Genomic DNA, 230,686 nt, shown 5'->3' on the forward strand with positions numbered 1-230,686 from the left:
TCGCCCAGCGCCGCGCCGTGCGACTCCTCCTTCCCGGCTTTATTCGGCGAGCCAAAACCTATCACCGTCCGACAGATAATTAGCGAAGGTTTGTCTTTTACGCTCTGGGCTTCCAGAATGGCTTTTTTCACCGCCTCCGGATCGTGCCCGTCAATGTCATGCACGACATGCCAGTGGTAGGCTTCAAAACGTTTGGCGGTATCGTCGGTAAACCAGCCTTCAGTTTCGCCATCGATGGAGATGCCGTTGTGATCGTAAAAGCCGATCAGTTTGCCCAGTCCCAGCGTACCAGCCAGCGAACACACCTCATGCGAGATCCCCTCCATCAGACAGCCGTCGCCCATAAAGACATAGGTGTAGTGGTCGACAATCTCGTGGTCCGGCCGGTTGAACTGTGCGCCTAACGTACGCTCGGCAATCGCCAGCCCGACGGCATTCGCCAGCCCCTGGCCCAGCGGTCCGGTGGTGGTTTCAACGCCGGGCGTATAGCCAATCTCCGGGTGACCGGGCGTTTTAGAGTGCAGTTGACGGAAGTTTTTTAACTCCTCCAGCGGCAGGTCATAACCGGTTAAATGCAGCAGACTATAGAGCAGCATGGAGGCGTGACCGTTGGAAAGGATAAAACGATCACGGTCATACCAGGTCGGATCGGTGGGGTTATGTTTAAGAAAATCGTTCCATAGCACTTCAGCGATATCCGCCATCCCCATCGGCGCGCCGGGGTGCCCGGAATTGGCTTTTTGAACGGCATCCATGCTCAGCGCACGAATCGCATTGGCAAGGTCTTTACGGGACATAAATCACTCCATGCAAGGTTTATAGTTTGGCGGCAAGCAGGTCTTCCAGTTTGCGCTGGTCAACAGCAAAAAGACGGATACCTTCCGACAGCTTCTCTACGGCCATCGCGTCCTGATTATGTTCCCAGCGGAACTCCGCTTCCGTCATTGGCGTAGGACGGTGGAACATCTGCGAGGAAGGCACCAGTTTACGGATCACCGGTTCTTCTTTTTCTTTCAGCTCTTTAAGCAGGTTAGGGGAGATAGTCAGTCGATCGCAGCCGGTTAGCGCGAGGATTTGCTCAGTACGGCGGAAACTTGCCCCCATCACGATGGTTTCATAGCGATGCTGTTTAAAGTAATCGTAGATATTGCGTACCGATTTCACGCCGGGATCTTCCTCCACGACATACGGCTCCAGCGGACTACGCGCCTGATACCAGTCGTAAATTCGGCCCACGAACGGAGAGATCAAATAGACGCCCGCTTCGGCGCAGGCGCGCGCCTGGGCAAAAGAGAACAACAACGTCAGGTTGCAATTAATGCCTTCTTTTTCGAGCTGCCCGGCGGCGCGGATACCTTCCCAGGTTGCGGCGAGCTTGATCAGAATGCGTGATTTATCAATACCCTGCTGCTGGTAGAGATCTACCAGATGGCGCGCTTTCTCGATACTTTTTTCTTTATCGAATGATAACCGCGCGTCGACTTCAGTGGAGACGCGACCGGGAATACTTTTCAGTATTTCCGCGCCAAAATTGACCGCCAGTTTATCGCTGGCTGCTGCAACTTGCTGTTCCTGCGTACCGCCGTGTTTTTTCCCCCAGGCAATCGCATCCTCAATCAAATGACCATACTGCTCAAGCCCGGCGGCTTTCAACAGTAAAGAGGGATTTGTCGTGGCATCCTGCGGCTGGTAGTGGCGGATGGACTCGATGTCGCCGCTGTCGGCGACGACGGTAGTGAATTGTTTGATGCCGTCTAGCTGGTTCATAGGAAATACTCCTTGAAAAGTAAAGTGTTAGATGAGTGTGTTGATTCACACTTCTGAAAGATTGATACACTACATAACCAAAAAGCATAGCAGACAGGCATGGTATTGCTGGTATAAGCAGGTAACATGACCGTTATAAGTTGATAACAAACTCTTGCGCCGCGTCGTGATAGTTTGCAGACCTTCAAAGTTTGTGTTGCGCAGTACGGTGATAATGTGCGGCGCACCAGGCCGCGTCACTTTTTGAACGATACGTGAAAGGAACAACAAGATGGATGAGCAGTTAAAACAAAGCGCCCTTGATTTCCACGAATTTCCGGTACCCGGTAAAATTCAGGTTTCTCCGACTAAGCCCCTTGCCACCCAACGCGATCTGGCGTTGGCTTACTCGCCAGGCGTGGCGGCGCCCTGCCTGGAAATCGAAAAAGATCCGCTGGCAGCCTACAAATACACCGCGCGCGGCAACCTTGTCGCGGTCATTTCCAACGGTACAGCGGTGCTGGGGTTAGGCAACATTGGCGCGCTGGCCGGCAAGCCGGTCATGGAAGGCAAAGGCGTTCTGTTTAAAAAATTCGCCGGCATCGATGTGTTTGACATTGAAGTCGATGAGCTTGATCCGGACAAATTTATCAATGTGGTCGCAGCGCTGGAGCCGACCTTTGGCGGCATTAACCTCGAAGACATTAAAGCGCCGGAATGTTTCTATATTGAACAGAAACTGCGCGAGCGCATGAACATCCCGGTTTTCCATGACGATCAGCACGGAACGGCGATCATCAGTACTGCCGCCATTCTTAATGGCCTGCGAGTCGTAGAGAAAAATATTTCCGACGTGCGGATGGTCGTCTCCGGCGCAGGGGCGGCGGCAATCGCTTGTATGAACCTGCTGGTCGCGTTGGGGATGCAAAAGCACAACATCGTGGTGTGCGACTCTAAGGGCGTTATTTACAAAGGCCGTGAGCCGAATATGGCGGAGACCAAAGCGGCCTATGCGGTAGACGACAGCGGCAAGCGCACGCTGGATGAGGTCATTGACGGCGCGGATATTTTCCTCGGCTGTTCAGGCCCGAAAGTGCTGACTCAGGAGATGGTGAAGAAAATGGCCCGCGCGCCAATGATTCTGGCGCTGGCTAACCCGGAACCGGAAATTCTGCCGCCGCTGGCGAAAGAAGTGCGCCCGGACGCCATTATCTGTACCGGTCGTTCCGACTATCCGAACCAGGTGAACAACGTATTGTGCTTCCCGTTTATCTTCCGCGGCGCACTGGACGTCGGCGCGACGGCGATCAACGAAGAGATGAAACTGGCGGCGGTCCGTGCGATTGCTGAGCTGGCGCACGCCGAACAGAGCGAAGTGGTGGCCTCGGCCTATGGCGATCAGGACCTGAGCTTTGGGCCGGAATACATTATTCCGAAACCGTTTGACCCGCGTCTGATTGTCAAAATCGCTCCGGCGGTCGCGAAAGCGGCAATGGATTCCGGCGTGGCGACGCGCCCGATTGCTGACTTTGATGCCTATATCGATAAACTGACCGAGTTTGTCTACAAAACCAACCTGTTCATGAAGCCGATCTTCTCGCAGGCACGCAAAGATCCGAAGCGTGTAGTGCTGCCGGAAGGGGAAGAGGCGCGCGTGCTGCACGCAACCCAGGAGTTGATCACCCTGGGGCTGGCGAAACCCATCCTGATCGGACGTCCGAGCGTGATCGAAATGCGTATCCAGAAACTGGGGCTACAGATCAAAGCGGGCGTTGATTTCGAGATCGTGAATAATGAATCCGATCCGCGCTTCAAAGAGTACTGGAGCGAGTATTACCAGATCATGAAGCGTCGCGGGGTAACTCAGGAACAGGCGCAGCGTGCGATGATCGGCAACCATACGGCCATTGGCGCGATCATGGTGCAGCGTGGGGAAGCGGATGCGATGATCTGCGGCACTATCGGCGACTACCATGAGCATTTCAGCGTAGTGAAAGCCGTCTTTGGCTACCGTGACGGCGTGCATACGGCAGGGGCGATGAACGCCTTACTGCTGCCAAGCGGCAACACTTTTATTGCCGATACTTATGTTAACGAAGATCCCACGCCGGAACAGTTGGCGGAGATCGCCGTAATGGCGGCGGAAACCGTTCGCCGCTTTGGTATTGAGCCGAAAGTCGCGCTGTTGTCGCACTCTAACTTTGGTTCCTCAAATTCGCTGTCCGCCAGCAAAATGCGCGAAACCCTTGAGCGGGTACGCGAACGAGCGCCCGATCTGATGATTGACGGCGAGATGCACGGTGATGCGGCGTTGGTGGAAAGTATTCGTAATGACCGGATGCCGGATAGCCCGCTGAAGGGAGCCGCCAATATTCTGGTGATGCCGAATATGGAAGCCGCCCGCATTAGTTACAACTTACTCCGCGTCTCCAGTTCCGAAGGCGTCACGGTCGGCCCAGTCCTGATGGGCGTGTCTAAACCGGTACATGTATTAACGCCGATCGCCTCTGTACGCCGTATCGTGAATATGGTGGCGTTAGCGGTAGTTGAAGCGCAAACCACGCCGCTTTAATAACGCATTACTCTCTCTTCTGGCGCAGGTTCTCCTGCGCTTTTTTTATGCGCCGCTGGGCTTCGCCATGGCATGAAAGGCTCGGGTGGGGATATTCTGGAACCTATTGCGTTACCCCTACTTATTTCACTGAATCTGTACTATGCATAAATCGAGTGATACGCATTATTTTTATCAATAGTAGTAATACAAAGAATAGCCGGTGGGTATTTATTGCGGAACAGGTTTAAATTCAGAATGACGCCTGAAAATGTGATGCACCACGATATTTATCGTTAACACCTTCGACAGAAGTCCCTTTTATTTTCTTTCTCTTAGTGATCTACCTCACCTTTTACATCACCTTGCCGAATTTTGTTATTTACTCCGACAAAAAATTGCCACGATGACGGCAGTTTCAGTGGAGATGGTGAGCAATGAATAAAGAACGCATTATTCAGGAATTTGTGCCGGGCAAACAGGTCACGCTGGCGCATCTCATTGCGCACCCTGGTGAAGAACTGGCGAAAAAGATCGGCGTTCCCGATGCTGGCGCGATTGGCATTATGACCTTAACGCCGGGGGAGACGGCCATGATCGCTGGCGATTTAGCGATGAAGGCTGCGGATGTACACATCGGTTTTCTCGACAGATTTAGCGGCGCGCTGGTGATTTATGGCACCGTCGGTGCAGTAGAAGAAGCGCTATTACAGACGGTCAGCGGGCTGGGGCGATTATTAAACTTTACCCTGTGTGAGTTAACAAAAAGTTAATTGGTGGCGGTAATGAAACGTATTGCTTTTGTCGGCGCGGTCGGTGCCGGAAAGACAACGCTTTTTAACGCGTTACGGGGAAATTATTCCCTCGCCAGAAAAACGCAGGCCGTGGAATTTAATGATCATGGCGATATCGATACGCCGGGTGAATATTTTAGCCATCCCCGTTGGTATCACGCCTTAATTACCACGTTGCAGGATGTGGACACGCTGATTTATGTCCACGCGGCAAACGATAAAGAAAGTCGCTTACCTGCCGGGTTATTGGACGTTGGAACCCGTAAACGACATATCGCCGTTATCAGCAAAACGGACATGCCGGATGCCGACGTCGCCGCTACGCGGCAGTTGCTTTGCGAGATTGGATTCCGGGAGCCGATTTTCGAGCTCAACGGCCACGACCCGCAAAGCGTGCGGCAGTTGGTGGATTATCTGGCGGCTCTCAGTGAACAGGAGGAAGAGGCAGGTGAAAAAACTTATCACAGCTAACGATATTCGTGCGGCCCACGCCCGCGGCGAACAGGCGATGTCGGTAGTGCTGCGCGCCAGCATTATTACCCCGGAGGCTCGCGAAGTGGCGGAACTACTGGGCTTCACGATTACCGAATGCGACGAGTCCGTCCCGGCATCCACATCGGCGCAGGCGTGTAAAAGCGAAAGCCAGCGCATTCGGGAAGCCATCATCGCGCAGCTCCCGGAAGGGCAGTTTACTGAAAGCCTGGTGGCGCAGCTGATGGAAAAAGTGCTCAAGGAAAAGCAGTCGCTGGAACTGGGGACGATGCAGCCGAGCTTTACCTCCGTCACGGGTAAAGGCGGCGTGAAAGTCATTGACGGCAGCAGCGTGAAATTTGGCCGCTTCGACGGCGCCGAACCGCACTGCGTCGGCTTAACCGATCTGGTTACAGAGCAGGACGGCAGCAGCATGGCCGCCGGGTTTATGCAGTGGGACAACGCCTTTTTCCCGTGGACGCTGAACTACGACGAAATCGACATGGTGCTGGAGGGCGAACTGCACGTACGCCATGAAGGCGAAACCATGATTGCCAAAGCCGGAGATGTCATGTTCATCCCTAAAGGCTCCAGCATTGAATTTGGCACGCCAACGTCCGTGCGCTTTCTGTACGTCGCCTGGCCTGCGAACTGGCAATCCGTATGAACGATTTCATCACCGAAACGTGGCTCAGAGCGAATCATACGCTCAGCGAAGGATCGGAAATCCATCTGCCCGCTGATGCACGACTGACGCCCTCGGCCCGGGAACTGCTGGAAAGCCGCCGCCTGCGCATTAAGTTTCTGGATCAGCAAGGCCGGCTGTTTGTCGATGATGACGAACAGCAGCCGCAGCCGGTACATGGCTTAACCAGTAGCGATACGCACCCACAGGCCTGCTGTGAACTGTGCCGCCAGCCGGTGGTGAAAAAGCCCGATACGCTGACCCATCTGACGGCGGACAAAATGGTCGCCAAAAGCGACCCGCGCCTCGGCTTTCGCGCCGCGCTCGACAGCGCCATCGCGCTGACCGTGTGGCTACAAATCGAACTGGCGGAACCCTGGCAGCCGTGGCTTTTCGATATCCGGTCGCGGCTGGGCAACATTATGCGCGCCGACGCTATAGATGAACCGCTGGCGGCGCAGTCTATCGTCGGGCTGAACGAGGATGAGCTGCATCGGCTTTCCCACCAGCCGCTGCGCTATCTCGACCACGATCACCTGGTGCCGGAGGCCAGCCACGGTCGCGATGCGGCGCTGCTTAATCTCCTGCGAACCAAAGTCCGCGAAACGGAAACCCTCGCCGCACAAGTGTTTATTACCCGTAGTTTTGAGGTCTTGCGCCCGGACATTTTACAGGCGCTGAACCGACTCTCCAGCACGGTTTACGTGATGATGATTTTGAGCGTGGCGAAACATCCGCTGACGGTCGCCCAAATTCAACAACGGTTGGGAGAGAAGCCATGATCATTGAACGCGCCCGCGAACTGGCGGTACGCGCCCCCGCCAGAGTCGTCTTTCCCGATGCGCTGGACGAACGCGTGCTGAAAGCGGCGCATTACCTGCAACAGTACGGTCTGGCTCGCCCCGTTCTGGTCGCCAGTCCGTTTGCGCTGCGTCAGTTTGCCCTGAGTCATCGTATGGCGATGGATGGCATTCAGGTCATCGACCCACACAGCAACCTGAGTATGCGCCAGCGTTTTGCGCAACGCTGGCTTGCCCGTGCCGGAGAAAAAACGCCGCCGGACGCAGTGGAAAAGCTTAGCGACCCGCTGATGTTCGCTGCCGCCATGGTGAGCGCCGGTGAGGCTGATGTGTGTATCGCAGGCAACCTGTCGTCAACGGCGAATGTGCTGCGCGCAGGGCTGCGGGTGATTGGCCTGCAACCCGGGTGCAAAACATTGTCGTCTATTTTCCTGATGCTGCCGCAGTATGCCGGCCCGGCATTAGGGTTCGCCGATTGTAGCGTAGTGCCGCAGCCGACGGCGGCGCAGCTGGCGGATATCGCTCTCGCCAGCGCCGACACCTGGCGGGCCATTACCGGCGAAGAGCCGCGCGTGGCGATGCTGTCATTTTCAAGCAACGGCAGCGCCCGTCACCCCAATGTTGCCAACGTGCAGCAGGCGACAGAGCTCGTTCGCGAACGTGCGCCGCAACTGCTTGTGGACGGTGAATTGCAGTTTGACGCCGCTTTCGTACCGGAGGTCGCCGCGCAAAAAGCGCCTGACAGCCCGCTGCAAGGCCGCGCCAACGTGATGATTTTCCCGTCGCTGGAGGCGGGCAATATTGGCTACAAAATCGCTCAGCGTCTGGGAGGCTATCGCGCTGTTGGGCCGCTAATTCAGGGGCTTGCCGCGCCGCTTCACGACCTCTCCCGAGGGTGTAGCGTGCAGGAAATTATCGAACTGGCGTTGGTGGCAGCCGTGCCGCGCCAGGCTGACGTGAGCCGCGAACGCAGCTTACACACACTGGTTGAATGAACGGTCCCGTTCTGGACCCCTTTAATGAGAGGAAAACACGATGGAAGCATTAGGAATGATTGAAACCCGGGGCCTGGTTGCGCTGATTGAGGCCTCAGATGCGATGGTAAAAGCCGCACGCGTGAAGCTGGTTGGCGTGAAGCAGATTGGTGGTGGCCTGTGTACGGCCATGGTACGTGGCGACGTGGCGGCGTGCAAAGCCGCAACCGATGCTGGCGCCGCTGCGGCGCAGCGCATTGGCGAGCTGGTCTCCGTACACGTGATTCCACGCCCGCACGGCGATCTGGAAGAAGTGTTCCCGATCAGCTTCAAAGGCGACAGCAACATTTGATGGTAGGCCGGATAAGACGCGCAGCGTCGCCATCCGGCATGAATGCGCGCCATTGCCTGATGGTGCGCAGATTCAAGGCCTACGACCCAACGGGCAATCCATGGAGGCGGATATGAAACTGGCAGTCGTCACAGGACAAATCGTATGTACCGTCCGCCATCAGGGACTGGCGCATGACAAATTGCTGATGGTGGAAATGATCGATGCCCAAGGCAACCCCGACGGGCAGTGTGCCGTCGCTATCGACAGTATCGGGGCGGGAACCGGAGAGTGGGTACTGCTGGTCAGCGGCAGTTCCGCACGCCAGGCGCATCGCAGCGAATTATCACCGGTCGATCTGTGCGTCATTGGCATCGTCGATGAAGTGGTGGCTGGCGGGAAAGTGGTTTTCCATAAATAGGACTGAACATCATGAATCAACAGGATATTGAACAGGTGGTGAAAGCGGTACTGCTGAAAATGAAAGACAGCAGCCAGCCGGCCAGCACTGTTCATGAGATGGGCGTTTTTGCCTCCCTGGATGACGCAGTGGCGGCAGCAAAACGGGCCCAGCAGGGGCTGAAGAGCGTGGCGATGCGCCAGCTTGCCATTCATGCCATTCGCGAGGCGGGCGAAAAACACGCCCGAGAATTAGCGGAACTTGCCGTCAGCGAAACCGGCATGGGACGCGTTGACGATAAATTTGCCAAAAACGTGGCGCAGGCGCGCGGCACGCCGGGCGTCGAGTGTTTATCTCCGCAGGTGCTGACCGGCGATAACGGCCTGACGCTGATTGAAAATGCGCCGTGGGGCGTGGTGGCCTCGGTCACGCCGTCCACCAATCCGGCGGCGACGGTGATTAATAACGCCATCAGCCTGATTGCCGCAGGCAACAGCGTTGTGTTTGCTCCGCATCCGGCGGCGAAAAAGGTCTCTCAGCGGGCAATCACCCTCCTCAATCAGGCGGTGGTCGCCGCCGGTGGCCCGGAAAATTTGCTGGTCACCGTGGCGAACCCGGATATCGAAACCGCCCAGCGGCTGTTCAAGTATCCCGGTATTGGCCTGCTGGTGGTGACTGGCGGCGAAGCGGTGGTGGACGCGGCGCGCAAACATACTAATAAACGCCTGATTGCCGCTGGTGCCGGCAATCCCCCGGTGGTGGTGGATGAGACCGCCGACCTGCCGCGCGCTGCACAATCCATCGTCAAAGGCGCGTCGTTTGATAACAACATCATCTGCGCCGACGAAAAAGTGCTGATTGTGGTGGATAGCGTCGCCGACGAGCTGATGCGTCTGATGGAAGGTCAGCACGCGGTGAAACTGACCGCCGCTCAGGCCGAACAGCTCCAGCCGGTGCTGCTGAAGAATATTGATGAGCGCGGCAAAGGCACCGTCAGCCGTGACTGGGTCGGTCGTGACGCGGGCAAGATCGCCGCAGCCATCGGCCTGAACGTCCCGGATCAAACGCGCCTGCTGTTTGTGGAAACGCCCGCTAACCATCCGTTTGCTGTCACTGAAATGATGATGCCGGTACTGCCGGTGGTGCGGGTCGCCAACGTCGAAGAAGCCATCGCCCTGGCGGTACAACTTGAAGGCGGTTGCCACCATACGGCGGCGATGCACTCGCGCAATATCGACAACATGAACCAGATGGCGAACGCCATCGACACCAGCATTTTCGTCAAAAACGGGCCGTGCATTGCCGGGCTTGGATTGGGCGGAGAAGGCTGGACCACCATGACTATCACCACGCCAACCGGCGAAGGCGTGACCAGCGCGCGTACCTTTGTGCGGCTGCGTCGATGCGTGCTGGTGGATGCGTTTCGCATTGTATAAGGGATGACTCATGGCGCACGACGAACAACTCTGGCTCACCCCAAGACTGCAAAAAGCGGCGGCCCTGTGTAACCAGACGCCCGCCGCCAGCGACACACCGCTGTGGCTGGGCGTCGATTTGGGCACCTGCGACGTGGTGTCGATGGTGGTCGACGGCAACGCCCAGCCGGTGGCGGTGTGCCTTGACTGGGCCGACGTTGTGCGTGACGGCATCGTCTGGGATTTCTTCGGCGCCGTCACCCTCGTGCGCCGTCATCTCGACACCCTTGAACAGCAGCTCGGCTGCCGCTTTACCCACGCGGCGACCTCGTTCCCGCCGGGCACCGACCCGCGTATTTCGATCAACGTGCTGGAGTCTGCTGGGTTAGAAGTCAGCCACGTACTGGATGAGCCGACAGCGGTAGCGGATCTGCTGGCGCTTGATAATGCAGGCGTGGTGGATATTGGCGGCGGCACTACCGGCATTGCCATCGTCAAACAGGGCAAGGTGACTTACTCCGCCGATGAAGCCACTGGCGGGCACCATATCTCCCTGACGCTGGCGGGCAACCGCCGTATTCCCCTGGAAGAGGCGGAACAGTACAAGCGCAGCAATGCGCAGGAGATTTGGCCGGTAGTGAAGCCGGTGTACGAAAAGATGGCGGAGATCGTTGCTCGCCACATTGAAGGGCAAGGAATTGCTGATTTATGGCTGGCGGGCGGTTCCTGTATGCAGCCGGGCGTGGAGGCGTTATTTCGCCAGCGTTTCCCGGAGTTACAGGTGCATTTACCGCAGCACAGCCTGTTTATGACCCCGCTGGCGATAGCCAACAGCGGGAGAGCGAAAGCGGAGGGACTCTATGCAAGCTGAACTACAGACGGCGCTGTTTCAGGCATTCGACACCCTGAATCTGCAACGGGTGAAAACGTTCAGCGTACCGCCGGTCACGCTGTGCGGACTTGGGGCGCTCGGCGCCTGTGGACAGGAAGCGCAAGCGCGAGGCGTAAGCCATCTGTTTGTGATGGTCGACAGCTTCCTGCATCAGGCGGGAATGACCGCGCCGCTGGCACGTAGCCTGGCGATGAAGGGCGTGGCGATGACGGTCTGGCCGTGTCCGCCAGGCGAGCCGTGCATCACCGACGTCTGCGCGGCGGTGGCGCAACTGCGTGAGGCGGCGTGCGACGGCGTAGTGGCCTTTGGCGGCGGTTCGGTGCTGGACGCGGCGAAAGCGGTTGCCCTGCTGGTGACTAACCCTGACCAGACGCTGAGCGCCATGACCGAGCGCAGTACATTACGCCCGCGTCTGCCGCTGATTGCGGTGCCGACCACCGCCGGAACCGGTTCTGAAACCACCAACGTGACGGTGATTATCGACGCGGTCAGCGGGCGCAAGCAGGTGCTGGCACACGCGTCACTAATGCCGGACGTAGCGATTCTTGATGCTGCCGTGACCGAAGGCGTTCCGCCAAACGTGACGGCGATGACCGGTATCGATGCGTTGACGCATGCGATTGAGGCCTACAGCGCGCTCAACGCCACGCCGTTTACCGACAGCCTGGCGATTGGCGCGATAGCGATGATTGGCAAATCGCTGCCGAAAGCCGTGGGTTACGGCCACGATCTGGCGGCGCGTGAAAATATGTTACTGGCCTCCTGTATGGCGGGAATGGCCTTTTCCAGCGCCGGTCTGGGGCTGTGTCATGCGATGGCGCACCAGCCAGGGGCGGCGCTGCATATTCCGCACGGCCAGGCCAACGCCATGCTGCTGCCAACGGTCATGGGCTTTAACCGGATGGTATGCCGCGAACGCTTCAGTCAAATCGGCCGGGCGTTAACCAATAAGAAATCGGACGATCGCGATGCGATTGCGGCGGTGAGCGAGCTGATTGCCGAAGTAGGGCAGAGCAAACGGCTGGCTGACGCTGGCGCCAAACCCGAACACTACAGCGCATGGGCGCAAGCCGCGCTGGAGGATATTTGTCTGCGCAGTAACCCACGCACCGCCACACAGGCACAGATTATCGATCTGTACGCGGCTGCCGGGTAATGCCTGTAGGCCGGATAAGGTGCTCGCACCGCCATCCGGCAATAACACGGCGTTAATGCCGGAGGCGACGTAAACGTCTTATCCGGCCTACAAATCATAAATGGCAGGGAGTAAGGGCTATGGGAATTAACGAAATCATCATGTACATCATGATGTTCTTTATGCTGATTGCCGCCGTGGACAGAATCCTGTCGCAGTTCGGCGGGTCGGCGCGCTTCCTCGGTAAATTCGGTAAGAGTATTGAGGGGTCTGGCGGCCAGTTTGAAGAGGGCTTTATGGCGATGGGCGCGCTGGGGCTGGCGATGGTCGGTATGACCGCGCTGGCGCCGGTGCTGGCGCATGTACTGGGGCCGGTTATTATCCCGGTATACGAAATGCTGGGCGCGAACCCATCCATGTTCGCGGGTACGCTGCTGGCCTGTGATATGGGCGGATTCTTCCTCGCCAAAGAGCTGGCCGGCGGTGATGTCGCGGCGTGGCTATACTCAGGGTTAATACTTGGGTCGATGATGGGGCCGACCATTGTGTTCTCCATTCCGGTGGCGCTCGGCATTATCGAACCGTCTGACCGCCGCTACCTGGCGCTTGGCGTACTGGCGGGTATCGTCACCATTCCCATTGGCTGCATTGCGGGGGGATTGATCGCCATGTACTCAGGCGTGCAGATCAATGGTCAGCCAGTGGAGTTTACCTTCGCGCTGATCCTGATGAACATGATCCCGGTATTGATCGTCGCGGTGCTGGTAGCGCTGGGGCTGAAGTTCATCCCGGAAAAAATGATCAACGGTTTCCAGATTTTCGCCAAATTTCTGGTGGCGCTGATCACCATCGGTCTGGCGGCTGCGGTGGTTAAATTCCTGTTGGGCTGGGAGTTGATTCCGGGGCTCGACCCGATCTTTATGGCGCCAGGCGACAAACCCGGCGAAGTGATGCGCGCCATTGAAGTGATCGGCTCTATCTCCTGCGTGCTGCTCGGCGCGTATCCGATGGTGCTGTTACTGACCCGCTGGTTTGAAAAACCGTTGATGAATGTCGGTAAACTGCTGAACGTAAATAATATTGCGGCGGCAGGCATGGTGGCGACCCTGGCGAACAATATCCCCATGTTCGGCATGATGAAGCAGATGGATACCCGCGGCAAAGTGATTAACTGCGCATTTGCCGTCTCTGCGGCGTTCGCGCTGGGCGACCATTTAGGCTTCGCCGCCGCCAACATGAACGCCATGATCTTCCCGATGATTGTCGGCAAGCTGATCGGCGGTGTGACGGCGATTGGCGTGGCGATGATGCTGGTGCCGAAAGATGACGCCGCCCAGGTGAAAACCGAAGTGGAGGCGCAATCGTGAACACTCGCCAGCTACTGAGCGTCGGTATCGATATCGGCACCACCACCACGCAGGTGATCTTCTCGCGCCTGGAGTTGGTTAACCGTGCGGCGGTGTCGCAGGTGCCGCGCTACGAATTCATCAAACGCGACATTAGCTGGCAAAGCCCGGTCTTCTTTACGCCCGTGGATAAGCAGGGCGGTCTGAAAGAGGCCGAACTTAAAGCGCTGATTCTGGCCCAGTATCAGGCCGCAGGCATCGCGCCTGAATCGGTGGACTCCGGGGCTATCATTATTACCGGCGAAAGCGCCAAAACCCGCAACGCCCGTCCGGCGGTCATGGCGCTCTCGCAGTCGCTGGGCGACTTTGTGGTCGCCAGCGCCGGGCCGCATCTGGAATCAGTCATTGCCGGTCACGGCGCCGGAGCGCAAAGCTTGTCTGAGCAGCGGATGTGCCGGGTGCTGAATATTGATATCGGCGGCGGCACGTCTAACTACGCGCTGTTTGACGCGGGAAAAGTCAGCGGCACCGCCTGCCTTAACGTCGGTGGTCGCCTGCTGGAAACCGACGCTCAGGGGCGCGTGGTTTATGCCCACCAGCCGGGGCAGATGATTATCGATGAGGTGTTCGGTTCGGGTACTGATGCTCGCGCCTTAGCTGCCGCACAGTTGGGGCAGGTGGCGCGGCGGATGGCGGATCTCATCGTCGAGGTTATCACTGGCGCGCTCTCGCCGCTGGCGCAATCGCTGATGCAAACCGGGCTACTGCCCGCCGATATTACGCCGGAGGTGATTACCCTTTCCGGTGGGGTAGGTGAATGCTACCGCAACCAACCTGCCGATCCGTTCTGCTTTTCTGATATCGGGCCGCTGCTGGCGACCGCGCTGCATGAGCACCCGCGTCTGCGCGAGATGAACGTGCAGTTTCCGGCGCAAACCGTGCGCGCCACGGTGATTGGCGCGGGGGCCCATACGCTCTCGCTTTCCGGCAGTACTATCTGGCTGGAAGACGTCCAACTGCCGCTGCGCAACCTGCCGGTGGCGATCCCGCAGGATGACGCCGATCTGGTGAACGCCTGGCGGCAGGCGCTTCTCCAGCTTGATCTCGACCCGCAAACCGACGCTTACGTGCTGGCGCTTCCCGCCACGCTCCCGGTGCGTTACGCCGCATTACTCACGGTCATCAACGCGCTGACGGCTTTTGTCGCGCGTTATCCCAATCCACATCCCCTGCTGGTGGTGGCCGAGCAGGATTTTGGTAAAGCGCTGGGCATGTTATTGCGCCCACAGTTACCGCAACTTCCGCTGGCGGTCATCGATGAGGTGGTCGTGCGGGCGGGAGACTATATCGACATTGGTACGCCTCTTTTTGGCGGATCGGTTGTGCCGGTGACGGTGAAATCACTCGCATTTCCTTCCTGAGGGAACGACTTATGAAACTAAAGACCACATTGTTCGGCAATGTTTATCAGTTTAAGGATGTAAAAGAGGTACTGGCTAAAGCCAACGAACTGCGTTCGGGGGATGTGCTGGCCGGGGTTGCCGCGGCAAGTTCGCAGGAGCGCGTAGCGGCAAAACAGGTACTGTCGGAAATGACGGTGGCGGATATCCGCAACAATCCGGTGATTGCCTATGAAGAGGATTGCGTGACGCGCCTGATTCAGGACGACGTCAACGAAACGGCCTATAACCGGATTAAAAACTGGAGCATCAGCGAGCTGCGCGAATACGTGCTGAGCGATGAAACCTCCGTGGACGACATCGCGTTTACCCGCAAAGGCCTCACCTCCGAAGTGGTGGCGGCAGTGGCGAAAATCTGCTCCAACGCCGACCTGATCTACGGCGGCAAGAAAATGCCGGTGATCAAAAAAGCCAATACCACCATCGGTATTCCGGGCACTTTTAGCTGCCGTTTGCAGCCGAACGATACCCGTGACGATGTACAGAGTATCGCCGCGCAAATCTACGAAGGGCTTTCTTTCGGCGCGGGCGATGCGGTGATCGGCGTTAACCCGGTGACCGATGACGTAGAGAACCTGACCCGCGTGCTCGACACCGTTTACGGCGTTATCGATAAATTCAATATTCCGACCCAGGGCTGCGTGCTGGCGCACGTCACCACCCAGATTGAAGCGATTCGTCGCGGCGCGCCGGGCGGACTGATTTTCCAAAGCATTTGCGGCAGCGAGAAGGGCTTAAAAGAGTTCGGCGTCGAGCTGGCGATGCTCGACGAAGCGCGGGCTGTGGGGGCGGAGTTCAACCGCATCGCCGGGGAAAACTGCCTGTACTTTGAAACCGGACAGGGCTCGGCGCTGTCGGCTGGTGCGAACTTTGGTGCCGACCAGGTGACGATGGAAGCGCGTAACTACGGGCTGGCTCGCCACTACGATCCGTTCCTGGTGAACACCGTGGTGGGCTTTATCGGGCCGGAATATCTCTACAACGACAGGCAGATTATCCGTGCCGGTCTCGAAGATCACTTTATGGGCAAGCTGAGCGGCATCTCGATGGGCTGCGACTGCTGCTATACCAACCATGCCGACGCCGACCAGAACCTTAACGAAAACCTGATGATTCTGCTCGCTACTGCCGGCTGTAACTACATCATGGGGATGCCGCTCGGCGACGACATCATGCTCAACTACCAGACCACCGCTTTCCACGATACCGCCACCGTCCGTCAGTTGCTGAATTTACGGCCGTCGCCGGAGTTTGAACGCTGGCTAGAAACGATGGGCATTATGGCAAACGGTCGTCTGACCAAACGGGCGGGCGATCCGTCACTGTTCTTCTGATGACGCGGGGATAACACCATGGATCAAAAACAGATTGAAGAAATTGTACGTAGCGTGATGGCGTCAATGGGACAGGACGTACCGCAGCCCGTCGCGCCGTCAACGCAGGTAGGCGCAAAGCCGCAGTGCGCCGCGCCGACGGTGACCGAAAGCTGCGCGCTGGATTTAGGTTCCGTGGAGGCAAAAGCCTGGATTGGCGTCGAGAATCCGCATCGTGCGGACGTGCTGACCGAACTGCGTCGCAGTACTGCGGCACGCGTCTGTACGGGTCGTGCCGGGCCGCGTCCGCGCACCCAGGCGCTGTTGCGCTTCCTGGCGGATCACTCCCGTTCGAAAGATACCGTGCTCAAAGAAGTGCCGGAAGAGTGGGTAAAAGCGCAAGGGCTGCTGGAAGTGCGTTCGGAGATCAGCGACAAAAACCTGTACCTGACGCGCCCGGATATGGGGCGTCGCCTGAGTCCGGAAGCCATTGACGCGCTGAAGTCACAGTGCGTGATGAACCCGGATGTGCAGGTAGTGGTCTCCGATGGCCTCTCTACGGATGCGATCACCGCCAACTATGAAGAGATCCTGCCGCCGCTGCTTGCCGGTCTGAAGCAGGCCGGGCTGAACGTCGGCACGCCGTTCTTTGTGCGCTATGGCCGCGTGAAGATTGAAGATCAGATTGGCGAAATTCTCGGCGCGAAGGTCGTCATCCTGCTGGTGGGCGAACGTCCGGGGCTGGGGCAGTCGGAAAGCCTCTCCTGCTACGCCGTCTATTCCCCGCGCGTGGCGACCACCGTCGAGGCCGACAGAACCTGTATTTCAAACATTCATCAGGGGGGGACGCCGCCAGTAGAAGCCGCCGCCGTGATTGTGGATTTGGCCAAACGGATGCTGGAGCAGAAAGCGTCCGGCATCAACATGACCCGTTAAGGAGACATCATGCCTGCATTAGATTTGATTCGACCTTCAGTGACTGCCATGCGCGTGATTGCCTCCGTGAATGACGGCTTTGCGCGGGAACTTAAATTACCGCCACATATCCGTAGCCTCGGACTCATCACGGCAGATTCTGATGATGTGACCTATATTGCCGCTGATGAAGCGACAAAACAGGCGATGGTGGAAGTGGTCTATGGTCGCTCCCTCTATGCCGGGGCGGCTCACGGGCCGTCGCCTACCGCCGGTGAGGTGTTGATTATGCTGGGCGGACCGAACCCGGCGGAAGTGCGCGCCGGTCTGGATGCGATGGTCGCCAGCATTGAAAACGGCGCGGCGTTCCAGTGGGCGAACGATGCGGAAAATACCGCATTCCTGGCGCATGTGGTTTCGCGTACCGGCTCGTACCTCTCATCTACCGCAGGTATTGCGCTGGGCGATCCAATGGCCTATCTGGTGGCGCCGCCGCTGGAAGCGACATTCGGCATTGACGCGGCGATGAAATCCGCTGACGTTCAACTGGTGACTTACGTGCCGCCGCCGTCGGAAACCAACTATTCGGCCGCGTTCTTAACGGGAAGCCAGGCCGCGTGTAAAGCCGCCTGCAATGCCTTTACCGACGCCGTGCTGGATATCGCCCGTAACCCTGTCCAGCGTGCGTAACGGAGGCTGCCAATGATCAATGCCCTGGGATTACTGGAAGTGGACGGAATGGTCGCCGCCGTCGATGCGGCGGATGCCATGCTGAAAGCGGCCAACGTGCGTTTGCTCAGTCATCAAGTGCTCGACCCTGGCAGGCTCACGCTGGTGGTGGAGGGCGATCTGGCGGCGTGTCGTGCGGCGCTGGATGCCGGAAGCGCCGCCGCGCAGCGCACAGGCCGTGTGATTAGCCGCAAAGAAATTGGTCGTCCGGAAGAGGACACCCAGTGGCTGATTGGCGGGTTTGCGCGTGCGACAACGCCGACTGAGAAAGCGCCCCAGGTACCCGCAACGCCTGAGTTCGCTGAAGCGTTACTGGCGCTGCTGGCATCAGTACGCCAGGGAATGACGGCGGGAGAGGTTGCCGCGCATTTTGGCTGGCCGCTGGAGCAGGCCAGAAACGTGCTGGAACAACTCTTTTCTGACGGAGCGTTGCGTAAACGCAGTAGTCGCTATCGCATCAAAAATTAATCTGTCGGAGGGCCGGGCGTCCTGGCGGGCGTCCGGCATAGAAGATCATGAAAAAGACCCGTACAGCGAATTTGCACCATCTTTATCATGAAGCGTTACCCGAAGACGTTAAACTTACGCCCAGAGTCGAGGTGGACAATGTTCATCAGCGACGGACGACGGATGTCTATGAACATGCTCTGACTATCACCGCCTGGCAGCAGATCTACGATCAGTTACACCCGGGTAAATTTCATGGCGAGTTCACGGAAATCCTGCTTGATGAGATTCAGGTGTTCCGTGAATACACCGGCCTGGCGCTGCGTCAGTCGTGTCTGGTTTGGCCAAACTCTTTCTGGTTTGGTATTCCGGCGACGCGCGGCGAACAGGGATTTATCGGCGCGCAGGGGCTCGGCAGCGCCGAGATTGCCACCCGACCGGGAGGCACCGAGTTTGAACTGAGCACGCCGGATGATTACACCATTCTGGGCGTCGTTATCTCGGAAGATGTTATTTCCCGTCAGGCCACGTTTTTGCATAACCCGGAAAGGGTGCTGCATATGCTGCGTAACCAGTTAGCGCTGGAGGTAAAAGAGCAGCATAAAGCGGCGCTGTGGGGCTTTGTGCAGCAGGCGCTGGCCACCTTTAGCGAGAGTCCTGAAACCCTGCATCAACCTGCGGTGCGTAAGGTCTTGAGTGATAATTTGTTGCTGGCGATGGGCACGATGCTGGAAGAGGCGAAGCCGATTCATAGCGCCGAAAGCATCAGCCATCAGGGATATCGTAGGCTACTGTCGCGGGCGCGGGAATATGTGCTGGAAAATATGTCGGAGCCGCTGACGGTGCTCGACTTATGTAACCAGCTACACGTAAGCCGTCGCACGCTGCAAAATGCGTTTCACGCCATTTTGGGCATTGGCCCCAATGCGTGGCTGAAACGTATTCGCTTAAACGCGGTACGCCGGGAGTTGATTAGCCCGTGGTCGCAGAGCACCACGGTCAAAGATGCCGCGATGCAGTGGGGATTCTGGCATCTGGGGCAATTTGCCACCGATTATCAGCAATTATTTGCCGAAAAACCATCGTTGACGCTGCATCAACGGATGCGGCAATGGGCTTGATGGCATTCTTGTGCCGGATGCGACGCTTTGCGTCTTATCCGGCCTACGGGGCGGTGCCGTTGTGGTTGTAGGCCTGATAAGCGTAGCGCTATCAGGCAATTACACCCAGTCGCGTACCTGAATAAACTCGCTCAGCGCCGCTTCCGGGCTACCCGCCTCTGGCTGCCAGTCGTACTCCCAGCGCACCAGCGGCGGCATCGACATCAGGATAGATTCAGTGCGCCCGCCGGTTTGTAGACCAAACAGGGTGCCTCTGTCCCATACCAGATTGAACTCCACGTAGCGCCCGCGGCGATAAAGTTGAAAATTACGCTCCCGCTCGCCCCAGACCATCGCTTTGCGTCGTTCGACAATCGGTAAATACGCCTCGGTGTAGCCGTTACCGACCGCCTGCATAAAAGCAAAACAGTGGTCGAAATCCGGCGTATTCAAATCGTCAAAAAAAAGGCCGCCAACGCCGCGCTGCTCGTTACGATGCTTGAGGAAAAAGTAGTCGTCGCACCACTTTTTATAACGCGGATACACATCGTCGCCAAACGGCTGGCACAGGTCGCGGGCGGTGCGGTGCCAGTGAACGGCATCCTCTTCAAAGCCGTAGTAGGGCGTTAAATCGAACCCGCCGCCAAACCACCACACCGGATCGGCGCCCGGTTTTTCGGCAATAAAAAAGCGCACGTTAGCATGGCTGGTGGGAATATACGGATTGTGCGGATGCACCACCAGCGATACGCCCATCGCTTCAAAGCTACGCCCGGCCAGTTCTGGCCGATGCGCGGTGGCGGACGCGGGCATTGCATCGCCGTGAACGTGAGAGAAATTAACGCCCGCCTGTTCGAAAATCCCGCCGTTGCGTAATACCCGGCTGCGTCCGCCGCCGCCCGCTTCGCGTCGCCAGCTATCTTCGACAAAGTTTGCGCCATCCACAGCGGATAACGTTTGGCAAATATCATCCTGCAGGCGTAGCAGAAACTGTTTTACGTGATGTGCATCGGGTTTCATGATTACCGTTTCTTCGTGTGTGCTTTCTGATTATCAAACCAGTGAAAATAACTGATGATGCCGTTGGCGATCGCCGTAGCGATTTTCTGGCGAAACGCCGTCGTGCCCAGCAGACGTTCTTCTTCCGGATTGGTAATAAACGAGGTTTCGACCAGTACCGACGGAATTGACGGTGATTTTAGCACCACGAAAGCCGCTTGTTCGGTAGTGCGGCTGTGTAATTTATGTATAGGTTTGATTTTCTTGAGAATATGCGAACCCAGCGTCAGACTGTTTTTAATCGTATCGGTTTGCACCAGATCAAACAAAACTTGTTGTAATAGATGATCCCGGTCAGTGGCTTTTTTACCCGCCACTTCGTCCGCGCGGTTTTCACGCTCGGAGAGATACTTCGCCATGGCGCTACTGGCCCCGCGGTTGGAAAGCGCAAAAACGGAAGCGCCCGCCGCTTTCGGATTGGTAAAACCATCGGCATGAATGGACATAAACAGATCCGCGCCGTGCTTATGGGCGATTTCCACTCGATCGTACAGCGGAATAAAGGTATCCCCTGTCCGGGTTAAACGCGCATCGATTCCGTGATTTCGCAAAATAGCGCGTACGTTTTTGGCAATTGCCAGTACGACGTGTTTTTCCTGAGAACCGTTGCGGCCAATCGCGCCGGTATCGATGCCGCCGTGTCCGGGGTCGAGCATCACCAGCCGTTTACTGCCGGTTTTTTTTGTTTTGGGTTTGCTGTGACCATTACTGGTTTTTAGCGTTTCTTCTTTGGCTATTGCGTGCGACATACCTGACAGCGTCAGGGCCGCCAGACCTGTTTTGAGTACCTGGCGGCGCGATGTGAGAGTTTTTAGGAGTTTAAAAGTGCTCATACGGCCTGAGTTGTGAAAATTAAGTTCAAGATGTTATATCGTATCGCGTAATCCGTTACGACGGTTGGTGATGAGAATTGTTTTACTTTTCATTTCAATACGTGACACATCGCCATTATGCCATTTTTTCCGCTACATCGCGTCAGATATTGGCTGAATCAGATGTTTGCGCCATAATCTTGGTTTTTCCACCCGAAAAGGCAACGAATACCATGGAAATACGCGTTTTTCGCCAGGAAGATTTCGAAGAGGTGATTACCCTCTGGGAGCGTTGCGACCTGCTGCGTCCATGGAACGATCCTGAAATGGATATTGAACGCAAGGTGAATCACGATGTCAGCTTGTTCCTCGTTGCGGAAGTTAGCGGCGAAGTCGTCGGTACGGTAATGGGCGGTTATGACGGGCATCGCGGCTCGGCGTATTACCTGGGCGTTCACCCGGAGTTCCGCGGGCGCGGCATTGCGAATGCGTTGCTTAACCGGCTGGAAAAAAAACTCATCGCCCGCGGGTGTCCGAAAATCCAAATTATGGTGCGTGATGATAACGACGTTGTGCTGGGCATGTATGAACGTCTGGGGTATGAGCATTCTGACGCCCTAAGTTTGGGTAAACGCCTGATTGAAGATGAAGAGTACTGAGTTTCATCCAGCCGATTATGATGTACACGGACGTTTACGCCTGCCGTTTCTGTTCTGGTGCGTACTGCTACTTCAGGCGCGCGCCTGGGTACTCTTTGTCATTGCCGGTTCATCCCGTGGACAGGGTAATACTTTGTTAAACTTTTTTTATCCCGACCATGACAATTTTTGGCTGGGGCTGTTGCCCGGCGTTCCGGCGGTAGTGGCATTTTTACTCAGCGGGCGGCGTGAAGCGGTTCCTGGTGTGTGGCGCTGGCTGCGCGGACTCCTGATCCTTGCTCAACTGGTGTCGTTGTGCTGGCTGCCGGTGATGTGGCTGGGTGGCGACCCGGTCAACGGCGTCGGGCTGGCGCTGCTGCTGGCGGACATCGTCGCGCTGATCTGGCTGTTAACCAATCAACGTTTGCGTGCCTGTTTTTCCCTTGAGAAAGAATAACGGCACTTTTTGGCGAACCCGCACTCCAACCAACGTTAATTAATAAAAGAAAGGAAGTGAGATGAAATCGCTGCGTTTGACTTTACTCGCACTGCCGCTGGCGCTGACCGGCTGCTCAACGCTCTCCTCGGTCAACTGGTCTGCCGCAAATCCATGGAACTGGTTTGGTTCCTCGACAGAAGTCACTGAGCAAGGCGTGGGAGCGCTGACCGCCGCCACGCCGCTGGAAGAGCCGGCTATTGCAGAGGCATTAGATGGCGATTATCGCCTGCGTAGCGGTATGAAAACCGATAACGGCAACGTGGTGCGCTTTTTCGAAGCGATGAAGGGCGACAATGTCGCGATGGTGATCAACGGCGAGCAGGGAACCGTGAGCCGTATTGATGTGCTGGACAGCGATATCCCAACCGCCGCGGGGGGCAAAATCGGTACGCCGTTTAGCGACCTTTACAGCAAAGCGTTTGGTCACTGCGAGCCGGTTTCCAGCGATAGCCATACCAGCGTCGAATGTAAAGCCGAGGGAAGTCAGCATATTAGCTATGTTTTCTCCGGCGAGTGGAGCGGACCGGAAGGCTTAATGCCTCCTGATGACATCTTAAAAAACTGGGACGTGCGCAAAATTATCTGGCGTCGTTAATTTGCGCCTGAACAAACCGCTTCGCTTAAAAACAAGGTAAAATAGCCTCCATTAATGCCACGACTGCGTGGCATTCTCATTTTCAGGAGGAATCATGTCTCAGGTTCAAAGTGGCATTTTGCCGGAACATTGCCGTGCGGCAATTTGGATTGAAGCCAATGTGAAAGGCGACCTGGACGCCCTGCGCGCGGCCAGCAGAACATTTGCCGATAAACTGGCGACCTTCGAAGTCAAATTTCCGGACGCCCATCTTGGGGCCGTTGTGGCGTTTGGCAACAACACCTGGCGCGCCCTGAGCGGCGGCGTCGGGGCGGAAGAACTGAAAGATTTTATTCCTTATGGTAAAGGGCTGGCGCCGGCCACGCAGTATGACGTGCTGATCCATATCCTTTCCCTGCGCCACGATGTGAATTTTTCTGTTGCCCAGGCGGCGATGGAAGCCTTCGGTGACTGTATCGACGTGAAAGAAGAAGTTCACGGCTTCCGTTGGGTGGAAGAACGCGATCTGAGCGGCTTTGTCGACGGGACAGAGAACCCAGCGGGCGAAGAGACGCGTCGTGAAGTGGCGGTGATCAAAGATGGCGTGGATGCCGGCGGCAGTTATGTGTTCGTGCAGCGTTGGGAACACAATCTCAAGCAACTTAACCGGATGAGTATTCACGATCAGGAGATGATGATCGGGCGTACCAAAGAAGCCAATGAAGAGATTGACGGCGATGCGCGTCCGGCAACGTCTCACCTGAGCCGCGTGGATCTCAAAGAAGATGGCAAAGGGCTGAAGATTGTGCGCCAGAGCCTGCCATACGGCACCGCCAGCGGTACTCATGGTCTCTATTTCTGCGCTTACTGCGCACGTCTGCACAATATCGAACAGCAGCTTCTGAGTATGTTCGGCGATACCGACGGTAAACGCGACGCGATGCTGCGCTTCACCAAGCCGGTAACTGGCGGCTACTATTTTGCCCCGTCGCTGGATCGCCTGTTAGCGCTATAAAGTAAAACCCTGTTGGATGGCAGCGCAAACGCTTTATTCGACCTACGATTGGTAGGCCTGATAAGCGCAGCGCCATCAGGCAGAACAGCATGAAACAGCATGAAAATGGTCATCCCCGCCTCCGCGGGGATTTTTTTACCTAATATTTACCTGAATTAGTGAGCTATTCCTCAGCACTTATTTGTTATTACTGTATTTTCAGTGTTAATGGAGTGTAAGACTCCATATTCAAAAGGAGACATTGAAAATGGGTAAACTCACGGGCAAGACAGCATTGATTACGGGCGCATCGCAGGGCATTGGCGAAGGGATCGCTCGCGTATTCGCACGCCACGGCGCGAACTTAATCTTGCTGGATATCTCCGATGAGATTGAAAAGCTGGCGGATGAGCTGGGCGGGCGCGGGCATCGCTGCACTGCCGTTAAGGCTGACGTCAGAGATTTTGCTTCGGTGCAGGCGGCGGTTGCGCGCGCCAAAGAGACTGAAGGTAGAATTGATATTTTGGTGAATAACGCTGGAGTGTGCCGTCTGGGCAACTTCCTCGATATGAGTGAAGAAGATCGCGATTTCCACATTGATATTAATATTAAAGGTGTCTGGAACGTCACCAAAGCCGTCCTGCCGGAGATGATTAAACGTAAAGATGGCCGCATTGTGATGATGTCTTCCGTTACGGGAGATATGGTGGCGGACCCGGGTGAAACGGCCTATGCGCTGTCAAAAGCCGCCATTGTCGGTTTAACCAAATCGCTGGCGGTAGAGTATGCGCAGTCCGGTATTCGCGTGAATGCCATTTGCCCCGGTTATGTAAGAACGCCGATGGCGGAAAGCATTGCCCGTCAGTCTAACCCTGACGATCCGGAATCGGTATTAACGGAAATGGCAAAAGCCATTCCGCTACGCCGTCTTGCCGATCCGCTGGAAGTAGGGGAACTGGCGGCATTTCTGGCTTCCGATGAGTCCAGCTATCTTACCGGAACGCAAAACGTCATTGATGGCGGCAGTACCCTGCCTGAAAGCGTAAGCGTAGGCGTCTGATTGATGCCGGTCTCCTCCCCGCGCCGCGTGGGGAGGGATTCTCTTATTCCCTTTTCAACTTTCAAATCATCAAACGGTATATAAAACCGTTACTCCTTTAGCGCTGGTTATAAATATGATGACCATAAGAAAGTCATTAAATTTATAAGGGTGCGCAATGGCCGTTAACTTACTGAAAAAGAGACCCCTGACGCTGGCAGCAATGCTGTTACTGGCAGGGCAGGCGCAGGCAACGGAGCTGCTTAACAGCTCATACGATGTCTCCCGCGAGCTGTTTGCCGCCCTTAACCCGCCGTTTGAGCAACAATGGGCGAAGGAGAACGGCGGCGATAAGCTGACGATTAAGCAGTCTCATGCCGGGTCATCAAAACAGGCGCTGGCGATTTTGCAGGGACTGAAGGCAGACGTCGTGACCTACAATCAGGTGACCGACGTACAGATTCTCCATGATAAAGGCAAGCTGATCCCTGCCGACTGGCAAAGCCGTCTGCCGAACAACAGTTCGCCATTCTATTCCACGATGGGCTTCCTGGTGCGCAAGGGGAACCCGAAAAATATTCACGACTGGAGCGATCTTGTACGTTCCGACGTGAAGCTGATTTTCCCTAACCCGAAAACCTCCGGCAACGCCCGTTACACGTATCTGGCGGCATGGGGCGCGGCGGATAACGCGGACGGCGGCGATAAAGCCAAAACCGAACAGTTTATGACCCAGTTCCTGAAAAATGTCGAAGTGTTTGATACCGGCGGTCGCGGCGCTACGACTACCTTTGCCGAGCGTGGTCTGGGCGATGTGCTGATTAGTTTTGAATCGGAAGTGAACAACATCCGCAAACAATATGAAGCCCAGGGATTTGAAGTGGTGATCCCGAAAACGAACATTCTTGCTGAGTTCCCGGTTGCCTGGGTGGATAAAAACGTGAAGGCCAACGGCACAGAAAAAGCCGCCAAAGCTTACCTGAACTGGCTGTATAGCCCGCAGGCGCAGACCATCATTACCCATTACTACTACCGCGTGAATAACCCGGAAATCATGGGCAAGCAAGCAGATAAATTCCCGCAGACCGAACTGTTCCGCGTGGAAGAAAAATTTGGTTCCTGGCCGGAAGTGATGAAAACGCACTTTGCCAGCGGCGGCGAACTGGACAAACTGTTGGCGGCGGGGCGTAAGTAATGCTTGCCGTTTCTTCCCGACGCGTGCTGCCCGGCTTTACGTTAAGCCTCGGTACCAGTTTGCTGTTTGTCTGCCTGATCCTGCTGTTGCCGTTGAGCGCGCTGGTGATGCAGCTCTCACAGATGAGCTGGGCGCAATACTGGGATGTCGTGACCAACCCTCAGGTGGTGGCTGCCTATAAAGTGACGCTACTGGCGGCATTTGTAGCGTCGATTTTTAACGGCGTGTTTGGCCTGTTGATGGCGTGGATTTTAACCCGCTACCGTTTTCCAGGGCGCACGTTGCTGGATGCGCTGATGGATCTGCCGTTTGCGCTGCCGACAGCGGTGGCGGGGTTAACGCTGGCCTCGCTGTTCTCAGTGAACGGTTTCTACGGTCAGTTTCTAGCGCAGTTTGATATCAAAGTGACCTATACCTGGCTCGGTATTGCGGTGGCGATGGCCTTTACCAGCATTCCATTTGTGGTACGCACCGTCCAGCCGGTACTGGAAGAGCTGGGGCCGGAATATGAAGAAGCGGCACAAACGCTGGGGGCCACCCGCCTGCAAAGTTTTCGCAAAGTCGTGCTGCCTGAGCTGTCGCCTGCGCTGATTGCCGGCGTGGCGCTCTCTTTTACCCGTAGCCTGGGCGAGTTTGGCGCGGTGATTTTTATCGCCGGAAATATCGCCTGGAAAACAGAAGTGACCTCGCTGATGATTTTTGTGCGTTTGCAGGAGTTTGATTACCCCGCCGCCAGCGCCATTGCCTCGGTGATCCTTGCGGCATCCTTGCTGCTGCTGTTCTCTATCAATACCTTGCAAAGTCGCTTTGGTCGACGTGTGGTAGGTCATTAATGGCGGAAGTGACTCAATTGAAGCGATACGACGTCCCCCGCATTAACTGGGGAAAATGGTTTTTGATTGGCGTCGGGATGCTGGTTTCGGCGTTTATCCTGCTGGTGCCGATGATTTACATCTTCGTGCAGGCGTTCAGCAAAGGGTTAATGCCGGTACTGCAAAATCTGGCCGATCCGGACATGCTGCACGCCATCTGGCTGACGGTGTTGATTGCCTTGATCGCAGTGCCGGTGAATCTGGTGTTCGGCATTCTGCTGGCGTGGCTGGTGACGCGCTTTAACTTCCCCGGACGTCAGCTATTGCTGACCCTGCTGGATATTCCCTTTGCCGTCTCGCCGGTGGTGGCCGGTCTGGTTTATCTGCTGTTTTATGGCTCCAACGGCCCGTTGGGCGGCTGGCTGGATGAACATAATTTGCAAATGATGTTCTCCTGGCCGGGGATGGTACTGGTCACTATTTTTGTCACCTGTCCGTTTGTGGTGCGCGAACTGGTGCCAGTGATGCTCAGCCAGGGCAGTCAGGAAGATGAGGCGGCGATTTTACTGGGCGCATCCGGCTGGCAAATGTTTCGCCGCGTGACATTGCCGAATATTCGCTGGGCGCTACTTTACGGCGTGGTGTTAACCAACGCCCGCGCGATTGGCGAGTTCGGCGCGGTGTCGGTGGTGTCCGGCTCGATTCGCGGCGAAACGTTATCGCTACCGTTACAGATTGAATTACTGGAGCAGGACTACAACACCGTCGGCTCCTTTACCGCCGCCGCATTGTTGACGCTAATGGCGATTATTACCCTGTTTTTGAAGAGCATGTTGCAATGGCGTCTGGAGAATCAGGAAAAACGCGCGCAACAGGAGGAAAATCATGAGCATTGAGATCGCCAGAATTAAGAAATCGTTTGGTCGTACTCAGGTACTGAATGATATCTCGCTGGATATTCCTTCCGGCCAGATGGTTGCCTTGTTGGGGCCGTCAGGTTCCGGCAAAACGACGCTGCTGCGCATTATTGCCGGGCTGGAGCATCAGTCCAGCGGCCATATTCGTTTCCACGGTACGGACGTTAGCCGCCTGCACGCGCGTGAGCGTAAAGTCGGTTTTGTGTTTCAGCACTATGCGCTGTTTCGCCATATGACGGTGTTTGACAACATTGCTTTTGGCCTGACGGTGCTGCCGCGACGCGACCGTCCAACTGCGGCGGCGATTAAAACGAAAGTGACGCAATTGCTGGAGATGGTGCAACTGGCGCACCTCGCGGATCGTTTCCCCGCCCAGCTTTCCGGCGGACAAAAACAGCGCGTGGCGCTGGCGCGCGCGCTTGCCGTGGAACCGCAAATTCTACTGCTGGATGAACCCTTTGGCGCGCTGGATGCCCAGGTACGTAAAGAGTTACGTCGCTGGTTGCGCCAGCTACATGAAGAACTGAAATTCACCAGCGTCTTTGTCACCCACGATCAGGAAGAAGCGACGGAAGTGGCGGATCGGGTGGTGGTGATGAGTCAGGGCAATATCGAACAGGCTGATGCGCCGGATCGGGTGTGGCGTGAACCGGCAACCCGCTTCGTACTGGAGTTTATGGGCGAGGTGAACCGCCTGACAGGCACCGTCCGCGGCGGGCAGTTTCACGTTGGCGCGCATCGTTGGCCGCTGGGTTATACGCCCGCGTACCAGGGGCCGGTCGATCTGTTCCTGCGTCCGTGGGAGGTGGATATTAGCCGCCGCACCAGCCTGGATTCTCCGCTACCAGTACAGGTCATTGAGGCCAGCCCGAAAGGTCATTATACACAGCTAGTGGTGCAGCCGCTGGGGTGGTATCACGATCCGCTGACGGTGGTGATGGCGGGTGAGGATGTTCCGGTTCGCGGCGAGCGTTTATTTGTTGGACTGCAAAAAGCGCGTTTGTATAACGGCGACCAGCGTATTGAAACGCGTGAAGAGGAACTTGCTCTGGCGCAATCGGCCTGATAGGTTAATTTGCATAGTTATCGCCCGGTGGCGCTTCGCTTACCGGGCCTACAGCGTATATCGTGATTTTGTAGGCCGGGTAAGCACAGCGCCACCCGGCATTTTTATTGAGCTGAAAACGTGAATACATTAGAACAAACCATCGGCAATACGCCGCTGGTCAAATTACAACGTCTGGCACCGGATAACGGCAGTGAAATCTGGGTCAAGCTGGAAGGCAATAATCCGGCAGGATCGGTGAAAGATCGCGCGGCGCTATCGATGATTGTCGAGGCGGAAAAGCGCGGGGAAATTAAACCGGGCGATGTCCTGATTGAAGCGACCAGCGGCAACACTGGCATTGCGCTGGCGATGATCGCCGCGCTGAAAGGTTATCGCATGAAGCTGTTGATGCCGGACAACATGAGCCAGGAGCGTCGGGCGGCAATGCGGGCCTATGGCGCGGAACTGATTCTGGTCACTAAAGAGCAGGGAATGGAAGGGGCGCGCGATTTAGCGCTCGCTATGTCTGAGCGCGGAGAAGGTAAACTGCTCGATCAGTTTAATAACCCCGATAACCCGTATGCGCACTACACGACCACCGGCCCGGAAATCTGGCGACAAACGTCAGGTCGCATCACCCATTTTGTCTCCAGTATGGGGACAACCGGCACCATTACCGGCGTGTCGCGTTTTCTGCGCGAGCAGGAAAAGCCGGTGACGATTGTCGGTTTGCAGCCGGAAGAGGGCAGCAGTATTCCGGGCATTCGCCGCTGGCCTGCGGAATACATGCCAGGCATTTTTAACGCCTCGCTGGTAGATGAGGTGCTGGATATTCATCAGAATGATGCCGAAAACACCATGCGTGAACTGGCCGTTCGTGAAGGGATTTTCTGCGGCGTGAGTTCCGGCGGCGCGGTAGCGGGCGCGTTACGCGTCGCACGAGCCACGCCCGGCGCGATAGTGGTGGCGATTATCTGCGATCGCGGCGACCGTTACTTGTCTACCGGCGTGTTTGGTGAAGAGCATTTCAGCCAGGGGGCAGGGATTTAAACGAGATGCCATCGTCGTATGACACCCGTGTGTTATAGCGTTTTATCCGTTTCCGCAATAAGCGCATGTAAATAAGGCTGCGCGTTTTCATCGCTTTTACCAGGAATTTTAACGATATAGGGTTTTCCGGTGATGGACGACGACGACGCGACTTTATCGATAAACTGTTCGGCGGTGTCGATACGATTGCGCGTGTTACCCAGTTTTAAGCGCAGGTGCGATACGGCTTCCTCGCAGTTATGCGCATCACCGTTACGAACGAATGTCAGATCCTGTTTCTGCGCCAGCGCATTCAGCATGGCGTTAATACGCGCTTCTTCATGGGCGTTCAGCTTCGCCCAGGCGGGTAGGGTCAGCAGGAGCGCAACGACGGCGCAGACAATTTTCTTCATGGTAAAATCCTTTTTCATGCGATAATCACTGCACCTCAGACCGTTAGCCGGGTAATAAGTTGCACTCCTGGTGGGGTTATTTCTGTGAGTGCGCCAGCGTGAGTTCATCCAGAAAACGCCACAGCTTTTCATTCATCTGCTGGTAATCCCATGCGCGCATCTCGGCGACCGAGCGGATAAAACGCATCCCTTGCGCGTCGGCCAGCTCCTGCTGCGAATGTTGGATTAATCCTTCAACCGCCTCAGCGGTAAATTCCATATGACACTGGAAGCCGTAGACAAAATTGCCGTACTGCACTATCTGACGTGGACAGCCTTCGCTTTCGGCCAGCACGGTCGCCTGATCGGTGAGTCCTGGCATATCGTTGTGCCAGTGGCCGACGGTTAACGGGGAGCCAAAGTGGGCGATAAGCGGATGCCGCAGACCGGCTTCAGTGAGCGTAATAGGGTAGTGACCAATCTCTTTTTCCGGACTTTGGCACACAGCGGCGCCCAGCGCCTCGCCAATGAGCTGCGAACCAAGACAAATGCCGATAACCATTCGCCGGGCCGTAATCGCCTGATTAATTAAGTGCTGTTCGGCGCGAGAGTCAAAGTACGGGCACTCTTCGCGGGTGGTGCGCGGCGACTGCGGACCGCCAAATACCACGAGCATATCGAACTCATCGGCATTGGGCGGTAGCGCTTCTCCGGCATAGACGCGCGACCATGAAATGGTATAACCGCGATCTTCAGCCCATTTCAGATAAGCGCCAGCAGATTCAAACGACTCATGGACAACAAAATGAACTCGCACGTTATTTTCTCCTGTTAGCGATTTAGCGCCTGATGGATATCAGCCGCCAGCGTGTTGATCTCGCTGTCATTTAATGTCGACAGCGTGATACGTAGACCGTGAGACGGCGCGCTTACGCCAAAGGCTTCTCCCTCGCGTACCAGCCAGCCGGATTTTGCCAGCGTAAACGCGGTAGCCTGGCTATGGGTGTCCAGCGGGAGCCAGGCATTCACGCCGTCGCCGGGAGAAATGGCGATGCCATATTGCTGTAGGGCGCGGGCCAGTTTTTGTTGCCGGGTGGCGTAAAACAGCCGCGTTTGCGCCAGCCTGTGCTGATACTCAGGGTCGGTCAGGCAGGCGTAGACCAGATCCTGTAACAGATGGCTGACCCACTGACTACCGGCATTTAGCCGCAGCCGAAGTTTTGCCGAGGTCGCGCTGTCGCTGGCGACAATAGCAAGACGTAAATCGGGGCCGAGGGCTTTGGAAACGGAGCGTATCACCGCCCAGTGTTGCGTTGTCTGCGCAATAACCGGCTGCCAGGGCGACGAAGAAAGTAGAGCGAAGTGATCGTCGATAATGACCACTACCTGAGGGTAACGCGCCAGCATATTTTGCAGCGCAGCGGCGCGGCGAGCGCTCAGGCTACAGCCGGTAGGGTTGTGTGCGCGCGGCGTTAAGATCACTGCCCGCGCGCCCTGATTTAGCGCCTGCTCCAGCTTTTCAGGCTGCATTCCTTCGCTATCTACGCTGACCGGGCTGGCGCTAAAACCGGCATAGCGCAGCATATTGATACTGCTTAAAAAACAGGGATCTTCCACCGCGACGCTGTCGCCCGGCAGCAGATGCGCGCAAAGCAGTCTTTCGATAGCGTCGATAGCTCCGCTGGTGATATCAATTTCGCCTGCGACGGGAGTGGCATCCCGTAGCCAGCGCGCCGCCCAGGCGTGTAGTTCAGGGGAAACGGGCGCATCGCCGTAGAGATGCGGCGTGCGGTTGAGACGGGCAAAATAATGGCTGAGGTCAGGCAGACGCTGCGGATCGGGATTGCCGCCGGAAAGGTCGTGCAGAGGCGTATGCGGATCGCCGCCTTCCAGCGCTACGGGAGACGGACTGCCTTTAATCACCGTCCCATTGCGGCCTAAACTTTGCGCCAGTCCCGCCGTTATCAGCCGTTTATACGCCGCTGCGACGGTATTGCGGTTCACCTTTAATTCGTTTGCCAGCTCCCGTACCGGCGGGAGCGAATCCTCTGCCCGTAACGTGCCGGCAATAATGTGTTGACGGATACTGTCAAAAATTTCGTTAGCGGTTTTTCCGTCGATCATTATTGACCTATGACAAAATGAATTTTAGCATATGACAATGATAATGAGGCGGTAGCCTGCTGTCCAGCGAGAGGAAAATTTTATGGGACAAGAGAGTGATATTCAGTCAGTGCTCTTCGACGACAACCATCGGGCGTTACAGACCGATATCGTCGCCGTCCAGTCACAGGTCGTGTACGGCAGCGTAGGCAACAGCATCGCTGTTCCGGCCATTAAAGCGCAGGGATTACGCGTGGCGGCTGTCCCGACGGTGCTGTTCAGCAATACGCCGCACTATAAAACCTTTTATGGCGGCATTATTCCCGCCGAGTGGTTTGCAGGCTACCTTACGGCGTTGAATGAGCGCGATGCGCTACGTGAATTAAAAGCGATTACCACCGGTTACATGGGCAGCGCAGACCAAATTGTCTTGCTTTCGAAGTGGCTAATGGCGATCCGGGCTTCGCATCCGGAGGTGTGTATTCTTGTTGATCCGGTCATTGGCGATACCGACAGTGGAATGTATGTGCAGGCGGAAATTCCGCAGGCTTATCGCACACATTTGTTGCCGCAGGCGCAGGGGCTAACGCCGAACGTATTTGAGCTGGAGATGCTGAGTGGTAAACCGTGCCGCACGCTGGAAGAGGCGGTGGCGGCGGCGCAATCGCTGCTTTCCGATACGCTGAAATGGGTGGTTATCACCAGCGCGCCGGGCGAATCTCTGGAGACCATAACGGTTGCCGTCGTTACCGCGCAGGTCGTGGAGGTCTTTGCCCATCCGCGGGTGGCGACGGAGTTAAAAGGGACGGGAGATCTCTTTTGCGCCGAGCTGGTCAGCGGTATTGTGCAGGGAAAAAAACTGACGACCGCGGCAAAAGATGCGGCGCAGCGCGTGCTGGAGGTGATGACCTGGACACAGCAGTGTGGCTGTGATGAGTTAATTCTGCCGCCGGCAGGGGAGGCGCGATGAAGAGTTATCGGCTGGTAGTTCGCCAGCAGGGACGTATCGTGGGGCATTTTGAAACGAGCGGGCTGGACGCGCTGGAAGATATTTGCGTAGCGCGGGCGATGTTTGGTATCACTGGCGGCTATCAGTGCGAGTTGCAAGTGTCCGATTCCGAACGCAGGATGCTGGAGAGTGGCCCGGATGGGATGAAGATCCTGATGCGCGAGAAGTGCTTTCGCCCGGTGACCTCGCAGTTGTAACCCGTGGATTGGCGCTGAAATGTTCGCAACCTTGTAGGCCTGATAAGCGTAGCGCCATCAGGCAGTGCGCCGCACCATCGCCGGATGGCGGCGCAAGCGCCTTATCCGGCCTACAGGCAAAAAAAATGGCGCCCAAAGGCGCCATTCTTCACTGCGGCAAGAATTACTTCTTAATGCGGATAACCGGAGTTTCACCCACGGTCACGCTACCGGACAGTTTGATCAGTTCTTTGATTTCATCCATGTTGGAGATAACAACCGGAGTCAGGGTAGACTTGGCTTTTTCTTCCAGCAACGGCAGATCGAACTCGATGACCGGATCGCCAACTTTCACGCGCTGACCTTCTTCAGCAATACGCTTGAAGCCTTCGCCTTTCAGCTCAACGGTGTCGATACCGAAGTGAACGAACAGCTCAATGCCGCTATCGGATTCGATAGAGAACGCATGGTTGGTTTCAAAGATTTTGCCGATGGTACCGTCAACAGGGGCGACCATTTTGTTACCGGTTGGTTTGATAGCGATGCCATCACCAACGATTTTTTCAGCAAAAACTACATCCGGCACGTCTTCGATGTTGACGATCTCGCCAGAGAGCGGGGCAACAATCTCAATAGTTCCGGTGTCTTTCTTATCATCAGAAACCAGAGATTTTAGTTTATCGAACAAACCCATGATCTTCTCCTAAGCAGTAAATTGGGCCGCATCTCGTGGATTAGCAGATTGTTTTTTCTTCAATGAACTTGTTAACCAGCGTCATTAACTCGTCCGTTGTCGGTTGAGCAAGAGCCTGCTCTGCTAACACCTTCGCATCTTCGAAGTTCGTGTTACGGATAATCTTCTTAATGCGCGGGATAGAAATGGCGCTCATAGAGAATTCGTCCAGACCCATCCCCAGCAACAGAAGTGTAGCACGTTCGTCGCCTGCAAGCTCACCACACATGCCAGTCCATTTACCTTCTGCATGAGAAGCATCAATAACTTGCTTGATCAAGTTCAGTACGGACGGTGACATTGGCTGGTAAAGGTGTGAAATCATATCATTACCACGGTCAACTGCCAGGGTGTACTGCGTTAAATCATTGGTGCCGATACTAAAGAAATCAACTTCTTTGGCTAAATGACGCGCAATTGTCGCCGCAGCCGGTGTTTCCACCATCACGCCAATCTCAATGCTTTCGTCAAATGCTTTACCTTCGTCACGCAGTTCCTGTTTGTAGATTTCAATCTCTTTGCGCAGCGCGCGAACTTCTTCAACAGAGATGATCATCGGGAACATAATGCGCAATTTACCGAAAGCGGAGGCACGCAGAATCGCGCGAACCTGGTCACGCAGGATCTCTTTGCGATCCATGGCGATACGCACGGCGCGCCAGCCCAGGAACGGGTTCTCTTCTTTCGGGAAGTTCATGTACGGCAGCTCTTTGTCGCCGCCAATGTCCATGGTACGGACGATAACCGCCTGCGAGCCGCACGCTTCAGCGACCGCTTTATAGGCGGCAAACTGCTCTTCTTCCGTCGGCAGCGCGTCGCGATCCATGAACAGGAATTCAGTACGATACAGACCAACGCCTTCCGCGCCGTTGCGCTCAGCGCCTTCAACGTCACGAACGGTACCGATGTTGGCGCAAACTTCAACCTGATGTCCATCCAGCGTGATTGCCGGCAGATCTTTCAGTTTTGCGAGTTCCGCTTTCTCGGTCGCAACCTGCTCCTGGACGGCGCGCAGTTGCTCAATAACATCGTTGGTCGGGTTGACGTAAACCTGGTTGTTTACGGCATCCAGAATCAGATAGTCGCCGTTTTTCACCTGAGAGGTGACGCTACCGGTACCTACGATCGCCGGCAGTTCCAGAGAACGCGCCATGATGGAGGTATGAGACGTGCGTCCGCCCGCGTCGGTGATGAAGCCCAGCACTTTCTGCAGGTTCAGCTGTGCAGTTTCTGATGGCGTCAGGTCAGCGGCAACCAGGATAACTTCTTCCTGAATCGCGCTCAGATCGATAATGGCCAGACCCAGGATGTTGCGCAGCAGGCGCTTACCGATATCACGTACGTCAGCCGCGCGCTCTTTCAGGTATTCATCATCCAGTTCTTCCAGGGCAGTGGCCTGACCTTCGATAACTTCATGTGCGGCTGCGTCAGCCGTCATGTGCTTATCTTTAATCAGGGCTATGATTTCCTGCTCCAGCTCCTCATCTTCGAGCAGCATAATATGCCCTTCAAAGATGGCTTCTTTTTCTTCACCGAACGTTTCACCAGCTTTTGTCTTGATCGCTTCCAGTTGCGCAGATGCCTTGGCACGACCGCTCAGAAAACGTTCAACTTCCTGATCAACCTTGTCGGCAGAAATTTTTTTCCGGTCAATGACGATTTCGTCTTCTTTCAGCAGCAGTGCTTTGCCGAAAGCGATACCCGGGGATGCTAAAATGCCTGAAATCATAACCCTACCTTACTTGTGACTGATTTTTAAAAGAACCCGGAAAAAAACTTACTCGAGTTCCGCCATCAGTTTGACCAGATGTTCAACCGCTTTCTGCTCATCTTCACCTTCTGCGGAGATGGTGACGACGGTGCCTTGAGTCAGGCCCAGAGTCTGCAGTTTAAACAGGCTTTTCGCGCTGGCGCTTTTGCCGTTGGAAGTCACAGTAATCTCAGAAGTGAAGCCTTTTGCTTCTTTAACAAACTGAGCAGCAGGGCGGGTGTGCAGACCGTTCGGAGCGGTAATGGTAACTTCTTGCTGGAACATTGTATTTCCCCAACTTATAGGTTTAGTGTTGTGGAACTAAAGTCTAGCCTGGCGGCTCAACTTTAGCCTGTATTGTTAGCGCCGGCGTAAACGGGACGCGACACAAAAGGTGTTCTACGCAATCCGTTGCTGGCAACTTATGGCCGCTGACGTTTCGCTCGTCATTAAACATTATGCCGCGAAAGGAAGATTTGAACCAAATCATAAAATCGATTCAGCTAACGCTTTTCCTGTAACGATTAATTTCGCGCATCAAAATAATTAGTCTGGTTAAATACCAGTTCCGGCAGGGTGAATCAATGCCAGGTGAGGTGAAAGTTTGAAGCAGGCCACAAAAAAGCACCCAAAAAGGTGCTTTTTTACGCGTTTTTAACATGCTGGCATCACTGTTGCAGTTCTTTCTCAGTAAAGAGATCGGCGAACAACGCGGTGCTCAGATAACGCTCACCTGATGAAGGTAGGATAACCACAATATTCTTATTGGTAAAGCTTTCATCTTCCTGCAGCTTAAGCGCTGCAGCAACCGCGGCGCCGGAAGAAATTCCCGCCAGAATACCTTCCTCTTCCATCAGACGGCGCGCGGTAGAAATGGCTTCTTCATTGGTGATGCCAACCACTTTATCAATCAGTTTCAGATCCAGGTTGCCTGGGATGAAGCCTGCGCCGATGCCCTGAATTTTATGCGGGCCCGGTTTGATCTCTTCACCAGCCAGCGCCTGGGCGATAACCGGGGAGTCAGTGGGTTCTACCGCAACGGTGATAAGATCGGTTTTACCCTTCGTCCCTTTGATATAACGCGTGACGCCGGTTAACGTACCGCCAGTACCGACGCCGGAGATAAACACATCCACCTGACCATCGGTGTCTTCCCAGATTTCCGGGCCGGTGGTTTTTTCATGGATTTCCGGGTTGGCAGGGTTGCTGAACTGCTGGAGCAGGAGATATTTTTGCGGATCGCTGGCGACAATTTCTTCGGCTTTCTGAATAGCGCCTTTCATCCCTTTCGCCCCTTCGGTCAGCACCAGATTCGCGCCTAATGCTTTGAGTAGCTTGCGGCGTTCAATGCTCATGGTCTCCGGCATGGTCAGGGTGAGTTTGTAACCGCGCGCGGCGGCGACATACGCCAGCGCAATACCGGTGTTGCCGCTGGTCGGCTCGACCAGTTCCACGACAGGTTTCAGTACGCCACGCTTTTCGGCATCCCAAATCATATTGGCGCCGATACGGCACTTGACGCTGAAGCTCGGGTTGCGCGATTCCACCTTCGCCAGAATGCGTCCATTACCGATACGGTTCAGTCGAACCAGCGGCGTATGGCCGATAGTCAGCGAGTTATCTTCATAAATCTTACTCATGGCCTGTCCTTAACTATATGAAATTGGGATACCTTCCCAGCATACCTTCCAGCCAGATATGGGGAAGTAAAGATTTCGCATATCTATATGCTGATGGGAAATAATGGTTATCAGTATAGAATAAGAGACAGCATAAGAGCCTATCCCATTAGGGCTATTTTACTTGCCATTTTGGTCCTGGGCAGTGCTCAAAATCCTCACGTACTACGTGTACGCTCCGGTTTTTGCGCGCTGTCCGTGTCCAAACTGGCTGCGCCAATAACGCCTGGTGGGATAGGCTCTAAGCCATCTCTTATTTATACATTTTTACGTTATTTCCATAACGCGTGTTTAGCACGCCAGCAATCAACCCACATTGCCGTCGCGCCACAGACGGCAACAGGCATAATGAAAAGGTTAAGCACCGGAATCATCGTAAAGAGGCTGGTGAGCGCGCCAAATTGCATATTCGCGACCTTCTGCGTGCGCAACGCGGCGCGCATCGTTTTAAACGGCACTTTGTGGTTATCAAACGGGTAGTCGCAATACTGGATCGCCAGCATCCAGGCGCTGAACAAAAACCACAACACCGGCGCGATGGTTTGGCCAATGCCAGGAATGAAATAGAGAACCAGCAGCACAATAGCGCGCGGCAGATACCACGCCAGCTTTTGCCATTCACGTTTCATAATGCGCGGTACATCTTTCATGATGCCGAGTATGCCGGTATCTGGCGGCGTGGCGCCGGTTAACCGCGCCTCAAGCTGTTCGGCTAAAAGGCCGTTAAACGGCGCGGCGATCCAGTTGGCGAGGGTAGAGAAAAAATAGCCAAAGACCAGCAGAACAGAGATAACCGCAATCGGCCACAGCAGATAGCTCAGCCATTGCAGCCAGTCCGGCACATGACTCATCAACGAAGGTATCCAGGCGTCAAGCTGCGTAAACAGCCACCAAAATGCGCCGCCCATCAGCACAATGTTGACCAGCAAAGGTAAAATAACAAAGCGGCGGATTCCCGGTAGGGTGACTAACTTCCATCCTTGCGAGAAATAATAGACGCCGCTATGTGGTACGGTTGTGGATGATGAAACCATATGCAGGACATACTCCTTTTTCTTAAAGCCCTGGGTAAACGTGGGATATCTTACCCGGTTATCAGACGGTGGATAGTTCGGAAATGTTCGAAAAAACAGCAAAAAGTACATTTTCCTTCATCTTTATGCTGCGAAAGCCAACAGTACACTTGCACTTGACGTAATCGGCAAATACTCTTAGTGAGTAAATGTTTGCCGTGGTGGCAAGGTGTTAGAACAACAGAGAATATAATGATGCAGGATTTGCGTCTGATATTAATCATTGTTGGCGCGATCGCCATAATCGCTTTACTGGTACATGGTTTCTGGACCAGCCGTAAAGAACGATCTTCTATGTTCCGCGATCGTCCACTAAAACGCATGAAATCAAAACGCGACGACGACTCGTATGACGACGATGTCGAAGAAGACGAAGGCGTGGGTGAAGTTCGTGTTCACCGCGTAAATCATGCCCCCGGCCAGCCGCAGGAGCATGATGCCCCTCGTCAGTCGCCGCAACACCAGTACCAGCCGCCTTATGCGTCTGCGCAACCGCGTCCAGCGGCGCCGCCGCAGCCGCAAGCGCCGATGCAACAGCCGGTTCAGCAACCGGTCCAACCTGCGCCGCAGCCTCAGCAGGTTCAGCCATCTGCGCCGCCGGTACAGCCGCCGCAACAGCAGCCTGCACCGCCGTCGCAAGCGCCGCAGCCTGTTGCGCAGCCCGCGCCGCCGCCATCAGCGCAAACCTTCCAGCCTGCGGAACCTGTGGTTGAGGCAGAACCGGTAGTGGAAGAAGCGTCGGTTGTGGAAAAACCGCAGCGTAAAGAGGCGGTCATCATTATGAACGTCGCGGCCCATCATGGCAGCGAGCTTAATGGTGAAGTGTTACTGAACAGTATTCAGCAGTCAGGCTTTAAATTTGGCGATATGAATATTTTCCATCGTCATTTGAGCCCGGACGGCAGTGGCCCGGCCTTGTTCAGTCTCGCGAATATGGTCAATCCGGGAACGTTTGATCCTGAAATGACGGACTTCACTACGCCTGGCGTTACTATCTTTATGCAGGTACCGTCTTACGGCGATGCGCTGCAGAACTTCAAGCTGATGCTGCAATCCGCGCAGCATATCGCTGATGAGGTCGGCGGCGTCGTGCTGGATGACCAGCGTCGGATGATGACGCCGCAGAAGCTGCGCGAATATCAGGACCGCATCCGCGAGGTGATGGACGCTAACGCCTGAGGTTAACGCAGGTGTGACATTTTTAACGTAACCCCCGCCTGTCGGGGGTTTTTTATCATTGATGGTGTGATATGGAACCAATCGAACAACAACTGACACAACTGCGAACCACGCTTCGCCATCATGAATATCTGTATCATGTGATGGATGCGCCGGAGATTCCCGACGCCGAATATGACCGCCTGATGCGGGAACTGCGAGAGCTGGAGGCGCAACGTCCGGACCTTATCACGCCGGATTCGCCCACGCAGCGCGTTGGCGCGGCGCCGCTGACGGCATTCAACCAGATTCGCCATGAAGTACCGATGCTGTCGCTCGATAACGTATTTGATGAAGAAAGCTTCCTGGCGTTTAACAAGCGAGTGCAGGATCGTCTAAAAAGCACGGAAAATGTCATCTGGTGCTGCGAGCTAAAACTGGATGGCCTGGCGGTCAGCATTCTGTATGAAAACGGCGTGCTGGTGAGCGCTGCGACGCGTGGCGACGGCACCACCGGTGAAGATATCACTTCAAACGTGCGCACGATTCGTGCCATTCCTTTAAAGCTGCATGGCGATAACATTCCGGCGCGTCTTGAAGTTCGCGGAGAGGTATTTTTACCGCAGGCCGGGTTCGAAAAGATCAATGAAGACGCGCGCCGTACTGGCGGCAAAGTGTTTGCTAACCCGCGTAACGCGGCGGCGGGCTCGCTGCGTCAGCTCGATCCGCGTATTACGGCGAAGCGACCACTAACATTTTTCTGCTACGGCGTCGGTATTCTGGAAGGCGGCGAGTTGCCGGATACGCATCTGGGACGTTTGCTGCAATTTAAAGCGTGGGGGCTACCGGTCAGCGATCGCGTGACGCTGTGCGATTCTCCCCAGGCGGTACTGGATTTTTATCACAACGTCGAAAAAGATCGCCCCACGCTCGGTTTTGATATCGACGGCGTGGTGATTAAGGTCAACTCGCTGGCTTTGCAGGAACAGCTGGGCTTTGTGGCCCGCGCGCCGCGCTGGGCGGTGGCGTTTAAATTCCCTGCTCAGGAGCAGATGACTTTTGTGCGCGATGTTGAGTTTCAGGTCGGGCGCACCGGGGCGATTACGCCGGTGGCGCGTCTGGAACCAGTTCAGGTGGCTGGTGTGCTGGTCAGCAATGCCACGTTGCATAATGCCGATGAAATTGAACGGCTTGGCTTGCGTATTGGCGATAAGGTGGTTATCCGTCGGGCAGGCGATGTGATCCCTCAGGTGGTCAACGTGGTTCTGTCCGAACGCCCTGAAGAGACGCGTCCGATTGTGTTTCCAACGCACTGTCCGGTGTGCGGATCGGACGTAGAGCGCGTTGAAGGCGAAGCCGTTACCCGTTGTACCGGCGGGCTGATTTGCGGCGCGCAGCGTAAAGAGTCGCTGAAACATTTTGTGTCGCGCCGGGCGATGGATGTAGACGGGATGGGCGATAAGATCATCGACCAACTGGTGGAAAGGGAGTATGTCCATACGCCAGCGGATCTGTTCCGTCTGACGGCGGGTAAACTGACCGGCCTGGACCGAATGGGGCCAAAGTCCGCGCAAAATGTTGTAAACGCGCTGGAAAAAGCCAAAGCGACGACCTTTGCGCGTTTTCTCTATGCGCTGGGCATCCGTGAAGTGGGTGAGGCGACGGCGGCGGGGCTGGCGGCTTATTTCGGCACGCTGGAGGCGCTGCAGGCCGCCACCATTGACGAGTTGCAGAAAGTGCCTGACGTGGGGATTGTTGTCGCTACGCACGTCTTTAACTTTTTTGCCGAAGAGAGTAATCGTGACGTGATTGGGCAGCTACTGGCGGAAGGGGTTCACTGGCCCGCGCCGGTAGTCATTAATGTGCAAGAGATCGATAGCCCGTTTGCCGGTAAAACCGTGGTACTAACCGGTAGCCTGAGCCAGATGTCCCGCGATGACGCTAAAGCGCGTTTAGTGGCGCTGGGCGCGAAAGTGGCAGGCAGCGTATCGAAGAAAACCGATCTGGTGATTGCCGGTGAAGCGGCGGGTTCCAAACTTGCCAAAGCGCAGGAACTGGGTATTACCGTGATTGATGAAGCGGAAATGATCCGCTTACTGGGTGCCTGAGATGGAAAAAGAGCAGCTGGTTGAAATCGCCAACACCGTGATGCCGTTCGGCAAATATCAGGGACGTCGATTGATCGACCTTCCGGAAGAGTATTTGCTGTGGTTTGCCCGTAAAGATCAATTTCCGGCGGGTAAACTGGGGGAGTTGATGCAAATCACGCTGCTGATTAAAACCGAGGGGCTGACGCAACTGGTACAGCCCCTGAAACGCCCGCTTTAAGCTTTCGCGGCGCGGCTTTCCTGCTGCGCCTGTAACATCTCGGTCTGGCGTTTGTAGCGCCGCGCCAGCCCTGCGCAGACCATCAGTTGGATCTGGTGGAAGATCATCAGCGGTAATACCATCATACCCAGCACTGACGTCGGAAAAAGAATATTGGCCATCGGGATCCCGTTGGCCAGGCTTTTTTTCGAACCGCAGAAAACAATAGTGATTTCGTCGGCTTTATTGAAGCCGCATTTACGGGCGACAAAGACGTTAATGGCGATGACGATCGCCAACAGTATGAGGCTGACCACGACGATAAACAGCAGCGATCCCCAGCCGACTTTGTGCCAGATGCCGTTGACCACCGCTTCGCTGAACGCCGAGTAGACCACCAGCAGAATAGAGGTCTGATCCGTTTTCGCGATCCACTTTTTGTTGCGCGCGACCCAGTTGCCGATCCACGGGCGAGACAGGTGTCCCAGCACAAAAGGCAGCAGCAGTTGCAGCATAATTTTGCCCACCTCTTCCAGACTGCCCTGCGCGCCATGAATATTCATTACCAGACCGACCAGCAGCGGCGACAGGAAAATGCCCAGCAGACTGGACGCAGACGCTGAGCACACCGCGGCCGCGACGTTACCGCCCGCGAGTGAAGTAAACGCAATCGCAGACTGCACGGTGGCGGGCAAAATACACAGATACAGAAAGCCGCTGTAGAGCATAGGGTCGACATTGACAGGCGCCCACCAGGCAAACAGTACGCCGAGGACAGGAAAGAGCACAAAAGTGCTGCACATGACCCACAGATGCAACCGCCAGTGGCTGCCGCCAGCGATGATCGCTTCACGCGAAAGCTTCGCGCCATGCATAAAAAACAGCAGAGCGATGGCCGCTGTCGTAATGCCTTCAACGACAGGCACAAAGCCACCTTCCGCCGGGAAAAAAGAGGCCAGCAGTACCACGGTGATAAGTGTCAGCGTGAAAGGGTCAAGGATACGAAAAAGTTTCATAAAAACTCCTGAAAGTCGGTGCAGCTATTTTGCGTTTTTCGCTTTGAGAAATAAAATTGATTTATTGCATCTATATATGAATCTAGTCGATGAATTATTCACTGCGTCAACTGCGTATTTTTATTACCGTCGCCCAGGCCAAAAGTTTTAGTCGGGCAGGGGACAGGATTGGACTGAGCCAGTCTGCGGTCAGTCATAGCGTAAAAGAGCTGGAGCGGCAAACCGGCGTCAGACTGCTGGATCGCACTACGCGTGAGGTGGTGCTGACCGAGGCGGGGCAACAACTGGCGACGCGTCTGGAGCGGGTGCTTGATGAACTGAACAGCATACTGCGCGATGCAGGCAGAGTAGGGACACAATTAACCGGCACCGTGCGCGTTGCCGCGAGCCAAACCATTTCTGCGCATCTTATTCCGCAATGCATTGCCCAAAGTAATTCACTTTATCCCGCTATTGATTTTGTATTGCACGATCGTCCGCAGCAGTGGGTACTGGAGAGCATCCGCCAGGGAGAAGTGGATTTTGGCATCGTTATTGATCCCGGCGCAGCGGTGGATTTACAGTGTGAAGCCATCTTATCAGAGCCTTTTTTACTGTTGTGTCGCCAGGATCATCCGCTGGCGCATCAGGAATGGGTAAGCTGGCAGGATCTTAAACAGGCGTCGCTGGTCTTACAGGATTACGCTTCCGGCAGTCGACCGCTGATTGATGCGGCGCTGGCCCACTTTTCGATTGATGCCAATATTGTTCAGGAGATTGGTCACCCGGCCACGCTTTTTCCAATGGTGGAAGCGGGAATCGGCATCAGCGTGCTGCCCGCGCTGGCGTTACCGCTCCCGCAGGGCAGCCACTTACAGGTTAAACGGCTGACGCCCGTAGTTGAAAGGCAGCTCATGCTGGCGCGGCGAAAAAACCGTTCTTTATCCACCGCGGCGCAGGCGTTATGGGATGTAGTACGCACCCAGGCCAGCGAATTAACCGCCGCGAGGGCGAAAGATCCGCTGTATCAGCTATAAATATCTATCTGTCCGTGCGTGAGGTGCGGTCTTGCCCTGCCATTTTGACAGGGCAGTGTATTAAAACAGGTATTTGATGGAATAAATAATGCCATCCTGCAGGAAGGATTCTCCTAACTTATTATCAGCGTAACGATATTGTACTCCTGCGGTCAGGTGAGGAGTCGCATTCCACCACAGCGCTACTGCGCCATTAATGCCATCTTTCCCGCCATTGCCCGCAGCGTAGGACGCATCGCGGTCAAACTCGTACTCATTCCAGTTCGTTACGCTGAATTTCTCACTACCCAACGAGAAGCTATAGCCGGCCACCCAACCTAATACATAACCATTATCGCCTGTGTAGTAGGTCTGATCGGTATAACGTTTGGCAAAGAAGGGTTTAAACCAGTAACCGTTACCTGTGAAGTTATAGCCTAAACCATAGAGAAACATGTCATCATGGAAATTAGCGCGATGAGGTGAACCGTACGTCCCGTAGGCATGGAGATAGAGGTTTAATCCTGTATCGCCTAGATAAATACGGTTGGTATTTTTAAAGGTGTAACGCTGTTCGCTGCCGGGTTTGGCGTGGCGGCCATTGTAAAAATTTTCCCAGTCGAAGAACCCGTACATTTCTCCCCAGCTAAAATTCGCTCCGCCTTCCAGTTCCAGGTACCCAAAATCATCTTTATGGGATTTTTTACTGGTTTTTTCCGTGGTGTCTGATGTCCAGTCGAGGTAATGGAGGCCGATATCGGCGAACCCGCCTTTAAATTCCGCATGGGTGAGTGCGGGAATAATGAGTAAAGAAGAAAGCGTCAGAGTAAGAATTTTTTTTCATAGCATATTTCCCTATGCCGATAATTATTAATGGGTTAATTAAAAAGAGGCAATTTATAAATATGAAAGCGGCATATTGTTAATATGAAGTGCAAGCAAAAACCAATACTGTTTTCCCACTGTATTAATACAGAAGCGATCTAAATCTATCGATATTAAATGGCTATTGATGACACGTGAAAAGTGTATTGGTCAGCAAGGGGCGATGGTCGTTATAAAAAGGAGTCAAATTAAATCCGATAGAACAAGGAAACTTATGCCTCACGCTCTTTTTTCTCATAATCCTGAGTATTGTGTTGATATTATTCATGCACATAAACCGGCATTTACCCCGCGAGTCGCGTTTATTTTAGGTTCCGGGTTGGGTGCTCTGGCGGATCAAATCGAAGATGCGGTAGCCATTTCTTACGAGAAATTGCCGGGATTTCCCGTCAGCACCGTACACGGCCATGCTGGTGAACTGGTGCTCGGCCATCTGGCGGGTGTTCCGGTGGCCTGTATGAAAGGCCGCGGGCATTTTTATGAAGGGCGTGGAATGGCGGTGATGACCGATGCCATTCGCACGTTGAAATTACTGGGCTGTGAAGTGTTGTTCTGCACCAATGCGGCAGGATCTCTGCGTCCGGAAGTGGGGCCGGGTAGCCTGGTTGCGCTTAGCGATCACATTAATACGATGCCCGGTACGCCGATGGTGGGGCCAAACGATGATCGTTATGGCGATCGCTTCTTCTCGCTGGCTAATGCTTATGACGCAGATTATCGCGCCATGCTTCAGTCCGTTGCGGCAGAGGAGGGATTCCCCCTTACTGAAGGCGTATTTGTTTCTTATCCGGGTCCGAACTTCGAAACGGCGGCAGAAATCCGCATGATGCAGATTATTGGCGGCGATGTGGTCGGAATGTCCGTTGTCCCTGAGGTGATTAGCGCACGTCATTGTGGTCTCAAAGTTGTTGCCGTCTCAGCGATCACCAATCTGGCGGAAGGGCTGGGCGATGTAAAACTCTCCCATGCGCAAACGCTGGCTGCGGCTGAACTTTCTCGGCAGAACTTTATAAATCTGATTTGCGGCTTTTTACGTAAGCTGGCCCAAACACAATGACTACGGCCCCGTATTGGGGCTTTATCTCACGGCAAGGAATAAAAAATGGGTATTACGTCCCGCTTAAAAGTCATGTCGTTCTTGCAATATTTTATCTGGGGGAGCTGGCTGGTTACCCTGGGCTCTTACATGATCAATACACTGGATTTTACCGGCGCGAATGTCGGTATGGTCTACAGCTCAAAAGGACTGGCAGCGATTATCATGCCGGGCATTATGGGGATCATTGCTGATAAATGGCTGCGCGCTGAACGAGCCTATATGCTTTGCCATCTGGTTTGCGCGGGGGCGTTATTGTACGCCACCACCGTTACCGATCCCCAGACGATGTTCTGGGTGATGTTGGTTAATGCGATGGCGTATATGCCAACGATTGCATTATCCAATAGCGTTTCGTACTCCTGTCTGGCGAAAGCAGGTCAGGATCCGGTAACGTCATTTCCGCCTGTGCGCGTTTTCGGCACAATAGGTTTTATTGTTGCGATGTGGACGGTGAGTCTGATGGGGCTGGAACTGAGCAGTGCGCAATTATACATCGCTTCTGGCGCATCGTTATTGCTGGCCCTGTATGCACTGACGTTACCGAAAATTCCGGTAGCCGAGAAGAAGGCGAACACCACGCTTGCCAGTAAGCTCGGACTGGATGCTTTTGTTCTGTTTAAAAATCCACGCATGGCAATCTTCTTTTTGTTTGCGATGATGTTGGGGGCGGTGCTGCAAATTACCAATGTCTTCGGTAATCCGTTCCTGCATGATTTTGCCCGTAATCCTGAGTTTGCCGATAGTTTTGTGGTGAAGTATCCCTCTATCTTGCTTTCAGTTTCGCAGATGGCGGAAGTGGGCTTTATCCTCACCATTCCGTTCTTCCTTAAACGCTTTGGTATTAAAACGGTAATGCTGATGAGCATGCTGGCATGGACGCTGCGTTTCGGCTTCTTTGCCTTTGGCGATCCATCCCCGTTTGGCTTTGTGCTATTGCTGCTGTCGATGATTGTTTATGGCTGCGCATTTGATTTCTTCAACATCTCAGGGTCGGTATTTGTAGAGCAGGAAGTGGACTCAAGTATTCGCGCCAGCGCGCAGGGGCTGTTTATGACCATGGTTAACGGCGTGGGGGCGTGGATTGGGTCTCTTTTAAGTGGTATGGCCGTGGATTATTTTTCTATTGATGGTGTAAAAGATTGGCAAACCATCTGGCTGGTCTTTGCCGCCTACGCTCTGGCATTGGCCGTTATTTTTGCATTGTTCTTTAAATATCAGCACCATCCAGAAAAACTGTCGACCAAATCATTAGCACATTAATTTTATTTGACTGGCGAGAGGATGTTCGCCAGTCCATTTTTATGAACAAGGACACAGCATGAAAGAAATTATTCTCTCCTCCGGTATTGGATTTGGTATTGGCGCATTTTTTACTTTATGCCGTATACCTATTCCTGCACCAAATGTTTTACCCGGGGTGTTATCTATTGTATTTATGTATATTGGGTATCTTGTCGTTAAATCTATTTTTTACTAGGTAATATGGTAAATTCCAGACGTTATCCCTTATTGCTGGAGTGCGATAGTGATGGAACGAGCCCATCGTATTGATCTAAAGCTATTACGTTATTTCCTCGCTGTTGCAGAAGAATTGCATTTTGGCCGGGCTGCTGCCCGGTTAAATATGTCACAACCTCCCTTGAGTATCCATATCAAAGAACTTGAACAGCAACTGGGTACATTGTTGTTTATTCGTCATTCCCGCAGCGTTGCATTAACCCATGCCGGGAAAGTTTTGATGGAAGAGTCACGTCGCTTGTTAGCCAATGCAAATCAGGCGCTGGCGCGAGTGGAGCAGATTGGTCGCGGTGAAGCGGGGCGCATTGAACTGGGTGTGGTTGGTACGGCGCTGTGGGGAAGAATGCGTCCTGCGATGCGTCACTTTTTGAAAGCAAACCCCAATGTTGAAGTACTTTTTCGCGAAAAGTCTCCAGGTATGCAAATGGCGTTGTTAGAGCGTCGGGAGCTTGATGCAGGGATCTGGCGTATGGCTATCGAACCGGCAGTCGGTTTTACCAGCATACGTTTGCATGAATCTGCATTCATGGTTGCAGTTCCGGAAGATCACGATCTGGCATCCAGGGATTCTGTGCCGCTGGCGGCGTTGCGCAATGAATATTTTGTCACGCTGCCTTCCGTGCATTCTGATTGGGGATTTTTACAACGTGTATGCCAACAGGCAGGCTTTTCGCCAATGATTATTCGGGAAGTGGTTGAGCCGCAAACGGTGTTGGCGATGATCAGTATGGGGATTGGGATTACGTTGATGGCTGATGGCTATGCGCAAATGAGCTGGCCGGGTGTGGTGTTCCGTCCGTTAGAGGAACGTATTCCGGCGGATTTGTATATTGTGTATGACCAGCAGCAGGCAACGCCAGCACTGGAGAAACTGGTGGCGGCTTTGACGGTATGATGTCTGTGCCGGATGGCGACTAACGTCTTATCCGGCCTACGCGGCGGTGTCGTCTGTAGGCCTGATAAGCGCAGCGCATCAGGCAAGACCCGAACATATCGCAGATAGCAAAAAAGCGCCTTTAGGGCGCTTTTTTACATTGGTGGGTCGTGCAGGATTCGAACCTGCGACCAATTGATTAAAAGTCAACTGCTCTACCAACTGAGCTAACGACCCGAAGTGGTGGGTGATGACGGGATCGAACCGCCGACCCCCTCCTTGTAAGGGAGGTGCTCTCCCAGCTGAGCTAATCACCCACTTCGGTACTTCACAATAAGAAATTTAGCTGGCGAGAAAGTGGTGGGTGATGACGGGATCGAACCGCCGACCCCCTCCTTGTAAGGGAGGTGCTCTCCCAGCTGAGCTAATCACCCACTTCTCAATTTCTTATCTACACGGCGGAGACTACATAAAGTAGTTGGTGGGTGATGACGGGATCGAACCGCCGACCCCCTCCTTGTAAGGGAGGTGCTCTCCCAGCTGAGCTAATCACCCCCGCTGTGTGGAGTCGCATTATAGGGAGAGTTGAAAATGAGTCAACGCATTTTCTAAAGTTTTTGTTTGTTCGTCGTAAAATTAAACAAAACGATCGTGAATTACCCCGCGCTGCATGATTTCTATACGGAAATAGCAAAGCGTAGCGTTCTGACCGGATCAACATTGAGGAATCAAGCCACAGTGATAGAATACAAGGCTATTCATCTTTCCAGGATTTGCCGGTTGTCGGCATCTTTATAAACGTAAGGCCATTTCATGAAAATCAAAACTCGCTTCGCGCCTAGCCCGACAGGTTATCTGCACGTCGGCGGCGCGCGTACTGCTCTTTATTCCTGGCTTTTCGCACGTCACCACGGCGGTGAGTTCGTGCTGCGTATTGAAGACACCGATCTTGAGCGTTCCACGCCGGAAGCCATTGAAGCCATCATGGATGGTATGAACTGGCTGAACCTGGAATGGGACGAAGGCCCATATTTCCAGACCAAACGTTTTGATCGCTATAACGCGGTGATTGACGAAATGCTGGAGGCGGGAACGGCCTATAAATGCTACTGCTCTAAAGAGCGTCTGGAGCAACTGCGTGAAGATCAGATGGCGAAAGGCGAGAAGCCGCGTTATGACGGGCGCTGCCGTCACAGTCACGAACATCATGCCGACGATGAGCCATGCGTGGTGCGCTTTGCCAACCCGCAGGACGGTTCCGTTATTTTTGATGATCAGATCCGTGGCCCGATCGAATTCAGCAATCAGGAACTGGACGATCTGATCATTCGTCGTACCGACGGTTCGCCGACCTACAACTTCTGTGTGGTGGTGGACGACTGGGATATGGAAATTACCCATGTGATTCGTGGCGAAGACCATATCAACAATACTCCGCGCCAGATTAACATTCTGAAAGCGTTAAACGCGCCGGTGCCGATGTACGCGCATGTGTCGATGATTAACGGCGACGACGGTAAAAAGCTGTCTAAACGTCACGGTGCGGTGAGCGTGATGCAGTATCGCGATGACGGTTATCTGCCGGAAGCGTTGCTGAACTATCTGGTGCGTCTGGGCTGGTCCAGCGGCGATCAGGAGATCTTCACCCGCGAAGAGATGATCAAGCTGTTCTCCCTCGGTGCGGTGAGCAAGTCTGCGAGCGCGTTCAACACCGATAAACTGCTGTGGCTGAACCACCACTATATCAATACGCTGGCGCCGGAATATGTGGCGACGCATTTGCAGTGGCATATCGAGCAGGAAAATATCGACACCCGTAACGGCCCGCAGCTTGCTGAACTGGTGAAGTTGCTGGGCGAGCGCTGCAAAACTCTGAAAGAGATGGCGCAGAGCTGCCGCTACTTCTATGAAGACTTCAGCGAGTTTGACGCCGATGCGGCGAAAAAACACCTCCGTCCGGTGGCGCGTCAGCCGCTGGAAGTGGTGCGCGACAAGCTGTCGGCGATTACGGACTGGTCAGCAGAAAACGTCCACCACGCGATTCAGGCCACGGCGGATGAGCTGGAAGTGGGGATGGGTAAAGTGGGGATGCCGCTGCGTGTGGCTGTGACCGGTGCCGGGCAGTCGCCTGCGCTGGATGTCACCGTACATGCGATTGGTAAAACCCGCAGCATTGAGCGCATCAACAAAGCGCTGGGCTTTATCGCCGAGCGTGAAAGTCAGCAGTAACGCCAGCTGAAACAGAATAAACGGCAGGGCAGACGCCTGCCGTTTATTATTTGTTAGTCCGCCTCATTGATACCTAAACGCGTCAGAAATCCGCGAATACCTTCCCGCGATAAAAACAGCGCCAGTTTTTCCTGTTCCTGAGCAGACATATTTTCAACGGCATCGATAATTTGTCGATAAGCGTGACTGTGCGCCGCGTTCGCATATTCTGCGAAAGCCTCTTCCGCCTGATAAAACGCAGGCAGTTTGCGAAAAGCCGGAATATTGAGAATAAACTCCCGCACGCTGGCATCAATATGGATGAGTCTTGCGCGTCCGCCTTTGACGCCGGGAAATTTTTCGGTTTTCCAGTGTTGTTCTCTGATCCAGCGATTGACGGTTTGTCTGGCCACGCCGAGGCATTCAGCCAGCTCTTCAGTGGTCATTTTACTGCGTAATCTTTTCATATTATTTGCTATCGCGTATCCCTAAGCGTTGTAACAAACCGGTAATCCCTTCACGCACGAGGAGAGAGGTAAACTGTTTCTGCTCGGATGAGGTCATCTCTTTGGCGAGCGTCATAAGCAGCGCTTCAAGCGATGCGTTGCTGGCAGGCGTGAATGTGTCTGCGTGATGGTCAACTGAACGTTCAGCGCTGCGGATATATTCACGAACCTGTTCGTTTACATGAACCAGACGGGCTTTACCGCCCTGGACGCCAGGTTTGGGCGATGTTGCCCAGCCTTCTTTCCGTACCCATTTATTGATGGTTTGTCGGCTGTAACCGGTGAGATTAGCGAGTTCTTCTGGCGTCATCCGTTCCTTGAACATAACGATTCCCTGAATAGTCGTGGGGTTAATTAGTGGTTCATTTTATAGCACCATTTTAGTCGAAACCGTGACGTGTTTAACTACTGAATGCGAGTTGTGCCGCAATGTCCTTTATTTGAATGCTTTTTCAGCGATTGAATTCGGCAAGTTCATTTTGCCGTTGACACATGCCGAGGGAATTCATATGATGCCGCCCGTCAACTCGACAAGCTTTACGTAGTGGGGCTATAGCTCAGCTGGGAGAGCGCTTGCATGGCATGCAAGAGGTCAGCGGTTCGATCCCGCTTAGCTCCACCAAATTTACTCCCGATAAATTTGGCGTATACGTAAAAGCACTATGGGGCTATAGCTCAGCTGGGAGAGCGCTTGCATGGCATGCAAGAGGTCAGCGGTTCGATCCCGCTTAGCTCCACCAATATTCAAACCCTCGCTGAAAAGCGGGGGTTTTTGCTTTTTGTCACAAAATTCATGGCGTCTGATCTGTTCTTCAGGTGCGTTTGTTTGCCGCTGCTTTTGCGGTCAATATGAGCTTTTGTTAGATTGCTTCATAATGCGAATATACTTATTATTCATGCGCCTTATATAATGATGTGAGCATTAAAGCAATGCCGGATAAGTGTAACGTATTAAAAAATATAAAAATATTTTTACTGGCTTTCTGCCTGACCGTTCCGGCTATTCTGCTATCTCGTCTCATTTCTCCCCGCGCCACAATTGATTCCAGCTATATCTTTCTGGCCTGGCTACCGCTCTGCGTCATGTTTTCCGTGCTGTTTTTATTTGGCCGCCGTGGCGTCGCGCCGATGGTAGGCGGAATGATGTTGACTAATGAATGGAATTTTCATTTACCTCTGCCACAGGCGATGGTGCTGCTATTTTGCCAGACGTTTCCCGTGTTGCTGGTTTGCGCTATCGTACGCTGGCAGCTGGGCGCGCGCTGGCGCTACGGAATACCCAACCAAGGCATCTGGCTACGCGTTTTCTGGTTAGGGTTAATGACGCCGTTTGGCATAAAAATCAGTATGCATCTGGCGGGGCACTACCTGGCTTTCCCGGTGACCATCTCTACCTTCTTTGGCACCGGCACCGCTATTTTCTCGATTGTTGATTTATTGAGTCTGATTTCTGCCGCGCTTATTTTTACCCTCTTTTTCTATTATCCGCTGCGGATGATAGTCAGCCCGCACTATATTCGTATTTTCTGGCGGAGGGATATCGCTCCTTATCTCGCCAAAGAAAAACGCCTGTTTACGCTTCTCTGGTTTGCCACTCTGGCGACGCTATTAGCGGTGCTGTGTACGCCTTTCGAGACAAAGTATATTGCTGGCTATCTGGTGCCAGTCCTGTTCATTGGATTTACCATCGGCGTGGGGAAAATCAGCTATCCGCTGTTGAATTTTAGTTGGGCTCTCACTGCGCTATTCCTGCTTAGCTATAACCGCAATTTTCTGCAGGGCGTGGGCTCAGAATATTCGCTGGCATTTATCCTTTCAGTTCTCATTTCTTTTAGTATTTGTTTGTTGTACATGGCGCGGATTAATCAGCGTAGCGAATGGTTGAATCGACAATGGCACTCGCAGGCGTTGACCGATCCGTTGACGCAGCTGCCTAACCTGCGTGCGCTGGAGCAGTTTCTTTTACAGGATACCGGGCAAAGCGTGTGTTATCTACGCATGGAAAACCTGGAATTTCTGAGCCGTCATTACGGTATGCAGATGCGCGTGCATTGCGAACGCGAGGTGTTTCGCGTGTTGCAGCCGCTGCTGCTGGAAAAGGAGAAAATTTTCCATCTGCCGGGCAGTGAATTATTGCTGGTACTGACGGGACCGGAGACGGAAGCCCGCCTGCAATATATGCTCAATGTGCTTAATAACCGCAAAATTTACTGGAACAATACCGGTCTGGACATGGAATATGGCGCATCGTGGGGAACATTCGATGGACGCCAGGAAACCTTGCAACCGCTGTTGGGGCAATTAAGCTGGCTGGCGGAGCAATCCTGTTCGCACCGTCGGGTGCTTGCACTGACCCAGAGTATTGAAGCCGCTTCCGGGCAGACGACGGAACGGGTGCTGCGGTTGCAGAAAATCCGTCAGGCGCTGGAGCGCGGCGCGCTGGTTTTGTATGCGCAACCCATTCGCGACGCGCAGGGAAAAGGGTATGACGAGATTCTGACGCGGCTTCGGTGCGACGACGGTATCATGATGCCGAATCAGTTCATTCCGCTTATCGCCCAGTTTAACCTGAGCGTACGGTTTGATATGCAGGTGATGGAAGCGCTCCTGCAATGGTTGTCCGCGCATCCTTCGGCGGAGCAGGGGGCGCGTTTCTCGGTTAATTTGATGCCGCTGACGCTGCTGCAAAAAGAGACGGCGTCGCGCATTATGCAGCTTTTTAAACGCTATGGCGTCCCGCCTGCTTCGGTCATCATCGAAATTACTGAAGAACAGGCCTTCTCTCATTCCGAAATCAGTATGCACAATATCAACCAGCTGCGTAAGTTTGGCCTAAAAATCGCCATTGATGATTTCGGTACCGGTTATGCAAACTATGAACGGCTAAAACGCCTCAAGGCGGACATCATTAAAATCGACGGTTGTTTCGTAAAAGATATTCTGACGGACTCCCTGGATGCGATGATCGTGAAATCCATCACTGATTTAGCGAAAGCGAAATCGTTGAGCGTCGTGGCTGAGTTTGTTGAAACGCCTGCGCAGCGCGATCTGCTATTGCAGCTTGGCGTACACAGTTTGCAGGGATATCTGATTGGCCGCCCGCGCCCGTTAGGTAAATAAGCGGCATAAAAAAACCGGGGATAGCTCCCCGGTTTCTACATTAAACGCAGACTTACAGTACCAGCGCCGCGATAGAGGCGGACAGTACGCTCACCAGCGTAGAACCGTACACCAGCTTCAGACCAAAACGGGAAACCACGTTGCCTTGCTCTTCGTTCAGGCCTTTAATCGCGCCCGCAATAATACCGATGGAAGAGAAGTTCGCGAAGGACACCAGGAAGACGGAGATAATGCCTTCAGCGCGTGGAGAGAGGGTAGAGGCGATTTTCTGCAGATCCATCATCGCCACGAATTCGTTGGAAACCAGTTTGGTCGCCATGATACTTCCTACCTGCAGCGCTTCACTGGACGGTACGCCCATTACCCATGCGACCGGGTAGAAGATGTAACCCAGAATGCCCTGGAAGGAGATGCTGTAACCGAACCAACCGGTAACCGTTGCGAACAGCGCGTTCAGCGCCGCGATCAGCGCGATGAAGCCGATCAGCATCGCCGCGACGATAATCGCCACTTTAAAACCTGCCAGAATGTACTCGCCCAGCATTTCGAAGAAACTTTGGCCTTCATGCAGGTTCGACATCTGAATATTTTCTTCGCTGGCATCAACGGTATAGGGGTTGATCAGCGACAGTACGATAAAGGTGCTGAACATGTTCAGAACCAGCGCTGCGACCACATATTTAGGGTCCAGCATGGTCATATACGCGCCCACAATAGACATGGAAACGGTCGACATCGCCGTTGCAGCCATGGTGTACATGCGGTTACGGGACATTTTGCCGAGGATATCTTTATAAGCGATAAAGTTCTCAGACTGGCCGAGGATCAGCGAGCTGACGGCGTTAAAAGATTCCAGTTTGCCCATACCGTTTACTTTGGACAGCAGGAAACCAATAGCGCGGATGACCACTGGCAGAACACGGATATGCTGAAGAATACCGATCAACGCGGAAATAAAGACGATCGGGCACAATACTTTCAGGAAGAAGAACGCCAAACCTTGATCGTTCATACTGCCGAAGACGAAGTTTGTCCCTTCGTTGGCAAATCCGAGCAGTTTTTCAAACATCTCGGAGAAACCTTTTACGAAGCCAAGGCCAACATCCGAATTCAGGAAGAACCAGGCCAGTAATACTTCGATAACAAGTAACTGAATGACGTAACGAATGCGAATTTTTTTACGGTCGCTGCTAACCAGCAGTGCGAGTACCGCAACAACGGCAAGCGCCAGGACAAAATGAAGGACGCGGTCCATATTTGCTCCAAATATGAGGCAGGTTTAATTTTCGTGCACATTCTATGCAACAGCCGTAAAGAAAACGAGATCCAACACACACTATAATAAGGACCTGTGACGAGATTCAAAATTAGTGATCTGTAATACACTTTTACTGTACTGAATATGAAAATGAAAAGTTATATCAGTGTGCTAATCTTGTAATGTTAAGCCAAACTGTTCTGATACAGGTCGCCATCGTATCGGTCTATCGTTTCACACTATCAAAGTAATCACCCGTACCCATTGAAATGCACTTGATAATCATTATCAATAAACATAGCATAAAACATAGCAAAGGCTATGTTTTTGAGGCAAAAGATGACTGACAATCGCGTAGAGAATAGCAGCGGACGGGCGGCGCGCAAGCTACGGCTCGCATTAATGGGACCTGCGTTCATTGCCGCGATTGGTTATATCGATCCTGGTAACTTCGCGACCAATATTCAGGCCGGCGCCAGCTTTGGCTACCAGCTACTCTGGGTGGTGGTCTGGGCGAACCTGATGGCGATGCTGATTCAAATCCTCTCGGCAAAACTCGGAATCGCCACGGGTAAGAACCTGGCGGAGCAAATTCGCGACCATTATCCGCGCCCGGTAGTCTGGTTTTACTGGGTACAGGCGGAAATCATCGCGATGGCCACCGATTTAGCTGAATTTATCGGCGCGGCAATAGGTTTTAAGCTGATCCTGGGCGTCTCTTTATTACAGGGCGCGGTATTGACCGGTATCGCGACGTTTCTGATTTTAATGTTACAACGCCGCGGTCAAAAACCGCTTGAAAAAGTCATCGGCGGTTTACTGCTTTTTGTCGCCGCTGCTTACATTGTGGAGCTGTTTTTCTCTCAGCCTGATATGGCGCAGCTCGGCAAAGGAATGGTTATCCCGGCGCTACCGAACCCGGAAGCCGTATTCTTAGCCGCCGGCGTGCTTGGCGCGACGATTATGCCGCACGTGATTTATCTGCACTCGTCATTAACACAGCATCTGCACGGCGGAACGCGGCAACAACGGTACTCAGCAACAAAATGGGATGTCGCTATTGCCATGACGATTGCCGGTTTTGTCAATCTGGCAATGATGGCGACCGCCGCGGCGGCGTTTCATTTTAGCGGCCACACTGGCATCGCCGACCTCGATCAGGCATACCTGACGCTGGAACCGTTACTAAGCCATGCGGCGGCAACGGTGTTTGGTCTTAGTCTGGTAGCGGCAGGGCTTTCCTCCACCGTGGTAGGGACTCTGGCGGGGCAGGTGGTGATGCAAGGGTTTGTCCGTTTTCACATTCCGCTGTGGGTACGGCGCACCATTACCATGCTGCCCTCATTTATTGTGATTTTGATGGGGCTGGACCCTACCCGAATTCTGGTGATGAGCCAGGTGCTGCTGAGTTTTGGTATTGCGCTGGCGCTGGTGCCGCTCCTGATTTTCACCAGTAACGCTACGCTAATGGGCGAGCTGGTGAACATCCGGCGGGTAAAACAGATTGGCTGGATAATTGTCGTGCTGGTCGTCGCCCTGAATATCTGGTTGCTGGTTGGAACGGTAATGGGATTGTCATAAAGACAGAAAGATAGCAGGCCCGATGCGTGGGCGTCATCGGGCTGTTATTCAGCAGGAGGCTTAGTGATGATGTTTGTGACCCCGGCCTCGCCCGCGATGATCGTCGCGATCGCGCCAGCCTTCCCGATAACCGCGTTCATACGCTTTACGCTTATCCCAGCCGCGATGATAGCCGTTGTCATGGCGCCACCAGCGATTTTTACGCCATTCATAATGGTTGTGCCAGTAATCACGGTCGCGCCAGCGACCACCGTCCCAGTAGTTACCGTAATCATCGCGATCGCCAATCTGTAATTTTATTGAGGGCAACAGGGTGATTTCGCCCGCATTCGCGGCAAGCGGTGTAAAAGCCAGCAAGGCTGCCGCCAGAATCAGTGACCTGAACATACTTTCTCTCCTTCACGATCGAGCCGTCGCCGGCCTGTTAATGCAATATTACAAAGCAGTAAAGATTTGTTTCATCGCCTTAACTCTTAAATCATGAAGGAGAGCATTTTTTGCTAAAACCGGCCCTCCAGAATAGCGTCAATTTCTGCACATTCCGCCGCTGAAAAACGGCGATTGGCCAGCATTCCCACGGCGTCTTCGATTTGCGACGGTTTGCTGGCGCCAATCAGTACCGAGGTAACGTTATCGTTACGCAGCACCCAGGCGAGCGCCATCTGAGACAATTTTTGACCCCGTCGCGCAGCCAGTTCATTCAACTGGCGAACTTTTTCCAGTTTGTCGGCGGTAATCTGTTCTGGTTTAAGGAAACGGCTTCCGCTCGCCGCGCGGGAATCTTCCGGAATGCCATTCAGATAACGGTCAGTGAGCTGCCCGCCCGCCAGCGGCGAGAAGGCAATACTACCGACGCCTTTTTCCTGCAACAGCGCCAGCAGCCCGTCCTCTACCCAACGCTCAAAAAGCGAATATTTAGGCTGATGAATCAGGCAAGGCGTGCCGAGATCCTCCAGAATATCGATAGCTTGTCTGGCCAGATCGGCAGGATAGTTAGAGATCCCCACGTACAACGCTTTGCCCTGGCGCACAAGGTGATCTAACGCTTTCATCGTCTCTTTAAGCGGCGTTTCGGGATCGGGACGATGGTGATAAAAGATATCGACATACTCCAGCCCCATACGTTTCAGGCTTTGATCGAGGCTGGCGATAAGGTATTTCCGTGAACCCCAGTCGCCATAAGGGCCATCCCACATGGTGTAGCCCGCTTTGGTGGAGATGATCAATTCATCACGCCACGGTAAAAAATCTTCCTGCAGAATGCGGCCAAAATTGCATTCTGCGGAGCCCGGCGGCGGCCCATAATTATTGGCGAGATCAAAGTGGGTAATGCCCAGATCGAACGCGCGTTGCAGCAGCGCCCGGCTATTTTCTACCCGTGTCGCATCGCCGAAGTTGTGCCATAACCCCAGCGAAATGGCGGGAAGTTTGACGCCGCTGCGCCCGCAGCGACGATACTCCATTGTGTGATAACGATTTTCATCGGGCTGATAAATCATGACCTTTCCCCCTGTGGCGTGAATAAATAGTGTATACGGTTACACTAGCCAGGCGGTATCCGGATTTTACTGTTCGCCGCTGTAAACATTGTTTTCCAGGCTTTCATTCCCACCGTGCTGGACAGCCATCGCCATTCCTTAATACTCAACATAATGTCAACGTCAGAAGGAAAGCTGTCATGCAAAACCCCTATACCGTGGCCGACTATTTGCTGGACAGACTGGCAGGATGCGGCATTGGCCATCTTTTTGGCGTACCGGGCGATTATAACTTGCAGTTTCTTGACCATGTGATTGACCACCCGACCTTGCGTTGGGTGGGATGCGCCAATGAGCTGAACGCCGCTTATGCCGCGGACGGTTATGCGCGCATGTCGGGCGCTGGAGCGCTACTCACCACCTTTGGCGTGGGAGAACTTAGCGCTATTAACGGTATCGCGGGCAGTTACGCGGAATATGTCCCGGTCTTGCATATCGTCGGCGCGCCCTGTAGCGCTGCGCAGCAGCGTGGCGAATTGATGCACCATACCCTCGGTGACGGCGATTTTCGTCATTTTTATCGCATGAGTCAGGCGATATCTGTTGCCAGCGCAATATTGGATGAACAGAACGCCTGTTTCGAGATTGACCGTGTATTGGGTGAAATGCTTGCCGCACGCAGGCCAGGATACATCATGTTGCCCGCCGACGTGGCGAAAAAAACGGCCATCCCGCCTACGCAGGCGCTGACGTTGCCCGCATATGAAACGCAAAGCGGCGTGGAGACGGCTTTTCGTTACCACGCCCGTCAGTGCCTGATGAACAGTCGGCGCATTGCGCTATTGGCCGACTTTCTTGCCGGGCGTTTTGGTCTACGACCACTGTTGCAGCGCTGGATGGCGGAAACGCCCATCGCTCATGCGACACTACTGATGGGGAAGGGGCTTTTTGATGAACAGCACCCGAACTTCGTTGGCACCTATAGCGCTGGCGCCAGCAGCAAAGAAGTGCGTCAGGCCATAGAGGACGCCGATAGGGTTATCTGCGTCGGCACCCGTTTTGTCGATACCCTTACGGCCGGATTTACCCAACAATTGCCGGCGGAACGCACGCTGGAGATTCAGCCTTACGCGTCGCGCATCGGCGAAACCTGGTTCAACCTCCCGATGGCGCAGGCGGTGTCTACGCTGCGCGAACTGTGCCTTGAATGCGCTTTTGCGCCGCCGCCGACGCGTTCCGCCGGACAGCCAGTGCGGATTGATAAGGGAGAACTGACCCAGGAAAGTTTCTGGCAAACTTTACAGCAGTATCTCAAACCCGGCGATATTATCCTTGTCGACCAGGGGACCGCCGCTTTTGGCGCTGCCGCGCTGTCGCTTCCTGACGGCGCGGAGGTTGTGGTACAGCCGCTGTGGGGATCTATCGGCTATTCCTTGCCCGCCGCGTTTGGCGCGCAAACCGCCTGCCCCGATCGGCGGGTGATTCTGATTATCGGCGATGGCGCGGCGCAGCTCACGATTCAGGAGATGGGCTCGATGTTACGCGACGGGCAGGCGCCGGTCATCCTGCTGCTCAACAATGACGGCTATACCGTAGAGCGCGCCATTCACGGCGCGGCCCAGCGGTATAACGACATCGCGAGCTGGAACTGGACGCAGATACCACCGGCGCTAAACGCGGCGCAACAGGCGGAGTGCTGGCGGGTGACGCAGGCTATCCAACTGGCGGAGGTCCTCGAACGGCTGGCGCGCCCACAACGTCTGTCATTTATTGAAGTGATGTTGCCAAAAGCCGATCTGCCGGAATTACTGCGTACCGTGACCCGGGCGCTGGAAGCCCGCAACGGGGGATAATGGCCCCCGCTGCGCCGGATTAGGGTTCGTGACGGTTGGCGGCCAGCAACGGTTTTCCCGCCAGCAATAGCCAGGCGGGGAGCATCACAATGCAGAGCAGCGGCAGCAGATTGGTATCCGGTACGACAACTGCCGCCATAAACAGACTGAGCCAGCCGTCACGCGTCACTACCAGCACTAAGCCAAGAATCGCGCAGGAGACGGTAATCGCCGCGGGTACGGCCTCAACATGGGCATGGAGCATGAGCCCCAGCGCCGCGCCGATAAACACAGCCGGAAAAATGCGCCCGCCGCGAAAGCCGCTCGCCGCCGCGATGACCAGCGCGGCGAGTTTGACGACGGCTAAGGTAAAATAATCTCCCGCGCCCAACGTCTGGCTAAACGCCATTTGTTGCATTTCGTCCAGTCCTTTAAACAGGGTAAGCGGCCCGCCAATGACGCCCAGAATACCCAGTATAAAACCGCCAATGCCGAGAATCAGGACCGGATTTTTCAGGCGGTGCAGCAACTCATGCAGACGCGGAAGGCACCAGACGGCGACCATCCCGGCGGCAATGGCGATCGCCGCGACGATCGCTCCGCTGGCAATGTCCACCAGCCGCATCTGCGTGTAATGGGCGATGGGTAACGAAAAATGCGGATGAAAGAACAGGCTGGTGGTGAGTGACCCCGCCGCTGCCGCCATTAACGGCGCAAACAGGCGATCCCACATGGGAATATCGTTAGAGCCGCTAAGGGTTTGCGAAAAAATCAGCGCTGCGGCGACGGGCGTGCCGAATAGCGCGCCGATGGTGCCCGCTGAGGCCAGAATCGTCCAGTCTAACGCCGTGATACGCGGAAACAGGCGGGAACCGAAAGCCGCCGCCAGCGCGATATTTATTGTCATTATCGGATGCTCTGGCCCCAAACTTACCCCACCAGCAAGGCCGATGATTAAGGCGAGAAGCAGCCCGGGCAGCGCAGATGGCGAGACCGGCATACTGATTAACGGTTCGATGGCCGGATCGGGGCCAGCGTGTCCGGGACTGTAACGGATAATCAAACCCACCACGATCCCAGTTAGCGTGAGCATACCCACTATCCAGAACGGCGAATCATAAGCGATTCCGATGCTGGCGGGCAGTCGTTGCCAAAGAAATTGCTGAAAAACCGACGCGACTTTCATCGAGGCGATTAAAACCAGGCTTGACGCTACGCCAATAATCAGTGCGGGGAGCGACAGCAGCAGCATCGTTCGGGCACGCGGGTGGAACATAATCTCTTCCTTACACGGGGTCGTATACCTATTTTGCACAGCCTGCCCGACGGCATTGCTGCAATTGGTGCTGAAACAAGAAAGTAATTCTGTGATGAAGATCTATATTTATAGGCAGTCAGCCTGATGGCCGTTGTTGTTATGCCCCCATGAATTTACAGTGTGACAAAGACTTATTTTGACTTTAGCGGAGCAGTAGAAGAATGACAAAGTATGCTTTAGTAGGAGATGTAGGCGGCACGAATGCGCGTCTTGCCCTGTGTGATATCGCCAGTGGAGAAATCTCGCAGGCCAAAACGTATTCCGGCCTGGATTATCCCAGTCTTGAGGCCGTGGTGCGCGTTTATCTCGATGAGCATAGCGTCAACGTGGAAGATGGTTGTATCGCCATAGCCTGCCCGATTACCGGTGACTGGGTAGCGATGACTAACCATACCTGGGCTTTTTCTATTGCGGAAATGAAAAAAAATCTCGGCTTTAGCCATCTGGAAATCATCAACGATTTCACCGCCGTGTCGATGGCGATCCCGATGCTGAAAAAAGAGCATTTAATTCAGTTCGGCGGCGGCGAACCGGTAGACGGCAAACCTATTGCGGTGTATGGCGCGGGAACCGGCTTGGGCGTGGCGCATCTGGTGCATGTGGATAAGCGTTGGATTAGCCTTCCGGGCGAAGGCGGGCATGTCGATTTTGCGCCTAATAGCGAAGAAGAAGCTATGATTCTGGAAATATTGCGCGCCGAAATTGGCCATGTTTCCGCCGAGCGCGTGCTGTCTGGCCCGGGGCTGGTGAATCTTTACCGGGCGATTGTTAAGTCCGACAACCGTCTGCCGGAAAATCTGCGCCCGAAAGATATTACCGAACGCGCCCTGGCGGATAGCTGTATCGATTGTCGCCGCGCGTTGTCGCTCTTTTGCGTCATAATGGGGCGATTTGGCGGCGACCTGGCGTTAACCATGGGGACATTTGGCGGCGTTTATATCGCTGGCGGTATTGTCCCGCGCTTCCTGGAATTTTTTAAAGCGTCCGGCTTCCGTGGTGGCTTTGAAGATAAAGGCCGCTTTAAAGATTATGTACACGGTATTCCGGTCTATCTGATTGTCCATGATAACCCTGGCTTGTTAGGTTCCGGCGCGCATCTGCGCCAGACATTAGGTCATATTCTATAAGCCAGATGGTGGCATAAACGCCTTATCCGGCCTACAAAAGTGTGTCATCTGTAGGCCTGATAAGCGCAGCGTCATCAGGCAATTAATCATTCTCTTGCCAGTCTCAAACCGCGTGCCTCACGCGGTTTTTTTCATTGCCGTTCCTGTGCATGAATACTTCAACTGACTGAATTATTTCACTTTACTCTTGCTGAGCGAAAGGTCAAACACCAGCGCGTTGAGTCATCACGTCATGGCGGTTAGTCAGGCGAAAACAGGGATTTATTTTATTATACGTATCCGGTTCGCTGCCTTATTTACGGTTTTATCGCGGCATCTTGCCGGAAAGGATCTTTATTTTCGGGGAAATGTCCCTGAAAAATACCGCAATATGACATGATTGAATACCATTATCGTTAGTAAGGGTTTTGATTAAAGAGGAAAAACCACAAAATCAAAAGGGGATTATTTGAGATAAGGTTTATTGACAGGAAATTATCGTCGGCTGTACCGCGTTAGGTAAATTCAAAGATATCAATTTGTTAACAATATGGTTTGTTTGATGCTATAACTGACACGCTTAAAAAGTAAATTTTTACGCTTGTTCCTCTTTTTTCGTCGCTAAAAAATATTTTCATTAGCCTCTCGACAGGAAGAAAATTTTCAGGCTATTTTCTAAAGGAGCCACCATCGTGGCAGCGTCGCTCGGACGGTCCGGGCGCTAACGTTAATCTGAGGATATTATGGCTGACTTCCGCCCTGAACGTCGCTTTACGCGTATCGATCGCCTTCCGCCCTATGTTTTTAACATCACCGCTGAACTCAAAATGGCTGCGCGTCGGCGCGGCGAAGATATTATTGATTTCAGTATGGGTAATCCTGATGGCGCAACCCCTCCCCACATTGTCGAAAAACTTTGCACCGTCGCGCAGCGTCCGGATACGCACGGTTATTCCACGTCTCGCGGCATACCGCGTTTACGCCGCGCGATTTCTCACTGGTATCAGGAACGTTATGATGTCGATATCGATCCGGAAACCGAAGCGATTGTGACCATCGGTTCCAAAGAGGGACTGGCGCATTTAATGCTGGCGACGCTGGATCATGGTGATACGGTACTGGTGCCGAACCCCAGTTACCCGATTCATATCTATGGCGCCGTTATCGCCGGGGCGCAGGTGCGTTCGGTTCCATTGGTAGAGGGGGTGGATTTCTTCAACGAGCTGGAGCGCGCTATTCGCGAAAGTTATCCGAAACCGAAAATGATGATTTTGGGTTTTCCGTCTAACCCTACGGCCCAGTGCGTCGAACTGGAATTTTTTGAAAAAGTGGTCGCTCTGGCTAAACGTTATGATGTGCTGGTAGTGCACGATCTGGCGTATGCCGATATCGTGTACGACGGCTGGAAAGCGCCATCCATTATGCAGGTGCCTGGCGCGCGCGACGTGGCGGTCGAATTTTTCACGCTGTCGAAAAGCTATAATATGGCGGGCTGGCGTATTGGGTTTATGGTGGGCAATAAAACCCTGGTCAGCGCGCTGGCGCGCATTAAAAGTTATCACGATTATGGCACCTTTACCCCGCTTCAGGTGGCGGCTATCGCCGCTCTGGAAGGCGATCAGCAGTGCGTGCGCGATATCGCCGAGCAGTATAAACGTCGTCGCGATGTGCTGGTGAAGGGGCTGCATGAGGCGGGCTGGATGGTTGAAATGCCGAAAGCCTCAATGTACGTCTGGGCGAAAATCCCGGAGCAATATGCGGCGATGGGATCGCTTGAGTTTGCCAAGAAGCTGCTGAATGAGGCGAAGGTTTGCGTTTCTCCAGGGATAGGCTTTGGTGACTATGGCGACACCCATGTACGCTTTGCATTAATAGAGAATCGCGACCGCATTCGCCAGGCCGTCAGAGGGATTAAAGCGATGTTCCGCGCTGATGGCGTGCTGCCGTCACATCCAAAACCCGTTGAAGCGAGCACGGAGTAGAAAAGCAAACAGGAGCCCCATGGCTCCTGTTTTTCTTTGCATTGTACTTTTAAATCATCAGGGCGAAAGTACCGGCCCAAACGATGACCATAAATGAAATGCCCATAAAGAAATATTTCACGTTTCATCTCTCCGCGTACCTGTCGTACGCCTAAATGAACTTACACTTACCTGATTATAGAGAGTTGATGCCGGACAATACGAAATTGAGAATTATTCGTGTTTCGACCGCCTGCATCACCTCAGAATTCTGCGCGTTATCGCTCCAGACGGCGCTAATGTACGCCTAAAAATGAGGTGAAACAAGAGGCATTTTCTTATTTACTTTTAGTAACTTACAAGTGTCGGGAATCGGCGACAGTTTAATTTCTGACAGTGATGAATCGCTATTGAGCGACGCCGCCGACACAGTAAAAAATCGCCTGTAAACAGGAGACTTATCGCTAAAAGCAGGAATGAGTAATTTACGATATGAATATTATGGCAATGCGGAATGACAAAATAAAAGGCCTTGCGGCCTTTTTCAGATGTAGAGTGACGCTTCTCCCAACGGGCGAGTCTTGAAACGGCGATGAATCCAGAGATATTGCTCCGGGGCGCGCATGATCTCTTTCTCAATAATTTTATTCATATAGGCAGCGGCTTGATTTTCATCTGCCGGGTAACCTTCCATTTCAGGGGTAATATACAGACGATAACCCGAGTTATCGGATTTCCTTACCATTGTAACGGTCAACATGGCGGCGCCGGACAGCCTGGACAGTACATAGGTGCCGTTGGTGGTGGCGACGTTTTCAACCGCGAAAAATGGCGCAAAGGAGCTACCTTTAGGGCCGTAGTCCTGGTCGGGAGCAAACCAAACGGCTTCCCCTTTTTTTAGCGCGCCCACAATGCCGCGCAGATTGTTTCTGCCGATCATCGCTTTATTTGAGCGCATACGACCGCGCGTCTGCACCCACTCCATGAGCGGATTGTTATGCGGACGATAGGTCGCCATCATCGGCTGGCAGAGACCCATTACCCGGCCTCCCAATTCCAGCGACATAAAATGCACGCCAACGACCATTACGCCGCGATTTTGCGCCTGCGCACGGGTAAGGTTCTCCAGCCCGTCCACATCAAACCATTTGCGAACCCGGCTATCAGGCCAGAACCAGGCCATGCCCGTTTCAAGCAGCGCCATGCCAAGAGAGTGGAAATTCTCGGCGATCAGTTTTTCCCTTTCTTCCCGGGAGAGGGTCGGAAAACAGAGTTCAATATTTTTCTGGGCGATCGACTCACGTCGCTTCAGGAAGGGGCGCGCCAGTTTACCGGTGCGGGTGCCCAGAAAACGCAAAACCGGGTAGGGAAGCTGCACCAGTAACCAGAGGACGCCAACGCCAAACCACGTCAGCCAGTAGCGCGGGTGCAAAAACGCGCGTGAAAATTTGCTTTGAGGAAACATAAAATACCTTCTGTAGATACGAAAATAATGTATCGCAGAAGAGTCATTATCCGCAGCGGTACACTCTGAAATACGCATCATCCTTCAAGTTGCGTTCGCTTATCCGAAGCACTTACTTGAGTAAGCCCATCAGGGTAACTTGAATGATTTGCGTATAGTTAGGCCATCATGTACGACAATGGTTCCCGTAAGGAGTGTAAAACTAAGTCAGTACTAAACCACGAGGGCATGAACGCCAGGCAGGCTAATGTACCACCAGTTATTTACTCGCGCCCAGAAATTCTTTATCAAGAAGCGTAAATATTTCTTCCGTAGCAAAAATAAGCTAATCATTATTTTTAATGCATTGTTTTTACAGTAATAATTTTATTTCAGACGAAGGTTATTGAAAAATGATTAGAAAAATAAAATGTGAGATAAATGTTATGGAAATGACGTGCTGATAAGGTTTATCTTAAAGGAGAAGTGAGAGGGACTGTAAGGCTATATGGAAGCCTTGCCATAGACAGGAGGTATTATAGATGATCTATTTATGGACATTTCTTGCAATAAGTATACTTGCCGTGAGTGGCTATATCGGTCAGGTGATGGGGGCTTTTTCTGCGGTTTCTTCTTTTACGGGAATGGTTATCCTTGCCGCGCTGATTTATTTACTCAATGTATGGCTGCAGGATGGCGATGACATCGTTAGCGGATTATTGCTTTTTCTCGCACCGGCATGTGGGTTAATTATTCGCTTTATGGTGGGATACGGTAAGCGTTAGTCAGTAGATACCCTTCATACTTCAAGTTGCTTATGTGTTGGCTACGGATTACTCGACCCATCCATGGGCCTCGCCCTGACGGGCCGTCGCACGCGACGTTCAAATCTGCTCCCGGCAGATTTGTCGCTCACCCCAGTCACATCGTTATCTATGCTCCTGGGGACTCACTCCCTTGCCGCCTTTAAGCAACTCGAATTATTTTGGGTATATACGATGTCGGCGCTTCTGTTCCCCGGGAAGGCTAATCGTTTATTGCGCGTCCGCAAGCTGCAGCGAGTCCTGATTATGTAACGCATTCTGGCGCTGACGTTCCAGTTCCAGCGCGCCGCGATGGGAGAGGTAACAGAATAGAATGCAGCATACGATACCGCCCATCAGAAGATAAAATCCGCCGTACCAGCCCAGTTTATCCACCATGACGCCAAACAGGCTGGTGCCCAACGAGGCGCCGAAAATATAGCTCATGAACCCACGTAATCCGACGGCGGAACCTACGGCAAAGCTGGGGACTATCTCCATTGTCTGTACGGACGCGAGGAATTGCGGGACGTAAATCAGACAACCTACAATGGCGGCGAAAATCGTTACCATCAGCAAAGATTCACTTTTCCAGTATCCGATCAGACAGACAAAAATCAGCGCCATGCAAATCATGGCTAACGGCATTCTGCGGCCCTTAAACAGTTTATCTGACAGCCAGCCTGCCAGTAGCGTGGAAGGAATCGCCGCCCACTCGAAAAAGAGAAACGCGACGCTCATCTGTTCTTTTGAAAAGTGTTTTACTGTCAACAGATAGATAGGCAACCAGCTAATCATGCCAAACCGCACCATATAGACGAAGACATCGACCAGCGAAATATACCAGGCATTTTTATTGCGCAGCACATAAGTACAGAAGATTTGCCATGCGCTCATATTTTCCGGCGCTTTTGCCGTATTCTTCGTTTTCAGTACGACTTTTTCTTCCGGCATCATCTGTTCCAGGGAGGGAAGACCTTCTTCGCGCGGCGAACCTTTTCCCAATACCAGAACAATTAAGGCAAAAATGACGGCGACGCAGGCCGGAACGATATAACTGGCGCTTTGCCAGTGTTCGCTGCCCAATATCGCAAAAGCCGCACCGACGATAGGCGCGACGATCCCGCCGCCAACGTTATGCGAGATATTCCAGAAGGCGCCTACGCGTCCGCGCTCCCGACGAGGGAACCAGTTTGCAATAGTAATAAACGAGGGGCCGACGCCCATGCCCTGAAAAAGGCCATTGAAGACCACCAGAGCGGCAAATATCCAGAATGCGCTACTGAATCCCAGCCCAACGTTAACAATCGCGCAGAGTACCAGACCGCACGCCATGAAGACTTTTGGACTGGCTTTATCCGCCAGACTGCTCATTACGCCTTTACTGATTCCGTAAGCAATAAGCATACAGCTACTCAGCAGGCCGATTTGCGTAGCGCTGAGATCCAATTGCTCTTTTAAATAAGGCGTCGATAATGTGAAGTTGTTTCTGACTATATAGTAAGCGAGATATCCCAGAAATACGCTTAACAATGCCTGTATACGATATCGACCATACGTAGCCTGGACTTTTTCCGGTGGGACTTTATGCGCCGATTGCCCTGTTTTTAATATTGTTAACATGGAGTCACCTGTATTTTATAGTGAGATGAACATCAGGAGGTTTTGTCGGTAGAGTGAAAGGAGTGACAATAAAATTCAAGTCGAAGAAATGTGTCAAAATTGACTCAATTGGGTGAATTTAAAGGTTATTTTTGACCCATCCTGAAGGGTGTGGTGAAACTTTAATTATTGGCATGGCCGTTTTATCGTTAGCATGTGCGGATATTAACAAATTTGCTGCCAGTAATCTGATACGCTTTATTGATGTTTTCGAGCGACGGACCCGTTATTATTCAAATAACGCTGTTCTGGATGCCAACAGAAATAAAAGGGTAAGTTTTGTCTCAATATTTTCTTTATGTGATATCGATATTTATGAACGGGATCACAAATCGACTTTTCTCATGCTGTGGTCGTTTCGCCAGAGTGGGCGCTTTTACGCTATGGCTGGCGGCGATGTTCGGTTCTTGCCAAGCGTACAGCCGCGAGCTGGTGATGGCAACGACCTTTTCACCCAGCGCGACCGCCTGGATTATCCAGCGCTGGCAGACGGAGCCGGGTTCCGTCATGATTCGTACGCTCAACCGCACCAGCGGTTCTTTAGAGCAATTACTTGATACGGCGAATGCGGAAAATGTCGATCTGATCCTGACGTCATCCCCCATGCTGTTGCAACACCTTCAGGAGCACCAAAAGCTGGCGCTATTAGATAGCGCGCCTGCCGCCAGCCAGAAGCTGGTGCCGCGTTCTATCCGCTCAACTTCAGTGGCGGTAGCGGTATCCGGATTTGGGCTATTGATCAATCGTTCAGCGCTCGCTGCGCGCCATCTTCCGCCGCCTGCCGACTGGCAGGATATGGGCCTGCCCAGTTACCAGGGCGCTCTATTAATGAGCAGTCCGTCACGCTCAGACACCAATCATTTGATGGTGGAGTCGCTGTTGCAGCAAAAAGGCTGGACGGCAGGGTGGGCGACGCTGCTGGCAATCTCGGGTAATTTGGTCACGATTTCCTCTCGCAGTTTCGGCGTAGCGGATAAAATCAAAAGCGGGCTTGGCGTTGCCGGGCCGGTCATTGATAACTATGCTAATTTGCTACTTAACGATCCTAATCTTGCTTTTACCTATTTCCCGTATTCTGCGGTGTCGCCCACTTACGTCGCGGTGTTGAAAAACAGCCGTCATGCAGACGAAGCGCGTGCTTTTATTCATTACTTATTAAGTCCGAAAGGGCAAAGGATACTGGCTGACGCGAATACCGGTAAGTATCCCGTCGCACCGCTTAGCGCCGATAATCCTCGCGCCGCGCAACAACAGCGTTTGATGGCCCAGCCGCCGTTGAACTATCGTCTGATCCTGAAGCGTCAGCAACTGGTACAACGCATGTTTGATACCGCGATCAGTTTTCGTCTCGCGCAGCTTAAAGATGCATGGCGAGCGTTGCACAGCGCAGAAACGCGGCTTAAACGCCCCTTACCTGAAATCAGAGCCTTATTGACCAGCGTCCCGGTGGATGCGGCAAGCAGCGAAGATGAAACCTGGCTGGCGCAGTTTGATAATAAAAGCTTTGCCGAACAAAAAATGATGGAGTGGCAGATCTGGTTTCTGAACAATCAGCGGCTGGCGATTCACAAACTGGAAGAGCTGAAATGAAGGGGAGATTATTGCAACGGCTTCGTCAGCTCAGTATCAGCAACAGTTTACGGGGCGCATTTTTAACGGGCGCATTACTGACGCTGATTGTCAGTATGGTCAGCCTTTATTCCTGGCATGAGCAAAGTTCGCAGGTTCGCTATTCGCTTGATGAATATTTCCCTCGCATCCATTCCGCTTTTTTAATTGAGGGGAACCTGAATCTGGCCGTGGATCAACTCAATGAATTTTTGTTGGCGCCGAACACGACGGTACGTTTGCAGTTACGTACGCAGATTATTCAGCATCTGGATAAGATTGAGCGTCTGAGTCAGGGGCTTCAGCTTGCTGAGCGCCGGCAACTGGCCGTCATTTTACAGGATAGCCGGACCTTGCTGGCGGAGCTGGACAACGCCCTCTACAACATGTTTTTGGTGCGGGAGAAAGTCAGCGAGCTTTCCGCTCGTATTGACTGGCTCCATGATGATTTCACCACGGAGCTAAATTCGCTGGTACAGGATTTTACCTGGCAGCAGGGGACGCTGCTCGATCAAATTGAGGCGAATCAGGGCGATGCAGCGCAGTACTTGCAACGTTCGCGCGAGGTGCAGAACGAGCAGCAACAGGTATATACCCTGGCGCGAATTGAAAATCAGATTGTTGACGACCTGCGCGACAGATTGAATGAGCTCAAGTCCGGCAATAATGACGGGATGCTGGTGGAGACCCATATTCGCTACCTGGAAAACCTAAAAAAAACGGCGGATGAGAATATTCGTGCGCTGGATGACTGGCCCAGTACGATCACGCTGCGGCAAACCATCGACGAACTATTGGAAATCGGGATGGTAAAAAATAAGATGCCCGATACCATGCGCGATTATGTTGCGGCGCAAAAAGCCTTACTGGACGCTAGCCGCGCCAGAGAGGCTACGCTAGGGCGCTTTCGCACGCTGCTTGAGGCGCAGTTAGGTAGTAGTCACCAGCAAATGCAGACGTTCAATCAACGCCTGGAACAGATTGTCCGCGTTAGCGGCGGGCTTATTTTAGTGGCGACGCTCCTGGCGTTGTTGCTGGCCTGGGGACTCAACCACTATTTTATCCGTTCCCGGCTGGTAAAGCGTTTTACCGCGCTTAATCAGGCTGTGGTACAGATAGGGCTGGGGAGAACCGACTCGACTATCCCGGTTTACGGGCGCGATGAGCTAGGACGGATAGCCCGTTTGCTACGTCATACGCTGGGCCAGCTCAATATGCAACGCAGGCAGCTTGAACAAGAGGTCGCCGAGCGCAAAGAGATAGAAGCCGACCTGCGCGCCATGCAGGATGAGTTAATTCAGACGGCGAAACTGGCGGTAGTCGGCCAGACCATGACCACGCTGGCGCATGAAATTAACCAGCCGCTGAATGCGCTTTCAATGTATTTATTTACGGCGGGACGCGCGATTGAACAAGGTCAGAGCGGACAAGCGAGAAATACGCTCACCAAAGCGGAAGGGCTCATTAACCGGATTGACGCCATTATCCGTTCGCTGCGGCAGTTTACCCGCCGGGCGGAGCTGGAAACGCCATTGTATCCCGTTGATCTGCGCCAAACCTTCGTGGCGGCATGGGAGTTATTAGCCATGCGCCACCAATCCCGGCAGGGAGCGCTTTCACTGCCAACCGACACCGTATGGGTTAGCGGCGATGAAGTGCGTATTCAGCAGGTTCTGGTGAATGTGCTGGCGAATGCGCTTGACGCCTGTTCGCATGATGCGGCGATCGCGGTGACGTGGCAGACGCAGGGAGAGGCGCTGGAGGTTTATATTGCAGATAACGGCCCTGGCTGGCCTGTGGCGCTGTTGCCCTCTTTACTCAAGCCGTTTACCACCAGTAAAGCTGTCGGGTTGGGTATTGGGCTGTCGATTAGCGTGTCGCTGATGGCGCAAATGAAGGGCGACCTGCGTCTGGCGTCGACGCTGACGCGTAACGCTTGCGTGGTGCTGCAATTCTCGGTAACGGATGTCGATGATGTTGAATGATGAATGTTCTATTTTGCTGATTGATGATGACGTTGATGTACTTGACGCCTATACCCAAATGCTTGAGCAGGCAGGCTACCGCGTGCGTGGCTTTACCCATCCTTTCGAGGCCAAAGAGTGGGTAAAAGCGGATTGGGAGGGGATCGTTTTGAGCGATGTATGTATGCCGGGGTGTTCCGGTATCGATCTTATGACGCTGTTTCATCAGGATGACGATCAACTGCCAATCTTATTGATTACCGGACATGGCGATGTACCGATGGCGGTTGATGCGGTGAAAAAGGGCGCCTGGGATTTTCTGCAAAAACCCGTCGATCCGGGCAAGCTGTTGATATTAATTGAAGACGCGCTACGCCAGCGCCGGTCGGTCATTGCACGGCGGCAATATTGCCAGCAGACGTTACAGGTTGAACTGATTGGGCGCAGCGAGTGGATGAATCAGTTTCGACAACGGTTACAACAACTGGCGGAAACGGACATTGCCGTATGGTTTTACGGTGAACATGGCACAGGACGTATGACTGGCGCCCGTTATCTCCATCAACTGGGGCGTAACGCGAAAGGGCCGTTTGTACGCTATGAACTCACGCCGGAGAATGCCGGGCAGTTGGAGACATTCATCGACCAGGCACAAGGAGGCACGCTGGTGTTGAGTCATCCCGAATATCTGACACGCGAACAGCAGCACCATCTGGCGCGTTTACAAAGCCTGGAGCATCGGCCTTTTCGTTTGGTGGGCGTTGGCAGCGCTTCGCTGGTGGAGCAGGCGGCAGCTAACCAGATTGCGGCCGAGCTTTACTACTGTTTCGCCATGACCCAAATCGCCTGCCAGTCTCTTTCTCAGCGACCGGATGATATCGAGCCGTTATTTCGCCATTATCTTCGAAAAGCCTGCCTGCGACTCAATCATCCAGTGCCGGAAATAGCGGGGGAATTACTGAAAGGAATAATGCGACGCGCCTGGCCAAGCAATGTGCGCGAACTGGCTAATGCGGCAGAGCTTTTTGCTGTTGGCGTGCTGCCGCTGGCGGAAACGGTCAACCCGCAGTTGCTTCTTCAGGAGCCGACCCCGCTTGACCGGCGCGTTGAAGAGTATGAGCGACAAATTATTACCGAAGCATTAAATATTCATCAGGGACGAATTAATGAAGTGGCGGAGTACCTGCAAATTCCCCGTAAAAAACTTTATCTGCGCATGAAAAAATATGGTTTAAGTAAAGAGCATTATAAATTCTGATATTACAGTTACTTTCAATCTGGCTGACAACATCAGCAACGATGTCGTTAGCCAGATAACGCCGCATCACCGTAATGGTAAATCATTCCATCATGATTATAGCTTGCTTATTATTCTCCTGAGCATCGAATTCTATTTCTTAACTTCAATATAAAGTAAAAATGCGTCAATTTCTCTGGCGTAATAAATGTACTCTTGTCCGACGATTTGACAAGATGAAAACTTCATTACCTCTCCAGATTACATCTGAATATGAGGACAAGAGAAATGAAAAAACATGCTATTGCAGTAATGATGATCGCCGTATTTTCTGAGTCGGCTTATGCGGAGTCTACCTTATTTATTCCGGACGTCTCTCCTGAGAGCGTCACGACATCCCTTTCCGTGGGAGTGTTAAATGGTAAATCCAGGGAGCTGGTTTATGATACCGACACCGGGCGGAAGCTGAGTCAACTGGACTGGAAAATAAAAAATGTCGCCACGTTGCAGGGGGATTTATCATGGGAACCCTATTCGTTCATGACGCTGGACGCCCGCGGCTGGACGTCTTTGGCGTCGGGATCGGGTCATATGGTTGACCATGACTGGATGAGCAGTGAGCAGCCAGGCTGGACCGATCGTTCAATTCATCCGGACACCAGCGTCAACTATGCTAATGAATACGATTTGAACGTGAAAGGTTGGTTATTGCAGGGCGATAACTACAAGGCGGGCGTAACAGCGGGCTATCAGGAAACCCGTTTTAGCTGGACGGCAAGAGGCGGGTCTTATATTTATGATAATGGTCGATATATTGGTAATTTTCCTCATGGCGTGCGCGGCATAGGTTATAGCCAGCGTTTCGAAATGCCCTATATCGGGCTGGCGGGTGATTATCGTATTAATGACTTTGAGTGTAATGTACTGTTTAAATACAGCGACTGGGTAAATGCGCATGATAATGACGAACACTACATGCGCAAACTTACCTTCCGTGAAAAAACGGAAAATTCACGATATTATGGCGCTTCTATTGACGCCGGATATTATATTACCAGTAATGCAAAAATCTTTGCTGAGTTTGCTTACAGTAAATATGAAGAAGGTAAGGGCGGTACGCAAATCATAGATAAAACCAGCGGTGATACGGCTTATTTTGGTGGCGATGCCGCAGGTATAGCTAATAATAACTATACGGTTACCGCGGGGTTGCAGTACCGCTTCTAGACCACATCAGGATGTCATCGGTCATAACCGGCCGATGACGACTTTTTGCTGAACGTATGGCATGTCCGGTGATATTGCATAGGGGCAATAAAAGCAACATGAAAGGGGAACCGCTCGAAAGGTTATGCAGCAAGAAGAGAATGTCCTGGGTATCAATGGTGTCCCCTGCAGGAATCGAACCTGCAACTAGCCCTTAGGAGGGGCTCGTTATATCCATTTAACTAAGGGGACAACGCGGCGCCAGTATAGCGTTTTTTATTCGCCGGAGTAAGTGTAGCGCCGCCTGACTGGTTAAACCGTCGCCACTCAGCGCTGTTTTTCCGCTTTTTTCCGCTCCCGTTCCAGGCGCTCGCCGCGTAGCCTCGCTTCTTCCTTACGCTTATTGCTCATATCGTTGCGGATCTGCGCGTGGCTCATCAATGCGAAAATAAAGGTGCCGCCGCAGATATTTCCGGCAAGTGTGGGAAGGGCGAAGGGCCAGAGAAAGTCGCTCCAGGGCAGCGTGCCGTTGAAAACCAAATACAAAATTTCAACGGAACCGACGACAATATGGGTGGTATCGCCCAGCGCGATAAGCCAGGTCATCAAAATAATGACCACAATCTTTGCCCCGCCTGCAGCAGGAAACATCCATACCATTGTGGCGATGATCCAGCCAGAGATAATCGCGTTGGCAAACATCTCCGTTGGGCTATTTTTCATGACCTCCATACCAATTTTGACAAAGGCGTCGCGGGTCTCTTCATCAAATATAGGCATATATTCAAATGCCCACGCCGCAACCCCGGTGCCAATAAGGTTGCCCAATAAGACTACGCCCCATAAGCGCATCAGCAGGCCAACGTTACTCAGAGTGGGATTTTGCATTACCGGCAATACGGCGGTAACGGTATTTTCAGTAAATAATTGCTGGCGGGCCATGATGACAATGATAAAACCAAAGGTATAGCCGAGATTTTCCAGTAAAAAGCCGCCGGGAACGCCTTCAAGCTGCACGTGGAAAATCCCTTTCGCCAGGAGTGATGCCCCCATAGAAAGTCCTGCGGCAATGGCTGACCAGAGCAAAGCCATCGCATCGCGTTCCATTTCTTTTTCACCATCCTGGCGAATATGTTCATGAATCGCCATGGCGCGGGAAGGAAGACGATCTTCATCCACTTCAATCTCTTTACCGCTTTGTTTTTCTTCGCTTTCAACTTCCAGGTCACTGCTGTGCCGGTTAATTTTATCGTCGTTAAGGCTATCCATGATGATCTCTGCTGATTAACACATATTAATAAAGCGTAGCGGTTTTTCATTTACCCAGGCCGGGGCATTCTCCGAAAAAATAAAAATGATCACGCTCGTTTTTATCTGTTTCGTTAGAATAGGGCCGTCACGTTGTTGCGTTACCAGGCTATGCTCAAAGCAATGAGATCGCGCATATAGACATCGTTTGACGTGCTGTTAAAATCGCTCACACCTAAACAGGCGGATACGGTAGCGTTCCGTCATGGATGGCAATCAGCGATAGCCATAATTCACAGGGAGACATCTATGAAGCTTCGCCTGTCGGCGCTGGCGCTGGGAACCACACTGCTGGTCGGGTGTGCGAGTTCCGGTACAGAACAGCAGGGGCGTTCAGACCCATTTGAAGGGTTTAACCGCACCATGTACAACTTCAACTTTAATGTGCTGGACCCGTATGTTGTTCGGCCGGTCGCGGTCGCCTGGCGTGATTATGTTCCACAGCCTGCGCGTAACGGTTTAAGTAATTTCACCGGCAACCTCGAAGAACCGGCGATCATGGTGAACTATTTCCTGCAGGGCGATCCTTATCAGGGTATGGTGCATTTCACCCGTTTCTTCCTGAATACCTTATTAGGGATGGGCGGCTTTATTGACGTCGCGGGAATGGCGAATCCTAAGCTGCAGCGCGTTGAACCGCATCGCTTTGGCAGTACGCTGGGCCATTATGGCGTGGGGTATGGGCCTTATGTGCAACTTCCGTTCTACGGCAGCTTCACGCTGCGTGAAGATGGCGGGGATATGGCGGATACCTTGTATCCGGTGCTCTCGTGGTTGACCTGGCCAATGTCCATAGGAAAATGGACTATCGAAGGGATAGAAACCCGCGCGCAGTTGCTGGACTCCGATGGTTTGCTGCGCCAGTCTTCCGATCCTTATATTATGGTGCGCGAGGCGTACTTCCAGCGTCATGACTTTATCGCCAATGGCGGAAAACTCAAGCCGCAGGAAAACCCGAACGCGCAGGCGATTCAGGACGAACTCAAAGAGATCGACTCGGAATAAACGGCAGTAAATAAAAAGGTGAGCGCAATGCTCACCTTTTTGATCCGTTTCAGAAAGAGATTAGAACGCGTAGTTAAAGTTAGTACCGAACAGCCAGGCTTTCCCTTCAGATTCAAACTGATAAGGCCCTTCATTAATTTTCACGCTCTGACCATGCATATAAGAGACGCCAACGTCGACAGACGCATCTTTATTAAAGGCGTAAGTCGTACCGGCGCTCAGCCAGAAACGGTCCTGGTCCGGAATAGAGATAGAACGGTTTTGCGCTGGTACCGGGCTGTCATCGAAGGCGATACCGGTACGGAACGTCCAGTTGTCATCGTAGTAATAGGTGGTACCCAACGCAATGCGGTAAGCGTCTTTAAAGCCTTCATGCTTCTCAAAGAGCGTATCGCCGGCGGTCGATTTTGCCTTCAATTCCTGGAACTGACTCCAGCTGGTATAGGCCAGGCTATAGTGGATGGCCCACTGTGGCGCCACACGGTTATAACCGGACACTTCCCACATTTCCGGCAGATTCAGCGTCAGGTAGCCTGACTGCGTCGCGCCGCCGGTTGCCGTTGGGATAGGCAGGTTAAATTGGTTTATAGCGATGGGAAGATCGCTACTGTAGTTGCCTTTAAAGTCAATTTTGACTTCCGAGCGGTAGGTCAGCGCGTAGCGGTTATTTTTATCCAGTTCATAAAGGATACCGGCATTCCAGCCAAAGCCCCACTGATTACCGTTCAGGTGGGCAATCTTGGTGTCGCTGGGAATCCGACCCGCGACCGGCGCCAGCGCCGGATTCTGTGCCGCGACCAACTGGCCTAAATCGCCCGCAAAACGTTCGATTTTCGCGCGCGCGTATACCGCATCAAAGCCAAGGCCGAAGCTCCAGGCCTCATTTAAGCGATAAGCGCCGCTTAAATTCAGGTTCATGGTTTCAAGATCGGTCGTACCGCCAACCGAGCCGCCGGCGTATGTGTCGTTAAACTCTGTCGCCAGACCATAGTTAGAGGTAATAGAAGCCCCCCAGCCAAACTGATCGTTAATCGGGGCGACAAAATGGACGTTCGGCACCCAGGCCGTCGGTGCGATGTTATCCGCATCTAACGTCCGACGAGATGGCGATGTCCCGCTAATATTAACATCAGGATCTATATAAACCGCGCCCGCTGAAAACGTCGGGCGGTCAAACATGGTAATTAACGCCGGGTTGCGGCTAACGTTACCCGCATCATCTGCGATTGCGCCTTCACCCGAATAGGCCCGGCCAAGGCCAGAGGAAGAAAATTCGTTTAACTGAAAGCCTGCAGACCAGGCTTGGGTGGAGATGATTGCCACTGCGACTGCGAGAGCAGACTTTGTAAACAGGGTTTTCTGGCTCATGACCATAACCTCATTGATTATTTTTATACAAACTATGTTACATGCTGTAACAGGAGCGCGAAGTGTAGGGTCTGCGGTACGACTTAGAAATCAGACCAGTGGCGAGAGTATAGGTCTGACCAGCTGGAATGTTGCAAGTATGTTTATAAGTTTTTTCAATTGTGATCTTAGAAACGAGATCTGGCTGGCAAAATCGGCGGGCTTAACGGTCACCCGATCGCGCGATTTTTGTTTTAGATCATTTTTAAGTGTGATTTCGGTCACTTAACACGTTTCTCACCATTAACGACTGGAGAGGCGAATGCCGGGAGCGTAAAATATCCCCATCGTTTATCTGGCACCCTGGGTGCAAATACAGAGGAAATCTACAAATGAGTAAATGCAGTGCTGATGAAACCCCGGTTTGCTGCTGTATGGACGTTGGAACCATCATGGACAACTCCGATTGCACCGCGTCATACAGCCGCGTATTCGCTACCCGCGCAGAGGCTGAAGAGACGCTGGCGGCGTTAACCGAAAAAGCGCGTAGCGTGGAGTCTGAACCTTGCCAAATTACGCCAACCTTTACCGAGGAATCCGAAGGCGTTCGTCTGGATATTGATTTTGTTTTCGCCTGCGAAGCAGAAACGCTGATCTTCCAGCTCGGCCTGCGTTAATCCGTTCATTCACGACGCCTCCGTCATCATCTGGCGGAGGCGTTTTCTTTATTTTGTCGCTTCCCTTCACTGTGCCTTAGCTCCCACTTTCTTTTCTCTCTGCTTGGCTAAATGTAAAAAATTGGTTAAGACTGTGATCAGGTCAGACCACTAATTTATTTTTTTACAGGGGAGTACTATGCGTCAGGCTTTACCGTTGGTCACCCGCCAGGGCGATCGCATTGCTATTGTCAGTGGGTTACGAACCCCCTTCGCTCGTCAGGCCACTGCATTTCATGGTATTCCCGCTGTTGATCTCGGCAAGATGGTGGTAGGCGAGCTGCTGGCGCGCAGTGAAATTCCAGCCGATGCCATTGAGCAACTGGTTTTTGGTCAGGTAGTACAAATGCCGGAAGCGCCCAACATTGCGCGCGAAATTGTGCTGGGTACGGGGATGAATGTTCATACCGATGCCTATAGCGTAAGCCGCGCCTGCGCCACCAGTTTTCAGGCGGTAGCGAATGTGGCGGAAAGCCTGATGGCCGGCACGATACGCGCGGGTATCGCTGGCGGCGCAGATTCGTCGTCGGTACTCCCAATAGGCGTGAGTAAAGCCCTGGCGCGGGTACTGGTTGATGTCAATAAAGCCCGGACGACCCGCCAACGGCTGACGCTTTTTTCTCGTCTGCGCTTACGCGACCTGCTGCCCGTTCCTCCCGCCGTCGCTGAGTATTCCACCGGTCTGCGCATGGGCGATACCGCCGAACAGATGGCGAAAACGTATGGTATTACGCGTGAACAGCAGGACGCGCTGGCGCATCGTTCACATCAGCGCGCCGCGCAGGCATGGGCGGAGGGCAAACTGGCGGAAGAAGTGATGACGACCTATGTGCCGCCGTATAAAAACCCCTTTGCAGAAGACAACAACATTCGCGGCACCTCCACGCTGGCGGACTACGCTAAACTGCGTCCGGCTTTTGACAGAAAACATGGCTCCGTGACCGCCGCCAATAGTACACCGCTGACCGACGGCGCTGCCGCCGTTATTCTGATGACCGAATCCCGCGCTAAAGAGCTGGGGCTGCACCCGCTTGGTTATCTGCGCAGCTACGCCTTTACCGCTATTGATGTCTGGCAGGACATGCTATTGGGGCCGGCCTGGTCAACGCCGCTGGCGCTGGAGCGGGCCGGGTTGACGATGGCCGATCTGACGCTTTTCGACATGCATGAAGCGTTTGCCGCTCAGACTCTGGCGAACTTACAACTGCTGGGCAGCGAACGATTTGCCCGTGAGGTGCTTGGTCGTGCGCAGGCGACAGGGGAGGTGGATGACGCTAAATTCAACGTGCTTGGCGGCTCAATCGCCTACGGGCATCCTTTTGCCGCAACGGGCGCGCGGATGATAACCCAAACGTTGCATGAATTACGGCGTCGGGGCGGAGGTTTTGGCTTGGTCACGGCCTGCGCGGCTGGCGGTCTTGGCGCGGCGATGGTTCTGGAGGCGGAATAATGACTACCACATCAGCTTTTATACTTAACGTGCGTCTGGATAATGTCGCGGTTGTCGCTATTGATGTCCCTGGAGAAAAGGTGAACACCCTGAAAGCGGAGTTTGCCGCGCAGGTACGCGCCATCCTGAAGCAGATCCGGGAAAATAAAGCGTTGCAGGGCGTTGTTTTTATCTCAGCCAAAGCAGATAACTTTATTGCTGGCGCTGATATCAACATGATAGGTCACTGCCAAAATGCGCAGGAAGCGGAAACGCTGGCGCGTCAGGGGCAACAACTGATGGCGGAGATCCAGGCGTTGCCTGTTCCGGTTATCGCCGCCATTCATGGCGCCTGTCTGGGGGGCGGCCTTGAAATGGCGCTGGCCTGCCATCGGCGCATCTGTACCGACGACGTTAAAACCGTTCTCGGACTGCCGGAGGTACAGTTAGGGCTTTTACCGGGATCGGGCGGAACGCAGCGACTTCCACGGCTGGTGGGGGTCAGTACCGCGCTGGATATGATCCTGACAGGTAAACAGCTTCGCGCCAGACAGGCGCTTAAAGCCGGGCTGGTTGATGATGTGGTGCCGCAAACTATTTTACTGGAAGCGGCTGTCGAGCTGGCTAAAAAAGAACGCCTGGCGCAGCGGACATTACCGGTCCGGGAACGTATCCTGGCGGGGCCGCTGGGGCGCGCGCTGTTATTTCGCCTGGTGCGTAAAAAGACAGCGCAAAAAACGCAGGGTAATTATCCGGCGACGGAGCGGATCATTGATGTGATTGAAACCGGACTGGCGCAGGGCAGCAGTAGCGGCTATGACGCGGAAGCGCGCGCTTTCGGCGAGCTGGCGATGACGCCTCAATCGCAGGCGCTGCGCGCTATTTTCTTTGCCAGTACCGAGGTGAAAAAAGATCCCGGTAGCGATGCGCCGCCCGGCCCGCTGAACAGCGTGGGCATCTTAGGCGGCGGGTTAATGGGTGGCGGTATCGCCTGGGTTACGGCCTGTAAAGGCGGATTGCCAGTACGAATTAAGGATATAAATACTCAGGGGATCAATCATGCTCTGAAGTACAGCTGGGATCTGCTTGAAACAAAAGTACGCCGCCGCCATATCAAAGCCAGCGAACGCGATAAACAATTGGCGTTGATATCAGGTTCGACAGATTATCGTGGTTTCAGTCATCGTGATCTGGTCATTGAAGCGGTGTTTGAAGATCTGCCGTTAAAACAACAGATGGTGGCGGAAGTGGAACAAAATTGCGCTGCTCACACCATTTTTGCCTCCAATACTTCTTCCCTGCCGATTGGCGATATTGCGGCGAATGCGGCCAGACCGGAACAGGTGATTGGATTGCACTTTTTTAGCCCGGTCGAGAAAATGCCGCTGGTTGAGGTCATTCCTCACGCGTCTACTTCCGCGCAGACCATCGCCACGACCGTTAAGCTGGCGAAAAAACAGGGTAAAACCCCGATAGTCGTCAGCGATAAAGCCGGGTTTTATGTTAACCGAATTCTTGCGCCATATATCAATGAGGCGATTCGGATGCTGACTGAAGGCGAACGTGTCGAACATATTGACGCCGCCCTGGTAAAATTTGGTTTTCCGGTGGGGCCAATCCAACTTTTGGATGAGGTAGGAATCGACACGGGCACTAAAATTATTCCTGTGCTTGAGGCGGCGTATGGAGAACGTTTTAGCGCGCCTGCAAATGTTGTCGCTTCAATTTTGAATGACGATCGCAAAGGTAGAAAAAATGGCCGCGGTTTCTATCTTTATGGCGAAAAAGGGCGTAAAAGCAAAAAACAGGTTGACCCTGCTATTTATAAGCTTATTGGCGTGCAAGGGCAGAGTCGACTATCTGCGCAGCAGGTGGCAGAGCGCTGTGTCATGTTAATGCTTAACGAAGCGGCGCGCTGTTTCGACGAAAAAGTGATTCGCAGCGCGCGCGATGGCGATATCGGCGCCGTGTTTGGTATCGGTTTTCCGCCGTTCCTCGGTGGCCCGTTCCGCTATATGGATGCTCTCGGGCCGGGTGAAATGGTGGCGACATTACAGCGCCTGGCCGCACTTTACGGTCCTCGTTACGCGCCTTGTGAACAATTAGTGCGCATGGCGGAGCGCAGGGAGCATTTCTGGACGAATGGGGAAACTGACCAGGGAAATTGAGGTCAAAGAGAATATGAATCCGCACTGAATGCCTCCTTAATGGCGAAATAATAATCAAGGATTGACTATACTTACGCCATTGAGGTAAAAAACAGCGTTTCATTCGGTGAATGGATAAGGCACAATGCCGGCCACCGCATTTTTGCCGCAGCCAATAGGGGCATGTGGTAAGCGTGTTGGTGAAACTGGTTAACAAAAGCGGTGCAATATGCAAGTTTTTATCATGCGTCACGGCGACGCAGCCCTCGATGCCGCCAGTGATTCGGTTCGTCCCTTGACCCCCTGTGGGTGTGACGAGTCTCGCCTGATGGCGAACTGGCTGAAAGGTCAAAAAGTGGATATCGAACGTGTTCTGGTGAGTCCGTTTCTTCGGGCCGAACAGACGTTAGATGTGGTCGGCGATTGTATGAATCTGCCGGCTCAGGTGGATGTCCTGCCGGAGCTAACGCCCTGTGGCGATGTCGGTCTGGTCAGCGCCTACCTCCAGGCGCTGGCCAATGAAGAGATCGGATCGGTGCTGGTGATCTCTCACTTACCTCTGGTCGGATACCTGGTATCTGAGCTTTGTCCGGGCGAAACGCCGCCGATGTTCACGACGTCCGCAATTGCCAACGTTACGCTTGATGTAAGCGGCAAGGGGACATTCAACTGGCAAATGAGTCCCTGCAATCTGAAAATGGCGAAAGCGATTTAATCTTTGCTGCCTGATGGCGCTTCGCTTATCAGGCCTACGACAGCGTTGGCTGTTCGTAGGCTGGATAAGGCGCTTGCGCCGCCATCCGGCAATTCCGCATCAGGGTAATTCGGGCGGTTGCCACTCTTCCACTTCAATCAACACCAGCAGCGCGGCGTCGCCGCCGTACTCTTTTGGCGCTTGGTGAAAGGCCATCACATGCGGATGCTGCGCCAGCCATAACGGCGTTTGCTGTTTCAGAATATGTTTACCGTGTCCATGCATGACGCAGGCGCAAAAAATATGTTCCCGACGGCAGGCAGCAATTAGCGCCCCCAGTTCCTGCTTGGCCTGAAGCTGCGTTAAGCCGTGTAAATCCAGAAACAGTTCCGGCGAATAGTCGCCACGGCGCATTTTTTTTAGCTCGAAATGGCTGACATCTTCACGGACATACTTTACCGGCCCTTCCGTATTGAGCAGCGGCTGGAACTCATCAGAAAAATAGTGGCTGGCGTCCGCCTGTTCCTGAATTAACCTTCGGGTAGGGACTTCCGTGATTTTCTTGCGCAGTGGCCGATGGACGATAGTATCCTGTTTAATCTTTCGGGTGCCGACCATCAGCTGACGGAACAGCGCCTGGTCCTCCTCGCTGAGCGATGTTTTCTTTTTCATTCGTGGGTCTCGTCTGATCTTTTGCCTTAGTTTACCCGACCCGGAGGATATCCGAACGGTCAAAACGGATTTTTCGTATTCTCCCGCCGCGTCAATGCTGATTTATCCCTGTCTTCGTGGCAAACTAGCCGCCGAATTTAATGCGAGCATGCCCTGGAGGAATACGTGGATAAAATTTTCGTCGATGAAGCAGTAAGTGAACTGCATACCATTCAGGACATGTTGCGCTGGGCGGTAAGCCGCTTTAGCGCGGCGAATATCTGGTATGGACACGGTACCGATAACCCGTGGGATGAAGCGGTACAACTGGTGTTGCCGTCTCTTTATCTGCCGCTGGATATTCCGGAAGATATGCGGACCGCGCGGCTGACGTCCAGCGAAAAACACCGCATTGTCGAGCGAGTGATTCGTCGCATTAACGAGCGTATCCCGGTCGCCTACCTGACCAATAAAGCCTGGTTCTGCGGCCACGAATTTTATGTCGATGAGCGCGTGCTGGTGCCGCGTTCGCCGATTGGCGAGCTGATTAATAACCACTTCGCCGGCCTTATTAGCCAACAGCCGAAATATATTCTGGATATGTGTACCGGTAGCGGCTGCATCGCCATCGCCTGTGCTTATGCTTTCCCGGACGCAGAGGTTGATGCGGTCGATATTTCGCCGGATGCGCTGGCTGTCGCCGAGCATAACATTGAAGAACACGGTCTTATCCATCACGTGACGCCAATCCGTTCCGATCTGTTCCGCGATCTGCCGAAAGTTCAGTACGATCTGATTGTCACTAACCCGCCTTATGTCGATGCGGAGGATATGTCCGATCTGCCGAACGAATATCGCCACGAACCTGAGCTGGGGCTGGCGTCCGGCACTGACGGCCTCAAATTGACCCGCCGTATCCTGGGGAATGCGCCGGATTATCTGTCCGATGATGGTGTTCTGATTTGTGAAGTCGGAAACAGCATGGTACATCTGATGGAGCAGTATCCGGATGTGCCGTTCACCTGGCTGGAGTTTGACAACGGCGGCGATGGCGTCTTTATGTTGACCAAAGCGCAGTTGCTCGCGGCCCGTGAACATTTCAATATTTATAAAGATTAAAACACGCAAACGACAACAACGATAACGGAGCCGTGATGGCAGGAAACACAATTGGACAACTCTTTCGCGTAACCACTTTCGGCGAATCACACGGGCTGGCGCTTGGGTGTATCGTCGATGGCGTGCCGCCCGGCATCCCGTTGACGGAGGCCGATCTGCAGCACGATCTCGACAGACGCCGCCCCGGCACCTCGCGCTATACTACCCAGCGCCGCGAACCGGACCAGGTAAAAATTCTCTCCGGCGTGTTTGATGGCGTGACGACCGGCACCAGCATTGGCCTGCTGATTGAAAACACCGATCAGCGCTCGCAGGACTACAGCGCGATTAAAGATGTCTTTCGTCCGGGGCACGCGGATTACACCTATGAGCAGAAATACGGCCTGCGCGATTACCGTGGCGGTGGACGTTCTTCCGCGCGTGAAACCGCGATGCGCGTAGCGGCAGGGGCGATCGCCAAGAAATACCTGGCGGAAAAGTTCGGCATCGAAATCCGCGGCTGCCTGACCCAGATGGGCGACATTCCGCTGGAGATTAAAGACTGGCGTCAGGTTGAGCTTAATCCGTTCTTTTGTCCCGATGCGGACAAACTTGACGCGCTGGACGAACTGATGCGCGCGCTGAAAAAAGAGGGTGACTCCATCGGCGCGAAAGTGACGGTGATGGCGAGCGGCGTGCCGGCAGGGCTTGGCGAACCGGTATTTGACCGACTGGATGCGGACATCGCCCATGCGCTGATGAGCATCAATGCGGTGAAAGGCGTGGAGATCGGCGAAGGATTTAACGTGGTGGCGCTGCGCGGCAGCCAGAATCGCGATGAAATCACGGCGCAGGGTTTTCAGAGCAACCACGCTGGCGGCATCCTCGGTGGCATCAGTAGCGGGCAACACATTGTGGCGCATATGGCGCTGAAGCCTACCTCCAGCATTACCGTGCCGGGACGTACGATCAACCGGATGGGTGAAGAAGTCGAGATGATCACCAAAGGGCGCCACGATCCGTGTGTGGGGATTCGCGCAGTGCCGATCGCAGAAGCCATGCTGGCGATCGTGCTGATGGATCACCTGCTGCGCCATCGGGCACAGAATGCGGATGTAAAGACAGAGATTCCACGCTGGTAAGAAATGAAAAAAACCGCGATTGCGCTGCTGGCATGGTTTGTCAGTAGCGCCAGCCTGGCGGCGACGCCGTGGCAGAAAATAACTCATCCTGTCCCCGGCGCAGCCCAGTCTATCGGTAGCTTTGCCAACGGATGCATCATTGGCGCCGACACGTTGCCGGTACAGTCCGATAATTATCAGGTGATGCGCACCGATCAGCGCCGTTATTTCGGCCACCCGGATCTGGTCATGTTTATCCAGCGGTTGAGTCATCAGGCGCAGCAACGGGGGCTCGGAACCGTCCTGATAGGCGACATGGGGATGCCTGCCGGAGGCCGCTTTAATGGCGGACACGCCAGTCATCAGACCGGGCTTGATGTGGATATTTTCTTGCAGTTGCCGAAAACGCGCTGGAGCCAGGCGCAGCTATTGCGCCCGCAGGCGTTAGATCTGGTGTCCCGCGACGGTAAACATGTCGTGCCGTCGCGCTGGTCGTCGGATATCGCCAGTCTGATCAAACTGGCGGCACAAGACAACGACGTCACCCGTATTTTCGTCAATCCGGCCATTAAACAACAGCTTTGCCTCGATGCCGGAAGCGATCGTGACTGGCTACGTAAAGTACGCCCCTGGTTCCAGCATCGCGCGCATATGCACGTGCGTTTACGCTGCCCTGCCGACAGCCTGGAGTGCGAAGATCAACCTTTACCCCCGCCGGGCGATGGATGCGGCGCTGAACTGCAAAGCTGGTTCGAACCGCCAAAACCTGGCACCACAAAGCCTGAGAAGAAGACACCGCCGCCGTTGCCGCCTTCCTGCCAGGCGCTACTGGATGAGCATGTACTCTGATGGACAATTTTTATGATCTGTTTATGGTCTCCCCGCTGCTGCTGGTGGTGCTGTTTTTTGTCGCCGTACTGGCAGGATTTATTGATTCTATCGCCGGGGGCGGAGGGCTGCTCACTATCCCTGCGCTGATGGCCGCCGGGATGTCGCCGGCAAACGCGCTGGCGACCAATAAATTACAGGCGTGCGGCGGCTCCCTCTCGTCTTCGCTCTATTTTATTCGCCGTAAAGTGGTAAACCTGGCCGAGCAAAAGCTCAATATTCTGATGACGTTCATTGGCTCGATGAGCGGCGCGCTGCTGGTGCAGCACGTGCAGGCGGATATTTTGCGCCAGATCTTGCCCATCCTGGTGATTTTCATCGGCCTCTATTTTTTATTGATGCCGAAGCTGGGCGAGGAAGATCGCCAGCGTCGCCTGTATGGATTACCGTTCGCGCTGATAGCCGGGGGATGCGTCGGGTTTTACGACGGTTTTTTCGGGCCTGCCGCCGGGTCGTTTTACGCTCTGGCGTTTGTCACCTTATGTGGCTATAACCTGGCGAAATCCACGGCGCATGCCAAAGTGCTTAACGCTACCTCCAACGTTGGCGGCCTGCTGTTATTTATCATCGGCGGCAAAGTGATCTGGGCGACGGGCTTTGTGATGCTGGTTGGTCAGTTTTTAGGGGCGCGAATGGGGTCGCGTCTGGTGTTGAGCAAAGGCCAAAAGCTTATCAGACCGATGATCGTTATTGTCTCGGCGGTAATGAGCGCCAGGTTACTTTATGATAGCCACGGACAGGAGATCCTCCACTGGTTGGGGATGAATTAATGAACAGTACGCACCATTACGAACAGTTAATTGAGATTTTTAACGGCTGCTTTGCCGAAGAATTTAATACCCGTCTGATTAAAGGCGACGACGAACCGATCTATCTTCCTGCTGACGCGCAGGTACCGTACCACCGTATCGTCTTTGCGCATGGGTTTTACGCCAGCGCGCTGCATGAGATTTCTCACTGGTGTATCGCCGGTAAGGCGCGCCGCGAACTGGTTGACTTTGGTTACTGGTACTGCCCGGACGGACGCGACGCGCAGACCCAAAGTCAATTTGAAGACGTGGAGGTGAAGCCACAGGCCTTCGACTGGTTGTTTTGCGTGGCGGCGGGGTATCCCTTTAACGTCAGTTGCGACAATCTGGAAGGCGATATTGAGCCGGATCGCGTGGCGTTTCAGCGCCGGGTTCATGCGCAGGTAATGGCGTATCTGGAGCAGGGCATTCCTGAACGTCCGGCCCGCTTCATCAAAGCGCTACAGAATTACTATCACACGCCCGAACTTAAGGCGGAACAGTTCCCGTGGCCGGAAGCGCTTAATTAAAGCCAGCGCCACGTTTACAATGAGGAAAGAAGATGATCGCGGAGTTTGAATCACGCATTCTGGCATTAATTGACGATATGGTAGAGCACGCCAGCGACGATGAGCTTTTTGCCAGTGGATACCTGCGTGGCCACCTGACGTTAGCCATTGCCGAGCTGGAGAGCGGTGATGACCACTCCGTTGAGGCGGTCTATGCCAACGTTAGCCAAAGTCTGGAAAAAGCGATCGGCGCCGGTGAACTGTCGCCGCGCGATCAGGCGTTAGTCAAAGCCATGTGGGACAATTTGTTCGACAAGGCAAAACAATAACGCCGAGGGCCGGAAGGCGACGCTTGCCGCCTTCCGCTATTGACTGGCCCATTACTTCACCGCTTTTCCCTTCAATAACTTTCTCACCCATAACCGATTCGGATTTAACGCCGCCAGCGTACCGGCATCCAGTGGAATCGGCTCGTTACTCATCTGCGCCGCCAGAATTTCTGCGCATAATGGCGCTGAGCACAAACCACGCGATCCCAGCGCGCCGAGCATAAATAAACCCGGATACACAGGCGCAGGCGCCGCCGACGTTTTATTATCGGCTAAATCGGCGTAATGCGTCAGCGTGGCGTGGTAATCCGGGACATTGCCCACCATCGGCAGATGGTCGCGGGTGGCGCAACGCACGCCGCAACGGGCGCTGTTGCCGCTAACGTCAACCTCTGTGGCCCATTTCGCATCCGGAAAACAGTCAAGCAGACGCTGTCGGTTCTGACGCTGATCTTCTTCGCGCCAGACGGTGCTTTCGTCGCCCCGGTGATAGCTGGCGCCAATACAGTGCTGCTGATTATGCGGATTTTGCGGCGTCAGATAGCCGTCGTAGCATAATACCTGACGCAACGCCGAGAGGGCGGGGGTGGTGGGAATATGACTGACCTGCCCCCCGACGGCATAAACCGGCAGCGGCCGGGTCTGAACAAAACGGTTAATCTGATGGCCGTTCGCCAGGACGACGGCCTCATGGCTGGCGGTTTCACCTGACGTAAAGCGCAGTTGCCAGCGCGACTCCTGCGCAACGAGCGACGTGAGCGTATGGCGAAAGCGCGTTTGTAAACCTTGTTCGGTCGCCAGTGCGATGACTGCGCGAGTTAATTGTTCCGGGCACAGCCAGCCGCCTGCCGGATAGGTAATTCCTCCGCAGCGTGTCGTCACGCCAACCGCCTGTACCGCCTCTTCGGCATTGAGCGCCGAGGCCAGTCCGGCGGGCAGCACCAGGGACAGCATCTGGGCAATTTTCTGCTGGCTTTTCTCATCCCATCCGAGCTGCGTCACGCCGCACCAGTCATGATCAAAAGAGACGGGCAGGGCATCATACAGGCGACGGGCAAAGGTGAATGCGGTCGGGAAAAAGCGATTAATGGCGGCGTCATGTTTGCTAAGGAGCGGATAAAGCGCGCCCTGTCGATTACCAGAAGCGCCCTGGGCGGGCTGATCATCTGCGCAATAGAGCGTCACCTGCCAGCCGCGACGCAGTAACGCCAGTGATAACAGCGCGCTGGCGATGCCGCCGCCAATGATCGCCGTTTCACGTTTTTCGCTTCCGCTGCGGTAAAACCAGGGCGCGGAAAGGGTCGGCATGAGGTGTTGTTCCATCACTCCGCAAAGCATCTCGCGTTTACGTCCGAAGCCTTTGCGTTTTTGCATGGTAAAACCGGCTTCCTGTAATCCCCGACGAACGAAACCCGCCGAGGTAAACGTCGCCAGCGTTGCGCCGGGCCGCGCCAGCCGCGCCATCGCGTTAAACAGGTTTGGCGTCCACATATCCGGATTTTTCGCCGGGGCAAAACCGTCGAGGAACCAGGCGTCGACTGTTTGATTCAGCGTGGCGTCCAGTTGGTCGGTCAATTCATTAATATCGCCAAACCACAAATCCAGCGTCACCCGGCCCCGATCCAGCAATAGGCGGTGGCATCCCGGGAGCGGCAGCGGCCATTGCGCCTGCAGCTGCTCTGCCCAGGGCGCGAGCTCCGGCCAGTGTTGGTGCGCCAGCGCCAGATCGCCGCGCGTTAACGGAAATTTCTCAAAACTGATGAAATGTAACCTTTGCAGCGTCGCCTGTGGGTGCGCAGAACGAAAGCTGTCAAACGCCTGCCACAGCGTCAGGAAGTTGAGTCCAGTGCCAAAACCGCTTTCCGCGACTATAAATAATGGATGTGAATGTACGGGAAATCGCTCCTCAAGACGATTGCCGCCAAGAAAAACGTAGCGTGTCTCTTCGAGTCCATTGTCATTAGAAAAATAGACATCATCAAAATCTCGGGAAACAGGTGTACCCTCAGCGTTAAATTCGAGTGTGGCGGGTTGTATGGCGTATTGTTTCACGTAAGTTACTCGTCTGACGGGCGGTATCGCGATCTTAACGATGTGTGCCTGACGGCGCAAATTTCCGTACTAAATGGCTGATCGGACTTGTTCGGCGTACAAGTGTACGCTATTGTGCCAATCGAAACTTAAAAATAGTGCGAATTACAGAGGTATTGAATGAAACGTGCAGTGATTACTGGCCTGGGCATCGTTTCCAGCATCGGTAATAACCAGCAGGAAGTCCTGGCATCTCTGCGTGAAGGACGTTCAGGGATCACTTTCTCTCAGGAGCTGAAGGACGCCGGCATGCGTAGCCAGGTATGGGGCAACGTAAAACTGGATACCACTGGCCTCATTGACCGCAAAGTCGTGCGCTTTATGAGCGACGCCTCCATCTATGCTTATCTGTCTATGGAGCAGGCAGTGGCCGACGCCGGTCTGGCGCCGGAAGTCTATCAGAATAACCCGCGTGTCGGCCTGATTGCAGGTTCCGGCGGCGGCTCCCCGAAATTCCAGGTCTTTGGCGCAGACGCCATGCGTAGCCCGCGTGGTCTGAAAGCCGTGGGCCCGTATGTGGTGACGAAAGCAATGGCATCCGGCGTTTCCGCCTGCCTCGCTACGCCGTTTAAAATTTATGGCGTGAACTACTCCATTAGCTCCGCTTGCGCGACCTCCGCACACTGTATCGGCAATGCGGTTGAACAGATCCAACTGGGCAAACAGGACATCGTTTTTGCTGGCGGCGGCGAAGAGCTGTGCTGGGAAATGGCCTGTGAGTTCGACGCGATGGGGGCATTGTCCACCAAATATAACGATACGCCTGAAAAAGCGTCCCGTACCTATGATGCGCACCGTGATGGGTTTGTCATCGCAGGCGGTGGCGGTATGGTTGTTGTCGAAGAGCTGGAACACGCTCTGGCGCGCGGCGCGCATATCTATGCGGAAATCGTCGGTTACGGCGCAACATCCGATGGCGCAGACATGGTTGCTCCGTCTGGTGAAGGCGCAGTACGTTGCATGCAGATGGCGATGCACGGCGTAGACACGCCGATCGACTACCTGAACTCTCACGGTACCTCTACTCCGGTAGGCGACGTGAAAGAACTCGGTGCAATCCGTGAAGTGTTTGGCGATAACAGCCCGGCTATCTCCGCGACCAAAGCGATGACCGGCCACTCGCTGGGTGCCGCAGGCGTGCAGGAAGCTATCTACTCTCTGCTGATGCTGGAGCACGGTTTTATCGCGCCGAGTATCAACATCGAAGAGCTGGATGAGCAGGCTGCGGGTCTGGACATCGTGACCGAAACGACCGAGCGTGAACTGACTACTGTAATGTCTAACAGCTTCGGTTTTGGCGGCACCAACGCCACGCTGGTGATGCGTAAGTTGTAAGCCTGACTATTACGTTGTAGTATCAATAATGAAACAGGTCGCTAATGCGACCTGTTTTTTCATTCAGGGAACAACAAATCATATGGATATTCTATAAATGCCAACTAATACATTAGATAAAATTAGGCATAGTTTGAGTTGTGTGGCTGTTTTATTTGGTTTGCTTGGCATTTTTGTTTTTGCCTCATTTTCGCCTTCCTATGCCTGGCTTTATTTGGCAGGTCTGGCTGCGCCTTTTATATATAGTATTGTTTTTGTCTATGCGATTGCCGCCTGGAGTATTTATTCAAAGTATTATCCGTTTTTATCATTGGGCCGCTTATCATTTGTGGAATGTTTTTTTCCGGCGCTGGCCCTGGTGTGCCTTACCGTTCTCTACAATGCTTTTAGTGGCCCGGAACCCTGGATGGCCGAGTTATCAAGGCAATTTTTTCTTCATAAATTTCTTAACACGCTGGCGATGTGCTTTCTGGCTCCTGTGGCGGAGGAAATTATATTCAGAGGGTTTTTATTAAACAGCAGTATCGGTTGGGGTCGGTACTCAAGAGTTTCCGGTATTATTATTACCTCACTCGCTTTTGCATTTATGCATACACAATATCTCTTTGCGGTGACTTTTGTTTATCTGTTTGTTTTTTCATCGATATTATGCGTTGTTCGAATGAGAAGCCGTGGGTTAATGATACCGATAATACTTCATATTTTAAATAATGCCTGGGTTATTTTCGGCTTACTGTTTTCAGCGACGGAATAAGCGCCTGATGCAATAGGCGCTTTAACCTCTCCGGTACGAACAAGAGACCGATGGCGGTTCCCTTTTTTAATGCTTCTTATATTCCTGCGCGACTTTCGCTGACCAGGCCTCAGCCTGGGTGATGGCGCCTGCGTCATAAATCGGCTGTTCATAACCCTTATCAGCATCCCGAACGCGGTAAATTTTCCAGCGTCCCTCTTCCCAACGGGTATAAACTTCCAGGTGGATGGGCGTTGACCCTGTAGCCAACAGAACATCCACTTTTTCTCCGCCGAGGAAAGGGTGTGCCTTCCCAACCCGTAACTGTGGAATCCACTCTGGCGCATAGTCCTGCGCATACATAAAATAATCAGCCCCTACAATCTCCTGTTCATAAAGGGACTGTATTAGCGCCAGGCGATGAATAACCTCTTTAGCAACGTAACGTTGCATTAAGGCGGTGGTGTCGTCAGGGGTATTCACATCGTTCGTGAACGTCGTCATCCATGAGGTATAGAACTGCTTCACGGCCTGAGTACTGTCGTGATGAGGCGCAGAGCAACTACAAAGCAACAGGATAAGCGCGACAAGGGAGAACGTTTTCATTAATTCTTCCTGTAGATGGTATATGAGGGCTTAGCTGCCCGGTAGCCCGGGCCGGCCCACATATCGCGTTGTTTAAAATCTGAATACCACTCTGTGCCATCATATATCGCCATGTGACCACTCGGGTTTCCGCCAGCGTAAGGTTGAATAATGATGACGTCACCCTCGCGCGGCATTTCATAGGTACCAATAGCGGTGAATCCGGCGCTTCTTAACATTGGGCCATAATCTTTTGCATGATATGTATGCCCCAGCGTGATACCGCCCGCCTGAATTGCCTTTCGGGTAAATTCCGCACACCGGCCTTGAGAATGAGAACCTGCATGCGTTTTGGCATAATTAACCGCCATTCTTTTATCCCAACTCATAATGATTCCTGTTAATAAAATACGTAATAGCAACGACGTAATGCTTTAACAGTATTTGATTCGGGAAGCATGACAAATAGTGCTATTACTATTTTCAATAGAATATGTTTAAATATTTATTAATTGTTGAGATTGATAAGTTAGGGCCAATTTATTCAACATTAATTATTATTCTGCGGTATTGGCATCATTTTTTATTTGCATATCGCCATAGCGCGACGGCCAGATCTCCTGCGGCGTGATGCCAAGCGCGTCCGCAATAATCTGTTCGGCTCTCGGCCAGGAGCGGGTAAAGACATTGCGCAGTGAGTCAGGTGATAAACCGGCCTGACGAGAAAGATCTCTGAGCGTAATACCTCTTTTTTCCAGTGCACTTTTAATATCTGCACGATGCCAGTCTTGGCTTTTTGGTTCCATTCTGTAATCCTAAGAAGATGTGTTATCGGCACCGATATTTTTAAAGTGAAAATTAGCGTGAGAAAAAGAAAGTTACTTTCTTTTTCACTCTAAGAATAGTGCCAGAAAGAAAGCAAAATTTCGCGCAAAAGAAGAAATATTTTTATTTCATCAAAGGAAAGGAAAGAAACCGATGGCAAAGGAATGGTTCACGGTTAAGGAATGTCTTGGCTTGCCGGGGTTTCCGGGAAGCGAGCCTGCGGTTCGCGAACGTTTGTATAAGTACAGCGAAGGGAAAGAGGGGGTCAGGCGTAAGCGTGTTAAATCAAAGGCCGAGGAGTTTCATATATCTGTTTTCCCTCTTTATGTTCATCGTTATCTGGACGACAGCGGAGAGGAACCGACGCCAGAACCCATTTCCTTACAGGAAGCGGAGCCTGAAGATATTTGGGAGATGATGTTCAGGTTACTGACGCCAGAACAGCGCAAGCAGGTGACCGGACGGTTTAAGGTGAGAGGGATGAAAGCGGTCTTTCCCTTTCTGTTTGATGACACGCCGCCACGTTGATACCCTGGCTGCAATTTCAAGGTTGACAAGTTTCGCGTCTCACAGGCAGACTTCACTCTCTACATTATCCTTCCGATAATGCGTAAGCGTTTAACGTTATCCAACGCACCTTAATCCTGACGTTCAGGTAGAGGGGGGCGTGGCCTTTCCCCGCCTTACTCTGCATTCTGGAGTAATGCATGACAGCAGTTAGCCAAAAAACAACGACCCCGTCTGCGAATTTTTCGCTGTTCCGCATCGCCTTTGCGGTTTTCCTGACCTATATGACGGTCGGCCTGCCGTTACCCGTCATCCCGCTTTTTGTCCATCACGAACTGGGCTATAGCAATACGATGGTTGGGATCGCCGTGGGCATTCAGTTTTTTGCGACGGTACTGACGCGCGGCTATGCCGGACGGCTGGCGGATCAATATGGCGCTAAACGATCGGCGTTACAGGGGATGTTTGCCTGCGGGCTGGCGGGCGCCGCCTGGCTCCTGGCCGCGCTGTTGCCGGTTTCCGCGCCGGTAAAATTCGCGCTGCTTATTGTCGGGCGCTTAATTCTCGGTTTCGGCGAAAGCCAGCTGCTGACCGGAACCCTGACCTGGGGACTGGGGCTGGTTGGCCCAACGCGTTCCGGTAAGGTGATGTCGTGGAACGGAATGGCGATTTACGGCGCGCTGGCGGCCGGTGCGCCGTTGGGCTTGCTGATCCATAGCCACTTTGGCTTCGCGGCGCTGGCGGGAACGACGATGGTTTTACCGCTGCTGGCCTGGGCATTCAACGGCACCGTGCGTAAAGTGCCTGCGTATACGGGGGAGCGACCTTCACTGTGGAGCGTGGTCGGGCTTATCTGGAAACCGGGCCTGGGCCTGGCATTGCAGGGCGTGGGCTTTGCCGTCATCGGTACGTTTATTTCACTTTATTTTGTCAGCAATGGCTGGACGATGGCGGGATTCACCCTGACCGCGTTTGGCGGTGCGTTTGTACTGATGCGCATGTTGTTCGGTTGGATGCCGGACCGCTTTGGCGGCGTGAAGGTCGCCGTTGTCTCATTGCTGGTTGAGACGGCAGGACTGCTGCTCTTGTGGCTGGCGCCGACGGCCTGGATAGCGCTGGTAGGCGCGGCGCTCACCGGGGCAGGGTGTTCACTGATTTTCCCGGCGCTGGGCGTGGAGGTTGTGAAACGCGTACCTGCACAGGTACGCGGTACGGCGCTCGGCGGCTACGCCGCGTTTCAGGATATCTCCTACGGCGTTACCGGCCCGCTGGCGGGCATGCTGGCCACGTCATGCGGCTATCCTTCCGTATTCCTCGCGGGAGCGATCTCCGCGGTGGTTGGCATCCTGGTGACGATATTATCGTTCCGGCGCGGTTAAGAAACCAGCCAGAAAAGCGCCAGTACAATTATTAGCGCGATAAACAACAGGCCTGGCCGTGCAGACAGATTTTTCACGGTTTCAATCATCGGCGCGAACGGGCGGTAGATGGGTTGAATAGAGAGCGGTTCGAGCTCATTCGCCTCCCGCTCTACGCGACGCAGGAAAATATGGTTAAGTAAATCCTGCACCTGGGCGGTGGTCAGCACCGTTTGCGGCTGAATTTGATAAGTGTGTTGGGCATACTCTTTGATCGCCGTGAGCTCGTCTGGCTCCAGCGGTTGTTTTAACGCAGCCTGCAGCGTATGTAGCGTAGGCGCGTGTTGTAGTGACAGCGTCTGCCGCGCCTGTAGCCATGTCGCCAGATGGGTAAACTGCTTTGCCGGAATGAGCTCGCCGCTTTTCACGCCGGAGAGTTCCAGCATTGATTGCCAGATAAGTTTGTTTGACTCGCCGGTCGCGGCCGCCAGCTTCGTCACCAACTGATTCAACGTATTATGTTCAGCAGGCAATAATGGCCGATCCGTTGCCGGACGTTGCTGCGGCTGCGGAATGGAAAGCTGCCCCTGTTGCAGGAGCGTCAGCACGTTTTTGAGTTGATCGGGCGTAAGCTGGCTAAGCGCGGTTTGACCGTATTGCTGACGGATAAAATCGCTGACGGCCTGACGATTATTCCCGACGCCAAGCAGCTCTGTTAGCTGTGAAAGCACCTGACGATTGGCGTGATTTTGCTGCGCTACGCCCAGACGCTGGGTAAGATTCTGTTCAGCGGCGGGGAAGTGGCGCGACAGTAGCGGCGCGTCATTTTTTATCCCCAGATCGTGTTTCATTCCGGCCCATACTTCCGCGCTTTGCTGCTGGGTCAGTGAAATCAGGCGCGTGATCAGCCTTTCCAGTACCGTACGCTGTTGCATGGAAAGCGGCTGCTCGCTCGCAGCGGAAAGAGGATTACGCCCTTCGCCTGGAGGCTGTGCAGGGGCGCCGGAGATGGGATGCATAATTAATTATCCTTTAACCATAAATCTGAGCAATATATGCCTGGCGGCCAGATTATGGCACACTTGTCCGGTTAACTCTCGTTCTCAAACAGGTACGACAGTCGTGAAAATTCTCGTTGATGAAAATATGCCTTACGCCCGCGAATTATTTAGCCGCCTGGGTGAGGTAAAGGCAGTGCCGGGTCGCCCGATCCCCGTTGAAGAATTGAACCATGCCGATGCGTTAATGGTGCGTTCGGTCACGAAAGTGAATGAATCGCTGCTGAGCGGCACGCCGATTAACTTCGTTGGTACTGCTACGGCAGGCACCGATCATGTGGATGAGGCATGGCTGAAGCAGGCGGGCATCGGTTTTTCAGCCGCGCCCGGCTGTAATGCTATCGCCGTGGTGGAGTATGTGTTTTCCGCGCTGTTGATGCTGGCCGAACGTGACGGCTTTTCGTTACGCGATCGCACTATAGGGATTGTCGGCGTGGGTAACGTCGGAAGCCGGCTACAGACCAGGCTTGAAGCGTTAGGTATCCGCACGTTGCTGTGCGATCCGCCACGCGCCGCACGCGGGGACGAGGGTGATTTTCGTACGCTGGATGAGCTGGTGCAGGAAGCGGATGTCCTGACTTTCCATACGCCGCTTTATAAAGACGGACCGTACAAAACGCTGCATCTGGCCGATGAGACGCTGATCCGTCGACTGAAACCCGGCGCCATTCTCATTAACGCCTGCCGCGGTCCGGTGGTGGATAACGCCGCGTTGCTGGCGCGACTTAATGCCGGGCAGCCGCTGAGCGTGGTGCTTGATGTGTGGGAGGGCGAACCGGATCTTAACGTCGCGCTACTGGAAGCCGTGGATATCGGCACGTCGCATATTGCCGGCTATACGCTGGAAGGCAAAGCGCGCGGCACCACCCAGGTCTTTGAGGCGTATAGCGCGTTTATTGGCCGCGAGCAGCATGTCGCGCTGGAGACATTACTGCCTGCGCCTGAGTTTGGTCGTATTACGCTTCACGGCCCGCTGGATGAACCGACGCTGAAAAGACTGGCGCATTTGGTGTATGATGTGCGCCGCGACGATGCGCCGCTGCGTAAAGTCGCTGGAATTCCGGGTGAATTTGATAAATTGCGTAAAAATTATCTTGAGCGCCGTGAATGGTCGTCTTTATACGTGATGTGTGACGACGAAACGGCAGCCGCCTTGCTGTGTAAGCTAGGTTTTAACGCTGTTCATCACCCGGCACATTAATGTCTTCTTAATGCTCCCTGTCGAATAATGCGACAGGGACGCTTATGTATTTCTGGAGTAAATCACCATGTCTGAAGGCTGGAACATTGCCATTCTGGGCGCAACGGGCGCCGTAGGCGAAGCCCTGCTTGAAACACTGGCTGAACGCCAGTTCCCGGTCGGTGAAATTTATGCGTTGGCGCGTCATGAAAGCGCGGGCGAGCACCTCCGTTTTGGTGGCAAGTCGGTCATTGTCCAGGATGCGGCGGACTTTGACTGGACGCAGGCGCAGTTGGCGTTTTTCGTTGCCGGCGCAGAGGCATCGGCTGCCTGGATAGACGACGCGACCAATGCAGGCTGCCTGGTGATAGATTCCAGCGGTCTGTTCGCGCTGGAGCCTGATGTGCCGCTGGTCGTGCCGGAAGTTAACCCGTATGTACTGGCGGATTACCGTAACCGTAACGTGATTGCGGTCGCCGATAGTCTGACCAGTCAACTGCTGGCGGCGCTCAAGCCGTTAATCGATCAGGGGGGACTGTCGCGCATCGCCGTCACCAGTATGTTATCAGCGTCCGCGCAGGGGAAAAAAGCGGTCGATGCGCTGGCCGGACAGAGTGCGAAGCTGCTTAACGGCATACCGATTGATGAAGATGATTTCTTTGGCCGCCAGTTGGCGTTCAATATGCTGCCGCTGCTGCCGGATCGTGAAGGCAGCGTGCGCCAGGAACGTCGTATCGTCGATGAAGTGCGTAAAATTTTGCAGGACGATGGCGTGATGATCTCCGCCAGTGTCGTGCAGTCGCCGGTGTTCTATGGCCATGCGCAGATGGTGAGCTTTGAAGCGCTCCGTCCGCTGGCGGCGGAAGAGGCGCGCGAGGCGTTTTCCCGCGGTGAAGATATCGTACTGTCAGAAGAGTCGGATTACCCGACGCAGGTGGGCGACGCTTCCGGCAATCCACAGCTTTCTATTGGCTGTGTGCATAATGATTACGGTATGCCGGAACAAATTCAGTTCTGGTCAGTGGCGGACAACGTGCGTTTCGGCGGCGCGCTGATGGCCGTTAAAATTGCGGAGAAGCTGGTGCAGGAGTATCTGTACTGATGTCCGGACAGCAATCATCGCCGGTCTATAAAATTGCGCTGGGTATTGAGTACGACGGCAGCAAGTATTATGGCTGGCAGCGTCAGAATGAAGTGCGCAGCGTGCAGGAAAAGCTGGAAAAAGCGCTCTCGCAGGTGGCAAATGAACCTATTAACGTGTTCTGCGCCGGGCGTACCGATGCCGGCGTTCACGGCACCGGGCAGGTTGTCCATTTCGAAACGACCGCATTGCGCAAAGATGCGGCATGGACGCTGGGGGTAAATGCGAATTTGCCTGGTGACATTGCCGTGCGCTGGGTGAAAACTGTACCGGATGATTTTCACGCGCGATTTAGCGCTACGGCTCGCCGTTATCGCTATATCATCTACAATCATCGACTGCGTCCTGCGGTGTTAGCAAAAGGCGTGACGCATTACTATGAGCCGCTGGATGCAGAGCGGATGCATCGCGCGGCGCAGTGTCTGCTTGGTGAAAATGATTTTACCTCGTTTCGCGCAGTGCAGTGCCAGTCGCGCACGCCGTGGCGTAATGTGATGCACATCAACGTTACTCGCCACGGCCCTTATGTGGTGGTCGATATCAAAGCGAATGCCTTTGTTCATCATATGGTCAGGAATATTGTCGGCAGCCTGCTGGAAGTAGGCGCTCACAACCAGCCGGAGAGCTGGATCGCAGAGCTGTTAGCGGCCAGGGACAGAACGCTGGCGGCGGCAACGGCGAAGGCGGAAGGGCTATATTTGGTTGCGGTGGATTACCCTGACCGGTTTGACCTTCCAAAACCGCCAATGGGCCCGCTATTTCTGGCGGACTAATCCGAATCGTACACCCGAAACGTGTCGGGTAGAAAGGCAAAGACAAATATGGACCTGATCTACTTTATTATTGATTTTATTCTGCACATCGATGTGCATCTGGCGGAGCTGGTCGCGGAGTACGGCGTCTGGGTGTACGCTATTTTGTTTTTGATTCTGTTTTGTGAAACCGGCCTGGTCGTCACGCCGTTCCTGCCGGGCGACTCGCTGCTGTTTGTCGCCGGGGCGCTGGCTTCGCTGGAAACCAACGATCTCAATGTGCATGTCATGGTGGCGTTAATGCTGATCGCCGCAATTGTCGGCGATGCGGTAAATTACACGATTGGTCGACTGTTCGGCGAAAAACTGTTCAGTAATCCGAATTCGAAAATTTTCCGCCGCAGTTACCTGGATAAAACCCACCAGTTTTATGAAAAACACGGCGGTAAAACTATCATTCTCGCTCGCTTCGTGCCGATCGTCAGAACCTTTGCGCCGTTTGTGGCAGGGATGGGGCACATGTCCTATCGGCATTTTGCCGCTTATAACGTCATCGGCGCGCTGCTGTGGGTGCTGCTCTTTACCTACGCCGGTTATTTCTTCGGTACGATACCGTTGATTCAGGATAACCTTAAGCTGCTGATTGTGGGGATTATCGTGGTTTCGATATTACCTGGCGTCATCGAGATTATTCGGCATAAGCGCGCTGCGTCGCGTGCCGCAAAATAGAAAGTAACTCAGCGGTTCGACCACTTTTTTATCCAAAGTTTCGGGCTGTTATGTTTTAATGTGCAACATTCATGGTCTGTTGGGGGCAAAAATGGCATTATGCGCCCCTTATAATAAAGCTGACTAAGGTTCAGGCAGAAAGGTCACCAATGAGCTGGATTGAACGAATTAAAAGCAACATTACTCCCACCCGCAAGGCAAGCATTCCTGAAGGGGTGTGGACCAAGTGTGATAGCTGCGGTCAGGTTTTATACCGCGCTGAGCTGGAACGTAATCTTGAGGTCTGTCCTAAGTGTGACCATCATATGCGCATGTCGGCGCGCAATCGCCTGCATAGCCTGTTAGATGAAGGTTCCCTTGTGGAGTTGGGTAGCGAGCTGGAGCCAAAAGACGTGCTCAAGTTCCGCGACTCCAAAAAATATAAAGACAGACTGGCGTCCGCGCAGAAAGAAACCGGCGAGAAAGACGCGCTGGTGGTCATGAAAGGGACGCTTCACGGTATGCCGGTTGTCGCCGCCGCGTTTGAATTCGCGTTCATGGGCGGCTCAATGGGGTCTGTCGTTGGCGCACGCTTCGTTCGTGCCGTTGAACAGGCGCTGGAAGACAACTGTCCGTTAGTGTGTTTCTCTGCTTCCGGCGGCGCGCGTATGCAAGAAGCGCTGATGTCGCTGATGCAGATGGCGAAAACCTCGGCGGCGCTGGCTAAAATGCAGGAACGTGGTCTGCCCTACATCTCGGTATTGACCGATCCAACAATGGGCGGCGTTTCCGCCAGTTTTGCGATGCTGGGCGATCTCAACATCGCCGAGCCAAAAGCCCTGATTGGCTTCGCCGGCCCGCGCGTTATCGAACAGACCGTTCGCGAAAAACTGCCGCCAGGATTCCAGCGCAGTGAGTTCCTGATCGAAAAAGGCGCTATTGATATGATCGTCCGCCGCCCGGAAATGCGCCTGAAGCTGGCGAGCATTCTGGCGAAGCTGATGAATCTGCCCGCGCCGAACCCGGACGCCCCGCGTGAAGGCGTGGTGGTGCCTCCGGCGCCGGATCAGGAGTCTGAGGCCTGATAACTGAAAAGGGCAGGGCCGCAGGCTCTGCCCTTTTGCTTTTCACCGTAAAGAAGCAGCGGAATCAATGAAAAACAAATCTATACCTCAAGCTGCGTCGCCCCTGGCCTCGTGGCTTTCTTATCTGGAAAACCTGCACAGCAAGAGTATCGATTTAGGCCTTGAGCGCGTAAGCCAGGTGGCAGCGCGTCTGGACATCCTCAAGCCTGCGCCGTTCGTTTTTACCGTTGCGGGAACCAACGGCAAAGGTACGACCTGTCGCACGCTGGAGTCGGTGTTAATCGCGGCGGGATACCGTGTGGGCGTCTATAGTTCGCCTCACCTGGTACGTTACACCGAGCGCGTGCGCGTGCAGGGGAAAGAATTAGCGGAATCCGCGCATACCGCGTCCTTTGCGGAAATAGAAACGGCGCGCGGCGATATTTCATTGACCTATTTTGAATATGGCACGTTGTCGGCATTGTGGCTGTTTAAACAGGCTAACCTTGACGTGGTGATTCTGGAGGTCGGGTTGGGCGGGCGCCTGGACGCCACAAACATTGTGGATGCCGATGTAGCGGTAATTACCAGCATCGCGCTTGACCATACTGACTGGCTGGGGCCGGATCGCGAAAGTATCGGCCGCGAGAAGGCCGGGATTTTTCGTGCGGAAAAACCCGCTATCGTCGGCGAACCGGAAATGCCGGCAACCATCGCGGATGTCGCGCAGGAGACCGGCGCGCTGTTGCGGCGTCGCGGCGTTGACTGGCGTTATGAGGTGACAGCGACCCACTGGGCGTTTACCGATGGTGACGGCACACTTGCCGGACTGCCGTTGCCGCAGGTTCCCCAGCCGAATGCCGCCACCGCCCTGGCCGCGCTGCGCGCCAGCAGGTTGAACATTGACGAGCAGGCGATTCGCGACGGTATTGCGCAGGCTACCTTGCCGGGACGTTTTCAAATCGTGAGTGAGTCGCCGCGCGTTATCTTTGATGTTGCCCATAATCCTCACGCGGCGGAATACCTGACGGGTCGTCTGAAAATGTTGCCGAAACGCGGGCGCGTGCTTGCGGTGATTGGTATGCTGCATGATAAAGATATCGCCGGCACGTTAGCCTGGTTGAAAAGCGTGGTTGACGACTGGTATTGTGCTCCGTTAGAGGGGCCGCGCGGCGCGACGGCGGAACAACTTCTGGAACATCTGGGGAAAGGGAATGTCTATGATAGCGTCGCGCAGGCATGGCAGGCCGCTATCGACGCGGCGCAGCCAGAAGATACCGTGCTGGTGTGCGGATCATTCCACACCGTCGCACATGTTATGGAAGTGATAGACGCGGGGAGAATCGGTGGCGAGTAAGTTTCAGAATCGTTTAGTCGGCACGATTGTGTTAGTCGCGCTGGGGGTTATTGTGCTTCCCGGTCTGCTGGACGGACAGAAAAAGCATTATCAGGATGAATTTGCTGCGATTCCACTGGTACCGAAGCCTGGCGACCGCGATGAGCCGGATATGATGCCTGCCGCAACGCAGGCGCTGCCGACACAGCCGCCGGAAGGGGCGGCTGAAGAGGTGCGGGCGGGAGATGCGGCAGCGCCGTCTCTGGACCCGTCGCGCATGGCGTCTAACAATGTCGAGCTTGATCCGATACCGGTGGAGACGCCTAAACCGAAGCCGCAGCCTAAACCGCAACAGCCGGTTGTCGTCGCTTCCACGCCGACGCCCGCGCCGAAACCGGCCGCCGACGATAAACCTGCGCCGACCGGCAAAGCTTATGTCGTACAGTTGGGCGCGCTGAAAAACGCGGATAAAGTCAACGAGATAGTCGGCAAGCTTCGTTCCGCCGGGTTCCGGGTTTATACTTCCCCCTCAACGCCGGTACAGGGTAAAATAACCCGTATTCTCGTCGGGCCGGATGCGTCGAAAGATAAGATGAAAGGATCGCTTGGCGAGCTCAAGCAGATTTCCGGGTTAAGCGGCGTGGTGATGGGATATAGCCCGAACTAAGGCGCGTTTTGCCCGACTGCGCAGCGTTAAGGCCTACGGTGTTCATCTGGTAATAGCCGAAGTTCTGTAGGCTGGATAAGGCGTTTACGCCGCCATCCGGCAGAAGGAATGAACCTGGTATCCTGCGCTTATCAGGCCGATGGCAGCTCTTCTGGTCGTGCCCGAAGAGATAAAAAGTGTGATGGCGTTGAATATTTTTTCAGCGCCATTTTTATTTACGCGTGGGAAGGAAATCCCTACGCAAAAGTTTTCTTTTTCTGTTAGAATGCGCCCCGAACAGGACGACAGGGCGTAAAATCGTGGGACATCTATGGTCTGGATTGATTACGCCATTATCGCGGTGATTGCTTTTTCCTGTCTGGTTAGCCTGATCCGCGGCTTTGTTCGTGAAGCGTTATCGCTGGTGACGTGGGGTTGTGCTTTCTTTGTCGCCAGTCACTACTACACTTACCTGTCTGTCTGGTTTACGGGCTTTGAAGACGAACTGGTTCGTAATGGGATTGCTATCGCGGTGCTGTTTATCGCGACGCTTATCGTCGGCGCTATCGTGAATTTTGTGATAGGTCAGCTAGTAGAAAAGACCGGCCTGTCGGGAACTGACCGGGTGTTGGGGATCTGTTTCGGCGCACTGCGAGGCGCGCTGATTGTCGCCGCCATTCTGTTCTTCCTTGATACCTTTACCGGCTTGTCGAAAAGCGAAGACTGGAGCAAATCGCAGCTCATCCCGCAGTTCAGCTTCATCATCAGATGGTTCTTTGACTATCTGCAAAGCTCGTCGAGTTTCTTGCCCAGGACGTAACAGGTTCTGAGATGTGGCTTAACGAGGAAAATGACGTATGTGCGGTATTGTCGGTATCGCCGGTGTTATGCCGGTCAACCAGTCGATTTATGACGCATTAACAGTGCTCCAGCATCGTGGTCAGGATGCTGCCGGTATCATCACCATTGATGCGAATAACTGCTTCCGCTTGCGTAAGGCAAACGGACTGGTGAACGATATTTTTGAAGCTCGCCACATGCAGCGTTTGCAGGGCAACATGGGGATCGGCCATGTGCGCTACCCTACCGCAGGCAGCTCCAGCGCTTCGGAAGCGCAACCTTTTTACGTTAACTCGCCGTATGGCATCACGTTGGCCCATAATGGCAACCTGACTAACGCGCACGAGCTACGTAAAAAGCTGTTTGAAGAAAAGCGCCGTCATATCAACACCACCTCCGATTCCGAAATCCTGCTCAATATTTTCGCCAGCGAGCTCGACAACTTCCGTCACTATCCGCTGGAAGCCGACAATATTTTTGCCGCGATTGCCGCGACTAACCGTCAAATCCGCGGCGCCTATGCCTGCGTGGCGATGATTATCGGCCACGGCATGGTGGCTTTTCGCGATCCGCACGGCATTCGCCCGTTAGTGCTGGGTAAGCGTGACGTTGGCGATGGTCGTACGGAGTATATGGTCGCTTCTGAAAGCGTGGCGCTGGATACGCTGGGCTTTGAATTCCTGCGCGATGTTGCGCCAGGCGAAGCTATCTATATTACCGAAAAGGGGCAACTGTTCACGCGCCAGTGCGCGGATAATCCGGTCAGTAACCCCTGTCTGTTCGAGTACGTTTATTTTGCTCGCCCGGACTCCTTTATCGACAAAATCTCCGTCTACAGCGCTCGTGTGAATATGGGCACCAAACTTGGCGAAAAAATCGCTCGTGAATGGGAAGATCTGGACATCGACGTCGTGATCCCTATCCCGGAAACCTCCTGCGATATCGCACTGGAAATTGCCCGTATTCTCGGCAAGCCGTACCGCCAGGGATTTGTCAAAAATCGTTACGTGGGACGTACCTTTATCATGCCGGGCCAACAGCTACGCCGTAAATCCGTGCGCCGTAAGCTCAATGCTAATCGCGCGGAATTCCGCGATAAGAACGTCCTGCTGGTGGATGATTCCATCGTGCGTGGCACCACATCAGAGCAGATCATCGAGATGGCCAGGGAAGCCGGCGCGAAGAAGGTTTATCTGGCGTCCGCCGCGCCGGAAATTCGTTTCCCTAACGTCTATGGCATTGATATGCCGACCGCCAATGAGCTGATCGCGCATGGTCGCGAGGTGGATGAGATTCGTCAGATCATCGGCGCAGACGGGCTTATCTTCCAGGATCTGAACGATCTGATCGAAGCCGTACGCGCGGAAAACCCGGATATCCAGCAGTTTGAATGTTCGGTATTTAACGGGGTATATGTCACCAAAGACGTAGACCAGCAATACCTCGACTTCCTGGATTCATTACGTAATGACGACGCCAAAGCGGTGCTGTTCCAGAACGAAATGGAAAACCTGGAAATGCATAACGAAGGCTAATGGCTTTGCCAGCGGCGCAATGCCGCTGGCCGATGTCAATTACGCACCACGCCGAAGCGAATAGCGTATTTTTGTACTTTGTACTGTAACGTGGTGCGGGATACGTTAAGGCTGCGGGCCGCGGCGGCAATATTCCCCTGATGCGTATCCAGCGCGGTTTCTATTAAATGCCTTTCGTAGTTGGCAACCCGTACCTCCAGCGACCCTTCATACTGCGGATCGGGTGACGAGGGAAGGGGATTTTCCGGCGCGGTTTCCGGTACGCCTAAATTTAACTCGTCCTGTTCAAAAATGATGTGTTTGAGCAGCCCGTCTTTTTCCTGCATGATCATGCTGCGTACAATCGCGTTTTCCAGCATCCTGACATTACCCGGCCAGGCGTGATTGAGCAGATCAGCACGCGCCGTCTCGCTTAATCCGTGAATATCCTGCGGCACGTCATTACGGTATTTATCAATAAAATAATTCGCCAGTAAGGGAATATCTTCCGGGCGGGCGCGCAGCGGCGGTAACGTCAACATTCCGACGCTCAACCGATAAAAAAGATCTGCTCGCAGGCGTTCTTGTTGAATTAATTTGACGGGCGCTTCGTTCATGGCGGCAACGATCCTGACATCAGAGTGGAGTTGCTGTTGTCCGCCGAGCCGCCAGAAGGTTTTATCCTGCAAGAATCGCAGCAGCTTACTTTGCATCTCTATCGGCATGGCGTTCAGCTCATCAAGAAAGAGCGTTCCCCCGTTTGCCAGTTCCAGATAGCCCTGGCTATTTTCCGCGCCGGTATAGGCGCCGCGCACGGTGCCGAAAAGCGTACTTTCGATAAGCGTAGGCGGTAGAGCGCCGCAGTTCAGGGCGATAAATGGTTTATTCGCCCGCTTGCTGCATTGATGGATCAGGCGGGAAAATAGCTCCTTACCCGTACCCGTCTCCCCGACAATCGTCACCGGAATATTACTGGCGGCCAGCCGTTTGGCTTTGGCGATATTACTGAGCATTTCCGGGTTTTCGGTAATAATGGCATGGTGCTTCTCATGGTGATCGGCATACAGCAGTTGGTTCAGTTCTACCACCTGCTCCTGGAGCCGCCTGACGCCAGACATATTCCTGCCGATTTCGATAACGCCGACCATGCCGCCATCGCTTGCATAGAGCGGCGCGGTGGTGTGCTGATAGTCAACGGCCTGGCCTCGCGCATTGTAATAAATTTGATAATGGCCAATGTATTCCACGCCTTTTTTTAACGATGAAAGCATCGTACTTTGGGTCTCTTTCATGCCCGGATAGACATCCAGCATATGTTTTCCCATTGCCCGTTCAATACTGTAGCCGTCCAGATCCGCGCTTTCCTGATTGTAGTAAACGTATTCACCACGCTCATTAATGACGGCCAACGGCTGATGAATCAAATCGAAAAAGCGGGAAAACATCCTGAGCGCCGAGGCCAGTTCCTGATTGGTGGATGCCATACATGCATTCCTCATATCTATTGTTCATGTTGCCATTATAAAAGTGACGAATTTTCGTCGTTGTGATGAATAGCAAACTCAATGACGAAAATGAGAAACAGCTTATTTTTATAACTAATTGATTATTTTGATAAAAAATAGTGGCATGCCTTTTGCTTTATCCCTGTAAAGAATGCGGATTTTTACCATAAACATTAAGCAGAGGGCGTTATGACTGACTCGATTATGCAGAATTACAACCAGCTACGTGAGCAGGTAATCAACGGCGATCGCCGTTTCCAGCACAAAGACGGTCATTTGTGTTTTGAAGGGGTCGATCTGGACGCTCTGGCGCGCCAGTACCCCACGCCGTTCTATGTGTTTTCTGAGCCGGAGATTATTCGTAACATTCATGAAATCCAGCAGGCATTTGCGGCGCATAAAAATACCAAAACCTTCTTTGCGTCAAAAACCTGCTCGGTCATGGGGGTGCTGAAAGCCATTCGTGACGCCGGAATTTGCGCGGAGGCAAACTCACAATATGAGGTTCGCAAGTGTCTGGAGATAGGCTTTCGCGGCGATCAGATCGTCTTCAACGGCGTGGTGAAAAAACCTGCCGATCTGGAGTATGCCATCGCTAACGATCTGTATCTTATTAATGTTGATAGCCTGTATGAGCTGGAACATATTGATGCCATCTCTCGCAGGCTGAAGAAAGTCGCCAATGTTTGCGTCCGCGTAGAGCCGAATGTTCCCTCGGCGACGCATGCTGAACTGGTTACCGCTTTCCATGCGAAGTCGGGTCTCGACCTGGAACAGGCGGAAGAAACCTGCCGCCGCATTCTGGCGATGCCTTATGTGCATTTGCGCGGCTTGCATATGCATGTGGGCGATCAGGTGCCGGAGTCAGAGCCTTTCGCAAAAGCGACTAAAGTGCTGGTGGATGAATCCCGTCGCCTGGAAGAGGTGCTCGGTATTAAATTTGATTTGATCAACGTGGGCGGCGGAATTCCGGTTCCCTATAAATATGACGACGAGAATGGCGACCCGTTAAAAGATAATATGTATGCCGGTATTACCGCCCAGGATTTTGCCGATGCGGTCATTCGCGAAGTGCATAAATGGCGTACCGATGTGGAAATATGTATTGAACCGGGACGTAAAGTGACCGGGTCGGCGGCGGTTTTACTGACGGAAGTCTCCTGCGAAAAACGTAAAACAAATTACGATCTTAACGGCAATGTGGAATGCCACGTTGAATGGAAATTTGTCGACGCTGGTTACAGCGTACTCTCTGACAGCCAGCATTTTGACTGGTTCTTTTATGTCTATAACGCCTCTCGCATGACGGCAGCGCACGACGCCTGGATAAAATTAGCCGGGCCGCTGTGTGATGGCGGAGATTATTTCCACATGGGAGTGAAAGGCGAAGAGTTTTTACTGCCGAAGGAGACTCATGTTGGCGATATTGTCGCGTTTCTTGATGCCGGGGCATACACCATTGAAAGTCAAACCGTTTATAACAACCGTCCGCGCACGGGCGTGGTGATGATCGATAAAAATGGTGAGACGCGTCTGATTCGTCGGGAAGACAGTTACGAAGACATGGTCAAGTACGACATTTATTAATACTGTTTTGGGCTTCAGTTTCATGCTGAAGCCCGTCGTCAGATGATAAGAAGAGGGCAGTGATGCCTGAATGCATAACAGGAGATGGCCATGAGTAACACGAATTCTGGCTTACTTGGCATCAAAGACATTGTCTTTATGAATGTCATCGCTATTCTGAGTTTGCGGCAAATCCCTAACGTGGCGCCTTACGGGGCATCGGCCATGTTGTTATGGGTGATAGCCGCATTCTGCTTGTTTTTTCCTTTAGCGATGGTATGCGGCGAGCTGTCAACCGGCTGGCCGAAAGATGGCGGGATATTTGTCTGGATTAAAGAGGCATTTGGTAAACGTATTGCATGGATTGTCGTGGTTTGTTTTCTCTTTTCCTGCGTACTGTTTTTCCCATTAATGCTGCAATTCGGCTTTACCGCGTTGGGCTATATGATCGGCGGCGGCCTGGCGGAAAATAAAGCATTTATCGGTATTGGTTCCGCGGTAATTTTCTGGCTATTAACGCTGATGAATATCCGCGGGATGGAATGGACAAAAATTATTAATAGCATCAGCGCCTGGTGCGGCGTATTTATTCCCTCCGCTATCCTCATTTTGCTGGCGGTGGTATGGCTATGTACCGGACACCAGATGCAGACGGACTACACTACAGCGAAAAACTGGATTCCGGATCTCGGACACTGGGATACGATCGTTTTCTTATCCAGCATGATGTTTGCGTTTGCCGGACTGGAGGTCGCCCCGATGATTGCCGGGCGTACCCGTAATCCACAGCGTGATTTTCCGCGAGCGATGGCCGTCTCCGCCGCCGTTATCGTTGGGATCTATATGGTCGGCACCTGGGCGCTAAACACGCTTTTACCCGCCGGGAAAACCGACATCGTGGCAGGCGTCATGCAGGCTATGCATGCTGCTGCGGACACGCTGCATATGCCGTGGTTAATTCCTGTTATGGCCATCTGTATGTTTTTTGGCGCTCTCGGGCAGATTAACTCCTGGCTGGTGGGGCCGATTTATATGCTCCAGGAAGCCTCGCGTGAAGATAATCTGCTGGGGGACCGAATCGGCAAATTACATCCGGTGTGGAAAACGCCCGCCTTTGCCTTGACTGTACAGGCGATTATTGTCACGGTCCTGTGTTTTTCGACTTTTATTTCGCCAAGCGTTGCGGCGGCTTACTGGATGTTAACGGCGCTAACGACCATCACCTATTTTATTCCTTATCTGGTGATGTTCCCGGCGTTCTGGCGTTTACGTAAGACTCAGCCGGATACGCCAAGAAGTTTTAAAATTCCGGGCAAGGTTTTACCGGCTATTTTACCCGCGCTGGGTTTTCTTTCTATCGCCTTTGCCGTTGCGCTGTTATTTATTCCGCCTTCTCAAATTGATATGGGCGGATATTTCCAGTACGCCGGGAAGATTATTGGCGGAGCCGTGCTGGCGGTTGTCGTCGCGGAGTACATTTACCATCGGGCGCAGAAACGTAATGCCCGTTTAAGCATGGCGGGAGGAAAATAAAATGTATATGCCAGTTCTGGAAATAAATCTACGCAAGCTGGAAGAAAACGCCCGCACGGAAAAAGCTCTGCTGGCAAGCAGCGGTATTGACGTGATGGCTGTCAATAAAGTTTTTGACGGCTGCGTGGAAACCGCGCAGGCGGTATTCAACGGTGGAATTACCGTTATTGCTGAATCACGAACCTATAATTTGAAAAAAATACGCGAGACAGGATGTACGACCTGCCTGTTACGCAGCCCGTGTCTGAGTGAAATCGAAGATGTGGTGCGCTACGCGGATATTAGTTTAAATAGCGAGCCGGTGGTATTACGGGCATTATCGCAGGAAGCCCAACGCCAGGGGAAAACGCATCAGGTATTACTGATGGTGGATATGGGCGATTTACGCGAGGGTATCTGGTTTGGTGAATATCAACGCATTCTTGAGACCGTGACTCTGATTACTGGTCTGCCCGGTCTGGAATTATATGGACTGGGCACCAACTTTAATTGTTACGGCACCGTGTTGCCAACGGTAAAAAATGGCGAGGATTTTCTGGCGCTGGCCGCCCGGCTGGAAGCCGACAGCGGTATTCCTGTCCGGCGGCTTTCTGCGGGAAATTGTACCAGCTATCACCTGCTGGATAAAGGTATCTGGCCGCAGGGACTGAATCATCTGCGCATCGGCGGACTGCATGAATTCGGCATTGAATATGTGGACATGAAATACCTGAATGAATTTCACCACTCCGCAAAACCGGTCGATAAAGCCTGTTCCGATATGTATATCCTGGAAGCGGAAATCATCGAACTGAACAGTAAACCGACCGTCCCGGTCGGGGAGCTGGGCGTCGATGCCTTTTTGCAAAGTAAAACCTTTGTCGATCGTGGCATACGCCGACGCGCATTGCTGGCGTTTGGTCGTCAGGATGTGCCATCGGATAACTGTGTGCCATGCGACGACGCTATCACTATCTTAGGGCAAACCAGCGATCATACGCTGGTGGATATTGAAGATTGTCGTCAGTCGCTAAAAGTAGGCGATGTGGTTCGCTTTGAGCTGGATTATACGGGCCTGTTAATGGCCTGCCAGACCAAAGGCGTCGCCTGGAGGTTTACGCGTTAACGCATAACCGCCGCGGCTATGTCGCGGCGGCATCTTTGACCTCACGAAAGACAGGGAGTAACGATGGATACCCTGCAACAATCACCGCCAGCAGAGCCTGAAGGCGGTCTGCGGCGTAACCTGAAGAAACGGCATCTGCTGATGATGTCGCTGGGCGGCACGATTGGCACCGGCTTATTTATCGGCATTGCCGAGCCGTTAAGCAGCGTCGGGCCGGCGGGAACCTTACTGGCCTATCTGTTTGCCGGAACCATTATGCTGGCGACGATGATGTGTCTTGGCGAATTATCATGCGCCTTTCCTCACTCCGGTTCATTTCAACATTACGCGCTGATGTTTATGCCGTCACCTTGCTGGAGCTATACCATTGGCTGGCTTTACTGGTTTAGCTGGGTCTTTTCCCTGGCAGCCGACCTCACTGCCGCAGGGTTTATTGCTCACCAGTTTTTCCCCGCGGTTCCGGTATATATGTTCTGCCTGGCGATTCTGCTCATCCTGACGGCCATCAATCTTACCTCCGCAAAAAGTTTTGGCGAATGCGAATACTGGCTTTCGGCCATTAAGGTCTTCGCGATCGTGCTGTTTATCTGCGCGGGCGGAGTCATGATCTACTCGCTAATGGGCCATAGTGACTGGCACCCGACGTTAAAAACAGACGGAATGTGGTTTCCCCACGGTTGGGAGCAAATTGTGGTCTGTATGACGATCGTGATTTACTCCTTCCAGGGGGTGGAACTGGTAGGAAATGCGGCAGGGGAGACCGAATCGCCGCACATTATTTTACCGAAAGTGATCCTGGGGATCGGTCTCAGAATCATTTTGTTTTACGGCCTGGCGATTGCGGTGCTGGCGCTGGTCTATCCGCATGCACTGACGCCAAATGGACAAAGTCCCTTTGTATGGGTATTCTCCCACGCGGGCATTCCCGGGGCGGATACGCTGATGACGCTGGTGATCTTTTCCGCCGCGGTTTCTGCCGCTAACTCGGCCATTTACGCCAGTTCGCGTATGCTGTGGTCTATGGCGGGCGATCGCTTTGCGCCAGCCTGCTTTGGTAAAACGAACGGCGGCGGCGTGCCGGTGTATGCTATTTTAATCACGGCCTTGCTGGCGTTGGTGTCGTTGCTGACCCGCTATATTCCCGCACAGCAATTTTATTTATATCTGATCGCCAGTACCGGGCAGGTGGGTTGCCTGGCATGGATAACCATCGGATGGTGCCAGTATCGCTTCCGACAATCGGTGCGTAATGGAACGTACGCCAGCGATTTGCTACGCTATCGATCGCCGCTTTTTCCCTGGACGGCCCGATTTGTCATTATCACCAATTTTGCCATTATGGTCGGCACCTGGTTTAGTGAGCAAGGGGTAGTGATAATGTTGGTTGAGCTGGCTTTTATGATAGGGATTCTTTTGTCATGGTATCTCTTCAGACCCACTTTGAGCCGATTACGTAACACAGTGGGATGAACGGCGCTCGTAAACGGTAAGAGAACATGAAACGACTCATTGTAGGAATTAGCGGCGCCAGCGGAGCGATTTATGGCGTGCGCTTATTACAAATTTTGCGCGATGTCGATAGCGTGGAAACGCATCTGGTGATGAGCCAGGCGGCCCGGCAAACGCTGGCGCTGGAGACCCATTTTTCGCTGCGCGAGGTGCAGGCGCTGGCCGATGTGACGCACGATGCGCGCGACATTGCCGCCAGCATTTCCTCGGGCTCTTACCCGACGGCGGGAATGGTTATCTTGCCCTGTTCGATTAAAACGCTGTCGGGGATTGTCCACAGTTATACTGACGGACTGCTTACCCGCGCGGCGGATGTGATATTAAAAGAGCGGCGACCTCTGGTGCTGTGTGTGCGCGAAACGCCGCTGCATATCGGGCATTTGCGTTTAATGACCCAGGCCGCTGAGATAGGCGCGGTGATTATGCCGCCGGTTCCGGCTTTTTATCATCTTCCTCAGACGTTAGATGATATTATAAATCAAACGGTTAACCGAGTTTTGGATCAGTTTGATATCCCCCTTCCGCACGATCTTTTTGTTCGCTGGCAGGGCGCATAGCGTTGTCTGTTTAGCGTGCATTATTGTCCCTGTTGCCCTGTTTCAGGGCAATTTTGTAACCGCGATCATATCCTCAACATTTAATTCGTTAAAAGCCGCCGAAACGCTGCGGTTCAACCGTCATACCTGCTATCTTCAACATCAGGACAATATTGCAACGTTTTATTAACAAATTTAACGTCGAATCGTTTTGCTGACGTGAAAATGGCATAAGACCTGCATGAAAAAGTCTGCAAACACACAACACCACGTAAAACATAAGAAAATGACGCCACTTGAGGGGTATGTATGAAGAAGACCGTTCTCGCTTTGTCTTTGCTGATAGGTCTGGGCGCGACGGCGGCCAGTTACGCCGCGCTCCCACAAACGGTTCGTATTGGAACAGATACCACCTACGCGCCTTTCTCATCAAAAGATGCCAAAGGCGAGTTTATTGGCTTTGATATCGATCTCGGTAATGAAATGTGTAAGCGTATGCAGGTGAAATGTACCTGGGTCGCCAGCGACTTTGATGCGCTTATTCCCTCACTAAAAGCGAAAAAAATTGATGCCATTATTTCATCGCTCTCTATCACTGATAAACGCCAGCAAGAAATTGCGTTTTCCGACAAACTTTACGCGGCGGATTCACGCCTGATTGCGGCAAAAGGGTCTCCCATTCAGCCGACGCTGGAATCGCTGAAAGGCAAGCATGTCGGCGTGCTGCAAGGGTCCACGCAAGAGGCTTATGCCAATGATAACTGGCGCACTAAAGGTGTGGATGTGGTGGCTTATGCCAACCAGGATCTTATCTATTCCGATTTAACCGCCGGTCGTCTGGATGCCGCATTACAGGATGAAGTCGCCGCCAGCGAAGGTTTCCTGAAGCAGCCAGCGGGCAAAGAGTATGCGTTTGCCGGTCCTTCCGTGAAGGATAAAAAATATTTTGGCGACGGGACGGGGGTTGGGCTGCGTAAAGACGATACCGAGCTAAAAGCCGCGTTTGATAAAGCGCTGACCGAACTGCGCCAGGACGGAACTTACGACAAAATGGCCAAAAAGTACTTCGATTTTAATGTCTACGGCGATTGAGGGAAGGGGATAACGCGCCGCGCCGGGGAACTATCACGGTGCAAAATAGATGTTTTGCACCTTTTTGGTGCATAAGCCGTTGCGGAACAGGCGCATAAATGCATACTTAATCGATTTTTATGCAAAATAAACCGGCTGACAAGGTAGAATGCTTTGCCTTGTCGGCCTGATTAATGGCACGATAGTCGCATCGGATCTGTAAAGATCTCCTGGAAAGACAGTCTGTTGAGGATAGTTATGAAAAAACTGGCGTTATCCCTTTCTCTGGTGCTGGCATTTTCCAGCGCTACCGCAGCATTTGCCGCTATTCCACAAAAGATTCGTATCGGTACCGATCCTACATACGCACCGTTTGAATCCAAAAATGCACAAGGTGAATTGGTCGGCTTTGATATCGATCTGGCCAAAGAGCTGTGCAAACGTATCAACACACAGTGTACGTTCGTGGAAAACCCGCTGGATGCGCTGATTCCGTCTTTAAAAGCGAAGAAAATTGATGCCATCATGTCCTCGCTGTCCATCACTGAAAAGCGCCAGCAGGAAATCGCGTTTACCGACAAGCTTTACGCCGCTGATTCCCGTCTGGTGGTGGCGAAGAACTCTGATATTCAGCCAACCGTCGCGTCGCTGAAAGGCAAGCGCGTCGGCGTGCTACAGGGGACGACGCAGGAGACCTTCGGCAATGAGCACTGGGCGCCGAAAGGGATTGAGATCGTCTCTTACCAGGGGCAGGACAACATTTATTCCGATCTGACGGCGGGTCGTATTGATGCAGCGTTCCAGGACGAGGTCGCGGCCAGCGAAGGTTTCCTTAAACAGCCTGTCGGAAAAGACTATAAATTCGGTGGCCCGGCGGTGAAAGATGAGAAGTTATTCGGCGTAGGAACCGGTATGGGGCTGCGCAAAGAGGATAACGAGCTGCGCGAAGCGCTGAACAAAGCCTTTGCTGAAATGCGTGCTGACGGTACTTACGAAAAGCTGGCGAAAAAGTACTTTGATTTTGATGTTTATGGCGGTTAATCACCGTCGGTGCAGATAAAGCCCAAAGAATGTTGACTGTCTGCATTGCCTGATGGCGCTGTGCGTGTCAGGCCTACGGGGAGCATCGTAGGCCGGGCAAGGCACAGCCGCCATCCGGCGTGATGTGAGGCAAAAATGCAAAAGAGGCTTCTTACTTCACCACACACAACAGGACAGGCTGCATGTTGTACGGGTTTTCAGGCGTAATTTTACAGGGCGCGATCGTCACGCTGGAACTGGCGCTCAGTTCCGTTGTGCTGGCCGTGCTTATTGGTCTCGTCGGCGCGGGGGCGAAGCTTTCGCAAAACCGGGTAACGGGGCTTATTTTTGAAGGGTACACCACCCTGATTCGCGGGGTGCCGGATCTGGTCTTAATGCTGCTGATATTTTACGGATTGCAAATCGCGCTTAACGTGGTGACCGATTCGCTGGGTATCGACCAGATAGATATTGATCCGATGGTGGCCGGTATTATCACCCTTGGTTTCATCTACGGCGCCTATTTTACCGAAACCTTTCGCGGCGCGTTTATGGCTGTGCCGAAAGGCCATATCGAGGCGGCGACGGCTTTTGGTTTTACCCACGGGCAAACCTTCCGGCGGATTATGTTCCCGGCGATGATGCGTTACGCCCTGCCGGGGATCGGCAATAACTGGCAGGTGATACTCAAAGCGACGGCGCTGGTGTCGCTGCTGGGCCTGGAAGATGTCGTCAAAGCCACGCAGCTTGCCGGCAAAAGCACCTGGGAGCCTTTCTATTTTGCCGTGGTCTGTGGACTCATCTACCTGGTATTTACCACCGTTTCCAATGGTGTGCTGCTCTTACTTGAGCGTCGCTATTCCGTGGGCGTGAAGAGGGCCGATTTGTGATTGAGATCATTCAGGAGTACTGGAAATCCCTGCTGTGGACGGATGGCTATCGTTTTACCGGCGTGGCGATTACGCTGTGGCTGTTAATTTCATCGGTGGTGATGGGCGGTCTTCTGGCGGTGATTCTGGCGGTAGGTCGCGTTTCCAGTAATAAATTCATCCGTTTTCCCATCTGGCTGTTTACGTATATTTTTCGCGGTACGCCGCTGTACGTACAGCTACTGGTGTTCTATTCGGGGATGTATACGCTGGAGATAGTCAAAGGCACCGATCTTCTTAACGCGTTTTTCCGCAGCGGACTGAACTGTACCGTACTGGCGCTGACGCTGAATACCTGCGCGTACACCACGGAAATTTTCGCGGGGGCGATTCGTTCGGTACCGCACGGTGAAATTGAAGCGGCACGGGCCTATGGCTTCTCGTCATTTAAAATGTATCGCTGCATTATTTTGCCGTCGGCATTACGCATCGCCTTGCCTGCCTACAGCAACGAAGTGATTTTAATGCTGCACTCTACGGCGCTGGCGTTTACCGCGACGGTGCCGGATTTGTTGAAAATCGCCCGCGATATTAACTCAGCGACTTACCAGCCGTTTACCGCGTTTGGCATTGCCGCCGTGTTGTATTTACTCATTTCGTATGTCCTGATAAGCCTGTTCCGTCGGGCGGAAAGACGCTGGTTGCAGCACGTGTCCTCTAAATAATTCGAGTAACATGATGTCAGAAAATAAATTACACGTTATCGATTTGCACAAACGCTACGGCGGTCATGAAGTGCTGAAAGGGGTATCGCTGCAGGCCCGCGCCGGAGATGTGATTAGCATTATCGGCTCGTCCGGCTCCGGTAAAAGTACTTTTTTGCGCTGTATTAACTTCCTCGAAAAACCGAGCGAAGGCGCGATTATCGTGAACGGTCAGAACATTAATCTGGTGCGCGACAAAGACGGGCAGCTCAAAGTGGCGGATAAAAATCAGCTACGCTTGTTGCGTACCCGCCTGACGATGGTGTTTCAGCACTTTAACCTCTGGAGCCACATGACGGTGCTGGAAAATGTGATGGAAGCGCCGATTCAGGTACTGGGATTAAGCAAGCACGACGCGCGCGAGCGGGCGTTGAAATATCTGGCGAAGGTGGGGATTGATGAGCGCGCTCAGGGCAAATATCCCGTCCATCTCTCCGGCGGCCAACAGCAGCGCGTTTCTATTGCGCGCGCGCTGGCGATGGAACCTGACGTTTTACTGTTCGATGAACCCACATCGGCACTCGATCCTGAACTGGTCGGCGAAGTGTTGCGCATCATGCAACAACTGGCGGAAGAAGGCAAAACGATGGTGGTGGTCACGCATGAAATGGGCTTCGCTCGCCATGTCTCTTCGCACGTTATTTTTCTGCATCAGGGGAAAATTGAAGAAGAGGGTGATCCGGAGCAGGTGTTCGGCAATCCGCAAAGCCCGCGTTTACAGCAATTCCTGAAAGGCTCGCTGAAATAAAAGAAGCCCGGCGGCGCATCGCTTACCGGGCAGGATACGGCGCTTTGGGAACTAGCGAATCACATCCGCCAGCGCCTCTTCTAAATCATACCAGCGAAATGCGAATCCGGCGGCTTCAAGCCGTTTTGGCAGCGCCCGCTGTCCGCCCAGCACCAGCACTGACGACTCTCCCATCAATAAGCGAATTGCCGTCGCCGGAATGCGAATAATCGCTGGACGGCGCAGCGCGCGACCCAGCGCATGAGCAAAATGCTCATTATGGACGGGATACGGCGAGACCATATTGAAGGGACCGCGAAGATCGTTATCCAGCAGCCACAGAATGCCGTTGACCATATCGTCGATGTGAATCCAGGCCAGATATTGCCGACCATTACCCACCGGACCGCCGAGTCCGAGGCGAAACGGCGGAACCATTTTCCCCAGAATCCCGCCTTGCGGCGCCAGGACAACGCCGGTACGCAGCAGGCAGACGCGGGTCTGGTCGCTCTGCGCACGACAGGCAATCTGTTCCCAGCGGGCGCAAAGTTTATGCGTAAATTCGTTGTGCGGCGGCTCATCTTCAGTGACGACAACGTCGCCCAGATCGCCGTAATAGCCCGTGGCGGAGCCGGATATCAACACCGAGGGCGGCGTTGCGCTGGCATGAATTAAATCCACCAACTTTTGCGTGATAGCCCAGCGGCTTTGGCACAACCGTTCTTTTTGTTGCGACGTCCAGCGCTTGTCGGCAATCGGTTCGCCCGCCAGATTGATGATGGCATCAATCTCATTGAGGTGCTCACGTTCCGCCAGCTCTTTCCATAATGTCACTCTGGAATCGAGAATCTGACGCGCGTTATCGGGATTGCGCGTAACGACCGTCACCTGGTGCCCCAGTGTTAACAGCCGGGGAATGAGATGACGCCCTATCAGGCCCGTACCGCCGGTAATCAGAATCTGCATATGACCTCCAGAGTAGGGAGGATTTCCTCTTCCCTAATGTCAGGTTTTTAATACGAATAAGGGTGCCGGACGCAGGTTTTTTCCGTGTATACACCTCTACATCATACATGATGTATGCTACCGCGTTACGCTTTCGTACTGTTACAGTGCAGTTGCGCTTGTAACAGTGCGCGCGCTGTCGCAGGACGCGTGCGAATGCGTTCAAACCAGTTATACACCGCCGGGTAGGTATCAAGATCGATTCGCTGACGCTGATGTGCGTTAACCCACGGCCAACTGGCGATATCCGCAATACTGTAGTGGTCGCCGCCCAGCCACGGGGAGGTTTCCAGGCGTTTATTCAGGACGTTGTATAAGCGTTGCGTTTCAACCTGATAGCGTTCAATCGCATAGGGGATGGCCTGCGGCGCAAAGTGGTTAAAGTGGTGATTCTGGCCCAGCATCGGCCCTAACCCGCCGACCTGCCAGAACAGCCATTGCAGCGTGGTATGGCGTTCACGCAGCTCCCCGCTAAGCAGTTTGCCGCTTTTTTCCGCCAGGTAGAGAAGAATTTCGCCGGATTCAAAAAGACTAAGCGGTTGACCGCCGTCTGCCGGGGCGTGATCGACGATGGCAGGAATTTTATTATTGGGAGAGATAGCCAAAAAATCAGGGCGAAACTGATTGCCCTTGCTGATATCTACTTTTAGCAAACGATACGCCAGCTCCGCCTCTTCCAGAAACAGCGTTATTTTATGCCCGTTGGGCGTGGGGGCGTAGTAAAGGTCAATCATTTTGGCTCCTGCATGTGCGTAAAGAGTCTGGGCTGAATTAAGTATAGAAAGCCTCCTGATGTGTGTGAGTTTTCATCAGGTGACAGCAGGCGAAAGACGCTATATTTTGGGAAGAAACCTAATACGCCCTCAAGAGGACATTATGAGTAAGCCTGTTATTGTGCTGTGGTCGGATGCGAACTTTTTCTCTCCCTACGTCTTGTCCGCCTGGGTGGCATTACAAGAAAAAGGGCTTTCCTTTACTCTGAAAACCCGCGATCTGGACCAGGGAGAACATCTGCAACCTGGCTGGCGGGGATATGCGCTGACGCAGCGCGTACCGGTGCTTGAGGCCGACAATTTTGAGCTGAGCGAGTCGTCCGCTATTGCGGAATACCTGGAGGAGCGTTTCGCGCCGCCGCAGTGGGAGCGTATCTACCCGCACGATTTACAAAAACGCGCCCGCGCGCGACAGATTCAGGCGTGGCTACGCAGCGATTTACTGCCGCTTCGCGAAGAACGGCCTACCGACGTGGTGTTTGCCGGGGCGAAAAAAGCGCCGCTAAGCGAGGCTGGAAAAGCCAGCGCGGCAAAACTGTTTGCGACGGCTGAAGCGCTATTGGGGCAGGGGACGCAAAATTTATTTGGTGAATGGTGCATTGCCGATACCGATCTGGCATTGATGATCAATCGTCTGGCGCTGCATGGCGATGACGTGCCGGCGTCGCTGGCGGCGTATGCGACATTCCAGTGGCAGCGTGCTTCCGTACAGCGTTTTATTGCGCTTTCCTCGAAGCGTTCAGGCTGAAAATCTATTCATATTCCAGTATCATAACGCCGTTTTTCACAACGAGGAGTGAGCGATGAAACTGATGTTCGCATCGGACATTCATGGTTCTTTACCCGCCACGGAACGCGTGCTTGAGCGGTTCGCGCAAAGCGGCGCGCGTTGGCTGGTGATATTAGGCGATGTCCTTAACCACGGGCCGCGAAATGCGCTGCCTGAAGGCTATGCGCCCGCTCAGGTCGCCGAACGCCTGAACGCGGTGGCGACGCAAATCATTGCCGTGCGCGGCAACTGCGATAGCGAAGTGGATCAGATGCTGCTGCATTTTCCGATAACTGCGCCGTGGCAGCAAATATTGACGCAAGAGAGGCGGCTATTTTTAACGCATGGGCACCTCTTCGGGCCGACGAATCTGCCCGCTCTGCATACTGGCGATGTGTTGGTCTATGGTCATACGCATCTGCCGGTGGCGCAACAGCAGGAAGGACTGTATCACTTTAATCCTGGGTCAGTGAGCATCCCGAAAGGCGGGTATGCGGCAAGCTACGGTATTCTGGATAATAATGTGTTGAGCGTAATCGCACTCAATGATCAAAGTATCATTGCGCAGGTTGCAATTAACTCGTAATTTACCTCACAAACGTAAATGCGCCGTAAGAGCGCCAGAAATAAGAAGGTTTCCTGATGGTGGAACAGCGTCGTTTGGCAAGTACGGAATGGGTGGATATTGTGAATGAAGACAATGAAGTCATTGCACAGTCCAGCCGGGAACAGATGCGTGCGCAACGCTTACGGCATCGTGCGACGTATATCGTCGTTCATGATGGTATGGGTAAAATTCTGGTGCAGCGTCGTACCGAAACAAAAGATTTTTTGCCCGGTATGTTAGATGCTACCGCAGGCGGCGTGGTCCAGGCTGATGAGCAGCTACTGGAATCTGCCCGCCGCGAAGCGGAAGAAGAGTTGGGTATTGCAGGCGTGCCGTTTGCCGAACACGGTCTGTTTTACTTTGAAGACCCACATTGCCGGGTTTGGGGCGCTCTGTTTAGCTGCGTTTCCCACGGGCCTTTCGCGCTTCAGGAAGATGAAGTCAGCGAAGTGTGTTGGCTGACTCCGGAGGAGATCACCGCGCGCTGTGATGAGTTTACGCCGGACTCGCTCAAAGCGCTGGCGCTGTGGATGACCCGCAACGCCAAAAACGAAGCCGCGCTCCAGGAGAAACCGGAAGAGACGGAATAAGCGTTTTAGCAGCTTTCCCGCATACATAAACTGGAGGCGATGGATTTTCGATCGCTCCAGTTTCCCTGATTTAACCTTTCCAACAGCGCCCGTCCGGCTTCACTGCCAATCTTACGGTGCGGTACGGCCATTGTGGTTAACGGCGGCTGGCAGACCCGGCTGACATCGCTATCGCCAAACCCGACCACTGCTAAATCGTCCGGAACTTTGATCCGCCGTCGTTGGCACTCGTATAACGCGCCGCAGGCCAGCTCATCCGATACGCATACCAGCGCGTCCAGCTCCGGCCACGCCAGTAAAAACTCCGGCAGTTGCGACGCGCCGGTAGAAAAATTGGGCGGCAAGGCGGCATTAATCACCCGGTTTGGCGACATATGGTGGCGAAGCATCGCTTTGTACCAGCCGTGCAGATGTTGCTGAAAAATCCACTGCTCCTGATTGGCGCATAGTAGCCCGATATTCTGATAACCGCGCTGAATCAGCATTTCCGTCAGCTCATACATTGCCGCAACGTTATCAATACCGATATTCATATCAATAGGATCGCTGCGAATCGCGCCCATCTCCATCACCGGGATAGAGGCATTTTTCAGCCACTGGCGCACAGTAGTGCTATGTTCGACGCTAAGCAGAATCGCCGCGGCAATGTTGGAGGCCAGCAGCGTTTCGAGCAGCTTCTCCTCTTGTTCCACGCGATGCTGCGATTCCGCCAGCATAATCTGGTAGCCTGCGGGCTGTAAAATTTGTTGCAGCCCGGCGAACATTTCAGAACACCCCGCTTCCGCAAGGTTCGGTACGACCATCGCGATGGTGTGCGAGGAGGCAGACGCCAGCGCGCTGGCGGCGAGATTAGGCATATAGCCCAGCTCATGCACTGCCGCTTCGATTTTTTCCCGGAGTTTATCAGAGACCTGTTCCGGCGTGCGTAAGGCTCGTGATACGGTCATCGTGCCTACACCAGCAAGTTGGGCTACATCGGCGATAGTCACTTTACCGGTACTGCGCCGTTTACGGGGTATCGACATACAAATTCCTGCGTCATTACAACATGTTGAGATGCTTTTTTATTGTCGTTCTTTGCTTCGCATAATTGGCAGTATACGCCTTAAATCCGCTTTTTTGCTGTGATTTCACACCATGATTTTAATTTGATAGCGCTATCACAATTCTGAGTAATAGTCGCTGGTAGCGCTATCTTTGTGATAACGATCGCAGCTAATATCGAATGGCTTGAATAAAGTTTGTTCATAATTTCATACACCGTGGGGGCGAATAACATGCTGGGAACCTGGTTATCTGACGCAACCATCACGCTACAGGAGAGCGTGGAAACGTGGCCGCAGGCGCTGGAAATTTGCGGCAAACCCCTGCTGGACGCAGGTGTTATCGCACCGGAATACATTACGGCGATTGTTCAGCAGCACCAAAAGCTTGGGCCGTATTATGTATTAGCGCCAGGGTTAGCGATGCCGCATGCGAGGCCGGAAGAGGGGGCGAAAGGGTTAGGTTTATCGTTACTGAAACTACAGCGCGGCGTTTCATTTGGCGCAGACGAATTCGATCCGGTTGACATCATTATTATGCTGGCGGCGCCTGATAAGCACAGTCATATCGAAATGATATCGGCGCTGGCGGAATTATTTTCCAGTGATGTAGATATGGAAAAATTACATCAGGCAAAAAACCTGGAGGACATTAAAACGATTATTGACCGTTTCTGATTTTATTCCATTTTCTTGCGGTAAATAACATTGCGCCCGTGCGTGATGCAGACCAACTCTACTTTTAAAAGGTGACAATAATGAAAATCATGGCAATTTGCGGTTCCGGCCTGGGTAGTAGTTTTATGGTAGAAATGAACATTAAAAAAGTATTAAAGAAACTCAATATTGACGCTGAAGTGGAACACTCCGATCTCTCATCGGCCACGCCCGGGGCCGCCGATCTTTTTGTAATGGCCAAAGATATTGCGGCCAGCGCTAGCGTACCGGAAAGCCAACTGGTGGTGATCAATAACATCATCGACATCAACGAACTGGAAACGCAGCTGCGCGCATGGTTCGCTAAACAATAATTATTGCTGGCGAGGTGGATATGTTTATCCTTGAAACGCTGAATTTTGTTGTTGATATTTTAAAAGTGCCCTCGGTGCTTGTAGGATTAATTGCGCTGATTGGTCTGGTGGCGCAGAAAAAAGCATTTTCCGATGTGGTAAAAGGCACGATTAAAACCATTTTAGGTTTTATTGTGCTTGGCGGCGGCGCAACCGTACTGGTGGGTTCATTAAATCCGCTAGGGGGTATGTTTGAACACGCTTTTAATATTCAGGGCATTATTCCTAATAATGAAGCGATAGTTTCAATCGCGCTGGAGAAATATGGCGCGTCCACGGCGTTAATTATGGCATTTGGTATGGTGGCCAATATTGTCGTGGCGCGCTTTACGCGTCTTAAATATATCTTTTTGACCGGGCATCACACCTTTTACATGGCCTGTATGATTGGCGTAATCCTGACCGTGGCGGGTTTTGAGGGCGTAGGGCTGGTCTTCACCGGATCGCTGATCCTGGGGCTGGTGATGGCCTTCTTCCCGGCGTTGGCCCAACGTTATATGAGGCGGATTACCGGTACCGATGACATTGCGTTTGGTCACTTCGGTACCCTGGGATATGTGCTTTCCGGCTGGATTGGCAGCCTGTGTGGTAAAGGCTCCCGCTCCACGGAAGAGATGAACCTGCCGAAAAACCTCAGTTTTTTACGCGACAGTTCTATCTCGATTTCGCTGACCATGATGATTATCTATCTGATCATGGCAGTCAGCGCAGGGCGTGAGTATGTCGAAGCGACGTTTAGCGGCGGGCAAAACTATCTGGTGTACGCCATCATCATGGCAATCACCTTCGCCGCCGGCGTATTCATCATTCTGCAAGGCGTCCGTCTGATTCTGGCGGAAATTGTTCCGGCCTTTACCGGATTTTCAGAAAAACTGGTGCCAAACGCGCGTCCGGCGCTGGACTGCCCGGTGGTGTATCCCTATGCCCCTAACGCGGTACTGATTGGCTTCCTGTTCAGTTTTCTCGGCGGGCTGGTGGGGCTGTTCCTGCTTGGACAGATGAAGCTTGTGTTAATCCTGCCAGGCGTTGTGCCGCACTTCTTTACCGGCGCGACCGCAGGCGTCTTTGGCAATGCCACCGGCGGTCGCCGCGGGGCGATGATCGGCGCATTTGCTAATGGTCTATTAATCACTTTCCTGCCAGTGCTGTTACTGCCGGTTCTCGGCGCGATCGGCTTCGCCAATACCACGTTCTCGGATGCTGACTTTGGCGTAATCGGTATTTTGCTGGGCAACCTGGCGCGTTATCTGTCGCCGATGGCTATCACGGGGCTGGTGGTGGCGCTATTCGCGCTACTGGTGGCGTACAACGTGTTGGCCAAAAACAAAAAAGCGAATGCCGAAGTGCAGGAAAATAGCGGAGCGAAAGAATGAACGTAACCGAAATCACCCAACTGGCGCGCGACATTCGCGTCGCCACGCTCAAATCCTTAAACCATCTTGGCTTTGGTCACTATGGCGGCAGCATGTCGGTAGTGGAGACTCTGGCGGTTCTGTACGGCGCGGTGATGAAAATCGACCCTGCCGACCCGGACTGGCCGGAGCGCGATTACTTCGTGCTGTCGAAAGGCCATGCGGGCCCCGCGTTGTACAGTACCCTGGCGATTAAAGGCTATTTCCCGCGCGAAGAGCTGAATACGCTTAACCAGAACGGCACCCGTCTTCCCAGCCATCCGGATCGGCTAAAAACGCGCGGCGTGGACGCCACGACCGGCTCACTGGGACAGGGCATCTCTATTGCGGGCGGAATGGCTTTGTCGCATAAACTGGCGCGGCGACCCAACCGGGTATTTTGCATTGTCGGTGATGGGGAGCTCAATGAAGGGCAGTGCTGGGAGGCGTTTCAGTTTATTGCCCACCATCGCCTGAATAATCTGACCGTTTTCATTGACTGGAACAAACAGCAGCTTGACGGTGAGCTGGAGGAGATTATCAATCCATTCGATCTGGAAGGGAAATTCCGCGCGTTTGGTTTCGATGTCGTCACAGTCAAAGGCGATGATATCGCCGGACTACTGGCGGTGGTTCAGCCTGTGCCACCCGCCGATGCCCAGCCACGGGTTGTGATCCTTGACAGCATTAAAGGGCAGGGGGTGCCATGCCTGGAGCAGTTAACGAATTCTCACCACTTACGCCTGACGGATGGCATGAAGCAGACGCTCAATGAGGCCATTCATCAACTGGAGGTCATGCATGATTAAGCTTGCGCCCGCAGGGCTTAAAGACGATATCGAAATGCGCAAAGTTTACGCCGGTTTTGTCGCCGGGCAGATTGAGGCCGGAAGCCCAATTATTGCGCTTGAGGCTGATTTAATGAGCTCAATGGCGATGGACAGCGTGGCGCGTGACTACCCGCAGCATGTCATTAACTGCGGTATTATGGAGGCGAATGTGATTGGCACTGCGGCGGGGCTGGCGCTGACCGGTCGTAAACCGTTTGTGCATACCTTTACCGCTTTTGCCAGCCGTCGCTGTTTTGATCAGCTCTTTATGGCGCTGGATTATCAGCGTAACAACGTCAAAGTGATCGCCTCCGATGCCGGAGTGACAGCGTGCCATAACGGCGGCACCCATATGTCTTTTGAAGATATGGGGATTGTTCGCGGGCTGGCGCACTCCGTAGTACTGGAGGTGACGGATGCGGTGATGTTCGCGGATATTTTACGCCAGCTAATGGACCTGGACGGTTTTTACTGGCTACGTACTATCCGTAAGCAGGCGCGGAGTATCTATGCGCCAGGCTCTACCTTTACCATTGGCAAGGGCAACGTACTGCGCGAGGGCGATGATATTACGCTTATCGCCAACGGTATTATGGTGACGGAGGCGCTGGAGGCGGCGCGCCAACTGGAGCAGGAAGGCGTGAGCGCCGCGGTCATTGATATGTTCACCTTAAAGCCTATCGATCGCATGTTGGTGAAAAACTACGCGGAAAAAACGCGGCGTATCGTCACGTGTGAAAACCACAGCATCCATAATGGACTGGGGTCAGCGGTGGCGGAAGTGCTGGTGGAAAACTGCCCGGTGCCGATGCGCCGTGTTGGCGTCAAAGATCGTTATGGGCAGGTAGGAACGCAGGATTTCTTACAACAAGAGTACGGACTCACCGCCGAAGCGATTGTAGAAGCCGCGAAATCACTGCTTTAATCATGGAGATATTGCCGGATGGCGCTGATGCTCATCCGGCATTTTAGATCAATGATATCCCATCATCTGCGCGCCAATGACGACCACGCTGGACATAATAAACAGTAGTCCCAGCAGCGACGCTCCCACTTTCAGCCAGTTGCGAAAATCGACCCGGCACACGCCCAGCGTGGCCATCAGCGAAGCTGATGTCGGATAGATAATATGGCTGAAGCCATCGCCAAACTGGAAGGCCAGAACAGTCACCTGACGGTTAACACCGACCAGATCGCCGAGCGGCGCCAGTAATGGCATGGTTAACGCCGCCTGACCCGAACCGGACGTGACAAAGAAATTAAATACCGCCTGGAAGAGCAGCATAAACCAGGCGGCGATAGCATTATTAAGCCCGCTGATGCCATGCGCGATACTGTTAAGCAGCGTATTGAGCACGCTGGGTTCCCCGGCTTCGCCGTTGCCGACCAGCAGCAGAATGCCTTTGGCAAAACCCACCAACAAGGCGGGCGCGATCATCATCCTCGCCCCTTCGGTGAATGAGGACGCCATCACGTTGACCGTCATACCGTTGAGGCGGAAGATAACGCCGATGAGGCCGATCACCACGCCCATGGTGAAAAACTGGCTGGCGATCTCCGGAATAAACCAGGCGTGGACAATCACACCCCAGACGACCCAAATCATTACGCCGGTCAGGACCAGCAGTACCAGCCAGTCACCGAAGGTGAAAGGGCGCTGGACGACTTCATCCTGCTGTTCGCGGAAATAGCGATCGGATTCGTGGACGCGGGAAAGCAGCGGATTCTTTTTCACGCGTGAGGCGTAGACCAGCGTAAAAACCAGCCCAATCAGCGTGGCGACAATCCAGACCACAATACGCAGCCCGGAGCCGGAAAGTACCGGCACGCCGGCAATCCCCTGGGCGACGACTACGCAGAAAGGGTTCATCCACGAACTGGCAAAGCCAATTTGGGTGGCGATATAGGTCACCAGGACGGTGGTAATGCTGTCATAGCCCAGCCTGACCATCAGCGGGGCTATGATAATTGCAAAGGCGACCGCCTCTTCGCCCATGCCAAATACGGCGCCCCCTAACGAAAAGAGGACAAATAGCACCGGAATAAACAGGACTTCGTTGCCCCGCGTGTGGCGAATAAGCGCCAAAATGCCGTTATCCACGGTGCCGGTACGCATCACGATGCCGAATGCGCCGCCAATCACCAACATAAACATAATAATGCCGACGGCAGTGCCGAATTTCGATCCGGATGTTAACCCTTCAAACGGAAAATTCATCAGCCCTGGTCTTTCATCGCCGGTAGTGAAAAATTGTACGCGATGATACTGCGCTTCCCCGGCCTCATTGGTCACAATGCGAAAAGAGTGCGGGTCGACGACTTTGCGGGTTTTTGTCTGGCCATCGACCTGATACTGCACTTCCTGGCTATCAAACATCCCAACGGGGACGACCCAGGTGGCGATACTGGTTAAAATGGCGACAAAAAAGATGATGACCAGCGTATCGGGCATTGCCCATTTTCTGGCTGTTTTTGATTCTGTAACGACAGACATGACAGACTATCCCTGTTGCAAAGCAAAGAGGCTAAGTATGAGAAGAAGGGAATAGTTATTCATTGATGCAGCGCAGTTAAGCAAAAAATTCCGCTTTGCAGGGTAAATAGCAGAATGCCGGATGGCGATGCTAACGCGTCTTATCCGGCCTACAACGGTATTTCCCCTGTAGGCCGGACAAGGCGTTCACGCCGCCATCCGGCATTGGCTTTTACTGTTACTGCTGCTGTTGAGAAGCCTGGATCGCCGTCAGGGCGATGGTGTAGACGATATCGTCAACCAGCGCGCCACGGGACAGGTCGTTCACCGGCTTGCGCATACCCTGCAGCATCGGCCCGATGGAGATCAGGTCGGCAGAACGCTGTACCGCTTTGTAGGTGGTGTTACCTGTGTTCAGATCCGGGAAAATGAACACGGTAGCGCGACCCGCAACCGGCGAGTTCGGCGCTTTAGATTTCGCTACGTCAGCCATGACCGCGGCGTCGTACTGCAACGGACCGTCGATCATCAGGTCAGGACGTTTTTCCTGCGCCAGACGCGTCGCTTCACGTACTTTCTCTACGTCGCTGCCTGCGCCAGAGGTGCCGGTGGAGTAGGAGAGCATTGCCACACGCGGTTCGATGCCGAAGGCAATGGCGGAATCCGCAGACTGAATCGCGATTTCTGCCAGCTGCTCTGCAGTCGGGTCTGGGTTGATTGCGCAGTCGCCGTAAACGTAAACCTGTTCCGGCAGTAGCATAAAGAACACAGAAGAGACCAGGGAGCTACCCGGCGCCGTTTTAATAAGCTGCAGCGGCGGACGGATGGTGTTGGCGGTGGTATGAACCGCGCCGGAAACCAGGCCGTCGACTTCGTCTTGCTCCAGCATCAGCGTGCCGAGCACCACGTTGTCTTCCAGCTGTTCGCGGGCAACCGGTTCGGTCATGCCTTTGCTCTTACGCAGCTCAACCAGGCGAGCGACATAGCTTTCACGCACCACTTCCGGATCGACGATTTCAATACCTGCGCCCAGCTCAACGCCCTGAGATGCCGCGACACGGTTGATTTCATCCGGGTTGCCCAGCAGTACGCAAGTGGCGATGCCGCGTTCAGCGCAGATTGCCGCCGCTTTGACGGTACGCGGTTCGTCGCCTTCCGGCAGCACTACGCGTTTACCGGCTTTACGCGCCAGCTCAGTCAGTTGGTAGCGGAACGCCGGCGGAGAGAGACGACGGCTACGCTCGGAAGTGGCGGTCAGCGACTCGATCCAGTCAGCGTTAACGTAGTTCGCGACGTATTCCTGAACTTTCTCAATGCGCTCATGGTCATCAACCGGGACTTCCAGATTGAAGCTTTGCAGGCTCAGTGAAGTCTGCCAGGTGTTGGTGTTCACCATAAAGACCGGCAGACCGGTGGCGAATGCGCGTTCGCACAGTTTAGAAATGCGCGCGTCCATTTCATAGCCGCCGGTCAGCAGCAGGGCGCCGATTTCTACGCCGTTCATCGCGGCCAGGCAAGCTGCGACCAGTACGTCCGGACGGTCAGCGGAGGTCACTAACAACGATCCTGCGCGGAAATGTTCCAGCATATGCGGAATACTACGCGCGCAGAACGTGACGGATTTAACGCGGCGGGTTTTGATATCGCCTTCGTTAATGATGGTGGCGTTCAGGTGACGCGCCATATCGATAGCGCGGGTCGCAATCAGGTCGAAACTCCACGGCACCGCGCCCAGAACCGGCAGCGGGCTGGATTCCTGCAGTTTAGCAGGATCGATTTTGATCACCTGCGCTTTGGAAGAGTCGTCAAAGATCTCCGACAGATCCGGGCGAGTACGGCCTTGTTCATCAACCGGCGCATTCAGTTTGTTGATGATAACGCCGGTGATGTTGGTGTTTTTCGCGCCGCCGAAGCTGCTGCGCGTCAATTCGATACGCTCGTTCAGCTGTTCTGGCGTGTCGGTCCCCTGAGACATGACAAAAACGATTTCCGCATTCAGCGTTTTCGCGATTTCATAGTTCAGAGACTGAGCGAACTGATGTTTACGGGTCGGAACCAGACCTTCAACCAGCACCACTTCCGCGTCTTTGGTATTCGCATGGTAGTTCGCGATGATCTCTTCCATCAGCACGTCTTTCTGGTTGCTGGAGAGCAGAGATTCAACGTGGCTCATCTTCAGCGGTTCAGCCGCCGGCAGGGTAGAGTTCGCGCGAACGATAGTGGTGGTCTGGTCAGGCGCATCGCCGCCAGCGCGAGGCTGGGCGATAGGCTTAAAGACGCTCAGACGAACGCCTTTGCGTTCCATAGCACGGATGACGCCGAGGCTGACGCTGGTCAGGCCGACGCTGGTTCCGGTAGGGATCAGCATAATAATACGGGACACGGTTTATCCTCTTTCGTTACCGTCTTTTGGAGACGGGTTACAAAACAGCACCGCCAGCGAGGCTGGCGGTGTCAAATCAGGCAGTCAGACGGCTCGCGTCCTGCGCGATAACCAGTTCTTCGTTGGTTGGGATCACCACCGCCGGACGGGTACCTTCTTTGTTGATGAAACCAGATTTGCCGAAGCGGGCCGCCAGGTTACGTTCGTGGTCGACTTCAAAGCCCAGCACGCCCAGTTTACCCAGAGACAGTTCGCGAACCATCGCGGCGTTTTCACCGATACCGCCGGTGAACACGACTGCATCCAGACGACCGTCCATCAGAGCGGTGTAAGAACCGATGTACTTCGCCAGGCGGTGGCAGTAAACGTCCATCGCACGTTTTGCGTCTTCTTTGGTGGCGTAGTTGTCTTCAACATAACGGCAGTCGCTGGTCACTTCAGTCAGACCCAGCAGACCGGACTCTTTGGTCAGCATTTTGTTGATCTGATCTACGCTCATGCCCAGAGTGTCGTGCAGGTGGAAGATAATCGCAGGGTCGATATCGCCGGAACGGGTACCCATGACCAGGCCTTCCAGCGGGGTCAGACCCATAGAGGTATCCACGCATTTACCGTTACGGATAGCGGAAACAGAACCGCCGTTGCCCAGGTGGCAGGTGATAATGTTCAGTTCTTCTACCGGCTTGTTCAGCATTTTTGCCGCTTCCTGAGTTACATAGAAGTGGCTGGTGCCGTGTGCGCCATAGCGACGAACGCCGTGTTCTTTATACAGGCTGTACGGCAGGGCATACAGGTAAGATTCTTCCGGCATGGTCTGATGGAAGGCGGTGTCGAATACTGCAACGTTTTTATCTTTCAGCTGCGGGAAAGATTTCAGCGCTTCGGCGATACCAATCAGGTGAGCCGGGTTATGCAGCGGTGCGAAAGAGGCGGAATCTTTGATGCCCTGAATGACGGACTCATCAATGACTACGGAACTGGTATACTTCTCGCCGCCGTGTACGATACGGTGACCAATTGCAGTTAACTGCGCAGACAGTTCTGGTTTTTGTGCCAGAATAGTGTTAACGATAAAGTTCAGCGCTTCACTGTGAGCGGCGCCTGCACCTAAAGCCGCTTCTTGTTTACTGCCGTCCATTTTCCATTTGATGCGTGCTTCTGGCAGATGGAAACATTCGGCTAAACCAGAAAGGTATTCATCACCATTAACTGCATCAATAATTGCAAATTTCAGTGAAGAACTACCGCAGTTCAGAACCAGTACTAACTTACTCGACATGGAAGTACCTATTTATGATACGTGGCTAAAAAAACGTCAGTGAGCCATAGAGCGTAGCGCATGATAGCCCTGACATTTATGATTAACATCATGCGCAGGAGTTTTTTTGGGCATGATGGAAGAAATACCTTTGAGTCTATGCCATTTTGCGTATTTTTCAGCCAATGGCATACTATGTGTAATATTGACGACTCAATGATTTTAAACTACCGGCCTTTGACAGGCCGACACAGGATACCTGATAGTGGGTATCGAAGACAAAATGTTTTGAACGTTGTCCCTCGCAGTTGTTGTTTTGCACAAATTTTTTAAATTTTATATGTGAAGTTGAGGTAGGCCATGTCGACACCGGATAATCGCTCCGTAAATTTTTTTAGCTTATTTCGCCGGGGGCAACACTACGCGAAGACGTGGCCGATGGAAAAACGGCTGGCGCCCGTTTTCGTCGAAAACCGCGTCATTCGTATGACGCGCTATGCCATACGATTTATGCCGCCTGTCGCCGTCTTTACGTTATGCTGGCAGATAGCGCTGGGCGGTCAGTTAGGTCCGGCCGTGGCGACCGCCCTGTTCGCCCTGAGCTTACCTATGCAGGGATTATGGTGGTTAGGGAAACGTTCCGTGACGCCGTTGCCGCCTTTAATCCTTAACTGGTTTTACGAAGTTCGCGGTAAATTGCAGGAGGCTGGACAAGCGCTGGCGCCGGTAGAAGGAAAGCCGGATTACCAGGCATTAGCTGACACGCTTAAGCGCGCCTTCAAACAACTGGATAAAACTTTCCTGGATGATTTGTAATTGACCCCGGATTACGCATATAAAAGAAGGCATACCAATGCCTTCTTTTTTTCATCGCTATAGCGTGATACAGGAGTTCAAAATGGAAATGACCAACGCGCAACGTCTGATTTTGTCTAACCAGTACAAAATGATGACGATGCTCGATCCCACCAACGCCGAGCGTTACCGTCGCTTACAAACAATTATTGAACGCGGCTACGGCCTGCAGATGCGCGAGCTGGATCGCGAGTTTGGCGAGCTGACGGAAGAGACCTGTCGTACCATCATCGATATTATGGAGATGTACCATGCGCTGCACGTCTCCTGGACCAACCTCAAAGATACGCAAGCCATCGACGAACGTCGCGTCACCTTCCTGGGGTTTGACGCCGCGACGGAAGCGCGTTACCTCGGCTATGTCCGTTTTATGGTGAATATAGAAGGACGCTACACTCACTTTGACGCCGGGACGCACGGCTTTAATGCCCAGACGCCGATGTGGGAAAAATACCAGCGGATGTTGAATGTCTGGCATGCCTGCCCGCGTCAGTACCACCTGAGCGCGAATGAAATCAATCAAATCATTAATGCCTGAGGAGGCTCGCGTGCAGTGTAAAGGTTTTCTGTTTGATCTGGATGGAACGTTGGTTGACTCATTACCTGCCGTCGAACGCGCGTGGTGTAGCTGGGCCGATCGTTTTAACCTTGCTCATGATGAGGTGCTGGGCTTTATTCATGGTAAACAGGCGATCACCTCGTTGCGGCATTTTATGGCGGGTAAATCGGAGGCGGAAATTGCCGCTGAGTTTACGCGCCTGGAGCAAATAGAAGCCACTGAAACCGCAGGGATCACCGCGTTGCCGGGGGCAGTCGATTTACTCAATCACCTGAATAAAGCGGGCATTCCGTGGGCTATCGTCACCTCCGGTTCAATGCCGGTCGCGCGTGCGCGCCATCAGGTCGCGGGCCTTCCAGCGCCAGAGGTGTTTGTCACCGCCGAACGAGTCAAACGCGGCAAACCGGAGCCGGATGCGTATTTGCTGGGCGCACAACTGCTTGGCCTGGCCCCTCAGGAGTGCGTCGTAGTAGAAGATGCCCCGGCTGGCGTGCTGTCCGGACTGGCTGCGGGCTGCCACGTCATTGCGGTCAATGCGCCGGCCGACACGCCGCGTCTGGCGGATGTTGATTTTGCGTTGGATAGCCTGACGCAATTATCGGTCGCTAAACAACCAAACGGCGATGTGGTGGTGTTAAGAAAGACCTGATCATGATATCGCCCCGCTTTGGCGGGGCATATTTATGGCAGAATCTCGTTATCTTCTCATCTGACAAGGATATGTTGTGAACGGTGAATTGATTTGGGTTCTCTCTTTACTGGCGATTGCCGTCGTGTTGTTTGCGACGGGCAAAGTACGTATGGATGCGGTGGCTTTATTCGTCATTGTTGCTTTTGTCCTTAGCGGTACCTTGACCCTTCCGGAAGCCTTCTCCGGCTTTAGCGATCCGAATGTCATTCTTATCGCCGCCTTATTTATTATTGGCGACGGCCTCGTGCGCACCGGCGTTGCGACGGTGGTCGGTACCTGGCTGGTTAAAATGGCGGGCAGCAGTGAAATCAAAATGCTGGTTTTACTGATGATCACTGTCGCCGGACTTGGCGCTTTCATGAGTTCAACCGGCGTGGTGGCGATTTTTATCCCCGTTGTTCTTAGCGTTTCTATGCATATGCAGACCTCGCCTTCGCGCCTGATGATGCCGCTGAGTTTTGCCGGGCTTATCAGCGGAATGATGACGCTGGTGGCGACGCCGCCGAACCTGGTGGTTAATAGTGAACTGCTGCGTGAAGGCCTGCACGGGTTCAACTTTTTTAGCGTGACGCCGCTGGGGGTAGTGGTGTTGGCGCTCGGCATTGTTTATATGCTGGTGATGCGCTTCATGCTAAAAGGCGATGCGCCCGGACAACAGGCCGGTAAGCGGCGCACTTTCCGCGATCTTATCCGCGAGTACCGTCTGACGGGGCGCGCTCGTCGTCTGGCGATTCGCCCCGGTTCGCCAATGGTAGGACAGCGGCTGGACGACCTTAAACTGCGCGAACGTTACGGCGCCAATGTTATCGGCGTTGAACGCTGGCGGCGCTTTCGGCGGGTTATCGTCAATGTGAACGGCGTATCGGAGTTTCGCGCTCGCGACGTTCTGTTGATTGATATGTCGGCGGCGGAGGTTGACCTCAGAGAGTTCTGCGCCGAGCAACTGCTGGAACCGATGGTATTGCGTGGAGAATATTTTTCCGATCAGGCGTTGGATGTCGGGATGGCGGAAATTTCACTTATTCCGGAGTCGGAACTGATTGGCAAGTCGGTGCGTGAAATCGCCTTCCGTACACGTTACGGGCTGAATGTGGTCGGCCTGAAACGCGACGGCGTCGCTCTGGAAGGGTCGCTGGCCGATGAGCCGTTATTGATGGGCGATATCATTCTGGTCGTGGGGAACTGGAAGTTAATCAGCCTGCTGGGGCAAAAAGGCCGCGACTTTGTGGTGCTGAATATGCCGGTCGAGGTCAGCGAAGCCTCGCCGGCGCACAGCCAGGCGCCGCACGCCATTTTCTGCCTGGTACTGATGGTGGCGCTGATGTTGACCGATGAAATTCCCAACCCGATCGCGGCGATTATCGCCTGCTTGCTGATGGGAAAATTTCGCTGTATTGATGCTGAAAGCGCGTATAAAGCGATCCACTGGCCGAGTATTATCTTGATTGTGGGTATGATGCCGTTTGCGCTGGCGTTGCAAAAAACCGGCGGCGTCTCTCTGGTCGTGCAAGGGTTAATGAATATCGGCGGTGGCTATGGGCCGTATATGATGCTGGGATGCCTGTTTGTGCTGTGCGCCGTCATAGGACTGTTCATTTCTAACACGGCAACGGCGGTGCTGATGGCGCCGATTGCGCTGGCGGCGGCGAAATCGATGGGGGTGTCGCCCTATCCGTTTGCGATGGCGGTGGCGATGGCGGCATCCGCCGCCTTTATGACGCCGGTTTCATCGCCGGTCAATACTCTGGTTCTGGGGCCGGGAAACTATAGCTTTAGCGATTTTGTGAAGCTTGGTGTGCCGTTCACGCTTATTGTGATGGCGGTTTGTATTGTGATGATTCCGATGTTGTTTCCGTTTTAACCCCAGACAGGAAAAGGCCTGATGGCGTTGCGCTTATCAGGCCTACGGATATCACGCTACGTCCAGGCCGGATAAGACGTTGACGTCGTCATCCGGCACAACCGTTTAAAGCGGTGAATCCTGGCTTATCTCGTCAAGAGAGAGATGGAAACTTGGTACGAACACCGCCATAAAATAGTCCATCTCCTGGCTGCGACGTAATTCCAGCGTTTTTTCCAGCCGCGTTTTTGCCAGTCCAAACTCATTGTTTCCCGCTGAGAGCTCCTCCAGGCATTTCAGGTAGGCGCAAAGCGCATCGGCCTGTTTTACGATTGCCTGTTCTTCTTCGCTCCAGGCATTCTCATCAATAAGCGGTGCGAAAATATCGCGCAATTCATCCGGCGCCATATCAACCAGCTTTTGCTGGGCGATTTTTTCGATCGCTTTATATTCCTGGGCTATCTGGGAATTAAAATATTTTACCGGCGTCGGCAGATCGCCGGTCAGTACTTCCGAGGCATCATGATACATCGCCAGAAGCGCGATGCGTTCAGCATTGAGCTGACCGCCAAATTTACGGTTTTTTATCGCCGCCAACGCATGGGCGACCATCGCCACCTGCAGACTATGTTCGGAGACGTTTTCCGTACGCACGTTACGCATCAGCGGCCAGCGGTTAATCAACTTCATGCGGGAGAGATGGGCGAAAAAATGGCTCTGCTTCATAGATTACCTTTTGTTTTCACTGCGGCAGACTTCATTGTGCGGGGAGGGAGATGAAGATGCAATTCAGGCTACCGAAGTAGCCTGAATTTAAGATTATTGATGGTAACCTGAGAGGAAACGCCCAAAACGGTTGATGGCCATCTCCAGGTCATCTTCACGCGGTAGCGTCACAATGCGGAAGTGATCCGGCCACGGCCAGTTAAAGGCGGTACCTTGCACCAGCAGCACCTTTTCCTGTAGCAGGAAGTCCAGCACCATCTTCTGGTCATCGTGAATATTAAAACGTTTAGCGTCGATCCTGGGGAACATGTACAACGCGCCGCGCGGTTTTACGCAGGAAACGCCGGGGATATCGTTAATCAACTCCCAGGCGCGGTTACGCTGTTCATACAGTCGGCCGCCCGGCAGAATAAATTCGCTAATGCTTTGATAGCCGCCGAGCGCGGTCTGAATAGCATGTTGCGCCGGGACGTTGGCGCACAGGCGCATTGAGGCTAACATCTCCAGTCCTTCAATATAGCCCTTCGCATGTTTTTTCGGCCCGTTCAGCACCATCCAGCCCTGGCGGAAGCCGGCGACGCGATAGGTTTTAGACAACCCATTAAAGGTGATGGTCAGCAGATCAGGCGCCAGTGCGGCGATAGAGTGATGCTCGGCATCGTCATAGAGAATCTTGTCATAAATTTCATCGGCGAAGATGATGAGATTATGCTCGCGCGCAATGTTGACAATTTCCATCAACAATTCTTTAGAATAGACGGCGCCAGTAGGGTTGTTTGGATTAATAATGACAATACCACGCGTACGTGGGGTGATTTTGGCGCGGATATCGTCAAGGTCCGGGAACCAGTCGGAAGATTCATCGCAAAGATAATGTACCGCCTTGCCGCTGGAGAGCGATACCGCCGCTGTCCATAACGGATAATCGGGCGCGGGAACCAGCATTTCATCGCCACTGTTAAGCAACGCCTGCATCGCCTGAACGATCAGCTCGGAAACGCCGTTACCGATATAGATATCTTCCACGGTTACATCGCGCATTCCACGGGCCTGATAATGCTGCATAATTGCTTTACGGGCGGAATAAAGCCCTTTCGAGTCGCAATATCCTTGCGCCGTCGGCAAATTACGAATGACATCGACCAGAATTTCGTCCGGCGCTTCGAATCCGAAGGGGGCGGGGTTGCCGATATTCAGTTTAAGAACTTTATTACCTTCTTCCTCAAGGCGTTTCGCTTCTTTCAGAACGGGGCCACGAATGTCATAACAGACATTTTCGAGTTTGCTGGATTTTTCAATGGGGGACATGAATCTTGACCTTTTAGCTGTTATTGCCACTCCCTGCCGTGGAAGTCAGCACGAAACAATGTACTCCCACGACGGTGAGTTTTGAAGAGTGAACAGAAGAAGATTTTGTTTATTTTTAACGCGCTTTCGTACTGTTTAAAACTTCATAAAATCATTTGGTTAGATGCATTTTCTATTTTTGTCTGTATGTATAGTGTTTTATTCTATGTGATTGCGCGTAATGTGGTTTTTTATGTTGTTAGAAATTATCTGTTTTATGAGAGATAAGCATTCATCATTAGTGTCGCGCTGGCTATTTCGGAAATACTGAGTATTAAAGGTAAAATGAGAAGGTTAGACCTTTCCGGCGGCGGAGGGTGTGAAACTATTGTTAAGTATAATTAATGAATGGTAGAAATCTTAATTAATTATTATTTAATATTTAAAAAGCATTTACTAAAGTCGTAATAATATCTTTCTGGTCCGATTAGTATAACATATCCCAGGTTAAGATTATTCGTAATAATACTTATAAATATAGCGGTTTTAGGTTAAGATAATGATCCGAAACGGGGGCGTAGTCTGCGTTGTCTGCTAATTATCATGACGCGATTTTATACATAACCTATTGTTCAATATATTGTTTTTGTATCTGTGCGTCTCGGTAAACTATTTGACGCTGTTACAAGATTTACACGTCCATCATTAGCAGAAATCTGTAGACGCCTAAAGGTATGACACATTCTCTTTGATATATCCCGATCAGTTGCATTTGGTATTATATCAGTAAGTAAGAGAAGTGTTTTGGTCGTATTTTCAATTACATTCTAACATTTACCTGGGTAACCAGGCGGTACTGCGAAGGATGCACATTACAAATGGAATTGCTTGTTTCTGAATGCACAGCATTAACCAGGTCAGCCCGATATGACCCGCCAGTAAGTGAAAAATTATGATAAATGCAAATCGTCCGATAATTAACCTCGATCTCGATCTGCTGAGAACGTTCGTGGCCGTTGCCGATCTGAACACCTTCGCCGCGGCGGCGGCGGCGGTATGTCGTACTCAGTCTGCGGTCAGTCAGCAAATGCAGCGTCTTGAGCAACTCGTGGGAAAGGAATTGTTCGCCCGCCATGGTCGTAACAAACTTTTGACCGAACACGGTATCCAGCTTCTGGGGTACGCCAGAAAAATCCTGCGTTTTAATGATGAGGCGTGTTCATCATTAATGTTCAGTAATCTTCAGGGAGTGTTAACAATCGGCGCTTCTGATGAATCAGCTGATACTATCCTGCCTTTTTTGCTTAGCCGAATCAGCTCGGTTTATCCGAAACTCGCGCTTGATGTACGGGTAAAACGCAACGCCTATATGGTGGACATGGTTAAATCGCAGGAAGTAGATTTGGTGGTGACGACTAACCAACCTAATTCGCTGGACTGTCTGAATTTGCGGACCTCGCCCACCCATTGGTATTGTGCGGCTGAGTATGTTTTGCAAAGGGGAGAGCCCGTACCATTAGTCCTGCTGGACGATCCCAGCCCATTCCGCGATATGGTGCTGGAGACGCTAAATGCAGCGGGTATTCCCTGGCGGCTGGCCTATGTGGCGTCTACTTTACCGGCGGTACGCGCGGCCGTTAAAGCCGGTCTTGGCGTAACGGCTCGACCTGTCGAAATGATGAGTCCCGACCTTCGCGTGCTGGGCGCCGCAGACGGATTACCGCCTTTGCCGGATACGGAATATCTGTTGTGCCGCGATCCCAATAGCCAGAACGAGCTGGCGATGGTGATTTTCCATGCGATGGAAAGTTATCAAAACCCATGGCATTACAACCAGTTTTCTGCAGAGGGCGGAGATGATCCGCTGATGGTGGAAGGGGGTTTTGAGTAGCTCGCAGGCAAAAGGCGCTAAGTCGTAAATGTAAAAAAGAGCCGCTGGCGATGAAAAAACGCTCAGTGGCTCTTTTTTTGTGCCCATCTGTACGCGCTTAACCGCACAAATTGTAAAAGTTCCGGTAAATCAGCCAGTAGCGATTCACAGTTCAATGTGGGCAAAAAATAACCAGAACATCCATTTTATGAATTTGCATGTTAAAAAACTAGAGAAATTGTTGCTGTTTTAGGGGGTGAATTAACAAAAGCGTGTCACAGATCAAGAAAATACTCCCATTTAGGGGGAGGCATCTTCACAAATTCCTGTCAAAATAGGTGTGTGTTATTTCTTTTGCTTCACAACGGACACGATTCAACAACATAAAATCCCCCCTGGTCGAAGAGTCATTTTCTCCAGGATGGCACTTAATGTTAATGATGATGAATTGATGTAAATTAATGTGAAGGAACTTTTGTTAAAGTTGACAAAAGGTTATAGAAAGGAGTAAAAAACCACATCAATTAGCTGTTTTTATCATTTTCTACAGTAATTGTAGGGTTTTTTTTATTCCTCCCCATGAATCGATGTGGCGCCCATCTGCCGTAAAGAGCAGAGAAACTGGCGCTACTTTTGATGAGTAAGCAATGAGTATGTCAACATCCACTGAAGTCATCGCTCATCACTGGGCATTCGCTATCTTTCTTATCGTTGCCATTGGCCTGTGCTGCCTGATGCTGGTAGGCGGTTGGTTTTTGGGTGGTCGCGCACGCGCGAGGCACAAGAACGTTCCGTTTGAATCAGGTATCGACTCGGTCGGCACCGCCCGCTTACGCTTGTCTGCCAAGTTTTACCTGGTAGCCATGTTCTTCGTTATCTTCGACGTTGAAGCGCTGTATCTGTTCGCATGGTCGACTTCTATCCGCGAAAGCGGCTGGGTTGGCTTTGTGGAAGCTGCAATTTTTATTTTTGTGTTACTGGCTGGTCTGGTTTATCTGGCGCGTATTGGCGCGTTGGACTGGACGCCCGCGCGTTCACGCCGCGAGCGTATGAACCCGGAAACGAACAGTATCGCTAATCGTCAACGCTAACCGCGAGGCATTAAGATGGATTATACGCTCACCCGCATAGATCCTAACGGTGAGAATGACCGTTACCCCCTGCAAAAACAGGAGATCGTAACTGACCCCCTGGAGCAGGAAGTTAACAAAAACGTGTTCATGGGCAAACTGCATGACATGGTTAACTGGGGCCGTAAAAACTCAATTTGGCCCTACAACTTCGGCCTTTCTTGCTGCTATGTAGAGATGGTGACCTCTTTTACCGCAGTGCATGACGTTGCCCGTTTCGGCGCGGAAGTGCTGCGTGCGTCGCCACGTCAGGCTGACCTGATGGTGGTGGCCGGTACCTGCTTTACCAAAATGGCCCCGGTTATTCAGCGTCTGTATGACCAAATGCTGGAGCCAAAATGGGTCATTTCTATGGGCGCCTGCGCCAACTCCGGCGGCATGTACGATATTTATTCGGTAGTGCAGGGCGTTGATAAGTTCATCCCGGTGGATGTGTATATCCCTGGCTGTCCGCCGCGTCCGGAAGCGTATATGCAGGCGTTGATGCTGCTGCAAGAATCGATTGGCAAAGAGCGCCGTCCGCTCTCATGGGTGGTGGGCGATCAGGGCGTGTATCGCGCCAATATGCAGCCAGAACGCGAACGTAAACGCGGCGAGCGTATTGCCGTCACGAACCTGCGTACCCCGGACGAGATTTAATTTGCGCCTGTCGGCAGCAGCACTTCACTTCGCTAACCACTATTTTAATAGCGCGAAGCACTGCCGACCACCACGGACCATTTGCAATGGTGAACAATATGACCGACTTAACCGCGCAAGACGCTGCATGGAGTACCCGCGATCATCTTGATGATCCGGTTATCGGCGAACTGCGCAACCGTTTTGGGCCGGATGCCTTTACCGTTCAGGCGACCCGCACCGGTATCCCCGTTGTTTGGGTCAAGCGTGAACAACTACTGGAGGTTGGCGATTTCTTAAAGAAACTGCCGAAACCTTACGTCATGCTGTTTGACTTACACGGCATGGATGAACGCCTGCGTACGCACCGTGACGGGTTACCCGCCGCGGATTTTTCCGTTTTCTACCACCTGATTTCCATTGAGCGTAATCGCGATATCATGCTCAAGGTGGCGTTGTCTGAAAACGACCTGCGCGTGCCGACCTTCACTAAACTTTTCCCTAACGCCAACTGGTACGAGCGTGAGACCTGGGAGATGTTTGGTATTGATATCGAAGGCCACCCGCACCTGACGCGCATCATGATGCCGCAAACCTGGGAAGGCCATCCGTTGCGTAAAGATTATCCGGCGCGCGCGACCGAATTCGACCCGTTTGAGCTGACCAAAGCCAAGCAGGATCTGGAGATGGAAGCGCTGACCTTTAAGCCGGAAGACTGGGGGATGAAGCGCGGGACTGACAACGAGGACTTTATGTTCCTCAACCTCGGCCCGAACCACCCGTCTGCGCACGGTGCGTTTCGTATTATCCTGCAACTTGACGGCGAAGAAATCGTCGATTGCGTGCCGGATATCGGCTATCACCATCGCGGCGCCGAAAAAATGGGCGAGCGCCAGTCCTGGCATAGCTACATTCCCTATACCGACCGTATCGAATACCTCGGTGGTTGCGTCAATGAAATGCCGTACGTGTTGGCGGTAGAAAAGTTGGCAGGGATCACCGTCCCGGATCGTGTGAACGTCATCCGCGTGATGCTCTCCGAACTGTTCCGCATTAACAGTCATCTGCTGTACATCTCGACCTTTATTCAGGACGTCGGCGCGATGACGCCGGTCTTCTTTGCCTTTACCGACCGGCAGAAAATTTATGACCTGGTGGAAGCCATTACCGGTTTCCGTATGCACCCGGCCTGGTTCCGTATCGGCGGCGTCGCGCACGACTTGCCGCGCGGTTGGGATCGCCTGCTGCGAGAGTTCCTTGAGTGGATGCCGAAGCGTCTGGATTCTTACGAGAAAGCCGCGCTGCGTAACACCATTCTGAAAGGGCGTTCGCAGGGCGTTGCCGCTTACGGCGCGAAAGAAGCGCTGGAGTGGGGCACCACCGGCGCAGGGCTGCGCGCGACCGGGATCGACTTCGACGTGCGTAAATGGCGTCCATACTCTGGCTACGAAAACTTTGACTTTGAAGTGCCGGTGGGCGGCGGTGTTTCCGACTGCTATACCCGCGTGATGTTGAAAGTGGAAGAGCTGCGCCAGAGTCTGCGCATTCTTCAGCAGTGCCTCGATAACATGCCGGAAGGCCCGTTCAAAGCGGATCACCCGCTGACCACGCCGCCGCCGAAAGAGCGCACGCTGCAACATATCGAAACCCTGATCACCCACTTCCTGCAGGTCTCCTGGGGCCCGGTGATGCCGGCGCAGGAGTCCTTCCAGATGGTGGAAGCGACGAAGGGGATTAACAGTTACTACCTGACCAGCGACGGCAGCACTATGAGCTACCGTACCCGCGTGCGCACGCCGAGCTTTGCGCACCTGCAGCAGATTCCCTCGGCGATCCGCGGTAGCCTGGTTTCCGACCTGATTGTCTATCTGGGTAGTATCGATTTTGTTATGTCAGATGTGGACCGCTAATTATGCACGAGAATCAACAACCACAAACCGAGGCTTTTGAGCTGAGTGCGGCAGAGCGTGAAGCGATAGAGCACGAGAAGCACCACTACGAAGACCCGCGTGCGGCGTCCATTGAAGCGCTGAAAATCGTTCAGAAGCAGCGTGGCTGGGTGCCGGACGGCGCGATCTACGCTATTGCCGATGTGCTGGGTATTCCGGCGAGCGACGTCGAAGGCGTCGCCACATTCTACAGCCAGATCTTCCGTCAGCCGGTCGGTCGCCACGTGATTCGCTACTGCGACAGCGTGGTGTGCCATATCACCGGCTATCAGGGGATTCAGGCCGCGCTGGAAAAAAATCTCAACATCAAACCGGGGCAGACGACCTTTGATGGTCGCTTTACGCTGCTGCCGACCTGCTGCCTGGGGAATTGCGATAAAGGGCCGAACATGATGATTGATGAGGATACTCACAGCCATCTGACCCCGGAAGCCATTCCTGAACTACTGGAGCGGTATAAATGAAAAACGTTATCCGTACTCCCGAAACCCATCCGCTGACCTGGCGTCTGCGCGATGACAAACAGCCGGTCTGGCTGGATGAATATCGTAGCAAAAACGGCTACGAAGGCGCGCGTAAGGCGCTGACCGGCCTGTCTCCGGATGAAATCGTCAGCCAGGTAAAAGACGCCGGTCTGAAAGGGCGCGGCGGCGCGGGCTTTTCCACCGGTCTGAAGTGGAGCCTGATGCCGAAAGATGAATCCATGAACATCCGTTACCTGCTGTGTAACGCCGATGAAATGGAGCCGGGCACCTATAAAGACCGTCTGCTGATGGAACAGCTGCCGCACCTGCTGGTGGAAGGTATGTTGATCTCCGCGTTCGCGCTGAAAGCGTATCGTGGTTACATCTTCCTGCGCGGCGAATATATCGAAGCGGCTGTACATCTGCGCCGTGCGATTGCTGAAGCAACCGAGGCCGGGCTGCTTGGCAAAAATATCATGGGCACCGGGTTCGACTTTGAACTGTTTGTCCACACCGGGGCAGGGCGTTACATCTGTGGTGAAGAAACGGCGCTGATTAACTCCCTCGAAGGCCGCCGCGCGAACCCACGCTCCAAGCCGCCCTTCCCTGCGACCTCCGGCGTATGGGGCAAACCGACCTGTGTGAATAACGTCGAAACGTTGTGCAACGTCCCGGCAATCCTCGCCAACGGCGTGGAGTGGTACCAGAACATTTCGAAAAGCAAAGATGCGGGTACCAAGCTGATGGGCTTCTCAGGCCGCGTGAAGAATCCGGGCCTGTGGGAATTACCGTTCGGCACCACCGCGCGCGAGATCCTCGAAGACTACGCGGGCGGTATGCGCGATGGCCTGAAATTCAAAGCCTGGCAGCCGGGCGGGGCGGGAACCGACTTCCTGACCGAGGCGCATCTTGACCTGCCGATGGAGTTCGAAAGCATCGGTAAAGCAGGCAGCCGTCTGGGCACCGCGCTGGCGATGGCGGTAGACCACGAAATCGGCATGGTATCGCTGGTGCGTAACCTGGAAGAGTTCTTTGCCCGCGAATCCTGCGGCTGGTGTACGCCATGCCGCGACGGGTTGCCGTGGAGCGTGAAAATTCTACGCGCGCTGGAGCGTGGCGAAGGCCAGCCGGGGGATATCGAGACACTTGAGCAACTGTGTCGTTTCCTCGGACCGGGTAAAACCTTCTGCGCGCATGCGCCGGGCGCGGTTGAGCCACTGCAAAGCGCAATTAAGTATTTCCGCGAAGAATTCGAAGCTGGCATCAAGCAGCCGTTCAGCAATACCCATTTAATCAATGGTATTCAGCCGAACCTGCTCAAAGAGCGCTGGTGAGTTAACGATTTTTAATTTGGAAGCATGCTAATGGCTACGATTCATGTAGACGGCAAAGAATACGAGGTCAACGGCGCGGACAACCTGCTACAGGCATGTCTGTCCCTGGGCCTTGATATTCCGTATTTTTGCTGGCACCCGGCGCTGGGAAGCGTCGGTGCTTGCCGCCAGTGTGCGGTGAAGCAATACCAAAACGCGGAAGATACGCGTGGTCGCCTGGTGATGTCCTGTATGACGCCAGCCACCGACGGTACCTTTATCTCTATTGACGACGAAGAAGCGAAACAGTTCCGTGAAAGCGTGGTGGAGTGGCTGATGACTAACCACCCGCACGACTGTCCGGTCTGTGAAGAGGGCGGTAACTGCCATCTTCAGGATATGACCGTGATGACGGGTCACAGTTTCCGCCGCTACCGTTTCACCAAACGTACCCACCGCAACCAGGATCTGGGGCCGTTCATCTCGCACGAAATGAACCGCTGCATCGCCTGCTACCGTTGTGTGCGTTACTACAAAGATTATGCCGACGGCACCGATCTGGGCGTCTATGGCGCGCATGACAACGTCTACTTCGGGCGTCCGGAAGACGGTACGCTGGAAAGCGAATTCTCCGGTAACCTGGTCGAGATTTGCCCGACCGGCGTCTTCACCGATAAAACGCATTCCGAGCGTTACAACCGTAAATGGGACATGCAGTTTGCGCCGAGCATCTGCCAGCAGTGTTCCATCGGCTGTAACATCAGCCCGGGCGAGCGCTATGGCGAATTACGCCGTATCGAAAACCGTTACAACGGTACCGTTAACCACTACTTCCTCTGCGACCGCGGTCGTTTCGGCTATGGCTATGTGAACCTGAAAGACCGTCCGCGTCAGCCGGTTCAGCGCCGTGGCGATGACTTTATTACTCTCAACGCCGAGCAGGCGATGCAGGGCGCGGCGGATATTCTGCGCCAGTCGAAGAAAGTGATCGGTATCGGTTCGCCACGCGCCAGCATTGAGAGCAACTTTGCGCTGCGTGAGCTGGTTGGTGCGGAAAACTTCTACACCGGTATCGCGCGCGGCGAGCAGGAACGTCTGCAACTGGCGCTGAAAGTGCTGCGTGAAGGCGGAATTTACACCCCGGCGCTGCGGGAGATCGAATCTTATGACGCGGTACTGGTATTGGGCGAAGACGTTACTCAGACCGGCGCGCGCGTTGCGCTGGCGGTACGCCAGGCGGTGAAAGGTAAAGCGCGTGAAATGGCGGCGGCGCAGAAAGTGGCCGACTGGCAGATTGCGGCCATCCTTAACATCGGCCAGCGTGCCAAACATCCGCTGTTCGTGACCAACGTGGACGGCACCCGTCTGGATGATATCGCCGCCTGGACCTATCGCGCGCCGGTGGAAGATCAGGCGCGCCTGGGCTTTGCGATTGCTCATGCGCTGGACAATACAGCGCCTGCGGTTGACGGTATCGACAGCGACTTACAAAACAAAATTGATGTCATTGTGCAGGCGTTGGCCGGCGCGAAAAAACCGCTGATTATCTCCGGCACTAACGCCGGTAGCAGTGAGGTGATTCAGGCGGCCGCCAACGTGGCGAAAGCGCTGAAAGGCCGTGGCGCCGACGTCGGTATTACTATGATTGCTCGTTCCGTGAACAGCATGGGGCTGGGTATGATGGGCGGCGGTTCGCTTGATGATGCGTTGGGCGAGCTGGAAACCGGCAGTGCGGACGCGGTGGTGGTGCTGGAAAACGATCTCCACCGTCATGCAAGCGCTACGCGCGTGAACGCTGCGCTCGCCAAAGCGCCGCTGGTGATGGTGGTTGACCATCAGCGCACGGCGATTATGGAAAACGCGCATCTGGTGCTTTCCGCGGCAAGCTTCGCCGAAAGCGATGGTACGGTCATCAACAACGAAGGGCGCGCGCAGCGCTTCTTCCAGGTTTATGATCCGGCCTACTACGATAACAAGACGATTATGCTGGAAAGCTGGCGCTGGCTGCATTCACTGCACAGCACCGTCGAAAACCGCGAAGTGGACTGGACTCAGCTTGACCACGTGATCGACGCGGTCATTGCCGCCATGCCGCAATTTGCCGGTATTAAAGACGCCGCGCCGGATGCGACCTTCCGCATTCGTGGGCAGAAGCTGGCGCGCGAACCGCATCGTTACAGCGGTCGTACCGCAATGCGCGCCAATATCAGCGTGCACGAACCACGTCAGCCGCAGGATAAAGACACCATGTTCGCCTTCTCAATGGAAGGGAATAACCAACCGACTGCCCCGCGATCTGAAATTCCGTTCGCCTGGGCACCGGGCTGGAACTCCCCGCAGGCGTGGAACAAATTCCAGGATGAAGTGGGCGGCAAACTGCGTCACGGCGATCCGGGCGTGCGTTTGATTGAAGCGACTGAGGGCGGTCTGGATTATTTCACTACCGTGCCGGCAAGCTTCCAGGCGCAGGACGGTCAGTGGCGTATTGCGCCGTATTACCACCTGTTTGGCAGCGACGAATTGTCTCAGCGTTCTCCGGTCTTCCAGAGCCGTATGCCGCAGCCGTATATCAAACTTAACCCGGCGGATGCCGCGAAGTTGGGCGTCAATGCCGGGACGCGCGTCTCCTTTAGCTACGATGGCAATACGGTGACGCTGCCGGTTGAAATCTCTGAAGGGTTAGCGGCAGGGCAGGTAGGGCTGCCGATGGGTATGCCTGGCATCGCGCCGGTTCTGGCTGGCGCGCGTCTTGAGGATCTGCGGGAGGCGCAACAATGAGTTGGATTACACCGGATCTGATTGAGATCCTGCTGAGCATTCTCAAAGCGGTGGTGATTCTGCTGGTGGTCGTCACCTGCGGGGCCTTCATGAGCTTTGGCGAACGTCGTCTGCTGGGTCTGTTCCAGAACCGTTATGGACCAAACCGCGTTGGCTGGGGCGGCTCGCTCCAGCTGGTCGCGGACATGATCAAGATGTTCTTTAAAGAAGACTGGATCCCGAAATTCTCGGATCGCGTCATCTTTACCCTGGCGCCGATGATCGCGTTTACTTCGCTGCTGCTCTCCTTCGCCATTGTGCCGGTTAGCCCTAATTGGGTGGTGGCCGATTTAAACATCGGGATTTTGTTCTTCCTGATGATGGCCGGTCTGGCGGTTTACGCGGTGCTGTTCGCCGGTTGGTCGAGCAACAACAAATACTCGCTGCTGGGCGCGATGCGCGCGTCTGCCCAGACGGTGAGCTACGAAGTGTTCCTTGGTCTTTCCCTGATGGGCGTGGTGGCGCAGGCCGGTTCATTTAATATGACCGATATCGTCAATAACCAGGCGCATCTGTGGAACGTGATTCCGCAATTCTTTGGGTTTGTTACTTTCGCCATCGCGGGCGTAGCGGTCTGTCACCGTCACCCGTTTGACCAGCCGGAAGCCGAGCAGGAACTGGCGGACGGTTACCACATCGAATATTCCGGTATGAAATTCGGTCTGTTCTTTGTGGGGGAGTACATCGGCATCGTCACCGTTTCCGCGCTGATGGTAACGTTGTTCTTCGGTGGCTGGCATGGCCCGTTCTTACCGCCATTCGTCTGGTTCGCGCTGAAAACCGCGTTCTTCATGATGATGTTCATTTTGATTCGTGCGTCGTTACCGCGTCCGCGTTATGACCAGGTAATGTCCTTCGGCTGGAAAGTTTGCCTGCCGCTGACGCTCATCAACTTGCTGGTAACGGCGGCTGTCATTCTGTGGCAGGCGCAATAAGGGACACAAAGACCATGACCTTAAAAGAATTATTAGTAGGTTTCGGCACTCAGGTACGCAGTATCTGGATGATCGGCCTGCATGCGTTCGCCAAACGCGAAACGCGGATGTATCCGGAAGAGCCGGTCTATTTACCGCCCCGTTACCGTGGCCGTATCGTGCTCACGCGCGACCCGGACGGTGAAGAGCGCTGCGTTGCCTGTAACCTGTGTGCGGTAGCCTGTCCGGTAGGCTGTATCTCTCTGCAAAAAGCGGAGACCAAAGATGGCCGCTGGTATCCGGAATTTTTCCGCATTAACTTCTCACGCTGCATCTTCTGCGGCCTGTGCGAAGAAGCGTGCCCGACCACGGCGATTCAGTTGACCCCGGACTTCGAACTGGGCGAATACAAACGTCAGGATCTGGTGTACGAAAAAGAGGATCTGCTGATTTCCGGTCCGGGCAAATACCCGGAATATAACTTCTACCGGATGGCGGGTATGGCAATCGACGGCAAAGATAAAGGCGAAGCAGAGAACGAAGCCAAGCCTATCGACGTCAAGAGCCTGTTACCGTAAGGAGAGGGCAATGGAATTCGCTTTTTATATCTGTGGCCTGATAGCCATCCTCGCGACCCTGCGAGTGATCACCCATACCAATCCGGTACACGCGCTGTTGTATCTGGTGATATCGCTACTGGCGATTTCCGGGGTGTTCTTTTCGCTGGGCGCTTATTTTGCCGGTGCGCTGGAAATTATCGTCTACGCAGGCGCCATCATGGTGCTGTTTGTGTTCGTGGTGATGATGCTCAACCTCGGCGGCAGCGAAATCGAACAGGAACGCCAGTGGCTGAAGCCGCAGGTGTGGATTGGTCCGGCGGTTTTGTCGGCCATTATGCTGGCGGTCATTGTGTACGCCATTCTGGGCGTTAACGACCAGGGCATCGACGGCACGCCGATTAGCGCGAAAGCGGTGGGCATTACGCTGTTCGGGCCTTATGTTCTGGCGGTCGAACTGGCGTCGATGCTGCTGCTGGCAGGCCTGGTGGTGGCGTTCCACGTCGGTCGTGAAGAGCGTGCGGGCGAAGTGCTAAGCAACCGCGCCGATGACCGCGCGAAAAGAAAAACGGAGGAGCGCGCATGATCCCCTTAACACACGGACTGATCCTCGCTGCGATTTTATTCGTCCTGGGTTTAACCGGTCTGGTTATCCGCCGCAATCTGCTGTTTATGCTGATCGGGCTGGAAATCATGATTAACGCCTCCGCGCTGGCCTTTGTGGTCGCCGGGAGCTACTGGGGCCAGACCGATGGTCAGGTGATGTACATTCTCGCCATCAGCCTTGCGGCTGCGGAAGCGAGTATTGGACTTGCGCTGTTGCTGCAACTCCATCGCCGTCGCCAGAACCTGAACATCGATTCAGTAAGTGAGATGCGTGGATGAACATGCTTGCCTTAACCATTATTCTGCCATTGATTGGCTTTGTACTGCTGGCGTTCTCTCGCGGACGCTGGTCGGAAAATCTCTCCGCGACCATTGGCGTGGGTTCCGTTGGTCTGGCGGCGTTGGTGACAGCGTTTGTCGGGATGGATTTCTTCGCCAACGGCAAACAGGCGTTCAGCCAGCCGCTGTGGACGTGGATGTCGGTCGGTAACTTCAACATCGGTTTTAACCTGGTGCTGGACGGCCTGTCGCTGACCATGCTCTCTGTGGTCACCGGCGTCGGCTTCCTGATCCACATGTTCGCGTCCTGGTACATGCGTGGAGAAGAGGGTTACTCCCGCTTCTTCGCTTATACCAACCTGTTTATCGCCAGCATGGTTGTTCTGGTGCTGTCCGATAACCTGCTGTTGATGTACCTCGGCTGGGAAGGCGTGGGCCTGTGCTCTTATCTGTTGATCGGCTTCTATTACAGCGATCCGAAGAATGGCGCAGCGGCAATGAAAGCCTTCGTGGTGACCCGTGTCGGTGACGTATTCCTCGCCTTCGCGCTGTTCATCCTCTACAACGAACTGGGCACGCTGAACTTCCGCGAAATGGTCGAGCTGGCGCCAGCGCACTTTGCTGACGGCAACAACATGCTGATGTGGGCGACGCTGATGCTGCTGGGCGGCGCGGTCGGTAAATCTGCGCAGCTTCCGTTGCAGACCTGGCTTGCCGACGCGATGGCCGGCCCGACGCCGGTCTCCGCGCTGATCCACGCCGCTACCATGGTGACCGCCGGTGTCTACCTGATCGCTCGTACCCATGGTTTGTTCCTGATGACCCCGGAAATTCTGCATCTGGTGGGCATTATCGGGGCGATTACGTTGGTCATGGCGGGTTTCGCCGCGCTGGTGCAGACCGACATCAAACGCGTGCTGGCCTATTCCACCATGAGCCAGATTGGCTACATGTTCCTGGCGCTCGGCGTACAGGCGTGGGATGCGGCAATTTTCCACCTGATGACGCACGCCTTCTTTAAAGCGCTGTTGTTCCTGGCGTCCGGCTCGGTCATTCTGGCCTGCCATCACGAACAGAACATCTTTAAGATGGGCGGTCTGCGTAAGTCGATTCCACTGGTGTATGCCTGCTTCCTGGTGGGGGGCGCGGCGCTGTCGGCGCTGCCGCTGGTCACTGCGGGCTTCTTCAGTAAGGATGAGATCCTGGCTGGCGCGATGGCGAACGGTCATATCAATCTGATGGTGGCGGGTCTGGTCGGCGCGTTCATGACCTCCCTGTACACCTTCCGGATGATTTTCATCGTCTTCCACGGTAAAGAACAAATTCACGCTCATGCAGGGAAGGGGATTACCCACCATCTGCCGCTGATTGTCCTGATGATTCTGTCTACCTTTGTTGGCGCGCTGATTGTGCCGCCGCTGCAGGGAGTGCTGCCGCAGACAACTGAACTGGCGCATGGTCGCGTCATGACGCTGGAAATTACCTCTGGCGTAGTAGCGATTGCCGGCATCCTGATTGCCGCATGGCTGTGGCTGGGTAAACGCACGCTGGTGACGTCGATCGCCAACAGCGCGCCGGGCCGTCTGCTGGGGACCTGGTGGTATAACGCCTGGGGCTTTGACTGGCTGTACGACAAAGTATTCGTCAAGCCATTCCTCGGTATCGCCTGGCTGCTGAAGCGCGACCCGCTTAATGCGTTGATGAACATTCCGGCTATCCTTTCCCGTTTTGCAGGCAAAGGCCTGGTACTGAGCGAGAACGGTTATTTGCGCTGGTATGTGGCATCCATGAGCATCGGCGCTGTCGTTGTGCTGGCACTGTTGATGGCACTGCGTTGATCGTAAAGTGAATTTTATCCAAATTCGTTGAAAATCAGGCCTCTGTCAGAGGCCTTAAAAAGGAATAAAAATCGCCATGTTACTACCCTGGCTAATATTGATTCCCTTTATCGGCGGCTTTCTGTGCTGGCAGACCGAACGCTTTGGCGTGAAGGTGCCGCGCTGGATAGCGCTGATTACCATGGGGCTGACGCTGGCGCTCGGTCTGCAATTGTGGTTGCAGGGCGGCTACTCACTGACGCAATCCGCCGGTATTCCACAGTGGCAATCTGAATTTGTCCTGCCGTGGATCCCGCGTTTTGGCATCTCTATCCATCTGGCGCTCGACGGACTGTCGCTGCTAATGGTGGTGCTGACCGGCCTGCTCGGCGTTCTGGCGGTGCTTTGCTCCTGGCGAGAAATCGAAAAATATCAGGGCTTCTTCCACCTGAACCTGATGTGGATCTTAGGCGGCGTTATCGGCGTGTTCCTGGCTATCGACATGTTCCTGTTCTTCTTCTTCTGGGAAATGATGCTGGTGCCGATGTACTTCCTGATAGCGCTGTGGGGGCATAAAGCTTCTGACGGGAAAACGCGTATCACGGCGGCAACCAAGTTCTTCATTTATACCCAGGCGAGTGGTCTGGTGATGTTGATTGCCATCCTGGCGCTGGTCTTTGTGCACTACAACGCGACCGGCGTGTGGACTTTCAACTATGAAGAGCTGCTGAACACGCCGATGTCCCACGGTGTGGAATATCTGCTGATGCTGGGCTTCTTCATCGCCTTCGCGGTGAAAATGCCGGTGGTGCCGCTGCATGGCTGGCTGCCAGATGCGCACTCCCAGGCGCCGACCGCCGGTTCCGTCGACCTGGCCGGTATCTTGCTGAAAACCGCCGCTTACGGTCTGCTGCGTTTCTCCCTACCATTGTTCCCGAACGCGTCGGCGGAGTTTGCGCCCATCGCCATGTGGCTGGGCGTTATCGGCATTTTCTACGGCGCGTGGATGGCCTTTACCCAATACGACATCAAGCGCCTGATTGCCTATACCTCCGTTTCCCACATGGGCTTCGTGCTGATCGCTATCTACACCGGCAGCCAACTGGCGTACCAGGGCGCGGTGATTCAGATGATTGCGCACGGTTTGTCCGCAGCCGGTCTGTTCATTCTGTGTGGCCAGTTGTACGAACGTCTGCATACGCGTGACATGCGTATGATGGGCGGCCTGTGGGGCAAGATGAAGTGGTTGCCTGCGCTCTCCATGTTCTTTGCGGTGGCGACGCTCGGGATGCCGGGCACCGGTAACTTTGTCGGCGAATTTATGATTCTGTTCGGCAGCTACCAGGTGGTGCCGGTGATTACCGTTATCTCCACCTTTGGGTTGGTATTCGCCTCTGTATACTCGCTGGCGATGCTGCATCGCGCTTACTTTGGTAAAGCGAAGAGCCAGATTGCCAGCCAGGAACTGCCAGGGATGTCGCTGCGCGAGCTGTTTATCATTCTGTTGCTGGTGGTGCTTCTGGTACTGCTTGGCTTCTATCCGCAGCCGATTCTGGATACCTCGCATTCTGCGATGAGCAACATCCAGCAGTGGTTTGTTAATTCTGTTACTACTACAAGGCCGTAAATCGCCATGACAATAACTCCACAACACCTGATTGCGCTGCTACCGCTGCTGATCGTCGGCTTGACGGTGGTGGTTGTGATGCTCTCCATTGCGTGGCGACGCAATCACTTCCTCAATGCCACGCTGTCGGTCATTGGGCTTAACGCTGCTCTGGTTTCGCTTTGGTTTGTCGGCCAGGCCGGGGCAATGGACGTCACGCCGCTGATGCGCGTTGACGGCTTTGCGATGCTCTACACCGGGCTGGTGCTGCTGGCGAGCCTCGCCACCTGCACCTTTGCCTACCCGTGGCTGGAAGGCTATAACGATAACCAGGAAGAGTTCTACCTGCTGGTGTTAATCGCCAGCCTGGGGGGAATTCTGCTGGCGAACGCCAACCACCTGGCGGCGCTGTTCCTCGGTATTGAACTGATCTCGCTGCCGCTGTTCGGCCTGATTGGTTATGCTTTCCGCCAGAAGCGCTCGCTGGAAGCCAGTATCAAATACACCATCCTCTCCGCCGCCGCCTCGTCTTTCCTGCTGTTCGGGATGGCGCTGGTCTATGCGCAGTCCGGCAACCTGTCTTTCGAAGCGCTCGGTAAGAGCCTCGGCGATGGTATGCTGCACGAGCCGTTGCTGCTGGCGGGCTTTGGCCTGATGATTGTCGGTCTGGGCTTTAAACTCTCTCTGGTGCCGTTCCACCTGTGGACGCCAGACGTATACCAGGGCGCGCCTGCGCCGGTTTCCACCTTCCTGGCGACGGCGAGCAAAATCGCTATCTTCGGCGTGGTGATGCGTCTGTTCCTCTATGCGCCGGTAGGCGACAGCGAAGCGGTACGCGTGGTGCTGGGCATTATCGCCTTTGCCTCTATCATCTTTGGTAACCTGATGGCGCTGAGCCAGACCAACATCAAACGTCTGCTCGGTTACTCTTCTATCTCTCACCTCGGCTACTTGCTGGTGGCGCTGATTGCCCTGCAGAGCGGCGAGATGTCGATGGAAGCGGTTGGCGTTTACCTGGCCGGTTATCTGTTCAGCAGCCTCGGCGCGTTTGGCGTGGTCAGCCTGATGTCCAGCCCGTTCCGCGGCCCGGATGCCGATTCCCTGTACTCTTACCGTGGTCTGTTCTGGCACCGTCCGGTTCTTGCCGCGGTGATGACGGTGATGATGCTGTCGCTGGCAGGTATCCCGATGACGCTGGGCTTTATCGGCAAATTCTACGTGCTGGCGGTCGGCGTTCAGGCCAGCCTGTGGTGGCTGGTCGCCGCCGTGGTGGTGGGTTCCGCGATTGGTTTGTACTACTACCTGCGTGTTGCGGTGAGTCTCTACCTGCACGCGCCGCAGCAACCGGGACGCGACGCGCCGACAAACTGGCAGTACAGCGCGGGTGGGATCGTGGTGCTGATCTCCGCGTTGCTGGTGTTGGTACTGGGCGTCTGGCCGCAGCCGCTGATTAGCCTTGTGCAGTTAGCGACGCCGTTGATGTAAACAATAAGTAAAAACGAAAAACCCGCTTCACGAAGCGGGTTTTTTATTATCTGATGTAATGCGTTGAAATAACTATGGATTGTAGGCCGGATAAGGCGCTTGCGCCGCCATCCGGCAGGTAAGGTCTCAGCGACCGGAATTTAACTTAGCAACTGCCGGCTTACCAACGGGCCGCTGACGTTTTGCGCCGCGCGCTCCATCACTTCCTGTATCACTGAAGAGAGTTCATTGATTTCAAATTTGGCGACGTAGCCGTCGGCCTTCACCTTACGCACATGATCTTCGTTGGCGCTGCCGGAAAGGGAAGAGTGAATAACGACCGGGATCTTTTTCAGCCGTTCATCGGTTTTAATTTTACGCGTTAACGTAAAGCCATCCATTTCCGGCATCTCAAGATCTGTCAGAACCAGCGCGATTTTCTCGCTAATTGGCTTACCTTCGGCCTCCGCTTCCTGCGCCAGTTGCTGGATTCTCTCCCATGCATCCTTGCCGGTCACATGCATCTGATGCGGAATTCCCATTGCGTTCAGCCCTTTTTCCAGCATCGCGCGGGCGACTTTGGAGTCTTCCGCCACAATGGCTACCGCGCCTGGGGTAATATAAAATTTATTGGTCTTCAGATTGGTGGCGCGCAGATCGTGGCTGGAGGGGACAATATCATAAAGGATCTGCTCAACGTCGAGCACCAGCGCCAGGTTGTTGGTTTCTTTGTTGTCATCCAGGCAGGCAATACTGGTGATGTAGCGACCGTTGACGGCTTTCTCGGCGGTATGCACCTGCTGCCAGTCAAGACGCATAATATTTTCCACCGACTCGACGGCAAATGCCTGTACGCTGCGCGCATATTCGGTGATCAGCAAAATATTCAGCCCGGTTTCCGGCTTGCAGCCCGCTACCGCTGGCAAATCAATCACCGGAATGACCTGATCCCGAATATTGACCATGCCCAATAGCGGCGCTTTCATGCCTGCCGGGCGCGTAAAGGCGGGCATCGGTACGATTTCGCGCAGCTTAAATACATTGATGCCGAACAGCTCTGACTTCTGTTCATGCAGCGATGTACCAAGACGGAATAACAGCAGCTCAAAACGGTTTGACAGGGTTAAATTGGCCCTGTCATCAATATCTTTCTGAAAATTGTCCATCCTCACCTCATTATGAAAGCCTGCCTTTTTTAGTGTTATCGGCAATGAGGACAAAAAATGGAGCGCTAAACCGGGAAAACAGAAAAATCGTAAGCCAGTTCCGTCTCCGGGAAAATAGCGCGGCATTCCGCCAGTAAGCGCTGACAGCCTTTATCGTCATAGCGTGAGCTAATATGGGTCATGATCAGCCGACCGACGTCAGCTTCCCGCGCCAGCGTCGCGGTTTGACGGGTGGAGCTGTGTCCGCGAGCGTTGGCTTTCTCCTCCATTGACGCATCCAGCGTGGTTTCATGTACCATCACATCCACGCCTTGCGCCAGCGCGAGGGCGGCCTCGCAGGGCGCGGTATCGCCGAAAATCGCCACTGATTTCCCGGCCACGGCGGGAGCAAGGTAGTCGGCGCCATTGATCTGCCTTCCATCGGCAAGCGTGACGGTTTTTCCTGCCTTCAACGCCTGAAACAGCGGGCCGGGCGTAACGCCTGCGGCTTTTAACGCCCTGGCATTCAGCGCGCCAGGCTTGTCATGTTCAACAACGCGATATCCGTAGCACTCCAGTGGATGCTCCAGCCTGAACGCGGTCACTTTACGCAGACCGTCGTCAAGAATATCGCCTGCGCTAATTTCTTCAATTTGCAACGGAAAATCGGTCCATGAACCGCTAAGGCGCAGTGTGGTTGCAATAAACTCACGCACGCCTTGAGGCCCGTATACGGTTAGCGGATGGGGGTTCCCCGCCATCGACCGGCTGCATAGCAGACCCGGCAGGCCAAACAGATGATCGCCGTGAAGATGGCTGATAAAAATGCGCTCAAGCTTACCGGGATGAAACGCGGTATTAAGCATTTGATGCTGTGTCCCTTCGCCGCAATCAAAAAGCCATACTCCCGGCTGCGTTGGATGTTGCAGATGTAATAAAATTGCCGTTACATTGCGTGAGCGCGTGGGAACGCCTGCGGACGTACCTAAAAAAATTAATTCCATCTTGTCCATACACGTTTGGTTATCGTTTAACCCAAGATTACCACAACACAGGAGCGCATCATGATTGACTGGCAGGATCTCCACCATAGCGAACTTACCGTTCCTCAACTTTACGCGTTACTCAAATTGCGCTGCGCGGTCTTTGTGGTAGAACAGCGCTGTCCTTACCTGGATGTGGATGGCGATGATTTAGTCGGCGACAATCGGCATATTCTGGGCTGGCATCAGGATGAACTGGTGGCGTATGCGAGGATTCTGAAAAGCGATAACGAATCAGACCCGGTTGTCATTGGCCGGGTGATCGTCAGCGATGCCTGGCGAGGGGCGAAACTGGGCCAGCAATTAATGGCGAAAACGCTGGAATCTTGTGGGCGGCGCTGGCCGGATAAGCCGCTATATCTGGGGGCGCAGGCGCATCTACAACCTTTTTATGCGCGGTTTGGTTTTATTCCGGTTACCGATGTTTATGACGAAGACGGCATTCCGCACCGGGGAATGGCGCGGGAGGTTCATCAGGCATAAACCGAAACCGTTGACTATAGTTAGGAGCAGGTGTTAACACAACGGAGAATGAGAATGTCATATCAATTTGGTGAATCACGTGTTGATGATGATCTGACTTTGCTCAGCGAAACGCTGGAAGAGATTTTACGTTCCTCAGGCGATCCCGCCGATCAAAAATACATTGAGCTGAAAGCCCGCGCGGAACAAGCGCTGGAAGAGGTGAAAAACCGCGTAAGCCATGCGTCGGATAGCTATTATTACCGGGCAAAGCAGGCCGTTTATAAAGCGGATGGCTACGTTCATGAAAAACCCTGGCAGGGTATTGGCGTAGGCGCGGCGGTAGGACTGGTACTTGGACTGCTGCTGGCGCGGCGCTAAATCCCTCCCACTGAACAGAATTGCAACCCTCCCTAAATGAGGTACTGCTTTTTTAGGGCAGTACCCCGTATAATGTGGGGTTTTTAACAGGGAGGGTCCGCGTGCATTCTATTACTACTGCGCTGGAAAATCTGACGCGTCAGCTATCGCAAGAGATACCGGCGACGCCAGGGCTTTGCGTTTTCGATGCGCCTTTCCCTTTAAACGATGCCTTCGATGCATTGAGCTGGCTGGCCAGCCAGTCATCCTTTCCGCAATTCTACTGGCAACAGCGCAATGGCGACGAAGAAGCTGCCGTTCTCGGGGCAATCACCGTCTTTTCATCGCTCGATCTGGCGCAACGGTTTTTACGTCAGCACGCGCAGCCTGACCTGCGTATTTGGGGGCTGAATGCGTTCGAGCCGAAAGAGGGCTACTTATTGCTGCCGCGGCTGGAGTGGCGACGTAGCGGTGGTACGGCGACCTTACGCTTACATCTGCACAGTGACGTTTCGCTACGCGATGATGCGCGCCAGGCGAAAGCGTTTCTCGCTTCTCTGGTCGGTATTAAGCCTGTTCCGGCGCTGCGCCTTTCGCTCACGAGCGAACAGCACTGGCCGGACAAAGACGGTTGGGTGAAGCTGATTCAGCAGGCCACCCACACCATTGCGCAAGAGGCGTTTGATAAAGTTGTGCTGGCGCGGGCCACCGACTTACAATTCTCCCGTCCGGTCAATGCCGCCGCGATGATGGCGTCCAGTCGTCGTTTAAATCTCAACTGCTACCACTTTTTTATGGCCTTTTCCGCCGATACCGCCTTTCTGGGATCATCGCCGGAGCGGCTCTGGCGGCGGCGTGAAACGGCGCTACGTACCGAAGCGCTGGCCGGGACGGTGGCGAACCATCCGGATAACCATAAAGCCTGGCAGCTTGGCGAATGGTTAATGAAAGACGATAAAAACCAGCGAGAAAATATGCTGGTTGTCGAAGACATCTGCCAGCGACTGCAAAACTGCACCCACTCGCTGGATGTGCTGCCGCCGCAGGTGCTCAGACTGCGCAAGGTACAGCATTTGCGCCGCTGTATCTGGACGGCGCTTAATCAGGCGGACGACACGCTCTGCCTGCACCAGTTACAGCCTACCGCAGCGGTCGCGGGGATCCCTCGTGAACCCGCGCGTTGTTTTATAGAACAACATGAGCCGTTCGAACGTGAATGGTATGCCGGGTCGGCAGGCTATCTCTCCACGCGGCAAAGTGAGTTTTGCGTGACGTTACGTTCAGCCAAAGTGACGGCCAATGTGGTGCGATTGTATGCCGGCGCGGGAATCGTCCGCGGCTCCGATCCGGAACAGGAATGGCAGGAAATAGATAATAAAGCGGCCGGGTTACGTACCTTATTGCAGATGGATGTGTAATGAGTCACATATTCCCGACCCATATCAATAATCCATTTTTGCAGCTCTTTATACTTAGTCCCAATGATTGATACCGGACAAACTCATGTCAGTAAGTGCATTTAACCGGCGCTGGGCGGCGGTCATCCTGGAAGCCTTAACCCGTCATGGCGTCAGGCATGTTTGTATCGCCCCTGGTTCCCGTTCCACGCCGCTCACGTTGGCGGCGGCAGAGAATCCTGCTTTTATTCACCATACGCACTTTGATGAGCGTGGGCTTGGTCATCTGGCGTTAGGGCTGGCGAAAGTCAGCCAACAGCCGGTTGCCGTTATTGTCACTTCAGGTACCGCCGTGGCGAACCTCTATCCGGCCTTGATTGAGGCGGGGCTGACGGGCGAGAAGCTTATTTTACTTACCGCCGATCGCCCGCCGGAGCTGATTGACTGCGGCGCCAACCAGGCGATCCGTCAGGCGGGGATGTTTTCCTCGCACCCCTCCCAAACTCTGTCGTTGCCGCGTCCCACGCAGGATATTCCGGCGCGCTGGCTGGTGTCGACCATCGATAATGCGCTCGCCATGCTTCATGCGGGCGCTCTGCACATTAACTGTCCTTTTGCCGAACCGCTGTATGGCGATATGAATGACACCGGCCTGGTCTGGCAGCAGCGTCTCGGCGACTGGTGGCAGGATGAAAAACCCTGGCTGCGCGAAGCGCGTCGACTGGCAAGCGACAAACAGCGCGACTGGTTCTTCTGGCGACAAAAACGCGGCGTCGTCGTCGCCGGGCGTATGAGCGCGGAAGAAGGCAAAAAAGTGGCGCAGTGGGCGCAAACTCTGGGATGGCCATTAATTGGCGACGTATTGTCGCAAACCGGGCAGCCGCTGCCGTGCGCCGACCTGTGGCTCGGCAACGCCAAAGCGGTGACCGAACTGCAGCAGGCGCAAATTGTCGTCCAGCTTGGCAGTAGCCTTACCGGAAAACGCTTACTGCAATGGCAGGCAACCTGCGAGCCGGAAGAGTATTGGGTAATCGACAATATTGAAGGTCGTCTGGACCCGGCGCACCATCGTGGACGCAGACTGATAGCGAAAATCGCCGACTGGCTGGAGATGCATCCGGCGGAAAAACGTAAACCGTGGTGTGTAGAGATCCCGCGTCTGGCGGAACTGGCGTGGCAACGGGTGGTCGCGCAGCGAGACACCTTTGGCGAAGCACAGCTGGCGCACCGTATCCGCGACTATCTGCCGGAGCAGGGGCAATTGTTCGTGGGCAATAGTCTGGTGGTGCGTCTGATCGACGCGCTGTCGCAGTTGCCGGCTGGCTATCCGGTATACAGCAATCGCGGGGCGAGCGGCATTGACGGCCTGCTTTCCACAGCGGCGGGCGTGCAGCGCGCCAGCGCCAAATCGACGCTGGCTATCGTCGGCGATTTATCCGCGCTGTACGATCTTAACGCGCTGGCGTTACTACGTCAGGTATCCGCGCCGTTTGTGTTGATTGTGGTCAACAATAACGGCGGGCAGATCTTTTCCCTGCTGCCGACGCCGCAAAGCAAACGTGAGCGCTTTTATTTGATGCCGCAAAACGTCCATTTTGACCATGCGGCCGCCATGTTTAACCTGCGCTATCATCGCCCGGAAAACTGGGAAGAACTGGAGTCTGCGCTGGCTGGCGCGTGGCGAACCCCGGCGACGACGGTGATTGAGCTGGTGGTAAACGATACGGACGGCGCGCAGACGTTGCAGCAACTTTTGGCTCAGGTAAGCCATCTATGATGTTGCACGCGCAGCACATGCCCGGACAGCCTGGGGCGCCCTCGCTGGTTTTCCTGCACGGTTTTTCTGGCGATTGCCGTGAATGGCAGCCGGTTGGCGAACAGTTTCACGGCTGTTCGCGGCTCTATATTGACTTACCGGGACATGGCGGATCTGCGGCTATTCCGGTCGGCGGATTTGCCGATGTCATCAGATTACTGCGCGCTACGTTAATTAGTTACAACATACTAAAGTTCTGGTTGGTGGGATACTCTCTTGGAGGCCGGGTGGCGATGATGGCAGCCTGCCAGGGAATACCAGGCCTGTGCGGCCTGGTGGTCGAAGGCGGTCATCCGGGGCTGCAAAATGAACAGGCGCGCGCTGAAAGACGATTGTCCGACGGGCGCTGGGCAGAGCGTTTTCGTCGTGAACCCCTGACTGAGGTTTTTCACGACTGGTATCAGCAGCCGGTGTTCGCCTCGCTGACGGCGCAGCAAAGGCAGGCGCTGACGGCGCTGCGTAGCCAGAATAACGGCGAAACGCTGGCTGCGATGCTGGAGGCGACATCGCTTGCCGCCCAGCCGGATTTACGCGAGGCGCTCAACGCGCTGGCATTTCCGTTTTATTATTTATGTGGCGAACGCGACAGCAAATTCCGCGCCCTGGCGCAGGAAGTGGCGGCGACATGCCATGTTATTCGTAACGCCGGACACAACGCGCATCGGGAAAACCCCGCTGGCGTGGTAGACAGTCTGGCTCAGATTCTGCGTCTCTGACTAAAGGACACACTATGATCTATCCTGATGAAACAATGCTTTACGCACCGGTAGAATGGCACGACTGCTCGGAGGGTTACACCGACATTCGTTATGAAAAATCCACCGACGGTATTGCAAAAATCACTATTAATCGTCCGCAGGTGCGCAATGCATTTCGTCCGTTGACCGTCAAAGAGATGATTCAGGCGCTGGCGGATGCCCGTTACGACGACAACGTGGGCGTGATTATTCTGACCGGCGAAGGCGATAAAGCGTTTTGCGCGGGCGGCGACCAGAAGGTGCGCGGCGATTACGGCGGTTATCAGGATGACTCCGGCGTGCATCACCTGAACGTGCTGGATTTCCAGCGCCAGATTCGCACCTGTCCAAAACCGGTTGTCGCGATGGTCGCGGGGTATTCCATCGGCGGTGGTCATGTGCTGCACATGATGTGCGACCTGACCATCGCGGCGGAAAACGCCATCTTCGGCCAGACCGGTCCGAAAGTCGGCTCCTTTGACGGCGGCTGGGGCGCTTCATATATGGCGCGTATCGTTGGTCAGAAGAAAGCGCGTGAAATCTGGTTCCTGTGCCGCCAGTACGATGCGCAACAGGCGCTGGATATGGGCCTGGTCAACACCGTTGTGCCGCTGGCGGATCTGGAAAAAGAGACCGTGCGCTGGTGCCGCGAAATGTTGCAAAACAGTCCGATGGCGCTGCGTTGCCTGAAAGCGGCGCTGAATGCCGATTGTGACGGTCAGGCGGGTCTACAGGAGCTGGCGGGCAACGCTACCATGCTGTTCTACATGACCGAAGAAGGGCAGGAAGGCCGTAACGCCTTTAACCAGAAGCGTCAGCCTGACTTCAGCAAATTCAAACGGAACCCATAATGCGTAGCGCGCAGGTATACCGCTGGCAGATCCCCATGGACGCGGGGGTGGTTCTGCGCGACAGGCGGTTAAAAACTCGCGACGGGCTGTATGTTTGTCTGCGTGACGGCGAGCGTGAAGGGTGGGGAGAGATCTCTCCGCTGCCGGGGTTCAGTCAGGAAACGTGGGAAGAGGCGCAGACGGCGCTCCTGACATGGGTGAACGACTGGCTTCAGGGGAGCGAGGGATTACCGGAGATGCCTTCGGTCGCGTTTGGTGCAAGCTGCGCGCTGGCGGAACTGACTGGCGTCTTGCCGGAGGCGGCGGACTATCGCGCCGCGCCGTTATGCACTGGCGATCCTGACGATTTGGTGCTGCGGCTTGCCGATATGCCCGGTGAGAAAATCGCTAAGGTCAAAGTGGGTCTCTATGAAGCGGTACGTGACGGCATGGTGGTTAATTTGCTGCTGGAGGCGATCCCGGATCTGCATCTGCGTCTGGATGCGAATCGCGCCTGGACGCCGCTAAAAGCCCAACAGTTCGCAAAGTATGTTAATCCGGACTACCGCGCTCGTATCGCCTTTCTCGAAGAACCGTGTAAGGCGCGGGATGATTCCCGCGCCTTTGCCCGTGAAACCGGTATCGCGATTGCCTGGGACGAAAGTCTGCGCGAAGCGGATTTCACCTTTGAAGCCGAAGAGGGCGTCAAGGCTGTGGTTATCAAACCTACGCTGACCGGATCGCTTGATAAAGTGCGTGAGCAAGTCGCCGCCGCCCATGCGTTGGGACTGACGGCGGTCATCAGCTCTTCGATCGAGTCCAGCCTCGGCCTGACGCAACTGGCGCGGATTGCCGCCTGGTTGACGCCGGGAACGCTGCCTGGACTGGATACCTTGCATCTGATGCAGGCGCAACAGGTTCGCCCCTGGCCTGGTAGCGCGTTGCCTTGTCTGAAGCGTGATGAGCTGGAACGACTGTTATGACATTCACGGACTGGCCGTGGCGCCACTGGCGTCAGGTTCGCAGTCAGGCGCCCGCTCTGCGCCTGAACGATGAAGTGCTAAGCTGGCGCGCCCTCTGTGAGCGTATTGATGCGCTGGCGGATGGGTTTGCCGCGCAGGGCGTACGGGAGGGCGACGGTGTCCTGCTGCGCGCCGGGAATCAGCCGCGCACTCTGTTGGCATGGCTTGCGCTGATGCAGTGCGGCGCGCGGGTTCTGCCCGTCAACCCGCAGTTGCCCCAGACGTTGCTGGAGGCGCTGGTGCCGAAGTTAACGCTGCGTTTTGCGCTGACACTGGAAGGCGAAAACGTATTTTCCGGGTTAACCGCGTTGCAGATACAAAATAGCACAGCGGCGTATGCCGTGGCCTGGCAATCGCAGCGTCTGGTTTCCATGACGCTGACATCGGGTTCCACAGGATTGCCAAAAGCGGCTGTACATACGTGCCAGGCGCATCTTGCCAGCGCGCAGGGAGTGCTTTCGCTAATGCCGTTTGACCCTCAGGATGACTGGCTGCTATCGCTGCCGCTGTTTCATGTATCCGGGCAGGGTATTATGTGGCGTTGGCTCTTCGCCGGGGCGCGCATGACGGTACGCGATAAGCAACCGCTGGAGCAGATGCTGGCAGGGTGTACTCATGCTTCGCTGGTGCCGACGCAGCTATGGCGGCTGCTGGCGAATCGGGCGGCGGTGACGCTGAAAGCCGTTTTGCTCGGCGGCGCGGTGATTCCGGTTGAACTCACCGACCAGGCCAGCAAACAAGGGATTCGTTGCTGGTGCGGGTATGGGCTCACGGAGTTCGCGTCTACGGTATGCGCCAAAGAGGCCGATGGTTCGGATGATGTTGGCGCGCCGCTCCCCGGAAGAGAGATCAGGATCGTCGATAATGAAGTCTGGCTGCGCGCCGCCAGTATGGCGGAAGGTTACTGGCGTGATGGCAAACTGATCCCGCTGGTTAATGACGAGGGCTGGTTTGCCACGCGCGATCGCGGCGAGCTGAACCACGGCAGGCTAACCATCGCCGGGCGGCTGGACAACCTGTTCTTTAGCGGCGGCGAAGGCATTCAGCCGGAGGAAGTCGAACGCGTTATTAACGCGCATCCGCTGGTGCAACAAGCCTTCGTCGTGCCGGTAGAAGATAAAGAGTTTGGTCATCGTCCCGTTGCGGTTGTGGAGTATGCATCGCAGGCCGGAGACGTGAACCTCGCTGAATGGGTCCGTGATAAGCTGGCGCGTTTTCAACAGCCGGTTCGCTGGTTGACGCTGCCGTCAGAACTGAAAAACGGAGGGATTAAAATATCTCGCCGTGCGCTCCAGCAGTGGGTGTGTGAGAGCTGTAAAAATTAATGTTAGGTTAATATACAACCATTCCATCGCTATTGCCGTTTTGTTTATCCGTTGATGTGTAACGTGTTATGAACAATCAGCGTGAAACGGGGGCGCTATGGAATGGTTGGTTAAGAAATCGCATTATGTCAAAAAGAGGGCGTGCCATGTTCTGGTGCTGTGCGATAGCGGCGGTTCGCTAAAAATGATCGCCGAGGCGAATTCCATGATATTACTGAGTCCCGGCGATATCCTGTCGCCTTTACAGGATGCGCAGTATTGTATTAATCGGGAAAAACACCAGACCTTAAAAATCGTTGATGCACGCTGTTATTCCTGCGACGAATGGCAGCGGTTGACGCGCAAGCCTTCATGATCTGGCGGGCAGAAAAATCAGCATTACCCCCGCCATAATACACAATACGCCGAGCATCGCTTTTAGGCTGAAAGCGCCTTGCAAACCGGGTAACAGCATTGAGGCTACCCAGACAAGCACATAGCTGAGACTCAGTAGCGCATAGGCTTTGCTGAGCGCGAGCGTGTGTAATGTTTTCTGCCAGCAGAAGACGGAAACCAGATACCCCGCCAAACCGGCGAATAGCGCCAGGGTCGCGGCATTAAATGCGCCCAGTCCGGAAATAAACGCCAGTGGATGCGCTATCGATGGCAGCCGCATCATGGCGAATCCTAAACTCAACTGGGCGAGGGAGGCAATCGCAACGCTTATCAGTCCCCACATTACGCCCATTATGCCGCACTCCCCAGAATGATAATGCCGCTGATAATCAATGCGACGCCCAACCAGTGGCGGGGCGGAACCTGTTCATGCCAGATTTTCCATGCCGCCAACGTGACCCAGACAAAATTCAGACTCAACATCGGGTAAGCAATTCCCACCGGCAGGGTTTGTAGCACCAGCAGCCACAGCACCATCGCTGCACCCATGCATATCAGCGCCAGGCCCAGCCACAGCATCAGGTGGCGGCGGCGTCCGCCTGTCGTCAATGGCCGTGTCGCTTGCTTCTGGCAGAGCTGACCGCCAACGCTGAGCAGACTGGCAAGCACCAGAACGACGCCGATCATTTAGGCCGATACTGAATTAACACCAGACGCCCCTGATAATCAATATTGTCCGCAGGGGGAAGGGAAAGAGCGCTGATGTCTTCATCTTTGGCTATTGAAAGTACTAGCGTAATAATGCCCTCCTGACGATGCTGGTTGAGCCAGGCGTTAAAATCGTCGGCTTTAACGAATTTATCCTGCACATCAGGATAGCTAAGACCATACCTGAGTTCGCCCGCGTGTCCGTAGAGCATAATATCGTCTCGTTTCAGACTCCAGGCCAGCCCGGCGGCGACGCCCACGTTGTCGACAAGAATATAGCGGCTTGATGCCAAAGGCGCCTGGGTCATTTCGACAAAAAACTGTGGCTGTTTGGACTCCATCACCCTGTCGGGGACGGAAAAGCCGAACAGCAGCGCCAGTCCCAGCGGACAAAACGCGGGTAATAGGTATTTTTGGCTATGACAGAGGCTATACCAGCCCACAAACGCCCAAACAGTAAAGACGCCCCAGACGCAAAAAACTTTATAGGTTTCGATATGCGTCCACACCGGCGATTTCAGCGGGCCCCATGAGGAGACGACAAACGCTGCGACGATCCCGACTAACCCGAACACCAGGTTGATCCCGCCGTTGACACGTAGCGCGGCGACGCCTTCTTTTACGTTATGCAGGACGAAGCGCGCCATGAGTATCGCTATCGGTGCGAAACAGGAAAGAACATAGGTAGGCAGTTTCCCTTTCGCAATGCTGAAAAAGAGAAGCGGCATGATCGTCCATCCGAGCAAATAGAATGCGCCGTTTCGCTCGCGCCAGCCTAGTTTAAGCGCGCCAGGCAGTAACCCCAGCCACGGTAAACTTCCCGCGATCAGTACCGGCAGATAGTACCAGAAAGGGGCCTTATGCTGGGCATCGCTCATGGCGAATCGCTGGATATGCTCCACCCAGAAAAAGTAATGCCAGAAATCGGCTTCGCGTCGCGCAATGGCGATCGCCCAGGGAAGGACAACCACAAAGCAGCTCAAGACCGCCAGCCAGCCGTAAAGCAAAAAGTCCTTCCAGCGTTTCTGAACAATGACCCACGGCAACACGCTCACCACCGGTACGGCCAGGGCGAGGAAGCCTTTAGTTAATACACCCAGACCGCAGGTTGCGCCCAGTAGCAAAAACATCCCAATCTTGCCCATTCGGGTCGTGGCCTGCATCCCCTGCCAGAAACAACACATCCCGGCCGTAAGCCAAAGGGCGATCATCGGGTCGAGTACCGCATACGTCCCGATACTGTAAACGGCAAAGAGGGAGAGAAATATAACGGAGGCGAGCAACGCAGTACGTTTATCCCGCCATAAGCGGAACGTCAGCCACGCCACCAGCGTTGCGGCCAGCAATGTCGTTAAAATAGCGCCGGCCCGCACGCCAAAATTGGTAGCGCCAAAAAGCCACTGACCCAGACTGTTTATCCAGTAACCGGCTATCGGTTTTTCGAAATAACGTAATCCCAGAAAATGCGGCACGATCCAGTCGCCAGACGCCAGCATCTCCCGACTTATTTCGGCATAGCGCGTTTCGTCCGGCTGCCAGAGCAGGCGGCTATTGACAGGAATAACATAGTAGAGCGCGATAAATGCGGCGAAAGCCAGATAATAGCGTATCGATTTCATCATGAGGCGCTCGCGGCCTGTTGACACCCCAGCCAACCTTCACGGCCAGGGATGTGTCCACGTACAATTTGCCCCAACGGCAGAGACTCAGGCGATGTCGGCAGCAGTTCGCCCAGAGGACAAAAGGTGATCCCCGCGTCACGTGCACGAACGAGCAAATCTTCAAACAGCGGCTGATGGACAATACCTTCGACTTCCGCATGGATGGTATATACCGGCGTGCCTTTGTCCTGCAACATACGGGAGATAATCCAGGTATTGAACGACTGCGCCTGAACGGCGGGGCCGATAACCTCATCCCACGTGGGTAAGGTGACCGGGATTTGCGGCGTCCCGGTCTGGCCCGGCATCAGTAGCGGACGGAATAAGGTGGTTCCACGGCAATCGCTGTTATACCTCAGGTTGAACGGTTCTTTCGCACGAACAACGCGCCCATCCGCTCGCCAGCCGGCTGCGGCTGAGCAGGTGACGGGTTTTCCGATAATGGCCTCAAGCGCCGTTATGCCGCGCGCAATATCTTCTTCAAGCTGGCGGATACTCCAGTGGCCGCTGTGAGTCTGCCACGCATGGTGATCCCAGGCATGTAGTCCCGTCTCATGGTATGTTGCCGTTTCACGAATAATCCCGGCATTGGCGTTGCCGATATTTTTTCCCGGCCAGGCGGTACCGGCCAGCAGGATATCCCAGCCGTAGAGCGAGGCGGCGTTTGAACGTAGCATTTTCCATAAAAATCGCGGTCTTATCAGACGCCAAAGATGGCGTCCCATATTGTCCGGCCCGACGCTGAAGAAAAAGCTGGCCTGAACGCCGTGGCGATGCAATGTCGCCAGCAGCCGGGGAACACCTTCACGCGTTCCTCGCAAGGTATCAACATCAATGCGTAAACCGACTTTCGTCATGATGCGCGTTCCGCGACATCTACGCTGCGCAGGAAGAAGTCCAGCGTTTCTTCAACCGTATCACGCATCGCAATAGACGGTTCCCAGCCCAGACAGCGCCTGGCATTGTCGATACTGGGTTTCCGGTGTGCGACATCCTGATAACCCTTGCCGTAATAACTACGGCTTTCGACGACCTGGAAACCGGCAAACGGTGGGAAATGGCAGCGCAGCGGATGCTTATCAAAACTGTCGAGCAACAGCGTCGCCAGTTCCTGAATACTGGCTTCGTTGTCAGGGTTGCCGATATTAATGATTTTGCCATCGCACCGATCGCCATCATTCACAATAATGCGGAATAAGGCTTCGATCCCGTCACGAATATCGGTGAAACAGCGCTTCTGCTGACCGCCGTCGATAAGCTTGATCGGCGTCCCTTCTACCAGGTTCAGAATCAACTGCGTTATCGCGCGTGAACTGCCGATACGCGCCGCGTTCAGGCTATCCAGCCGCGGCCCCATCCAGTTAAAGGGACGGAAAAGCGTGAAGCGCAATCCCTCTTTTTCGCCATAAGCCCAAATCACCCGGTCGAGAAGCTGTTTGGAAACGGAGTAAATCCAGCGTGGCTTATTCACCGGCCCGACGATCAGATTCGATTTGTCCTCGTCAAAAGAGGCGTCCGTACACATGCCGTACACTTCAGAGGTAGACGGGAAAACCACGCGTTTACGGTATTTCACGCAATAACGGATAATCCGCAGGTTTTCTTCAAAATCAAGTTCAAAGACGCGCAGCGGGTTGCGGGTGTATTCAATCGGGGTAGCAATTGCTACCAGCGGCAGTACGACATCGCATTTTTTGACATGGTATTCGATCCATTCTGAGTGGATGCTGATATCTCCCTCCACGAAATGAAAGCGAGGGTGGAGCAGGAATCGGCTAATGGCGTTGCTGCCGATATCCATACCGTAGACCTCGTAATTCTCTTCATTCAGTAACCGTTCGGTCAAATGATTGCCGATAAAACCGTTGACGCCGAGGATGAGAACGCGAATGCGACGTTTACCGCTGGTCGCTGGTGGACGGTTCAAACGCGCGCCCGCCACCAGACCAAGCGTCTGTGCAAGCTGCGAGCCCTGTACAGTAATACCGTCTCCGGCCTGGCCGGTAATAATCTCCAGCGCGCCATCGGCGCAGGCGACCCGCAGCGGAGAGACCGAAATTACCGAGCCGGGAAGCGCGCCCTGCGCATCCGGACAAATTCGGGAAGACCAGATAGTGAATCTTTGCGAGCCGTTATAGCTGAACGCGCCGGGCCAGGGGGCGGCTACCGCCCGCACCAGGTTATGCACCGTGGAAACCGGTTTGTGCCAGTCGATAAGGCCATCTTCCGGCCTGCGGCGACCATAATATGTAGCGTCAGACTCTCGCTGGGGAACAGAAGGTATATCGCCGCATTTCATGGTGGGCAGGATGCTATTAAGCAACTGGCGCGCGGCCTGACATAGCTTATGATGCAGGGTAAGCGCAACATCGTCCTGCGCAATAGCGACGCGTTGACTGGCGACAATCTCTCCGGCGTCGGCACGTTTGACCATACGATGCAGCGTTACGCCCGTTTCGCTTTCGCCGTTAACCAGAACCCAGTTTAGCGGCGCACGGCCACGATAGGCAGGCAATAGAGAACCGTGCAGATTGAACGCGCCAGCCGGGGCGAGGTGCAGAATTTCTTCGCTTAACAGGTTGCGGTAATAGAACGAAAAAATAATATCCGGCGCAAGCTCAGCGATGCGGTCGACCCAGATAGGATGGTTTACGTTATCCGGCGCATAAACCGGAATCCCTAATTCTGCCGCCAGCCGGGAGACGGAGCCAAAAAAGGTGTTTTCCGCAGGATTATCGGCATGAGTGAAAATCGCGGCAATCTCATACCCGGCATCCAGTACGGCTTGCACGCCCTGACATCCCATATCGTGATAGGCAAAAATAACGGCTTTCATTGGTGACTTTCCTCAGTAAACGGCGTGCTTTCCGGGTAGATAACTTGTTGAACAAAATAGCGGGGGCGGGCGCGGACATCGTTATAAATGCGACCGATGTATTCGCCCAGCAGTCCCATACCGATGAATTGCGCGCCGATGAAGGTAAACAGGACGGCAAAGAGCATAAATACGCCTTCCGCCGCCCACTGCGGTCCCAGCGCCAGGCGAAGTACAATAAGCAATACCGACAGGCTAAACCCGCCGATGGCGATAACGCTGCCCAGCAGGCTCAACAGGCGCAGCGGCGTCGTCGTCAGGCAGGTCACCAGGTCATACATCAGGTTAATGAGACGCATAAAACTGTATTTAGAGTCGCCAAATTCACGTTCAGCGTGATGCACCGGGATTTCGGTAGCCCGACGAGCGAAAATGTTGGCCAGAATAGGGATAAAGGTGCTGCGTTCATGGCAGCGCAACATAGTATCGATAATAGGGCGGCGATAGGCGCGTAACATGCAGCCGTAATCGCCCATCGCTTTGCCCGTTGTGCGCTGGATCAGCAGATTAATGATTTTTGACGCCGATTTGCGAAACAGGCTGTCCTGTCGGTTCTGGCGCACGGTGCCTACCACATCGAACCCTTCATCGGCTTTCGCCACCAGGCGCGGGATCTCTTCCGGCGGGTTTTGCAGATCGGCATCCAGCGTAATGATAAGATCGCCGCTTACATGGCTAAACCCCGCCATAATCGCTGCATGTTGACCGTAGTTACGGTTGAGTAAAATAGAGATGATATGGCTATCGGCCTCCTGGGACGCCTTAACCATCAGCTCCGCCGAGCTATCGCTGCTACCATCATCTATCAATAAAATCTCCCACGCTTTGCCCAGACTCTCGCAGGCAGTGGTGGTGCGTCTTATCAATTCCGGCAGGCTTTCCTGTTCGTTATAGACAGGAATAACCACCGAGACTTTTTTTATGGGGGCGGCGTCAAACATGCTTATTGTCCTGCTATCTGATGAAGGGCGGTAATGACCCGATCAAAGTCACTCTCGGTCATGTCCGGGAAGAGCGGCAGTGAGCAGATCCGCTCGCTGTTCCACTCGGTGTCAGGCAGCGTGAGCGTTGGGAAACGTTCGCGATAATATTTTTGCGTATGCGCGGCGCGGAAATGCAGTCCTGTGCCGATGCCTTTCGCTTTCAGCGATGCCATCAGAGCATCCCGGGTAATACCGCAGCGGGCTTCATCGACCCGGATAATGAATAAATGCCAGGCGTGAATATGTTCCCACGACGGAAGGCTCAGAGGCTGAAAAGGCAGGTCTGCCATTGCCTGGTGGTACTGCGCTGCGATGGCGGCGCGGCGAGCGTTAAGCGCATCCAGTTTCTGTAACTGAGCAAGCGCGATAGCGGCGTTGAGGTCGGGCAAATTATATTTGTAGCCCGGCGCCAGGACTTCCGCTTGTGGCGCGCGTCCTCCGCTCTGTCGATCCCAGGCATCAACGCCAAGCCCGTGAAACTTGAGACTGCGCAGTTTATCGGCGAATTGCGGGTTATCCGTGACGACGATACCGCCTTCAGCGCAGGTAATGTTCTTAATGGCGTGGAAGGAGAAAATCGCGGTGCCCCGGGCGCCAATGTGGCGACCTTTGTAGCTGGTTCCTGTCGCGTGCGCCGCGTCTTCAATCACCGGAATGCCATAACGCTCGCCAAGAGCGTAAATAGCGTCCAGATCGGCGGGCGCGCCAGCGTAGTGGACGGGGATAATTGCTTTGGTTTGTGGCGTAATCGCGGCTTCAATATGTTCAGGCGTGACCATCAGCGTATCGCGATCGACATCGACCATGACGGGGTTCGCGCCGAGTAAAACGATCATATTTAGCGTAGAAATCCACGTCATTGACGGTGTAATGACCTCGTCGCCTTCACCAATGCCCAGCGCCATCAACGCGATGTGCATACCGGCAGTGGCTGAACTGACGGCAACGGCATATTGATTGCCTGTTAGCCGACAAAACTCCGCTTCCAGTTCCTGATTTTTCGGGCCGGTTGTTATCCAACCTGAGTCCAGTACGGTCTTAACGGCAGCGAGCTCTTCCGCGCCCATCGCCGGACGAGAGAAAGGCAAAAAGTCCGACATCATTTTTCCTTCAGCCATTGAAAGCCGCTTTTCAAATATTTCGGCAATAGAAAAGGGCTTATTTTTTAACGCATTTAACTGAACCCTACTGGATGAATATTAAATTAACATTAAGAAATTAAGGTGAAGTAAAAAGATAATTTTTAACGGAATTATGCTTTGCTTTCGCCGAAAGTTTAAGGCATTTTATGCATGCCCAAAAGCTGTTTTTATGTTTCTGGCCTGGTCTTCCGTTGCGGAATTTCATTTTAATCGTATTGCTATTAAGTTAGCTGCACTGTCTGCCTGAGAGGTTAATGTGCTGGCATTTACCCTACGCTTTATTAAAAACAAACGCTATCTCGCGACTCTGGCGGGGGCGTTGGTTATTATCGCCGGGTTGACCTCACAACATGCCTGGAGTGGTAACGGTCTACCGCAGATTAACGGTAAAGCGCTGGCGGCGCTGGCGAAACAGCATCCGGTAGTCGTGTTATTCCGCCATGCCGAGCGGTGCGATCGTTCCGATAATACCTGCCTGTCAGACAGCACGGGGATTACGGTCAACGGTGCGCAAGACGCCAGAGCGCTGGGTAAAGCCTTTAGTGCCGATATACAAAATTACAATCTCTATTCCAGTAATACGGTGCGCACCATCCAGTCGGCAACCTGGTTTTCTGCGGGCAGGTCGCTTACGGTGGATAAAAAAATGATGGATTGCGGCAGCGGTATTTATGCTTCAATCAATACGTTGCTGAAAAAGTCGCAGAATAAAAATATAGTCATTTTTACCCATAATCATTGTTTGACGTATATTGCAAAAAATAAGCGCGGCGTAAAGTTTGATCCGGACTATCTTGATGCGCTCGTTATGCATGCGGAAAACGGAAAACTCTTTTTAGATGGTGAATTTGTTCCCGGCTAGCCGGCATGTTAAAAGCGTAAAGACAGCCTGAAGCGGCTGTCGTCATTATAATAACCCTTTCAATGCTAATGTGTGGCGTGTCGCTACATTCAAATCATACAGCGCCAGTTCTTCTGGCTTGACCCAGGCGTAGTCCTGAAATTCGTCGTTAATACATATATCGCGATTAGCGGAAACACAGTCGAAGATGAGATAAATCATATAAATCTCTTCTTGTCTGCCATCAGCGTACGTTTTAACACGGATATCGTCGCGGAAGGTCCACGGCGTAATATCGCTCAGAATCAGTTGTTCGCCGAGTTCTTCCCGAACCTCCCGACGCAGTGCCTCTTCAATGTGTTCGCCTGGCTCGACCCCACCGCCCGACAGCGCCCACTGACCGGGAAAGACGCCGCGGTTGTCGGCCATTTTGCACAGCAGATAACAGCCATCATTTTGAATTAATGGGCAAACTATAGTTCGTTGACGCATAAGTCGCTTCCTTAAACCACCAGGACATCAGCTTAACAAATCATTCTGCGAAATTCTTTGTGAAAAATGGAAGCGATAACGCAGACTGCGTTTTTGGTTAATTTTGTTGATGCAGGCGTCGCCATGTGATGGCGCAATGATGCGTCATGGCGAAAGTAGTATTTCGTTACAATATGTTTTTGGAATGGTTTCTTAGTGCATTGATTCCTCAGCGTCTGGCAGTACAATTCTGCCGTTTTGGGGAGTTTTTCTTTATGTGCTTGCTGGAAAGGGTAAAAATGAAAAAAAGCATATTATTAGGTTTTGCCGGAATGCTGTTCGTTTCTGCATCGGCGCAGGCTATCAGTATTAGCGGCCAGGCGGGCGAAGATTACACCAACATTGGCGTGGGTTTTGGTACGGAATCGACGGGACTGGCGCTAAGCGGTAACTGGATGCACAACGATGATGATGGCGATGCTGCGGGCGTGGGCCTGGGGCTGAACATTCCGGTGGGACCGCTGCTGGCGACGGTCGGCGGTAAAGGTATTTATACCAATCCGAAAGACAGTGATGAAGGCTATGCGGCGGCTGTCGGCGGTGGGTTACAATGGAAAATCGGCGACAGCTTCCGTCTGTTCGGCGAGTATTATTATTCACCAGACTCGCTGTCCAGCGGTATCGAAAGTTATGAAGAAGCGAATGCAGGCGCGCGTTTCACCATTATGCGCCCGCTGAGCATTGAAGCCGGTTATCGTTACCTGAACCTGGCGGGTAAAGACGGCAACCGCGATAATGCGATTGCTGACGGCCCTTATGTTGGCGTAAACGCCAGCTTTTGATGCTAACGGCGCGGCAATCGTCGCGCCATATTCCTCCTTTTCCCGTCATTCTTCTTTCCACGTCATATTCGTCTTTGCGTTATAGTGTTTTCATCATAAGAGCAGGAGAACACAATGCTAAATGTGGAAATGCTATCCACCGGGGATGAGGTGTTGCACGGACAAATCGTTGACACCAATGCCGCCTGGCTGGCTGATTTTTTCTTTCATCAGGGCGTTCCGTTATCACGGCGAAATACGGTAGGCGATAATCTGGACAGTCTGGTCGCTATCTTGCGTGAACGCAGTCAACATGCTGATGTTTTGATTGTTAATGGCGGGTTAGGGCCGACCAGCGATGATTTAAGCGCGCTCGCCGCGGCAACGGCAAAAGGCGAAGGATTAGTACTGCACCAGGCGTGGCTGACCGAAATGGAACGTTACTTTCAGCAGCGCGGTCGTGTGATGGCGCCGAGCAACCGTAAACAGGCGGAACTGCCTGCCAGCGCGGAGTTTATTAATAATCCGGTCGGCACTGCCTGTGGATTTGCGCTACAGCTCAACCGCTGCCTGATGTTTTTCACCCCCGGCGTACCGTCTGAATTTAAGGTTATGGTGGAGAAGGAAATCTTACCGCGGTTACGCGCGCGTTTTTCGCTGCCGGAGCCGCCGCTTTGCCTGCGGTTAACGACTTTTGGACGTTCAGAAAGCGACCTCGCGCAGCGTCTCGACGCACTGCCGTTGCCGCCCGGCGTGACGATGGGGTATCGCTCATCAATGCCTATCATTGAACTGAAGTTGACCGGCCCGGCGACGCAACGGGAGGCGATGCTGGCGTTATGGCCAGAGGTCAAACGGGTTGCCGGGCAGAACCTGATTTTTGAAGGTACGGAAAACCTGCCGGCGCAAATAGCCCGCCGCCTGCAGGAAAGGCAGTTGAGTCTGACGTTGAGCGAGCAATACACCAGCGGCTTACTGGCGCTACAGCTTTCCCGCGCCGGGGCGCCGGTTCTTGCCAGCGAAGTCGTTCCCTCTCAGGAAGAGACGCTGGCGCAAACGGCGCACTGGACGACAGAACGGCGCAGCAATCATTATGCCGGTCTGGCGCTGGCCGTGTCGGGGCTGGAAAACGAACATCTTAATTTCGCGCTGGCGACGCCGGATGGCACGTATGCCTTACGCGTGCGTTTTAGCGCCAATCGGTATAGTCTGGCAATACGTCAGGAGGTCTGCGCGATGATGGCGCTAAATATGCTGCGCCGCTGGCTTAATGGCGAGGACATTACCAGCGAGCATGGCTGGATAGACGTGGTTGAATCATTGACGGCATAGAACTTTTAGTGGGAAGGCCTGGCCTTCCCATCCTTATATACTTATAAATTCTTCGCAGAGCATCATTTCAGGATAAGAGCCTATCCCACTAGGCGTAATTGTTGAAGCCAGTTTGGGGCCGGCCAGCGCGCAGAAACCGGAGCGTACACGTAGTACGTGAGGATTTTGAGCACTGCCCGGTCCCAAAATGGCGAATAAAATAGCCTAATGGGATAGGCTCTAAGTACTCACCATTACTGGAGACTGTATTCATATATTTGTCGCCGGGTTTGGGTGTTAAATAGTGTTTGTTCCTCTACTGAAAGCGTTAAGAAATTTTCCGCAAATTCTCGTAGTGTGGTAACAGGATCGTTTTGTCCGGCATTCGATAAGAGTTGAATTGTATGGTAACAAAATAGACCACAGCCGTTGGGTACATTGTTCTGTAAATTCATTTCAATAAAATTAACCTCATCGCTTTCTGATATGCCTGCAATTTTTGCTGCTTCTATAATCTCTTGCTTAGTATTTTCATTTAAATCATAATAAGTATTAAATATAAGGCATTTTATTTTTTCTGCAAGTTTATAAAATAAACAGAGAAGCCAGTGATCTCCTGTATTTACCAGGAAGACTTCATTGTGAGATAATCCTGATTGAGCAATCTTTTCAAGTAGCTGAGTGCTTAATATATTTTCTTTGGTGGTAGGATGAATCAGCCCAATAGGATAGTTTACCGAGAGAAGAGGTGATTCTTGAACCAGACCTTGCGTTGCAGCTGCCAGCTCATCTGACGACAACATTCGCGCACCACACCAAAGATTTTCAACTCCTACCTGTTCTTGATCTGTCTGAGCGAACTGGTCGCCCATAATTTTATGTGCTATTCCTATTTTTTTAGAAAGGTCGGTTGTCGCTGAACCGGCCATATAAAGTAATCTGGAAGGGGCATGTAGCTTTTTCCACTCAGTATTATTTTTTGTTATATCGTTATTGGCGATTTGATGTAATACAAGGCAAGCCTGATTGATTTTTTTGTCTATATCTGGTGATCCCGATCTTTTTCCGCTAAAGAGATCAAAAAGTAATTTCTCAACTTTATGTCCCAGGTCATCGTTGCGTAACGCAAGATTGCATAACAGATCAATACAATTCTGATTACCGTTCTCTACTTCGCCAATCAACAACGCAAGCGCCTCATCGCTCACATCTTCTGAATATAAACTGTGAAATTGCGGTGTGCTCAATCGGTAAAGTGAATTTACACATATATTCATTTTGCTCTGTTTCCTGGTAGGTGAAAGTAACGAATATGATGTCATGTATAATTATTTGTAAAAATATTATTGTTAGTGGGAGATATATTAAATCAGGCATAGACCTGATTTTATTATTATTCACATAACACTCAATTATTATTGGAGATATTCAGTTATCCCCCTCTTTAAAGGAGGCTGGTAACGCGGCGATACAAGAGATATTGCTCTATAAACAGTAACGTCGTTATCTGTCATGCCACCGTGGGTTAGCGGTCATGGTTAACCAAATAGGGCAGGTTATTGCAAAGAGACATCCGCGTTTATACCCAAAATAATCCGTAGCCAACACATAAGCAACTTGAAGTATGAAGGGTATATGTCTGATGGAAAATCGGTCCCGGTTATCAGGGTAATGGCGCCGGAGGGGCTCCGGCGCTTTTTACTTAGCCGAGCGCCTGGGCCAGTAGCGTAATGGGGTGTTCGCAGCGTTTGCTTGTAGACATCTCAATTTGCCACTTACAGGTTTCACAATCGGTGACGACAATGTCCGCGCCGCTCTCTTCAATCTGGCGGAACAGCGGCGCGCCGATGGACTGTGATGTTGGATAGTTTTCCTTTTTAAATCCATACGTACCGGCAATGCCGCAGCACTGTGAATCAAGTACCGTCAATTCAAGCCCCGGAATTTGCCGCAACAGTTCAAGCGTGTAAAGCGTCCAGCCCATTTTTTCCATATGACACGGCGTATGGTAGACCACTTTCAGCGGCAAAGGATTAAGCGGCAGCGTTTTCCCGGCATCCAGTTTGCGCCATAGCCAGCGGGTGGCCAACTCGATATGTTCGCGCAGCCCGGCGTTGTCCACGTCCAGCACTTCAGGATATTCATCGCGCAACGCAAACGTACAGGTGGATGACGTGGCGATGACCGGAATACCTTTGACGGCAATCGCCTCGCGTAGCGACTCCACATTGCTGATAGCCTGCTTGCGAGCTTTATCCGTAAAACCGTTAGCGATCAGCGGTACGCCGCAACACTTCTCTTTACTCAGTAACTGTACGCCGGTACCCATTGCGTTCAGCACCTTAATCAGATCTTTTCCGAGCTGCGGATGGTTGTAATTCACAAAACAGCCATGGAAAAAGGCGACCTGATCTTTGTATTTAGTCTGCTGCGCCGCCACGCTACGATACCAGCGGCGGAAGGTGCCGAAAGAGTATTTTGGTAAGGTGCGGCGATGATCGATTTTGAGCGCGTAATCAAGCAACTGGCGCACTGGCTTTAATGCGGTGGCGGTATTGACCACCGGCGCGAACGGCGTTGAAACGCTGCCCATCAGATCGGTATGGCTGAGAATAAAGTTACGCAATGACGGGCGCGTCGTATCGTATTTCGCGCGGGCGCGCTGGATGATATCGCCAATCTTCACGTCCGACGGACAGGCGACCTCACACCGTTTGCAGTTAATGCAATATTTCAGCGCCTCATCATACAGCGCGCCGTCTTTCAGACGCAGGCGTTCGCCATCCGGTCCGGCCTGTTTAGGGCCAGGGTAGCCAGGATTAACGCGGCTGACCGGGCACGCGGTGGTGCACACCGTACATTTAATACAACTTTCAAAACGTGTGTCGCTCATTGCTGTTCTCCTGCACGCTCAGCGATATGGTGCGCGGCCTGGAGGGCGCTGACTGCGCAGACACCGCCGCCGCATCCCTCAGCTATAGGATCGAATCCCGCCAGCACAGAACCTATTGCATACAGATTTTCTACCGTGTTGCCCGCAAGGGAGGGGCGGAAGGCGTCATCCGTCACGACGCCAAACTGCTGCCAGGGCTGTGGGTCGAAGAAATGTTGTTGATACCATTCGGCGCGGGTGGCCGTTTGCTGTACGTCGAGCCCTAAAATAGGTTCGCGGATCCCTTCGCGCTCGGCAACCAGACCGCTACTAAAGAAGCTACCGCTGGCAAGTACGGCAAAACGCGGGCGCAGTGGGATATCGGCATGGTTGCGGGTCCATATTTCGCTCACGGTACCGCGACGGCAGGTGACTTTCTTCACTTCATCGCCCGGCATCCAGATGCCGCCCTGACGGACAAACTGGCGCTGGAGCTGATTGTGCAGACGAATACCGAGCACCGATGGCGGCAGCGTCGGCAGCAGCGTGAGCGCGCAGGGCAGACGTTCGTTAAGCCAGCGCCACAGCGTATCGTTCGCCAGCCCGAAACAGGCGGGCATGATGATCATGTCGCAGTTTGTCGCTATTGGCGACAGCGCGTCGTACAGCAGCGGCCATTTTTCTTCGTTATCAAGCAGACGCGCAATATTGACCGCGCGAAATTCCGTCGGGTTATCACGCAGTACGTCCAGTTCCGGAAGGTCGATTTCTGCGGTTTCCACGTTGAGATCGCGTTGACGCAGCGACGCTGCCGCAAGGTGCGCCTGGAAATCCAGTAATCCGCTAACGCCGACGACGCAAATTCGCTGTGCGGATAACGGCCAGACCGGTACTTCCGGCGAGCTAAGCCAGGTTGAACGCAATGTGCCAAGCGGCGTGACACGCTGGTGCGCCTGCTGTACGTCGCCGTATAACTGCGCGCCGCTGGCGTTAAGTAGCGTTTGCGCCTGTTGCGCCAGCGTGAGGACTTTTTGCGTGCCTAAACGCGAATAAGGATGTTCAGGCGCCTGGCGGCGCAGTGCATCAAGCCCGGCGGTAATGTCGGTCACCGGTTGGCCGTCGGGCAGGGTGCTGAGTAGATCCAGCGAGCCGGAGGAAAAATGCAGTGCGCTTTGTCCGCGGGTGACGATGGCGCAGCGTAATCCATGCTGCTGGAGTTGCAGTCCGCACAGCAAACCGGCGAGACCGCCGCCCATAATAACCGTATCAAATTTCATCCTGGTGCTCCTTCTCCAGACCGCATAATCCCTGATAAACCCAGCGCGTGAATTCGCTTTCGCGTAGCGCGTCTCCCCAGGCGACAGGTTGTACGCCTTTCCAGCGCTCATTCAGAAATTCAGAGAGTTGCGTAATAGATTGCGCCGCGGTCGTCACATTAAAACGCTGCAATAGCCCTGCCGCGCGGCAGGCGCACAGTTCGCCCTGGCAAGTGCCCATCCCTACGCGGGTGCGACGGCGCAGATCCAGCAGGCTGTTCACGGTTAAGTTTTCGACGGCATACTGCACTTCTCCCGCCGTGACGGCCTCGCATTCACAGACCAGGCTACGGTGTTGGCGGCCTTCGCTCAGCCACCCCGGCGTGCGATCGCCATGCCGATAAACCGCCGATCCGCGTAGCGGCGCGGGAAGCGAGATAATGCGTTTCAGCGTATGTTCCGTAGACTCTTTTGAGCCAGGCAACGGCGTATCCGCCGTGATGCAGGGGCGAGTATTGCCCAACTTGCGGCACACGGCGTCGGTCGCCCATTCCGCCATCAGGCGGTACGTCATTAGCTTCCCGCCGGTAATGGTAATGAAGCCATCAAGCCCGTCGCGTTCGGCGTGGTCGAACAACACAATACCGCGGCTGACGTTACGACCGCTGGGATCGTCATCGCTGGCCACCAGCGGGCGGACGCCGGAATACGCGCGCAGAATACGCGTCTTCGCCATGACAGGGGCCAGTTTTTCCCCTTCACGCAGCAGGATATCGACTTCATCTGCGGTGACGCGGTTGCTGTCTATCTCATTGTAATCAATATGGGTAGAGGTGGTGCCGATCAGTGAAATCGTATCGCCAGGTACCAGAATGTCGGCATCCGATGGTTTCCGGCAGCGGTTAATGACATGCTGGTTGATCCGATGGTCCATGATCAACAGCGAGCCTTTCGCCGGGAACATGCGAATACTCAGGTCGGCGTATTCGGCGATCCGTTGCCCCCAGATACCTGCCGCATTGACCACCACCGGCGCGTGAAGCGTCTGGGTTTCGCCAGTGAGATGGTTGCGCACATGGACGCCGCAGACCGTTGCGCCTTCACGAATGAGCCCGGTCACTTCATGCGCCGTTAACACGATTGCGCCATGTTCTCTGGCATCCAGCATATTGGCGGCGGTAAGGCGGAAAGGGTCCACGGTGCCATCCGGCACTTTTACCGCACCGATGAGCGCAGGGTTAACGGAAGGTTCGATGATGCGAGCCTGCTGCGGATCGATGGCTTCAGCGCGAATGCCTGCCGCTTCACAGGCGCGAATAAAGGTGGCCTGAAACGCAAGATCATCTTCCGGCAACGTAATAAACAGACCATCCGTCGGTTCGACGCAATGGCGGGCGATCCGTTTTAAAATCTGGTTTTCACTAATGCACTCGCGCGCGGATTCCGCGTCGGTAACCGCATAACGAGCGCCGCTGTGCAGCAGCCCGTGGTTACGCCCGGTCGCGCCGGTCGCTATATCATGCCGCTCCACCAGAATGACACGTAAACCGCGCAGCGCGCAGTCGCGGGCGATCCCTGCGCCTGTTGCTCCACCGCCAATGATAATCACGTCACTTGCTTGCGAGTCGCGAGTTTTCATTGTTTTTCCTCACAGTTCGTTTTTTATCATTTAGCCATACAAATCATATGGAATGTTTGATTTCGCGCATAATCGCTCACTATTCGAAAATGAAACGTGATTTCGTGCGCCTTTCTGAACATTAGTCATAAAACTGTAACAATATGTGCTGTAATTCACATTAACGTGACGTATCTTTACTTAACATCGCGGCCACACTGGGAGCAGCGGGGTTGTTTGAACAAACTGCGGTGTTTACCTCTAAATAAAATACGGGCCACGGAGGCTACAATATGTTGAGTATTTTTAAACCAGCGCCGCATAAAGCGCGCTTGCCAGCGGCGGAGATTGATCCGACCTATCGCCGATTACGCTGGCAGATTTTCCTGGGGATATTCTTTGGCTATGCCGCGTATTATCTGGTGCGCAAGAACTTTGCCCTCGCGATGCCCTACCTGGTAGAACAGGGTTTTTCACGCGGCGATCTGGGCTTTGCGCTGTCCGGGATTTCCATCGCTTATGGTTTTTCGAAATTTATAATGGGTTCGGTGTCCGATCGCTCGAATCCGCGCGTTTTTCTGCCGGCAGGGTTGATTCTGGCCGCAGCAGTCATGTTGTTTATGGGCTTTGTACCGTGGGCGACATCCAGCATCGCCGTGATGTTTGTGCTGTTGTTCCTTTGCGGCTGGTTCCAGGGGATGGGGTGGCCGCCGTGCGGACGTACGATGGTTCACTGGTGGTCGCAGAAAGAGCGCGGCGGCATTGTGTCGGTCTGGAACTGTGCGCATAACGTCGGCGGCGGGATCCCGCCACTGCTGTTCCTGCTGGGGATGGCGTGGTTTAACGACTGGAAAGCGGCGCTCTATATGCCAGCCTTTGGCGCGATTGTGGTGGCGCTGTTCGCTTTCGCAATGATGCGCGATACGCCGCAATCCTGCGGTCTGCCGCCTATCGAAGAGTATAAAAACGACTATCCGGATGACTACAACGAAAAAGCGGAAGAAGAGCTGACTGCGAAGCAGATCTTCATGCAGTACGTACTGCCAAACAAACTGTTGTGGTACATCGCCATCGCCAACGTGTTTGTTTATCTGCTGCGCTACGGCATCCTCGACTGGTCGCCGACCTACCTGAAAGAAGTGAAGCATTTCGCACTGGATAAATCCTCCTGGGCATATTTCCTGTATGAATACGCGGGTATTCCGGGCACGCTGCTGTGTGGCTGGATGTCGGATAAAGTCTTCCGCGGCAACCGCGGTGCGACGGGCGTGTTCTTTATGACCCTGGTGACTATCGCGACCATCGTTTACTGGATGAACCCGGCAGGAAACCCGAACGTTGATATGGCTTGTATGATTATCATCGGCTTCCTGATCTACGGCCCGGTAATGTTGATCGGTCTGCACGCGCTGGAACTGGCGCCGAAAAAAGCGGCGGGTACGGCGGCGGGCTTCACCGGTCTGTTTGGTTACCTGGGCGGTTCTGTCGCTGCAAGCGCCATTGTGGGTTATACCGTTGACTTCTTCGGTTGGGATGGCGGCTTTATGGTGATGATTGGCGGCAGCATTCTGGCGGTAATCCTGCTGGTGGTCGTGATGATTGGCGAAAAACGCCATCATGATGAGCTGCAGTTAAAACGCAACGGAGGCTAATAACATGAAAACCACACTGAAAAACCTTAGCGTGGCGTTGATGTTGGCAGGAATGGCCATCGGAAGCTGTGCCGTGGCGGCTGAAAAAGTCGTTATCGCCCACCGTGGCGCCAGCGGTTATCTGCCGGAGCATACGCTACCGGCGAAAGCGATGGCGTATGCGCAAGGGGCAGATTATCTGGAACAAGATTTAGTGATGACAAAGGACGACCATCTGGTCGTCCTCCATGACCACTACCTTGACCGGGTGACTGACGTCGCTGACCGTTTTCCGGACCGGGCGCGTAAAGATGGGCGCTATTACGCTATCGATTTTACGCTGGATGAAATTAAATCCCTGAAGTTTACCGAAGGGTTTGATATTGAAAACGGCAAAAAAGTACAAACTTATCCGGGCCGTTTCCCGATGGGAAAATCTGATTTCCGCATTCATACCTTTGAAGAGGAAATTGAATTCGTTCAGGGATTAAATCACTCTACCGGTAAAAATATCGGTATTTATCCGGAAATTAAAGCGCCGTGGTTCCATCATCAGGGAGGGAAAGATATTGCCGCGAAAACGCTGGAAGTGCTGAAGAAGTATGGTTACACCGGCAAGCAGGACAATGTCTATTTGCAGTGTTTTGATGTCGCTGAGCTGAAACGTATTAAGAATGAACTGGAACCCAAAATGGGGATGGATCTCAATCTGGTTCAACTTATTGCGTATACCGACTGGAATGAAACACAGCAGAAACAGCCGGACGGTCGTTGGGTAAATTACAACTACGACTGGATGTTTAAGCCGGGCGCTATGAAGCAGGTGGCGGAATATGCGGACGGTATTGGTCCGGATTACCATATGCTGGTCGCGGAAGGCTCAACGAAAGGGAATATCAAGCTGACTGGAATGGTGCAAGACGCGCATCAGAATAAGATGGTAGTGCATCCTTACACTGTGCGTGCCGATCAATTGCCGGACTATGCCACAGACGTCAATCAGTTGTACGACATCCTGTATAACAAGGCGGGCGTCGACGGGCTGTTCACTGACTTCCCGGATAAGGCGGTCATGTTCCTGCAAAAAAATGACTAAAGGTTTGCCATAGTCGAAGTGACGCGCCGGATGAGGCCATAAACGCCTCATCCGGCCTGGCGCAACGTTTGCCAGCGTAAGTCTGGTAAACGCAATGCCATCAGGCGGTGTTGTTTTATAGCAACCCCTCATCGGTCAGTGTTTCCATACATTTTTGTAATAAAAATAGCGGGCTTCCTTCTACTGGCGGTTCTTTTGCTAACAGGGAAATTTGTCGATAAAAGGTGGGTTCCAGCGCCACGGAACATAATTTTCCTGTCGTGGCTTTTAAGGTTAATTCTGGCAATAAGGCGATACCTAATCCCTGGCGAATAAAATTCAGCGCAGTATCGGGATGGTTAAATTCATATTTAAATATCGGCTCAATACCCTTTTCTTTAAACAACGCCATAATGCTTAATTCATAACGACCTTTACTGACAATAAGGGGTTCGTCCATCAGTTCTTCAACCGTTACTGTACTATTGGCCGCCAGGGGATGATTTTCAGGCACCACTACGGTGAATTTATCCCGGTAAATGGGGACGCAATACATACCGTTGACCGGAAAAGGAACGAAACCGGCATCAATACTTCCGTCCTGCAGCGAATCAATAATAGCCGTACTGTTCTCTTCATAGGGGATAATTTTTACATTTGGATGATGGCTTTCAAAATAGCGAATGACGCCGGGTAAAATGCAGGCGCAGGCGCTGGGAAAACAGCCAATCCGTAGCGTACGGGCCGGGTTCTTTTTTTCTTGTTCGGCAATCTCTTTTACCGCGTTGACGTCGCGCTGGATCGCGCGTAAGTGCCTGACGATGCGGCTACCGGCGGCGGTAAGCTCAATCTCTTTACGACGCTCACGAATCAATATGTCAACGCCGAGCTCCTCCTCAAGCGCGGAGATGGCCTGGCTGACGGCGGATTGCGTCATGTATAGCCGTTTGCTGGCTTCGGTAAATCCGCCGTACTCCAGTACGGCAAGCAGGGCGTGGATTTGGGTTAGTGTCATTAGTAAAACCTAATCAATATAATTAAAACGATTAATTTTCCTAATAGAGTGCACTTGTTTATACTGTGATTCTATCGAATACATCACATTTTGACGCACCTGATAGGTGTTCAGTTGAGCTGAGCGTTGCCTGCGTGCGCCATCTGAGCGGGTCGTTAAGAATGAAAGAAAAATTATGGACGAAGGATTTTTGGGCAATCACCATAGTCAGTTTTATTATCTTTTTTGTTTTTTATGTACTGCTAACTTTATTACCCATTTATATCGCTGACCGCCTGCATGCTTCTGCAGATAAGGCCGGGCTGTTAGTGACATGTTTCCTGGCCGCGGCAATTGTTATTCGGCCATTTGCCGGACAGTGGGTGGGAAAATATTCGAATAAAAAGATTCTGGTGCTCTCTTCTCTGGCTTTTTTGGTGATTACCGCGCTGTATCCGGTTTGCCATTCTATCGAGTCGCTGCTCTTTATCCGCGTACTTCATGGGATTACGTTTGGTGTTATTACCACGGTAAAAGGAACTATTTCAGCGCGGTTAATTCCGGCCTCCCGACGTGGAGAGGGCATCAGCTTTTTCTCTTTAGCGATGGGCCTGGCGATGGTCGTAGGACCGTGGATCGGTTTGAATATGGCCCGCTGGGACGCGTTCACTGCCGCATTCTGGCTTTGTTCCGCTGTAGCGGCGTTAGGGATTGTGCTTTCCCTGATTGTGACGGTCCCTCCGGTAATTCGTCATGCCGATGGTTCGAAGCCGAATCTGGGTTTTGCCGCGATGTTTGACCGCGCCGCCTTGCCTTTTGCGCTGGTCACCTTTTTTATGACTTTCTCCTATGCCGGCGTGTCGGCTTTCCTGGCGCTGTATGCGCGTGAGCTGGATTTAATGGCGGCGGCCAGTAATTTCCTGCTGTGCTACGCGATTTTCCTGATGATATGCCGTACCTTCACCGGGAATATTTGTGATAAAAAAGGGCCGAAATATGTTGTTTATCCATGCCTGTTGGCTTTTACCATCGGTCTGGTGGCGCTGGGCTACACCAATGGCAGCATCATGATGATTATTTCCGGCGGTCTAATCGGTATCGGCTACGGTTCGGTCACGCCGGTTTTCCAGACGCAAATTATCAGCTCGGTTGAACCGCATAAAATCGGCGTGGCGAATTCACTGTTCTTTAACGCAATGGACGCCGGAATGGCGATTGGCGCCTTTATCATGGGAATGATGGTTGAGTCGGTTGGCTATCGTATGATTTATGTCGCTGGCGCGGTGCTGGTGGTACTCGCTGGCGCTCTGTATGCCGTGCAGATGAAAAAACGTGGCGTGATGCCTTTGGTTTCCACCAGCGAGTTGCACTGAGTTACATCTCGATTTCGATATCGCCTTTTGCCCTGCAGCAGCAGGGCAAAATCTCTCCCGGCTGGATAAACGCTAAAGGTTCCGTAATCCAGTCAACCTGACCGGCAACCAGCCGGGTACGACAGGAGCCGCAATATCCTTCGCGGCACTGATACTCCACCTCAACGTTATGCGATTCCAGCGCGGCCAGCAGAGAAGGGTGTTCATCCTGGCACAGCAGCTGTGTGCCAGTGATACGCAGCGTGACGCGTCCCATCAGAGCTGGAAATTACTCAGATCGTCGGTATCGACTTCCGAATCGATTTGTCCGACCAGATAAGAGCTAACTTCCACTTCCTGTGGCGCGACCTGAACGTTATCGGACACCAGCCAGGTATTGATCCACGGGATTGGGTTGGAGCGGGTCTGAAACGGCAGATCCAGCCCTACCGCCTGCATACGAATATTAGTAATATATTCAACGTATTGACACAGGATATCTTTATTCAGGCCGATCATCGAACCGTCGCGGAACAGATAGTCCGCCCACTCTTTTTCCTGCTGCGCCGCCTGCACGAACAGGTCATAACATTCCTGTTTACACTCTTCGGCGATTTCCGCCATCTCCGGGTCGTCCACGCCGCTACGCAACAGGTTCAGCATATGTTGCGTGCCGGTCAGATGCAGAGCTTCGTCACGGGCGATCAGACGGATAATTTTGGCGTTGCCTTCCATCAGTTCACGCTCGGCAAATGCGAAAGAGCAGGCGAAGCTGACGTAGAAGCGAATGGCTTCCAGCGCGTTCACGCTCATCAGGCACAGATACAGTTTTTTCTTCAGCTCACGCAGATTCACGACAACCGTTTTGCCATTAACGGTATGGGTGCCTTCACCGAGCAGATGCCAGTAACTGGTCATCTCAATAAGTTCGTCGTAGTAGGCGGAGATCCCTTCGGCGCGCTTCTGAATTTGCTCATTGGTCACGATATCGTCAAAAACGACCGCCGGATCGTTGACGATGTTACGAATAATGTGGGTGTAGGATCGTGAGTGAATCGTCTCAGAAAACGCCCAGGTCTCTACCCACGTCTCCAGCTCCGGGATGGAAATGAGCGGCAGCAGGGCGACGTTCGGGCTACGTCCCTGAATGGAATCCAGCAGCGTCTGGTATTTGAGGTTGCTGATGAAGATATGTTTTTCGTGCTCCGGCAACGCCTGATAATCGATACGATCGCGGGAGACGTCGACCTCTTCCGGACGCCAGAAGAAAGAGAGCTGTTTTTCGATCAGTTTTTCGAAGATGTCATATTTCTGCTGGTCATAGCGCGCAACGTTGACCGGCTGGCCAAAGAACATGGGTTCCTTGAGCTGATCGTTTTTCGTCTGTGAAAAAGTGGTGTATGCCATTGAAGTGAATCCTTTATGGGATGAGCGCCGGATGGCGGCGCAAGCGCCTTATCCGGCCTACAAACCGTACAATCGTAGGCCGGGTAAGCATAGCGCTACCCGGCACTATTCATCAGATCTTACAAGCGCCGCTTTCGCAGCCATCGTCCTGAATAGAAGGCGCCAAATCGTCCTGCGCATCTTCCGCGCCGTCGCGGGTATTTTGATAGTACAGAGTTTTCACGCCAAACTTATACGCGGTGAGCAAATCTTTCAGCAGTTGCTGCATCGGCACTTTTCCTGACGGGAAACGTGACGGATCGTAGTTGGTATTGGCGGAAATCGACTGATCGATAAACTTCTGCATGATACCCACCAGTTGCAGATAACCGTCGTTGTTCGGCATCTCCCACAACAGTTCGTAAGCGTCTTTCAGATGCTCATAATCCGGCACGACCTGACGCAAAATACCGTCTTTCGAGGCCTTGATGCTGACGTAGCCGCGCGGTGGTTCGATACCGTTAGTGGCGTTGGAGATCTGGGACGACGTTTCCGACGGCATTAGCGCCGATAGCGTGGAGTTACGCAGACCGTGGGTTTTGATCGATTCACGCAGCTGTTCCCAGTCGTAGTGCAGCGGTTCGTTGACGATCGCATCCAGATCTTTTTTGTAGGTGTCGATCGGCAGAATGCCTTTTGCATAGGTGGTTTCGTTGAACCATGGGCAGGCGCCTTGCTCTTTCGCCAGTTCGTTGGACGCTTTAAGCAGATAGTACTGAATGGCTTCGAAGGTTTTATGCGTCAGATTATTGGCGCTGCCGTCGGAATAACGTTTACCGTTTTTCGCCAGCCAGTAGGCGAAGTTAATCACGCCAATGCCCAGCGTACGACGGCCCATTGCGCCGCGTTTGGCAGCCGGAATCGGGTAATCCTGATAATCGAGCAGAGCATCCAAAGCGCGTACTGCCAGAATAGCCAGTTCTTCCAGCTCGTCCAGAGTTTTAATGGCGCCCAGGTTGAATGCAGACAGCGTACACAACGCAATTTCGCCGTTTTCATCGTTGACATCGTGCAGCGGTTTGGTCGGCAGGGCAATCTCCAGACACAGGTTAGACTGGCGTACCGGGGCGACAACCGGATCGAACGGACTGTGAGTATTGCAGTGGTCAACGTTCTGGATATAGATACGACCGGTAGAGGCGCGTTCCTGCATCATCAGCGAGAACAGTTCGACCGCTTTCACACGCTGTTTGCGGATGCTGTCGTCGTTTTCATATTTCACGTACAGGCGTTCGAATTCGTCCTGGTCGGCGAAGAACGCATCGTATAGCCCGGGTACATCGGACGGACTGAACAACGTAATGTCGCCGCCCTTCAGCAGGCGGGTGTACATCAGCTTGTTGATCTGTACGCCGTAGTCCATGTGACGTACGCGGTTACCTTCCACGCCGCGGTTGTTTTTCAGCACCAGCAGGCTTTCCACTTCCAGGTGCCACATCGGGTAGAACAGTGTCGCCGCGCCGCCGCGCACGCCGCCCTGCGAGCAGGATTTCACCGCCGTCTGGAAGTGCTTGTAGAACGGAATACAGCCGGTGTGGAACGCTTCGCCGCCGCGAATCGGGCTGCCCAGCGCACGAATGCGGCCAGCGTTGATGCCGATACCGGCGCGCTGAGAAACGTATTTCACGATAGCGCTGGAGGTGGCGTTGATGGAATCCAGACTGTCGCCACACTCGATCAGTACGCAGGAGCTGAACTGACGGGTCGGGGTACGCACACCGGACATGATGGGCGTCGGCAGCGAGATTTTGAACGTAGAGACCGCATCGTAAAAACGTTTTACATAGTCAAGACGCGTTTCACGCGGGTAGTTCGAGAACAGGCAGGCCGCTACCAGAATGTAGAGGAACTGTGCGCTTTCATAGATTTCGCCGGTCACGCGGTTTTGCACCAGATATTTCCCTTCCAGCTGCTTAACGGCAGCGTAGGAGAAGGTCATATCGCGATCGTGAACGATAAACGAATCCATCTGCTTGAACTCTTCTTCCGTGTAGTCTTCCAGCAGATGATTGTCGTATTTGCCAAGCTCAACCATTTTTACCACATGGTGGTAAAGTGCGGGCGGCTCAAACTGGCCGAAGGCTTTCTTACGCAGGTGGAAAATCGCCAGACGCGCAGCCAGGTATTGATAATCCGGCGCATCGCGAGAGATCAGGTCTGCGGCGGCCTTAATAATAGTTTCATGGATATCGGAGGTCTTAATCCCATCATAAAACTGAATATGCGAGCGTAGCTCGACCTGAGAAACCGATACGTTATTCAGTCCTTCTGCCGCCCAATCAAGCACGCGATGAATTTTGTCGAGATTGATGCGCTCAGTACGGCCGTCACGCTTTGTCACCAGCAGACTCTGATTCATGTGGTTTTCTACCTGTTTACCTGTCCGTGAAAGAAAAATATCCCCCCGCTTATCCACAACGCCACGTTGTGACTAACTCTGTGGATAAATACTATATATAGGGGGTAATCGATAAGTGAAACGCTATATGGTGAGTATTCTAGTAGGGATTCTTTTGAGTACAAGAGTTGATTTTGGCGTTAAATTGCGGTTGTAAAAGCGTAAGAATCGCTAAATGCGCGTCTGATAAGGCCTGGAGAGGATGTCAACAATTCATAAAAAAAAATCAAAATTTGATCGAATGCTGATTTCTTCATCGAAGAGAAAGGTTGCGCCCGATGATCTAACGCAACCCTTATAGGAAAATTCTTTGATGTCAGGCTTTTTTAGCGCGGGTATGCAACATGTAGTTAACGTCTACTCCGGGACCGAGTTTGAAAGTATTGGTTATCGGGTTGTAGTGCAGCCCGGTGATATGTTGCTCTTTCAGGACGGTTTCATCTACCCAGCTTAACAGTTCAGCAGGCTTAATGAATTTCTTCACGTCGTGCGTGCCTTTTGGCACCATGCGCAGAATATACTCAGCGCCGACGACCGCCATCAGCCAGGATTTCCCATTGCGGTTCAACGTTGAGAAGAACACCTCACCGCCGGGTTTAACCAGTTGGGCGCAGGCGTGGACGACCGATTGCGGATCGGGAACGTGCTCCAGCATTTCCATACAGGTGACGACGTCGTATTGCTGGGCGTGTTTTGCCGCATGTTCCTCAACCGTCTCCTGCACGTACTCTACCTCGATGCCGCTTTCCAGCGCATGCAGTTTGGCGACCTGCAAAGGCTCAAAGCCCATATCCAGCCCGGTGACGGTTGCGCCTTCGCGTGCCATACTTTCCGCCAGAATGCCGCCGCCGCAGCCGACGTCGAGTACCTTTTTACCAAACAGGCCGCCTGAGCGTTCAGTAATGTAGCCAAGGCGTAGAGGGTTGATGCGATGCAATGGCTTGAATTCGCCCTCCAGATCCCACCAGCGCGACGCGACGGCTTCGAATTTGGCGATTTCATTATGGTCAACGTTGTGAGCTACCGACGGTTTTTCAGTGTTCATGAGTACATGAGATTCCGCTATTGATCTATCGGGGCAGTATAGCAGGTGCAAAGTCGCTGCGTTATATCTGCTGCCGTCTTTATTACGCTTTCAGCGCAAGAAGTTTTCTTGCGCGTTCTGTAAAACCGCTACCGATGTGGTGCGTGATAAAATTACAGACGCCCTCGACGTTGTTGTTTTTTAACATATCCAAAATAGTGGCATGTCCCCGGTTAGAGCTGGTGATATATTCAGCGGTAAAATCCAGTCTGTAGCGAATTGCCAATAAACGTGCTGAGATCAACAGGTGTGCTTGCGAAATGTATTTATTATCGGCATATTTCACAAAAACATAATGAAAATCATGATCCAGTTTGAGATAAGCTTGCGTATCTCGCTCTGCATTAATTTTTGCTGACTTCGATAAAATATTGCTTAATTCGACTATGACATTGTTAGCATTTTTCTCCATCGCTTCACGAATTGCGCCCTGTTCAAGGATAACCCTCATTTTGATGAGATCATTGATATCCTCGTCGGTGACAGAAAAAACAAATGTCCCACTGCGGGGAATGATGTTGACCAGGTTTTCATTATAGCTCAGCCAAATAAAAGCTTCACGAATTGGTGTTTTACTTACCATCAGAATATTTGATAGTTCATTTTCACTGATCGCTTGCCCAAGATCGAAATCGCCATGGATAATCATCTCCCTTATTTTCTCTTTAATCACCTGGGTGATGGATTTGGGTATTTCAATTGATATGTGACTAAAGTCACGCTTTAATCTATTTTTCATTTTCTTCTCCTCCATGGTTAAACCCGGCTCCATTGTAATTAATTTATTCAAAATTAACGGATCTAATATATCAGATATAAGAAAATTTACATACTTTATTGTTGTTATTGTATATTTCATTAAGTTTGCTTGCTGATATATCAGATATGACACATTAGCTTTTGAATTGTATTGTTTTTTACGTAACATCGATTCCGGTCAATACCCTTATTCATTGAATCATAAAAGGTGATGCAAAATGAGTAGTCCACAAGAAAATTTATACGATGCAATTCGTATTGTAAAAAGGAAAATCATTCCTTTGGCCTTTATTCTTTACTTTTTTAACTATATGGATCGTGTCAATATTGGGTTTGCTGCATTACGCATGAATGAATCTCTCGGTATTACGCCTGAGGATTTCGCTAATATTTCTTCTATATTCTTCATATCATATTTAATCTTTCAAATTCCGAGTAGCATTGGCTTGCAAAAGCTTGGTGCAAGAAAATGGATTAGTTCCATTATTATCGGCTGGGGAGCGGTAACTGGGCTGATTTTTTTTGCTAAAGATACTCAACATATTTTGCTGGCTCGCATTTTTTTGGGGGTATTTGAAGCTGGCTTTTTCCCGGGCATGGTTTATTATCTTGCATGCTGGTTTCCGGCTCGTGAACGCGGAAAAGTCAATAGTTTCTTCATGTTATCTATTGCTGTAGCATCGGTATTGGCTGCACCGATGTCTGGTTGGATCATCGAGCATTTGAATACCTCGGATTATGAAGGCTGGCGCTGGCTTTTTGCAATTGAAGGTATCCCTACCGTATTCCTTGGCATCCTGACATTTTATTTACTGCCTGACAGTCCAGAAAAGGCTAAATGGCTTACGCCACAGCAGATATCTGCCTTAGTTAATAAATTACGCACTGACAATGAAACCGCAGCTGCATTAAATAAAAATACCAACTCATCCTTTCTTTCAGTAATCAAAAATCCAGTTTTGCTTCAGCTTTCTTTCGCCTACATGTTGATTCAGGCGGCTGCTCTGGCGGCAAACTACTGGTTGCCGGGGTTGGTGAAGGGATTTTCAGCTGATTTTACGGATACTGACGTTGGTTTAATCATGAGTATTCCGTTTATTTTCGCTATGTTCAGCATGCCCTGGTGGGGTTGGCATTCCGATAAAAAGAATGAACGAAAATGGCATGCTGCATTACCCATGTTTCTGGCGGGCTGTGGTTTTCTGATGATTGCTCTTGTCCCCTCAATGTCGTTGAGAATGCTGGGGCTAACGTTCTATGGTGTTGGGATCCTCAGCTATTACGGACCTTACTGGGCGCTGCCTTCTGCATTATTGTCGCCGTCAGGGTTGGCTATCAGCATTGCGTTTATTAACTCATGTTCAAGTCTTGGCGGATTCCTGATTAATAAATCACTGGGATTCGTTTCTACTCATTATGGTGCGACAGGAATATTTATTGTAGAGGCAATACTTTGCTTCGCTGCAGTAGCCGTTCTGGCGTTAATGAAAATTGATGTGAAAAAAGAAAAAAGCCAATAAACAAATGTTGTATCACGAACCTGATAAATGGAGAAATTATGAAAATTACGTCTATTGAAGTTTTTGACTGTGAATTAAAAAAAAGAGATCAAACGATGTCCTCCTATAATCCAGTACTTATCCGGGTGAATACCGACTCAGGATTAAGTGGTATTGGCGAAGTAGGACTGGCCTATGGCGCAGGCGCTAAAGCTGGCGTAGGGATCATCAGAGATCTGGCGCCATTGATTGTGGGTGAAGATCCACTAAATATCGAAAAAATTTGGGAGTTCTTTTTCAGAAAGACTTTTTGGGGGATGGGGGGCGGAAACGTTTTTTATGCCGGAATGAGCGCTATTGATATTGCTCTTTGGGATATCAAAGGTAAATATTTAGGTGTACCTGTTTATCAGCTCCTTGGTGGGAAAACTAATGAAAAATTAAGAACCTATGCTAGTCAGTTACAATTTGGTTGGGGGGATAAACGCCAGATATTAGTGACACCTGATGAATATGCTGAGGCGGCGCGTGCGGCTCTTGACGATGGATATGATGCGATTAAAGTGGATCCACTCGAAATCGATCGTAATGGCGATGACTGTGTTTTTCAGAATAAAAATCGTAACTATTCAGGATTGTTACTGGCCGATCAATTAAAAATGGGGGAAGCGCGAATTGCCGCTATGCGTGAAGCAATGGGGGATGATGCTGATATTATCGTGGAAATCCATTCTCTTCTCGGTACAAACTCAGCTATTCAATTTGCGAAGGCGATAGAAAAGTATCGTATCTTTCTTTATGAAGAACCGATTCATCCATTAAATTCTGATAATATGCAGAAAGTTTCCCGTTCAACAACTATTCCAATCGCCACTGGTGAGCGTTCCTACACAAGATGGGGATACAGGGAATTACTGGAGAAGCAGTCTATTGCCGTAGCTCAACCTGATTTGTGTCTCTGCGGCGGAATTACCGAAGGAAAGAAAATCTGTGACTATGCTAATATTTATGACACCACTGTACAGGTGCATGTTTGCGGCGGTCCTGTTTCCACGGTAGCCGCGCTGCATATGGAAACAGCAATTCCCAACTTTATTATTCATGAGCATCATACCAATGCGATGAAAGCATCTATTCGGGAACTTTGTACCCACGATTATCAGCCGGAAAATGGCTATTATGTCGCGCCGGAACAGCCCGGATTGGGTCAGGAATTAAACGATGAGGTAGTGAAAGAATATCTGGCCTATGTGATTAAATAGCATCTGGTGATACTGATTATGGTTTATGCCTCCCGGCATATCCCCTAAATAATTCGAGTTGCAGGATAAAATGGTTAACCGTCTTGAACAGCGCTTGCGCTAACCGCGACGGGGAGAGGCCCAGGGATGGGCCGAGTAACTCGCTGCCAACGCACATGAAACTTGAAGTATGACGGGTATACACGGGAGGTATTGATTTTCTAACCTCTTCCTGGCCAGGCCCCGATCTCCCCTGTGTCGCCTCTGAAGCCGATCGCCGATAAACGCCGAGACCACGGTTATAAATGAAGAGAGCATGCGGCACCTGAATAAAGCATTGTCTGGCTGCATTCCGTTTACCAGTACGTGGGCGAATGTGTTATAATTTGCGACCTTTGAATCCGGGATACAGTAGAGGGATAGCGGTTAGATGAGCGACCTTGCGAGAGAAATTACACCGGTCAACATTGAGGAAGAGCTGAAGAGCTCCTATCTGGATTATGCGATGTCGGTCATTGTTGGCCGTGCGCTGCCGGATGTCCGAGATGGCCTGAAGCCGGTACACCGTCGCGTACTTTACGCCATGAACGTATTGGGCAATGACTGGAACAAAGCCTATAAAAAATCTGCCCGTGTCGTTGGTGACGTAATCGGTAAATACCATCCCCACGGCGATTCCGCAGTGTATGACACCATCGTTCGTATGGCGCAGCCATTCTCGCTGCGTTACATGCTGGTGGATGGTCAGGGTAACTTCGGTTCTATTGACGGCGACTCCGCGGCGGCAATGCGTTATACGGAGATCCGTCTGGCGAAAATCGCCCACGAACTGATGGCCGATCTCGAAAAAGAGACGGTGGATTTCGTGGATAACTATGACGGTACGGAAAAAATTCCGGACGTCATGCCGACCAAAATTCCGAATCTGCTGGTGAACGGTTCTTCCGGTATCGCAGTAGGTATGGCGACGAATATCCCGCCGCACAACCTGACGGAAGTGATTAACGGCTGCCTGGCGTATATCGACAACGAAGACATCAGCATTGAAGGGCTGATGGAACATATTCCGGGTCCGGACTTCCCGACCGCCGCGATCATCAACGGTCGTCGTGGTATCGAAGAAGCCTACCGTACCGGTCGTGGCAAAGTGTACATCCGCGCCCGCGCGGAAGTTGAAGCTGACGCCAAAACGGGCCGTGAAACCATCATCGTCCATGAAATTCCCTATCAGGTGAACAAAGCGCGCCTGATCGAGAAAATCGCCGAGCTGGTGAAAGATAAACGCGTGGAAGGCATCAGCGCGCTGCGTGACGAATCCGACAAAGACGGTATGCGCATCGTGATTGAAGTAAAACGCGATGCGGTGGGCGAGGTGGTGCTTAATAATCTCTACTCCCAGACCCAGCTACAGGTTTCCTTCGGTATTAACATGGTGGCGCTGCATCACGGCCAGCCGAAGATCATGAACCTGAAAGACATCATTTCAGCGTTCGTGCGCCACCGCCGTGAAGTGGTGACGCGTCGGACTATTTTTGAACTGCGTAAAGCCCGTGACCGCGCGCATATCCTTGAAGCTCTGGCGATTGCGCTAGCTAACATCGACCCGATTATCGAACTGATTCGCCGCGCGCCAACGCCGGCAGAAGCGAAAGCGGCGCTGATTTCGCGTCCGTGGGATCTGGGTAACGTTGCTGCGATGCTGGAGCGCGCCGGTGATGACGCCGCGCGTCCGGAATGGCTGGAGCCAGAATTTGGCGTGCGTGACGGTCAGTACTACCTGACTGAACAGCAGGCGCAGGCGATTCTGGATCTGCGTTTGCAGAAACTGACCGGCCTGGAGCATGAAAAACTGCTCGACGAATACAAAGAGTTGCTGGAGCAGATTGCTGAACTGCTGCACATTCTGGGCAGCGCCGATCGCCTGATGGAAGTGATTCGCGAAGAGATGGAGTTAATTCGCGATCAGTTCGGCGATGAGCGTCGTACCGAAATCACCGCCAACAGCGCCGATATTAATATCGAAGATCTGATTAGCCAGGAAGATGTTGTCGTGACGCTGTCTCACCAGGGTTACGTCAAGTATCAACCGCTGACGGATTACGAAGCGCAACGTCGTGGTGGGAAAGGTAAATCTGCCGCGCGTATTAAAGAAGAAGACTTTATCGACCGCCTGCTGGTGGCCAACACCCATGACACCATCCTCTGCTTCTCCAGCCGGGGCCGTCTGTACTGGATGAAGGTCTATCAGTTGCCGGAAGCCAGCCGTGGCGCGCGCGGTCGTCCGATCGTCAACCTGCTGCCGCTGGAAGCGAACGAACGTATCACCGCGATTCTGCCGGTTCGTGAGTACGAAGAGGGCGTCAACGTCTTTATGGCGACCGCCAGCGGTACCGTGAAGAAAACGGCGCTGACCGAATTCAGCCGTCCGCGTTCCGCCGGTATTATCGCGGTGAACCTCAACGACGGCGACGAGCTGATTGGCGTTGACCTGACTTCTGGTTCTGACGAAGTCATGCTGTTCTCGGCCGCGGGTAAAGTGGTGCGCTTCAAAGAAGACGCCGTCCGTGCGATGGGGCGTACCGCGACCGGTGTGCGCGGTATTAAGCTGGCGGGAGACGATAAAGTCGTCTCTCTGATCATCCCACGCGGCGAAGGCGCTATTCTGACCGTAACGCAAAACGGCTACGGGAAGCGTACCGCAGCGGACGAGTACCCGACCAAGTCTCGCGCGACGCAGGGCGTTATCTCTATCAAAGTGACCGAGCGCAACGGTTCCGTTGTTGGCGCGGTACAGGTGGACGATTGCGACCAGATCATGATGATCACGGATGCCGGTACTCTGGTGCGTACCCGTGTGTCCGAGATCAGCGTAGTGGGACGTAATACCCAGGGCGTTATCCTTATCCGCACGGCGGAAGATGAAAACGTGGTGGGTCTGCAACGCGTTGCTGAACCGGTAGATGACGAAGAACTCGACGCTATCGACGGCAGCGTGGCGGAAGGGGATGAGGATATCGCCCCGGAAGCGGAAAGCGATGACGACGTTGCGGATGACGCTGACGAGTAATGTTATTGCTGTGCGAGGGCCGGATATCCGGCCCTTTTTCTTTGCCGTTGCGGGCTACGTCATTTACCGCTACCTTAGTCACACTCTATTTACATCCTGAGGCGGAGCTTCGCCCCTTTGAAATACCTTGCTTCCTTTCGAACTACGCTGAAAGTCTCGCGCTACTTATTCAGAGCGTTAGCGTTACTCATTTGGCTCTTAATCGCCTTTGTTTCGGTGTTTTACATCGTCAATGCCCTGCACCAGCGGGAATCTGAAATTCGTCAGGAGTTCAACCTTAGCTCCGATCAGGCGCAGCGTTTTATCCAGCGCACATCGGATGTGATGAAAGAGCTCAAATATATTGCCGAGAACCGTTTAACGGCGGAAAACGGCGTTATGTCGTCGCGTGCGCGTGATGACAAAATGGTGGTGCCGGACTTTGAACCGCTATTCGCCGACTCAGACTGTGCGGCGATGGGCTCCGCATGGCGCGGATCGCTGGAGTCGCTGGCCTGGTTTATGCGTTACTGGCGCGACAACTTTTCAGCAGCGTATGATCTTAACCGCGTTTTCCTGATTGGCAGCGATAACCTCTGTATGGCGAATTTCGGCCTGCGTGAAATGCCCGTGGAGCGCGATGATGCGTTAAAAGCGTTACATGAGCGGATTATGAAATACCGCAACGCGCCGCAAGAAGAAAGTGGGAATAACCTTTTCTGGATAAGCCAGGGCGCGCGTCAGGGCGTGGGCTACTTTTATGCGCTGACGCCGGTGTATCTGGCCAACCGTCTGCAGGCGCTGCTGGGCGTCGAGCAGTCCATCCGCATGGAAAATTTTTTCACGCCGGGCAGTTTGCCGATGGGCGTCACCATTATTGATGAGAACGGCCATTCGCTGATTTCGTTGGCCGGTCCTGACGGCATTATTAAAGCGGAGCCGCGCTGGATGCAGGAGCGCTCCTGGTTTGGTTATACGCCAGGTTTTCGCGAACTGGTACTCAAAAAAAGCCTGCCGCCATCCTCGCTCAGTATTGTCTATTCTGTGCCTGTAGATTTAGTCCTGGAGCGTATTCGTATTCTTATCCTGAACGCTATCCTGCTGAACGTGCTGGTGGGCGCAGGGCTGTTTACGCTTGCGCGGATGTATGAGCGGCGAATTTTTATTCCGGCGGAGAGCGATGCCCAGCGTCTGGAAGAGCATGAACAGTTCAACCGTAAAATCGTCGCCTCCGCGCCGGTGGGGATCTGTATTCTGCGCACTATTGATGGCGTCAATATTCTGAGTAACGAACTGGCGCACACCTACCTGAACATGCTCACGCATGAAGACAGACAGCGCCTGACGCAAATCATTTGCGGCCAGCAGGTCAACTTTGTTGATGTATTGACCAGCAATAATACCAATTTGCAAATTAGCTTCGTCCATTCCCGCTATCGTAATGAAAACGTCGCGATTTGCGTGTTGGTAGATGTGAGTACGCGCGTCAAAATGGAAGAGTCGCTGCAGGAGATGGCGCAGGCGGCGGAACAGGCAAGCCAGTCTAAATCCATGTTCCTTGCAACGGTCAGCCATGAATTGCGCACACCGCTGTACGGTATCATCGGCAATCTCGATCTGCTGCAAACCAAAGAGTTGCCAAAAGGCGTGGATCGTCTGGTCACGGCGATGAATAACTCCTCCAGTCTGTTGCTGAAAATTATCAGCGACATTCTCGACTTCTCGAAAATTGAGTCGGAACAGCTAAAGATTGAGCCGCGCGAATTTTCACCGCGAGAGGTGATGAACCATATCACCGCCAATTATCTGCCGCTGGTGGTGCGTAAGCAGCTCGGCCTGTATTGTTTTATTGAGCCTGACGTGCCGGTATCGCTGAACGGCGACCCGATGCGTTTACAGCAGGTCATTTCAAACCTGTTGAGCAACGCCATTAAGTTTACCGATATTGGCTGCATCGTGCTGCATGTGCGCTGTGATGGGGATTATCTCAGCATTCGCGTGCGGGATACCGGGGTTGGTATTCCGGCAAAAGAGGTGGTTCGCCTGTTCGATCCCTTCTTCCAGGTGGGAACCGGCGTACAGCGTAACTTTCAGGGGACCGGTCTGGGGCTGGCGATTTGCGAAAAATTGATCAGCATGATGGACGGCGATATTTCCGTCGATTCGGAGCCTGGCATGGGAAGCCAGTTTACGCTGCGCATCCCGCTTTATGGCGCGCAATACCCTGTGAAAAAGAGCGTGGAAGGACTCGCCGGAACCTGCTGTTGGCTGGCGGTGCGCAATACTTCTTTGTGCCAGTTTATTGAGACCAGTCTGGCGCGTAGCGGCGTTCATACGCAGCGTTATGAAGGGCAAGAACCCGCTGCTGACGATATTTTGATTGTCGATGACGCGCTGGAGCATACCTGGCAGGGGAGGGCGGCGGTCGTCTTTTGCCGCCGTCATATCGGGATTCCGTTGGAAAGAGCGCCGGGCGAGTGGGTGCATAGTGTGGCGTCGGTGCATGAGTTGCCCGCGCTGTTGGCGCGTATCTATAGTATTGAGCTGGATAGTGAAGCGCTTTCCAGCGCATTGCCGACGACGGATAAAACCGCAGATTCAAATGACGATATGATGATTCTGGTCGTTGACGATCATCCGATCAATCGCCGTCTGCTGGCCGATCAATTGGGATCGCTGGGGTATCAGTGTAAGACAGCCAATGATGGCGTGGACGCTCTGAATGTGCTGAGTAAAAATGCTATCGATATTGTTCTGAGCGATGTGAACATGCCGAACATGGACGGCTACCGCCTGACGCAGCGTATCCGTCAGCTTGGGCTGACGCTGCCGGTCGTCGGCGTGACGGCGAACGCGCTGGCGGAAGAGAAACAACGTTGCCTGGAGTCCGGTATGGACAGCTGTTTGTCGAAGCCTGTGACGCTGGATGTGTTGAAACAGACGCTGGCGGTGTATGCCGAGCGGGTACGTAAAACGCGGGCATAAAAAATGCCGGATGGCGGCGTCGCCTGTCCGGCCTGCAAAAGATGAGTCGACTGGTAGGCCTGATAAGCGTAGCGCCATCAGGCTGGGTAACGTAAAAGCGATTTATTCTTTGTCTGTCGGACTCAGGGTAACGGAAGAGAGATAGTTGAGCAGCGCGATATCATTCTCTACGCCCAGTTTCATCATCGCCGATTTCTTCTGGCTGCTGATGGTCTTAATGCTGCGGTTGAGCTTCTTGGCGATTTCGGTGACCAGGAAGCCCTCGGCGAACAGGCGTAATACTTCGCTCTCTTTTGGCGACAGGCGCTTGTCGCCGTAACCGCCTGCGCTGATTTTCTCCAGCAGACGAGAAACGCTTTCTGGGGTGAATTTTTTGCCTTTTTGCAGCGCGGCCAGCGCCTTAGGCAGATCGGTTGGCGCACCCTGCTTGAGTACGATCCCTTCAATATCAAGATCCAACACGGCGCTCAGGATCGCCGGATTGTTGTTCATGGTCAGAACGATAATAGACAGGCTCGGAAAATGACGCTTGATGTACTTGATCAAGGTGATCCCATCGCCGTATTTATCTCCCGGCATGGAGAGGTCAGTGATCAACACATGCGCATCTAATTTCGGCAGATTGTTGATCAATGCTGTGGAATCTTCAAATTCGCCGACAACATTCACCCACTCGATTTGTTCAAGTGATTTGCGAATACCGAACAGTACAATCGGGTGGTCATCGGCAATAATTACGTTCATATTGTTCATGTATTGGGCTACCTTGCTACAGCAAGCTTTTGACGTAGGCGTCAATGTCGCTGATATATTTTTCTATACCTGGAGCATCTTTCTCACGAATCAGATGTTCCAGCGTTTCACATAACTGCTTGCCGGGTACCAGATTAAGCATGGCAAACACCCCTTTCAGGCGGTGGGCCGTTTGGGCCAGCGCAGCGAAATCGCTGGTTGCCGCCTCAGTATACAACCTCTTAACATCATCCGGTACTGTGTCTACAAATAGCGCATAATAGCCGCTGGCATGAAGCTCGGCATTTTCATCTCCGCCGAGCGGGGAGGCGGGAATCTCTTCCTGCGCCAGCTGCTCTTCGATAAGTTGTAGTACAGCTTCCTGCATAGCATTGCTCATATTAAAGTTGACGCGCAACTGACCCGGGCCAATTTTCCGCACGCCTGACTCATCATCGCTTAAAAGCAAGCCCGAGGCAGTAAGATTAGACGGATTATCCGTTAAAAAGAGATCATATTCTTGACTTATCTGCCTTTCATCCGGCGTGATGCAGGTGGCGCCCCAGTTTTCTAACTGACGCAGCACAATCGCGCGAACCTCGTTGGACGTCACATCGACCATCACGCTCACGTCGTCCAGCAGGCGCTCTTCGACCTGAGTATGCTGATCGTGAGGAAGCATTTTGACATGAACGGTATAGCGCGTGCCCAGCGTTTCCCGCGCTTTAATGTTGAGATGACCGCCCAGTTTGCGCGCCAGTTGATTGCACAGCCAGAAGGTGAGCGGATTCGCTTTGCCGTAACGGTCGCCCTGCGTTTCATTCATATACGGGAAATGCAGATTATCAATCTCGTTTAACGTCACGCCTTCGCCCGTATCCAGAATACGGAAAGTCAGACGCTCCGCGATAGATTCATCTTGCTCGACTTCAAGCGTAATTTTACCCATAGCGGTCGTCGTGACGGCATACTGAATCAACAGCAGCAAAATCCGGCGCAGGGCGTCGCGATCGCCCCAGCGTTCATCGTTGCCGCTAAGATGGTTATTAATCAGCAGTTGCAGCCCTTTACGCTTAATGGCGGGCAGCACTTCCGGCACGACTTCGTCAATAAGATCCTGCAGGGAGAACAGCGTTGCTTCGCTCTTCCATGCGTCATTTTCCAGCATATTCGCCAGTTGGATTTCATCGATCATACGTACCAATACATCCGCCTGATCCGCCAGTTTCAGGCTTTCCGGCGTGGTGACTGCCGCGGCGTTAACCGCCAGTTGGCGTACGGGCTCTTTAAGCGTGTTGCTGATATTTTGCATAAAGGCGGCGCGGCCCTGCTGATTCTTCTCATACAAACGCTGCGCCTGTTTAAGCTTCTTATTCACCAGCACTTCCCGGTCCTGATCGCGAATAATAAAGATCTGCGTGCGGGGGGCGATCTGGCTGCGAAACAGACGGATCTCATACAGTTCGTTATTAATTGTCGCCTGAATCACGCCCTGATGCTGTTCCGCCATGCTGGTAATATTTTGCAGGTTAAGATGCGGCAACAGATGATCGGCGATTTTATTGCTGATCACGGTGCGGTTTCCTTCCTGATCGTAGACCAGCAGACCCAGCGGCAGCAGAGAAACGATCTCTTCATTAATGGCGCGTAAGACGCGAAGCTCGTTATTCGCCGCGTTGCCGGATGTCGATTCCGTCGACCGTCCCGGCTGATGACGGAACGTGGCGTAGCCAAATAACGCCAACGCCAGCAGCCCGATGTTCAGCAGTAAAGGCAGCAGAATATTTTGCAACGTATCAAGCAAAAGCGTACCGAACGGTACCTGCCAGATCAGGCGCATTCCGGTAGAGTTAAGCGCTGAGGAGATCTCAATTTTTGAACCGTTAAAGCTAATCGTGACGCTATCAGGCGCTTCCTTTTCACTGCTTCGCCCCGTCGCCTGGGTTGCGTCAGGCTCTATCCGAAAACTGTCCAGCGGCATTCCCGGCGGGATTAAATCATTAATGGGCAGATCAAACGCCACTACGGTCGCCAGATGTCCTGGCTGATTGAAGGTCGTGCGCAGCGTAAAATAGTGACCGTTTTGCCAGGCCAGTTTTCGCAATGAGGAGAAACTTTCGCGCTCATCCAGCGCATTCGCCTGCTGCAACATCTCTGCCCGGCGGGAATCGACGATATTGCCAATAGTGGACTCTTTAAAGCCGGAAGAGAGATCTTTCAACGGTAGGGTAGAGATAAGAATCAGGCTGTTATCCTGTCCGTTGAGGTAATACATTGACCACGGCACGTTTTCCGCGCCCCACAGCGTATCCAGATAAGTTGACATACGCTGCGTCATTTCCAGCGTGGCGCTGTCATGGGAACCGAAAATCAGCGCTTCAGTTTTACGTCGCGGCTTTTCAAGATAATACACATCCTGCTTCAGACGCGTTTCCTGAAGTCCTTCACCTGTCGATGGCGTAGTGGTCGCGGCGATGTTGTCATAAATTTGCCAGGTAACATACCGCCAGGTATCCACGCGTTTATGAATAGCGTGGGTAATATCGACAATTTGATAGCTTTTGTCTTTCAACCAGGCGTTGACGGCGCTCTGTACCATAACGCCCATCGTTACCAGCAGCACAATGATCAGCAATAAGAAGAAACGGGTAATGCTTCCCGGTAGAAGGGAGAATCGGGTAGAGACCGTTGTGTCAGACTGACTCATTTATGTTTACGACCTGTAAAAGCAACGCTGAAGGTGAAGGGCAGTATAAAGGGTAATGAATGAATTTCCAGACTCTTACGTCATGCCGGGCAACTTAACACGCGCTCCGTCGGCGGGACGGAAAAAGCGTACAACCTTCGCAGAACGGCACAAATATAAAGACTACTTATAAATGTTTAGCACTAAATATCAAGAAATTATTTGCTAATGTCTTACGAACGGTAGAGCAGCGAGAGTAGTGAATAACCGTGATAGTTTTAGGCAGGTAGCATAAATCTGCCGGGTGTGTCTGAAAAAGGGTAAAAAAAACCGAATGCGAAGCATCCGGTTGAAATAGGGGTAAACAGACATTCAGAAGTGAATGACGGTAATAAATAAAGTTAATGATGATAGCGGTCACTATTTTAGTTGCGAATGAAGATTCTGTTTTATCATTCAGTGCTATGAATTTCATCAATTTAACCCATTGATTTTAAAAGTCTCGTGAATATATTTTGTCTATTTGTGCTTATTTTTACTTGATTTTTGCTTTAAAAAAGTTCCGTAAAATTCATATTTTGAAACATCTATGTAGATAACTGTAACATCTTAAAAGTTTTAGTATCATATTCGTGTTGGATTATTCTGTATTTTTGCGGAGAATGGACTTGCCGACTGGTTAATGAGGGTTAACCAGTAAGCAGTGGCATAAAAAAGCAATAAAGGCATATAACAGAGGGTTAATAACATGAAAGTTAAAGTACTGTCCCTCCTGGTACCAGCTCTGCTGGTGGCAGGCGCAGCGAATGCGGCTGAAATTTATAATAAAGACGGCAACAAATTAGACCTGTTTGGTAAAGTTGATGGCCTGCACTACTTCTCTGACGACAAAGGCAGCGACGGCGACCAGACCTACATGCGTATCGGCTTCAAAGGCGAAACGCAGGTTAACGATCAGCTGACCGGTTATGGCCAGTGGGAATATCAGATTCAGGGCAACCAGACTGAAGGCAGCAACGACTCCTGGACGCGTGTGGCGTTTGCGGGTCTGAAATTCGCTGACGCAGGTTCCTTCGATTATGGTCGTAACTACGGCGTAACCTATGACGTGACCTCCTGGACCGACGTTCTGCCGGAGTTCGGCGGCGACACCTACGGCGCTGACAACTTTATGCAGCAACGTGGTAACGGCTATGCCACTTACCGTAACACCGACTTCTTCGGCCTGGTGGATGGTCTGGACTTCGCGTTACAGTATCAGGGCAAAAACGGCAGCGTGAGCGGTGAAAACACCAACGGTCGCAGCCTGCTGAACCAGAACGGCGACGGTTACGGCGGATCGCTGACTTATGCAATCGGCGAAGGCTTCTCTGTCGGTGGCGCTATCACCACGTCTAAACGTACTGCCGATCAGAACAACACCGCTGACGCTCGCCTGTATGGTAACGGCGATCGCGCTACGGTCTACACCGGCGGCCTGAAATACGATGCGAACAACATCTATCTGGCAGCGCAGTATTCTCAGACCTATAACGCAACCCGTTTTGGTACCTCTAACGGCAACAATAAGTCCGACTCTTACGGTTTTGCCAACAAAGCGCAGAACTTTGAAGTGGTTGCTCAGTACCAGTTCGACTTTGGTCTGCGTCCGTCTGTGGCTTACCTGCAGTCTAAAGGTAAGGACATCAGCAACGGCTACGGCGCCAGCTATGGCGACCAGGACATCGTAAAATATGTTGATGTCGGCGCGACTTACTACTTCAACAAAAACATGTCCACCTATGTTGATTACAAAATCAACCTGCTGGATAAAAACGACTTTACCCGCGATGCGGGCATCAACACCGACGACATCGTAGCGCTGGGTCTGGTTTACCAGTTCTAATCAGCAAAAGATGTTGCTAAAGGGCCTGCGGGCCCTTTTTTCATGCCTTATTCCGGCGTACAAATACGACGTTTTGATATACGCTTGCGTCCATTCGAATGAGGATAAACAGCGATGAAAATGACTTTTTGCCGGGCCGTGTGTCTGGCGGCGGCTTTTCTACTTATGGGCTGCGATGAGGCTCACGAAACGACAACAGCGTCACCTGCCGCTCAGGTGCTGGAAGGTAAAACGATGGGGACCCTCTGGCGGGTGAGCGTGGTTGGTATCGATGCGAAACGCGCCGCAGAGCTACAGACTAAAATCCAGACTCAGCTTGATGCTGATGATTGGTTGCTTTCTACCTATAAAAATGACTCCGCGCTGATGCGTTTTAACCATTCACGCAGCCTTGCGCCCTGGCCGGTCAGCGAAGCCATGGCGGATATCGTGACCTCGGCGCTACGTATTGGCGCGAAGACGGACGGCGCTATGGATATCACCGTGGGCCCGCTGGTCAATCTGTGGGGGTTTGGGCCGGATCGGCAGCCGCTGCATATCCCAACACCAGCACAAATCGATGCGGCAAAAGCGAAAACAGGCCTGCAACACTTGCAGGTTATCGACAGGGCTGGGCATCAATTTTTGCAAAAAGATCTGCCGGATCTTTATGTTGATCTCTCCACGGTCGGGGAAGGCTATGCGGCGGATCATCTGGCGCGTCTGATGGAGCAGGAGGGCATTGCGCGTTATCTGGTCTCGGTGGGCGGCGCATTAAGCAGTCGCGGGATGAATGCGCAAGGGCTGCCGTGGCGCGTCGCGATTCAGAAGCCGACCGACCGGGAAAACGCGGTGCAGGCGATTGTGGATATCAACGGGCATGGCATCAGCACCTCCGGCAGCTACCGTAACTATTATGAGCTGGATGGCAAGCGTGTCTCGCACGTTATCGATCCGCAAACGGGGCGCCCCATTGAACACAACCTGGTATCGGTTACGGTCATTGCGCCAACGGCGCTGGAAGCGGACGGCTGGGACACCGGCCTGATGGTGCTTGGTACGCAAAAGGCGCAAGAGGTCGTGCGGCGGGAAGGGCTGGCGGTATTTATGATCATGAAAGAAGGTGAGGGCTTTAAAACCTGGATGTCGCCGCAGTTCAAAACGTTCCTGGTGAGCGATAAGAATTAAAACGCAAGATTACGGGTTTTTGTGGGCGGATTTACGGACACACTGCATGTAAGCAAGCACTATGCTTAATGAAGGAGTCTATGATGAAAAAAGCGTTACTTACCGATGATGAATGCTGGCTGCGGGTGCAGGCGCGCGATGCTAGCGCGGATGGGCGTTTCGTTTTTGCGGTGCGAACCACCGGCGTTTTTTGCCGCCCTTCTTGTCGCTCGAAGCGGGCGTTACGTAAAAATGTTCGCTTTTTTGCCAACGCGCAGCAGGCGCTGGACGCCGGTTTTCGCCCCTGCAAGCGCTGTCAGCCGGATAATGCGCGCGCGCAGCAACGGCAGTTGGATAAGATTGCCTGCGCCTGCCGTTTACTTGAGCAGGAGACGCCGGTGACGCTGGCGTCCCTGGCGCAGGCGGTGGCGATGAGTCCGTTTCATCTGCACCGTTTGTTTAAAGCGAGCACCGGCATGACGCCGAAAGGGTGGCAGCAGGCGTGGCGCGCCCGGCGGCTGCGTGAGGCGTTGGCGAAAGGAGAGCCGATCACGGCGGCTATTTACCGCGCCGGCTTCCCGGATAGCAGTAGCTACTACCGTCATGCCGACCAGACGCTGGGCATGACGGCAAAACAGTTTCGCAAAGGCGGCGATAATGTCTCCGTTCGCTATGCGCTGACGGACTGGGTTTACGGACGGTGCCTGGTGGCGGAGAGCGAGCGGGGGATTTGCGCGATTCTCCCCGGTGATAGCGACGACGCGCTACTGGCTGAATTACACACCCTGTTCCCGGCGGCCCGCCACGCACCTGCTGACGCGCTTTTTCAGCAACGGGTGCGGCAGGTTGTCGCGGCTATCAACACACGCGATGTGCTGCTCTCGTTGCCGCTGGATATTCAGGGAACCGCGTTTCAACAGCAGGTCTGGCAGGCGTTATGCGCGATTCCCTGCGGCGAAACCGTAAGCTATCAACAGCTTGCCGCGACTATCGGCAAACCCACGGCAGTACGCGCGGTCGCCAGCGCGTGCGGCGCGAATAAACTGGCGATGGTGATCCCGTGTCATCGGGTCGTGCGTCGTGATGGCGCGCTCTCCGGTTATCGTTGGGGCGTGCGTCGAAAAGCGCAGCTATTAAAGCGAGAAGCGCAAAAAGAGGAGTAGCAATGCTGGATCTATTTGCTGATGAAGCGCCCTGGCAAGAGCCCCTGGCGCCTGGCGCGGTGGTGTTGCGCCGCTTTGCGTTTCGCGCGGCGCAGTCGCTATTAGACGATATCGGGTTTGTCGCCAGTCAGTCTCCGTTTCGTCAGATGGTGACGCCGGGCGGCTACACCATGTCGGTGGCGATGACCAACTGCGGCGCGTTAGGGTGGACCACCGATCGTCACGGTTATTGTTATGCCGTGCGCGATCCGTTGACCGATAAACCCTGGCCTGCGCTGCCGTTATCGTTTGCCAGCGTATGTCGTCAGGCGGCAATCGCGGCAGGGTATGCGAGCTTCCAACCGGACGCCTGCCTGATCAATCGCTACGCGCCCGGCGCAAAACTGTCGCTGCATCAGGATAAAGACGAGCCGGATCTGCGCGCGCCTATCGTCTCAGTTTCGTTGGGGGTGCCGGCGATTTTTCAGTTTGGCGGCCTGCGTCGCAGCGATCCGCCCCAGCGGATCTTACTGGAGCATGGCGATATCGTGGTCTGGGGCGGCGAGTCCCGGCTGTTTTATCATGGTATCCAGCCGCTTAAAGCGGGCTTTCATCCCATGACCGGTGAATTTCGTTACAATCTCACCTTCCGTCAGGCGGCTGAAAAAGAATAAAAATAAGAATTATTATTGCTGTGCAGGTGGAGTTAGTTAAACTGCGGGCTGTTATTATCGGTCCGGGTTGTATGCATGGAACTTCTTATTCTTGTCTGGCGGCAGTACCGCTGGCCATTTATTAGCGTGATGGCGCTGAGCCTCGCCAGCGCGGCGCTGGGGATTGGCCTGATCGCGTTTATCAATCAGCGCCTGATTGAAACGGTGGACACCACCGTCATGGTGCTGCCGGAATTTCTCGGTCTGCTCCTGTTGCTAATGGTTGTCACATTAGGTTCCCAACTGGCGCTTACCACTCTGGGACACCATTTCGTTTACCGCCTGCGCAGCGAATTTATCAAGCGCATTCTGGATACGCACGTTGAACGTATTGAGCAACTGGGCAGCGCCTCTTTACTGGCCGGTCTGACCAGCGATATTCGCAATATTACTATCGCCTTTGTGCGTCTGCCTGAGCTGGTACAGGGCATTATCCTCACCGTCGGCTCGGCGGCGTATCTGGCGATGCTATCGACAAAAATGCTGCTGGTTACGGCTATCTGGATGGCGGTCACTATCTGGGGCGGATTTGTGCTGGTGGCGCGGGTTTACCAGCATATGGCGACCCTGCGCGAGACCGAAGATAAGCTGTACAACGACTATCAGACGGTGCTGGAAGGACGCAAAGAGCTGACGCTAAACCGCGAGCGTGCGGAGCAGATTTTTCAGCAATGCTATATCCCGGACGCCAAAGAGTACCGTTATCACATTATCCGTGCCGATACTTTTCACCTGAGCGCCGTCAACTGGTCGAATATCATGATGCTGGGGGCGATAGGCCTGGTCTTCTGGATGGCGAATAGTCTCGGCTGGGCGGATACTAACGTCGCGGCGACCTATTCACTGACGTTGCTGTTCCTGCGCACGCCGCTGCTGTCTGCGGTGGGGGCGTTGCCAACGCTACTGACCGCCCAGGTGGCGTTTAATAAACTGAATAAATTCGCGCTCGCCCCGTATAAGCCTGATTTTCCACAGCCGAAAGCCTTTCCCGACTGGAAGACGCTGGAGCTGCGCAACGTGGTTTTCCACTATCAGGATAACGCGTTTTCCGTGGGGCCCATCAACCTGACGATTCACCGCGGCGAACTGCTGTTTTTAATTGGCGGCAACGGTAGCGGGAAATCGACGCTGGCCATGTTATTGACCGGTTTATACCAGCCGCAATCGGGAACGATTTTACTTGATGGTCAACCTATTGCCGCCGGGCAGCCGGAAGATTATCGCAAACTGTTTTCTGCGGTGTTTACCGATGTGTGGTTATTCGACCGCCTGCTGGGGCCGCAGGGGAAACCCGCCAATCCCGCGCTGGTCGAAAAGTGGCTTGAGCACCTGAAAATGACGCACAAGCTGGAGCTAAACGATGGGCGCATCTTGAATCTTAAACTGTCGAAAGGGCAAAAAAAGCGCATTGCGCTACTGCTGGCGCTGGCGGAAGAGCGCGATATTATTTTGCTGGATGAGTGGGCCGCCGATCAGGACCCGCATTTCCGCCGGGAGTTTTATCAGGTACTGTTGCCGTTAATGCAGGAAATGGGCAAAACCATTTTCGCCATCAGCCATGATGATCACTATTTTATTCATGCCGATCGTCTGCTTGAAATGCGCAACGGACAGCTAACCGAACTCACCGGCGACGAACGTGACGCCGCCTCGCGTGATGCGGTTGCGCGTACTGCGTAATGGACTATGGCGCCGGATGAACCACCTGATGGCAGCCCTACGTCCGCACGCGGGTAGGCCTGATAAGATGCCACGCGTCGCCACCAGGCATCGGGGTATTTTTTGCGGCGGGCGAGCGGATTTCCAGACGTGTTTTAAAAAGAACCCCGGAGCGCTGCGTGAGCCGGCGTGTTCAGATGCCCGGTAAGTGTGACCGGGCAGCGTAACATTATCGCGCGACGGCGTTCTGTACGTTAGCGTCCGCTTTCCAGATGCGGTATTTCACGTCTACATTCGCCGGGGTATACACCACGATCGGCAGCTTGCTGTTGTAGCGCAGCATCCCGTCTTCACCCAGCCAGGCGGTGACGAATTTTTGCTCTTTCTTACCTTCAGGGCAGGCCATCATGGTTGATACCGGAGAGGTGACGTTATCAAAGACATAATAGTCATAGCCCCAGCCTTCCAGCGTTTTTGTTTCCAGCGTGCCGCCGAGGCGATGCTGGTTACAATCCACATTCAGCGTTTGGCCAATCAACAGTTCCACTTTGAGGGTAGATTCATCCTGCTGAGGGGTAAGGGTTATCACTTGCCGCTTCATTCCTTTTTCCGCCTGCGGATAGGGGGCGATTTTCTCCAGCGGCTGGGCGGTATCGCTATTGTTAGCCCAGGCAGAGGCGCTGGCGAGGGCGGCGAAGACGACGGCAGGGACAAACATCTTCATTTGATTGTTCACAGTATTTCCTTTCTGCTGTTTTCGGTATGCACGGACAACAGATTAACACATTCATATTATCTATTAATCTGTATTTACTCATATTTTCAAGATTATTAATAAAATAGCGTCTTTTTATATAGTGGAATATTCCGATATTGATAATGTAAATGGAATTATCAGCTATTAGTGGTTTTCGTTATATAAATATCTATATAACTCATTGAAATGTGAGAAAAAGCACGTTTACGGGTCTTTACCCGGCACTCTTTTGATCCGGCAACAGCATTTACCTCTATCGGGGTATGCATCTCTTACACATCCTGAAATATCTTATTTACAAAAACAACTACTCATAAATTGTACGGTTTTTATTGGTATTCACTCCCTATGGAAGCGTGTCGTTATGGAAGGGCGATATCATGGTTGATTTATCCCGTCGAAGCATGTTGACCGGCAGTTGGCGCAACGCCAGCAATGGGATTCTTCCGCCGTGGGCCAGAGAAACAACCTATTTTCTCGCACATTGTCTGCGTTGCGACGCCTGCATCCAGGCGTGTGAGGCCGACATCCTGCAGCGAGGGACGGGGGGATATCCGAGCGTAGATTTCAAACGGGGCGAGTGCAGCTTTTGTTATGCCTGCGCGCAGGCTTGTACTGAATCGCTTTTTCTTCCGCGCCACACCAGGGCCTGGGATCTGATTTTTACACTCACGGAAAACTGCCTCGCCAGGCAATCGGTTGAATGCCATCGTTGCCAGGACAGTTGTGAACCTATGGCCATTACCTTTCGTCCCACGCTATCCGGCATTTACCAGCCGCAGCTTGACTCGCAGGCCTGTAACGGATGCGGGGCGTGTGTGGCTATCTGTCCCGTGTCAGCCATCAAAGCGGAGAACCACCATGCGCACTAACTGGCAGGTCTGTAGCCTGGTCGTGCAGGCCAAAAGTCAGAACATCGCCGCCATTGGCACACAGTTGAACACGTTGCCGGGTTGCGAAGTCGCGTTAAGCGACGTTGAAAGCGGGCAACTGATCGTGGTGGCGGAAGCAGATCAGAGTGAAACGCTGATGCAAACAATTGAGTCAGTACGCAATGTCGAGGGCGTACTGGCGGTGTCGCTGGTTTATCACCAGCAGGATGAGCAAGGTGAGGAAACACCATGAAACTCAGTCGTCGTAGCTTTATGAAAGCTAACGCCGTTGCGGCCGCTGCGGCGGCTGCCGGTCTGAGCGTGCCGGGCGTCGCCCGCGCCGTTGTCGGGCAGCAGGAAGCCATCAAATGGGATAAAGCGCCGTGCCGTTTTTGCGGAACGGGTTGCGGTGTGTTAGTGGGCACGCAGCAGGGCCGTGTGGTCGCCTGCCAGGGCGACCCCGACGCGCCGGTCAACCGTGGTCTGAACTGCATTAAAGGCTACTTCCTGCCCAAAATCATGTACGGTAAAGATCGTCTGACGCAGCCGATGCTGCGCATGAAAGACGGCAGCTATCACAAAGACGGCGAGTTTACGCCGGTGAGCTGGGAACAGGCCTTCGATGTGATGGAAGAGAAGTTTAAAACCTCTCTGAAAGAGAAAGGACCAGAAGCGATCGGCATGTTTGGGTCGGGTCAATGGACCATCTGGGAAGGCTATGCCGCCGCGAAACTGTTCAAGGCTGGTTTCCGCTCTAACAACATTGACCCGAATGCGCGTCACTGCATGGCCTCGGCGGTGGTGGGCTTTATGCGCACCTTTGGCATGGATGAACCGATGGGCTGCTACGACGATATTGAGCAGGCCGATGCGTTTGTGCTGTGGGGTTCCAACATGGCGGAGATGCACCCGATTTTATGGTCGCGCATCACTAACCGCCGTTTGTCCGACCCGAATGTGAAAGTCGCTGTCCTCTCCACCTTCCAGCACCGTAGCTTTGAGCTGGCGGACAACGGTATTGTCTTTACCCCGCAAAGCGATCTGGTGATCCTTAACTATATCGCGAATTACATTATTCAGAACAACGCGGTAAATCAGGATTTCTTCACAAAGCATGTGAATCTGCGTAAAGGGGCGACGGATATCGGCTACGGCTTACGCCCGACGCACCCGCTGGAAAAAGCGGCGAAGAATCCGGGCTCCGACGCTTCCGAGCCGATGAGCTTCGACGAGTATAAAGCCTTCGTGGCGGAATATACGCTGGACAAGACCGCTGAAATGACCGGCGTGCCGAAAGATCAACTGGAACAGTTGGCGCAGCTCTACGCCGATCCGAATAAGCGCGTGATCTCTTACTGGACGATGGGTTTTAACCAGCATACCCGCGGCGTGTGGGCGAATAACCTGGTTTACAACCTCCATCTGCTGACCGGAAAAATCTCCCAGCCTGGCTGCGGTCCTTTCTCGCTGACCGGCCAGCCTTCCGCCTGCGGTACGGCGCGTGAAGTGGGAACCTTCTCACACCGTCTGCCCGCAGACATGGTCGTGACGAACGAAAAACACCGCGATATCTGCGAAAAACACTGGCAGATCCCCGCTGGCACTATTCCGGCAAAAGTGGGTTTACACGCGGTGGCGCAGGATCGCGCGTTGAAAGACGGCAAGCTGAACGTCTACTGGGTAATGTGTAATAACAATATGCAGGCCGGGCCGAACATCAATGAAGATCGGATGCCGGGCTGGCGCGATCCGCGTAACTTCATCATTGTCTCCGATCCTTACCCGACGGTGAGCGCGCTGTCTGCGGATCTGATCCTGCCGACCGCCATGTGGGTTGAGAAAGAAGGCGCTTACGGCAACGCCGAACGCCGCACGCAGTTCTGGCGTCAGCAAATTAAAGCGCCGGGCGAAGCTAAATCCGACCTCTGGCAACTGGTGCAGTTCTCCCGTCGTTTTAAAACCGAGGAGGTCTGGCCGGAGGCGTTGCTGGCCCAGAAGCCGGAGCTGCGCGGTAAAACGCTGTATGACGTTCTGTTCGCCACGCCGGCGGTCAGCAAATTCCCGCTGAGCGAGCTGAAAGAGGAGCAGTTAAACGATGAGTCTCGTGAGCTGGGCTTCTATCTGCAAAAAGGGTTGTTTGAAGAATATGCCTGGTTTGGACGTGGCCATGGTCACGATCTGGCGCCGTTCGACGATTACCACAACGCGCGCGGTCTGCGCTGGCCGGTCGTCGAAGGCAAAGAGACGCAATGGCGTTACAGCGAAGGCAACGACCCGTATGTAAAAGCGGGGGAAGGGTACAAATTCTACGGTAAACCGGATGGCAAAGCGGTGATCTTCGCGCTGCCATTTGAACCCGCGGCGGAGTCGCCGGACAACGAGTACGATCTGTGGCTTTCCACCGGTCGCGTGCTGGAACACTGGCATACCGGCAGTATGACGCGCCGCGTGCCTGAATTGCATCGCGCCTTCCCGGAAGCGGTGGTCTTTATTCACCCGCTGGATGCGAAAGCGCGCGATCTGCGTCGTGGGGATAAGGTTAAAGTGTCGTCCCGCCGCGGCGAAGTGATTTCGATTGTCGAAACGCGTGGACGTAACCGTCCGCCGCAGGGACTGGTGTATATGCCGTTCTTCGATGCCGCTCAGCTAGTGAACAACCTGACGCTGGATGCGACGGACCCGCTCTCTAAAGAGACGGACTTCAAGAAGTGCGCCGTTAAGCTGGCGAAGGTGTAACGCGTTATGTCCCGTACAGCGAAACCCCAAAATGGCCGCCGCCGCTTTCTGCGTGATGTTGTGCGCACTGCGGGCGGGCTGGCGGCGGTTGGCGTGGCGCTGGGCTTGCAACAGCAAACCGCGCGCGCAACGGGCGTGCGGCTGCGTCCGCCTGGCGCGCTGAATGAAAATGTCTTCGCCAGCGCCTGTGTGCGCTGCGGGCAGTGCGTTCAGGCGTGTCCATACGACACGCTAAAACTGGCGACGCTGGCCTCCGGGCTATCGGCAGGTACGCCCTATTTTGTCGCTCGCGACATCCCCTGCGAAATGTGTGAAGACATTCCGTGCGCCAAAGTCTGCCCCAGCGGGGCGCTGAATAAAGATATCGCCTCCATTGATGATTCGCGCATGGGGCTGGCGGTGCTGCTGGATCAGGAAAACTGCCTCAACTTTCAGGGGCTGCGCTGCGACGTTTGTTACCGCGAATGCCCGAAAATCGATGAGGCCATCACGCTGGAGCTGGATCGCAACATGCGCACCGGCAAACATGCGCGCTTTCTGCCCACCGTACACAGCGACGCCTGTACCGGCTGCGGCAAATGCGAAAAAGTCTGCGTACTGGAGCAACCAGCGATAAAAGTGTTGCCGTTGTCATTGGCGAAAGGGGAGTTAGGACACCATTACCGCTTCGGCTGGCTGGAGGGGAAAGATGGCAAATCGTAAACGCGACGCCGGGCGAGAAGCGCTGGCGAAAAAAGGCTGGTGGCGTAGCCACCGCTGGCTGGTGTTACGTCGTATCAGCCAGTTTATGGTGCTGGGGATGTTTCTCAGCGGCCCGTGGCTGGGCTTTTGGGTTTTGCATGGCAACTACAGCAGTAGTTTGCTGTTCGATACCCTCCCGTTGACCGATCCGCTGATTACCCTGGAAAGTCTCGCCAGTGGACATCTTCCCGCTACCGTGGCGCTGACGGGAGCAGTGATTATCACTGTGCTGTATGCGCTGGCGGGAAAGCGATTATTTTGCAGTTGGGTTTGCCCGCTAAACCCCGTTACCGATTTGGCTAACTGGATGCGCAGGAAATTTGACCTGAACCAGTCTGCGACGATTCCACGCCATATACGGTACGTCCTTCTGGTGGTGGTGTTAATCGGTTCGGCGTTGACCGGCACGCTGCTGTGGGAATGGATTAATCCCGTGTCGCTGTTAGGCCGTAGTCTGGTTATGGGATTTAGTAGCGGCGCGTTTCTGATTATTGCTTTGTTTTTATTTGATTTATTAGTCGTTGAGCACGGTTGGTGCGGTCATATTTGCCCGATGGGCGCGCTGTATGGCGTGCTGGGCAGTAAAGGCGTAGTGACCGTGACGGCCAAAAAACGTGAGAAATGTAATCGCTGTATGGATTGTTTTCATGTTTGCCCGGAACCGCATGTGCTACGTGCGCCGGTGCTGGATGAGCAAAGCCCGGCGCAGGTCACTCACCGCGACTGCATGACCTGCGGTCGCTGTGTGGATGTCTGTTCTGAGGATGTTTTTACAATAACGATACACAACATCATTCGGGATGCATCGCGGCGGTAAGCGAGGAAATCCCCAGGAGCATAGATAACGATGTGACTGGGATTTTCGAGCGCAGCCAACAAAGAGGCAGCTCGAAGGATGAAGTGTAAATGCGATGGAGTTCGGGAGCGAAACAATGAAAAGCCATGACCTGATGAAAGCGCTGTGTCAATGGATGGCCACGCTTGCCCTGGTGGTAAGTGGTGCGGTTTGGGCGGCAAACGGAGTGGATCTGAGCCAGTCGCCGGAAGTATCCGGGACGCAGGAAGGGGCGATTCGTATGCCGAAAGAGCAGGAACGTATGCCGCTAAATTACGTCAACCAGCCGCCGATGATCCCGCACAGCGTCGAGGGCTACCAGGTGACGACCAATACCAACCGCTGTCTGCAATGCCACGGCGTGGAAAGTTATCGTACGACGGGCGCGCCGCGTATCAGCCCGACGCACTTTATGGACAGCGACGGTAAAGTGTCGGGCAACGTCGCGCCGCGTCGTTATTTCTGCCTGCAGTGCCACGTACCGCAGTCTGATACCGCGCCGATTATCGACAATACCTTTACCCCCTCGCAAGGTTACGGGAAATAAGAGGTCATTATGGAAAATTCTAACCGTAAACCTGGCTGGATAAAGCGCGTCTGGCGATGGTGGCGCAGCCCCAGCCGCCTGGCGCTGGGGACGCTGCTGTTAATCGGTTTTATCGGCGGCATCATCTTCTGGGGCGGCTTCAATACCGGAATGGAAAAGGCTAACACCGAAGAGTTTTGTATTAGCTGCCATGAAATGCGCAACACGGTGTATGAAGAATATATGGAAACCGTCCACTACAACAACCGTAGCGGCGTTCGTGCCACCTGTCCTGACTGCCATGTGCCGCATGAGTGGGGGCCGAAGATGATCCGTAAGATCAAAGCCAGTAAAGAGCTGTACGCGAAGGTATTTGGGCTGATAGATACACCGCAGAAATTTGAAGCTCATCGCCTGACAATGGCACAAAATGAGTGGCGGCGCATGAAAGACAACAACTCGCAGGAATGCCGTAACTGCCACAATTTCGACTTTATGGATCTGACCGCGCAAAAAGGCGTCGCGGCGAAAATGCACGATCAGGCGGTAAAAGATGGACAGACCTGTATCGATTGCCACAAAGGGATCGCGCATAAACTGCCGGATATGCGTGATGTTAAACCAGGTTTCTGACAGGACGTTGATGAGTGGGAATGCTTGAAGCCAGAGATCTGTACTGCGAGCGGGACGAGAGGACGCTGTTTCGCGGGCTGTCGTTCACCGTGGAGGCCGGGGAGTGGGTGCAGGTCACCGGCGGCAACGGCGCCGGAAAAACCACCCTGCTGCGCCTGCTGACCGGGCTGGCGCGCCCGGACGGCGGGGAGGTGTACTGGCAGGGCGAACCCCTGCGCCGCGTGCGCGACAGCTTCCATTCCGGCCTGCTGTGGATAGGGCACCAGCCGGGGATAAAAACCCGCCTGACGGCGCGGGAGAACCTGCATTTCTTCCACCCCGGCGACGGCGCGCGTCTCCCGGAGGCGCTGGCGCAGGCCGGGCTGGCGGGATTTGAGGACGTGCCGGTCGCCCGGCTCTCGGCCGGGCAGCAGCGCCGGGTGGCGCTGGCCCGCCTGTGGCTGACCCGCGCCGCGCTGTGGGTGCTCGACGAGCCGTTCACCGCCATTGACGTTAACGGCGTGGCGCGCCTCACCCGGCGGATGGCGGCGCACACGGCGCAGGGCGGGATGGTCATTCTCACCACCCACCAGCCGCTGCCGGGGGCCGCGGATACCGTCCGCCGCCTGGCGCTGACCGGCGGGGAGGCAGGGCTGTGATGTGGCGTGTCTTCTGTCTCGAGCTGCGCGTGGCGTTCCGCCACGGCGCGGACATCGCCGGCCCGCTGTGGTTCTTCCTGATGGTCATTACCCTGTTTCCGTTAAGCGTCGGGCCGCAGCCGCAGCTGCTGGCGCGTATCGCGCCGGGCATTATCCAGGTGGCGGCGCTGCTGGCCTCGCTGCTGGCGCTGGAGCGGCTGTTTCGCGACGACCTGCAGGACGGCAGCCTGGAGCAGCTGATGCTGCTGCCGGTGCCGCTGCCGGCGGTGGTGCTGGCGAAGGTGCTGGCCCACTGGGCGGTGACCGGCCTGCCGCTGATTATGCTCTCCCCGCTGGTGGCGCTGCTGCTGGGGATGGACGTGTACGGCTGGAAAATCATGGCGCTGACGCTGCTGCTCGGCACGCCGGCGCTGGGGTTTCTCGCCGCGCCGGGCGTCGGGCTGACGGCCGGCCTGCGGCGCGGCGGCGTCCTGCTGGGCATTCTGGTGCTGCCGCTGAGTGTCCCGGTGCTGATTTTCGCCGCTGCGGCGATGGACGCGGCATCGATGCATTTACCCGCTGACGGCTATCTGGCGGTGCTGGGGGCGCTGCTGGCGGGCAGCGCGACGTTAAGCCCGTTCGCCACCGCGGCGGCGCTGCGCCTCAGCGTGCAGTAGCGCCCCGGCGCGACGGACATTTTACTGGTTTCAGGAGGTCAGGTGACGACTATGTGGAAAACCCTTCATCAGCTGGCGGCGCCGCCCCGGCTGTATCAGATTTGCGGCAGGCTCGTGCCGTGGCTGGCGGCGGCCGGCATCATCGCGCTGGCCACCGGCTGGGTCCGGGGCTTTGGTTTCGCCCCGGCGGACTACCAGCAGGGGGAGGGCTACCGCATTATGTACCTGCATGTCCCGGCGGCCATCTGGTCAATGGGTATCTATGCGGCGATGGCGGTGGCGGCGTTTACCGGGCTGGTCTGGCAGATGAAAATGGCCAGCCTTGCCGTCGCGGCGATGGCGCCGGTGGGGGCGGTGTACACCTTCATCGCGCTGGTCACCGGCGCGGCGTGGGGCAAACCGATGTGGGGCACCTGGTGGGTGTGGGACGCGCGCCTGACCTCGGAGCTGGTGCTGCTGTTTCTCTACGCCGGGGTCATCGCCCTGTGGCACGCCTTTGACGACCGTAAAATGGCCGGGCGCGCGGCGGGCATTCTGGTGCTGGTCGGCGTGGTGAACCTGCCGGTTATCCACTATTCCGTCGAGTGGTGGAACACCCTGCACCAGGGCTCGACGCAGATGCAGCAGAGCATCGACCCGGCGATGCGCTCGCCGCTGCGCTGGGCCATCGCCGGCTACCTGCTGCTCTTTATGACGCTGGCGCTGATGCGGATGCGCAACCTGATTTTACTGATGGAAAAACGCCGCCCGTGGGTGAGCGAACTGATACTGAAAAGGGGGCACCGGTGAGTCCGGCATTTTCATCGTGGAGCGATTTTTTCGCCATGGGCGGGTACGCCTTTTTTGTCTGGCTGGCGGTGGCGATGACCGTGGCGCCGCTGGCGCTGCTGGCGCTGCACACGGTGCTGCAGCGCCGGGCCATTCTGCGCGGCGTGGCGCAGCAGCGGGCGCGCGAGGCGCGGATGCGTGCCGCACAGGCGCAACAGGAGGCCGCGTGAACCTGCGACGTAAAAACCGGCTATGGGTGGTCTGCGCGGTGCTGGCGGGCCTGGGGCTGACCACCGCCCTGGTCCTGTACGCGCTGCGCGCGAATATCGACCTGTTCTATACCCCCGGCGAAATTCTCTACGGCAAGCGCGAGACGCAGCAGCTGCCTGCGGCGGGCCAGCGCCTGCGCGTCGGCGGGATGGTGATGCCCGGCAGCGTCAGGCGCGACCCGGACTCGCTGAAGGTGAACTTCAGCCTCTACGACGCCGAAGGGTCGGTGACGGTGAGCTATGAGGGGATACTGCCGGACCTGTTCCGCGAGGGGCAGGGGGTGGTGGTGCAGGGCACCCTGGAGAAGGGCAACCACGTCCTGGCGCAGGAGGTGCTGGCCAAGCATGACGAGAACTACACCCCGCCGGAAGTGGAAAAGGCAATGCAGGAAAACCACCGCCGCCCGCAACGCGCTGATAAGGACACCTCATCATGATGCCTGAATACGGCCACGCGCTGCTGTGCCTGGCGCTCGGCGTGGCGCTGCTGCTGTCCGTTTACCCGCTGTGGGGCGTGGCGCGCGGCGACGCGCGGATGATGGCGTCGGCCGGGGTGTTCGCCTGGCTGCTGTTCATCTGCGTGGCGGGCGCGTTTTTCGTGCTGGTGCACGCCTTTGTGGTTAACGACTTCACCGTGGCCTATGTCGCCGGCAACTCGAACACGCAGCTGCCGGTGTGGTACCGGGTGGCCGCCACCTGGGGAGCGCACGAGGGCTCGCTGCTGCTGTGGGTGCTGCTGATGAGCGGCTGGACCCTGGCGGTGGCGGTGTTCAGCCGGCCGGTGCCGGCGGATATCGTCGCCCGGGTGCTGGCGGTGATGGGGATGGTCTGCGCCGGTTTTCTGGCGTTCATCCTGTTCACCTCCGGCCCGTTCGCCCGCACGCTGCCGGCCTTTCCGGTGGAGGGGCGCGACCTGAATCCGCTGCTGCAGGACCCGGGGCTGATTTTCCACCCGCCGCTGCTGTACATGGGCTATGTCGGCTTCTCGGTGGCCTTCGCCTTCGCCATCGCCGCGCTGCTGAGCGGGCGTCTGGACAGCGCGTTCACCCGTTTTGCCCGCCCGTGGACGCTGGCGGCGTGGGTGTTCCTGACGCTGGGCATCGTGCTCGGCTCGGCGTGGGCCTACTACGAGCTGGGCTGGGGCGGCTGGTGGTTCTGGGACCCGGTGGAGAACGCCTCCTTTATGCCGTGGCTGGCGGGCACCGCCCTGCTGCACTCGCTGGCGGTCACGGAACAGCGCGCCGGCTTCAGGGCGTGGACCCTGCTGCTGTCCATCTGCGCCTTCTCGCTGTGCCTGCTGGGCACCTTCCTGGTGCGCTCCGGGGTGCTGGTGTCGGTGCACGCCTTCGCCTCCGACCCGGCGCGCGGGATGTTTATCCTCGCCTTTATGGTGCTGGTCACCGGCGGCTCGCTGCTGCTGTTCGCCGTGCGCGGGCACAGGGTGCGTTCGCGGGTGAACAACACGCTGTGGTCGCGCGAGTCGCTGCTGCTCGGCAACAACGTCCTGCTGATGGCCGCCATGCTGGTGGTGCTGCTGGGCACCCTGCTGCCGCTGGTGCACAAACAGCTGGGGCTGGGCAGCATTTCGGTGGGGGAGCCGTTCTTTAACACCATGTTCACCTGGCTGATGGTCCCCTTTGCCCTGCTGCTGGGGGTGGGGCCGCTGGTGCGCTGGGGCCGGGACCGGCCGCGTAACATCAGGAAACTGCTGCTCACCGCCCTGGTCTCCACCCTGGCGCTGTCGGTACTGCTGCCGTGGCTGTTGCAGGACCGCATCGCCGCCATGGCGGTGGCCGGGATGGCGATGGCCTGCTGGATTGCGGTGCTGGCGGTGGCCGAAGCCGTACAGCGCGTGTCCCGCGGCGCCAGGATTTCCCTCAGCTACCTGGGAATGGTGGCGGCGCACCTCGGGCTGGCGGTGACGATTACCGGCATCGCCTTCAGCCAGAATTACAGCGTGGAGCGTGACGTGCGGATGCGGGCGGGCGACAGCGTGACCATTCACGACTACCGCTTCACCTTCCGGGAGGTGCGGGACATCACCGGCCCCAACTACCGTGGCGGGGTGGCCCTCATCGGGGTGACGCGCCACGGCGAGCCGGAGGCGGTGCTGCACGCGGAGAAACGGCTCTACAACACCAGCCGGATGGTGATGACCGAGGCGGCGATTGACGGCGGGCTGACCCGCGACCTGTACGCCGCGCTCGGGGAGGAGCTGGACAACGGCGCGTGGGCCGTGCGCCTGTACTACAAACCGTTTGTCCGCTGGATATGGGCCGGGGGGCTGCTGATGGCGCTGGGCGGGCTGCTGTGCCTGGCGGACCCGCGCTACCGCCGCCGTAAACCATTGCCGGAGGCCGGATGAAACGCAACGTACTGTTATTACCGCTGCTGATTTTTCTGCTGATTGCCGCGGCGCTGCTGTGGCAGCTGGCGCGCAACGCGCAGGGGGATGACCCGACGAATCTCGAATCGGCACTGACCGGAAAGCCGGTGCCGGCGTTCCGCCTGGAATCGCTGGAGACGCCGGGTCAGTACTACCAGGCGGAGGTGCTGACGCAGGGGAAACCGGTGCTGCTTAACGTCTGGGCCACCTGGTGCCCGACCTGCCGCGCCGAGCATCAGTACCTGAACCGGCTGGCCGCGCAGGGTATCCGGGTGGTCGGGCTGAACTATAAGGACGACCGGGCGAAGGCGGTGGCCTGGTTAAAGGAACTGGGCAACCCGTATGCGCTGAGTTTATCGGACAGCGACGGGATGCTGGGGCTGGACCTGGGCGTGTACGGCGCGCCGGAAACCTTCCTCATCGACGGCAGGGGAATTATCCGCTACCGCCATGCGGGCGATTTGAATGCCCGGGTATGGGAAAGTGAACTGAAACCGCTGTGGGACAGATACAGCCGGGAGGCGGCGCAATGAGACTGTTACCGGGCATGGTGATGCTGATGCTGGCGCTGGTTATCTCCGGGTCAGCGCGGGCGACCACCGACGTGATGCCGTTTAAAGATGAAGCGCAGGAGCAGCAGTTCCGCCAGCTCACGGAGCAGCTGCGCTGCCCGAAATGCCAGAACAACAGCATTGCGGACTCGAACGCGATGATAGCCACCGACATGCGCCGCAGGGTGTATGACCTGATGCAGGAGGGGAGGAGCCGCCAGGAAATCATCGATTACATGGTGGCGCGCTACGGCCACTTTGTCACCTACGACCCGCCGCTGACCCCGCTGACGGTGCTGCTGTGGGTGCTGCCGCTGGCCGCCATCGTGGCGGGCGGGTGGATAATCGTTGCCCGCACGCGCCGGCGGGTGCGCCTGCGCCGGGAGCCGCTGCCGGCGGACACCCCGGTTTGCGGCGCGCGCGCCGGGTGGGGCGTTTACGTGCCAGGGGCCGTCATTGCGCTGGCGGTCGGCGCCGGCAGCTACGCCCTGACCGGCAGCTATCCGCAGGTCAGGGCCTGGCAGCAGGCGACGGCGCAGACGCCCGGGCTGCTGGCGCGGGCGCTGGACCCGCAGGCGCAGCCGCTGAATGAAGAGGAGATGGCGCGGCTGGCGCTGGGGCTGCGCACCCGCCTGCAGAATGATGCCGGCAATGTTGAGGGCTGGCTCATGCTGGGGCGCATCGGTATGGTACTGGGTAATGCCGGTACCGCCACCGGGGCGTATGCGAACGCGTACCGTCTGGACCCGAAAAACAGCGATGCGGCGCTGGGCTACGCGGAGGCGCTGACGCGCTCGTCCGACCCGGAGGATAACCGCCGCGGCGGGGAGCTGCTGCGCCGGCTGGTGAGCCGCGACCACACGGATATCCGGGTGTTAAGCCTGTATGCGTTCAGCGCCTTTGAGCAGCAGCGCTTTGATGAGGCGGTGGCGGCCTGGGAGATGATGCTGAAGTTACTGCCGGCGGGTGACGCCCGGCGGGCGGTGATAGAGCGCAGTATCCGGCTGGCGCAGGAGAAATAATGCCCTGACGGCCCGGTGGCGTGGCGCCATCGGGCCTGACTTGTTACTGCATTCCGCGTGTTTGTAAAAATAGAATGGTCGCCGCGACGCGCGAGCGCACGTTTAGCTTGCGAAGCAGATTACGAATGTGCACCTTAACCGTCTGCTCAGAAATATTCAGTACTGACGCAATCTGTTTGTTAGAAAGCCCCTGCGCCAGCTCATGCAAGACATCTAACTCTCGTTCGGTCAGGATACTAAAGGGATCTTCCTGCGCGCCAAACCGTTCGCGCTCACGCAGATATTCATTGACCCGATCGCTAAAGACTTTACCGCCGTTAGCGCCTTTGCGAATGGCCTCCAGCAGCACTTCTGGATCGCTATCTTTGAGCAGATAACCGTCGGCACCGGCGTCGATCAGCGCGTAGATGTCGCTGGCGGAATCCGAGACGGTAAGAATAATAATTTGCGCCGTCACACCATCCCGGCGTAGCGCGTTCAGGGTATCTAACCCGCTCAGACCTTTCATATTCAGATCCAGCAGGATCAGATCGGGCTCAATGCGATTCGCCAGATCGATCGCACTCGCCCCGTCACCCGCTTCGGCAACGACATAAAAAGCCGGATCCAGTTCCAGTAATTGACGAATACCTCGCCGCATAAGTGGATGGTCGTCCACAATAAGCACCTGAAAAGGTGTTACTTCAGGCATGCTATATCTCCTGAGTTTTATTAGAATGATTATTGTTTTCAGCGCGGAAATCGTCCAGATTTGCCACATTGTCAAGCGTGTAAATTTTACCCTAATTAGTGCATGGGTAAGTAGTAAAACCTGTGACAGGCGAGTAATTAGCTGAACGATAGAAAGGATAAAACAACCCGTTGTGAGAGAAAACAGAATACTCCCTGAGGTTGAATACTGGTCTGGACGCTTTTTTCGGACAATGTGACATAACAGAAGTGTGGCATATGTTGCTGCGCCCTTGCACCCGTAAGTCCAGACTATCTTTACTGGTATGAAATTCCTTATTAAAAGTCATGGCGTCTAAAGCTTGTCATTATTAACAAATTATTTTAATTGAATTTATTTATTGTTTTATTAATGTCAATGAAATACATCTGAGCAGAACGAATAAACCGCGACATCTGTTAAATTAAATATCAAGTCAATAGTAGAGATATTTTTATGCGATAAAGAGATTCTGACGATATTCTTATCATAAATGAAAATGTGGTCAGGAATGAGAGTCGTTCACTTATAACTTATCCTGGATGTGCCTGAACAACACTCGCGGCGTTTTGAGCACCCGTTGGGGCGACTCAAGGGGAGATCGTAGTGAGTATGTTTCGATGTCTGCACACAGCCCATGTCCAGCCTGTTTGCATCAAAAATGCTGGTTGGAGTAATTATGAAAATAATATTAATACTGGATGCTATATCAGCCGTTTCTGTGAGCGTAAGCGTGGCGTAGAAAATTTTAAATATATTAGTCGGTTAAAAATAGCTATTGACATTGAAATGGTGATGGAGTGTATATGAAGAGAATATTTATATATATATTATTACTTTGTGCATTCGCATGTTCTGCTAATGATAATGTTTTTTTTGGTAAGGGAAACAAACATCAGATCTCTTTTGCTGGGGGAGAAAGTATAAGGAGAGGAGGGGTTGAGCACTTATATACGGCTTTTCTGACATACAGTGAACCCAGCGATTTTTTCTTTTTACAGGCAAGAAATAATCTGGAGTTAGGAGGATTTAAGGCTAAGGGGAACGATGATTGCAGTAAACATTCTGGCAGCGTTCCCTGCAATAAATATAACCAGGGCGTATTGGGTATCTCGAAGGATGTGGCGCTGGTTCATTTCGCTGGTATCTATACCGGTATTGGTCTGGGGGCTTATATAAAATCTAAGTCGCGAGATGATATGCGCGTCAATTCTGCATTTACCTTTGGAGAAAAAGCGTTTCTTGGTTGGAACTTTGGGGCTTTTTCTACAGAAGCTTATATCCGGCATTTCTCGAATGGATCACTCACGGATAAAAATTCAGGGCATAATTTTGTAGGTGCCTCAATTAGTTATAATTTCTGAAGTTGAATAACAATTAGCGAGTTGCTGGCTGAAGGAGTAGTTAATCGCCGTACGTTGTCTACAAAAACGTGTTGTGACTAGCCGATCGTTATCGACCCTATGGCGACAGGGAGGTTAATTGTTAGTGACAAAGAAGTGGTAAGCCATTTACGTTACCAGAACGTTTTATTATTGCTGCGACAGATTGCTTACTCATTTACCTGCCACTGCAAACATTTCTTCCAGCATAGGGTGTAGATGCGCTTTTTCTGTTTTAGTACAAACATGGTTTACGTTATTTGCCTGCACTGACTTTACTGTGACCACTGCACAGGAAAGATGTCCGATCAGTTCATGCAAAATCAGTTCATGCAAAATAACGTCTCTGGCATCAGCTAACTTTTTAATTGCAGGCATAAAAAAACCAGCCCTGAGAGGCTGGTTTTTAAGGGGAATTTTGGTCGGCACGAGAGGATTTGAACCTCCGACCCCCGACACCCCATGACGGTGCGCTACCAGGCTGCGCTACGTGCCGACTTGTGGGTGCTAATACTACCTCTTTCCAACGCGAATGCAAGGGGAAACGGTGCTAACTGATTTATAATTAATCAGTTAGCGATAAAACGTTTCTCTTCTGTTAGCACTTGCAGCAGCAGACTGAGCTGCGGCTTCTGATCTTTGATCTTCTCGCCGTGTAAGTCATAGGTCTGATAATGACCGTTATTATTGAGCACCAGGGTCATTTGCGGCGTCGTGATTGCCAGCGTACTGCCGTCTGCCGCCGTTACCCAGTTATGACGACGTGGAACGGTAAAGATGTCCTGGCCCTGTGAATATTCGTTCGCTGGCGTGCTGACATGTAACAGGCGTTGCATCAACGTGGTCATCACATCGGTATGATCGGTAAGCACATTAATACGCTGCGCAGGCGTCCCCGGCCAGTGGATCACCAGCGGTACTTGCAGATGACCTTGCGACCAGTCGAAGCGATTTTCTTCCGGCGTCAACGGTATGCCGCGTCCTGCGGTAATGATCACGACGGTATTGTCGAATTTACCGGCCTCTCGCAGCGCGTTCAGAACCCGATTGATTTGCGCATCCACGTCGCTGGCGGCGCTGGCGTAACGCTTAACAAAATTCTTCTGATTACTGTCATCAATGTTAGTACCGTTAAACGATACCCATGAGAACCAGCGGTTATCTTCCTGTGCGTAGCGTCCAAGCCAGTCTATCCACTGGCTGGCCGTTTGCGCATCAGACTGCGTCTGCGCTGCCGGCATCGAGAAATCGGACAGTAATGCCTGACGGTAAAGCGGGCTGGCGAAACCATCCGAAGAAAACAGTCCCAGTTGGTAGCCTTGCTGATTCAACGCGGTAATGAGCGCCGCAGGGGTTCTGGTGGATAACACGCCATCCATATAGCCTGGCGATATGCCATAGAACAGGCCGAAAATACCGTTATCAGTGGTATTCCCTGAACTCATATGACGGGTGAAGTCGATGTTTTGTTCGGCAAATTTAGCCAGCTCCGGCATCTGCTTCTCAAAGCGAGAATAGTTCAGGCCGTCTACGGTAATGAGCAGCACATTCTGACCGGTGCCCATATCGCGATAGTGCAAATTGCTGAGCGGGTACTGAACGGAGACCGCTTCCGGATTGCCTTGCTCTACCAGACGGCGCTGATATTCCTGCGCATCCAGCAGACCGTGTTTTTCAAGAAAACGTCGCGCCGTCATCGGATAAGAGAGCGGCAGGTTTGCCCGCTGCATGGTAATCGGCCGGTAAAAATTAGCGTCTGCCCAGATGTAGATAAGATGCGATGCGATAAAGGAGACGAAAAAGAATGCCGCAAGCGGCCTTGCGAAATGGCGGCGGCGCGTGAGACTGCGCAGCTTTTGCCAACTCCATGTCGCAAATAGCATCTCAATCAATAAGATAACCGGCACGCTAATAAACATAAGCTGCCAGTCGCGCGCCGTTTCGTTCTGGTCAGGGTTGATGACCAGCTCCCAGACAATGGGGTTAAGATGCAGGTGAAAACGGGTAAAGACTTCGCTGT

The 230,686-nt window shown here is 53.8% G+C and carries 218 protein-coding genes, 8 tRNA genes and 1 pseudogene (2 of these 227 running past the window's edge); 153 read left to right on the forward strand and 74 right to left on the reverse strand.

From position 1 onward, the window contains the following. Both tkt and tal read right to left on the reverse strand, forming a co-directional pair. Positions 1-797, reverse strand: partial view of a transketolase gene (gene tkt / locus OLG56_RS06515; RefSeq protein WP_000087328.1) — the 5' end (the start) only. 1,204 nt of this gene lie to the left of the window's left edge; the window shows 797 of its 2,001 coding nt (coding positions 1-797); it begins with the start codon at positions 795-797; its stop codon lies off the left edge, out of view. A 19-nt stretch (positions 798-816) separates the two neighbouring features. Next, a complete protein-coding gene (gene tal, locus OLG56_RS06520; RefSeq protein ID WP_001072443.1) occupies positions 817-1,767 on the reverse strand; it encodes a transaldolase in 951 nt (316 codons plus the stop codon). A gap of 271 nt (positions 1,768-2,038) precedes the next feature. Between tal and maeB the strand changes: the two genes are divergently transcribed. The 18 genes from maeB (at position 2,039) to eutR (ending at position 19,525) form a co-directional block, all read left to right on the forward strand. Further along, entirely contained in the window at positions 2,039-4,318 is a 2,280-nt protein-coding gene (gene maeB, locus OLG56_RS06525) for an NADP-dependent oxaloacetate-decarboxylating malate dehydrogenase (protein ID WP_000344299.1), read from the forward strand. A 416-nt stretch (positions 4,319-4,734) separates the two neighbouring features. Next, a complete protein-coding gene (gene eutS, locus OLG56_RS06530; RefSeq protein WP_001031445.1) occupies positions 4,735-5,070 on the forward strand; it encodes an ethanolamine utilization microcompartment protein EutS in 336 nt (111 codons plus the stop codon). A 12-nt stretch (positions 5,071-5,082) separates the two neighbouring features. Then, positions 5,083-5,562: an ethanolamine utilization acetate kinase EutP gene (eutP, locus tag OLG56_RS06535; RefSeq protein WP_000820751.1), complete on the forward strand. Its 480-nt coding sequence runs from the start codon at positions 5,083-5,085 to the stop codon at positions 5,560-5,562. Then, a complete protein-coding gene (gene eutQ / locus OLG56_RS06540) occupies positions 5,540-6,229 on the forward strand; it encodes an ethanolamine utilization acetate kinase EutQ (protein ID WP_000733867.1) in 690 nt (229 codons plus the stop codon). The genes eutP and eutQ overlap by 23 nt, the downstream gene beginning before the upstream one ends. Further along, positions 6,226-7,029, forward strand: a complete 804-nt coding sequence (gene eutT / locus OLG56_RS06545) for an ethanolamine utilization cob(I)yrinic acid a,c-diamide adenosyltransferase EutT (RefSeq protein ID WP_000997661.1) — start codon at positions 6,226-6,228, stop codon at positions 7,027-7,029. Before eutQ ends, eutT begins: the two co-directional genes overlap by 4 nt. Beyond that, on the forward strand, positions 7,026-8,042 hold the full coding sequence (pta, locus tag OLG56_RS06550) for a phosphate acetyltransferase (RefSeq protein WP_000582929.1): 1,017 nt from the start codon (positions 7,026-7,028) through the stop codon (positions 8,040-8,042). Before eutT ends, pta (OLG56_RS06550) begins: the two co-directional genes overlap by 4 nt. A gap of 40 nt (positions 8,043-8,082) precedes the next feature. Further along, the gene (gene eutM / locus OLG56_RS06555; RefSeq protein ID WP_000387716.1) at positions 8,083-8,373 is read left to right on the forward strand and encodes an ethanolamine utilization microcompartment protein EutM; all 291 of its coding nucleotides are present in this window, start codon (positions 8,083-8,085) and stop codon (positions 8,371-8,373) included. A gap of 112 nt (positions 8,374-8,485) precedes the next feature. Beyond that, entirely contained in the window at positions 8,486-8,773 is a 288-nt protein-coding gene (gene eutN / locus OLG56_RS06560) for an ethanolamine utilization microcompartment protein EutN (RefSeq protein WP_001522340.1), read from the forward strand. Between the two features lie 11 nt (positions 8,774-8,784). Continuing rightward, complete coding sequence (locus OLG56_RS06565; protein WP_001075640.1) at positions 8,785-10,188, forward strand: aldehyde dehydrogenase family protein; 1,404 nt, start codon at positions 8,785-8,787, stop codon at positions 10,186-10,188. Positions 10,189-10,198: 10 nt separating this feature from the next. Continuing rightward, the gene (gene eutJ / locus OLG56_RS06570) at positions 10,199-11,038 is read left to right on the forward strand and encodes an ethanolamine utilization protein EutJ (RefSeq protein WP_000929675.1); all 840 of its coding nucleotides are present in this window, start codon (positions 10,199-10,201) and stop codon (positions 11,036-11,038) included. Next, entirely contained in the window at positions 11,028-12,215 is a 1,188-nt protein-coding gene (eutG, locus tag OLG56_RS06575) for an ethanolamine utilization ethanol dehydrogenase EutG (RefSeq protein ID WP_001147505.1), read from the forward strand. Before eutJ ends, eutG begins: the two co-directional genes overlap by 11 nt. A gap of 119 nt (positions 12,216-12,334) precedes the next feature. Then, positions 12,335-13,561, forward strand: a complete 1,227-nt coding sequence (eutH, locus tag OLG56_RS06580) for an ethanolamine utilization protein EutH (RefSeq protein ID WP_000512360.1) — start codon at positions 12,335-12,337, stop codon at positions 13,559-13,561. Then, entirely contained in the window at positions 13,558-14,961 is a 1,404-nt protein-coding gene (eutA, locus tag OLG56_RS06585; protein ID WP_001097518.1) for an ethanolamine ammonia-lyase reactivating factor EutA, read from the forward strand. Before eutH ends, eutA begins: the two co-directional genes overlap by 4 nt. A gap of 11 nt (positions 14,962-14,972) precedes the next feature. Then, on the forward strand, positions 14,973-16,334 hold the full coding sequence (gene eutB, locus OLG56_RS06590) for an ethanolamine ammonia-lyase subunit alpha (RefSeq protein WP_000769990.1): 1,362 nt from the start codon (positions 14,973-14,975) through the stop codon (positions 16,332-16,334). An 18-nt stretch (positions 16,335-16,352) separates the two neighbouring features. Next, on the forward strand, positions 16,353-17,249 hold the full coding sequence (eutC, locus tag OLG56_RS06595) for an ethanolamine ammonia-lyase subunit EutC (RefSeq protein WP_061377290.1): 897 nt from the start codon (positions 16,353-16,355) through the stop codon (positions 17,247-17,249). A gap of 9 nt (positions 17,250-17,258) precedes the next feature. Then, the gene (eutL, locus tag OLG56_RS06600) at positions 17,259-17,918 is read left to right on the forward strand and encodes an ethanolamine utilization microcompartment protein EutL (RefSeq protein ID WP_001111056.1); all 660 of its coding nucleotides are present in this window, start codon (positions 17,259-17,261) and stop codon (positions 17,916-17,918) included. Positions 17,919-17,930: 12 nt separating this feature from the next. Further along, on the forward strand, positions 17,931-18,425 hold the full coding sequence (gene eutK / locus OLG56_RS06605) for an ethanolamine utilization microcompartment protein EutK (protein WP_000606266.1): 495 nt from the start codon (positions 17,931-17,933) through the stop codon (positions 18,423-18,425). A 47-nt stretch (positions 18,426-18,472) separates the two neighbouring features. Next, the gene (gene eutR, locus OLG56_RS06610; protein ID WP_000753666.1) at positions 18,473-19,525 is read left to right on the forward strand and encodes an HTH-type transcriptional regulator EutR; all 1,053 of its coding nucleotides are present in this window, start codon (positions 18,473-18,475) and stop codon (positions 19,523-19,525) included. A 99-nt stretch (positions 19,526-19,624) separates the two neighbouring features. Here eutR and hemF read toward each other — a convergent pair whose 3' ends face one another. Further along, positions 19,625-20,524 carry an oxygen-dependent coproporphyrinogen oxidase gene (hemF, locus tag OLG56_RS06615; protein WP_001528668.1) on the reverse strand — a complete coding sequence of 300 codons (900 nt, stop codon included), beginning with the start codon at positions 20,522-20,524 and terminating at the stop codon, positions 19,625-19,627. A 2-nt stretch (positions 20,525-20,526) separates the two neighbouring features. Further along, on the reverse strand, positions 20,527-21,396 hold the full coding sequence (gene amiA, locus OLG56_RS06620; protein WP_000102880.1) for an N-acetylmuramoyl-L-alanine amidase AmiA: 870 nt from the start codon (positions 21,394-21,396) through the stop codon (positions 20,527-20,529). 212 nt (positions 21,397-21,608) lie between these two features. On the opposite strand from amiA, the gene OLG56_RS06625 reads away from it, so the two are divergent. From OLG56_RS06625 to cysM, 10 genes are all read left to right on the forward strand, one after another. Then, positions 21,609-22,034, forward strand: coding sequence for a GNAT family acetyltransferase (locus tag OLG56_RS06625; RefSeq protein WP_000406008.1), 426 nt, complete (start codon positions 21,609-21,611; stop codon positions 22,032-22,034). Further along, positions 22,021-22,470 (forward strand): DUF2919 domain-containing protein, encoded by a 450-nt coding sequence (locus OLG56_RS06630; protein ID WP_000842940.1) that lies wholly within the window; start codon positions 22,021-22,023, stop codon positions 22,468-22,470. The genes OLG56_RS06625 and OLG56_RS06630 overlap by 14 nt, the downstream gene beginning before the upstream one ends. Before the next feature lie 61 nt (positions 22,471-22,531). Beyond that, positions 22,532-23,107 (forward strand): RpoE-regulated lipoprotein, encoded by a 576-nt coding sequence (locus OLG56_RS06635; protein WP_000838967.1) that lies wholly within the window; start codon positions 22,532-22,534, stop codon positions 23,105-23,107. 94 nt (positions 23,108-23,201) lie between these two features. After that, positions 23,202-24,101, forward strand: coding sequence for a porphyrinogen peroxidase (gene yfeX, locus OLG56_RS06640; RefSeq protein ID WP_000084583.1), 900 nt, complete (start codon positions 23,202-23,204; stop codon positions 24,099-24,101). A 247-nt stretch (positions 24,102-24,348) separates the two neighbouring features. Continuing rightward, a complete protein-coding gene (gene ucpA / locus OLG56_RS06645) occupies positions 24,349-25,140 on the forward strand; it encodes an SDR family oxidoreductase UcpA (RefSeq protein WP_000517460.1) in 792 nt (263 codons plus the stop codon). A gap of 157 nt (positions 25,141-25,297) precedes the next feature. Then, a complete protein-coding gene (gene cysP / locus OLG56_RS06650) occupies positions 25,298-26,314 on the forward strand; it encodes a thiosulfate/sulfate ABC transporter substrate-binding protein CysP (RefSeq protein ID WP_061377291.1) in 1,017 nt (338 codons plus the stop codon). After that, on the forward strand, positions 26,314-27,147 hold the full coding sequence (cysT, locus tag OLG56_RS06655; protein ID WP_000881745.1) for a sulfate/thiosulfate ABC transporter permease CysT: 834 nt from the start codon (positions 26,314-26,316) through the stop codon (positions 27,145-27,147). The genes cysP and cysT overlap by 1 nt, the downstream gene beginning before the upstream one ends. Beyond that, positions 27,147-28,022, forward strand: a complete 876-nt coding sequence (gene cysW, locus OLG56_RS06660; protein WP_000852705.1) for a sulfate/thiosulfate ABC transporter permease CysW — start codon at positions 27,147-27,149, stop codon at positions 28,020-28,022. Before cysT ends, cysW begins: the two co-directional genes overlap by 1 nt. Continuing rightward, complete coding sequence (cysA, locus tag OLG56_RS06665; RefSeq protein WP_000021076.1) at positions 28,012-29,109, forward strand: sulfate/thiosulfate ABC transporter ATP-binding protein CysA; 1,098 nt, start codon at positions 28,012-28,014, stop codon at positions 29,107-29,109. The genes cysW and cysA overlap by 11 nt, the downstream gene beginning before the upstream one ends. A 120-nt stretch (positions 29,110-29,229) precedes the next feature. After that, entirely contained in the window at positions 29,230-30,141 is a 912-nt protein-coding gene (cysM, locus tag OLG56_RS06670; RefSeq protein ID WP_001093874.1) for a cysteine synthase CysM, read from the forward strand. Positions 30,142-30,173: 32 nt separating this feature from the next. Here cysM and OLG56_RS06675 read toward each other — a convergent pair whose 3' ends face one another. The 3 genes from OLG56_RS06675 to ptsJ are packed head-to-tail and all read right to left on the reverse strand — an operon-like array spanning position 30,174 to position 32,636. Then, entirely contained in the window at positions 30,174-30,551 is a 378-nt protein-coding gene (locus OLG56_RS06675; RefSeq protein ID WP_001528527.1) for a YfeK family protein, read from the reverse strand. Between the two features lie 58 nt (positions 30,552-30,609). After that, on the reverse strand, positions 30,610-31,329 hold the full coding sequence (locus OLG56_RS06680; RefSeq protein ID WP_061377292.1) for a type 1 glutamine amidotransferase: 720 nt from the start codon (positions 31,327-31,329) through the stop codon (positions 30,610-30,612). A gap of 14 nt (positions 31,330-31,343) precedes the next feature. Further along, positions 31,344-32,636 carry a MocR-like B6 salvage transcription factor PtsJ gene (gene ptsJ, locus OLG56_RS06685; protein ID WP_061377293.1) on the reverse strand — a complete coding sequence of 431 codons (1,293 nt, stop codon included), beginning with the start codon at positions 32,634-32,636 and terminating at the stop codon, positions 31,344-31,346. Between the two features lie 82 nt (positions 32,637-32,718). On the opposite strand from ptsJ, the gene pdxK reads away from it, so the two are divergent. Continuing rightward, positions 32,719-33,585, forward strand: coding sequence for a pyridoxine/pyridoxal/pyridoxamine kinase (gene pdxK, locus OLG56_RS06690; RefSeq protein ID WP_023214282.1), 867 nt, complete (start codon positions 32,719-32,721; stop codon positions 33,583-33,585). Further along, the gene (locus tag OLG56_RS06695) at positions 33,582-33,821 is read left to right on the forward strand and encodes a hypothetical protein (protein ID WP_000844541.1); all 240 of its coding nucleotides are present in this window, start codon (positions 33,582-33,584) and stop codon (positions 33,819-33,821) included. The genes pdxK and OLG56_RS06695 overlap by 4 nt, the downstream gene beginning before the upstream one ends. A gap of 163 nt (positions 33,822-33,984) precedes the next feature. On the opposite strand, the gene crr is transcribed toward OLG56_RS06695, so the two are convergent. The 5 genes from crr to cysZ all read right to left on the reverse strand — a co-directional run bounded on the left by crr (position 33,985) and on the right by cysZ (position 38,996). Then, positions 33,985-34,494 carry a PTS glucose transporter subunit IIA gene (crr, locus tag OLG56_RS06700; RefSeq protein ID WP_000522253.1) on the reverse strand — a complete coding sequence of 170 codons (510 nt, stop codon included), beginning with the start codon at positions 34,492-34,494 and terminating at the stop codon, positions 33,985-33,987. A gap of 40 nt (positions 34,495-34,534) precedes the next feature. Further along, positions 34,535-36,262: a phosphoenolpyruvate-protein phosphotransferase PtsI gene (gene ptsI / locus OLG56_RS06705; RefSeq protein WP_000623118.1), complete on the reverse strand. Its 1,728-nt coding sequence runs from the start codon at positions 36,260-36,262 to the stop codon at positions 34,535-34,537. A 48-nt stretch (positions 36,263-36,310) separates the two neighbouring features. Continuing rightward, entirely contained in the window at positions 36,311-36,568 is a 258-nt protein-coding gene (gene ptsH, locus OLG56_RS06710) for a phosphocarrier protein Hpr (RefSeq protein WP_000487600.1), read from the reverse strand. A gap of 383 nt (positions 36,569-36,951) precedes the next feature. Next, positions 36,952-37,923 (reverse strand): cysteine synthase A, encoded by a 972-nt coding sequence (gene cysK / locus OLG56_RS06715; RefSeq protein WP_061377294.1) that lies wholly within the window; start codon positions 37,921-37,923, stop codon positions 36,952-36,954. Between the two features lie 311 nt (positions 37,924-38,234). After that, positions 38,235-38,996, reverse strand: coding sequence for a sulfate transporter CysZ (gene cysZ, locus OLG56_RS06720; protein ID WP_000255004.1), 762 nt, complete (start codon positions 38,994-38,996; stop codon positions 38,235-38,237). A gap of 231 nt (positions 38,997-39,227) precedes the next feature. Here cysZ and zipA point away from each other — a divergent pair, with 231 nt between their 5' ends. The 3 genes from zipA to OLG56_RS06735 all read left to right on the forward strand — a co-directional run bounded on the left by zipA (position 39,228) and on the right by OLG56_RS06735 (position 42,521). Further along, positions 39,228-40,214: a cell division protein ZipA gene (gene zipA / locus OLG56_RS06725; protein WP_061377295.1), complete on the forward strand. Its 987-nt coding sequence runs from the start codon at positions 39,228-39,230 to the stop codon at positions 40,212-40,214. Between the two features lie 71 nt (positions 40,215-40,285). Beyond that, positions 40,286-42,301 carry an NAD-dependent DNA ligase LigA gene (gene ligA / locus OLG56_RS06730; protein WP_061377296.1) on the forward strand — a complete coding sequence of 672 codons (2,016 nt, stop codon included), beginning with the start codon at positions 40,286-40,288 and terminating at the stop codon, positions 42,299-42,301. Position 42,302: 1 nt separating this feature from the next. Continuing rightward, positions 42,303-42,521, forward strand: a complete 219-nt coding sequence (locus tag OLG56_RS06735) for a DUF3820 family protein (RefSeq protein ID WP_001519708.1) — start codon at positions 42,303-42,305, stop codon at positions 42,519-42,521. On the opposite strand, the gene OLG56_RS06740 is transcribed toward OLG56_RS06735, so the two are convergent. After that, positions 42,518-43,516, reverse strand: coding sequence for a bile acid:sodium symporter family protein (locus tag OLG56_RS06740; RefSeq protein WP_000765570.1), 999 nt, complete (start codon positions 43,514-43,516; stop codon positions 42,518-42,520). The two genes, OLG56_RS06735 and OLG56_RS06740, sit on opposite strands and share 4 nt — an antisense overlap. A gap of 89 nt (positions 43,517-43,605) precedes the next feature. On the opposite strand from OLG56_RS06740, the gene OLG56_RS06745 reads away from it, so the two are divergent. After that, a complete protein-coding gene (locus OLG56_RS06745) occupies positions 43,606-44,532 on the forward strand; it encodes a LysR family transcriptional regulator (protein ID WP_001109835.1) in 927 nt (308 codons plus the stop codon). Between the two features lie 60 nt (positions 44,533-44,592). Here the strand turns inward: OLG56_RS06745 and OLG56_RS06750 are convergent, their stop codons facing one another. Beyond that, positions 44,593-45,345 carry a nucleoside-specific channel-forming Tsx family protein gene (locus tag OLG56_RS06750; protein WP_031623385.1) on the reverse strand — a complete coding sequence of 251 codons (753 nt, stop codon included), beginning with the start codon at positions 45,343-45,345 and terminating at the stop codon, positions 44,593-44,595. A 265-nt stretch (positions 45,346-45,610) separates the two neighbouring features. Between OLG56_RS06750 and xapA the strand changes: the two genes are divergently transcribed. Genes xapA through OLG56_RS06770 form a run of 4 tightly spaced genes read left to right on the forward strand, consistent with a single transcriptional unit; the run spans position 45,611 to position 48,908 of the window. Next, complete coding sequence (xapA, locus tag OLG56_RS06755) at positions 45,611-46,453, forward strand: xanthosine phosphorylase (RefSeq protein ID WP_207011578.1); 843 nt, start codon at positions 45,611-45,613, stop codon at positions 46,451-46,453. A gap of 45 nt (positions 46,454-46,498) precedes the next feature. After that, entirely contained in the window at positions 46,499-47,755 is a 1,257-nt protein-coding gene (locus OLG56_RS06760) for a nucleoside permease (protein ID WP_000513241.1), read from the forward strand. Between the two features lie 58 nt (positions 47,756-47,813). Continuing rightward, a complete protein-coding gene (locus OLG56_RS06765) occupies positions 47,814-47,972 on the forward strand; it encodes a XapX domain-containing protein (RefSeq protein ID WP_000658727.1) in 159 nt (52 codons plus the stop codon). 51 nt (positions 47,973-48,023) lie between these two features. After that, positions 48,024-48,908, forward strand: a complete 885-nt coding sequence (locus OLG56_RS06770) for a LysR family transcriptional regulator (protein WP_000438884.1) — start codon at positions 48,024-48,026, stop codon at positions 48,906-48,908. A 140-nt stretch (positions 48,909-49,048) separates the two neighbouring features. Here OLG56_RS06770 and OLG56_RS06775 read toward each other — a convergent pair. The 4 genes from OLG56_RS06775 to OLG56_RS06790 form a co-directional block, all read right to left on the reverse strand. Then, positions 49,049-49,124: transfer RNA gene (locus tag OLG56_RS06775), tRNA-Lys, on the reverse strand. A gap of 4 nt (positions 49,125-49,128) precedes the next feature. Then, positions 49,129-49,204: transfer RNA gene (locus tag OLG56_RS06780), tRNA-Val, on the reverse strand. Between the two features lie 41 nt (positions 49,205-49,245). Then, positions 49,246-49,321: transfer RNA gene (locus OLG56_RS06785), tRNA-Val, on the reverse strand. A 45-nt stretch (positions 49,322-49,366) separates the two neighbouring features. Further along, positions 49,367-49,442: transfer RNA gene (locus OLG56_RS06790), tRNA-Val, on the reverse strand. A gap of 258 nt (positions 49,443-49,700) precedes the next feature. On the opposite strand from OLG56_RS06790, the gene gltX reads away from it, so the two are divergent. Continuing rightward, entirely contained in the window at positions 49,701-51,116 is a 1,416-nt protein-coding gene (gltX, locus tag OLG56_RS06795) for a glutamate--tRNA ligase (protein WP_000695623.1), read from the forward strand. A gap of 53 nt (positions 51,117-51,169) precedes the next feature. Here the strand turns inward: gltX and OLG56_RS06800 are convergent, their stop codons facing one another. Together OLG56_RS06800 and OLG56_RS06805 are read right to left on the reverse strand one after the other, a co-directional pair. Beyond that, positions 51,170-51,562 carry a MerR family transcriptional regulator gene (locus tag OLG56_RS06800; protein WP_000826514.1) on the reverse strand — a complete coding sequence of 131 codons (393 nt, stop codon included), beginning with the start codon at positions 51,560-51,562 and terminating at the stop codon, positions 51,170-51,172. A gap of 1 nt (position 51,563) precedes the next feature. Continuing rightward, a complete protein-coding gene (locus OLG56_RS06805; protein ID WP_000472034.1) occupies positions 51,564-51,926 on the reverse strand; it encodes a MerR family transcriptional regulator in 363 nt (120 codons plus the stop codon). 221 nt (positions 51,927-52,147) lie between these two features. Here OLG56_RS06805 and OLG56_RS06810 point away from each other — a divergent pair. The 3 genes from OLG56_RS06810 to OLG56_RS06820 all read left to right on the forward strand — a co-directional run bounded on the left by OLG56_RS06810 (position 52,148) and on the right by OLG56_RS06820 (position 54,721). Then, positions 52,148-52,223 (forward strand) — tRNA-Ala (locus OLG56_RS06810). A 42-nt stretch (positions 52,224-52,265) separates the two neighbouring features. Further along, positions 52,266-52,341: transfer RNA gene (locus OLG56_RS06815), tRNA-Ala, on the forward strand. A 190-nt stretch (positions 52,342-52,531) separates the two neighbouring features. After that, complete coding sequence (locus OLG56_RS06820) at positions 52,532-54,721, forward strand: EAL domain-containing protein (protein WP_001112937.1); 2,190 nt, start codon at positions 52,532-52,534, stop codon at positions 54,719-54,721. A 52-nt stretch (positions 54,722-54,773) separates the two neighbouring features. Here OLG56_RS06820 and nupC read toward each other — a convergent pair whose 3' ends face one another. Further along, positions 54,774-55,976, reverse strand: a complete 1,203-nt coding sequence (gene nupC / locus OLG56_RS06825) for a nucleoside permease NupC (protein WP_000376343.1) — start codon at positions 55,974-55,976, stop codon at positions 54,774-54,776. Positions 55,977-56,248: 272 nt separating this feature from the next. Between nupC and OLG56_RS22280 the strand changes: the two genes are divergently transcribed. Further along, positions 56,249-56,326, forward strand: coding sequence for a hypothetical protein (locus OLG56_RS22280; RefSeq protein ID WP_419146551.1), 78 nt, complete (start codon positions 56,249-56,251; stop codon positions 56,324-56,326). Next, positions 56,319-57,560 carry an Nramp family divalent metal transporter gene (locus tag OLG56_RS06830; RefSeq protein WP_023214279.1) on the forward strand — a complete coding sequence of 414 codons (1,242 nt, stop codon included), beginning with the start codon at positions 56,319-56,321 and terminating at the stop codon, positions 57,558-57,560. The genes OLG56_RS22280 and OLG56_RS06830 overlap by 8 nt, the downstream gene beginning before the upstream one ends. A 60-nt stretch (positions 57,561-57,620) precedes the next feature. On the opposite strand, the gene ypeC is transcribed toward OLG56_RS06830, so the two are convergent. Next, complete coding sequence (gene ypeC / locus OLG56_RS06835; protein WP_000490091.1) at positions 57,621-57,947, reverse strand: DUF2502 domain-containing protein YpeC; 327 nt, start codon at positions 57,945-57,947, stop codon at positions 57,621-57,623. Positions 57,948-58,060: 113 nt separating this feature from the next. Then, positions 58,061-59,059, reverse strand: a complete 999-nt coding sequence (gene mgrA / locus OLG56_RS06840; RefSeq protein ID WP_000640283.1) for an L-glyceraldehyde 3-phosphate reductase — start codon at positions 59,057-59,059, stop codon at positions 58,061-58,063. Positions 59,060-59,238: 179 nt separating this feature from the next. On the opposite strand from mgrA, the gene OLG56_RS06845 reads away from it, so the two are divergent. Then, positions 59,239-60,891 (forward strand): alpha-keto acid decarboxylase family protein, encoded by a 1,653-nt coding sequence (locus tag OLG56_RS06845; protein WP_023231212.1) that lies wholly within the window; start codon positions 59,239-59,241, stop codon positions 60,889-60,891. 19 nt (positions 60,892-60,910) lie between these two features. Here OLG56_RS06845 and OLG56_RS06850 read toward each other — a convergent pair whose 3' ends face one another. Further along, positions 60,911-62,146: an ion channel protein gene (locus tag OLG56_RS06850; RefSeq protein ID WP_000468932.1), complete on the reverse strand. Its 1,236-nt coding sequence runs from the start codon at positions 62,144-62,146 to the stop codon at positions 60,911-60,913. Positions 62,147-62,349: 203 nt separating this feature from the next. Here OLG56_RS06850 and glk point away from each other — a divergent pair, with 203 nt between their 5' ends. Beyond that, positions 62,350-63,315 (forward strand): glucokinase, encoded by a 966-nt coding sequence (glk, locus tag OLG56_RS06855; protein WP_000170372.1) that lies wholly within the window; start codon positions 62,350-62,352, stop codon positions 63,313-63,315. Positions 63,316-64,037: 722 nt separating this feature from the next. After that, positions 64,038-65,276: an alanine transaminase gene (gene alaC / locus OLG56_RS06860; RefSeq protein ID WP_000763118.1), complete on the forward strand. Its 1,239-nt coding sequence runs from the start codon at positions 64,038-64,040 to the stop codon at positions 65,274-65,276. A 49-nt stretch (positions 65,277-65,325) separates the two neighbouring features. On the opposite strand, the gene ypdK is transcribed toward alaC, so the two are convergent. After that, entirely contained in the window at positions 65,326-65,397 is a 72-nt protein-coding gene (gene ypdK / locus OLG56_RS06865) for a membrane protein YpdK (protein WP_010723117.1), read from the reverse strand. Between the two features lie 402 nt (positions 65,398-65,799). Further along, complete coding sequence (lpxP, locus tag OLG56_RS06870) at positions 65,800-66,720, reverse strand: kdo(2)-lipid IV(A) palmitoleoyltransferase (protein ID WP_061377297.1); 921 nt, start codon at positions 66,718-66,720, stop codon at positions 65,800-65,802. 521 nt (positions 66,721-67,241) lie between these two features. Between lpxP and OLG56_RS06875 the strand changes: the two genes are divergently transcribed. After that, a complete protein-coding gene (locus OLG56_RS06875) occupies positions 67,242-67,484 on the forward strand; it encodes a YfdY family protein (protein ID WP_000639889.1) in 243 nt (80 codons plus the stop codon). Between the two features lie 249 nt (positions 67,485-67,733). Here the strand turns inward: OLG56_RS06875 and pgtP are convergent, their stop codons facing one another. Next, complete coding sequence (gene pgtP / locus OLG56_RS06880) at positions 67,734-69,125, reverse strand: phosphoglycerate transporter PgtP (protein WP_000955747.1); 1,392 nt, start codon at positions 69,123-69,125, stop codon at positions 67,734-67,736. A gap of 435 nt (positions 69,126-69,560) precedes the next feature. On the opposite strand from pgtP, the gene pgtC reads away from it, so the two are divergent. The 4 genes from pgtC (at position 69,561) to pgtE (ending at position 75,200) form a co-directional block, all read left to right on the forward strand. After that, on the forward strand, positions 69,561-70,754 hold the full coding sequence (gene pgtC / locus OLG56_RS06885) for a phosphoglycerate transport regulator PgtC (RefSeq protein ID WP_000467983.1): 1,194 nt from the start codon (positions 69,561-69,563) through the stop codon (positions 70,752-70,754). After that, a complete protein-coding gene (gene pgtB, locus OLG56_RS06890; RefSeq protein ID WP_000678493.1) occupies positions 70,751-72,757 on the forward strand; it encodes a two-component system sensor histidine kinase PgtB in 2,007 nt (668 codons plus the stop codon). The genes pgtC and pgtB overlap by 4 nt, the downstream gene beginning before the upstream one ends. Then, complete coding sequence (pgtA, locus tag OLG56_RS06895; RefSeq protein WP_000930843.1) at positions 72,747-73,994, forward strand: two-component system response regulator PgtA; 1,248 nt, start codon at positions 72,747-72,749, stop codon at positions 73,992-73,994. The genes pgtB and pgtA overlap by 11 nt, the downstream gene beginning before the upstream one ends. Positions 73,995-74,261: 267 nt before the next feature. Then, positions 74,262-75,200, forward strand: a complete 939-nt coding sequence (gene pgtE, locus OLG56_RS06900) for an omptin family outer membrane protease PgtE (RefSeq protein ID WP_000716005.1) — start codon at positions 74,262-74,264, stop codon at positions 75,198-75,200. A 156-nt stretch (positions 75,201-75,356) separates the two neighbouring features. Here pgtE and OLG56_RS06905 read toward each other — a convergent pair. Both OLG56_RS06905 and OLG56_RS06910 read right to left on the reverse strand, forming a co-directional pair. Then, positions 75,357-75,431: transfer RNA gene (locus OLG56_RS06905), tRNA-Arg, on the reverse strand. A gap of 75 nt (positions 75,432-75,506) precedes the next feature. After that, positions 75,507-76,448 carry a formate/nitrite transporter family protein gene (locus OLG56_RS06910; RefSeq protein WP_000377772.1) on the reverse strand — a complete coding sequence of 314 codons (942 nt, stop codon included), beginning with the start codon at positions 76,446-76,448 and terminating at the stop codon, positions 75,507-75,509. Between the two features lie 288 nt (positions 76,449-76,736). Between OLG56_RS06910 and mlaA the strand changes: the two genes are divergently transcribed. Then, positions 76,737-77,492 carry a phospholipid-binding lipoprotein MlaA gene (mlaA, locus tag OLG56_RS06915; protein ID WP_000776789.1) on the forward strand — a complete coding sequence of 252 codons (756 nt, stop codon included), beginning with the start codon at positions 76,737-76,739 and terminating at the stop codon, positions 77,490-77,492. Positions 77,493-77,552: 60 nt separating this feature from the next. Here mlaA and fadL read toward each other — a convergent pair whose 3' ends face one another. Further along, complete coding sequence (fadL, locus tag OLG56_RS06920; RefSeq protein ID WP_001549822.1) at positions 77,553-78,860, reverse strand: long-chain fatty acid transporter FadL; 1,308 nt, start codon at positions 78,858-78,860, stop codon at positions 77,553-77,555. A gap of 371 nt (positions 78,861-79,231) precedes the next feature. On the opposite strand from fadL, the gene OLG56_RS06925 reads away from it, so the two are divergent. The 4 genes from OLG56_RS06925 to sixA all read left to right on the forward strand — a co-directional run bounded on the left by OLG56_RS06925 (position 79,232) and on the right by sixA (position 83,846). Beyond that, positions 79,232-79,516 carry a YfcZ/YiiS family protein gene (locus tag OLG56_RS06925; RefSeq protein ID WP_000030904.1) on the forward strand — a complete coding sequence of 95 codons (285 nt, stop codon included), beginning with the start codon at positions 79,232-79,234 and terminating at the stop codon, positions 79,514-79,516. Between the two features lie 178 nt (positions 79,517-79,694). Then, a complete protein-coding gene (gene fadI, locus OLG56_RS06930) occupies positions 79,695-81,005 on the forward strand; it encodes an acetyl-CoA C-acyltransferase FadI (RefSeq protein ID WP_001248130.1) in 1,311 nt (436 codons plus the stop codon). Then, the gene (gene fadJ, locus OLG56_RS06935; protein ID WP_061377299.1) at positions 81,005-83,152 is read left to right on the forward strand and encodes a fatty acid oxidation complex subunit alpha FadJ; all 2,148 of its coding nucleotides are present in this window, start codon (positions 81,005-81,007) and stop codon (positions 83,150-83,152) included. The genes fadI and fadJ overlap by 1 nt, the downstream gene beginning before the upstream one ends. A gap of 208 nt (positions 83,153-83,360) precedes the next feature. Then, the gene (gene sixA / locus OLG56_RS06940; RefSeq protein WP_001195801.1) at positions 83,361-83,846 is read left to right on the forward strand and encodes a phosphohistidine phosphatase SixA; all 486 of its coding nucleotides are present in this window, start codon (positions 83,361-83,363) and stop codon (positions 83,844-83,846) included. Positions 83,847-83,945: 99 nt separating this feature from the next. On the opposite strand, the gene smrB is transcribed toward sixA, so the two are convergent. Then, complete coding sequence (gene smrB, locus OLG56_RS06945) at positions 83,946-84,497, reverse strand: endonuclease SmrB (RefSeq protein ID WP_000730794.1); 552 nt, start codon at positions 84,495-84,497, stop codon at positions 83,946-83,948. Between the two features lie 165 nt (positions 84,498-84,662). On the opposite strand from smrB, the gene prmB reads away from it, so the two are divergent. Genes prmB through OLG56_RS06975 form a run of 6 tightly spaced genes read left to right on the forward strand, consistent with a single transcriptional unit; the run spans position 84,663 to position 89,209 of the window. After that, positions 84,663-85,595 carry a 50S ribosomal protein L3 N(5)-glutamine methyltransferase gene (prmB, locus tag OLG56_RS06950; protein ID WP_001542329.1) on the forward strand — a complete coding sequence of 311 codons (933 nt, stop codon included), beginning with the start codon at positions 84,663-84,665 and terminating at the stop codon, positions 85,593-85,595. A gap of 35 nt (positions 85,596-85,630) precedes the next feature. Beyond that, positions 85,631-86,716, forward strand: a complete 1,086-nt coding sequence (gene aroC / locus OLG56_RS06955; protein WP_000918457.1) for a chorismate synthase — start codon at positions 85,631-85,633, stop codon at positions 86,714-86,716. A gap of 3 nt (positions 86,717-86,719) precedes the next feature. Beyond that, positions 86,720-87,544 (forward strand): penicillin-insensitive murein endopeptidase, encoded by an 825-nt coding sequence (mepA, locus tag OLG56_RS06960; protein WP_000750429.1) that lies wholly within the window; start codon positions 86,720-86,722, stop codon positions 87,542-87,544. Further along, positions 87,544-88,353 carry a sulfite exporter TauE/SafE family protein gene (locus OLG56_RS06965; RefSeq protein ID WP_000368599.1) on the forward strand — a complete coding sequence of 270 codons (810 nt, stop codon included), beginning with the start codon at positions 87,544-87,546 and terminating at the stop codon, positions 88,351-88,353. The genes mepA and OLG56_RS06965 overlap by 1 nt, the downstream gene beginning before the upstream one ends. Beyond that, on the forward strand, positions 88,353-88,901 hold the full coding sequence (locus OLG56_RS06970; protein WP_001089211.1) for an elongation factor P hydroxylase: 549 nt from the start codon (positions 88,353-88,355) through the stop codon (positions 88,899-88,901). Before OLG56_RS06965 ends, OLG56_RS06970 begins: the two co-directional genes overlap by 1 nt. Before the next feature lie 32 nt (positions 88,902-88,933). After that, on the forward strand, positions 88,934-89,209 hold the full coding sequence (locus OLG56_RS06975; protein WP_000559749.1) for a YfcL family protein: 276 nt from the start codon (positions 88,934-88,936) through the stop codon (positions 89,207-89,209). A 51-nt stretch (positions 89,210-89,260) separates the two neighbouring features. Here the strand turns inward: OLG56_RS06975 and mnmC are convergent, their stop codons facing one another. Further along, positions 89,261-91,261, reverse strand: a complete 2,001-nt coding sequence (gene mnmC, locus OLG56_RS06980; RefSeq protein WP_061377300.1) for a bifunctional tRNA (5-methylaminomethyl-2-thiouridine)(34)-methyltransferase MnmC2/FAD-dependent 5-carboxymethylaminomethyl-2-thiouridine(34) oxidoreductase MnmC1 — start codon at positions 91,259-91,261, stop codon at positions 89,261-89,263. Positions 91,262-91,420: 159 nt separating this feature from the next. On the opposite strand from mnmC, the gene fabB reads away from it, so the two are divergent. Next, positions 91,421-92,635: a beta-ketoacyl-ACP synthase I gene (gene fabB / locus OLG56_RS06985; RefSeq protein ID WP_000817159.1), complete on the forward strand. Its 1,215-nt coding sequence runs from the start codon at positions 91,421-91,423 to the stop codon at positions 92,633-92,635. 97 nt (positions 92,636-92,732) lie between these two features. Next, positions 92,733-93,389 carry a CPBP family intramembrane glutamic endopeptidase gene (locus OLG56_RS06990; protein WP_001142909.1) on the forward strand — a complete coding sequence of 219 codons (657 nt, stop codon included), beginning with the start codon at positions 92,733-92,735 and terminating at the stop codon, positions 93,387-93,389. Positions 93,390-93,455: 66 nt separating this feature from the next. Here OLG56_RS06990 and OLG56_RS06995 read toward each other — a convergent pair whose 3' ends face one another. The 3 genes from OLG56_RS06995 to OLG56_RS07005 all read right to left on the reverse strand — a co-directional run bounded on the left by OLG56_RS06995 (position 93,456) and on the right by OLG56_RS07005 (position 94,759). Continuing rightward, positions 93,456-93,974: a YqhG/Tai3 family protein gene (locus OLG56_RS06995; protein WP_061377301.1), complete on the reverse strand. Its 519-nt coding sequence runs from the start codon at positions 93,972-93,974 to the stop codon at positions 93,456-93,458. After that, the gene (locus OLG56_RS07000; RefSeq protein ID WP_061377302.1) at positions 93,974-94,342 is read right to left on the reverse strand and encodes an NlpC/P60 family protein; all 369 of its coding nucleotides are present in this window, start codon (positions 94,340-94,342) and stop codon (positions 93,974-93,976) included. The genes OLG56_RS06995 and OLG56_RS07000 overlap by 1 nt, the downstream gene beginning before the upstream one ends. Positions 94,343-94,510: 168 nt before the next feature. Beyond that, positions 94,511-94,759: a helix-turn-helix domain-containing protein gene (locus tag OLG56_RS07005; protein WP_039519157.1), complete on the reverse strand. Its 249-nt coding sequence runs from the start codon at positions 94,757-94,759 to the stop codon at positions 94,511-94,513. A 172-nt stretch (positions 94,760-94,931) separates the two neighbouring features. Here OLG56_RS07005 and OLG56_RS07010 point away from each other — a divergent pair, with 172 nt between their 5' ends. After that, positions 94,932-95,306, forward strand: coding sequence for a MerR family transcriptional regulator (locus OLG56_RS07010; protein WP_001051266.1), 375 nt, complete (start codon positions 94,932-94,934; stop codon positions 95,304-95,306). A 179-nt stretch (positions 95,307-95,485) separates the two neighbouring features. Then, the gene (locus OLG56_RS07015; protein WP_000127731.1) at positions 95,486-96,664 is read left to right on the forward strand and encodes an MFS transporter; all 1,179 of its coding nucleotides are present in this window, start codon (positions 95,486-95,488) and stop codon (positions 96,662-96,664) included. On the opposite strand, the gene flk is transcribed toward OLG56_RS07015, so the two are convergent. After that, positions 96,661-97,662, reverse strand: coding sequence for a flagella biosynthesis regulator Flk (gene flk, locus OLG56_RS07020; protein WP_000553396.1), 1,002 nt, complete (start codon positions 97,660-97,662; stop codon positions 96,661-96,663). The two genes, OLG56_RS07015 and flk, sit on opposite strands and share 4 nt — an antisense overlap. Before the next feature lie 103 nt (positions 97,663-97,765). Here flk and pdxB point away from each other — a divergent pair, with 103 nt between their 5' ends. The 9 genes from pdxB to purF all read left to right on the forward strand — a co-directional run bounded on the left by pdxB (position 97,766) and on the right by purF (position 106,903). Further along, positions 97,766-98,902 carry a 4-phosphoerythronate dehydrogenase PdxB gene (gene pdxB, locus OLG56_RS07025; RefSeq protein WP_001630102.1) on the forward strand — a complete coding sequence of 379 codons (1,137 nt, stop codon included), beginning with the start codon at positions 97,766-97,768 and terminating at the stop codon, positions 98,900-98,902. A gap of 67 nt (positions 98,903-98,969) precedes the next feature. After that, complete coding sequence (locus OLG56_RS07030) at positions 98,970-99,983, forward strand: aspartate-semialdehyde dehydrogenase (RefSeq protein WP_023136744.1); 1,014 nt, start codon at positions 98,970-98,972, stop codon at positions 99,981-99,983. Next, positions 99,983-100,795: a tRNA pseudouridine(38-40) synthase TruA gene (gene truA / locus OLG56_RS07035; RefSeq protein ID WP_000016631.1), complete on the forward strand. Its 813-nt coding sequence runs from the start codon at positions 99,983-99,985 to the stop codon at positions 100,793-100,795. The genes OLG56_RS07030 and truA overlap by 1 nt, the downstream gene beginning before the upstream one ends. A 48-nt stretch (positions 100,796-100,843) precedes the next feature. Then, the gene (locus OLG56_RS07040; RefSeq protein ID WP_000364317.1) at positions 100,844-101,503 is read left to right on the forward strand and encodes a DedA family protein; all 660 of its coding nucleotides are present in this window, start codon (positions 100,844-100,846) and stop codon (positions 101,501-101,503) included. A 149-nt stretch (positions 101,504-101,652) separates the two neighbouring features. Beyond that, entirely contained in the window at positions 101,653-102,567 is a 915-nt protein-coding gene (gene accD / locus OLG56_RS07045; protein ID WP_000118383.1) for an acetyl-CoA carboxylase, carboxyltransferase subunit beta, read from the forward strand. Between the two features lie 67 nt (positions 102,568-102,634). Further along, positions 102,635-103,903: a bifunctional tetrahydrofolate synthase/dihydrofolate synthase gene (folC, locus tag OLG56_RS07050; protein ID WP_000792289.1), complete on the forward strand. Its 1,269-nt coding sequence runs from the start codon at positions 102,635-102,637 to the stop codon at positions 103,901-103,903. After that, a complete protein-coding gene (gene dedD / locus OLG56_RS07055) occupies positions 103,893-104,549 on the forward strand; it encodes a cell division protein DedD (protein ID WP_061377303.1) in 657 nt (218 codons plus the stop codon). The genes folC and dedD overlap by 11 nt, the downstream gene beginning before the upstream one ends. Before the next feature lie 310 nt (positions 104,550-104,859). After that, positions 104,860-105,348, forward strand: a complete 489-nt coding sequence (cvpA, locus tag OLG56_RS07060) for a colicin V production protein (RefSeq protein WP_000262102.1) — start codon at positions 104,860-104,862, stop codon at positions 105,346-105,348. Between the two features lie 37 nt (positions 105,349-105,385). Next, positions 105,386-106,903: an amidophosphoribosyltransferase gene (purF, locus tag OLG56_RS07065; protein WP_000334205.1), complete on the forward strand. Its 1,518-nt coding sequence runs from the start codon at positions 105,386-105,388 to the stop codon at positions 106,901-106,903. Positions 106,904-106,938: 35 nt separating this feature from the next. Here purF and OLG56_RS07070 read toward each other — a convergent pair whose 3' ends face one another. Beyond that, the gene (locus OLG56_RS07070) at positions 106,939-108,366 is read right to left on the reverse strand and encodes a sigma-54 interaction domain-containing protein (RefSeq protein WP_000168925.1); all 1,428 of its coding nucleotides are present in this window, start codon (positions 108,364-108,366) and stop codon (positions 106,939-106,941) included. Positions 108,367-108,576: 210 nt separating this feature from the next. Between OLG56_RS07070 and dokD the strand changes: the two genes are divergently transcribed. From dokD to hisP, 10 genes are all read left to right on the forward strand, one after another. Beyond that, complete coding sequence (gene dokD / locus OLG56_RS07075) at positions 108,577-109,974, forward strand: ornithine/lysine decarboxylase DokD (protein ID WP_000132314.1); 1,398 nt, start codon at positions 108,577-108,579, stop codon at positions 109,972-109,974. Positions 109,975-110,064: 90 nt separating this feature from the next. Further along, positions 110,065-111,486: an APC family permease gene (locus OLG56_RS07080; protein WP_000072512.1), complete on the forward strand. Its 1,422-nt coding sequence runs from the start codon at positions 110,065-110,067 to the stop codon at positions 111,484-111,486. Position 111,487: 1 nt separating this feature from the next. Further along, positions 111,488-112,591, forward strand: coding sequence for an alanine/ornithine racemase family PLP-dependent enzyme (locus OLG56_RS07085; protein ID WP_000281907.1), 1,104 nt, complete (start codon positions 111,488-111,490; stop codon positions 112,589-112,591). 63 nt (positions 112,592-112,654) lie between these two features. Beyond that, positions 112,655-114,061, forward strand: coding sequence for an amino acid permease (locus tag OLG56_RS07090; protein WP_001528328.1), 1,407 nt, complete (start codon positions 112,655-112,657; stop codon positions 114,059-114,061). 26 nt (positions 114,062-114,087) lie between these two features. Further along, on the forward strand, positions 114,088-114,657 hold the full coding sequence (locus tag OLG56_RS07095; protein WP_000825680.1) for a UbiX family flavin prenyltransferase: 570 nt from the start codon (positions 114,088-114,090) through the stop codon (positions 114,655-114,657). A 288-nt stretch (positions 114,658-114,945) separates the two neighbouring features. Then, positions 114,946-115,728, forward strand: coding sequence for a lysine/arginine/ornithine ABC transporter substrate-binding protein ArgT (gene argT / locus OLG56_RS07100; protein ID WP_000754423.1), 783 nt, complete (start codon positions 114,946-114,948; stop codon positions 115,726-115,728). A gap of 237 nt (positions 115,729-115,965) precedes the next feature. Further along, the gene (gene hisJ, locus OLG56_RS07105; RefSeq protein WP_000731868.1) at positions 115,966-116,748 is read left to right on the forward strand and encodes a histidine ABC transporter substrate-binding protein HisJ; all 783 of its coding nucleotides are present in this window, start codon (positions 115,966-115,968) and stop codon (positions 116,746-116,748) included. 182 nt (positions 116,749-116,930) lie between these two features. Further along, positions 116,931-117,617 (forward strand): histidine ABC transporter permease HisQ, encoded by a 687-nt coding sequence (locus tag OLG56_RS07110; RefSeq protein ID WP_000965498.1) that lies wholly within the window; start codon positions 116,931-116,933, stop codon positions 117,615-117,617. Then, a complete protein-coding gene (gene hisM / locus OLG56_RS07115) occupies positions 117,614-118,321 on the forward strand; it encodes a histidine ABC transporter permease HisM (RefSeq protein ID WP_000569771.1) in 708 nt (235 codons plus the stop codon). Before OLG56_RS07110 ends, hisM begins: the two co-directional genes overlap by 4 nt. 13 nt (positions 118,322-118,334) lie before the next feature. Next, positions 118,335-119,108 (forward strand): histidine ABC transporter ATP-binding protein HisP, encoded by a 774-nt coding sequence (gene hisP / locus OLG56_RS07120; protein ID WP_001293591.1) that lies wholly within the window; start codon positions 118,335-118,337, stop codon positions 119,106-119,108. A gap of 51 nt (positions 119,109-119,159) precedes the next feature. Here the strand turns inward: hisP and OLG56_RS07125 are convergent, their stop codons facing one another. Further along, the gene (locus OLG56_RS07125; RefSeq protein ID WP_061377304.1) at positions 119,160-120,053 is read right to left on the reverse strand and encodes a TIGR01777 family oxidoreductase; all 894 of its coding nucleotides are present in this window, start codon (positions 120,051-120,053) and stop codon (positions 119,160-119,162) included. Positions 120,054-120,178: 125 nt separating this feature from the next. Then, positions 120,179-120,826: a GSH-dependent disulfide bond oxidoreductase gene (yfcG, locus tag OLG56_RS07130; RefSeq protein ID WP_000566563.1), complete on the reverse strand. Its 648-nt coding sequence runs from the start codon at positions 120,824-120,826 to the stop codon at positions 120,179-120,181. Between the two features lie 142 nt (positions 120,827-120,968). Between yfcG and yfcF the strand changes: the two genes are divergently transcribed. The 3 genes from yfcF to yfcD are packed head-to-tail and all read left to right on the forward strand — an operon-like array spanning position 120,969 to position 122,831. Then, positions 120,969-121,613: a glutathione transferase gene (gene yfcF, locus OLG56_RS07135; protein WP_000043010.1), complete on the forward strand. Its 645-nt coding sequence runs from the start codon at positions 120,969-120,971 to the stop codon at positions 121,611-121,613. Between the two features lie 55 nt (positions 121,614-121,668). After that, positions 121,669-122,220, forward strand: a complete 552-nt coding sequence (gene yfcE / locus OLG56_RS07140) for a phosphodiesterase (RefSeq protein ID WP_023136746.1) — start codon at positions 121,669-121,671, stop codon at positions 122,218-122,220. A gap of 56 nt (positions 122,221-122,276) precedes the next feature. Continuing rightward, positions 122,277-122,831: an NUDIX hydrolase YfcD gene (gene yfcD / locus OLG56_RS07145; RefSeq protein WP_000230214.1), complete on the forward strand. Its 555-nt coding sequence runs from the start codon at positions 122,277-122,279 to the stop codon at positions 122,829-122,831. A 5-nt stretch (positions 122,832-122,836) separates the two neighbouring features. On the opposite strand, the gene OLG56_RS07150 is transcribed toward yfcD, so the two are convergent. Next, entirely contained in the window at positions 122,837-123,856 is a 1,020-nt protein-coding gene (locus OLG56_RS07150) for a LacI family DNA-binding transcriptional regulator (RefSeq protein WP_000026949.1), read from the reverse strand. Between the two features lie 252 nt (positions 123,857-124,108). Between OLG56_RS07150 and OLG56_RS07155 the strand changes: the two genes are divergently transcribed. From OLG56_RS07155 to OLG56_RS07175, 5 genes are all read left to right on the forward strand, one after another. After that, a complete protein-coding gene (locus tag OLG56_RS07155) occupies positions 124,109-124,552 on the forward strand; it encodes a PTS sugar transporter subunit IIA (RefSeq protein ID WP_000901810.1) in 444 nt (147 codons plus the stop codon). Between the two features lie 80 nt (positions 124,553-124,632). Then, positions 124,633-124,905: a PTS sugar transporter subunit IIB gene (locus OLG56_RS07160; RefSeq protein WP_000699818.1), complete on the forward strand. Its 273-nt coding sequence runs from the start codon at positions 124,633-124,635 to the stop codon at positions 124,903-124,905. Between the two features lie 20 nt (positions 124,906-124,925). Beyond that, positions 124,926-126,317, forward strand: a complete 1,392-nt coding sequence (locus tag OLG56_RS07165) for a PTS ascorbate transporter subunit IIC (RefSeq protein WP_001518515.1) — start codon at positions 124,926-124,928, stop codon at positions 126,315-126,317. Beyond that, positions 126,314-127,144, forward strand: coding sequence for a transketolase (locus tag OLG56_RS07170; protein ID WP_001103265.1), 831 nt, complete (start codon positions 126,314-126,316; stop codon positions 127,142-127,144). Before OLG56_RS07165 ends, OLG56_RS07170 begins: the two co-directional genes overlap by 4 nt. Next, complete coding sequence (locus OLG56_RS07175) at positions 127,137-128,090, forward strand: transketolase family protein (protein WP_061377305.1); 954 nt, start codon at positions 127,137-127,139, stop codon at positions 128,088-128,090. Before OLG56_RS07170 ends, OLG56_RS07175 begins: the two co-directional genes overlap by 8 nt. A gap of 48 nt (positions 128,091-128,138) precedes the next feature. Here the strand turns inward: OLG56_RS07175 and yfcC are convergent, their stop codons facing one another. The 3 genes from yfcC to ackA all read right to left on the reverse strand — a co-directional run bounded on the left by yfcC (position 128,139) and on the right by ackA (position 133,300). Beyond that, positions 128,139-129,659: a putative basic amino acid antiporter YfcC gene (gene yfcC, locus OLG56_RS07180; protein WP_000117932.1), complete on the reverse strand. Its 1,521-nt coding sequence runs from the start codon at positions 129,657-129,659 to the stop codon at positions 128,139-128,141. Between the two features lie 217 nt (positions 129,660-129,876). Beyond that, positions 129,877-132,021, reverse strand: coding sequence for a phosphate acetyltransferase (gene pta / locus OLG56_RS07185; protein ID WP_000086690.1), 2,145 nt, complete (start codon positions 132,019-132,021; stop codon positions 129,877-129,879). A 76-nt stretch (positions 132,022-132,097) separates the two neighbouring features. Then, complete coding sequence (ackA, locus tag OLG56_RS07190) at positions 132,098-133,300, reverse strand: acetate kinase (protein ID WP_000095689.1); 1,203 nt, start codon at positions 133,298-133,300, stop codon at positions 132,098-132,100. Between the two features lie 339 nt (positions 133,301-133,639). Here ackA and yfbV point away from each other — a divergent pair, with 339 nt between their 5' ends. From yfbV to OLG56_RS07210, 4 genes are all read left to right on the forward strand, one after another. Next, a complete protein-coding gene (yfbV, locus tag OLG56_RS07195) occupies positions 133,640-134,095 on the forward strand; it encodes a terminus macrodomain insulation protein YfbV (protein ID WP_023232857.1) in 456 nt (151 codons plus the stop codon). A gap of 82 nt (positions 134,096-134,177) precedes the next feature. Then, on the forward strand, positions 134,178-134,672 hold the full coding sequence (locus tag OLG56_RS07200) for a YfbU family protein (RefSeq protein WP_000426135.1): 495 nt from the start codon (positions 134,178-134,180) through the stop codon (positions 134,670-134,672). After that, positions 134,665-135,342 carry a sugar phosphatase gene (locus OLG56_RS07205; RefSeq protein WP_001555201.1) on the forward strand — a complete coding sequence of 226 codons (678 nt, stop codon included), beginning with the start codon at positions 134,665-134,667 and terminating at the stop codon, positions 135,340-135,342. The genes OLG56_RS07200 and OLG56_RS07205 overlap by 8 nt, the downstream gene beginning before the upstream one ends. A 76-nt stretch (positions 135,343-135,418) precedes the next feature. After that, positions 135,419-137,245 (forward strand): SLC13 family permease, encoded by a 1,827-nt coding sequence (locus OLG56_RS07210; protein ID WP_023232858.1) that lies wholly within the window; start codon positions 135,419-135,421, stop codon positions 137,243-137,245. 105 nt (positions 137,246-137,350) lie between these two features. On the opposite strand, the gene yfbR is transcribed toward OLG56_RS07210, so the two are convergent. Next, positions 137,351-137,950, reverse strand: coding sequence for a 5'-deoxynucleotidase (gene yfbR, locus OLG56_RS07215; RefSeq protein WP_000813882.1), 600 nt, complete (start codon positions 137,948-137,950; stop codon positions 137,351-137,353). A 93-nt stretch (positions 137,951-138,043) separates the two neighbouring features. Continuing rightward, positions 138,044-139,258 (reverse strand): alanine transaminase AlaA, encoded by a 1,215-nt coding sequence (gene alaA / locus OLG56_RS07220; protein WP_000074540.1) that lies wholly within the window; start codon positions 139,256-139,258, stop codon positions 138,044-138,046. Positions 139,259-140,189: 931 nt separating this feature from the next. Between alaA and lrhA the strand changes: the two genes are divergently transcribed. The 15 genes from lrhA (at position 140,190) to nuoN (ending at position 156,662) form a co-directional block, all read left to right on the forward strand. Then, positions 140,190-141,128 carry a transcriptional regulator LrhA gene (gene lrhA / locus OLG56_RS07225; RefSeq protein WP_023136804.1) on the forward strand — a complete coding sequence of 313 codons (939 nt, stop codon included), beginning with the start codon at positions 140,190-140,192 and terminating at the stop codon, positions 141,126-141,128. Positions 141,129-141,207: 79 nt separating this feature from the next. Then, the gene (locus OLG56_RS07230) at positions 141,208-141,360 is read left to right on the forward strand and encodes an STM2329 family putative cytoplasmic protein (protein WP_061377306.1); all 153 of its coding nucleotides are present in this window, start codon (positions 141,208-141,210) and stop codon (positions 141,358-141,360) included. A 394-nt stretch (positions 141,361-141,754) separates the two neighbouring features. Beyond that, the gene (gene nuoA, locus OLG56_RS07235) at positions 141,755-142,198 is read left to right on the forward strand and encodes an NADH-quinone oxidoreductase subunit NuoA (RefSeq protein ID WP_000062993.1); all 444 of its coding nucleotides are present in this window, start codon (positions 141,755-141,757) and stop codon (positions 142,196-142,198) included. A gap of 15 nt (positions 142,199-142,213) precedes the next feature. Then, entirely contained in the window at positions 142,214-142,876 is a 663-nt protein-coding gene (gene nuoB, locus OLG56_RS07240; RefSeq protein ID WP_000386728.1) for an NADH-quinone oxidoreductase subunit NuoB, read from the forward strand. An 86-nt stretch (positions 142,877-142,962) separates the two neighbouring features. Further along, positions 142,963-144,765, forward strand: a complete 1,803-nt coding sequence (gene nuoC / locus OLG56_RS07245) for an NADH-quinone oxidoreductase subunit C/D (protein ID WP_000247855.1) — start codon at positions 142,963-142,965, stop codon at positions 144,763-144,765. A gap of 2 nt (positions 144,766-144,767) precedes the next feature. Then, positions 144,768-145,268 (forward strand): NADH-quinone oxidoreductase subunit NuoE, encoded by a 501-nt coding sequence (gene nuoE / locus OLG56_RS07250; protein ID WP_000545038.1) that lies wholly within the window; start codon positions 144,768-144,770, stop codon positions 145,266-145,268. Further along, entirely contained in the window at positions 145,265-146,602 is a 1,338-nt protein-coding gene (nuoF, locus tag OLG56_RS07255; RefSeq protein WP_000800048.1) for an NADH-quinone oxidoreductase subunit NuoF, read from the forward strand. Before nuoE ends, nuoF begins: the two co-directional genes overlap by 4 nt. Before the next feature lie 30 nt (positions 146,603-146,632). After that, positions 146,633-149,359, forward strand: coding sequence for an NADH-quinone oxidoreductase subunit NuoG (nuoG, locus tag OLG56_RS07260; protein WP_001528469.1), 2,727 nt, complete (start codon positions 146,633-146,635; stop codon positions 149,357-149,359). Continuing rightward, a complete protein-coding gene (gene nuoH / locus OLG56_RS07265; RefSeq protein WP_000118515.1) occupies positions 149,356-150,333 on the forward strand; it encodes an NADH-quinone oxidoreductase subunit NuoH in 978 nt (325 codons plus the stop codon). Before nuoG ends, nuoH begins: the two co-directional genes overlap by 4 nt. A 14-nt stretch (positions 150,334-150,347) precedes the next feature. After that, positions 150,348-150,890: an NADH-quinone oxidoreductase subunit NuoI gene (gene nuoI, locus OLG56_RS07270; RefSeq protein WP_000172747.1), complete on the forward strand. Its 543-nt coding sequence runs from the start codon at positions 150,348-150,350 to the stop codon at positions 150,888-150,890. Between the two features lie 10 nt (positions 150,891-150,900). Further along, a complete protein-coding gene (gene nuoJ / locus OLG56_RS07275; RefSeq protein WP_000393522.1) occupies positions 150,901-151,455 on the forward strand; it encodes an NADH-quinone oxidoreductase subunit J in 555 nt (184 codons plus the stop codon). Continuing rightward, entirely contained in the window at positions 151,452-151,754 is a 303-nt protein-coding gene (nuoK, locus tag OLG56_RS07280) for an NADH-quinone oxidoreductase subunit NuoK (RefSeq protein WP_000612687.1), read from the forward strand. Before nuoJ ends, nuoK begins: the two co-directional genes overlap by 4 nt. Beyond that, positions 151,751-153,592 carry an NADH-quinone oxidoreductase subunit L gene (nuoL, locus tag OLG56_RS07285; protein WP_001056581.1) on the forward strand — a complete coding sequence of 614 codons (1,842 nt, stop codon included), beginning with the start codon at positions 151,751-151,753 and terminating at the stop codon, positions 153,590-153,592. The genes nuoK and nuoL overlap by 4 nt, the downstream gene beginning before the upstream one ends. Positions 153,593-153,668: 76 nt before the next feature. Continuing rightward, on the forward strand, positions 153,669-155,198 hold the full coding sequence (gene nuoM / locus OLG56_RS07290) for an NADH-quinone oxidoreductase subunit M (RefSeq protein ID WP_000926430.1): 1,530 nt from the start codon (positions 153,669-153,671) through the stop codon (positions 155,196-155,198). 6 nt (positions 155,199-155,204) lie between these two features. Further along, positions 155,205-156,662, forward strand: a complete 1,458-nt coding sequence (gene nuoN, locus OLG56_RS07295) for an NADH-quinone oxidoreductase subunit NuoN (protein WP_000156669.1) — start codon at positions 155,205-155,207, stop codon at positions 156,660-156,662. Positions 156,663-156,802: 140 nt separating this feature from the next. On the opposite strand, the gene OLG56_RS07300 is transcribed toward nuoN, so the two are convergent. Together OLG56_RS07300 and rbn are read right to left on the reverse strand one after the other, a co-directional pair. Further along, a complete protein-coding gene (locus tag OLG56_RS07300; RefSeq protein ID WP_000368564.1) occupies positions 156,803-157,807 on the reverse strand; it encodes a chemotaxis protein in 1,005 nt (334 codons plus the stop codon). A gap of 65 nt (positions 157,808-157,872) precedes the next feature. Further along, positions 157,873-158,790, reverse strand: a complete 918-nt coding sequence (gene rbn, locus OLG56_RS07305; protein WP_061377307.1) for a ribonuclease BN — start codon at positions 158,788-158,790, stop codon at positions 157,873-157,875. Positions 158,791-158,850: 60 nt separating this feature from the next. Between rbn and OLG56_RS07310 the strand changes: the two genes are divergently transcribed. The 9 genes from OLG56_RS07310 (at position 158,851) to pmrD (ending at position 167,133) form a co-directional block, all read left to right on the forward strand. Next, on the forward strand, positions 158,851-159,312 hold the full coding sequence (locus OLG56_RS07310) for a GNAT family N-acetyltransferase (RefSeq protein ID WP_000568156.1): 462 nt from the start codon (positions 158,851-158,853) through the stop codon (positions 159,310-159,312). A gap of 54 nt (positions 159,313-159,366) precedes the next feature. Further along, positions 159,367-159,672, forward strand: a complete 306-nt coding sequence (elaB, locus tag OLG56_RS07315; protein ID WP_061377308.1) for a stress response protein ElaB — start codon at positions 159,367-159,369, stop codon at positions 159,670-159,672. Between the two features lie 101 nt (positions 159,673-159,773). After that, on the forward strand, positions 159,774-161,069 hold the full coding sequence (gene menF, locus OLG56_RS07320; protein WP_000555675.1) for an isochorismate synthase MenF: 1,296 nt from the start codon (positions 159,774-159,776) through the stop codon (positions 161,067-161,069). A gap of 85 nt (positions 161,070-161,154) precedes the next feature. Further along, positions 161,155-162,825 carry a 2-succinyl-5-enolpyruvyl-6-hydroxy-3-cyclohexene-1-carboxylic-acid synthase gene (gene menD, locus OLG56_RS07325; RefSeq protein ID WP_000116398.1) on the forward strand — a complete coding sequence of 557 codons (1,671 nt, stop codon included), beginning with the start codon at positions 161,155-161,157 and terminating at the stop codon, positions 162,823-162,825. After that, a complete protein-coding gene (menH, locus tag OLG56_RS07330; RefSeq protein ID WP_000979134.1) occupies positions 162,822-163,580 on the forward strand; it encodes a 2-succinyl-6-hydroxy-2,4-cyclohexadiene-1-carboxylate synthase in 759 nt (252 codons plus the stop codon). Before menD ends, menH begins: the two co-directional genes overlap by 4 nt. A gap of 14 nt (positions 163,581-163,594) precedes the next feature. Continuing rightward, positions 163,595-164,452: a 1,4-dihydroxy-2-naphthoyl-CoA synthase gene (gene menB / locus OLG56_RS07335; RefSeq protein ID WP_000640013.1), complete on the forward strand. Its 858-nt coding sequence runs from the start codon at positions 163,595-163,597 to the stop codon at positions 164,450-164,452. Next, complete coding sequence (gene menC / locus OLG56_RS07340; RefSeq protein ID WP_001255555.1) at positions 164,452-165,414, forward strand: o-succinylbenzoate synthase; 963 nt, start codon at positions 164,452-164,454, stop codon at positions 165,412-165,414. The genes menB and menC overlap by 1 nt, the downstream gene beginning before the upstream one ends. Continuing rightward, entirely contained in the window at positions 165,411-166,778 is a 1,368-nt protein-coding gene (gene menE / locus OLG56_RS07345; RefSeq protein ID WP_023233018.1) for an o-succinylbenzoate--CoA ligase, read from the forward strand. The genes menC and menE overlap by 4 nt, the downstream gene beginning before the upstream one ends. Positions 166,779-166,875: 97 nt before the next feature. Next, positions 166,876-167,133, forward strand: a complete 258-nt coding sequence (pmrD, locus tag OLG56_RS07350; RefSeq protein WP_000455132.1) for a signal transduction protein PmrD — start codon at positions 166,876-166,878, stop codon at positions 167,131-167,133. Here the strand turns inward: pmrD and arnF are convergent. Genes arnF through arnB form a run of 7 tightly spaced genes read right to left on the reverse strand, consistent with a single transcriptional unit; the run spans position 167,128 to position 174,480 of the window. After that, entirely contained in the window at positions 167,128-167,505 is a 378-nt protein-coding gene (arnF, locus tag OLG56_RS07355) for a 4-amino-4-deoxy-L-arabinose-phosphoundecaprenol flippase subunit ArnF (RefSeq protein ID WP_000538694.1), read from the reverse strand. The genes pmrD and arnF overlap by 6 nt on opposite strands. Next, positions 167,505-167,840 carry a 4-amino-4-deoxy-L-arabinose-phosphoundecaprenol flippase subunit ArnE gene (arnE, locus tag OLG56_RS07360; protein WP_000580688.1) on the reverse strand — a complete coding sequence of 112 codons (336 nt, stop codon included), beginning with the start codon at positions 167,838-167,840 and terminating at the stop codon, positions 167,505-167,507. Before arnE ends, arnF begins: the two co-directional genes overlap by 1 nt. After that, complete coding sequence (arnT, locus tag OLG56_RS07365) at positions 167,837-169,483, reverse strand: lipid IV(A) 4-amino-4-deoxy-L-arabinosyltransferase (RefSeq protein WP_023233017.1); 1,647 nt, start codon at positions 169,481-169,483, stop codon at positions 167,837-167,839. The genes arnE and arnT overlap by 4 nt, the downstream gene beginning before the upstream one ends. Continuing rightward, positions 169,480-170,379 carry a 4-deoxy-4-formamido-L-arabinose-phosphoundecaprenol deformylase gene (gene arnD / locus OLG56_RS07370; RefSeq protein WP_000169766.1) on the reverse strand — a complete coding sequence of 300 codons (900 nt, stop codon included), beginning with the start codon at positions 170,377-170,379 and terminating at the stop codon, positions 169,480-169,482. Before arnD ends, arnT begins: the two co-directional genes overlap by 4 nt. After that, positions 170,376-172,358 (reverse strand): bifunctional UDP-4-amino-4-deoxy-L-arabinose formyltransferase/UDP-glucuronic acid oxidase ArnA, encoded by a 1,983-nt coding sequence (arnA, locus tag OLG56_RS07375; protein WP_023233016.1) that lies wholly within the window; start codon positions 172,356-172,358, stop codon positions 170,376-170,378. Before arnA ends, arnD begins: the two co-directional genes overlap by 4 nt. Next, positions 172,355-173,338 (reverse strand): undecaprenyl-phosphate 4-deoxy-4-formamido-L-arabinose transferase, encoded by a 984-nt coding sequence (gene arnC, locus OLG56_RS07380; protein ID WP_000458893.1) that lies wholly within the window; start codon positions 173,336-173,338, stop codon positions 172,355-172,357. Before arnC ends, arnA begins: the two co-directional genes overlap by 4 nt. A gap of 2 nt (positions 173,339-173,340) precedes the next feature. Further along, the gene (gene arnB / locus OLG56_RS07385) at positions 173,341-174,480 is read right to left on the reverse strand and encodes a UDP-4-amino-4-deoxy-L-arabinose aminotransferase (protein WP_061377309.1); all 1,140 of its coding nucleotides are present in this window, start codon (positions 174,478-174,480) and stop codon (positions 173,341-173,343) included. 298 nt (positions 174,481-174,778) lie between these two features. Between arnB and pmrG the strand changes: the two genes are divergently transcribed. Then, positions 174,779-175,384: a lipopolysaccharide core heptose(II)-phosphate phosphatase PmrG gene (gene pmrG, locus OLG56_RS07390; protein WP_000879257.1), complete on the forward strand. Its 606-nt coding sequence runs from the start codon at positions 174,779-174,781 to the stop codon at positions 175,382-175,384. A gap of 45 nt (positions 175,385-175,429) precedes the next feature. Here pmrG and nudI read toward each other — a convergent pair whose 3' ends face one another. After that, positions 175,430-175,855 (reverse strand): nucleoside triphosphatase NudI, encoded by a 426-nt coding sequence (gene nudI, locus OLG56_RS07395; protein WP_001249897.1) that lies wholly within the window; start codon positions 175,853-175,855, stop codon positions 175,430-175,432. Between the two features lie 278 nt (positions 175,856-176,133). On the opposite strand from nudI, the gene OLG56_RS07400 reads away from it, so the two are divergent. Then, positions 176,134-176,676 (forward strand): YfaZ family outer membrane protein, encoded by a 543-nt coding sequence (locus OLG56_RS07400; RefSeq protein ID WP_001562414.1) that lies wholly within the window; start codon positions 176,134-176,136, stop codon positions 176,674-176,676. Positions 176,677-176,790: 114 nt separating this feature from the next. Then, positions 176,791-177,987: a nicotinamide mononucleotide deamidase-related protein YfaY gene (locus tag OLG56_RS07405; RefSeq protein WP_023207568.1), complete on the forward strand. Its 1,197-nt coding sequence runs from the start codon at positions 176,791-176,793 to the stop codon at positions 177,985-177,987. A 233-nt stretch (positions 177,988-178,220) separates the two neighbouring features. Here OLG56_RS07405 and sseL read toward each other — a convergent pair whose 3' ends face one another. From sseL to glpA, 4 genes are all read right to left on the reverse strand, one after another. Continuing rightward, positions 178,221-179,243 carry an SPI-2 type III secretion system effector deubiquitinase SseL gene (gene sseL, locus OLG56_RS07410; RefSeq protein ID WP_001606442.1) on the reverse strand — a complete coding sequence of 341 codons (1,023 nt, stop codon included), beginning with the start codon at positions 179,241-179,243 and terminating at the stop codon, positions 178,221-178,223. 425 nt (positions 179,244-179,668) lie between these two features. Beyond that, positions 179,669-180,859, reverse strand: a complete 1,191-nt coding sequence (gene glpC / locus OLG56_RS07415; RefSeq protein WP_031569247.1) for an anaerobic glycerol-3-phosphate dehydrogenase subunit GlpC — start codon at positions 180,857-180,859, stop codon at positions 179,669-179,671. Continuing rightward, complete coding sequence (gene glpB, locus OLG56_RS07420) at positions 180,856-182,115, reverse strand: glycerol-3-phosphate dehydrogenase subunit GlpB (protein WP_061377310.1); 1,260 nt, start codon at positions 182,113-182,115, stop codon at positions 180,856-180,858. Before glpB ends, glpC begins: the two co-directional genes overlap by 4 nt. After that, positions 182,105-183,733, reverse strand: a complete 1,629-nt coding sequence (gene glpA, locus OLG56_RS07425) for an anaerobic glycerol-3-phosphate dehydrogenase subunit A (RefSeq protein WP_000857205.1) — start codon at positions 183,731-183,733, stop codon at positions 182,105-182,107. The genes glpB and glpA overlap by 11 nt, the downstream gene beginning before the upstream one ends. A 272-nt stretch (positions 183,734-184,005) precedes the next feature. On the opposite strand from glpA, the gene glpT reads away from it, so the two are divergent. Beyond that, a complete protein-coding gene (gene glpT, locus OLG56_RS07430) occupies positions 184,006-185,364 on the forward strand; it encodes a glycerol-3-phosphate transporter (RefSeq protein ID WP_000948739.1) in 1,359 nt (452 codons plus the stop codon). Between the two features lie 4 nt (positions 185,365-185,368). Next, positions 185,369-186,439: a glycerophosphodiester phosphodiesterase gene (gene glpQ, locus OLG56_RS07435; RefSeq protein WP_061377311.1), complete on the forward strand. Its 1,071-nt coding sequence runs from the start codon at positions 185,369-185,371 to the stop codon at positions 186,437-186,439. A 115-nt stretch (positions 186,440-186,554) separates the two neighbouring features. On the opposite strand, the gene OLG56_RS07440 is transcribed toward glpQ, so the two are convergent. Beyond that, positions 186,555-187,433, reverse strand: a complete 879-nt coding sequence (locus OLG56_RS07440) for a LysR family transcriptional regulator (protein WP_000176719.1) — start codon at positions 187,431-187,433, stop codon at positions 186,555-186,557. A 161-nt stretch (positions 187,434-187,594) separates the two neighbouring features. Here OLG56_RS07440 and OLG56_RS07445 point away from each other — a divergent pair, with 161 nt between their 5' ends. Then, positions 187,595-188,785 carry an MFS transporter gene (locus OLG56_RS07445; RefSeq protein ID WP_061377312.1) on the forward strand — a complete coding sequence of 397 codons (1,191 nt, stop codon included), beginning with the start codon at positions 187,595-187,597 and terminating at the stop codon, positions 188,783-188,785. A 1-nt stretch (position 188,786) separates the two neighbouring features. Here OLG56_RS07445 and yfaE read toward each other — a convergent pair whose 3' ends face one another. From yfaE to OLG56_RS07470, 5 genes are all read right to left on the reverse strand, one after another. After that, on the reverse strand, positions 188,787-189,041 hold the full coding sequence (yfaE, locus tag OLG56_RS07450; RefSeq protein ID WP_000533921.1) for a ferredoxin-like diferric-tyrosyl radical cofactor maintenance protein YfaE: 255 nt from the start codon (positions 189,039-189,041) through the stop codon (positions 188,787-188,789). After that, positions 189,041-190,171, reverse strand: a complete 1,131-nt coding sequence (nrdB, locus tag OLG56_RS07455; protein ID WP_000332026.1) for a class Ia ribonucleoside-diphosphate reductase subunit beta — start codon at positions 190,169-190,171, stop codon at positions 189,041-189,043. The genes yfaE and nrdB overlap by 1 nt, the downstream gene beginning before the upstream one ends. Positions 190,172-190,283: 112 nt before the next feature. Further along, positions 190,284-192,569 (reverse strand): class 1a ribonucleoside-diphosphate reductase subunit alpha, encoded by a 2,286-nt coding sequence (gene nrdA / locus OLG56_RS07460; protein WP_001076491.1) that lies wholly within the window; start codon positions 192,567-192,569, stop codon positions 190,284-190,286. A gap of 355 nt (positions 192,570-192,924) precedes the next feature. After that, positions 192,925-193,653, reverse strand: coding sequence for a bifunctional 2-polyprenyl-6-hydroxyphenol methylase/3-demethylubiquinol 3-O-methyltransferase UbiG (gene ubiG, locus OLG56_RS07465; RefSeq protein WP_001091009.1), 729 nt, complete (start codon positions 193,651-193,653; stop codon positions 192,925-192,927). Between the two features lie 82 nt (positions 193,654-193,735). Continuing rightward, positions 193,736-194,620, reverse strand: a complete 885-nt coding sequence (locus OLG56_RS07470; RefSeq protein WP_000944714.1) for a GntR family transcriptional regulator — start codon at positions 194,618-194,620, stop codon at positions 193,736-193,738. 49 nt (positions 194,621-194,669) lie between these two features. Between OLG56_RS07470 and OLG56_RS07475 the strand changes: the two genes are divergently transcribed. The 4 genes from OLG56_RS07475 (at position 194,670) to rcsC (ending at position 203,222) form a co-directional block, all read left to right on the forward strand. Further along, the gene (locus tag OLG56_RS07475) at positions 194,670-195,971 is read left to right on the forward strand and encodes an MFS transporter (protein ID WP_061377313.1); all 1,302 of its coding nucleotides are present in this window, start codon (positions 194,670-194,672) and stop codon (positions 195,969-195,971) included. Between the two features lie 38 nt (positions 195,972-196,009). Then, positions 196,010-197,212 (forward strand): mandelate racemase/muconate lactonizing enzyme family protein, encoded by a 1,203-nt coding sequence (locus OLG56_RS07480; RefSeq protein ID WP_000705581.1) that lies wholly within the window; start codon positions 196,010-196,012, stop codon positions 197,210-197,212. A 409-nt stretch (positions 197,213-197,621) separates the two neighbouring features. Beyond that, positions 197,622-200,258 carry a DNA topoisomerase (ATP-hydrolyzing) subunit A gene (gyrA, locus tag OLG56_RS07485; RefSeq protein ID WP_001281271.1) on the forward strand — a complete coding sequence of 879 codons (2,637 nt, stop codon included), beginning with the start codon at positions 197,622-197,624 and terminating at the stop codon, positions 200,256-200,258. 117 nt (positions 200,259-200,375) lie between these two features. Next, positions 200,376-203,222, forward strand: a complete 2,847-nt coding sequence (rcsC, locus tag OLG56_RS07490; RefSeq protein WP_000876070.1) for a two-component system sensor histidine kinase RcsC — start codon at positions 200,376-200,378, stop codon at positions 203,220-203,222. Between the two features lie 102 nt (positions 203,223-203,324). On the opposite strand, the gene rcsB is transcribed toward rcsC, so the two are convergent. Then, positions 203,325-203,975 carry a response regulator transcription factor RcsB gene (gene rcsB / locus OLG56_RS07495; protein WP_001061919.1) on the reverse strand — a complete coding sequence of 217 codons (651 nt, stop codon included), beginning with the start codon at positions 203,973-203,975 and terminating at the stop codon, positions 203,325-203,327. Between the two features lie 16 nt (positions 203,976-203,991). Further along, positions 203,992-206,661 carry a phosphotransferase RcsD gene (gene rcsD / locus OLG56_RS07500; protein WP_000083201.1) on the reverse strand — a complete coding sequence of 890 codons (2,670 nt, stop codon included), beginning with the start codon at positions 206,659-206,661 and terminating at the stop codon, positions 203,992-203,994. 727 nt (positions 206,662-207,388) lie between these two features. On the opposite strand from rcsD, the gene OLG56_RS07505 reads away from it, so the two are divergent. The 5 genes from OLG56_RS07505 (at position 207,389) to OLG56_RS07525 (ending at position 213,206) form a co-directional block, all read left to right on the forward strand. Beyond that, positions 207,389-208,525: a porin OmpC gene (locus OLG56_RS07505; protein WP_000865520.1), complete on the forward strand. Its 1,137-nt coding sequence runs from the start codon at positions 207,389-207,391 to the stop codon at positions 208,523-208,525. A gap of 114 nt (positions 208,526-208,639) precedes the next feature. Beyond that, positions 208,640-209,692 (forward strand): FAD:protein FMN transferase ApbE, encoded by a 1,053-nt coding sequence (gene apbE / locus OLG56_RS07510; RefSeq protein WP_061377314.1) that lies wholly within the window; start codon positions 208,640-208,642, stop codon positions 209,690-209,692. Positions 209,693-209,772: 80 nt separating this feature from the next. Next, a complete protein-coding gene (ada, locus tag OLG56_RS07515; RefSeq protein ID WP_031607648.1) occupies positions 209,773-210,834 on the forward strand; it encodes a bifunctional DNA-binding transcriptional regulator/O6-methylguanine-DNA methyltransferase Ada in 1,062 nt (353 codons plus the stop codon). Between the two features lie 2 nt (positions 210,835-210,836). Next, positions 210,837-211,487 (forward strand): DNA oxidative demethylase AlkB, encoded by a 651-nt coding sequence (gene alkB / locus OLG56_RS07520; RefSeq protein WP_061377315.1) that lies wholly within the window; start codon positions 210,837-210,839, stop codon positions 211,485-211,487. Positions 211,488-211,562: 75 nt separating this feature from the next. Beyond that, positions 211,563-213,206 (forward strand): multidrug ABC transporter permease/ATP-binding protein, encoded by a 1,644-nt coding sequence (locus OLG56_RS07525; RefSeq protein WP_000421586.1) that lies wholly within the window; start codon positions 211,563-211,565, stop codon positions 213,204-213,206. 208 nt (positions 213,207-213,414) lie between these two features. Here OLG56_RS07525 and eco read toward each other — a convergent pair whose 3' ends face one another. Both eco and yojO read right to left on the reverse strand, forming a co-directional pair. Next, positions 213,415-213,909, reverse strand: a complete 495-nt coding sequence (eco, locus tag OLG56_RS07530) for a serine protease inhibitor ecotin (RefSeq protein WP_001550295.1) — start codon at positions 213,907-213,909, stop codon at positions 213,415-213,417. Positions 213,910-214,079: 170 nt separating this feature from the next. Beyond that, the gene (yojO, locus tag OLG56_RS22285; RefSeq protein WP_001526368.1) at positions 214,080-214,211 is read right to left on the reverse strand and encodes a protein YojO; all 132 of its coding nucleotides are present in this window, start codon (positions 214,209-214,211) and stop codon (positions 214,080-214,082) included. A gap of 111 nt (positions 214,212-214,322) precedes the next feature. On the opposite strand from yojO, the gene napF reads away from it, so the two are divergent. From napF to OLG56_RS07605, 15 genes are all read left to right on the forward strand, one after another. After that, positions 214,323-214,814 carry a ferredoxin-type protein NapF gene (napF, locus tag OLG56_RS07535; RefSeq protein ID WP_000228072.1) on the forward strand — a complete coding sequence of 164 codons (492 nt, stop codon included), beginning with the start codon at positions 214,323-214,325 and terminating at the stop codon, positions 214,812-214,814. Further along, a complete protein-coding gene (gene napD / locus OLG56_RS07540; RefSeq protein ID WP_001260058.1) occupies positions 214,804-215,067 on the forward strand; it encodes a chaperone NapD in 264 nt (87 codons plus the stop codon). The genes napF and napD overlap by 11 nt, the downstream gene beginning before the upstream one ends. Then, positions 215,064-217,550, forward strand: coding sequence for a nitrate reductase catalytic subunit NapA (napA, locus tag OLG56_RS07545; protein ID WP_000778099.1), 2,487 nt, complete (start codon positions 215,064-215,066; stop codon positions 217,548-217,550). Before napD ends, napA begins: the two co-directional genes overlap by 4 nt. Before the next feature lie 6 nt (positions 217,551-217,556). Beyond that, positions 217,557-218,252: a ferredoxin-type protein NapG gene (gene napG, locus OLG56_RS07550; protein WP_000091679.1), complete on the forward strand. Its 696-nt coding sequence runs from the start codon at positions 217,557-217,559 to the stop codon at positions 218,250-218,252. Beyond that, positions 218,239-219,108 carry a quinol dehydrogenase ferredoxin subunit NapH gene (gene napH, locus OLG56_RS07555; protein ID WP_000013483.1) on the forward strand — a complete coding sequence of 290 codons (870 nt, stop codon included), beginning with the start codon at positions 218,239-218,241 and terminating at the stop codon, positions 219,106-219,108. Before napG ends, napH begins: the two co-directional genes overlap by 14 nt. A gap of 115 nt (positions 219,109-219,223) precedes the next feature. Continuing rightward, the gene (napB, locus tag OLG56_RS07560) at positions 219,224-219,673 is read left to right on the forward strand and encodes a nitrate reductase cytochrome c-type subunit (protein ID WP_000835182.1); all 450 of its coding nucleotides are present in this window, start codon (positions 219,224-219,226) and stop codon (positions 219,671-219,673) included. Positions 219,674-219,682: 9 nt separating this feature from the next. Continuing rightward, complete coding sequence (napC, locus tag OLG56_RS07565; protein ID WP_000431778.1) at positions 219,683-220,285, forward strand: cytochrome c-type protein NapC; 603 nt, start codon at positions 219,683-219,685, stop codon at positions 220,283-220,285. Between the two features lie 20 nt (positions 220,286-220,305). Continuing rightward, the gene (ccmA, locus tag OLG56_RS07570) at positions 220,306-220,923 is read left to right on the forward strand and encodes a cytochrome c biogenesis heme-transporting ATPase CcmA (RefSeq protein WP_052944467.1); all 618 of its coding nucleotides are present in this window, start codon (positions 220,306-220,308) and stop codon (positions 220,921-220,923) included. Further along, entirely contained in the window at positions 220,920-221,579 is a 660-nt protein-coding gene (gene ccmB / locus OLG56_RS07575) for a heme exporter protein CcmB (protein WP_000990033.1), read from the forward strand. The genes ccmA and ccmB overlap by 4 nt, the downstream gene beginning before the upstream one ends. A 51-nt stretch (positions 221,580-221,630) precedes the next feature. Next, positions 221,631-222,368, forward strand: a complete 738-nt coding sequence (locus OLG56_RS07580) for a heme ABC transporter permease (RefSeq protein WP_000265994.1) — start codon at positions 221,631-221,633, stop codon at positions 222,366-222,368. Further along, positions 222,365-222,577: a heme exporter protein CcmD gene (gene ccmD, locus OLG56_RS07585; RefSeq protein ID WP_000074110.1), complete on the forward strand. Its 213-nt coding sequence runs from the start codon at positions 222,365-222,367 to the stop codon at positions 222,575-222,577. The genes OLG56_RS07580 and ccmD overlap by 4 nt, the downstream gene beginning before the upstream one ends. Further along, positions 222,574-223,053 (forward strand): cytochrome c maturation protein CcmE, encoded by a 480-nt coding sequence (ccmE, locus tag OLG56_RS07590; protein WP_001053619.1) that lies wholly within the window; start codon positions 222,574-222,576, stop codon positions 223,051-223,053. The genes ccmD and ccmE overlap by 4 nt, the downstream gene beginning before the upstream one ends. Further along, a complete protein-coding gene (locus tag OLG56_RS07595) occupies positions 223,050-224,981 on the forward strand; it encodes a heme lyase CcmF/NrfE family subunit (protein WP_061377491.1) in 1,932 nt (643 codons plus the stop codon). Before ccmE ends, OLG56_RS07595 begins: the two co-directional genes overlap by 4 nt. Further along, complete coding sequence (dsbE, locus tag OLG56_RS07600; RefSeq protein WP_000828299.1) at positions 224,978-225,535, forward strand: thiol:disulfide interchange protein DsbE; 558 nt, start codon at positions 224,978-224,980, stop codon at positions 225,533-225,535. The genes OLG56_RS07595 and dsbE overlap by 4 nt, the downstream gene beginning before the upstream one ends. Continuing rightward, positions 225,532-226,575: a cytochrome c-type biogenesis protein CcmH gene (locus OLG56_RS07605; protein WP_061386899.1), complete on the forward strand. Its 1,044-nt coding sequence runs from the start codon at positions 225,532-225,534 to the stop codon at positions 226,573-226,575. The genes dsbE and OLG56_RS07605 overlap by 4 nt, the downstream gene beginning before the upstream one ends. Before the next feature lie 43 nt (positions 226,576-226,618). On the opposite strand, the gene narP is transcribed toward OLG56_RS07605, so the two are convergent. Then, positions 226,619-227,266, reverse strand: a complete 648-nt coding sequence (narP, locus tag OLG56_RS07610) for a nitrate/nitrite response regulator protein NarP (protein ID WP_001115500.1) — start codon at positions 227,264-227,266, stop codon at positions 226,619-226,621. Between the two features lie 818 nt (positions 227,267-228,084). On the opposite strand from narP, the gene pagL reads away from it, so the two are divergent. After that, positions 228,085-228,648: a lipid A 3-O-deacylase PagL gene (gene pagL / locus OLG56_RS07615; RefSeq protein WP_000281869.1), complete on the forward strand. Its 564-nt coding sequence runs from the start codon at positions 228,085-228,087 to the stop codon at positions 228,646-228,648. Positions 228,649-228,840: 192 nt separating this feature from the next. Here pagL and OLG56_RS07620 read toward each other — a convergent pair whose 3' ends face one another. From OLG56_RS07620 to yejM, 4 genes and pseudogenes are all read right to left on the reverse strand, one after another. Further along, complete coding sequence (locus OLG56_RS07620; protein ID WP_023213884.1) at positions 228,841-229,044, reverse strand: MsgA-like virulence protein; 204 nt, start codon at positions 229,042-229,044, stop codon at positions 228,841-228,843. After that, positions 229,038-229,130 (reverse strand): annotated as a pseudogene (locus OLG56_RS07625) (hypothetical protein); the annotation flags it as partial. The pseudogene OLG56_RS07625 and the gene OLG56_RS07620, both read right to left, overlap by 7 nt. Next, a tRNA-Pro gene (locus OLG56_RS07630) sits at positions 229,086-229,162 on the reverse strand. The gene OLG56_RS07630 and the pseudogene OLG56_RS07625, both read right to left, overlap by 45 nt. A gap of 73 nt (positions 229,163-229,235) precedes the next feature. Continuing rightward, positions 229,236-230,686, reverse strand: the 3' portion of a protein-coding gene (yejM, locus tag OLG56_RS07635; RefSeq protein WP_001645270.1) for an LPS biosynthesis-modulating metalloenzyme YejM. It continues 310 nt past the right edge of the window; 1,451 of the gene's 1,761 nt are visible here — the last part of the coding sequence; its start codon lies beyond the right edge, outside the window; the stop codon is at positions 229,236-229,238.

Source organism: Salmonella sp. 2018103 (assembly GCF_026247685.1).
GTDB lineage: Bacteria > Pseudomonadota > Gammaproteobacteria > Enterobacterales > Enterobacteriaceae > Salmonella > Salmonella enterica.

Excerpts from the sequence above, each read along its gene's own strand:
- elaB (WP_061377308.1), top strand. The coding sequence starts at position 159,367 with ATGTCATATCAATTTGGTGAATCACGTGTTGATGATGATCTGACTTTG.
- crr (WP_000522253.1), bottom strand. The coding sequence starts at position 34,494 with ATGGGTTTGTTCGATAAACTAAAATCTCTGGTTTCTGATGATAAGAAA.
- OLG56_RS06760 (WP_000513241.1), top strand. The coding sequence starts at position 46,499 with ATGGGTATTACGTCCCGCTTAAAAGTCATGTCGTTCTTGCAATATTTT.
- OLG56_RS07095 (WP_000825680.1), top strand. The coding sequence starts at position 114,088 with ATGAAACGACTCATTGTAGGAATTAGCGGCGCCAGCGGAGCGATTTAT.
- eutS (WP_001031445.1), top strand. The coding sequence starts at position 4,735 with ATGAATAAAGAACGCATTATTCAGGAATTTGTGCCGGGCAAACAGGTC.
- eutJ (WP_000929675.1), top strand. The coding sequence starts at position 10,199 with ATGGCGCACGACGAACAACTCTGGCTCACCCCAAGACTGCAAAAAGCG.
- aroC (WP_000918457.1), top strand. The coding sequence starts at position 85,631 with ATGGCAGGAAACACAATTGGACAACTCTTTCGCGTAACCACTTTCGGC.
- arnA (WP_023233016.1), bottom strand. The coding sequence starts at position 172,358 with ATGAAAGCCGTTATTTTTGCCTATCACGATATGGGATGTCAGGGCGTG.
- OLG56_RS06735 (WP_001519708.1), top strand. The coding sequence starts at position 42,303 with ATGGAAAAAGAGCAGCTGGTTGAAATCGCCAACACCGTGATGCCGTTC.
- eco (WP_001550295.1), bottom strand. The coding sequence starts at position 213,909 with ATGAAGATGTTTGTCCCTGCCGTCGTCTTCGCCGCCCTCGCCAGCGCC.
- truA (WP_000016631.1), top strand. The coding sequence starts at position 99,983 with ATGTCCGGACAGCAATCATCGCCGGTCTATAAAATTGCGCTGGGTATT.
- glpC (WP_031569247.1), bottom strand. The coding sequence starts at position 180,859 with ATGAGCGACACACGTTTTGAAAGTTGTATTAAATGTACGGTGTGCACC.
- ccmA (WP_052944467.1), top strand. The coding sequence starts at position 220,306 with ATGCTTGAAGCCAGAGATCTGTACTGCGAGCGGGACGAGAGGACGCTG.
- pmrD (WP_000455132.1), top strand. The coding sequence starts at position 166,876 with ATGGAATGGTTGGTTAAGAAATCGCATTATGTCAAAAAGAGGGCGTGC.
- fabB (WP_000817159.1), top strand. The coding sequence starts at position 91,421 with ATGAAACGTGCAGTGATTACTGGCCTGGGCATCGTTTCCAGCATCGGT.
- yfbR (WP_000813882.1), bottom strand. The coding sequence starts at position 137,950 with ATGAAGCAGAGCCATTTTTTCGCCCATCTCTCCCGCATGAAGTTGATT.
- eutC (WP_061377290.1), top strand. The coding sequence starts at position 16,353 with ATGGATCAAAAACAGATTGAAGAAATTGTACGTAGCGTGATGGCGTCA.
- OLG56_RS06925 (WP_000030904.1), top strand. The coding sequence starts at position 79,232 with ATGAGTAAATGCAGTGCTGATGAAACCCCGGTTTGCTGCTGTATGGAC.
- eutT (WP_000997661.1), top strand. The coding sequence starts at position 6,226 with ATGAACGATTTCATCACCGAAACGTGGCTCAGAGCGAATCATACGCTC.
- OLG56_RS07150 (WP_000026949.1), bottom strand. The coding sequence starts at position 123,856 with ATGTCGATACCCCGTAAACGGCGCAGTACCGGTAAAGTGACTATCGCC.
- ypeC (WP_000490091.1), bottom strand. The coding sequence starts at position 57,947 with ATGTTCAGGTCACTGATTCTGGCGGCAGCCTTGCTGGCTTTTACACCG.
- sixA (WP_001195801.1), top strand. The coding sequence starts at position 83,361 with ATGCAAGTTTTTATCATGCGTCACGGCGACGCAGCCCTCGATGCCGCC.
- OLG56_RS07125 (WP_061377304.1), bottom strand. The coding sequence starts at position 120,053 with ATGCAGATTCTGATTACCGGCGGTACGGGCCTGATAGGGCGTCATCTC.
- OLG56_RS07160 (WP_000699818.1), top strand. The coding sequence starts at position 124,633 with ATGAAAATCATGGCAATTTGCGGTTCCGGCCTGGGTAGTAGTTTTATG.
- OLG56_RS07480 (WP_000705581.1), top strand. The coding sequence starts at position 196,010 with ATGAAAATTACGTCTATTGAAGTTTTTGACTGTGAATTAAAAAAAAGA.
- fadJ (WP_061377299.1), top strand. The coding sequence starts at position 81,005 with ATGACTACCACATCAGCTTTTATACTTAACGTGCGTCTGGATAATGTC.
- glpA (WP_000857205.1), bottom strand. The coding sequence starts at position 183,733 with ATGAAAACTCGCGACTCGCAAGCAAGTGACGTGATTATCATTGGCGGT.
- OLG56_RS07085 (WP_000281907.1), top strand. The coding sequence starts at position 111,488 with ATGTATATGCCAGTTCTGGAAATAAATCTACGCAAGCTGGAAGAAAAC.
- napH (WP_000013483.1), top strand. The coding sequence starts at position 218,239 with ATGGCAAATCGTAAACGCGACGCCGGGCGAGAAGCGCTGGCGAAAAAA.
- glpB (WP_061377310.1), bottom strand. The coding sequence starts at position 182,115 with ATGAAATTTGATACGGTTATTATGGGCGGCGGTCTCGCCGGTTTGCTG.
- OLG56_RS06695 (WP_000844541.1), top strand. The coding sequence starts at position 33,582 with ATGAAGAGTTATCGGCTGGTAGTTCGCCAGCAGGGACGTATCGTGGGG.
- OLG56_RS06990 (WP_001142909.1), top strand. The coding sequence starts at position 92,733 with ATGCCAACTAATACATTAGATAAAATTAGGCATAGTTTGAGTTGTGTG.
- eutL (WP_001111056.1), top strand. The coding sequence starts at position 17,259 with ATGCCTGCATTAGATTTGATTCGACCTTCAGTGACTGCCATGCGCGTG.
- yfcF (WP_000043010.1), top strand. The coding sequence starts at position 120,969 with ATGAGTAAGCCTGTTATTGTGCTGTGGTCGGATGCGAACTTTTTCTCT.
- arnE (WP_000580688.1), bottom strand. The coding sequence starts at position 167,840 with ATGATCGGCGTCGTTCTGGTGCTTGCCAGTCTGCTCAGCGTTGGCGGT.
- menB (WP_000640013.1), top strand. The coding sequence starts at position 163,595 with ATGATCTATCCTGATGAAACAATGCTTTACGCACCGGTAGAATGGCAC.
- OLG56_RS07595 (WP_061377491.1), top strand. The coding sequence starts at position 223,050 with ATGATGCCTGAATACGGCCACGCGCTGCTGTGCCTGGCGCTCGGCGTG.
- fadL (WP_001549822.1), bottom strand. The coding sequence starts at position 78,860 with ATGAGCCAGAAAACCCTGTTTACAAAGTCTGCTCTCGCAGTCGCAGTG.
- rcsD (WP_000083201.1), bottom strand. The coding sequence starts at position 206,661 with ATGAGTCAGTCTGACACAACGGTCTCTACCCGATTCTCCCTTCTACCG.
- OLG56_RS07000 (WP_061377302.1), bottom strand. The coding sequence starts at position 94,342 with ATGAGTTGGGATAAAAGAATGGCGGTTAATTATGCCAAAACGCATGCA.
- eutB (WP_000769990.1), top strand. The coding sequence starts at position 14,973 with ATGAAACTAAAGACCACATTGTTCGGCAATGTTTATCAGTTTAAGGAT.
- ptsH (WP_000487600.1), bottom strand. The coding sequence starts at position 36,568 with ATGTTCCAGCAAGAAGTTACCATTACCGCTCCGAACGGTCTGCACACC.
- OLG56_RS07080 (WP_000072512.1), top strand. The coding sequence starts at position 110,065 with ATGAGTAACACGAATTCTGGCTTACTTGGCATCAAAGACATTGTCTTT.
- argT (WP_000754423.1), top strand. The coding sequence starts at position 114,946 with ATGAAGAAGACCGTTCTCGCTTTGTCTTTGCTGATAGGTCTGGGCGCG.
- OLG56_RS06630 (WP_000842940.1), top strand. The coding sequence starts at position 22,021 with ATGAAGAGTACTGAGTTTCATCCAGCCGATTATGATGTACACGGACGT.
- eutP (WP_000820751.1), top strand. The coding sequence starts at position 5,083 with ATGAAACGTATTGCTTTTGTCGGCGCGGTCGGTGCCGGAAAGACAACG.
- napB (WP_000835182.1), top strand. The coding sequence starts at position 219,224 with ATGAAAAGCCATGACCTGATGAAAGCGCTGTGTCAATGGATGGCCACG.
- nuoF (WP_000800048.1), top strand. The coding sequence starts at position 145,265 with ATGAAAAACGTTATCCGTACTCCCGAAACCCATCCGCTGACCTGGCGT.
- nuoC (WP_000247855.1), top strand. The coding sequence starts at position 142,963 with ATGGTGAACAATATGACCGACTTAACCGCGCAAGACGCTGCATGGAGT.
- OLG56_RS06995 (WP_061377301.1), bottom strand. The coding sequence starts at position 93,974 with ATGAAAACGTTCTCCCTTGTCGCGCTTATCCTGTTGCTTTGTAGTTGC.
- yfcG (WP_000566563.1), bottom strand. The coding sequence starts at position 120,826 with ATGATTGACCTTTACTACGCCCCCACGCCCAACGGGCATAAAATAACG.
- OLG56_RS07620 (WP_023213884.1), bottom strand. The coding sequence starts at position 229,044 with ATGCCTGCAATTAAAAAGTTAGCTGATGCCAGAGACGTTATTTTGCAT.
- apbE (WP_061377314.1), top strand. The coding sequence starts at position 208,640 with ATGAAAATGACTTTTTGCCGGGCCGTGTGTCTGGCGGCGGCTTTTCTA.
- OLG56_RS07310 (WP_000568156.1), top strand. The coding sequence starts at position 158,851 with ATGATTGACTGGCAGGATCTCCACCATAGCGAACTTACCGTTCCTCAA.
- ptsI (WP_000623118.1), bottom strand. The coding sequence starts at position 36,262 with ATGATTTCAGGCATTTTAGCATCCCCGGGTATCGCTTTCGGCAAAGCA.
- napG (WP_000091679.1), top strand. The coding sequence starts at position 217,557 with ATGTCCCGTACAGCGAAACCCCAAAATGGCCGCCGCCGCTTTCTGCGT.
- accD (WP_000118383.1), top strand. The coding sequence starts at position 101,653 with ATGAGCTGGATTGAACGAATTAAAAGCAACATTACTCCCACCCGCAAG.
- OLG56_RS06805 (WP_000472034.1), bottom strand. The coding sequence starts at position 51,926 with ATGTTCAAGGAACGGATGACGCCAGAAGAACTCGCTAATCTCACCGGT.
- amiA (WP_000102880.1), bottom strand. The coding sequence starts at position 21,396 with ATGAGCACTTTTAAACTCCTAAAAACTCTCACATCGCGCCGCCAGGTA.
- nuoG (WP_001528469.1), top strand. The coding sequence starts at position 146,633 with ATGGCTACGATTCATGTAGACGGCAAAGAATACGAGGTCAACGGCGCG.
- OLG56_RS07445 (WP_061377312.1), top strand. The coding sequence starts at position 187,595 with ATGAAAGAAAAATTATGGACGAAGGATTTTTGGGCAATCACCATAGTC.
- gltX (WP_000695623.1), top strand. The coding sequence starts at position 49,701 with ATGAAAATCAAAACTCGCTTCGCGCCTAGCCCGACAGGTTATCTGCAC.
- pgtC (WP_000467983.1), top strand. The coding sequence starts at position 69,561 with ATGTTCGGTTCTTGCCAAGCGTACAGCCGCGAGCTGGTGATGGCAACG.
- OLG56_RS06800 (WP_000826514.1), bottom strand. The coding sequence starts at position 51,562 with ATGAAAAGATTACGCAGTAAAATGACCACTGAAGAGCTGGCTGAATGC.
- napF (WP_000228072.1), top strand. The coding sequence starts at position 214,323 with ATGGTTGATTTATCCCGTCGAAGCATGTTGACCGGCAGTTGGCGCAAC.
- OLG56_RS07580 (WP_000265994.1), top strand. The coding sequence starts at position 221,631 with ATGTGGAAAACCCTTCATCAGCTGGCGGCGCCGCCCCGGCTGTATCAG.
- menC (WP_001255555.1), top strand. The coding sequence starts at position 164,452 with ATGCGTAGCGCGCAGGTATACCGCTGGCAGATCCCCATGGACGCGGGG.
- OLG56_RS06635 (WP_000838967.1), top strand. The coding sequence starts at position 22,532 with ATGAAATCGCTGCGTTTGACTTTACTCGCACTGCCGCTGGCGCTGACC.
- napA (WP_000778099.1), top strand. The coding sequence starts at position 215,064 with ATGAAACTCAGTCGTCGTAGCTTTATGAAAGCTAACGCCGTTGCGGCC.
- menH (WP_000979134.1), top strand. The coding sequence starts at position 162,822 with ATGATGTTGCACGCGCAGCACATGCCCGGACAGCCTGGGGCGCCCTCG.
- cysK (WP_061377294.1), bottom strand. The coding sequence starts at position 37,923 with ATGAGTAAGATTTATGAAGATAACTCGCTGACTATCGGCCATACGCCG.
- OLG56_RS06850 (WP_000468932.1), bottom strand. The coding sequence starts at position 62,146 with ATGTTCCACCCGCGTGCCCGAACGATGCTGCTGCTGTCGCTCCCCGCA.
- OLG56_RS07405 (WP_023207568.1), top strand. The coding sequence starts at position 176,791 with ATGCTAAATGTGGAAATGCTATCCACCGGGGATGAGGTGTTGCACGGA.
- OLG56_RS06675 (WP_001528527.1), bottom strand. The coding sequence starts at position 30,551 with ATGAAAAAGGATTTTACCATGAAGAAAATTGTCTGCGCCGTCGTTGCG.
- OLG56_RS07040 (WP_000364317.1), top strand. The coding sequence starts at position 100,844 with ATGGACCTGATCTACTTTATTATTGATTTTATTCTGCACATCGATGTG.
- nuoL (WP_001056581.1), top strand. The coding sequence starts at position 151,751 with ATGAACATGCTTGCCTTAACCATTATTCTGCCATTGATTGGCTTTGTA.
- arnB (WP_061377309.1), bottom strand. The coding sequence starts at position 174,480 with ATGTCGGACTTTTTGCCTTTCTCTCGTCCGGCGATGGGCGCGGAAGAG.
- OLG56_RS06875 (WP_000639889.1), top strand. The coding sequence starts at position 67,242 with ATGATCTATTTATGGACATTTCTTGCAATAAGTATACTTGCCGTGAGT.
- cvpA (WP_000262102.1), top strand. The coding sequence starts at position 104,860 with ATGGTCTGGATTGATTACGCCATTATCGCGGTGATTGCTTTTTCCTGT.
- purF (WP_000334205.1), top strand. The coding sequence starts at position 105,386 with ATGTGCGGTATTGTCGGTATCGCCGGTGTTATGCCGGTCAACCAGTCG.
- nuoM (WP_000926430.1), top strand. The coding sequence starts at position 153,669 with ATGTTACTACCCTGGCTAATATTGATTCCCTTTATCGGCGGCTTTCTG.
- glpQ (WP_061377311.1), top strand. The coding sequence starts at position 185,369 with ATGAAAACCACACTGAAAAACCTTAGCGTGGCGTTGATGTTGGCAGGA.
- nrdA (WP_001076491.1), bottom strand. The coding sequence starts at position 192,569 with ATGAATCAGAGTCTGCTGGTGACAAAGCGTGACGGCCGTACTGAGCGC.
- mepA (WP_000750429.1), top strand. The coding sequence starts at position 86,720 with ATGAAAAAAACCGCGATTGCGCTGCTGGCATGGTTTGTCAGTAGCGCC.
- ucpA (WP_000517460.1), top strand. The coding sequence starts at position 24,349 with ATGGGTAAACTCACGGGCAAGACAGCATTGATTACGGGCGCATCGCAG.
- eutR (WP_000753666.1), top strand. The coding sequence starts at position 18,473 with ATGAAAAAGACCCGTACAGCGAATTTGCACCATCTTTATCATGAAGCG.
- nuoN (WP_000156669.1), top strand. The coding sequence starts at position 155,205 with ATGACAATAACTCCACAACACCTGATTGCGCTGCTACCGCTGCTGATC.
- alaC (WP_000763118.1), top strand. The coding sequence starts at position 64,038 with ATGGCTGACTTCCGCCCTGAACGTCGCTTTACGCGTATCGATCGCCTT.
- nupC (WP_000376343.1), bottom strand. The coding sequence starts at position 55,976 with ATGGACCGCGTCCTTCATTTTGTCCTGGCGCTTGCCGTTGTTGCGGTA.
- pgtA (WP_000930843.1), top strand. The coding sequence starts at position 72,747 with ATGTTGAATGATGAATGTTCTATTTTGCTGATTGATGATGACGTTGAT.
- flk (WP_000553396.1), bottom strand. The coding sequence starts at position 97,662 with ATGCATCCCATCTCCGGCGCCCCTGCACAGCCTCCAGGCGAAGGGCGT.
- OLG56_RS07440 (WP_000176719.1), bottom strand. The coding sequence starts at position 187,433 with ATGACACTAACCCAAATCCACGCCCTGCTTGCCGTACTGGAGTACGGC.
- nuoJ (WP_000393522.1), top strand. The coding sequence starts at position 150,901 with ATGGAATTCGCTTTTTATATCTGTGGCCTGATAGCCATCCTCGCGACC.
- smrB (WP_000730794.1), bottom strand. The coding sequence starts at position 84,497 with ATGAAAAAGAAAACATCGCTCAGCGAGGAGGACCAGGCGCTGTTCCGT.
- maeB (WP_000344299.1), top strand. The coding sequence starts at position 2,039 with ATGGATGAGCAGTTAAAACAAAGCGCCCTTGATTTCCACGAATTTCCG.
- OLG56_RS06970 (WP_001089211.1), top strand. The coding sequence starts at position 88,353 with ATGAACAGTACGCACCATTACGAACAGTTAATTGAGATTTTTAACGGC.
- yfcD (WP_000230214.1), top strand. The coding sequence starts at position 122,277 with ATGGTGGAACAGCGTCGTTTGGCAAGTACGGAATGGGTGGATATTGTG.
- nrdB (WP_000332026.1), bottom strand. The coding sequence starts at position 190,171 with ATGGCATACACCACTTTTTCACAGACGAAAAACGATCAGCTCAAGGAA.
- nuoI (WP_000172747.1), top strand. The coding sequence starts at position 150,348 with ATGACCTTAAAAGAATTATTAGTAGGTTTCGGCACTCAGGTACGCAGT.
- OLG56_RS07605 (WP_061386899.1), top strand. The coding sequence starts at position 225,532 with ATGAGACTGTTACCGGGCATGGTGATGCTGATGCTGGCGCTGGTTATC.
- OLG56_RS06565 (WP_001075640.1), top strand. The coding sequence starts at position 8,785 with ATGAATCAACAGGATATTGAACAGGTGGTGAAAGCGGTACTGCTGAAA.
- folC (WP_000792289.1), top strand. The coding sequence starts at position 102,635 with ATGAAAAACAAATCTATACCTCAAGCTGCGTCGCCCCTGGCCTCGTGG.
- yfeX (WP_000084583.1), top strand. The coding sequence starts at position 23,202 with ATGTCTCAGGTTCAAAGTGGCATTTTGCCGGAACATTGCCGTGCGGCA.
- OLG56_RS06765 (WP_000658727.1), top strand. The coding sequence starts at position 47,814 with ATGAAAGAAATTATTCTCTCCTCCGGTATTGGATTTGGTATTGGCGCA.
- mgrA (WP_000640283.1), bottom strand. The coding sequence starts at position 59,059 with ATGATTTATCAGCCCGATGAAAATCGTTATCACACAATGGAGTATCGT.
- lpxP (WP_061377297.1), bottom strand. The coding sequence starts at position 66,720 with ATGTTTCCTCAAAGCAAATTTTCACGCGCGTTTTTGCACCCGCGCTAC.
- yfbV (WP_023232857.1), top strand. The coding sequence starts at position 133,640 with ATGTCGACACCGGATAATCGCTCCGTAAATTTTTTTAGCTTATTTCGC.
- cysZ (WP_000255004.1), bottom strand. The coding sequence starts at position 38,996 with ATGGTTTCATCATCCACAACCGTACCACATAGCGGCGTCTATTATTTC.
- OLG56_RS06845 (WP_023231212.1), top strand. The coding sequence starts at position 59,239 with ATGCAAAACCCCTATACCGTGGCCGACTATTTGCTGGACAGACTGGCA.
- OLG56_RS06830 (WP_023214279.1), top strand. The coding sequence starts at position 56,319 with ATGACTGACAATCGCGTAGAGAATAGCAGCGGACGGGCGGCGCGCAAG.
- ligA (WP_061377296.1), top strand. The coding sequence starts at position 40,286 with ATGGAACCAATCGAACAACAACTGACACAACTGCGAACCACGCTTCGC.
- alaA (WP_000074540.1), bottom strand. The coding sequence starts at position 139,258 with ATGTCCCCCATTGAAAAATCCAGCAAACTCGAAAATGTCTGTTATGAC.
- yfcC (WP_000117932.1), bottom strand. The coding sequence starts at position 129,659 with ATGTCTGTCGTTACAGAATCAAAAACAGCCAGAAAATGGGCAATGCCC.
- nudI (WP_001249897.1), bottom strand. The coding sequence starts at position 175,855 with ATGCGTCAACGAACTATAGTTTGCCCATTAATTCAAAATGATGGCTGT.
- OLG56_RS06770 (WP_000438884.1), top strand. The coding sequence starts at position 48,024 with ATGGAACGAGCCCATCGTATTGATCTAAAGCTATTACGTTATTTCCTC.
- OLG56_RS07205 (WP_001555201.1), top strand. The coding sequence starts at position 134,665 with ATGCCTGAGGAGGCTCGCGTGCAGTGTAAAGGTTTTCTGTTTGATCTG.
- cysA (WP_000021076.1), top strand. The coding sequence starts at position 28,012 with ATGAGCATTGAGATCGCCAGAATTAAGAAATCGTTTGGTCGTACTCAG.
- cysT (WP_000881745.1), top strand. The coding sequence starts at position 26,314 with ATGCTTGCCGTTTCTTCCCGACGCGTGCTGCCCGGCTTTACGTTAAGC.
- mlaA (WP_000776789.1), top strand. The coding sequence starts at position 76,737 with ATGAAGCTTCGCCTGTCGGCGCTGGCGCTGGGAACCACACTGCTGGTC.
- OLG56_RS07170 (WP_001103265.1), top strand. The coding sequence starts at position 126,314 with ATGAACGTAACCGAAATCACCCAACTGGCGCGCGACATTCGCGTCGCC.
- menE (WP_023233018.1), top strand. The coding sequence starts at position 165,411 with ATGACATTCACGGACTGGCCGTGGCGCCACTGGCGTCAGGTTCGCAGT.
- eutN (WP_001522340.1), top strand. The coding sequence starts at position 8,486 with ATGAAACTGGCAGTCGTCACAGGACAAATCGTATGTACCGTCCGCCAT.
- cysW (WP_000852705.1), top strand. The coding sequence starts at position 27,147 with ATGGCGGAAGTGACTCAATTGAAGCGATACGACGTCCCCCGCATTAAC.
- nuoE (WP_000545038.1), top strand. The coding sequence starts at position 144,768 with ATGCACGAGAATCAACAACCACAAACCGAGGCTTTTGAGCTGAGTGCG.
- hemF (WP_001528668.1), bottom strand. The coding sequence starts at position 20,524 with ATGAAACCCGATGCACATCACGTAAAACAGTTTCTGCTACGCCTGCAG.
- OLG56_RS06965 (WP_000368599.1), top strand. The coding sequence starts at position 87,544 with ATGGACAATTTTTATGATCTGTTTATGGTCTCCCCGCTGCTGCTGGTG.
- narP (WP_001115500.1), bottom strand. The coding sequence starts at position 227,266 with ATGCCTGAAGTAACACCTTTTCAGGTGCTTATTGTGGACGACCATCCA.
- cysP (WP_061377291.1), top strand. The coding sequence starts at position 25,298 with ATGGCCGTTAACTTACTGAAAAAGAGACCCCTGACGCTGGCAGCAATG.
- fadI (WP_001248130.1), top strand. The coding sequence starts at position 79,695 with ATGCGTCAGGCTTTACCGTTGGTCACCCGCCAGGGCGATCGCATTGCT.
- xapA (WP_207011578.1), top strand. The coding sequence starts at position 45,611 with ATGCCTCACGCTCTTTTTTCTCATAATCCTGAGTATTGTGTTGATATT.
- rbn (WP_061377307.1), bottom strand. The coding sequence starts at position 158,790 with ATGGAATTAATTTTTTTAGGTACGTCCGCAGGCGTTCCCACGCGCTCA.
- yojO (WP_001526368.1), bottom strand. The coding sequence starts at position 214,211 with ATGCATACCCCGATAGAGGTAAATGCTGTTGCCGGATCAAAAGAGTGC.
- OLG56_RS07090 (WP_001528328.1), top strand. The coding sequence starts at position 112,655 with ATGGATACCCTGCAACAATCACCGCCAGCAGAGCCTGAAGGCGGTCTG.
- ada (WP_031607648.1), top strand. The coding sequence starts at position 209,773 with ATGATGAAAAAAGCGTTACTTACCGATGATGAATGCTGGCTGCGGGTG.
- napC (WP_000431778.1), top strand. The coding sequence starts at position 219,683 with ATGGAAAATTCTAACCGTAAACCTGGCTGGATAAAGCGCGTCTGGCGA.
- menD (WP_000116398.1), top strand. The coding sequence starts at position 161,155 with ATGTCAGTAAGTGCATTTAACCGGCGCTGGGCGGCGGTCATCCTGGAA.
- dokD (WP_000132314.1), top strand. The coding sequence starts at position 108,577 with ATGACTGACTCGATTATGCAGAATTACAACCAGCTACGTGAGCAGGTA.
- OLG56_RS07015 (WP_000127731.1), top strand. The coding sequence starts at position 95,486 with ATGACAGCAGTTAGCCAAAAAACAACGACCCCGTCTGCGAATTTTTCG.
- nuoK (WP_000612687.1), top strand. The coding sequence starts at position 151,452 with ATGATCCCCTTAACACACGGACTGATCCTCGCTGCGATTTTATTCGTC.
- gyrA (WP_001281271.1), top strand. The coding sequence starts at position 197,622 with ATGAGCGACCTTGCGAGAGAAATTACACCGGTCAACATTGAGGAAGAG.
- OLG56_RS07030 (WP_023136744.1), top strand. The coding sequence starts at position 98,970 with ATGTCTGAAGGCTGGAACATTGCCATTCTGGGCGCAACGGGCGCCGTA.
- ackA (WP_000095689.1), bottom strand. The coding sequence starts at position 133,300 with ATGTCGAGTAAGTTAGTACTGGTTCTGAACTGCGGTAGTTCTTCACTG.
- OLG56_RS07165 (WP_001518515.1), top strand. The coding sequence starts at position 124,926 with ATGTTTATCCTTGAAACGCTGAATTTTGTTGTTGATATTTTAAAAGTG.
- eutG (WP_001147505.1), top strand. The coding sequence starts at position 11,028 with ATGCAAGCTGAACTACAGACGGCGCTGTTTCAGGCATTCGACACCCTG.
- sseL (WP_001606442.1), bottom strand. The coding sequence starts at position 179,243 with ATGAATATATGTGTAAATTCACTTTACCGATTGAGCACACCGCAATTT.
- tal (WP_001072443.1), bottom strand. The coding sequence starts at position 1,767 with ATGAACCAGCTAGACGGCATCAAACAATTCACTACCGTCGTCGCCGAC.
- hisJ (WP_000731868.1), top strand. The coding sequence starts at position 115,966 with ATGAAAAAACTGGCGTTATCCCTTTCTCTGGTGCTGGCATTTTCCAGC.
- OLG56_RS07070 (WP_000168925.1), bottom strand. The coding sequence starts at position 108,366 with ATGGCATCCACCAATCAGGAACTGGCCTCGGCGCTCAGGATGTTTTCC.
- arnD (WP_000169766.1), bottom strand. The coding sequence starts at position 170,379 with ATGACGAAAGTCGGTTTACGCATTGATGTTGATACCTTGCGAGGAACG.
- lrhA (WP_023136804.1), top strand. The coding sequence starts at position 140,190 with ATGATAAATGCAAATCGTCCGATAATTAACCTCGATCTCGATCTGCTG.
- pta (WP_000582929.1), top strand. The coding sequence starts at position 7,026 with ATGATCATTGAACGCGCCCGCGAACTGGCGGTACGCGCCCCCGCCAGA.
- glk (WP_000170372.1), top strand. The coding sequence starts at position 62,350 with ATGACAAAGTATGCTTTAGTAGGAGATGTAGGCGGCACGAATGCGCGT.
- OLG56_RS07010 (WP_001051266.1), top strand. The coding sequence starts at position 94,932 with ATGGCAAAGGAATGGTTCACGGTTAAGGAATGTCTTGGCTTGCCGGGG.
- OLG56_RS07300 (WP_000368564.1), bottom strand. The coding sequence starts at position 157,807 with ATGGACAATTTTCAGAAAGATATTGATGACAGGGCCAATTTAACCCTG.
- rcsB (WP_001061919.1), bottom strand. The coding sequence starts at position 203,975 with ATGAACAATATGAACGTAATTATTGCCGATGACCACCCGATTGTACTG.
- OLG56_RS07470 (WP_000944714.1), bottom strand. The coding sequence starts at position 194,620 with ATGTTACGTAAAAAACAATACAATTCAAAAGCTAATGTGTCATATCTG.
- OLG56_RS06910 (WP_000377772.1), bottom strand. The coding sequence starts at position 76,448 with ATGGATAGCCTTAACGACGATAAAATTAACCGGCACAGCAGTGACCTG.
- OLG56_RS07200 (WP_000426135.1), top strand. The coding sequence starts at position 134,178 with ATGGAAATGACCAACGCGCAACGTCTGATTTTGTCTAACCAGTACAAA.
- OLG56_RS22280 (WP_419146551.1), top strand. The coding sequence starts at position 56,249 with ATGCACTTGATAATCATTATCAATAAACATAGCATAAAACATAGCAAA.
- OLG56_RS06975 (WP_000559749.1), top strand. The coding sequence starts at position 88,934 with ATGATCGCGGAGTTTGAATCACGCATTCTGGCATTAATTGACGATATG.
- nuoA (WP_000062993.1), top strand. The coding sequence starts at position 141,755 with ATGAGTATGTCAACATCCACTGAAGTCATCGCTCATCACTGGGCATTC.
- dsbE (WP_000828299.1), top strand. The coding sequence starts at position 224,978 with ATGAAACGCAACGTACTGTTATTACCGCTGCTGATTTTTCTGCTGATT.
- OLG56_RS06745 (WP_001109835.1), top strand. The coding sequence starts at position 43,606 with ATGAATTATTCACTGCGTCAACTGCGTATTTTTATTACCGTCGCCCAG.
- ubiG (WP_001091009.1), bottom strand. The coding sequence starts at position 193,653 with ATGAACACTGAAAAACCGTCGGTAGCTCACAACGTTGACCATAATGAA.
- pgtB (WP_000678493.1), top strand. The coding sequence starts at position 70,751 with ATGAAGGGGAGATTATTGCAACGGCTTCGTCAGCTCAGTATCAGCAAC.
- nuoH (WP_000118515.1), top strand. The coding sequence starts at position 149,356 with ATGAGTTGGATTACACCGGATCTGATTGAGATCCTGCTGAGCATTCTC.
- eutH (WP_000512360.1), top strand. The coding sequence starts at position 12,335 with ATGGGAATTAACGAAATCATCATGTACATCATGATGTTCTTTATGCTG.
- arnT (WP_023233017.1), bottom strand. The coding sequence starts at position 169,483 with ATGATGAAATCGATACGCTATTATCTGGCTTTCGCCGCATTTATCGCG.
- pgtP (WP_000955747.1), bottom strand. The coding sequence starts at position 69,125 with ATGTTAACAATATTAAAAACAGGGCAATCGGCGCATAAAGTCCCACCG.
- arnF (WP_000538694.1), bottom strand. The coding sequence starts at position 167,505 with ATGGGCGTAATGTGGGGACTGATAAGCGTTGCGATTGCCTCCCTCGCC.
- OLG56_RS07475 (WP_061377313.1), top strand. The coding sequence starts at position 194,670 with ATGAGTAGTCCACAAGAAAATTTATACGATGCAATTCGTATTGTAAAA.
- napD (WP_001260058.1), top strand. The coding sequence starts at position 214,804 with ATGCGCACTAACTGGCAGGTCTGTAGCCTGGTCGTGCAGGCCAAAAGT.
- OLG56_RS07155 (WP_000901810.1), top strand. The coding sequence starts at position 124,109 with ATGCTGGGAACCTGGTTATCTGACGCAACCATCACGCTACAGGAGAGC.
- eutM (WP_000387716.1), top strand. The coding sequence starts at position 8,083 with ATGGAAGCATTAGGAATGATTGAAACCCGGGGCCTGGTTGCGCTGATT.
- yfaE (WP_000533921.1), bottom strand. The coding sequence starts at position 189,041 with ATGGGACGCGTCACGCTGCGTATCACTGGCACACAGCTGCTGTGCCAG.
- zipA (WP_061377295.1), top strand. The coding sequence starts at position 39,228 with ATGATGCAGGATTTGCGTCTGATATTAATCATTGTTGGCGCGATCGCC.
- arnC (WP_000458893.1), bottom strand. The coding sequence starts at position 173,338 with ATGTTTGACGCCGCCCCCATAAAAAAAGTCTCGGTGGTTATTCCTGTC.
- pdxK (WP_023214282.1), top strand. The coding sequence starts at position 32,719 with ATGGGACAAGAGAGTGATATTCAGTCAGTGCTCTTCGACGACAACCAT.
- hisP (WP_001293591.1), top strand. The coding sequence starts at position 118,335 with ATGTCAGAAAATAAATTACACGTTATCGATTTGCACAAACGCTACGGC.
- OLG56_RS07400 (WP_001562414.1), top strand. The coding sequence starts at position 176,134 with ATGAAAAAAAGCATATTATTAGGTTTTGCCGGAATGCTGTTCGTTTCT.
- OLG56_RS06740 (WP_000765570.1), bottom strand. The coding sequence starts at position 43,516 with ATGAAACTTTTTCGTATCCTTGACCCTTTCACGCTGACACTTATCACC.
- pgtE (WP_000716005.1), top strand. The coding sequence starts at position 74,262 with ATGAAAAAACATGCTATTGCAGTAATGATGATCGCCGTATTTTCTGAG.
- OLG56_RS06820 (WP_001112937.1), top strand. The coding sequence starts at position 52,532 with ATGCCGGATAAGTGTAACGTATTAAAAAATATAAAAATATTTTTACTG.
- OLG56_RS07525 (WP_000421586.1), top strand. The coding sequence starts at position 211,563 with ATGGAACTTCTTATTCTTGTCTGGCGGCAGTACCGCTGGCCATTTATT.
- OLG56_RS06625 (WP_000406008.1), top strand. The coding sequence starts at position 21,609 with ATGGAAATACGCGTTTTTCGCCAGGAAGATTTCGAAGAGGTGATTACC.
- glpT (WP_000948739.1), top strand. The coding sequence starts at position 184,006 with ATGTTGAGTATTTTTAAACCAGCGCCGCATAAAGCGCGCTTGCCAGCG.
- OLG56_RS07005 (WP_039519157.1), bottom strand. The coding sequence starts at position 94,759 with ATGGAACCAAAAAGCCAAGACTGGCATCGTGCAGATATTAAAAGTGCA.
- nuoB (WP_000386728.1), top strand. The coding sequence starts at position 142,214 with ATGGATTATACGCTCACCCGCATAGATCCTAACGGTGAGAATGACCGT.
- eutK (WP_000606266.1), top strand. The coding sequence starts at position 17,931 with ATGATCAATGCCCTGGGATTACTGGAAGTGGACGGAATGGTCGCCGCC.
- ptsJ (WP_061377293.1), bottom strand. The coding sequence starts at position 32,636 with ATGATCGACGGAAAAACCGCTAACGAAATTTTTGACAGTATCCGTCAA.
- alkB (WP_061377315.1), top strand. The coding sequence starts at position 210,837 with ATGCTGGATCTATTTGCTGATGAAGCGCCCTGGCAAGAGCCCCTGGCG.
- yfcE (WP_023136746.1), top strand. The coding sequence starts at position 121,669 with ATGAAACTGATGTTCGCATCGGACATTCATGGTTCTTTACCCGCCACG.
- OLG56_RS07110 (WP_000965498.1), top strand. The coding sequence starts at position 116,931 with ATGTTGTACGGGTTTTCAGGCGTAATTTTACAGGGCGCGATCGTCACG.
- OLG56_RS07175 (WP_061377305.1), top strand. The coding sequence starts at position 127,137 with ATGATTAAGCTTGCGCCCGCAGGGCTTAAAGACGATATCGAAATGCGC.
- OLG56_RS07505 (WP_000865520.1), top strand. The coding sequence starts at position 207,389 with ATGAAAGTTAAAGTACTGTCCCTCCTGGTACCAGCTCTGCTGGTGGCA.